A 230,686-nucleotide genomic window follows, 5' to 3' on the forward strand; every position below is an offset into this window, starting at 1 on the left:
CCCGACGAGGTGTGTGGCGCTGCGATACGAAAGTACGGGCCCCGCAGCTCGGGCTCCAGTTCGCTATGCAGTAACCACTTCTGTCGGAACGTGGCATCTTCCGTAGTGACCCGATCGTGGACGACGATCACGTGCGCGCGGCGGTCAAACACGAAGCTGCGCTGGTAGTGCCGAACCCGCTTGCTGCGCGCCGAGAAATCACCCGTGCCGGATGCGGCATTGGTGTAAGCCGGGGTGAGGTCCGCCACCACCCAGGACACGCCATCGGTATCGCCGTGGCGCACTTCACCGACAGTGCGGTAGTGCTCTCCTTGCTGTTGCCAGTGCACGTAATCCAGAGGCGCTGCGCGCCCCCAGCCCGAACCCACGCGCCGCTGGCCGCCATCGTTGGCGATGACACGGCTCGGCTCACCTTCGGTTTTTGACGGCATGGGTGCGTCGTCCGCCGGGTCCGTTACCGTGACCACATTGTGCGCAATGCTTTGATAGCTGTAGTTCAGGTGGTGCTCGGAGCCATAGCGGTTGTAGAGTCCACTGTCGAGCGCCAGGGGGCCGCTGCGGTAAATGGTGAAGGCGCCCTGATCGAGGTGGGAGTGCGACCAGAAGTTGTTCCCTGCGCGGAACGTGACGAAGGTGGCATCCGCTTCCCAGCTGGAGCGCGCCAGCAGCAAGCCGATGCCGTCGAACCAGCGGCTGGTGGGTTGCCGCTGCAGGGCTGTGTTATCGGCAAAGCTCGCCTGCGCCAGCGGGCCCCAGGGCCAGCCCAGTGGCACCGGTTGCTCCGGGGGGGAAGCCAGCGAATAGGCGGGGCGGTGTCCGGTCTCCAGTGCCAGGGGAGCCAGGTCGGGTATCCCGCGGCGGAAATACGCGGCATCACCGCTGCGTATATAGGTGCCATCCGGGCGCGTGCGGTGCAGCGCGAAGTCGGCAAAGCCGCGGATACCGGGTTCGCTGGCAAACAGGTCTTCCCCGGTCGCCGCGCGCCACAGGGCCGGCAGTTGGTAGATGGCCTGGCCGATGCCTATGCCGACATACTCCCCGCCTTCATGCCAGCCGCCGGTGGTCCCCATGACCTGCCGCCATACCGGGAGTACCCGGTGTCGCCAGTAGTCTGCCGTGAAGCGCATGCAGCTACCGTTGGCGCTGTCACCGTGGCTGGCGATCGCGGCCATCATCAATGCCTGCAGGGGGCTGTTGTAAAGGTACACGTTGTAGGGTGACAGGGCGTACTTGTCGGTGATGACGTGCACCTGATACGCGCAGGCGGCTTCCACTTTGGTCAACAGGCTCTGCCGTTGTGCGGGTGTCCACAACGCGTGTAGCCAGTCGTAGGCGAGGGCCAGTGGCCGGGTTTGTTCGTGCCCGCGCCAGTCCGGATCCAGTGCCATCAGGTCGCCGTGCAGGGCCTGCAGATTCTGTGAGCCGGGTTCAACCCGCGCCAGCAGAATACGTGAATACAGCGCTCCGGTTGCGGCTCGCTTGCGGTGTTGCTCCCAGAAACCCGGGTTGTGTGCGCGCAGCAAGGCGATGTCTTCAGCGTCTGGCGCCGGCAGCCGGGGGTGCTGCTGTCGCCAGTCCGGAAAGGTGGGTGCTGGCAGGGTATCAATGCTGGGCAGTGCATAGGGCGGGAGTTCATCCCGGGCCAGGAGCATGTAGAGGCAGGCCAGAACAAGCACACTGCCCAAAGCGGCGGCACTGAGCAGCAAGCGTGTTCGCCGGCCCGGGAGCTGCCGCTGCGTGCGGGCACCGCGTCCAGGCCGCACGCCGGGCTGGGCGGCGTGCGTGACGTGTTTGTCGGCATTCCCCCAGTGGTGGCCCCAGGGCCATGCCGAGGCCAGCCACCAGCCGCCTGCCGCCACCAGCGCATCGGTGAGGTCGGGGTAGCGGCCGGGTACGAACTGCTGCCACCATTCCAGGCCCAGGGTGCACGCTGCCACGGTAAACGCGAGCGCGGCTCGGGCTCCCCGGCTGCGGCTCCAGGGGTAGGTGACCCAGGCGAGGGCGATGAATACCCACACGGTTTCCAGCAGATTGACCACGCCGTACACGCTGTTGATGTGCCCGCGGAAGGGTATCCAGTTCACCGTGCGCAGGGCGGTATCACTGGCGCCCGGAAGCAGGGCATCGTGAATCTGGTAGGTAAGTAGCGACAGCAACAGCGTCCAGCGCAGGTAGCTTGGAGAGACAGTGCGCAACAACCAGAAAACGGGCACCAGGCAGGCAAGAGCCACCAGCGCCTCGGCCGACAACACCCGCCCTAACACCAGCACTTTTCCCAGCAGCACCGCAAGCAGCAGGCCGCACACCGAGATGAGCCGGCGCGGACCGGGCGAGAGAATGCTCAGTAGCAGTGTGCCCACCGCAAACAGCATCAGGGCGTAGCCGGTGACCTGGGCGCGGACCAGGGGCGTCTCTCCCAGCACCGTTGCTTTGAATGGGGCGAGACCGGCGCGCAGGTTGCCGATGTCCAGACTGGGTACCAGTGGTGCCCATTGCGCCAGCAACCAGCAACCCAGGGCCAGCAGGCCGAGCCTGCCCGCGGCTGGGTCTCGCAGCATGGTCAGTACACGCTGCCACAGGCTCCGTGAGAGTGGCAAGCGTACCGCCAGGCCCGCACCTAGCGCGCCGAGAAAACCACCGGCACTGTTCAGCAGTAGGTCTGCCAGCGAGCTGACGCGCCCCGGCAGATAGGTCTGCCCGAACTCCAGACTGGCGGAGAGCACAGCCGCGGAAACTGTTGCCAGCAGCAGGCGGCGTAGAAACGCTCCGCGCAGGCACAGCATTGCCAGTAGCCCATAGGGCAGGTACACGATAAGGTTGAGGATGAAATCCGAGCGGGCCACGCGCCGAGGCCAATCCATGGCCATGAACGCTTGCCAGCCGCCCAGGGCCCAGTCCCAGCGGTCCAGCGGAAACCAGGTGCCATAAACCAGCAGCAGGCTGTAGCCGAGCCACAGCCAGGGGAAGTGCGAGCGGATCGGCGCTATCACCGTGGCGTGCTCCGGTTACTTGAGGCCGTATTTTTCCAGCATGGTATAGAGGGTGGGCCGGGTGACACCGAGCAGCGCGGCCGCCTCGGAGACATTGTCGCCGGCGTGGCCCAGGGCACGGATAATGGCGCCGCGCTCGGCAGTATCGCGTACTTGCCGCAGGTTGAGGGGTAGCGCGTCTTCACTGGCGTCTACATCCAGCTCCAGATCCTCCGCTGTCACCTGGGAGCCGTCCGCCATGATGGCTGCGCGCTTCACCCGGCTTTCCAGCTCGCGCACGTTACCCGGCCAGCTGTAGCGTTCGATGGCCTCCAGCGCGGCGGCGTCAAAGCTGCGACCCCCGTTGCCCAGTTCACTGGAAAAACGCGCCAGAAACGCCTTGGCCAGTACGGCGGTGTCGCCGGTGCGATCTTTCAGGGCGGGAATCTTTATTGTCATTTCGCTGACGCGGTAATAGAGGTCCTCTCGAAAGCGCCCCTCCTTCATCTGCTCTTCCAGATTCTGGTGCGTTGCGCAGACGATGCGCACGTCGACGGGGATTTCCTTGCGCCCGCCAATGCGTTCCACCACGCGCTCCTGCAGGAAGCGCAGCAGCTTGGCCTGCAGCTCCAGCGGCAGGTCGCCGATTTCGTCGAGAAACAGCGTGCCCTCGTTGGCGTACTCGATCTTGCCGATGGTTTGCTGGTTGGCACCTGTGAAGGCACCTTTTTCATAGCCGAACAGTTCGCTTTCCAGCAGGTTCTCGGGAATGGCGGCACAGTTAATGGCCACCATGCGCTTGCCGGCTCTCGGGCTGAGCTCGTGCAGGGCGCGGGCAAAGCGCTCCTTGCCGGTGCCGCTCGCCCCCAAGAGCAACGTGGTAATGTCGGTCGGCGCGATTTTCTCCACCGTGCGACACACCTTCAGCATCTCCGGGCTCACCGCGATGATATCCCGCAGCGGCATGTTTTCACTGGCCTTCTGCAGGCGCAGGTTTTCCCGCTCCAGCGCGTAGACGTGGTAGGCACGGTCTACCAGCATGGCCAATAGTTCCGGGTCAGCGGGTTTCTGGTGGAAGTCCCAGGCGCCGCCGGCAATCGCTTTCACCGCGTTGGCGCGGTCGTTGTCACCGGTCACCACAATGACCTTGGTTTCCGGTGCCAGGCTCAGTACCTCGCGCAGTGTCGCCAGGCCCTCGGTGACGCCACCGGGGTCGGGCGGCAGGCCCAGGTCGAGCAGCACGACACCGGGTTCAAAGCGGCGCAGGGCGGCGATGGCTTCACTGCGGTCGCCGGCAATAGCCACCTCGTAGCCGTCGAAGGCCCAGCGCAGTTGACTCTGCAGGCCTTTGTCGTCTTCCACCACCAGCAGGTGTTTGCTTTGTGTCTTTGCCATGTCGAGTCCGGTTATTCAGTGTTGGTCGCGGGTTGCGCGCCGTCGATTGGGTGCACTTGTGAATCGGCTGCACCGGATTGCGGCAGGGTCACGCGGAAGCAGCTGCCAACCCCCGGTTCACTCTCCACGCTGATATCTCCCCCCAGTTGCCGGATGTACTCCCGGCTCTCAAAAGCGCCAATCCCCATGCCAGTGAGCCCCTTGGTGGACTCGAACGGTCGAAACAGGCGCAGCCGCAGAAAATCGGCATCCATGCCGCGCCCGCTGTCGCGTATCGCAACAACGACCTGCCCCGCGCTCGTGATGACGTCCACGTTGACCGCGCCATCGGCCGGCGTGGCCTCCTGCGCATTCTGGATCAGGTGGTTGAACACCGTGGCCAGGCGCTCACTGTCCGCTTCCACGTGCACCGCATGGGTCGGGGGTTGCAGGCTGGGTGCAGGGCGCACGCTGCTTCTGCCACTGACGACCTGTTGCAGCAGCGGCCCCAGTTCGACATTCCCTGCGCTGGCGCTGCGCAACCCGCTGCGCATCTGCTCCATCAGGCGCTGCATCCGTGCTACCGAGTTGTCGACGGTGGAGATCATATCGTCGATAAAAGCGGGATTGTGGCGGTGCTTGGCCGCATTGGACACGATAAGCGACTGCTGCGCCAGAATGTTCTTCAGGTCGTGTACAACATAGGCAGATAAACGGTTGAAGGCGTCGAACTGTCGTGCCTCCACCAGCGCCTGGCTGGCAAGGTGCTGGGCGAGGTGGCTTGCCGCCTGCCGGCCCGCCGTTTTCAGCAGGTCGCGGTCCTCCCAGTTGATGGTGTCCTTGAGTGCGGATTTGCGCAGCATCAACACGCCCTCCAGACGGTCGCGAAACACGAGGGGGATAATGAGCCAAAGGGTTTCATCCTGTTGCAGCCAGGCGGGCAGCTGCAGATCCACGTACAGGTCGGGAGAGCTGCGCCATTCCTGCAGGTTGACCACCCAATCCGTGCGCTGTAGCCAGGCGGGCAAATTTCCCAGGCCTTCATTCGCATCCTCTGGAATACTCATTTCCCAGTGTGCCAGCAAGCGCAGGGGCTGACCCTCGCTGCCGCCCCAGAGCAAACCCGCACGGCTTTCCACCAGCGGTGCCATGGTGCGAATAATGCCTTCGGCCACGTCTTCGTTCAGGCTCGCGAGCGCCCCGGTAAACTTGAGCCATTCCTCCCGGTAGTCGTAGCGGTAGCTGAAGAAGTGCTTGCTGAGTTGCACACGCAGCAGCGCCCGCAGGCGTCCGGAGAACAGCAGACTGAACAGTAGCGTTGCCGCCGCGACCAGAAACGTCAGCTGCAGCACCGTGCCCCAGCTGCCGCCCATGAATTTGAGGAAGTAGCCGATGGCCGCCATGCCCAGCAGGTAAATGCCTGCCCCCACCAACGTGACTGTGTGGAACACCACTTGACGCGACACCTGCAACTTTCCGCGCCATGAGCTGTAGCGTGCAAAGGCAATGCCCAGCGCCGGTGTAACCACGGCGTTAACCAGCCCGCGCGCCTGCCAAAGGTCGGGGTCCAGGCGGCGGAACAGCAGCGCTTCCGAATACATGAAGAAGTCCCAGGCCGCGATGGCACCGAGGCTGAAACAGAGGAATTTCAGCGACCAGCGCTCGGCTGTTGAGGCGTTGCGGTAGAGCTGCTCGACGATAAGTAGTGTGCCGAGGGCGAACGCCAGCCACAGGGCGAGAGTGGCCTCATAGCCGATTACCGAACCCAGAAGTGGCGCCAGCATGGGCGCCATCACCACAACCAACGCCAGCGCCGCGCCGCAGCAGAACAGTGGCCGCCAGTCGCGACCGCGCAGGGTCAGCAGTGCGCCGTCGGTTTGCAGGCCCAGCAGCTGCAACAGGAAATACACCCACGCGATGTTTCGCACCAGCTCAGCCACCTGTATCAGCTGCACCGGGGGATAGTCGGCCAGTGTGCCAAGGCCGACGATAGCCGACCACAGCGCGGAGGCCGTGCAGGCCAGAAACAGGCTGGTGCCCAGTGGTCGCACGCGCCATTGGAACACCAGCAGCAGTGCCAGCAGTGCGAAACTGACGGCGGCAACCAGGTAGGTAATCAGGCCGATGTTGCCTGTCATGTGCTTGTCGTACTCCCCGCGCAAACTGCCCCCGAGTCGCCGTTGGCGACCAAGGGCATGGCCGTAATGTCGTCCAGACCTTATACTCAGTGTAACGGTGTGTAAATGTCGACGCTGTATAGATGCCAAACGCCGCACACTTCAAGACTAACAACCGTGTGTGGATTCGCGTGTTCGGGATGGGGAAACGTGGGGAATGACAACACTGGAAGCAACGGAGGGCAGCCTGCGTGCAAGCCCGGCCACCTGGCTGGTGACGGGGGCGGCGGGCTTTATTGGTTCTCACCTTTGCCAGCGGCTGCTGCAGTTGGGGCAGCGGGTGCGCGCGCTGGATAACTTCGCCACGGGCCACCAACACAATATTGATGCCTTTTTAGAGGAAGCGGCCGGCGCGGGAACGTTTGAATTCATCGAGGGAGATATCCGTTCACTGGCAGACTGCAGGCGCGCGGTAGAAGGTGCGCATTACGTGCTGCACGAGGCTGCGCTGGGTAGCGTGCCGAGGTCACTGGAGGACCCCCTCCTGACCAATGCCGCCAATATCGACGGCTTCATTAATATGCTGGTAGCGGCGCGTGACGCCGGCGTGAGGCGGTTTGTGTATGCGGCATCGTCTTCCACCTACGGTGATCATCCGGGCCTGCCCAAGGTCGAGGACGAGATTGGCAAACCGTTGTCACCCTACGCCGTTACCAAGTACGTCAACGAACTCTACGCTGATGTGTTCGGACGTGCCTACGGCATGCAGACCATTGGCCTGCGCTATTTCAATGTGTTCGGCCCGCGGCAGGATCCCGAGGGTGCCTATGCCGCAGTCATTCCACGCTGGTTTGGCGAGTTGACAGCCGGGCAGCGCTGCCAGATCAATGGCGATGGCGAAACCTCACGCGATTTCTGCTTCATCGACAATGTCGTGCAGGCCAACGTGCTGGCCGCCACAGCGGATTCCCCGGAGGCGGTGAACCAGGTGTACAACGTGGCCTTTGGCGGACGCACCACGCTCAACGAGTTGTACTACGGCATACGCGACCTGCTCAGCGCGCGTCAGCCGGAACTGGCGACGCTGGAGCCGGTGTATGGGGCGTTCCGGGACGGCGATGTGCGCCATTCGCAGGCCGACATCAGTAAAGCTGGGCAGCTTCTCGGGTATACGCCTGCCTTTGACGTTGGCGAGGGACTGGCACGTACGGCAGCGTGGTTTATGGGGCAGTCTTCCAAATGAGCGATTCATCCATGCAAGAAACCGTAGCAATTGTCGGCCTGGGCTATGTGGGCCTGCCGCTGGCCGTGGCGTTTGGTCGCACCCGTCGGACGATCGGCTTCGACCTGAATACGCGCAAACTCGCGCACTACCGGGCGGGGCATGACCCCAGCGGCGAGGTGTCCCCCCAGGCACTCGCCTCCGCTTCGCAGCTTGAGTTCACCAGCGAAGCTTCGGCACTGGCCGAGGCAACTATTATCATTGTGGTGGTGCCTACCCCCATCGATCACGCCCATCGTCCCGACCTCAGTCCACTGGAGGGGGCTTCGCGCGCTGTGGCAGAGCACCTGCGCCCGGGCACGGTGGTTATCTACGAGTCCACCGTTTACCCGGGGTGTACCGAGGAAGTCTGCGTCCCGCTACTGGAGGCGGGCTCTGGCCTGAGCTGGGCGGGTCGCAGTGGCGAGGATGTGGCCGGCGACAGCGGGTTCTTCATCGGTTACTCCCCCGAACGCATCAATCCGGGTGACAAGGTGCACCGCCTGGAAACCATCACTAAAGTGGTATCCGGCGACACACCCGCAACGCTGGAGCGTGTGGCCCAACTCTACGAGACGGTGGTGGAAGTGGGTGTGCATCGCGCCGCCAGTGTGAAGGTGGCAGAGGCGGCCAAGGTCATCGAGAATACCCAGCGCGACCTCAATATTGCCTTGATGAACGAGCTGGCGATGATTTTCAACAAGCTGGGTATCGATACGCTGGATGTGCTGGAGGCGGCGGGCACCAAGTGGAATTTCCTGCCGTTTCGGCCTGGCCTGGTGGGAGGTCACTGCATCGGTGTCGACCCCTACTACCTGACCTACAAGGCGGAAAGTGCAGGCTACCATCCGCAGGTGGTGCTCGGCGGGCGCAAGACCAATGACGGTATGGGCAAGTTCATTGCCGAGCAGACCGTCAAGCAGCTGGTGAGCCGCGGCCATCCGGTGGCAGGCGCCCGGGTGACGGTGCTCGGCCTCACCTTCAAGGAGAACTGTCCGGATCTGCGCAACTCCCGTGTGGAGGATATTATCCGCGAACTGCAGGATTACTGCTGTGACGTGAGCGTACACGACCCCTTGGCCGATGCGGCAGAAGCCGAAGAAGAGTACGGCATTGAGCTGGTGACCTGGGAGGCGCTGACGCCTGCGCATGCAGTGGTGTTCGCCGTACCGCACACTGAGTATGTCGACAAGGGAATGGCGCTGGTCACGCCCATTCTGGCGCCGGGCGGTGTTGTGGTTGATGTAAAGGGAGTGCTTGACCGGAATGCGGCCGCCGAGGCCGGGCTGGCGCTCTGGCGGCTGTAAGTCAGCGGTCACGCGCCTTGAACTGGTTCACAGTACCGCAAGTCAAGGCATATGTTACCTTGCGGTACAATCCCTTTGCCTGCACCATTGGGGGCATAACGAGTAACCCGTAGAGACGCGTCGCCATGTACGACCAGTTCTACCGTTTCAATTCAGAGCCGTTCCGGCTCAGCCCGGATCACGCCTTCGCCTATGCCCACAAGGGGTACATCAAGGCGCGGGCGTACATGGCCTACGCCTTCATGCGCGAGGAAGGCTTTGTCATGGTCACCGGCCGCCCGGGTACCGGCAAGACGACCTTGGTCGGCGCCCTCATCGAGCACTTGAGCGGTGAAAACGTGCGCGTGGCCAACCTGGTGTGCAGCCAGTTGAAGGCGGACGACCTGCTGAAGCTTGTAGCCTATGAATTTGGCGTGGCGGTGGATGTGGTGGAGAAAGGCGAGCTGCTGCAGCGCCTGACCCAGCAGCTGCGTGCCTGGCATCGCGACGGGCGCCGCGCCCTGTTGATTGTCGATGAAGCCCAGGATCTCGCCGTCTCTGCGATGGAAGAGCTGCGCCTGCTGACCAATATTCAAGTCGGCGGCAAGCCATTGCTGCAGATTTTCCTGCTCGGCCAGCCGGAGCTCAGGGAGCTGGTATTGCGCCCGGAGCTGGAGCAGGTGCACCAGCGCATTGTGGCCGCCAGCCACTTGAAGTCACTCGAGCTGGAGGAGACGCGCGAGTACATCCTGCACCGCCTTGATGTGGTGGGATGGCGCGGCGATCCGGCGTTCAGCCAGGCGGTTTTCCCGCTGGTGTACAAGTTCAGCGAAGGTATCCCCCGGCGTATCAACCTGATTTGCAGTCGCCTGTTGTTGCACTGTGCGCTGGAGCAGCGGCATCGGGTCGAAGTAGCGGATGTGCGTGAGGTGATCGGCGAACTGCAGGACGAGCACCTGGCGGCGGGCGCGACCTGGTCTGAGGCCGATTTCCACGGGCTTGAGGATGTGCCGGACCCGGAACCTGCGGCGTCTGCTGATGAAGAAGACACTGCGCTGGCAGAGACCGCAGAGGCCCCGCAAGAGGCTGTTGTCAGCAACACCGAGGCTTCGCCAACGATGATGCGGGGGCGGCAGCATTTGACAGTGGTGGCAGGTGCAGCGGGTGTCACCGCCAAGCGTACCGGTACCGATGAAATGCCTGCAGAAGCAGTGCAGGTGCCGGTGGATGTCGATTTGCCATTGCCTGCGGCGGGAGCCGTTGTCGCCGCGCCTCCGGCGCACAAGCCGGAGCCGGTTGAGGAAAGCGCCGGCGCGAATCCTGAACCTGTGGCTCCCGGCGAACCCTCGGCAGAGCCCGTTGCAGCGAGGTCCGCTGCGAAGCCTGCGCAAAAAGTGGCGTCCAGGCGCAGAGATCCAGCGGCGAAACGTGCAGCGGGGCACGCTGCGCGTGCCGCTTCCGAACCGCCACGGGAACACGGCGGTGGTTGGGTCATCGGGTTTATTCTGGTGTCGTCAGTGGCTCTGGTTGCCTGGGCCGCCACCGGGTTCAGCCTCGGTTTTTTTCTGGAATAGTGGGGAAAACGGTGGGATATTGCCCATCGTGTGTGGTTACCTGTTGTTACCTTGGCGGCGCAGTCATGTGCTGTCAGGTGTGCACCGGGCATCAGTGTTACAACGAAAAGGGCCGCGAGTGGCTCGCTGAGGAGTAGAAGAAGATGAGCATATTCACCGAACTTCCAGGGGGGCGTTCGCCTGTTGCGCAGGTGCTGGCGGCGCTGATGGTCTTGATGTTGTCGGCCTGCGCGTCGCATCCCCCGGCTCCGGCCGGCGAGCGCGCCACGGCGCCGGATTACAACTACGTGATTGGCCCCGGCGACACCATGGAAATTTTTGTCTGGGGCAACCCGGAACTCACCACAACAGGTATCGTGCGCCCGGACGGCAAGTTCACTACGCGTCTGGTGGAAGACCTGCAGGCGAGTGGTCGGACGTCCACCGAGCTGGCGCGTGACATTGAAAAAGCCTACGGCGACTACGTGCGCCAGCCGGTAGTCAGCGTGATCGTCAATGGCTTTGTGGGCGTGCCGGAACAGCAGGTCAGGGTTGTAGGTGAGGCGGCAACGCCCTCCAGCGTGCCTTACCGCCAGCACATGACACTGCTGGACCTGATGATCTCAGTGGGCGGCATGACCGAGTTCGCAGCCGGCAACAAGTCGGTACTGGTGCGCACCTTTGGCGGCAAACAGGACTCCTACGGCCTGCGCCTGGATGACCTTCTGAAGAAGGGGGATATCTCGGCCAACATGTCGCTGCAGCCGGGCGATATCGTCATCATTTCCGAGAGCTGGTTCTGATGCTACGGCGGTATCGGTTGGTGGCGGAGTAGCGGTTCATGCAGGATGTGTTTGCGCAACTGGTGAGCTATGTGCTCGGGGTGTGGCGTCACCGCTGGTTGGCGCTGGCCATGGCGTGGGTGCTGGCGCTCACAGGCTGGGCCTATGTGTGGCAGATGCCGGAGTCCTACGTGGCGACGGCGCGCATGCACGTGGATACCAACTCCGTGCTGCGCCCGTTGATGCGCGGTCTCACCGTCACGCCGGATATCAATCAGCGCATCCAGATGATGAGCCAGACGCTGCTCAGCCGGCCGAACCTTGAACGGCTCGCGCGCATGACCGACCTTGACCTCGGTGCGACCAACGAGGCCGAGAAGGAAGCACTGATTAAGCGCATGCAGGAGTCCATCGGCCTGTCTGGCAGCCGTGGTAACACGTCGCTCTACTCCATCGAGGTAACGCACCCGGACAGGGAGACCGCCCGACGTGTGGCGCAGGCGCTGATTACCGTGTTCATCGAGAACTCCATGAGCGACAAGCGCGCGGACAGTTCCGATGCGCAGAGCTTCCTGCAGCAGCAGATCGCCGACTCGGAACGCCGCCTGGTGGAGGCGGAGCGCCGTCTTGCCCTGTTCAAGCAGGAGAATGTTGATGTGCTGCCAGGTGGTGGCGGTGATTATTACAGCCGCTTGCAGGAAACACGGGGTGCGTTGCAACAGGCACAGCTGCAGCTGCGCGAAGTGGAAAATCGTCGGCGTGAATTGCAGCGTCAGATAGAGGGCGAAGATCCGGTGTTCATCGCTGGAGGCTCCAGCGGCATGGTACAGTCACCACTCGACGCTCGGGTGCAATCTCTGCAAATGCAGATGGATGGGCTGCTGGCCCGCTACACCGCCAAGCACCCTGAAGTGGTACGTTTGCGTGGCCTGATTGAAGAGTTGGAAGCGGAGCGGCAGGCTGATTACGCGCGCATGCGTGAGCAACCCGGGGCGTCTTTTGGCGGGCTGGCGAGCAGCCCCGTGTACCAGGGCATGCGCAGCATGCTGGCACAAACCGAGGCGGAGGCCGCCGAGCTGCGGGTGCGGGTGGGTGAGTACGAGCGGCGTGCGGATGAGCTGGCGGCCAAGGTCAACCAGATTCCGGAAGTAGAAGCCGAACTCAAACAGCTGAATCGTGACTACGATGTCATCGCCCGGCAGCACCAGCAGATGTTGGAACGGCGCGAGTCGGCTCGCTTGTCGGGTGATGTGGAGAGCACGGGTGGGGAGGTTAATTTCCGTGTTATTGATCCACCCTTTGTACCGCGCAGTCCAAGCAAACCGAACAAGCTGCTGCTCAACGCCGGTGTCCTGGTGGTCGCACTGGGCGCGGGTGTTGGATTGGCACTGTTGCTGACTTTGCTGCACCCCATCGTCACGGATGCCCGTATGTTGGCCCACTCCACGGGGCTGCCACTGCTGGGCACCGTCACCTGGAACAAGTCGCCCGAAGAAAAGCGCAGTAGCCTCTGGCGTTTGGCAGGCTTTGTAGTGTGTGGTGGCGCCTTGTTGGTGGCGTTTGCGGGAGTGCTGGTTGTGCCGGGGGTGTTGGCATGAGGAATGGCAGGCCAGTGATGATCACAGGCAGCGCTTTGAAAGGGCGGAGAGAGCAACAATGAGCACGATCGAAAAGGCCCTGAGCCAGATGGAGGCCGCAAAACAGGCGCACCCTGATTCGCCGCAGAACACGGTGGAGCGCGCTGGTGAGGCGCAATCGGCGCCCGCTCAGGCCCAAAGTCAGAGTGACGATGTCGGCGACTGGCAGCAGGGGGCGCAAGTTGACATCCCCTTTGATGCGCTGCACGCGCAGGGGTTCCTCACACCGGCCATTCCACGCAGCGCCATTGCGGAGGAGTTTCGCACCATCAAGCGGCCGTTGCTGAAGAATGCCTCTGGTAACTCAGTCAGCCCGATTCCGAATGCTAACCTGATCATGGTAACGAGTGCCCTGCAGGGTGATGGCAAGACCTTCTCCTCCATCAACCTCGCCCTCAGCATCGCCATGGAGCGAGACAAAACCGTCTTGTTTGTCGATGCCGACGTACTCAAGGCGACGGCGGGCCATCGGCTGGGCATACCGGCTGGTACACCGGGACTGATTGATGTGCTGCGCCGCGAGGCAAAGCCGGAAGATGTCATCTTGCGCACGAACATGGAGAAGCTGCGCATACTGCCCGCCGGTACTGCCGACGAGCACGCCACAGAGCTGCTCGCCAGTGAGAACATGCACACGTTCATGCTGGAATTGTCCGCGCGCTATCCTGACCGCATCATTGTGTTTGATTCCCCGCCGCTGCTGCTGACCACCGAGGCCGGCGTCTTGGCGAGTTTCATGGGGCAGATCGTATTCGTTGCTTCGGCCGATATCACGCCACAGCACGCTGTGAAAGAGGCCCTGGAGCATATCGGCGAGGACAAGATGGTCGCGGTAATGTTGAACCGCGCATCGCGCCGGCGCATGGGCTTATTCGGTATGGGCGTGGGCTACGGCTACGGTTACGGCTATGGCTACGGCTACGGTGGCCGTGCTGAAGCGGCCGAGGCCGCGGATCAGGATGCAGCGAGGGCGATGAACCCGTGAAACTACGCCAAGACCCCGTCCCCAACGTGTGCAGCGCATCCCTCTGTGCTTCCTCCAGCTATTCTGTAGCGTTTCGCCCCCGCGTCGGACTATTCGCGCTGACGGCGGTGGCTGCTTTGCTTGCGCTGCCGGCGCAGGCCGCGGAGTGGGATACCAATGTTGGCATGTCAGTGGGTGGCTACTACTCCGACAATATCTGTCTGGCGCCGAATGACAAGGAGGGCAAGACCGTGGCAACGGCGCGACCGGATGTCAGCGTTACGGGGCGCGGTGCGCGCGGTAACGTGAACCTGCAGGCGGCTGTTGAATACAACTCGCTGGGGGACAGCGACCTGGAGTGTGAAACCGGTCAGGCTTCGCAGTTGAGCAATCGCAAGTCGTTTATCCCCAGCATCCGCTTCAATAGCGACTATGAACTGGTGGAGGACTGGCTTCAGGTGGATGCAGCGGCCTCTGCTCGAGAGAATTCGCTGAATCCCTTCGGGCCACCGGGCACGGGCAATGGGCGCGACAACACCAATATCGTCTACGACTACACTGCAGGGGCGTTATTGCAGCGTCGTCTGGCACAAACGGCCAACCTGCGCTTGCGGTACGCCTACAATGAGCAGTTCAATGATGCCGACATTTACGGCAACAGTGATGAAGACCGGGTCGAGTTCGATCTGGATACGCTGCCGGGGCAGGGGCGATTCAGTGCGGGCGTCGGGGGGCAATACAGCAAAATCAATTACGAAGCCACGGACTTCCAGCCCGCCTTTGACAATGAGCTGTCGAACGCCGAATTTCGTCTTGCCTTCCAGGTGCTGGACAGCTGGCAGATCAACGGCCTGGCTGGCGAGGAATGGAACGAATTCACCAGCCAGCGCGAGGATATTGACGGTAGCTACTGGGACGTAGGAATCCGCTGGACGCCCAATCCCCGGGTTGAGGTCAATGTCGGTACCGGTGAGCGTTTTTTCGGCAGCACACCTCGGGCAGATATTCGTTACCGCCACAAGCGCAGTGAACTGAGTGCCAGCTACGTGCGCACGCTGACTCTACCGCGCACGCTGCGCGGATCCGACGCAGGTCTCGTTGACCCCAGCGATCCGTTCGGTCCCGGCTTTGGTGAACTACCCGGGGATCTCCTCGGGAATGAGGGGCAGCCCACGTTCATCGGAAATTCGCCGGTGCTGGACGAACGTTTCGAGTTGCGCTATCGCTTTGAGGCTCGGAGAAGCTCCGTAACGCTTTCGGCTTCCGATTCACGGCAACAGCGGGCCGATGACGGCTCCGAGGCAACGTTCAGCGAGGCGGGTGTTACATTTACCCGCAATCTGTCCAGTACCCTGTCGGCCAATGCCCGTCTGCGCTGGTACGAGCGCGAAGGACAGGAAGCGGGTGGTGGCAACTTCGGTGGTTTTGGGCAGGATAGCGAAACCTGGCAGGCGGGCTTGGGACTCACGCGCCGACTGGGCAGTGATACAACACTCACGCTTGCCTACCAGTTCCTGACGCAGGATTCGGATTTTGCGCTGAACAATTACGACGAGAACCGCGTCACGTTCAACGTCAGACACGCTTTCTAGGACGCAGCCATGGCGATTGAACAGACGGCCGCGCGCATTCTTTGTGTGGTGGGCGCGCGGCCCAATTTCATGAAGATTGCCCCTATCATGCGGGCCTTCAACGCGCCCGGCAGTGGGTTGCAGGCGAGCCTGGTGCACACAGGGCAGCACTACGATGCGGCGATGAAGCATGCCTTCTTCGAACAGCTGCATATCCCGGAGCCGGATGTCGACCTGGGTGTTGGCTCGGGTACCCACGCCGAGCAAACCGCACATATCATGCTCAAGTTTGAGCCGGTGCTGGATGCCCAGCGTCCCGCGGCTGTGCTGGTGGTGGGTGATGTCAATTCCACTATCGCCTGCGCGCTGGTTGCGGTGAAGAAAGGCATCCCGGTGATACATGTAGAAGCAGGGCTGCGCAGTGGCGACCGCGGCATGCCGGAAGAGATCAACCGCATTCTGACGGATCAACTGTCGGACCTGCTGTTCACGACCGAGGCCTCGGCGGCGGACAACCTCGAGCGCGAAGGTATCAGCCGTGACAAGGTGCACTTTGTCGGCAACGTGATGATCGATACCCTGCACTACAATCTGGCGTCTGCAACACCCTCTGCCCACACGCTGGCAGAAGCCGGCGCCGCATTCACGCAAGGCTACGGCTTGCTGACCCTGCATCGTCCATCCAATGTGGACGATGCCGACGTGTTGCGGCGCCTGCTCACCGAACTCGCCGGGATCAGCCACGAAACACCGCTGGTATTCCCGGTGCACCCGCGCACGCGGGCCCGCATCAGTGAAGCGGGGCTGGACGCCTTACTCAGTGATGCGAATATTCTCCTTCTGCCGCCCCAGGGTTACCTGGAGATGCTCGGTCTGATGCGCGATGCGCGCATGGTGCTCACGGATTCCGGTGGCATTCAGGAGGAAACCACAGCACTCGGTGTGCCCTGCATAACGCTGCGCGAGAGTACGGAGCGGCCCATTACCGTTGCGCAGGGCACCAATACCATCGTAGGCACGGACGCAGCCGCTATACGCAAGGCCTACCGCGAGGTGATGGATTTAGGCGGCAAGGCCGGGCGTCAGCCGGAGCACTGGGACGGGCAGGCGGCGGAACGCATAGCCGTCATCCTGGCGCGCTGGTGTGCGGACGGGCGCGCGGCATGAGCAAGCAAGCCACCACGCGGCTGAATGCCATGACCGTCGACGTCGAGGATTACTTTCAGGTTTCGGCCTTCGAGCCCCACATCAAGCGGTCGGACTGGGACACGACACCGTTGCGCGTGCAGGCGAATGTCGAACGTATTCTGGATCTGTTTGCAGAGCATGGCGTAAAAGCGACGTTCTTTACCCTCGGTTGGGTGGCGCAGCGTCACCCCGGCATGGTGCAGCGCATCGTAGCTGAAGGCCATGAGCTGGCCAGCCACGGTTGGGAGCACATTCGCGCGAATACGCAGCGCCCGGCGGAATTCGCCGATGACGTCCGCCGTACCAAGGCTTTTCTCGAAGACATCGGCGGTGTTGCTGTGCAGGGTTATCGGGCAGCCAGTTATTCCATCGGCCGCGACAACCTCTGGGCGTTGGACGCGCTGGCGGATGCAGGCTATGCCTACAGCTCCAGCATTGCGCCACTGCGGCACGATTTGTATGGCATGCCCGAGGCACCGCGCTTTGCCTTTGCCGCGGCGTCCGGACGCCTGGCGGAAATTCCAGTCACCACCCTGCCGCTGGCAGGGCGCAACATCAACTGTGGCGGTGGAGGCTGGTTTCGCCTGTTCCCCTACGCGTTTTCACGCTGGGCGTTGCGGTGCATCAATGAACGCGAACAGCAAAGCGGGCATTTCTACTTCCACCCCTGGGAAATCGACCCGGCGCAACCGCGCCCTGAAGGCCTTACGGCCCGCACGCGCTTTCGTCACTACCTGAACCTGAACCGCATGCAGCCGCGCCTGCAGCAGCTGCTTGCGGATTTTCGCTGGGACCGCATGGACCGTGTGTTCGCAGACGCCATCGCGGCGCCCGCCGGCCTGCAGCAGCCGGCATTCGCGACGGGTCAGGCCAACAGTCTACGCGGGAGTGCCGGGGCGTGACGCTGCGAGTGCGCGCTGCCGAAGCCACTGACGAGGCGGCCTGGGAACGGTTTGTGGCCCAGTGCGAGCAGGCGACCTTTTTCCACCGTTTCGGTTGGCGCCGCGTACTCGAAGGTGCCTTGGGGCACCGCTGTCACTTTCTGCTTGCGGAAGAGGGCGGTGAGATCGTGGGTGTGCTGCCCTTGGCAGAAGTGCGCAGCCGGCTGTTCGGTAACAAGCTGGCGGGGCTGCCGTTCTGTGTGTATGGCGGTATCGCCGCGCAACATCCGGAGGCCGCGCGCCTGTTGCGGGATGAAGCCGCGGCGATGGCGACCGCATTGGGGGTCGATGCTCTGGAGCTGCGCAACCTTGAGGCGAGCGACAGTGGCTGGCCAATCAAGGACCTGTATTACACGTTCCGCAAGCCGATCACCGCAGACAACGGCGCAAACCTGAAAGCCATACCCAACCGCCAGCGGGCCATGATCCGCAAAGGCATCAAGGAGGGCCTTGCAGGTGAAGAGGTCGAGGGTACGCAGCGTTTGTATCGCGTGTATGCCGAGAGCGTGCGCAACCTGGGTACGCCAGTGTTCAGCAGGCGCTATTTGGACGCGCTCCGCTACGAGTTTGCCGAGGATTGTCGTGTATTGATGATTCGTCAGGGCGACGAAGACGTTGCAGGTGTGATGAGTTTCTACTTCCGCAATGAAGTGTTGCCCTATTATGGTGGCAGCATTGCGCGGGCCCGCACAATACGTGGCTGCAACCATTTTATGTACTGGGAGCTCATGCGCCGCAGTGCTGAAGAAGGTATCACAGTATATGATTTCGGGCGCAGCAAGCGCGAAACCGGGCCCTTCGAATTCAAGAAGAACTGGGGATTTGAGCCGCAGGCGCTGCCCTATGAGTACTTTCTGGTCAAAAGTGCACAGGTGCCGGACGTGAACCCCAGTAACCCGAAGTACCGGCTGCTGGTTAATGTCTGGCAGCGCCTGCCATTGCCGGTGGCAAACGTGCTGGGGCCGCCATTGGCCCGTAACCTGGGTTAGGCGCGTAATGGGCATGGTGACGGCTGGTCCGAGCGGGGCAGATGAAGCCCCGAAGGAGGTGGTCCATTCCCAAAAACTGCCTCTGTTGTTTTTATGCCATCGTATCCCATACCCGCCCAACAAGGGTGACAAAATACGGTCGTTCCATCTTCTGCACCACCTGAGTCAGCATTTCGATATCCACCTTGGGAGTTTCGTTGATGACCCTGAGGATTGGCCGTGGGTAGCGGAACTCGAGAAATATTGTGCGAGCGTCTTTCTTCGCCCACTTTACTCGCGGCTCGCCACGCTTCGCAGCCTCTGGGGTTTCCTTGGCGGTCAGGCTCTTTCGGTTCCCTACTACCGCGACCGAAAAATGCTGGAGTGGGCAGAGAGCGTTACGGTACAGAATGATCTTCGGCACGCCATCGTTTACTCTTCCTCAATGGCGCAGTTTTTGCCTGCACAAGGCGCGAACTTCGAGCGCAAGGTCATTGATTTCGTGGATGTGGATTCGGATAAGTGGCGACAGTATGCCAGCCAGAAACCATGGCCCTTGAACTGGGTGTACCACCGTGAAGCGCGCTGTCTGCTTGCGCTGGAACAGGCACTCGCCAAACAGTTCGACGCCGGACTGTTTGTGTCTTCTGCTGAAGCTGATTTGTTTCATCAGCTTTCCCCAGATACGGCTCACAAAATCGGTTTCTACAACAATGGCGTAAATTGCGATTATTTTGATCCGGCTTTTGATGCCGACGCGCCCGAGTTAAATCCTTATCCAGAGGGCAGCGTTCCACTGGTGTTTACCGGGGCTATGGACTACTGGCCGAATGTGGACGCGGTGGTCTGGTTTGTACATGAGGTGCTCCCCCTGCTGCGTGGGGAATACCCGCAGGTCACGTTCACTATTGTCGGTGGCAGCCCGGCTCGTGCGGTGCGACAGTTAGCACGGCAGCCAGGCGTGGCCGTCACCGGCCGCGTGCCGGATGTGCGCCCCTATCTCAAGTACGCGATCGCCGCAGTAGCCCCCATGCGCATTGCACGCGGTGTACAGAACAAGGTGCTGGAAGCCATGGCCATGGCGCGTCCTGTTCTCGTCAGCGAAAAGGGATTGGAGGGCATAGCTGCATCTGATGGCGATCAAGTGCTGTTGGCGGAGTCTTCAGACGATTACGGTAGGCTGATTGGCGCGCTACTGAAGGGCGATTATCCTCATCTTGGCGAGCGTGCGCGGCAATGTGTATTGAGCGGATTCAGCTGGCAGGAGAACCTTCCGGAAGTTGTTCTTTTGCTGGGTGGTGAATCTAGACTGCCACGGTATGCGAGGGGTTATGTCGATATCTGAAGCAAAAACGTCGCAGGACAATTGGCTTCGCGCTTTTTCCGGCATGACGATACCAGCGATATATTTTCTTGCTGTGCTGGCTGTTTTTCATGAAACGGTCATGTCGATGATTCAGGTATGGGTCGAAGGAGAGACCTTTGCTCACGGCTTTCTGATTTTACCCATTTGTTTGTGGCTGGTTTGGCGAGAACGAGCTGCCTTGGTTGAACACATGGCTAAACCGGCATTATGGGTGGTTTTGCTGACTTTTCTGGGTGTTCTTGCTTGGCTTGCGGGTTGGCTGGTCGACGTTAACTTGGTGCAGCAGTTGGCACTTGTCTGGATAGCAGTTACGGGGATCTGGGCACTGATTGGCACCGGCGCGGCGAGACGCATCGCCTTTCCGCTGTGTTTCCTGTTTCTGGCTGTGCCGATGGGAGAAGGCCTAATACCACCCTTGATGGAGCTGACTGCTGACAGTACGGAATACTTGGTACGGTTAAGCGGAATTCCTGTGTATAGAGAAGGGATGTATCTGACCTTGCCGACCGGGCTTTGGTCAGTTGTGGAGGCCTGCAGCGGGGTGCGCTACCTCATCGCCTCATTCACGCTGGGATTACTTTACGCCTATTTAAGTTTCCGTAGCACAAGCCGAAGAGTCATCTTTGTGATGTTTGCCATCCTGGTACCCGTGATCGCAAACAGCTTGCGAGCCTATGGCATCGTAATGATCGGGCACCTCTCTGGAATGGAGTTGGCAACGGGAGTTGATCATCTCATCTACGGCTGGGTGTTTTTTGGTGTCGTGATGCTGCTTCTGTTTTGGGTTGGCAGTTTTTGGCAGGAAGCAGAGTCCCACACCTTAGCTGAAGATAGCGAGGTTAGAGGAGCGGTTGTCTATAGATCTGCCAAGTCATCGCAGCGTAGAGCGTTTGTGTTCTTGCTGTTTGTTATCACCGCGGCACCCGGTCTGGCAGCCTTGCTCACCTCAGGTGAAGCTCAGCGTGTGGGGGGGATTCGTCCTCTGGACCCGGCTCCCGGCTGGAGGGTCTCTGAGGATCCCCAGTGGGGATGGCTGCCAAATCAGCAAGGTGCGGATCGAATCGCCCATCAGTACTACCTTGGCGACAGCGTGGTTATGGTCTCGCTTTATCAGTATTTAAACCAGGTCCCCGGTGCAGAACTGGCGAGCAGTGGCGAGGCATGGAGAGCCGACCGCGCTGCGTGGCGTTTGGTCAAGGAGGATACGGTCGATCTCGCAATGGTAGGGAAAGGCATTTCGGTTGATGAAGCAGAGTTGGTGAATACATCAGGACAGCCGAGCTTGCTTGTATGGACTTGGTATCGGGTAGGCAACGAATACACTGCCAATCCATATCGCGTAAAGTTATTGGAAGCGAAGCAAGTGCTGTTTGAAGGAGGAAGAGCTGGAAGCCGGTTCTTCTTGGCAACCCCAATCGGTGAGGATAAGGACACGTCACGTCTCACTATGGAGGCGTTTGTCCAGAGCCATCTTGAGAGACTGGAAGTTGTGCTGGACACTCGATGACTGTGAGCGCGAACGCCCCTCCCCTTGTTGTTCACATTATCTTTGCATTAGGCACGGGTGGGCTGGAGAACGGGCTCATAAATATCATCAACCGGTGTCCCCCGGAGCGCTATCGCCATGCAATTATTTGCCTCACGCGAAGCGAGGAATTTTCCGCTCGCATTACAGCACCCGGCGTAGAGGTGATTGAACTGCACAAAAAGCCGGGTCATGACCCGGGTATGTACTGGCGCCTATGGCGTACGCTGCGCCGTTTGCGCCCTGCTATTGTGCACACACGTAACCTGGCCGCGTTGGAGACCCATGCCCTCGGGATACTGCTTACCGGCTGCAAACGGGTACACGGTGAGCATGGCAGAGACATCAGCGACCTTGACGGTAGCAATCGGAAGTACCAGTTGTTACGCAGGATGCTGAATCCCCTGATCCATCGGTTTATCGCGGTGAGCCGCGACCTTTCGGACTGGCTGGTTACGTCGGTAGGGATTTCTCCTGACAAGGTGGTACAGATCTACAATGGTGTCGCGCAGGACAGTTTCACGCCGCAGATTTCAGAAGCGGCAGATCGCGGACAGGTAGCTGAGGCGGTACGTGTTGCAGTGCCCGGTATGCCAGAGGGGTTTTGTGATGCGCCGCAGTGCCGGGTGGTGGGCACAGTGGGTCGCCTGGCTGCAGTGAAGGACCAAAAAACGCTTCTTGTGGCTCTTGCAAAGATATTCCGGGACAGCCCTCAGCGGAGGGATACCCTGCGCTGTATACTGGTTGGCGATGGCCCGGAGCGCTCGGCACTGCAGAAATTGTTGGTAGAACTCGGTTTACAGAGCTGCGTTTGGATGGCTGGTGACAGGGACGACATACCTGAACTTCTGGCCTGCATGGATGTATTTGTGCTGCCATCTCTTGGGGAGGGCATATCCAATACGGTTTTGGAAGCTATGGCTACAGGTTTGCCGGTCGTGGCTACCCGCGTAGGCGGTAACCCAGAATTGGTTGAGCATGGCGTGAATGGCTTGTTGGTGCCTGTGGGGGATGCGGCAGCACTCGCTGAAGCGCTACAAGGGCTGGCTGATGACCCAGTGAAGTGCAAGCAAATGGGCAACGCAGCGGTACAGCGAATACAAAGGGATTTCGACTGGGAACGAACGGTGTATTCGTATCTGCAGGTTTACGACAAGCTCTTAGAGCGGACCTGTTTCCCGGAATCAATGGAGAGGACCTGACTGTGTGTGGCATTGCCGGTATCTTTGATCTGACCCAACAGCGCGAGCCGGATCGTGAGCTGCTGGCCGCTATGAATCAGACCCAGTTCCACCGTGGCCCGGATGAAGGGGGGCTGTACATCGTCCCCGGCGTTGGCCTGGCACATCGTCGCCTTTCCATCATTGATCTGGCCAGCGGGCAACAGCCCATGCTCAGTGCGGATGGCAAGCTCTGTGTCGTCTACAACGGCGAGATTTATAACTTCCGGGAGCTGGCAGGCGAATTGGAGGCCCTTGGTTATCGCTTTCGCACGAACTGCGACACCGAAGTTATTCTCTATGCCTGGCAAGAGTGGGGTGAGCGCTGTGTGGATCGTTTGCGAGGCATGTTCGCTTTCGCACTTTATGATTTAAATGCGCGCAGCCTTTTTCTTGCCCGTGACCGCTTCGGCATCAAGCCCCTCTTTTATAGCGTGCTGGCAAAGGGGCAGCTGATCTTCGGTTCTGAGCTCAAGGTGATCAAGGCGCATCCGGACTTGCCTAGGGCGCTGGAGCCGAGGGCAGTTGAGGATTACTTTGCCTTAGGCTATGTGCCGGAACCGAAGACTATCTACCGCGATGTGTTTAAGCTGCGCCCGGGACACACCATGTTGTTCCGCCGTGGCGAGCCAGTGCCAGCGCAGAAGCAGTTCTGGGATATCCCTTTCAAGCCCGTGGCAGTGGCCAGTGAGGCAGCCTTGCAGGCGGAGTTGCTTGCTCGTTTGCGCGAGGCTGTGCAGGTGCGCATGGTAGCCGAGGTGCCGCTGGGCGCATTTCTATCTGGTGGTGTAGACTCCAGCGCTGTAGTGGCGATGATGGCGGAGCTACAGAGCGAACCGGTGAACACCTGTGCTATCGGGTTTGATGTCAAACAATTTAATGAAACCGAATACGCGGCTCGAGTCGCAGAGCGATATCACACCAACCACTTCCAGGAAGTCGTTAGTAGCGAGGACTTCGACTTACTGGACGAACTTGCCGGTTTGTATGACGAGCCCTATGCGGACAGCTCCGCCATCCCCACCTACCGGGTCTGCCAGCTGGCTAAGCAACGGGTGACGGTTGCGCTGTCGGGAGATGGTGGCGATGAGCACTTCGCCGGTTACCGCCGTTATCGCTGGCACATGCACGAGGAGCGGCTGCGTCAGGCCCTGCCGCTTGGGCTGCGCAAGCCGCTGTTTGGTGCGCTCGGCCGGCTGTACCCCAAAGCAGACTGGGCACCGCGCATGTTCCGCGCCAAGACCACTTTTCAGGCGCTGGCGCGCAATTCGGTGCAGGCGTACCTCCATTCCGTCTCCATATGCAGCGATGAGCAGCGTGCGGCAATGTTCAGCAGTGCGTTCAAGCGCGAGTTGCAAGGGTATTCTGTGCACTCTGTGTTCGATGATCACGCAGCCAATAGTCCCACCGATGATCCGCTGTCGATGATCCAGTATCTCGATATGAAAACCTATTTGGTAGGCGATATCCTCACCAAGGTGGACAGAGCGAGCATGGCGCATGCGCTTGAGGTGCGTGTGCCCTTGCTTGATCATCCGCTTACTGAGTGGGTGTCCGGGCTGGCGCCCGAATGGAAGTTGCGCGGCCAGGAAGGCAAGTACCTGCTGAAGAAATCCTTGGAGTCTCGCCTGCCGCACGATGTGCTGTATCGCGACAAAATGGGTTTCGGCGTGCCCTTGGCCAAATGGTTCCGCGGGCCGTTGAAGGAACGTTTGCGTAAAGATCTGCTGGATTCCGGTGGATTGGCGGCCACCGGGCTTTTTAATCATGATTATCTGGCACGCCTGGTTGACGAGCATCAGTCCGGACGGCGCGATCACAGTGCGCCCCTGTGGACCCTGTTGATGTTTCAGGCCACGGTTCGTGACGATCAGTTTGTGGTGGGAGCGTGAGTGAAGCGGTGATGCGTATTCTGCATGTCCTCGATCATTCCATACCCCTGCACAGCGGTTACACCTTTCGCACGCGCAACATTCTGCGCGGCCAGCGTGCGCTGGGCTGGCACACGGCGCATGTTACCGGGCTCAAGCAGGGTGCGAGTGATGCAGCAGAGGAAACGATCGATGGCTTGCATTTTTACCGCACCGATCCTAGCGCCAATCCGCTATACCGCTTGCCTGTGCTTGACCAGTGGGAGGTGGTGGCCACATTGGCCCGTCGTATTGTGGAGGTGGCTGCTATTGAAAAGCCGGATATTCTTCACGCTCATTCGCCAGCTTTGAACGGCTTGGCGGCGCTGCGCGCCGGGCGTGAACTCGGCTTGCCGGTTGTCTATGAGTGTCGTGCCTTCTGGGAGGATGCGGCGGTGGACCATGGCACCAGCCGAGAATGGGGGCCGCGCTACCGTCTGACCAGGGCCTTGGAAACACACGTGTTTCAGCGGGCCGATGCGGTAACCACGATTTGTGAAGGTTTGCGTGATGAGATCGCAGGCCGAGGTATAGCAGAGGGCAAAGTCACGGTTATCCCGAACGCTGTAGATACGGAAAGTTTCACATTCGATGCCGCGGTGAACCCGGATTTGCAGCGGGAACTTAGGCTAGATGGCAAGACGGTACTGGGTTTTATTGGCTCTTTCTATGCTTACGAAGGTATTCCCCTCCTGTTGGACGCATTGCCAACTCTGCTGGAGCAGCATGCCGACCTGCGCTTGTTGCTGGTGGGAGGAGGGCCGCAGGAGGCGCAAATTCGCGACAAGATCGCGCGCCTGAATTTGCAGGACATCGTGATCCTCACCGGGCGCGTGCCCCATGCGCAAGTGCAAGATTATTACAATCTGGTAGACATTTTTGCCTACCCCCGCCTGCCGATGCGCTTGACTGAACTGGTCACCCCGCTTAAGCCGTTGGAGGCCATGGCACAGGGCCGGCTGGTGGTAGCATCGGATGTGGGCGGGCACAGGGAGCTGGTGCGCCATGAAGATACCGGTATGCTGTTTGCTGCCGGGGACGCGAAAGCGTTGGGAGCGGCGGTGCATGGCTTGTTGGCGCGCAGGGGTGATTGGGGCGGAATGCGCGACCGAGGCCGGGCGTTTGTGGAGCAGGAGCGCACCTGGGCGGCTAGCGTTGGACGTTATGCGGCGATTTACGGTGGCCTAAGATGACCGAGTTGCATCTGGGTCTGATCGGCCCGGTGCCGCCACCTAACGGGGGTATGGCCATGCAGACAGAGCAGCTGGCCCGGTTGTTGCGTGCTGAAGGGGTCCAAGTGACTCAGGTGGTGAGCAATGCACCCTATCGCCCGGCATGGGTGGAGCGCCTGCCCGGTCTGCGCGCACTGCATAGACTATTTTTTTATCTGTTTGCGGTGTGGCGCTTGGCAGGCAGGGTCGACGCAATCCACTTAATGGCAAATTCGGGCTGGTCCTGGCAGCTGTTTGCGGCGCCAGTACTCTGGTTGGCCCCTTTGCGTGATTGCCCGGTGATTGTCAATTATCGGGGAGGTGAGGCCGGCAACTACTTTCTGCGGGCCTGGCGCCGGGTTCGGCCCTCATTGAACAGGGCGGTACTGGTGGTGGTGCCTTCAGGTTTTTTGCGAGCCGTGTTTGCCGAGTACGGGCAAGCCACGCGGATAATTCCCAATATCGTCGATTTGAGTGTCTTCAGGCCGGTACAAGGTACAGCGGGCCCAGGCCGGCCCTTTACACTGGTAATCACCCGCAATCTTGAGCTTATCTACGGTATTGAAACAGCGCTTGAGGCGCTGGCGAAGGTTCTGCAAAGCGCGCCGGAGACACGCTTGCGAATTGCAGGTAGTGGCCCTCAGGAAAGTGAACTCCGAACTCTTGCTTCTACTTTGGATATCAGCCACGCAGTAGAATTCACCGGGCGGCTGGACCGGCGCGGCATTGCACAGCTATACGCTGAGGCGGATGCAATGCTGAACCCTACTACGGTTGACAATATGCCAAACTCTGTCATCGAAGCTTTGGCGTGCGGTCTACCGGTGATCTCTACCGCCGTTGGGGGAGTGCCCTACATTGTGCGTCATGAAGACACAGCTCTGCTGGTGCCGGTGAATGATGCTGCCGCTATGGCGGCAGCTATTCTTCGCCTTCAAGACGATGAAGCAATCAGGGGGCATCTCCGTGAGCGGGGGCTGGCAGAGGTGGCCCAGTACGCATGGCCGGCCGTGCGAGAGCAGTGGTTGGCTGCTTACGACGAAGTCGCGGGCCGCAAGTCAGGGACTTTGGTGTGAGCTTTTACCAGAAGGCCGTTGCAGGGCTGCTGTTCCCTTTGCAGGAGAGGCTCAAGGGCCACGATACTATAACTGTTCACAAGGCAATGGAGGCTTCGCAATGGCTTACGCCCGAGGCTTTGGCTGGCCTGCAACTGGAGAATCTGCGCCGCTTTCTGCTAAGGGTTGAACAAAACGTGCCCTACTACCACGACTTATTCAAGGCACTGGATTTCAAGCCTGAACAGGTCAGCTCACTTGCAGACCTGCAATGCCTGCCACTGCTCGATAAAGCGACTATTCGTGCCCACACCGAGGCAATGAAGGCCCGAGGAGCGCAGGGTCTCAAGCGCTTTAACACAGGGGGCTCAAGCGGTGAGCCGCTGATTTTCTTTCTTGGTAAAGAACGAGTTAGCCACGATGTGGCAGCGAAACGACGTGCTACCCGTTGGTGGGGTGTGGATATTGGTGATCGAGAAATTGTCGTGTGGGGTTCACCGATCGAGTTGGGCGCCCAGGATCGCGTTCGTCTCGCGCGTGATGCCCTGTTTCGCACCGAACTGCTGTCTGCCTTTGAGATGTCCCGAGAAAATCTACAAATTTTTGTGGAACGCATTGTGGCGAGGCGTCCCTTCATGCTGTTTGGTTACCCCTCATCGCTCGCGCTTATTGCGCAGTATGGCTTGGAACACGAAGTCGGCCTTGATCAGTTGGGTGTCAAAGTAGCGTTCGTGACATCCGAACGGCTGTATGAACACCAGCGCAAGTTGATTGAACGGGTTTTTGGCTGCCCCGTTGCAAATGGTTATGGTGGCCGTGACGCTGGCTTTATTGCGCATGCCTGCCCGGAAGGCAGCCTGCACATTACCGCTGAGGACATGGTGGTTGAAATTGTTGACAGGGAAGGCCGTGTTTTGCCTGCAGGTAAAAGCGGTGAAATCGTGGTGACGCACCTTTTTACCAGTGAATTTCCATTCCTGCGCTACAAAACGGGCGACGTTGGTGTTTTGGCCCCTGAGCCTTGTATATGTGGCCGGGGGCTCCCGGTGTTGGCCAGCGTTGAAGGGCGCACCACGGACTTCATGGTGGCCGCGGATGGCACTATCCTGCATGGCCTGGCGCTGATCTATGTGCTGCGTGATATGCCCGATGTAGCAAATTTCCGGATTGTGCAGGAGTCACTGTCGCTGACCCGGGTGGAGGTGGTGCCGTGCGACACGTTGACACGAACTATGGTGGGCGAGATTGAATCGGGGCTCAGGGCTCGCCTGGGTGAGGCAGTGCAGATTGACGTGGTAGAAGTCGACGAGATTCCGCGCGAAGCGTCTGGCAAGTTTCGCTATGTTGTGAGCAGGGTAGCTGCCCTATGATCGATAGCCTGTATCTGCTCATGGTGATTTCCTGCGTATGCTACTTGTTTTGGTGGGCCGACCAGCAGGATGACGACTGATGCGTGATCTATTGCTGGTGCTCTTCCTCTTCGTTGCGATTTTTTATTCGTTCAAACGGCCCTACCTCGGGGTTGCTGCCTGGGTCTGGATTGCGTTGATGGCACCATCCGACTGGGCCTTCGGGTTTTCGCAGAATTTCCGCTTGAACCTCACCATTGTCGTGGTGACGGCTCTTTCATACCTGTTAATTACCCGGCAGAAGAATGTCAAAGTGAATGCTCTGGGTGGGTGGGTATTTCTTTTTGGTCTCTGGACCCTGGTGACGACAATTACCAATTTGAACTCCTACCCGGCTATGGTCTGGGACTACTGGAATCAGTTCATCAAGGTATTGATGCTTTTTTTCTTCATCACATTGGCTGTGCGGAAGCGATTGCATATCGATGTCCTGGTTTGGGCGGTCGTGCTCTCGGTGTCTTCCTATGCGGCAATGGAGGCAGTGAAGTTCATACTATCCGGTGGGGGGCACATGATTACGGGTCGCGCAGGCATTATCGCTGACCGCAATGACTTTGCGGTCGCGATCAATATGTGTATCCCGTTGGTTGTCTACCTGGTTCAGGTTACTCAGCATAGGTCAGTGCGAATGGGGCTCTGGATGATTCTCGCCCTTAACGTGGTGAGCGTGGTGGGAACAGGCTCACGGGGAGGCTTCATTGGGTTAGCCATTCTGGCGATAGCCTTTTGGCTGCGGTCGCGCTACAAGATGCCGCTTGCGGTTCTTGCGCTATTGGCCCTGCCTGTTCTGTATCAAAGTACCCCAGAGGAATGGCGTGAGCGCCAGGCAACAATTTCAACTGCTGCGGAAGAAGACAGTTCTTTCATAGGCCGGCTTTGGGCCTGGAAGATATCCACGCTGCTTGCACTAGACCACCCTTTGACCGGCGGCGGGTTCAAGGCCGTGCTTGATGGGCGCATTTGGCACTACTACGCACCGTTCACGCCAAACTTCACTCCTCTCGAAACCCGGCCGATTCCTGAGGAAAACGGCAGTCTTGCGGCGCATAACATCTACTTCCAGGTATTGGGTGATCATGGTTTCATCGGGTTATTCATCTTCCTTGTGATGCTTGCTCTGGCTTTGCTGAATAATCTTCGGAATACCCATCTGGGACATGCTCGCCAGGTTAACTGGTACCATAAGTTGGCTGGCATGCTTACGCTCTCGTTGGTCGGCTATGGCATCACGGGTGCCAATGTCAGCCTAGCTTATTTTGATTTGCTTTACGCCGTTTTGGGCGTTATTGCGGTAATGACGCTTCGGCGATCTGAGTTGACCGAAAGTGAAAACGTAACCTCAGAACAAGCCCTTGCACCGCGCGGCAGTTTACGTAGACAAGGCTACCCAGGGGGAGGGCGCGATAAACAGTCGTTGTCAACGCAGGAGCCTGATCGGACATGATGTCATATAGGGACTTTGCGTTTCGTTGCCTGTGGAAAGTCTTGGGTGCGCGGGGGCTATCTACCCTGCTCTACCATCGTGTTCTCCCCGAACTCGACACGATGCGGCCGGGTGAGATCACAGCACGAGAGTTCGAGTGGCAGATGGGTGTTCTTCAGGAACACTTCAACGTGCTGCCTTTACGGGATGCGTTGGAATATTTGCAGCATGGGGGCCTGCCTCCACGCAGCGTGTGCATCACATTCGATGATGGCTATGCCGATAACCTCACTGTGGCGTTGCCGATTCTTGAGCGCTACGGGTTAACCGCCACAGTGTTTGTCAGCTCAGGGTTTCTCTCGGGAGGACAAATGTGGAACGACAGTATTCTTGAGGCATTGAGGGTGATCAGGCCGGGCTCCTTGGACCTAAGTGCACTTGGCCTCGGCAGGTTCAATGTGGCTAAGGATTCTGATCGCCTCAACACCGCCATAGGAATTATTCGCGACAGCAAGTATTTCCCTCTGGCACGGCGCGAGGAGGTTGTGAAGTACCTTATGGAGACCTCTGGTATTCAAAGTGAAGGTCTTATGTTGACGCACGAGGACCTGCGGGAATTGAAGCGGAGAGGTGTGGAAATTGGTGGCCATACCGTTTCGCATGCGATTTTAGCGTCGCTCGGTGAGGGTGAGGCGCGCGCCGAGATTGAAAAAGGCAAAGCGGATCTGGAGGGAATACTTGGCGAGCCGATCGACTTCTTCGCGTATCCGAACGGCCGCAAGGATCAAGATTATCGGCCTGTAGATGTTGAACTGGTCCGCAATGCAGGGTTTACCGCCGCGGTCACCACGAATTGGGGGGTTTCAGCTCCAGCGACATCCCGGTTTGAGCTGCCGCGCTTTACCCCTTGGGATCGGAATCGCGCGAAATATCTGGTCCGGATGGCGCTGAATGCTAGAAATCCCATTGCGCATTGACCGAGATAGAGATGGGTGGTTGTGCTAGACTAATTGAGTGAGTTACGAGGGCGTCGTCCGGAGTCTCAAGTGCCAGATACCCTAGCATTCCCAACATTACTGCGCCCAGTTCTCTGGGCGTTTTCGTTGTTGGCGGCTGGAGCCTTCGGCCAGGAAATTTACATCGAACGATATTCGGGAGCAGCCGCTCAGGCGTGGGCCGAATACGTCAGAATACGCCTTGGTGAGCAAAATGGCCCCGCAGAGCCTTCGGCGCCTGCCCCTGGACCCGCGCCCACCACGCCTGCTACGCCCAAAGCGTCACCGGTGAGCCCTGCGCCAATTCCGCCGACGCCTTCGCCTCCGCAACCGGTGGTATCTGGGCCGCAGGGCAGTGTGGCTCCCGGCGATCCCTTGGCTACGCTTACCACACCTTTGGTCTATACCCGCGTGCCGCGCACGCGTGGCACTGCTATGGCGACATTGCGCGATGGCTCAGAGGTGAGCCTTGATAGCCCTGATGTGTGGGACGCGCTACCTGACACCAGACGCGTGTTCAGCGGATTCAATGCACCAGGTCAACTGGTTCTTCGCCACCCTGACGGCTCGGAGCAGATACTCTTTGACTGCTTCCAACAGGCGCAGCCCTGTGTGCCGCTGGATGCGGCAGTGTCTTTGGATGGCGGCCGTGTGCTCTTCTCCGTCTACTACGGAGAAAAGCTCGGTAACGGCTGGTGGGATGGCGCCACGCTGCCTAATCGGGTGCTTTCCGGGGCATCGCATGCGCGTCTGCATGTGGTGGATCTTGAAACCGGCCTGGTGACACCCCTCACGCACCAAGCGGGCGTGTTTGATGTCTCCCCAGCTTGGTTACCCGACGGTCGGATAATGTTTGCATCGAGCCGACAGCCTTTTCGCGAGCCCCGGTTGCATTGGATAACACCCAACAACCGCCCCCATACGCAGCTCTATATTGCTGATGCGGACGGGAGCAATGCGGTCAACGTGACACCGCACGAAGTGTCTTCGGCTCTGCATCCTTATTTACTCGACAGCGGAAGGGTGGCCTACGGATCGCACTGGCTGAGTCATAATCTGGCATACAGCAGCACCAATGGCAGTATCAATTGGCCCGGCACCCTGGATAACTTCTGGGTGGTCATGGACATGGATGCACGGGGGGGGGACATGACAGCCCTGCTCGGCGGCCACCGGGCATCCTTGCAGGCAAGCACTGGACGAACCAAGACAATGAAGGCGCTGCACTTTCTTGGCCAGCGTCAGAACGGCGATATCTGCGTGGCCAACTATTATCGGGCGAATAATCTTGGTCTGGGAGACGTTTTTTGCTGGCCACCGGAGCCCGTAGGCGTGGAAGGTGCTCTTCCCAACTTTTTGCCACGAGGTATTTATAACGTCGCGGATTGGTCGAAATCAAATGACGAGCCTTCGTTCAAAGAAGATGGTGAATTTCTGGGCAAGATTGGCTATCCCGAGGGTATGGAGGGCGATCAGCTGCTGCTGACAGTGGGGCGGGGCTATTGCACTCAGGTTTCTGGATCGGTGCAGAGTTTTCAACGCGCAGTTGCAGATCAGCCGAACAAGCGTGCCTGTGACGTCGGTCTTTATCATACCTCGGTGTTACCCTCCAAAAATATGCAGGATCTGGTCGAGGTTGTCGATCACCCTGATTGGCACGAGTTTGGTGCCCGGGTGGTACGGACACGTGGTGTTGAAGCGCCTGTTCCAAGAATGACTCATGACAGCACCTGTCAGATTGCAAGCAGCGATGCGCTTACGGGGGAAACTAGCCCCCGTCGCCCGTATCAGTTCAATAACAATTACGTCACATCCGCTAATAATGGTGGTGAAATCGACGGTCTGCCCGCTGGGGAACTGGCCGCGATCCGATTTTGGAGGGTGTTCTCCAATCCTTTAGGTGAGGATGACTTCAAAAACTCGATAGGGAATCGTCTGGGTTTGTTGGGCGATGTGCCCCTTCTCGCGGACGGATCATTCAAGGCTAAGGTTCCCTGCGATGTACCCTTCGTAATGGCAGGGGTAGACGCTGACGGGCGGGTGATAAAGCGTGACCAGGTGCCACAGTCATTGCGACCGGGCGAAAAGCGCGTTTGTACCGGTTGTCATCAGCACTCAATCCCTGGGCGGGCCTACGAGGCATCAATGGCTTTCGCCGCAAAGCCGGTTGAGATCTTGAGCACGCGGCGGGTGCCCACGTTCGAAGATGATATAAGGCCAATCTTCGAACGTCGCTGCCTATCCTGCCATGTGGATGACGTGCCGTTGATGGAATATGACAAACTGGTTTGGGACTTCTTCCAGGAGTCAGTGTTGCCTGAAAGGCGTGTTCAGGTAAAGGAAACAACAGACAAGAGGCGGCAGTATGGTTTGCAGAGGCCGTATACGAGTAAATATGTGAACACGATGTTCGCAAGGGAAAGCCTCTTGTACTGGAAGGCGGCCAACCGGCGTCTGGATGGCCGTACTGACGCGACATATGCCAACGACATCGACTTTGGCCCCAACCATCCCGTTAATATTAGTCCACTGGAATTGCGGACTCTGGCCGAATGGTTGGATTCAGGCGCGCCGCGCTAGGTCATTCTCTCCCAGACGATGACTGGAATTGCTGCCATTGCCGCTGCAAAATCTGCGCCCTCGGCCAAATTCTTGTGAAGAGTCTCGGCTGGTAATCACCGGAAGCATACAGGCGCCGCCGGGTGGGAGAGGTCGCCAAGGCCCCCGATTTACCTTCCCTGTCCTCGCCTGCGAACAATATGTACGCGCCACATCGCACGGGAACCTCGCGCAGATAAACGAGGCGAGGACTGATCCGCGACAGATTGGGATCGAGAAACCAGCTGGTGCTCTGAACTCCGCGAAAGCTCGGGTTCAGCTGCAGGAAGTCAGCCAGGTATTCGTAACACTCCAGCAAACCCGCAGGATGGAAAGCCTCTTTGACTGCAGGGTGCATGTGAAGCTCTAAAAACGGCCGGGTTCCGCGGCTGGCTGCTGTTGCTCGCAGGAAGCGGATAGCTTGCTTCGGGCCGCCCTTGATCGCCAGGGAGCGCGGGATCCCTGAGTGGGGATTGGCGAACTCCGCCCCAAACGGGATTAGCCGATGCAGCAGGATAGCCAGATCCTTGCGGAATGGATCATTTTGAAAACTGAAGTAACTATCAGGCATATTCGCGGCCGTGAATTGAAGTCTTTCCAATTGCGCGTCGTAGAGTAGAGCAACACATTTCGGTAACTTCCAGGGCGATTCCGAAAGTGAGAACTCCTTTAACAGAAAAATCAGGAGTCGCTTGTTAAACGGAACAGCACCTCGCCTTTCTTTTGTGGACAACTCCTGCTCGAGTGCTAATAAATTTTCTGGCAGGGCGGCGTACCCGGTACCCGCGACTGGGGCTAGTGCAAGGGCACAATACTCCTCTATATCTGTTGTCATGTGCAGCCCCGGTGGGAATTGTCACTATTGAGCTCACTCTACGCGGGCGTAACTTGAGCGACCTTGTTTTCCTCTGCTTATTTACCTAGGTTGCGGTCATGGTTTTCATTAGGAAATTCTACCGCATGCTCGGCTGGCGAAAAATTTCCCGATGAGGTTTGTCGAACACAATCGCCGCGGTTGGGTCTGGCTCTACGTTGAGCTCAATAACGACCGGACCATCGACGGTAATCGCGACATCTACGCCGGCAAACTGTATATGTGGGAAGGCCGCTACTGCACGTATCGCGAGGCTCACCGATTCGATCCAGAATGGTACTGTTGCTCCGGTAATTTTCTCTCCCGAATCCTTGTGGGTTTGGAACGTTTCATTCCAGTTGTCGTTTTTCAGGCTCAGGCCCGTACCGATTTCGCCTGTATCCGTGTCGATCGGGAAGATTAGTCCGCCCTGGCTCGTATTGTCTACCAAGCGGCCTCGGCGACCAACGCGCAGAAAGGCCCCCAAAATATCTTGAGTATCACCTCTGTTGATTGCCCAGATCCTCAGGGTGTTGACGCTGGATGCGTTAAGGCGTGCTACTTCAGGGTGCTGATTTACATACTCCTCAATAATGTAATCGGCCCCTGCACCGGGCTGCAGGATATTGTCGACAAACTCGGAAACGCTCGCTACCTTTTTTGAGTCTAGTAACCTGAGCTTCAAGGTGTCTCCTCTTTCAAGGCTAACCGCCTGAAAACCCTTTCCACCGTAGCCTTCTACCAGCTTGAAGCATACCCTTTCCACCTGCTGCTGCGTCAGCAACAGCTGCGTCAAATCGTCAGCGTTGACGAGTCTGCTGCCGGTTGCAGTGACCCCAACCCGATTATGTAAGCGGCCCAGGAATCTCGGTGTCGGAATTCCGACTAATTGAAGGATGGCCTTCTCGCTAATTTTGTTCTGTGACAGCTTTTGGTAGGCGGGAGGATTCAGCGTGTTTACATGGTGTCGGAATTTCTTGTATGTCCAGAAGCCACTTTTGAACCGCCAAGGCAGATCCCTGCGCCAGTAACGCGCGACATGGTAATGGCCGGGGCCCAAGCCATAGAGTACGCGCAATATCAGCATTTCGACGAACTGCCTGCTGGCCGCGAGATGTCCTTCGCTTGCTCGCCTTAGGGTTTGCCGTACGACGCCCCCTAAAGTGGTTTTTTGCGGCCGCTTCAAGTGAACATTCACTTTGGTTTTCTCCCGCCAATTTGTAGGAATACGAGCGGTGACGCGGCTTCTAGCGCCTTTTTCGCCGGGAAAATCCTAAAGACGTGCTGGCTTGGCGTATCAATTCCATGAAGCCGCTCATTTCCGCCTCAAATTCTAGTTCTGAGATGTTTTGCCCATCGAGCAGGCGAGGCAGAGCATATATTGCAGACTGACCATCCACCATTCCGAGCTCGGTGGTCGTAGCAGAGGTAACGCCAGCGTCATTTAGATGCGGCCAAATTTCCTGCGAAAACCTCCCGCTAGGATAACAAAAGTGAACCGGACCCCGCCCTGTTATATCCTCAATGCACCCGCTATTGAGCACGAGTTCCTGCTCCAGACAGTCTTCATCGTCATACCTGATTCTGTGGCGGTGGGTGTGCATTTCCACAGAAACGCCCTTCTCTGCGGCATCCTGAACTTCCTCCGCGTTCATGAGATGAAACCAGCGTTCTGTTAATAGCTTCTCGTAGTCCACGTCAGCTTTCTTGCATACTGATTGTAAGAACAATTGCCTCCTTGCATCATCCTGCAGTTTGGATATGGCGTCCACTGCGGCTGCAAGGGCGAGGGCTTTCTCCTGATCCGTCCCAGTTGGTAGTGGCCCGAATGCGAAGTCGGAAATATGAATTTCTGGGCATCGGGCTGAGTCAATTTGCTGAAAACAGTAGTCTAACGCGACATCGATAACCGGTGCCTGATTGACACAATAGTATGTCGTTAAATAGATGGTGGCGGGGTAGCTGTGTGCCAGCAAAGCAGGAAGCATATGCACATAAGTGCTATACCACCCATCATCAATGGTAATCACGGTAGCTGATTTGGGGAGCCTACCCCCGTCAAGGCCTTCGATGGCCTGCGTTAGTGGAATTACCGGGTACCCCCACTTGTTGAGTAATGCCAGTCTTCGTTGAAATTTGCGGGCGTCCATGTACAGAAAGTTGCCAAAATGACCTTCACCAAGCCAAATGCCGTGATAAGCCAGGATGCGAACTCGACCGGACGTCAGGTGCCTGCTCAGGGCAAAGAGTCCTATAGCGCGTCCGAGCGAGAGGATGAAGAGTTTAAAGTTCAAAGAAGCCCCTGGTGGGAGTTTTCCTTGCGCTATGTTTGATCATGCTGACTCTCATTGCGAACTTGGATTGAGGCCGCTCGACGATTGCATTGTCATCGAGGTGGCTGATCTGATGTGTCTTTAAGCTGTAAATATTGTTACTCAAGCGGTGTGGTGAAGCATATTGTAATTACCAAAAATCATTAGAAGGATACCACCGAAGGCCACGGCTTAACCTCCAATAATTTGGACAATGCCGGACTTTGAGTGCATTCTTGCCGATTGTGCATATACCGGAGCGCTTGGTTTTGGCCATCACCGCATTGACAAGTCGTGCCAGGGATCTTGTCGCAATCCTTCGCTGGCGAACGGAGTTCGCCTCGGCGATGGCTCGAGCGCTGATAAAAAGGTCAGTGCTCGGAAAGGTCGAGTTTGTGGGCATTACGGGTAGTGCGGGCAAGACCACAACCAAGGATCTCTGTGCCGGTATACTCTCAGGTAAAGGGTCGGTAACCAAGACTCAGCAGTCCTCTAATGAGCCAGCGATGGTGGCCAACACGGTGGTCGCTACGCGGCCTGGTGACCGGTATTCAGTTGTGGAAGTGTCCGGCGGCGAGCCTCGGGCCATGAACTGGCCTCTCAGGTTGTTCACGCCGAGCATCGCCGTTGTAACGCTCATTCAACGTGAACATGCCCGGTCCGATTTCGGGCTTGAGGACATCGCCACGGAGAAGTTCCGACTTGTCCAGGCATTGCCGAAAGATGGCATTGCAATCCTGAATATTGATGACCCTCTGTTGCTGGAGAGGGGGCAGCACTGCCGTAGGAAGGTGATCTGGGTGGGGCGGAGCGAGGGTGCCACTCTGCGTCTACTGGAATGTCAATCAAAGTGGCCACAACCGCTGACCCTGAAGGTCAAGTACAAAGGCGAAGATCATACAGTGGTGACGGCGCTGCACGGCGAGCAACTCGCGCTGTCTGTTCTCTGTGCTTTGGCCGTGGGGGTGGCGGCTGGTATGGAACTACCAGACGCCATCAAAAGCCTGCGTAAATTGGAGCCCAGCGAGGGGCGAATGCAGGTTGTGGCCGGTAGAGATGATGTCACGTTCCTGCGGGATGACTGGAAAGCCCCTCTTTGGTCGTTGGACTCGCCCATGAAATTTATGCGAGATGCCAAGGCACCACGTAAAGTCATGGTAATCGGCACGCTTTCGGATTACTCACGGTCAGCATCCAAACTCTATCCACAGGTGGCGGAAAGAGCGTTGGAAATTGCCGACCAGGTAATTTTTGTCGGCCCCAATGCCTATCGGGCTACAAAAAAAGCAAATGGAGACCAGCTGAAGCGTTTGCACGGTTTCGCTGAATTGCGGCAGGCTTCGCTGTATTTGCGTGAGGTGCTGCGTCCGGGGGATCTGGTACTGCTGAAGGGCTCGTCCCGTGCGGATCACCTCGTGAGGTTGATTCTCGACCGGGAAAGCCCCATCGCATGCTGGGAAAGCCGGTGTGGTAAATCTCAGTTCTGCACGCAATGTAAGAGAGCCTACGATTTCTCCAACCCCGCCACTATACATTCCGACGCGCTCTCTGCTGCCAGTGACGCGCTTCCGCTTATTCCTAATGTTCAGGGACGTATTGCCTTATTGGGGCTGGGCAACCCGGGGGGAAAATACCAGCTAACGCGGCACAATGCCGGGCATTTTGCACTCGATACGCTGGCCCAAGAGCAGGGCATGGTTTGGGAGCAGATATCTCTGGGACAGGTCAGCGAGGGGGTCATACAGGGTGTCCAGGTCATGCTGGTTAAACCGGACGCCGCCATCAATCATTCAGGTGAGGTGATTCGCAGAATGCTCGGGGCCGAAGAGCTCGCCAGCGCAGCGGTCGTGATTCACGACGATATGGATCTTGAGCATGGCACAGTCAAAGTGTGCCGAGGGGGTGGCGACGGCGGCCATCTTGGGGTGCGTTCTATCATCGGCGCGTACGGGACACAGGATTTTCAGCGGATTCGGCTGGGGGTACGCCCGCAAGGCGATGACAGCAAGAGCCGACGACTGGTTCACCAGAGACTATCGAATCAGGAGCTACAGCAGCTTACCGCAGCGTTTTCGTCCGGATTGCAGCAACTGCTAAATCAGCTACAGCGGCACGAGGCGAGCCTTGTCGTGGACGCTGGAGCGTAGAGTCACGCGCCATTTCCTCTCGCGTTTTTTAGCTCTGCTGGCTCATTCATTGCTAACTCGCAGTCAACTGCCGCTCCATGGGCTCGGAGGAACGCTAGGAGAGAGCCGGCTACTCTTGTGCGCCAGGGTTCGTAGTTGAAGAAACCGTGATTTTCGCCGGATGCCACCAGTAGCTCCAAAGGTGCCCTGGGGTTTTCAGCCTGTGAGAGCAGCACTTCGTATGCCGTTGGCAACAGGGGGTCGAGGCTACCGTAGATAATCTGCGTTGGTATGTCTGTTCGCTCCAGCTTGGATCCAAGTGATAAGCTCGTGGTCTTAGTTGGCCCAAGAGCTTCAATCAGTTTCAGTTCTTCCTTGGTGTAACCTTGAGACTTTTTGGCTACCGTCAGTTCGAGGACCGGGTTCAGCAGCCCCAAAGCGAAGGGAGGCGTGGTATTGGAACCTTCATAGTTGCTTGAAGCACCATACGGATAACTCAGTGCACTTGCTGCAGCGATATGACCGCCAGCGGAGCCACCGACCAGTGCAATATGAGCTGCCTTCACGCCAAACTGGGCGTGATGCCGATACATCCATTGATAGGCGTTGTAGGCGTCGTCAACTGCGCTATCGGGTAGAGTGCCATGTCTCGAATGGACGCGATATTCCACAAGTGCTGAGACGATACCGCAGGCGGCAAATTTTTCTGCAAACCATTTGAACTGGTCGGGGCTGCCTGTGATCCAGCCGCCGCCATGAAAGAACAGAACGGCCGGGTGATTGTCGCCATCGGCTTCGGTGGGATATATCTGCATCTTCAGCGCTGGCTGGTGTGTTTGCTCCTCGTTGTAAGTTACGGTGACGGGTTTTCGATCATTGAAATATGCATTGAGAATCACGAGTGCTGTTACTCCTGCGCAAACTAAAGCGGTCACCTTCGAGCGTGAGAGCCAATCTGATCGCTGCATACAGCCCCCGAATAGGGTGTCTAGAAAAACACCCCAGCCTTGGCAAGTAGGGCTTTCGCACGCCTCTTTGCGGTGCGCTGCGCGGGCGGGAGTTCCAAAAAGAGGTCGGCGACATGACCTGAAGCCTTCTCCCAACATGCTTGGTCGAACGCAGCTCCACGTGTGGCGTCGCGTTCAGCGCAGGTCGCGCCGACATAAGAAGGTGGAACAACGCCCAGCCGCAAATGCTCCTCAAGGATATCGGCCTTGGCCTTGATATTCTTCCACTGTACCGCTGAGTAGTTTGAGCTGTGACGTCTATAACCCCAGGTTGGTTGTGTATCGCCGACAAACACGCAATCATCCAAGCTAGCGAATCGCCGCGTAAACTCGCTGTCTTCGCCAATCCAGCGACTGTACTTTTCCAAGAATCCGCCCATGCGCTGGTAACTCTCACGTCGGAACATAACGCCCGAGGGATAGGCCGGGTTAAAGTCCAGCAATGCGAGATAGGGTTGCCTTATTATGTAAAAACCGTCCTGACCAAACTCACACTGGTGTTCTGCCCATCCAGGCGGAGCTTCATCAAGCAGATTATGGGAGCCGTCTGAACTTGCGCCAAATGAGTAGCAGTTAGAGAATGTAAAGTCAGCTTCCGGAAACTGCTCAAGAAGCTGCGATTTTCTCTGAAGATGATTTGGAGTCCAGATGTCATCGCTGTCGCAAAGGAAAATATAATCTGAAGAAACTTTGCTGATTCCGAGTTGCCTAGCTGCACCTTGCCCCCTGTTTGGTGTAGAAATATACTGGATGCCGTGGAATTCATGCGTTTCGAGGATGGCTTGCTCAGTGCTGTCTGTAGAACCATCGTTGACCACTACGATACAATTTGGCTCGATACCTTGGTTAAGTATTGAAAGAAGTGTTTCACCGATGTGCGATGCAGCGTTGTATGTAGGGATAATTACGCTCATTGATAACTGACTTTGGGGATTTGTCAAAGCGACTTTCTCCTGTTAGTGCTGCCCGTAGAAGATTGTGGTAGAGCTCCGTTCTCGTCTCGTGGAATTAAGATTTTTTAACCGTCTTTTAATGTCGCGCACAATAACTTGGCTTGGTAAGAGGGTTGAGCCTCCGGTCGGTTAGCGTGATCGGTGGCTGCTTTCGAGTATTTTTGATAGGTTTCTGGAAAGTCCCAGAGCGACCTTAGCGCGACCTTCCAATTTGAAATATCCGAGGGGACATCGACCAGAATGCCACCTGCTCCCACTGATTCGGGAAGGCCCCCTATCCTAGAAGCGACTGCAGGAATACCGCTTACCTGCCCCTCGCTTACTACTCGTCCCCAAGCCTCTTCCCATTTCGACGGTGCCAATATTATCTTCGCTCGGGAAAATGCTTTGCGAATATCAATTTTTGGAGGTTCCCATTGTACATTGCTGAGTTTTTTCGCTGCATTTTTCATTTCAACTAAGTGCCTATTGCTTGCCCAGCTTTCTTGTATGAGGAATGGTATATCCGGGCATTGTGCTGCGAGTTCCAAGGCAATATCCCCGCCCTTCGATGGGTCGGGATTAATCATGAGAACCCTATTGCCTGTGCGAGGCACCCAGCACCTCTCCTGTGCTATGGGCGGTAGAACGATGGCGGAATTCTTACCGAATGATTCCTCGATTTGTTTGCGTGTGAACTCCGAATTGGCAATGAATTTCAGCTGAGGTATAGACCCTAAATCGCCTCCGTGTCGGCTGAAATCGACATCCCTTACTTGGTAAAATGTGCTGTAGCCAAGCTCAACGGCAGCCAATGCGAGCTCATAAGCTCTGGGTGGCGCTCCAACCACGATTACCCGATCGGGGCGTACCTTTGATGCCACGGATTCAAATTTTCGGATTGGATCCCACCCGCGGTAAACTGGGTACCCCTGACCGTCATCGCGTGGAAAGTCATCTTTTAATATTCTTCGAGCTATCCGGTTTTTTGTGCCAAAAAAGCCCCTGGGGTGGATGCTGCATATAATAGATACTTGGTGCCCTTGGCGTACCAATTCTTCAGCTAGTATATGTGTAGACCATTCTGCGCCACCGATAGCCTGAGGTAGATAGTGGCGATTCGTGGCAAAGAGTATGTGCATTTTAAATCCTAGGCTGAATTTTTTCTGAACCTGATCTCTGCGCCTCCCTTCTCTAAATCGATGGTTCGATTTAGTATCAATCTTTCGTCCTCCAACCAACTTGAGATTATCTTTTGCTCACCTGATCTATTGGCATCATCGAGAAAAATAGCGGCATCTTCAGTAAGGCGCTCTATCATTTCAGGGATAGCGGGATACCTTGCGAGTTCGTTTGGTTTACTTGGTGGGCCATCAATAACCAAAAGGTCGATATCTTTCAAGGCCGCATACCCTGCGCTAGAGTACCAGTCTAACGCTACGTCAACTCCGGCGGGTTCAAGAGGAGCCACAACAACCGTAGCCCAGTCGGATAGGCCGCAGTCCTTAAGGTTTTTTCTGGTTATTTCTGCGAAGCGGGCATCATGCTCCAGACTAAAAACGTGCCCAGTGTTTGATAGCTGAGCACAGCGGGCGAGCACGATGGTAGAAGCGCCACTACTGCATTCAACAATGCAGTTGGGCTTTTCTTTGAGTGCGTGTTTCGCGATTTCGACAAGGAAATCCGGGGAGGCAGCCCAGCCTCTTAAGCGAGGCAACGGCTGGGTGAGTGCGAGCAGGGCCTTTAGATCAATGTACGCCTGAATCTGCCCGTAAAGGTGCTTTGACTCAATTTCTACGTCGCCTATTTTATCCATCAGTTCATAGGTCGATATATGGATCATTCTGATCTTTCTGTAGGCAAGAATCAGGAGACAGAGGATAAAGCTCAGAATAGTGATTTCAACGTATGCCATCAGCGGGCTTCCAAGGGAATAGTAGAATTCGCTTCACGCGTGCTGGAACAAGCTCGTCGTGAATAGTAGGGTGGTCGATCAGGCGGATCGCGACTAACCAGCTCAACGCAAGGCATATGGCCAGGATTGGGATTCCGAAGACTTCATCAACACTTTTTCCGTTGTCGAGGAAAAGTCGGTAGATGATATAACCGGGGCCCAAGCTCAAGACAGTCAGTATTGCGGAGTACATTAACCCCCCAGCCAGCTTTTTCCAGCTTGTCGGGCATGCATAGTGCTTGAAGGCATAGACATTGATCAACTGCAAACAATAAATACCGAGTAGGGCGATTGCGAAAGGCATGATCTCATCAAACGTGAGCGCGACGACGACAAGAATGACAATTCTCAAGGGTTGTATGACAAGTTCGGAAAGGGTGGCGAGTTTGACTTTTCCCATGGCAGTAATCATATTCATGCTCAGGCTCCACACTACCGCAACGGCACCCGCTGCGCAAAAAATGGGCACCAGAGGGGCTGCGGCGTCCCATTGTGGGCCAAAGAGGAAGCGCAAACTCTCCAGAGGGTAGAGCGCAAAAAAACCGTAGAATGGCCAGGCGATTGCGGTGACCGCGGTGATGCTTCGGTTGTGAATATCCTCCATGTCGGCGTTCCTGCGTGATGCACCGGCAAATGCCGGATAGGCGACACTCCTGATCGCTCCCATCATGTCACGGTGGAACAGATTCATCACCCCTTGCGCGCGGCTAAGCAGGCCTACAGCGGTGAATCCCAGGGCCTTGCCTACGACGAGATCATTCATGTTACCCGCGATATGCCCCAGCACATTGGTCAATGCAACCTGGGAACCAAACCCTGTTACGCGTCGCCACTCGGCCAGAGTTGGCCGCAGCATAAACTCGGAGCCGCGGTATACCGCTCCAGCTAACACGAGAGTGACCGTAGAGATGATGCTCGAATAAACCAGTGCGTTGTAGCCCGCGCCTGCAAGGGCAAAGCCGATTGCCGATGCTGTGCCAGCTACCGAAGCCAATATTCCAAAAAGAGCCAGTAAGCCAAACCTCATCTCCCGTTTCAAAAGTGACATCGTGGTTGAGTTGAAGGGTATCAGTAGGAAGTTAATCGATAGAAGCTGGAGGATTCCGGTCAAACGTTCATCATTGTAAAACCATGCTGCGGGTTTGGCGGCGCCCAATACGACCAAAAATAGCGTCGTTGACACGATCATTGTTACCGTGAACGCGGTGCGTATTCTTGCGGTAGTGAGTTCTCGCTCCTGAATCAGGTAGCTACCGATGCCGAAGTCTCTTAATATTTGCGCGATACCAATAACGGCAATAGCCACTGAATAAAGCCCGATTTCCTCGGGCGTAAGCAACCTGGCTATAATCACGAATGACAGCAGTTGCAGTCCTATCGTGATGTATGTCTGCGCAATTGAAATCGTAAGCGAGCGTGCGATTGACAAGGCGTTATCCGCCTTTGGAGGTCGGGGTTGTGGGAGTTATCAGGCGCACATGTCTCGGTATCATGAGCTTTTCAGTCTGCCCGCCCACATGCTGGCGGCATCAAGCATCCGATTCCTGGATTGCAAACTGGAAAAAGTTTGATCGGCCCCGGCAATCTCCAGCCGTTCTCGCCCGGGGCCACTGCATGCCCTGTTCCATTCACGGTCTGCAGCAACCAGCTCGTCGAATTCCCTGCTTATCAGGCTGCTGCCACTCATAAGAAATAAAACGCTGCCACCAAACTGTTGCAATCCGAGCAACATACGATCGATGTAATGTGGTTGAGCAGATGAGGCTGAATGGCGATGGTCTGCCCCGGCACGGCTGGTGAGACGATTCCACAGCCGGGTGGACGCGCTTCGCAGGTAAGCGGGTATGTCGTACTCCAGTTTGAGCAGTTTCCGCCAGAATGATCTCTGACGCAGGCGGGAAAGATAATGCTTCTGCTGGACTCGAGCCGCAGTGCGTTCGCTGCTGACCCAAGGGTTCGCAGCCACCACAGAGACAACCGCTGGAAACCGATGGGCGTTGATCAGTGCCGCGGATGCTGCATCACAGCCCCCCCAGAGGATGATGCGCTCAAGCCCTGGCACTTGTCGCCGGAACTCCGCGATCGCGGCCTCGATATCATTCTGCAGAGCCTCAAATCCTTGGAATTCACCTTCGCTATCCCCCAAGCCCCGGTGATCAAAGCGCATGACGTGTACGCCCTCCCGCGACAGTCGCCGTCCCAGTGCAACCAGCTGCCTACCACAGCCGCCCCGGTACTGCGGGCCGCCCGCGACAAGGGTTAACACACCCAGGTCGCTAGCAGTTGTCGACTGATGGATAACGCCGAGCAGATCGCACTCGTTAAGTTTGAATGGGAAGGCCACTTCGTTTAGCGAGGGCGTAGTGGTCACAGCGGCAGGGCCTCTGTTTTCTCGAGCAGCGAATCGCAGGTCGCACGCTCATGCAGCTGCCAAATGGGCGCTCCACTGAAAGGTACATGCTGGGTTTCTGCTCCCAGGCCGCTAAGGTGGCTTATAGCTTTAGCGGAACGGGGGTTCGGGGGCTGGTCGCCATCGGAGCTGTGCTCCAGCCAGTAGATGCGCTTTGCCGGAGCGCGGGGGATGTCTGCCATGTCCAGGCTGTCAATGGACAACATCAAGTCACCCCCGAGTGAGTAGCCACCGATTTCAACATTGTCGCCGTTGGCAAGACGTTCTCTGATGGTTGTAGTCGTTTCCGCAGCACCTCCGCGCTCTATCAGTGCTGCGAGGCGTTGCCTGTAGACCTGAGTGGCATAGGCCTTCCCCGAAACAACGGGCTGCCACATCAGCAGGGCATCACAGGTGATTGTGCGTTCGGCCAGGTAATTCGCCGCAATGAGCGCTCCCAGCCGGCAGCCCCATAGGTGGACAGGCACCTGAGCTTCATTGACAAGGCTGTCGTATATCTCGGAGATATTGTTGTACCAGATGGGGAGCGTGGCGTCTGTAGTTTCCCCGGGGCTCTCGCCTGTGCCATGGAAATCCAAAAGCGTGCAGCTTATCCCCTGCCTTGCGAACCAACGCGCTTGTCCTGCCGCGATGGCGCGGCAACGATTCATCTCTTCAGTGAAAGGCGGTAGGTAAATCACATGCGCACGCGGTACGACATCCACAGGTGAGAAGCGCACAAAGAAGGCCGGCTTCTCACCTTCGGAGAATCCGGCCTGAATGTCGATACGTTGCGCGCTCATGCTTCCTTCATTTTGTGTTCTACGAACTCTGCGAGCGAACCGACGGTTTCAAAGATTTCTCCACTAATCTCATCATCTGCCACTTCGCACCCCAGATTGTCTTCAATCTCGACAATAAGCGTTGTGATAGTGAGTGAGTTGAACTCTGGAAAGCCACCCATCAAATAGGTATCTTCACTCAGTGATACAGATTCATCCAGCTGAAGGCAGGAGCGGATCATCTTGCGAGTGATTTCTAGCGCTGTCACTTGTTTTCCTCTTGAAAGTAGTCTTTTGTCAGTCCCATTGTCCGGCTTGCTGTAGTTTGCGTTTCAACCCCGGGAAGGTCACACCAGAGGCGTAAGCTTGTTGCGCATAGCGGCTTGCCTCACTGTATTGTCCGAGATCAAAGTAGACTAGGCCCATGTTGTAAAGTAGGTTGACATCATTGGGCGTCAAAGCCTCAGCTTGTAGGTAGTGCTTAAGGGAGTCTCGGGGATGCCCCAGACGATGCAGATACAGCCCGAAAAGCATGTGGGGCACGGCATCGTCGGGCGCATAGCGGATCGCGCGCTGCAAAAAACATTCGGCGGGATTCTCTCGCTTCAGGCGAGCGGAGGGATCGCTGATTGAAAAACGGACAGCAGAGTACAGTGCGCGGTGGTGATTGGGTATTTTGGTTAGTGTGTAGCGAATATCACCTATAGGGTGTGTGACGCTGACTCCGCGTATCAGCTGTTCGACGTCCTGTGTGAAGTGGTAGTTCTCGACAATAGGCAGTTTGTTTTTGTCTATTCGGAAATCAAACGGCCCGTAGTTCTCGGTGCCAGGCCCGCTGCACTGTCGGCCATCGAGTGTCTCACCCACCCAAGGTGCCACGCCTCTGCCTTCCGCATAGGCAAACGTGCTGCTGAGCAACGCATAGAGTGTGAAAATCGCAGCTACAAGGCTCTGTAGGGGGTGTGTATTCATCGCGCCACCTCGTGGGCTCCCAGCCAGATTTCCAGCACCGCCAAGAGCCAGACGAGCTCGCCGTAGTAGGACGCATGGCCATCACGGTGCTGTGCAACGGCTTCCTCGAGAAATCTTGGGTTGAAAATCGAGCGGTTGTGCGGGCCCAATGCATGTTCATAGGCCATGTCGCGCAGCGGCGAATGGGTTTTCATCCAAACTCCAAAGGGTAACCCGAAGCCTTGCTTGGACTTTTTGATCGTAGCATCCGGTAACCATCCCTTAAGCGCCTGTTTGTAGAAGTCCCGCAGCGCTTTGCGCGGTAACTTCCAGTGCGATGGTATTTTCAGCGAAAGTGACACCAACTCGTCATCCAGCATGGGGTAACGCACCTCAACCCCCGCCATCTCGCAGGCCTTGCTGACCTTGCGCAGGTCATTGTCCGCCAGCGTTATCTGCCAGTCTAGAAAAAGCATGCGATTCAGCGAGCTAGCACCTTCAGGTGCATGATAGATTGAATTGAGTAGTCCTGTCGGGCGCACCGTATCGATGGCGCGAAGAAACTCCGGAAGAAAGACCTGCGTGGCGTCGTTCTGTTCAAGAAAGCTGTAGTAATGTAGCCGCGCTGGCAGGGGGGTGTAGGCCTGTTTGAGGAAACTCGAAGCTTTGCGGCCAAGTCTGCTTTGCGCCGGCAATATCTTGGCTAAACCCTCGATTATTGTGTGACGAGCGAAATAAGGCAGATTAGCATAATGCTCAAATAATTTTTGATGGGCGTAGCGTTCATTACCTGCGAAAAGCTCGTCACCGCCGTCTCCGGCGAGGAGTACGGAAACGCCATCTGCGGCCGCCCTTTGGGCGCAAAAGTAGGCCGGAAGCGCGGAGGAGTTACCAAAGGGTTCTTCAAAGGCCTTCGAGATTTCTGGCATTGCCGTCACAACATCGTCGGGGGTCACATAGTATTCATGTAATCGAATGCCAAAGTGTTTTGCGGTAATGCGTGCATAAGGCATCTCATCGTAGCCTTCCGCATCAAAGCCAATGGCATAGGCATCGCAGCCGGCTTCCTGTACTTCGTGTAACATTCCGGCCACGGTAGAGCTGTCTAGTCCGCCGCTAAGAAAAGCGCCGGTCTTGTGCGTTGCGTGGTCATGCGCTGCGCGTCCTACTGCATTTCGGAGTGTTTCCGCGACTGCAGTTTTCAGGCGAGTTCGAGAGCCCGGACTATTTTCGGTGAATTTGGGAGTCCAATAGCGTGTGACACGAACGCCATTTCGGTCTGCCTCGCCCCGATGTGCCATACTCAGCTTCTGAACATTTTTGTAAGCACTGCCTGGCGCGGGAATCATGTGGAAGTAAACAAAGTGATAGATGCTCTGCTCATCCAGGTCGGGTGCTTGCATCGGCGCTAAGGAAGGACGCAACTGTGTACAGACGCTTAGCGTACCTTCATTCTCAGAGTAGTACAGCGGTTGGCGGCCAAGCCTGTCGTTGGCGAAAAGGATGCGCTCTTGCTGTGGGTCGAGCAACAGCAAGGCCCATCGACCTGCGATCGTGGTCAGGAAACTGTCACCGAGCGCTTGATACTGAGTGAGCAGCTCAGTGGCATTGGTTTGCTGGCAACCGCTGTTTGTTTCCAGGAAGGGGTGACCTGTGAGCGCGATTATTATGCCGCTTGCGTCGGTAGCCGACTGTTCGCTGTGAATGTAGTGCGGCTGCGCTGCATCGCCTTCAGCAAAAGTGCCAAGCAGGTTCGCATCAGACCAGTTCCTCAAAGGCAATGTCGCTTCCAGCAACGGCATTCCTTTCCTGACCTTATTCATCCTGGAGTACCTTTGCGACACACCGTTTGCTTTCTATGATCGTGCTGCGGGCCAGCTGGAACTGATGAGCCGCCTCTGCCATGTTTGCTTCCGCGACGGGAATGTGGTCATAGGTTCGAGTGACGCGTTCTATCTTGCCAGATATGATCGATTCCGACGAGTCACCCGCTTTCTCTGCACCCGTCAGCGGCTGTTTTTTATAGTTTTCTTCTAGCGGTGCTTTCAGGCCAAGAAAGCCACTGATCGATTGAAGGGTCCGTGGTGCCTCTTCTCGCAGAGCATCAGCATCGAGGTACAGGAAATCGGTCGGACTGGCGCTGGCAATTCTGGCTAGCGACCGAATTCGGGATATGTAGTACTGAGTGGCGTTGTAACTGTCTGTATACGGGTGATCGGGTTCGACTGAGCGGTAGAGGCTGACGATACTGCGAATGGTTGTCTGTGGTGGGCGCAGCGCAAAGATCACTTTGCCTTGCTGGAAGAGTGAGAGGTCGACAAAGTGGTCATCGTGAAGCACTTTGTCGAACATAAATCGAGCCGATGACTTTGGCGCATGTTTGGAGAAGTGCAGTAGCTTCTGCCTGATCAGGCTCTTCCAACTGTAATACCCAATGTGTAGCTCATAGTAGCCTTCAATTTCGGGGTTGCTGCCGAGTACGTGCCCCAGCAAGCTGGTATTGGCCCGCATGTGGCTCATGAGCAATATCGGCTGGTAGTGCTTCAGGACTGTCGGATGTTTTCCCAACGCCCGCAAGTAAGTCAATGTTTCCATTATCGTCTATCCAGCATCGCGAATACGGCAAGGTATATACAGTACGCCTGCCACTTCAGTGAATAGCGATGTGCGAGCGCTACGCGGGCAAGCACGGCTGCTGCTTTGCGCTCACCGCTTTGCCGTTTAAGTGTTGTCAAATGTTTATATAGTGGCGACAGGCGGGTTCTACAGGCATCCACCACATCCGGGTGCTCACTTGTGCACAGGTTCTTCTGGTAGACACGTATTTGTGACAAGCGCTTCTGAGTTTCGTCAACGGAGGTCGACTCGTTATTTCTTTTGCTGATCGCGGGTACGTTGTGGCGACCAATGCATCTTGCCGTATAGATGATGTGGGATGCGACGCTTAGTGTGCGCAAGTACAAGTCGACTTCACATTCGTAGCGAATGCCCTCATCCATGCCACCCAGATCGAGGAACAGCTGGCGGTGTAGGATGGTGCAGTTGAGGTGTGGAAAGCCGCCATGTTGCAGCAATGTGCGCGGCTCTACGCGGAACGTACCGCAAGGGGCGTTCGTGATCGGCAGTTGGTTTGCAAGCCCATCAAGCCAAAGTGCATGTTCTACCCGTTGATTATTTTCGTCGTATGCCACTTGATTACTGTAGTAAGCGTCCACATCGCCATCGCTGCGCAGTATGACATCTCGGGCAGTCTGTAAATGCTCCATATCTTCCCAGCTGTCATCGTCGTCCAGGATGCATAGATAACGCCCTCTAGCCGCGCGAGCCCCCGTGTTGATGGAATAGCTTGGGCCATGGCCGTTCGGGCGCTGGGCTTGGCAAATCCATGATACGCAATCAGCCGCATCAGCTTCCATCGCTTGATAGGCGGCCAAATATTCGCCGGCAGAGCCATCATTCACTACGATGACTTCTAAATCCTGCGTGCTTTGTGCAAGCACAGATTGGAGGGCGCGCTGGAATAGTCCGGGGCGATTGCGAGTGGGTATGATTACTGAGAAGAATGGTGCGTCATGTTCGACCGCGCCAGGCATTTGCTCCAACTTGGACTCGCTAGACATGATTGTGTGTCCCCTGCAGGGCGCCGGATAAAGCGCTCACGGCTTCCCGGATTTGCAGGAAGCAGGATTCATAAATTGCGGGCGCCTGATTATAGGGATCGAGAATTTCAATGCTATTAGCACGCTTGTCTGAAGCTGTGCCCAGCAGGAAGGTTCGGGTGGCCGTGTCTGGGTACATCTTGGTGAGTTGATCGAAATGGCGTTTTTCCATGACGAATATAAGGTCACTCTCTTCTATAAGCTCTGCACTTACATACGTAGAGCTGCTATTCGCGAGCGCAATGTTATGCCGGGCGGCAACCGCGACCATACGTGGATCTGCCGGTCGCCCGGTTTCTTCATGGAAGCCCGCGGAGCGGATTTTCCTTGTGTTTGCTAAAGGCTGAATCGCAGACATGGCAGCCTCGGCGACAACACTCCGATTGATGTTGCCATAACAAACAAACAGAATACTGCGTGAGCTGCGGAGTTTCTCGCGTATCGTTCCGTTTCGCCAAAGCAAGCGCTGCTGCAGGGAAAACCAGTGCTCCTTCCAGAGGCCGGCGACTCGTAGCGCATACTGTCGCGCGAGGCGGCCGATATCGACCAAGCCGGGTAATGGATCACTGAAATTTTGAATATCGAAGTAATGGTGGAATGAAAAAACCTCCACCAGGTCCCTGGCGATGGAGCGCCCCGAAGGGGTTTTCGTTGTATGGTCACTTTTGCTGCGCAGAACCATTTCATGCCACATCAGGTCGCGAGACAGATTTCGACACACAACGCCGCGCCGGTAGGGTGGGTAGTGTGGCACGTCACCCGTCAGCGCGAGGTCCACAAGCATTGACGGGAAATCGGCGCCGGCTGCGGTTGCCAACGGCAGAGATCCCCACAAGCGGCCATTGATTTCCATCAGGCAATAGCTGCGGTCATCCGGGTTCCACTTGAACTCAACCATCGCGACACCGGTCCAGCGTGCTGCACTCATCAGCTTTTTCGCTGCCTCAAGTAATTCAGGCGCGATCTCGGTGCTCGCCCGAAGGCTGCTGCCCCCACCCGTAAGCGGTACCTCGTGCAGGCGCACGTGTTGAAACGCGTACAGAATCTCGCCGGCCCGTGCAATTAGCTCAATGCCTGCGCCCTGGCCCTGGAAATAGGTTTGCAGGATGACGGGGGAGTGCTCTAGGCAGGCCTCGCATTGTGCGCGCAAACACTCGAGGTTGTTTGCATAGCTTACGTCTCTTCTTGCGTAGCCCGAGGCGCTGCCCGACAGGGTTTGGCTGGGTTTGATAACCATCGGCCATGTTAAATCCGATGGCAGATTCTTGAGGTCGGCTAGGTTATGGAGATAAAAGCTTCGCGGTGTGGAGATTCCCAGCTCTTCAGCAAGTTTGAAAGTGGCGTTTTTGTTCAGAGCTAAAGTAAGACTCTCTGCGCTGGGCAGCGCTATCTTTACGTGTGGTAGTTGGTCGCGACTTTCCGACAGTGGCAGCAACGAACGTTCCGTAACCGGTATGACCAAGTCATAGCGGTGTTGCCGTGTATGCTGCTCAAACCAGGCCAGGAACGCAGACCTGTCCTCGGTGGGATCTGGATAGCGGAATGTTTCAATTACGGATTTGGAGTAGCTGGTTATGGGGCGCCGCGCTGCGCTAGCAACACTGACGCGGTATTTCGCGGCATTCAGGGAGCGCGCAACAGCAAGTGCTGGTGTCATATCGGCGTCAAGTATCAGAATTCTTTTGGATATACGCGTTGTTGACACAATACCAGTCTTACTCTGAAAGGGTGTGGCGTTGATGATACAACAGAAGCTAGGAGTCTCGGGCTAAAAAAAACCCCGGCAGAGCCGGGGTTTTTCCTCGATACCTTGCGATGATACCGTAAGGCGTTACGTCGTGGTTCAGGCAGAGACGTTCTTGCGACGACGGCCAGCAAAGCCCAGTGCCAATACGCCGGCGCCAAACAAGCCCAGTACAGAGGGCTCAGGAATCAGCGTAGCTGTGTAGCTCATCGCAATATGAATAGAGCTTGTCCCTGGGTCGTTCTCGGGCGTGAAGACCGAGATGGTGGTGCCATTGTCAACAACCACGGAGGGGCCAACTGGCGTGCCATCATTCGTCGAAATTCCAGGCAGCAGCTGGAAGCTCAGGTCGTACTTGTAACCCATGTAATTGAAGGAGACGGGTGCGAAGGCGCCTGTCGATGCAGTAAACACGTCGTCACAGTTCGTGCCGAGAGGGTTCAGGCCCGCGCAAGTCGTCTGATTCAGTGTTTCGTTAAAGCTGATCTGATTGGTGGTAGTCGGATCCTGGTAGGCAAGCGTTGTACGTCCTGCGTCTGCAAAGATGCGCAAGTCAGCCAGAGTGTCGACAGTCCAGAGTGGATCGTTGATTGCCCCGCCGAGGGAATCGAGGGCTTCGTTGGTTTGCGTGATAGTGTCAATCACCCACCAGTCACCCTCATTCCACTGGCCGTCAACGTCTGTACCGGCAAAGCCGGCGGTGTAACGCAGAGGCGTTGCGCCGTCTACATCAACGGTTGGAGCGGAATCGTTGTCAAATGACTGGATGCCGATGGATGACTGCGCGGGGGCATTGCCACCCTCCCACGCAAAACCGAGGCTGGTGCCAGCCGGCGCCAGGCCGCCCGCGTCAGGGTTGGCTACAGTGCTGCCAGCTTTGAACTGAAGAGAGCCGCCAAAGAATGTAGGTGTACTAAAACCCGCATGCTGGCTGAACCCCAGCTGTGCAAGCGGTGCTGCCACCGCCGAAGTACCAGCTACGGCCATCGCGAGGAGACTCGCTGCGCCTGCTGTCTTGATCATCGTTTTCATCATGAATCTCCTGATTTTGTGTTCCGACAGGGCCCGTGGGGTATCGGAAGGTGAGCGCCTGGCCAGTGGTTGTGGCCTGGCCGCCGTCGCACAAGACTTAAAGCAATGGTCGTGCCAGTAAAAAATATTCTTTTAAAAACAGTGCGTTAAAGAATTATCGGAGCGAGATCTTGAATGCCGCAGGCTACGGGTGTAAAAATTCCTGACAATTGCTTTCTGTTACCGTTTGTATCTTTTAACATGGCGCAGACCTCAGCAGGACGCACAGGGTCACCACCCTGAAACCCGGCAATACGGGGCCGTTCCGCGAGGCTATTGAATGACCCACCCCAAGGCGTTCCGTCCGGAACACTGGCTAAACACACGCATCGTCAATCAACCCGAGGAACTGCGCCGAATATATCGGCTGCGCTATAGCGTGTACTGCGAAGAGCGGTCGTTTTTGCGCGCGGACCGGTATCCGGATGGGCTGGAGGTCGACGCGTACGACTCGCGCTCGCGCTGTTTTGCGGCGTTTGACCGGGATGATGAAGTGGCAGGGTCTGTGCGTCTGGTCCTTGACGAGGCGGGGAACGTCTTCCCCTACCAGGAGCATTGCACGCCCTACGAAAATGTAGCGTTGCCACCCTCGCGGGTCGCCGGCGAAGTGTCTCGTCTGGTGCTTAACCAGAATTGTCGCACCCCACCGGGAGGCGGTAATACAGGCACGGTTATCCTCACCGTCTATCGGCAGATGTACCAGTACAGCCTGCAGCATGGCATCCAGTTCTGGTATGCCGCCATGGAGCGCTCTTTGGTACGCATGATGGGCCGCATTGGCGTAGAGTTTCAACGCATCGGCCCATCGGTCGACTACCACGGCCCGGTTGCCCCCTATTTGCTCGAGCTCTCCGCACTCCAGCAGCGTTTGGCAAAGGTGAATCCTGCGCTGCTACACTGGCTTGACTCGGAGCTTTGATAACGGGGCTCAGAATGCCTGATTGCGGATACCTCGGTATTTGGTGCTATGCTGCAGGCAGAAACATAAATGAGGGTGGAGGGAGCAATGGACCGCGACGCAGCAGCATCGCTAGGTGCCTTGGCGAAATATTTTTCGCTGCACTCCTATGATCGCGGTAGTGAAGTGGCAGAGCTCAACGATCTCTACGCACTGCGCTACCAGATTTATTGCCTCGAATGCCACTTCCTGAATGCCGCCCGCTATCCCGATGGACTGGAAACGGATGCCTACGACGCGCGCTCAGCGCATTTTTCGGCCACCAATGCCGAAGGCGTTGTGGCTGGCACCGCGCGCCTCGTGATGCCGGTGCAAGGCGAGCCGCTGCCCTTTTTTGACCACTGCCCGCCATTCGCCGATTTTGAGCCACCGCCCGCCGCTGAATCCGGCGAGGTGTCCCGCCTTGCGGTAAAGCGTGAGTACCGGCGCCGTGCGGGTGACAGCCTGTGGGGCATCAACGAGACGCACCTCAAGGGCCCCGATGCGGCAGATGAGTCGCCGCGCGGTGAAAAGCGCGTCAATGCGCCATTGCTGGTGCTGGGCCTGTATCGTCAAATCTATCGCTTCAGCTGTGAGAACGGCATTCGCTATTGGTACGCAGCGATGGAGAAGGGGCTGGCGCGGGTGCTGCGCATTTACGGTTTCGATTTCACCCCCATTGGCCCCGAAAGCGACTACTACGGCCCGGTGACCCCCTACCTCGGTGACCTGCGCAAGCTTGAAGCGGCATTGGAAGCTTCTAACCCGGCGCTGTTGTGGTGGTTCCGCAGCGGCCCCTGATGCACCTGCCAGAGCACGGATGGTTTCCATGCAATCCCTGAACCGGCTCAAACGTCGCATGCTGTTGGCCATGCTGGAGCGGCAAACGCCGGAAAAGCTCCAGACCTTGGGGCGTAAGCGCTTGCCCGGGGTGTTTGCGCGGGCTGCGCGACACTCTGCCGCGTATCGCACGTTGCTGCAGGAAGCCGGTGTGGGTGCAGGGGCTGTACGCACGGGGGAGGAAGTGCTGGCGCAGGCTCCTATTCTCACAAAAGCTGACCTGTTCGAGCGCTTTCCGGTGCAACAGCTGCTGATCGACAATCTCTCCACGGCAGCCCTTGCAGGCGTACTCACCAGCTCCGGTCACGGCGGCAGCAACTTCGCCTTTGGCCTCAGCACCCGCCGGCAGCACCACCTGACCCCGGATGACATTGACCTTGGACTGCAGCAGGCGTTTGGCATTGACCAGCGTTCCACGCTGCTGGTGAATTGCCTGCCCATGGGCGTGGTGTTTACCTCCAATGCGGTTTGTGTAGCGAATGTGAGCGTGCGCGAGGACATGGCGCTGGCTATTCTCGCCCAGGCGGGCCCCTTGTTTGACCAGGCCATACTCTGCACCGACCCGCTGTTCTGCAAGCGCCTGCTGGATTACGCGGCGGAACAGGGGTTTGACTGGTCGCAACTGCGCATGAACGTCATTCTCGGTGAAGAGATGTTCTCCGAGGACTACCGCAGTTATCTGGCGGCCGCCCTGTGTGTACCGCTGGATGAGCCCGAGGGCACTCTGATAGGCAGTTCCATGGGAGTGGGTGAACTGGGCCTGAACCTGTTCTTCGAGAATTCCGCCACCATTGCCCTGCGCCGTGCCTGGTACCGGCGCAACCCGGACGCCGTGTTGCCCTCTTATTTTTGCTTCAACCCGTTGCGCAGCTATGTGGAGATTGTTGAGCCCGGGCCGGATGGGGTCGGCGATCTGGTGATCACCATGCTGGATCGCGAGGCGCCTGTGCCGATGATTCGTTATCGTACGGGGGATCGGGCCCGGTGGCTGACGGATGCAGACCGCGAACCCTTGAATGAAGGTGAGCGGGAGGCCCTTGCCGCGGTGCCATTCCCCATGCTGGCAATGCTGGGCCGGGCACGCGACCAGGTGAATAACCATTGGCATGTCGACCATTTCAAGGCCTTGCTCTATCGGCAGCCCGTGCTCGCCGCTCAGCTGTCAGGGGCTTTTCGTGTATTGCCACTGGTCGACGGCCTGCGTCTTGATGTGCAGCTCGCGCAATCTGCCAGCCGCTCGCCAACGGCGGTGGGCGCGGACCTGGCGGCCTTGATTGCGGAGTCTGCTGCGCGCCGTGGTGTGCCGGCGCCGGAACTGTGCTGCTTCGCCTATGCCGAATTCCCCCACGGCATGGGGTTGGATTACGAACGCAAGTTTCGCTATTTCCCGGGGCCGGGCTGAGTGTCGGCGCTGCTGATGTCGCTGCTGCTGGCCTTGCGCAATTTGCGCCGCCAGTTCCGCCGCAGCCTCACTGCCTTGCTCTCCATCGGTTTTGGTGTGGCGGCCCTGCTGGTGGCCACGGGGTTCAACGCCGCCATGTTCGAAGAGTTTCGCGAGGCCACCATCCGCTCGCAGTTCGGCCACCTGCAGGTCACACGGCCGGGCTTTCAGGAGCGGGGCCGCAGTGACCCCTGGGCCTATATGCTGCCCGGCGAGATAGCGGTAGATTCTGCGCTCCTGCCGCCGGCGTCGACGGTATCGCCGCGCCTGTTATTGAACGGCCTCGTCAGTTTTGGTGAGCTCACGTTGCCGTTCATGAGTGAGGGGATAGACCCGGCGCGCGACATGCTGGATGACCGCTCCCTGCGTATTGAACAGGGACGCCGCCTGGCGGCTGGCGATCATCGCCATGTGGTGCTGGGGGAGGGACTGGCGCGGCAGCTGGAGGTGGCGCCGGGTGAGTCGGTGGTGCTCCTGGTCAACACACCCACGGGGCAGTTGGGTGCGGCTGAAGCTGAGGTAGCGGGCGTGTTCAGCTCCTTCAGCCAGGAGTTTGACGATGCCGCCCTGCTGTTGCCGCTGTCGCTGGCCCGGGAGCTGGCGCAGGTGGAGGGTGCCCATGCCTGGCTGGTGTTCCTGCAGGACACCAGCGCGACTGCATCCGCGCTGGGTCCGGTGCGCAATGCGTTGCCTGCCGATGCGTTCGACGTGCAGCCCTGGTACGCGCTGGCGGAATTCTATGCACGCGCCTCGGCGTTGTTTCAGCAACAGCTGGACCTGGTGAAAGGGATTGTCGTGTTCATCATCCTGCTGGGTATCGGCAACACCATGATGATGAGCGTGCTGGAGCGTACGGGAGAAATCGGTACGGTGATGGCGCTCGGGAATACGCGTGCGTCTGTGTTGCGCGGCTTCCTGCTGGAGGGGGCGCTGCTGGGCCTGCTCGGCGCCGTGCTCGGGGTGTTGGCCGCTCTGGGGATCGGTCAGCTGCTGGCGTTGGCGGCCATCGAAATGCCGCCGCCGCCCACTTTCGCCCGCAGCTACGATGCGGCGCTCCTGATCACCCCGCCGATGGTGCTGGAGGTATTGCTGATTGCGATAGTCACCACCACGCTGGCTTCGTTCTACCCGGCCTGGCGCGCCTCGCGCATGGAGATCGTGGAGGCCATTCGCCATGCGCGCTAGGGGGTTCCAGTGAGAGAGCTGCTGCAGCTTGCCGCCCGCAATGTGCTGCGCCAGCGCGGCCGCTCGCTGATGACTTTGTTCGCCATTGCCTTTGGCGTGGTCGCCCTGATCCTTGCCGGTGGCTTCATCAAGGACACAGTGGATGAGCTGGGGGAGTCGATGATTCACTCCCAGTCGGGGCACCTGCAGGTCAACCGGGCGGGCTATCGCGAGCAGGGCGCCCGTGAGCCCGCTGCGTATCTGCTTGCGGAGCCGGAAGCCCTGCGCGGCCAGCTGCAAGCTATTCCCGCGGTAGAAGAAGTGCTGCTGCGCACTGTATTCACGGGTTTGCTGAACAACGGACGCACGGACTGGGCGATTATCGGTGAGGGCGTGGAGCCTGCCGCCGAAGCGCGCCTGGGAACCTATATCAACATCGCGGCAGGGCGGCAGCTGACCGACGGCGACCCCTTCGGCATGATGCTGGGTGCGGGCGTGGCCCAGGCCCTCAACCTGCAGCCGGGGGATTGGGTGGACCTCCTCACCAACACCACAGACGGCGCGGTGAACGTACTGGAATTCGAGGTGGTCGGAATCTTCCAGACCTTCTCCAAGGATTATGACGCGCGCGCGGTGCGCATTCCCCTGCCCGCCGCCCAGGAGCTGCTGGGTGATCCCGGCGTGCACCTGGCGGTGTTGCGGCTGGCGCGCACGGAGGCAACCGCCACCGTACAACAGGCCGCGCAGGCAACGCTGGCCGAGCGCGATGTTGAGGTGCTGGGCTGGCGCCGCCTGAACCCCTTCTATGAGCAGACAGTGGCGCTGTACCAGCAACAATTCGGGTTTCTGGTGCTGGTGATCCTGCTGATGGTGACGCTGAGTGTGGGCAACAGCATCAATATGAATGTGTACGAGCGCGCGGCGGAGTTTGGCACCATGCAGGCCTGCGGTGCGCCTCAAAGGCAAATCTTCCGGCTGGTGCTGCTGGAAAGTGCATTTCTCGGCGCGGCGGGCGCAGTGCTCGGTGTGGTGCTGGGCAATGGGCTGGCACTCGCCATTTCCGCCGTCGGCATACCCATGCCGCCGCCACCCAACTCGGATATTGCCTATATCGCGCTGGTGCGGCTGGCATGGTGGATCAGCGGCCTGGCTTTTGCCGTAGGGGTGCTGGCGCCGGTGATTGCCGCATTGCGGCCCGCGCGGCGTGCGGCGCGGGCCGACATCGCCGACTCACTGCGCCAGGCCGTTTAGCGGGCGCTGCAACCCCCCGGCAAGTAAGCGGCTCTAGAGCCGGCGCAGGTACTGTTGGGTAAACATGCGCTCAGGCAGGTCTTTCACTGTCATGGTGTTGTACTCCAGCACAGAGGAGTCACCGTCCTTGAGCGCATCCTCGATGACCAGCCGGGTGGGGCGCATGCGCCCGGCCAGGTCCTGAAAGGCTTCGTAGCGGCTGGTTTTCAGTAGCCGCCCGGACACGGCGTAGAATTCCGCCTTGATCGGCCGGTCATCGGCGACGGCCACCCAGTAGCGTACCTTGGCGTAGGTGACCCCGCGGCCCGCCGCCGTCAGGTCCAGCACCCAGGCGTCCTCACCATCCAGGTTCTCCCGCCCCGCCAGCTCCGCGTTGTAGTCGCCGGCGAAATTGGCACGCGCCAGGTCACCGTTGGCCACCTGCCCGGTCAGGCGCTGGGATAGCGACAGGCGCACCGGCTGGGAGACGGTGGGCATGAAGATCCACAGATCGCGGCCGCGCATGAGCAGGGCCTGTCCGCGCTCGGAGGCCGGCGACTCGGTGAGCACGATAGTGTTCTCGTTGCCCCGCGACATCACCTTGTACTCGCGTACATCGCCCGCCTCGCCAGCCGTGTAGTTGGTGACGGTGATCAGCGTTTCAAAGCTCTCCCGGGGGAAGCGGATAGCGTCGGCGCGCTTTACCAGCGCCGTGGCGTCAACCGTCGCGGGATCCACGGCGTCGTCGTCGCTGGGCTCTGAGGAGGATTCTGAGCTGGCGGGCGCAGCCTCATCTGCGGCAGATGCGGGTTGGGCGCGGGCGGTACCGGAGGTCAGCAAAAAGGCCAGGGCGACCCACCCCAAAATGGTCAAAAAGTCGGGATTCTTGCGAAGTTGCCGAAACATGGGTGCTATCCTGTGGCGACATGTACCGGCATTCTGGCGCTGCGCAATGGCGATTGTAAAGGTAGAAAAGGTGGGTAAGCGGTATCCGCTGGGCGAACAGGTGGTGGACGCCCTGCGCGACGTGTCGCTGACGATCGACCCCGGGGCGTTTCTGGCGATCGCGGGCCCTTCCGGCAGCGGCAAGTCCACACTGCTGAATATCATCGGCTGCATTGATAGCCCGAGCACGGGGCATGTGTTCATTGAGGGGCAGGATGTATCCGGCAAAACACCGGATCAGCTGGCCGACGTGCGCGCCCGTACGCTGGGCTTCATTTTTCAGAATTTCAATCTGTTGCCGGTGCTGTCGGCGCGGGAGAACGTGGAATACCCGTTGCTGCAGCTACCGGAGTTGTCGCGTGCGGAGCGGCGCGAGCGGGTCGCGCACTATCTGGATATGGTGGGTCTGGCGCGCTTTGCCGAGCATCGTCCCAATCAGTTGTCCGGTGGCCAGCGGCAACGCGTGGCGATTGCCCGCGCCCTGGCGACCCATTCACGTCTGGTGCTGGCCGACGAGCCAACCGCGAATCTCGACCGGGAGACCGGGCGCAGCATTCTGGAACTCATGCAGAGCATCAACAGCAAGGCGGGCACGACCTTCGTATTCTCGACCCACGACAGTCATGTGATGGCGATGGCTGACCGCCTGGTGCACATGGAAGACGGTTGCATCCTGCGTCAAGAGGGGCGCAGTGCGCAGCCTGCGGAGGAGGCCGCGCCGTGAACAGGGTACTGTCCGCCTGCCGGGCAGTGGCGTTCCTTTGCACCTTGCTGGTGCTACCGTCGTTCGCGCTGGCCGCGAACGACCCCGGGGTGGTTATCGGACAGGCCACGCCGGCCAGCGCCAGTGTGCGAGTGGGGCGCGAGCCCGGACGCACACGCATGGTGGTGGACATCAGCGCGGCGCCGCAATACGACCTGTTCGAATTATCTGGCCCCGATCGCATTGTCATCGACCTCAAGCATACGGTGCTCGCTAGCACACCCGCGCCGGCGTTGTTCGCCGCCACGCCCGTTGCCGGATTGCGTACCGGCGTGCGAGAAGGCCACACGCTGCGGCTGGTGCTGGATTTGGCCGATAGCGGCTTGCGTCATGAAAGCTTCGTACTCGGCCCGGACGCAAATGGGGGGCACCGTCTGGTTCTCGACCTCTACCCACGCGAGCACAGTGTGGCGCAGGGCGCTGCGCCAGCTCGGCCACCTGCGGCCAGCGCGCCCACGGCTGCTGCTGTTACCGATGCCGCACCGAGTGCAGCGCGACCGCAGCGCCGCCAACCTGCTCCCGTTGCGGCGGTGGGAGGCAGTGTCCCTACCTCCTCATCCTCGGGCATCAGCGACGTCCTGGTGGGGGGCTACGGCGAGCTGGCCGCGGCGTACACCACGGCACAGCCGGAACACTGGTCGAAGCTGCGCGCGCGGCTTGAAGTCGGGGTGAGTGGCAGCCTCGACTGGGGGGCTCGCTTCAAGGTGGTGGGCCGCCTGGAAGGGGATGGTGCCTACAGTCTGGAAGATGATTTTTACCCTGCCCCTGTGCGCCACGATCAGCGCCGCGACGCGTCTTTGCGCGAGGCCTATCTGGATTTTGGCGCCGGCAACTGGGAGTACCGCCTCGGCCGGCAACACGTGGTCTGGGGGGAAATGGTGGGGCTGTTTCTCGCCGACGTGGTGTCCGCTCGCGATACCCGGGAGTTCTACCTCGAAGAGTTCGAGACCATGCGCATTCCCCAGTGGGCGGTGCGCGCCGAGCGGTTCGCGGGTGATGCTCACCTGGAACTGCTCTGGGTGCCTTATCCCAGCTACGACAGGATAGGTGAGCCCGGGGCGGACTTCTATCCGTTCCCGGTGGCGGCGGGTACGCCGGTGACCGAGCGCACACCGAGCCGCAGCAAACTGTCCAACCACGGCCTGGGTGGCCGCTTTTCCTACCTGCTCGACGGTTGGGATCTCAGCGGTTTTTACTACCAGAGCACCGATGTGGCACCCATGCTCTACCAGACAGCAGATGGGCTGGAGCTGCGCCACGACCGCATCCAGCAGTTCGGCGGCACCTTCTCCAAGGATTTCCGCGATTTCGTGTTCAAGGGTGAAGCGGTGTATACCCGCGGTCGCGGATTCTTCTCGCTGGACCCGGCCGCGACCAATGGCGTGGAAGAGAGTGGCGGGCTGGACTACGTGGTGGGCGTCATGTTGCCCTGGGGCGACTGGCGGTTCGATGCCCAGTTCTACGGCCGTCATCTGGCCGACTACCGCCCCGGGCTGGTGTCAGATCGCAACGAGACGGGACTCACGCTGCTGGTGAATCGGCGTTTCGGTGACCGTGTGGAAGCGGAGGTACTCTACCTCACTGGGCTCAATCGCAGTGATTGGTCGCTGCAGCCACGCGTGAGCTGGAACGTGACGCAGGAGTGGCGCCTGCAGTTTGGCGCAGACCTGTTCGGTGGTAGCGAGATCGGATTGTTCGGGCAATACGGTGCCAGTGATCGCATATATATTGAACTGCGCCGCTGGTTCTAGCCTTTTACCCGACAAAGTGTGAGCCAGTGCCGCAATTGCGCCTTGGCGGCATCCCGTTCCTGCCTTAGAGTGTGGAAAAGAATAGGATGTTACGAGGCGTTACCATGCAAATGTCTATTGCCCGGAAATTGTGGCTGCCCGCCATGGTGGTATTGGCTGTTTCCGCGTGTTCCAAATCACTCACCCACGATGAGCTGCTGGCTCGGGCGCAGCAGTCGTTTGCCGAAGGCAAATTGAATGCGGCGGAGATCGACGCCAAGACCGCGTTGCAGCAGAACACGCGCAGCGCGGCAGGGCGACAGGTGCTGGGGGAAGTGTTTCTGCGCCAGCGCGCAATGGCTGAAGCGGCGGTAGAGTTCGAAAAGTCACTGGAGGCGGAAAAGGTGCCCGCGGTCGCGGTGCTCTATGCCGAGGCTCTGGTGGGAGCGGGTGAGGCGGAGAAACTGCTGCAGCACTATGCCGACCCGGGCTATGCCTTTGTCGCAGAGGAGGGCGCCTGGCTAGCCCTGGTGGCGCGGGCGCAAGCGTCTACGGGCGACACGTTCAGCGCGGAAGACACGTTGAGCAAGGCCATACAGCTGGCACCGGATGATCCCCAGGTGCGCCTTTCCCAGGCGTTCGTATCGGTCAGCCACACCGGCGAGCGCGAGGACGCCCAGAGCATCCTCAAGGAGCTGACGACAACGCACCCCGAATTTGCCGAAGCCTGGAGCCTGTACGGTGGCCTGTTGCAAGCGCGCGGAGATTACCCTGCGGCCGAGGCGGCCTTCGCGACTGCCAGCAGCCTGAACCGTTTTCGCCTGAATGACCGCCTGAGCCTGGTGGCCGTGCAGGTCGAACAGGGCAAGCACAATGAAGCAGCGAAAGAGCTGGAGCAGCTCGAGAAAATCATCCCCGACCACCCCGGCGTGAACTACGCGCAGGCCCGTATCCAGATCGAAAATGGCAACGCCAGTGCCGGCCTGGGCGAACTGGCCAAGGTGCTCAACGTGGCGCCAGGCCACCTGCCCAGCCTGTATCTGGCGGCAAACGCCAACTTTCGCGAGGGCAACCTGGCAACCGCGGAAGACCAGTTGAGTCGCTTTCTTGCCGCCCAGCCGCGTAACATCAACGCGCGCCAGATGCTGGCCGCGGTGTACTTGCGCATGGGTGAGCCCGGGCGCGCTGAAACCATCACCCGCAAGTTGCTGGAGGAATTGCCCATGAATGTCCCCACGATGAATATCCTGGCGCTGGCGCTCACCGCGCAGGGCATGCACGGTGCCAGCGCGGCGGTCTATCAGGATATGGCCACCGCCACACCGGACTCTGCCCGGGTGCAAATGGAGCTGGGCACCTCACTGGTGCGGTCCGGGGAACTGGATGCAGGCACGGTAGCCCTGCGCAGCGCACGTGAACTCGACCCTGCCGACGGTGAAATACGCTATCGGCTGGTGCGTGCGCTGGCTGCTGGTGGCAATGCCGAGGCGGCGAGTGTCGAACTACAGTCGTTCCGCGACAGCGCCCCCGAGGATGCCCTGCCCAGTGTGCTGGCAGCACAACTGGCACTGGATGCAGGAGACCGGGCGGGCGCGGCGGAGAATTACCGCGCCGCTCTGGCGCTGGAGCCAGGCAATACCCAGGCAAGCACCGGGCTGGCGTCTCTGGCCATGCTGGACGATGACTCTGCCGCGGCGCTGGATATCCTCAACGACAGCCTCACCGCGCAACCCGATGACCTGCAGGGCATGATGAACCTCGCCGCCGTGCACGAGCAGCGCGGTGAAATGACGGAGATGGTGGCGGCGCTGGAGCGGGCCATGAGCGCACACCCCAAGGCGCTGGAACCAAGGCTTATGCTGGCCCGGTATCAGTTCACGCAGCAGCGCCCCGGCGAAGCGGTGGACCTGCTTACCGCCGTACGCGATGAACACAACGGCGACCCCCGCGTTCACCAGTTACTGGCGGGCGCATTCCTTGCCCTTGATCAGCCGGGTGCGGCGGTGAATTCCAGCCGTCGCCTGCTGGAATTGCTGCCGGACAACGTACGGGCACTGCGGCTGGCGGCACAGGCGGAGCGTGCCAATGGCGACCTGCCGGCGGCGGAGCGTCGGCTGCGTCAGGCGGTGGAATTGCAGCCGCAGGATGTGGACTCCCGCAAGATGCTGGTGGAAGTACTGCTGCAGCAGAACAAGCTGGCGGAGACCAGTGAGCAGCTGGCAGCCTTGCCAGCCGGTGTGGTACCCGAGGCGCAGCTCAACCTGGCGCGTGGGCGGCTGGCGCTGACGCAGGGCGATCTTGACGAGGCCGAAGCGCTGCTACGCAAGGCGCACAGCGAGTCACCGTCCAGCAATTCGCTGGTGTTTCTGTCCTCCACACTGTTGCAGCAAGGCAAGCGTGACGAGGCCTACAGGATGCTCGAAGGCTGGCTGCAGAGTGCGCCCGAGGATGTGACCGTGCTCAACCAGCTGGGTCCGCTGTACCTGTCTCAGGGCCGGGATGAAGAAGCGGCTGCCGTGTTTGAAACCCTGCATCGACTGGCACCAAACGATGTGGTTGCGATGAACAACCTGGCCTGGGCGTATCGCGCCTCCAATACCGCGCGGGCGCTGGAACTCGTCGAAAAGGCGCTGCAGGCTGTGCCCGATAATGCGGCGATTCAGGATACACATGCCATGATTCTGCTGGAGAATGGCGACTACGATGCTGCGCTCGCGGTGAATCAGAAAACGCTGGACAGCGTCCCGGAGTCACCGCAGTTCCGCTACCACCGTGCGCAGATACTGGCAGCGGCCGGGCGTTCTGGCGAGGCGCTGACCTTGCTGGACGCGCTGCTGCGCGGCCCGGCATTCCCTGAAGCGACCGCCGCCAAGGCGTTGGCGGAGCAGCTTCGCGGGAGCTGATGAACGCGAGTAGCGGCAGGGCGGCCCGCGCTGTGAAGGGTGTCGGTATTCTTTACATCGACCCCCATCGCCGTGCAGCGGTATTTTGCAAGTTACTGTTTTAAAGAGTTAATTTACAGATGGCAGGGTTTTTGCTTTTAACGTTTCAGAGCGTTACAAATTTGGATGTTGAGGGTAGAGCCATGTTGAGTACAAGCAATAAATTAGTCTGCAAAGCCGCTCTGGCGGTGTCACTGACCTTCGGCGCACTCGGTCTGCACGCTGCCCCCATCGTCTCAGGCACCTTCCTTGCCGATGCGGTCGAGGATTTTGAGGGTACCCCCGGTGATCGCAGCTTCCTGACCTCCTTGTTCGGCGGTTCGGTGAGTGTGGTGCCCGGTACGGTTCAACTCGCTTCTATAACGCAGGGTGATTGGACTGATTTTCGAGATGGCTCCCCCATAGTACCGAGTTCCGGTTCCCGTTTTGGCGCGGGGTTCGGATTCGGTAGCTATGGTCTGGATTTTAGTGGGCTTGGGGGCATTTTCGGATTTAGCGGCTGGTTCAGTGCTGCGGGGGTGGGTGCCGAATCCATCGAGTTCTTTGGCGCGGGCGATGAGTCCCTGGGTCTGGTGTCACGCCCGAGCGGTTTTGGCCCGGGTGACGGTACGATGGAGTTCATCAGCATTACCTCCGACACGGCAATTCAGACATTGGTAATCTCCGGGCAGGAGATCACCTCAGACGATCTCGCGTACACGACATCACGTGTTGGGGAGCCCCCAGTCCCCGTAACCGGTTCCGGGCACACTGTTGTTGCTGGGGCTCGGCTTGTGTGGCCTTGGCGTCACGGCTCGCTGTCGCAAGGCCTGAAACGCTGGTACAGGCCTGCAAGGGCTCGAAAAGGGTAGAGAGCGGAAGTTCTCTACCCTTTTTTATATCCGTCCACAACCAGTGGCCTGACTGATGCGTCTTCTAGGTTGGTTATGCGCCAGGCACTGATCGGTGTGCCGTTGTCATCGACGATGCTCAGGCGCAGGGGGATACCCAATTCGGGCTTCAGGCTGGAAAGTAATTGCGTAGGTAGCACCCAGCTCACGTAGGCCGGTGCAGCCTCCTGCAGTGCATTGTAAAGGTCGTGCATCAGCGCCAACATGCCCGCCAATGCGGCACCATGTGGCACTGCATCCGCAGGGGCAAAACACGCTTCGCCCACCTCGGCGCCACTGCTGTGCAACGAGTAGCTTTTGCACGCGATTCCCAGGATGGAATCATGTGCACCTGATTCGATGACGCTATCCACGCTGGCGACCGCCACCTGACCCTCACGCTTGAAGAGCTGCGCCATGCGCAGGCGGCTGACGGCCCGTTGCTCAGGAGACAGAGTCTCGAGCGAGGCCTCCAGAGCCATCACTTCCGCCGACAGCTGCGCGGCAAGGTCGGCTGCGTTTGCACGATTCAGCCGGATAGCCGCGCCGTCTGACGCCGGATAAATGTGCAATGTGTCGGACGCGATGGTATAGAGCCCCTCAAGGCGGCCCTCGTGGCTGTAGATGTGCACCTGCTGTTCCAGGAGCATCAAATGGTGGGTGCTGGGTTCGGCAGTACTTTGTAGATCCAGCGTGAGCCTTGTGGCGTTTGAGAGTGCAGCCACCGTCAGGGTCGGGAGGCTGGCGAGGAACAGGGTGAGTAGTAGTGGAGCAGAGAGACAACGCCATCGCGCTGCCGGTGGCAGGGGACGACTAATATCGGAGCGGCAAGATCCGCGTAGTTCTGGCGTTCTGCCGCTCCGCACACAAGTCAGTGACCGGATTACGCGGCCACCGCGTTCCGCCGGTGCATGTAGATCAGGGCGAGCAGCCCAAACAGGAGCAGCCAAAGTGTCATCGGTGCCGGCACGGTGCCGACCGCCGCGCCGCTGCTCAACAATGCGAAGGCGCTGGCGCCAAGCTGGCTATGGGCTGCAGTGGTGGGGTGAATTTCATCCCAGAACACATAGCCGGCGGCTCCCGCACATTCTACTTCCGTGCGCCCCAGGCCGAGGAAGCCTGAGCTCACAACCGACCGGCATTCGCCTGTGGCATTGGTGAAGCCGAATGGTGCCGGGTCGGCGATAATATCGTTGAATACTGAGAACACATCGAGAAAGTAGATGGATGCTGATGTGGTGGCTGCCAGGCCACTCACGCGTTGTTCGAGGCCGGTGTTCCAGGCCGTGGTGACGAAGGTGGCCGATGCGGCCTCGGCCGAGGTGCGAAATTCCGGAATGTTGCCGAGGTCAGGCAGGTTGGGGACCAGCAATGTGCCGGCGCCGCTCGCGACCAGCCCACCCAGTACGCCGAACAGTGAATCGAGCGTGGCGTTGATGGCGGCCAGCGGGTCTACGCTGCCCACCAGGTCGCGCATGTCATTGCCACCCGCCCAGGCGACGTACAGTGCGTCAGGGTCTGATGCGGCACCGCCGAGGTCGGCGTTGTAACGAGTCTGCTGGGTCAGGACGCCAGCTGAGACGCCGCCGGCGTTGTCGACCCGGGCGCCGCCATACGCATAGTTATTGCCGCCAGCGGACGAGCGCGTCGCCCGGGGCAAAGCCAGCAGGTCGGCGAGGTACTCGTGCCACACGGGCCCATTGCTGAAGCGTCCGTTAGGGCCGTAGCCGGCAAGTGCTGCCACCGTTCCGTTTGAGCCAAAGGGAACTGCTGCACGGGTATTGCCTGTGTCCGACAGGCTGTCACCAAAAACGTAGATGTCAGAGAACATGGGCGCGGCATACAGCGAGCTGCTGGCGATGGTCAGCGCCGCGAAGGCCGCGCGCGCAGTGTGCTTGAACTGGCAGAAGCGTGATTTCATCGGTTTCTTATTCCTGTGTGAGCAATCGGTGTGAGGGTACACGCGTTTTATACGTCCCGACGCAGGTCGTGATCATGGGCGGTCCTCTCAAATTTGCTTTAGCAAAATTCGGACCATAGTCTAACATGTTGAAATTAAAGGTAAAAAATGGCTGTCTGACGGGGTGGTGTAAGATTTTCCGACACATTTTCAGCAATCGCGACGCATCACACATTATGTCTGGCCTGTGATCCAGTGCGCAAAGCCAGGCGGGGACTTGTGTTATCGTACGAAGATCGATGAGTGAAACATCTCTGCTCGTCGACAAGTGAAAGGGTGTTTTGCCGATTTTTTGTCGAAAATTTTTACAATTGGCCATGTCCAAGTGAGTTTGAGCGATTTATTTTCATTCCAAATCAGTGCCTTAGGATTTTGGCGTGATTTTTGCTGTGTGGTCAACAAGATCGACCAGTTTTGAGACGCGGAACCGCGTACGAGGGTAGTACAGTGAATAATGAGTCGAAGGGCGAGACGCATGTGGTCAATGCCACCCGGCGTCGCCTGTTGAAAGCGTCAGCTGCGGCACCGATAATCGTGTCATTGACCCCTAACGCGGCACTCGCTATGGCGAGCGCGGCACAATGCTCTGGTGGCAGTTTTTCCAATATGAAGGCTGCGAGTCAGGGGAACAGCCTGCGGGGCGATACTGCGGTGAGGCTCGAAGTTCCGTACTTCAAGAAGCAGGGTAGCAGTGTGCAAGGCCTGGCGAATGACTTGTACGACATCAAAGGCGTTTACTACCACAACAGTGGTACCGTTTACGCCACCAATCGTGAAGAACTCCTGGGCCATGGATACGCGGAGTCAACTCGGCATGTGCTGGTTCTTTTTGATGTCAACGGTAGCACCCCAGAGATTGTCGGGTATTGGCCACAGATTCCTGAGTCCGCGTTCAATGAACTCAATGCTACGCCGATGACGGGTTCCTGCTGGACATCTCTCAATCCCTCGAGCCTGCGCACCTTTAACTGATCACCTCTGCGGCCGAGGCTCGTGTTAGCATGACATGATGCACGGCTGGCAACTCACTTCCCACGATACCTTGATCCTAGAGGAGATCGGCGATTGCGTCGCCGTTTACTCCAATGCGACCGGCGAAACTCACTTGCTTGATGCCTTGCCAGCGGAGGTGCTCTCGTGCCTTTCTTCGGGGGCCTGTCTGACGCACTTGGAGCTCGCTGTGGCAGTGGCAGCGGTCGCCGATGAACCATGGGAGAATTGGCTACCACAGGTCTGTAACGTTTTGGAGCGCCTGGCTTCCATGCAGCTTGTCGAGCGCTTCGAACGTTGAAAGTCGGAGATTTGGGTGAGGCGGATTTGTCGCGCAGACTGCGAGAACAGCGCCTGTGTTTCGCCACCGGACCGTTTAAAGTGCGGTTGGGCAGCGATGTGGACAGTTTTTCTGCCACATGGCAGCGATCGTACGCATCGCTCGATGTGCTCCCAGCAGAGGAAATCTGTCACTTCCGTATCGCGGTTGAGCGGCAGCGGGGCGCTCGACGCTGGTATCGTCCTCAGGTGGTATTTCGCATTGAAGGGCTCACGCCTTTTGACCCCTATCCGCTGGATCATGCATTTCCGATGTTCGAGTGGGGCCTGAATTGGTGCATTGCCATGTCAGCCCACGATTATCTGATGTTGCACAGTGCCGTGGTCGAACGCGATGGCTGCGCCGTGGCTTTGCCGGCGCAGCCGGGCTCGGGCAAGAGCACTTTGTGCGCCGCTCTGGTCGGTCGTGGCTGGAGGCTTCTCTCGGATGAATTCGGTATTCTGCGTCATGCAGATGGCTCCTTCCTGCCCCTTCCGCGTGCCGCGCCGTTGAAGAATGCCTCGATCCCTCTGCTGCAGAATTTTGCGCCGCATCTTGGCTTTGGTCCGCGGTACGCTAAGACGCGCAAGGGCGATGTTGTGCACATGTTCCCGCCTGGTGACAGCTTACAGCGCCAGGCAGACCCGGCTCGTCCGCGGTTCATTGTTTTTCCTCGCTATGAGCCCGATGCCGTGCTGCAGCTACACGCGCAGCCTCCCGAAGTCGCCATGACGCGGCTGGTAAACAACTCTTTCAACTACCGGGTGAGTGGTGCGCAGGGTTTCCGTTCGCTCTGTGGACTCGTCAGGGAGTGCGAGAGCTACCAACTGATCAACGGCGACCTCTCCGAAGCCGTGGCCGCTTTAGAAAGCCTGCTGCAGGAGCGGGGCCGGTGAATACACTGATCGCGGTTTTGCGCAATCCGAACTGTGCTCGCGAGTTTAGTCCGTCGCAATGGGAGGCGCTGCTCGGCGAGGGGCGGCGCACGCGAATGCTGGCGCGCCTGCATCATCTGCTGGCCCAGAAGGTGCCAGACCTGGACCTGCCGGTTGCAGTGCGCGATGTGCTTTCCGGGCATGCACGCTACGTAGCACACATGCATGTACTGGTGCGCAGCGAACTCCGCCGCCTTGGGAAGCTCGCGGCCCAGGTTGACTATCCGGTCATACTCCTGAAGGGCGCGGCGTATCTGATGGCGGAACTGCCGTTCGCCGCGGGTCGTGGCTTGAGCGATATTGATGTACTGGTGCCCCGGCATGCGCTGCAGGACTTCGAGCAGCGCTTGCGTGATGTTGGCTGGGAGTTCGACCCCAACTTGACGGCGTACGACAATCAATATTACCGCCAGTGGAGTCATGAGCTACCCCCCATGCGGCACTCCGACTGCTCGCTGGAGCTCGATGTCCATCATAATCTGATTCAGGTCACCAGCCGCAGCGCGCTGGATGTTGCGCCGGTCATTGAGCGCTCGACGCGCGTTGCGGGCACGCCATTTTATGTGCTGGCTCCGACGGACAGGGTGCTGCATAGTGCGCTGCATTTGGTGATGAGTGATGAGCTACGCGGTGGAATACGCGATCTTTACGATATTCATGCGGCCTGCCTGCATGGCGCAGCGCGGGATGCGAATTTTTGGCCTGACCTGCTGGCGCACGGCAGGACGCTGGGTCTGTTGCGCCCGCTTTACTACTGTTTGTCCCTCGCGGGGGATATTTTTGGCCTTGAGCCGCCGGATACTGTCTGGCGCGCAGTGCGTGCTGCGCGGCCTGCATACCCCGTCGATCGATTTATGAGCACATTGATGCGCTGGCACCTGGTGCCTCAGGTGGATCAGCCATGGCGTGCGGCATCTGCAGAACAGTTACTGTATCTTCGTTCTCACTGGGTCCGAATGCCGCCGGGGTTGCTGTTGCGTCATCTGGTTCGAAAGGGCGGATGGTGGGTCAGGGGTGACAGTACAGCGTCGGGCGGTGCGCTGAGTGCCCGTTAGTATGCCCGGATGCAACAGATTGAGGGCTAAGGCGCGTAGTCGATATCATTCAGCTGTTTCACTACAGTGGCGGTATCCTCCACCGCCAACAACCCCTCCCGCACCTCAAACTGGTTCATCCCCGCACTGATCGCCATCTGTTTGCCCAGCGTGATGGTGCGCTGGTCCTGCCCGCGTTGCAGCAGCAGGTGGTTGCCGGGTGTGAAACCGGTACGTGGCGTAATGATGGTCTCCCGCCCCTGCGACAGCCGGTTTGGCGGCAGGATAATGACGCGCAACGAGGAGGCCTGGCTGGCCCCGTCGCGCAGGGTTTGGCAGGCCCAGGATTCAGCCCGCGAAGCCAGGACTTCAATACCGGTGATCGTGCCACTGTTGTGCTGCCGATGTGTCCAGCGTACGACACCCAGTAGCCAGGGATCTTTCTGGTCCCTGCGTAAACCGACCAGTTCACCGTTGCGTACTGCTGCGGGCGCAGTGGCGCCCCAGTCCAGGCAATAGCCCCCTGGGCTGGCATCCACGGTGGTGACCTGCAGAACGCTGAATCCGGCAGGCAGTTCGGGCGCGGCTGTTTTTTCGGTGCGGGCGCGAGCCAGCACATTGATGCTGCCGTCCCGGTTCAGCGAAGAGTGGCTGCGGTCGGTATCGGGTGCGGCGGACCAGGGGTCGTCATTTTTGCGCTCTGCCAGAAAAGGGTTTTCGGTGCTGGGGTTGGCTTTCCGGCCCCCGGGCTTCTGTACCAGCTCGTCGAGGGTGCGCTCGCCGGCCAGGTGAAAGTGCGTGGCGCTGAAGCCCAAGACGGCCTGTAACGGTTCCCGCACAATCACCCTGCGACTCCCGCGCTCGCGCTCGCTGCCGAGGCAATCCAGCAAATGTTCCAGCACCGGCAGGGGAATTCGGGTGTCGCCCAGCAATACGCCGCTGCGGCTCGCCTTGCGCGCGGTGGCGCTGGCCTGTGCCAGTGGTTCCAGCATCCCCGTGGTGTCCAGCACTCTCACCTGCTTGCCCAGGGTCGCCATGCTGGCGCGGTATACCGGCGGGCTGGCACCTCCCAGATCGACAGCGAACAGTCCGGGTTCACTCGCTGGCTGCACGGTGCAGCGCGACACCGAATGTCGCAGGGCCGCGTGAAGCTGGTTGATGTCGCTGCGCAGAAGTTGGCCGGTGTGGCAACAGGCCAGCAGCAGCGGCAGTAGCCAGGTGTTCCGCAGGGTGCTCTCACCACCGGTGGCGGCGGGCACGGCGAGGTCTGTCAGTCGATAGCGCTCGCCCAGCAGGTAGAGTTGATGCAGCGTTGACCAGGTGCGCGATTCGATGGGCAGCTGCAGGTTGAGTGCAAGGAGAACCTTGTGTGCTGCATAGTGCAGGCTGCGTTCCAGCGCCTCGCAGACCAGTCTGGCGGGTGCCCTGCGGGTGACTCGTGCAGGCTCGCGTGCCGCGTGCATGACGCAGATGGAATAGGCAGTGCACGCCAACCCGCCGATCTGGTCGGAAACCGCAGCCAGCGCCTGCATGCGTGGTGGCATGGCCAGGGGCTGGTTGATCAGCATGCGGTCGAGCAGCGTCAGGGTCTGTGTCAGGCTGGGCCGCAGGGTCTCCAGCAATTCATAGCGCAGTTCCGGGTCCAGTGGCGCGCGATTGAGCTCCAGCAAGGTGTCGCGCAGCCGCTGCGCCACCTCGGGTGGATCTGCCATCGGCAGCGCATCGCACCACCCGGCCGCGCCCGCGAGGGTGGTGGCGAAACGTGTGAATGGAGCACCGTCCTGGGGGGGGACGCGTAGCTCGATGGGAACCGGTTTGCTCATGGCGTGGTGTTTGGCTGAAATCAGTGATGAGGTTACCGCAGACCTGCCAATAGGCGCCATACAGCTTGGGTGACCGGGTTCACACTGTTGGTAATTGGTTGAACCAGGGCGCCGCTTTTTCCAGTTGCGCGGCCAGTTGGAACAGCAGTGCCTCCTCGCCGTAGCGCCCGGCAAACATGACACCCACCGGCAGGCCTTCCGCGCTCCAGTGCAATGGCACCGACATGGCGGGCTGCCCGGTGGCGTTGAACAGGCTGGTGAATGCCGACACACTGATGGCTTCCTGCTCGTAGCTGGCCTTGTCCTGGTCCAGGCTGAGTTTGCCCAGTTTCACCGGTGGCGTGGTCAACGTGGGGGAGAGCAGTACGTCGTAAGTTTGCTGCAGCAGCGCCATGTCGCGCGTGATCTGCTCCAGCACCTGCATGGCGGAAAACAGCTGCTCCGCGCTGTTGTCGCGGTCGGCGAGGTAGCGCTCCCAGATCAGCGGTTCAAGGTCGCTCTCGGTTGCCTTGCGGCCCAGCGCCCTTTCCCTGGCGTGGACGCGCTCGACGGTATTCGCGGCCATGACCGGACCAAAGGCGGCAAAGAACTGCCTGGGATCAACCGGTAGCTGAATCTCCTCCACGTTATGCCCCAATTGCGTACAGAGTGTGGCGGCGTTGCGCACCGCCGTCAGGCATTCCCCCGCGACCGGGGTATGTGTCAGCGGTGTTGTGACGAGGCCGATACGCAGCGCCCGCGGCGCGCGCATCGAGGCCTCGAGAAAGCTGCCTTCGGATGGTGGCGCAATGACCGTCTGACCGGGTTCGGGGCCGCTGGTGGCGTCCAGCAGCGCCGCGCTGTCGCGCACGCTGCGGGAGACGGCATGCGTGACCGACATCAGCGATGACAGGGTATGCGGCCCGTGGGGTACCCGCCCGCGGCTGGGCTTCATGCCGAACAGGCCACAGGCGGAGGCGGGAATGCGAATGGAACCGCCGCCGTCGGTGGCGTTGGCGATGGGCAGAATGCCGGCGGCAACGGCGGCAGCCGAACCGCCCGAGGATCCCCCCGCCGAGTGCTCCAGATTCCAGGGATTGCGCGTGTCACCGAAGAGGGTGGATTCGCTGCTGCCGGTGCCGCCGAACTCGGGGCTGTGGGTTTTGCCCATGATCACCAGCCCGGCGGCCTGATAGCGGCTGACCACCGTGCTGGTGTAGTCGGCTACGTTGTCGCGATAGAAGCGCGAGCCTTGGGTGGTTACGGTGCCCTCCAGCATCATGCCCAGGTCCTTGAGCAGGAAGGGCACGCCGTGAAAGGGACCTGCAGGCAGTGGCTTTGCAACGGCTGCACGCGCCCGGTCGTAGAGTGTCTCCACGATGCAGTTCAGTGTCGGGTTTACCGCCTGGGCCCGCGCAATGGCTGTCTCCAGCACTTCTGACACTGAGACATCCCCCGCACGCACGCGCTCGGCGATGTCCAGGGCATCCCACTGGCGGTATTCCTCCAGCGGTAGGGTGGTGCCGCTGCTCGCGCGCAAGCTTGGAGTCAGCGCGACGGCAGTGGCTGCCAGCAGGCCCTGCTTGAGCAACGTGCGACGGGAAAAATCTTCCATGGGTGGTGTCCTCGGTATTGGCGATCGAGGCACTATACCGCAGCGGGCGGGCGGGCCCGGTTCAGCTTTCTGGCCCAGGTGCGCGCTTGCCGTCACTCAGCTGCGGCGAAACAGATTCTTCAGGCGCGACCAGAGCGACTGTGCTGCCGGCGTGGTTTTCGGCGTTTGCCGGTGTGATGCGGGCACCCCGTGCTCCGCATACCACGCTTCCCACTCGTGGGGTGTCAGCGTTTTGGGTACGTAGTCCGGGTTGGTGTGTTCAAGGGCGTGCGCCTGCAGGGAGGTGCTGGTTTCCGGATCGCTCTTCTCCTTCGCGCTGCTGTCGTTGGGCGATGGGCGGTTCAGGGCTTCGCGAATCTTGCGTTGCTGTGGTGTTTCCATGGGATAATCACATTGCCCGGATCAGGAGGCCTGTAGAGTGAGTGTAGCAGACCCTGTTTGTTGCCTCCCGCCGCCTGCATCTTCGCGGCCAGAGTGGGGGAGCCCGAAAGGTGCTGCGCAAGATCGTTCACATCGACATGGATGCCTTCTTTGCCAGTGTAGAGCAGCGCGATAACCCTGCGCTGCGCGGTCGGCCCATCGCCGTGGGCGGCTCGGCGGAGCGTGGCGTGGTGGCAGCCGCCAGTTATGAAGCGCGCCAGTTCGGTGTGCGCTCGGCGATGCCCTCCGTCACCGCCAAGCGGCGCTGCCCGCAGCTCACCTTCGTGAAGCCGCGTTTTGAGGTCTACAAGGCGGTGTCGCGGCAGATTCGCGCCATTTTCGACGGGTACAGCAGCCTGGTTGAGCCCTTGTCGCTGGATGAGGCCTACCTCGACGTGACCGAGGATCTTCAGGGCATAGGCAGCGCCATCCGTGTGGCGAGCTGCATACGTCGGGATATTCTCGCGGAGACGGGGTTAACGGCTTCCGCAGGCATCAGCTACAACAAGTTCCTGGCCAAGGTGGCGTCAGACCAGAATAAGCCTGACGGCCAATTTGTCGTCCTGCCCGCGGAAGGCGCCGCCTTTGTTGCTGCGCTGCCTACGCGGCGTTTCTATGGCGTAGGGCCGCGCACAGCAGAGCGCATGGCAGACCTGGGTATTCACACCGGCGCTGATTTAAGGGCTCAAAGTCTGGGTTCCTTGCAACAGCATTTTGGTAAATCGGCCCTGTATCTCTATCGCGCGAGCCGCGGTGAGGATGACCGCCCCGTGCGACCGGACCGGGTGCGCAAGTCGGTGGGGGGAGAGCGCACTTATGCGCAGGACATGACATCGAGCGTAGAGCTTTACGCTGCCCTGGAGGACATTATCGACCTTGTCTGGCAGCGTATTGCGCAGCAGGGCGCGCAGGGACGTACACTGACCCTGAAAATGAAATATGCCGACTTCCGGCAGGTTACCCGGGCGCAGTCCCTGCCGGCGCCGATTGTTGACCGCGAGCAGTTCGAGGCGCTGGCACGCTCCCTGCTGGCCGGTCTGTTGCCGGTGCCACTCGGCGTGCGCTTGCTGGGACTCAGTCTGTCCGGTTTCGAGGCGCCCCCAATGCAGCCCACACGGGACATTGCCGAGCCCGCCCCGGCACAATATCCGCTGCAGTTCTGAGCACGGATGATAAACTGGCGGTTTTCGCAGCGGGAAGCCTGAACAATGACAACCATCGGAACACCACTGACGCCCGACGCCACGCGCGTCATGCTGCTGGGCAGCGGCGAACTGGGCAAGGAAGTGGCGATTGAGTTGATGCGCCTGGGTTGCGAAGTGATTGCGGTTGATCGTTATGCCCATGCGCCCGCCATGCAGGTGGCACATCGGGCGCACGTGGTGAATATGCTGGATGGGAGAGCGCTGCGCGCGCTCGTGGAACAGGAGCGCCCACAGCTGATTGTGCCTGAAATTGAGGCGATCGCCACAGACGAACTGGTGGCCATGGAGGCCGAGGGCTGGCACGTGGTGCCGTCGGCGCAGGCCGCACAGCTCACCATGAACCGCGAAGGCATTCGTCGCCTGGCGGCCGAAGATCTCGGCCTGGCCACCTCGCCCTACCGCTTCGCGGCAACCCGCGCGGAATACGAAGCGGCGGTGGAGGCGATAGGGCTGCCCTGTGTGGTGAAACCCATCATGTCTTCCTCTGGCAAGGGGCAGAGCACGTTGCGGTCGCCGGCGGATATCCAGCCGGCTTGGGATTACGCCCAGTCGGGCGGGCGCAGCGGGGCGGGCAAGCTCATCATCGAGGGCTTTGTCGACTTCGACTACGAAATCACTTTGCTCACCGTGCGCCACCGCGACGGTACCCGCTTCTGTGAACCCATCGGACACCGGCAGGAAAAGGGCGACTACCGCGAGTCCTGGCAGCCCCAGGCCATGAGTGCGGCAGCGCTGGCCGACGCACAGCGGGTGGCGAGCGCCGTCACCGATGCGCTGGGTGGCCACGGCATTTTTGGCGTCGAGCTGTTTATCAAGGGCGATGCGGTGATCTTCAGTGAAGTGTCCCCGCGGCCGCACGATACCGGGCTGGTGACGCTGATCTCGCAGAACCTCTCGGAGTTTGCACTGCATGCGCGGGCCATTCTCGGGTTGCCGGTGCCGGCGATTCGCCAGTGGGGCCCTGCGGCGTCTGCGGTTTTGCTGGTAGCGGGAGACTCCAGCAACATGCGCTACGGCAACCTGGCACAGGCGCTCAGCCTGCCCGACACAGACCTGCGACTGTTCGGCAAGCCGGAAGTGCGCGGCGAGCGGCGCCTCGGGGTGGGGCTGGCGCGCGGCAATAGCATCGAAGAAGCGGTGGAGAAGGCGCTGCAGGTCACTGCCGCCATCGAGGTCAGCCTGTGAGTCGGCCTTGCGACCCACGATACGTGTATGGCCGTGCATGAGTAGCACAACGGCGCCTTCGGCAACGCGGTTGCACGAGCTGCTGGCACTGCAGGCGCAGCGCCAGCCAACAGCGACGGCACTCTGGTGGCAGGGGCAGGCGACAAGCTACGCGCTCTTGCAGGCGCGCGTGGTTCAGCTCGCGGGACGACTGGCGAGCGTCGGTAACCCCGGCGACCGTATCGGCATTCTCGCCTTCAATGGCCCCGAATTCATCGAGTTGATGTACGCGGCGGCAGCCAGTGGCCGCATCCTGGTGCCCCTCAATGCGCGTTTGGCACCCCCGGAGTGGTGTTACCAACTTGGCGCGTCGGGTGTCAGTCTGCTGTTTGCCGATGCCGAGCTAATGCACGCGCTGCGCGCGGACCCGGGGGCGCCGCGGGCGTTGTCGGTGGTCGATTTACAGGGCGACTATGCACAGTGGCGGGAGGGGCCGCAGGCGACTCTGCCCGCGACTGCGGCGGATGATCCGGTGTGGATTCTGTACACCTCGGGTTCCACCGGCAGGCCCAAGGGCGCGGTGCTGACCCACCGGTCCTTTCTGGCCGGGCTTGAGTCTGCGGCACTGGCGCGGCCGGTGCTCCCGGGCGACACCTACCTGTACCCGTTTCCGCTGTTTCACGTCGCGGCGCACAATGTGCTGTTACAACACCAGTATGGTGCCGCCGTCGTGTTGTTGCGGTCGTTTTCCCCCGAGGCCACCCTTCGAGCCTGCCGGGAACAGCGCGTGACCACTCTGTCGCTGGCGCCCACCATGATCGCCATGCTGCTGGATGACCCCGCGTTTTCCCCGACGGACTTTGCCTCTGTGCGCACCATTGGCTACGGCGCCTCCGCGATGCCGGAGACCCTGCTGCGCAGGCTGCTCGCTGATACTGGCGTCGGCCTCTGCCAGAGTTACGGCATGACGGAGTTGTCCGGCAGCGCGGCCTTCCTCACCGTGGAGGATCACCAGCGCGCCGTGGCGGGGCAGCCGGAGTTGCTGCGCACCGTGGGCAAGCCCCTGGCGACGGTGCAGCTCAAGGTCGTGGATGGGGCCGGAGCGGCCTGCCCGCCCGGGGTGGCCGGTGAAGTGCTGGTGAACGCGCCGCAGTGCATGAGTGGCTATTGGCAGCAGCCTGAGGCAACGGCCGCCGCGCTGGTGAACGGGTGGCTGCATACCGGGGATGTCGGCCGCTTCGATAGCGCAGGTTATTTGAGCATCGTGGATCGCAAGAAAGACATGATTATCAGCGGTGGCGAGAATGTGGCGTCGCGCGAGGTGGAAGAAGTGCTGCGCAACCATCCCGCGGTGAAAGACTGCGCGGTCATCGGTTTGCCGGACGCCCAGTGGGGGGAACAGGTGGCCGCGGTGCTGGTGCTGGACGGGGAGGCCAGCGATAGCGAGCTCGCGGCGCACTGCCGCGCGCGGCTGGCCGGCTACAAAACGCCCAAGACCTGGCGACGCGTGCAAGCCCTGCCACTGAATGCGGCGGGCAAGGTGGACAAGCCAGTGCTGCGGGCCGAGGCCCGCGAGCTCAGCTGATGACCCCTACTTGCCGCGCTGTATGGCCGCGCTGACGTACTCCATGAACTCCGCCATATTGGCTTGCTGGTCCGCGTCTACCTGCTTCGACACCGCTTCCTCTGCCATGTGCGCATCCCATTCCGCGAGGCCGGGTACCGCCTGCAGTACGTCCCACTGGAGCTGGCTGGGGCCGACCAGCTTGGGCATGGCCAACGCATAACGCAGGTAGATGTCTGCCAGCGTCATATCGGCCCCACACACCCAGGGCGAGAATGCGGCCAAACGCGCCAGGCCGGCGGCGCCCTTGTCGAGCGTTGCGCGCACCTCCTCCTTCACGCCATCCGCCACCGGGGCATTCGCCAGCACGGCGGGCAGCAGCCGTCGTCCTGCCAGTTCGAGATACAGCTCCGCCACCTTCATGACCTGACGCACAAGGGCACGCTGTTCCGGGTCTGCGGGCAGCAGCGGCGTTTGTGGATAGGCGTCTTCGATGTACTCCACCAGCACGCTGCTTTCAGAGAGCGCGGTGCCGTTTTCCGTGGTCAGTGCGGGCACCTTGCCGGCCGGGCTTACGGCGAGCAGCTCTGGCGCTCCCGGGTAAACCAGGTTCTCGGTGAAATCCACGCCTTTGTACAGCAGGCAGTGTTTGACGATGTTGTAATAATTACTGGCGGAGAAACCGTGCAGTGTCAGCATGGGGGTGTGATCCTTGTCGTGAGGTCGTTGGTGTGCAGGAGTGTACGCGTTCTCGCCGTTACTGGGCCAGCAGCGCGGCGGCCTCTTTGATGCAACCTCTTTAGCTCAGCCCTGCCTATCCAGTAAACTGTGTCGCTCTACGGCACCCCACTCCGGCGGTGCGCGAGTGTACGGGATTATCGCAGTGACGGATCAAGATCAGGCGGTGGCGGGGAGTGCGGCCGCCCAGCAGCGTATCGTGTGTAAATTCGGCGGTTCCAGCCTGGCGAGCGCGGCGCAGCTGCGCAAGGTACGGGCGATTATCGAGGCGGATCCCCGTCGCAGCATCATTGTCCCCTCGGCACCCGGCAAGCGCGACAGCGCGGATACCAAGGTCACGGACCTGCTGTATCTCTGCCATCACGCGGCGAGCATGAACGCCGATTTTTCCGCGCCGTTTGCCCAGGTGGCCGAGCGTTTTGCGGCGATTGAGCGGGAGCTGGGCATGCAGCCGATGATGCACGAGCACCTGGAGCATTTTCGGGCGCAGCTCGCCGCAGGCGTGAGTGCGGACTTTGCGGCATCGCGCGGGGAGCATTTCTCGGGCCTGCTGTTGGCGGCATGGCTGGGCGCCGAGTTTGTCGAGCCCGCGGAATGCGTGGTCATTGGCAGCAACGGCCTGGTCGATCCCGCCACCTGGGCGTTGCTCGGCGCACGCCTGCAGGACAGCACCCGGCGTTACGTGGTACCGGGCTTTTACGGGAGAGATGCAAAAGGCGAGGTGCGCACCTTTTCCCGCGGTGGTTCCGACGTCAGCGGTGCGGTTGCAGCACGCGCAGCGCATGCCGCGCTGTATGAAAACTGGACCGATGTGTCTGGGCTGTTGATGGCCGACCCGCGCATTGTGCCCAACCCCCGGCCCATGGCCGAGGTGACCTACGCAGAGATTCGCGAACTGTCCTACATGGGTGCCAGCGTCTTGCACGATGAAGCCATGGCGCCGGTGCGCGAAGTGGGTATACCGGTCAATATTCGCAATACGAACGAGCCGCAACATCCGGGTACGCGCATTGTTGCCGAGCTCTCCCCCGAGGTTATCCAGAGCACACAGATAGCAGGCGTAGCGGGCAAGTCGAACTTTGCCATGATCACCATAGGCAAGCACCTGATGAACCGCGAAGTGGGCTTCGTGTATCGCCTGCTGGGTGTGCTCGAGCACAATGACATTCCCTTCGAGCATTGCCCCTCGGCGATTGACAGCGTGAGCGTGGTGCTGGAGTCGCGCTGGCTGGAGGGTCGGGTCGACGGCCTGCTGGATGAGATTCGCCGTACGCTGGAGCCCGACGAGCTGGAGTACGTGCCGAGCATTGCGCTGATCGCCATAGTCGGCGAAGAAATGGCGCGCACACCGGGTATTGCAGCCAAGGTGTTCAGCGCACTGGCAACCGCTGGCGTGAACGTGCGGCTGATCAACCAGGGCGCCTCGGAGTTGAATATTATCGTGGGTGTAGCGCCAGATGATTACGCGCCGGCGCTGCGCGCAATCTACAATGCCTTTATTGGCTAGCGTGGTGGCGTCACTACGCTATTCCTGCGCCAGCCGGTAGAGCAGCACGGCCGCACGCTTGGCCTGCAGGGCGAGGGACGGCAGGTAGCCGGTTTCATTGACCGTGTGGCCCTCGCTGCCGCTCATGCCCAGGCCGTCGATGGCCATGTCCACATGGTCTGCGGCGAAGGAAATGTCCGCCGCCCCGGCGCGCAGCGGATTGACCGCTGTGACCGGCCCGAACCCCAGATCCTCACTGACTTGTGAGTAGAGCGCCAGCAAGCGCAGATTCCCCGCAGAGGGCGCCATGGGCGGGTAGCCCTCGTCGAAGGCGAGTTCCGCCGCTGTCTGGGGCAGGTGTTCTGCCACGATGGCCTGCATGCGCGCTTTGCTGCGTGTCAGTTGTTCCGCCGACAGGGCGCGAATGTCGCCCTCCACCAGCGCGTATTCTGCCACCACGTTGCTTTTGCCGTAGGTGCTGGTGGTGTTGTCCACCGGGTTGTTGCGCAGCGTGGTGCCGCCGGCCATGCGTCCCGGGTTGAAAGTGAGATACTCCTCACCGCGCAGCGCCTCGTCGTCGTGGAAGGCGCTGATAATCCGCGCGGCCTCATAAATGGCGCCCGACCCGATGTCCTCACGAAACACCTGAGAGGAGTGCGCGGGGATGCCGCTAACGTCAAGCTGCCAGCTCACACTGCCGCGCCGCGATACATTGGCGGTGCGATAGTCGCCGTCCCCATTCTCGAAACCCAGAGCCACATCGGCGTAGCGCGCGGCGTCAATCAGGGCCTGTTTGGACAGCGCCAGTGGTTTGCCGCTCAATTCCTCGTCACCGGTGAGCACGACGGTGACGTCCAGCTGCTCCAGCACACCGCTGGCGCGCAAGGCGGATAACGCCTGCAGCATGATGACGTTGCCGCCTTTCATATCGGCGATGCCGGGGCCGGTGGCGTGTTCGTCGTCGATGCGGGTGAAACGCTGGAACGGGCTGTCCGGCTCGAACACGGTGTCGAGGTGTCCGATCAGCAGCACCTTGCGACCCGCCTCGGCGCCTGCATAGCGGGCTACCAGGTGACCCGCACGCTGGAAGCTGGAACCATCCACCCACTCCACGGTGAAGTCGAGCTGCGCGAAGGCCTCACTGAACAGATCGCCGACCTCGCGCACACCGGCCAGGTTCATGGTGCCGCTGTTGATGTTCACACTGCGGATCAACAAATCCGTCGCCGCGGGCAGGTTGGCCTCAATGTGTTCACTTAGCTGCTGCTCAATGGGAGTTGCCGAAAATGCGGGTACGCCCGCCGAGAGCATGCCGACTATGCCGATCAGCCAGTAGCGCAGTTGTTTTCTCATGTCTCGATCCTTGGGATGCATGCCCTGTGATGGTGCCTGTTTGGTGGAGCAATTGCGAATGTTAGCGATGGAGCGCTGCGTTAGTGGGGCGGCAGCCGAGGTCTCGCGAGGAAATTTGTTATTCAAGTGTTGCGAATGACTATCATTAGTATTAAAGTTTGAGCGTGCAGACATGTTCTGCAAAGCCAAGCCAGCACGCGTGTGCCTAGCCAGGCCGAAAACCTGACCTTTTTCGGACGGAACTGGAGTACACCATGCGTCTTGTATTGACGATATCGATGTTGCTGGCGATGACGCCACTTTATGCATCAACGCCCGATGACCCTGTGCCCGGCACAGCGGCACCGCGGACGTCCGGGAATATCCTGGAAACCATTGTGGTGTCAGCCACGCGCACCGAGCGTGTGTTATTCACGACACCCGCAGCGCTCAGCATCATCGATGCCCAAAGCATCAACCTGATACAGCCCTTCGGCTATCAGGATCTCTTTGAGTCAGTGCCGTCGGTGAACGTTGTGGGTGGGCCGCGGCGCATTGCTGAGGAGCCATCGATTCGCGGATTCAGCGATGAACAAGTTGTTCTTCGCATTGATGGCACGCGGCTGAACTACAACAAGGCGCACGGAGGACGTTTTCTGCTGGATCCATCCTTGCTGAAGTCGGTAGAGGTCTTGCGTGGAGCCGGCTCATCGCTCTACGGTAGTGGGGCGCTTGGCGGTGCTTTCGTGTTGGAGAGCGCCAGTGGGCGCGATCTGGCAAAACGCGATGCGCCGGCCGGTGTGCGTCTGACCACGGGCTTTCAGTCCAACGGCGAGGAGTGGCGGCTCGGAGCCACGGGCTACGCGGCGGGAGCACGCCATGATGTATTGGCACACCTGAGCGGGCGTTCTCTCGGGGAAAATCTGATCGACGGGAGTGGCAACGATATTCTGGCGACGCGCGACGAGTCGGTAGCCAGTTTGCTCAAGCTGGGTTTCACGCCAGAACAGCAGCGCCTCGAGTTGGCGTTTGAGTCTTTCGACAATGATGGACGCAATCCAACCAATGCCAATGAAGTGGCCACGCCGGACAATCTGGTAGATCGCACTACCGAGCGGCGCAACCACCGTCTCCGCTATCAGCTGGCGCCGGACGATCGGCCGTGGCTCGACCTGTCGTTGACCGCCTATGAAAACAATGTCACCACGCGCGAGTTCCGTCTGGACGACGCACGGTTGGACCTGAGCGACTTTCGCACGCGCGGCGCAGAGCTCGTCAACACAGCGACGGTTCCCTTGCCGTTTGCGGACGCGGTGCGCCTGACGGGCGGACTCGAACTGTATGAAGACCGTCAGTCCGGGCGCCGCAACGGGGCTGCCAGGCCGCAGTTCCCCGATGCAAAGGTGGAGTATCAGGCGGCGTTCCTGCAGGCCGAAGTGCCGTTACCCGGGGGTTTTGCGGTTATTCCCGGTATGCGTTTTGATGCTTTCGACTATAGAGCCGATCGCAGTTTTGCAGACCGCGACGATCAAGAGCTGACTTCCCGGCTGTCTATCTCCTGGCAGCCCATAACATCACTGTACCTGTGGGCAGAGTATGCTGAGGCATTTCGCGCCCCCAGTCTTGGCGAGCTGTTTGCTGATGGCGTGCACTTCATCGTGCCGCTTGCGCCGGGACAAGTGGTGGTGAATGAGTTTGTTGCCACACCGGAGCTGCGCGCCGAGCAGAGTGAACAAGTGCAAATGGGCGCGCGCTGGCAGCAGGAGAACGTATTCCAGCGAGAATTTACACTGAGTGTCGAGACAACCGTATGGCAGAGCGATGTCGCGGACTATGTCGATCAAGTGGTGATATTTATCGACGGCCCGCCGCAGTTTGACCGGTTTACCGAAACGCTGGTGTTTCCGGGCAGTACCACCAACCGCAATGTTGATGCCGAGCTGCAGGGAGCCGAGCTGTCAGCCGATATCAGTCATCGTCTTGGCTATGTCTCTGCTGGCCTGACATTGATCGATGGCGAGAGACGTAACGGCGAAGATCTCGCCAGTGTGCAACCCAATCGTGCCACGCTGGGAGCCGGTGTGTACCTGCTCGAGGGGCAGCTGACGCTCGCGGCTAACCTTGTGCTTTCCGATGGCCGGCGCGATGTGCCTTCAGGGGCACTGCAGACTGCGGGGTACGGAACTGCTGATTTCTATGTTCAGTATCGGCCGCGCCAGGGCATGTTGAAGGACTGGGAGTTCAACCTCGCCCTGGACAACGCATTCGATAACAGCTATCGGGTGCATCCCAATGCGATAGCACAGCCGGGTCGTAGCCTGCGTTTATCACTGTCGCGCAATTTTGGCTGGGGTGGCTAGCGGTGCGACGTGACCTCCCGCAGGAACCTCGGACAACATCTCGGCGAGCGAGCGGTTCCCGGGAGCTGGAGAGCCGGCAGCTGCTCGGCCAGGACAAGCGGCTAAAGATACGACACGGCGATACGTTGTATGAACTCCGCGAGACGCGTCTGGGAAAATTGATTCTGACTAAATGGGTAGATTGATGAATAACGTGAGTTTGACCGTGGTTTTTGTGATGTTTCTCACCGCATGCGTGCATCAGCCGGCAACTGATTTGCCGCACTCGGCTGCGGGGGCTCTCCCGCCGTCAGCAGATCGGGACGCGATTCTGGGGATGGCGGGAGAATACGATGTTCGCTTCGCCTTCGATGAAACGGTAGTGCTGCGCGAGGGCTATCTGCGAAAGGAGGCGAAGCGAAGCGGTGCTGCAGAGTTGGTGCTTGTTGTTGAGAACTCTCCTGAGAGAATCATGCTGCAGCATTTACTCGTTATGGGTGAAAGTGTCGTTAAACACTGGCGGCAGGATTGGGTGTGGCAAGCGCCCACGCGGTTGGAGTTTGTTGCGGACCAAACCTGGCAGTCTGTGGCGCTGACGCCGGAGGAAACCTCTGGGCGCTGGACGCAGTGTGTCTACGAAGTCTCTGACGCCCCGCGGTACTGCGGCACTGGTGTCTGGAATCATCGCTATGGGCAAGCGACATGGACATCTGATCGAACTTGGCGCCCCCTGCCCAGGCGTGAGTACACTACGCGTGACGATTACAATGCGCTGAACGTGAAGAATCGGCACACGGTGGTGCCGGGCGGCTGGACACACGAACAGGATAACAGCAAGGTGGAGCGATCTGCCACGCAGCCGCTATCGGTTATCGTGCGGGAATTTGGCTTTAACGATTATCGGCGCACTGATGCCATTGATTTCACGCCGGCTTACGCATACTGGGAGGAAACAGCAAGTTTTTGGGCCCAGGTGCGCGATACATGGCAGGCGCATTTTGCACGGGGTGGCGTGGTGTTGGAGACAGCCGTGGACGGTATGCCAATCATTGACGGCTTGTTTACCTTGGCCGATGAACGCCGCGAGTCAGGCCTGCCGATACCGCAGGCCCGCATTGATACCGTGTTCGACAGCTATGTGCGCGCGGCGCCTTGAGGTGTCGAGGCGCGCGTTTATTCGCTGTACTCCAGCCCCGCAACCAGTACGCGGGTGGCAAGCTGCACCTCCTTGAGAAACAGCACCAGCGCCACGATCAGCAAGAGCAGACCGAGCACGAACGCGACCACGACAAAGGTCTCAATGTGTATTGCCAGAAAGTCTCCGATGAACAGGCTGACCACGACCACGCACACCATCAAGGCTGAGGCGGTGCACATGCCGATAGACCAGTTGATGATCTTGACGCGTCTCCACAGGGTGCGCAACTCGCGGCTGGCCAGCGCCAGCTTGTCTGCATCGCTGAAGGTGTTAACACGCCGTTCAAGCACTCTGGCGCGGTCGACGATGCGCCCCAATCGGCCCGACATCACGTTGAGAAAGCCGGCAATGCCTGCCAACAGGAATACCGGGGCGACGGCGATCTGAATAATGCTGGCGAGGGCGGTGACGGAATCGGCCATGAATGTCTCCCTGCGGCATGGCGGGGTGTACGGTCGGTCATTCTGCGCCAGGCGCGGTGTGCTGGCAAATAAACAGCCCGTATCAACCGCGGTGATCGCCCCTTTGCTCATTGTTGATGAGCGTTTGCAGCCTGAGTGCGTGGTCAGTGAAGATCCAGTCCGCGCCGCGGTGAACTTCACGGCGGAGGGCACCGGGCCGGGTCACAAAGCCGGTGCCCACCGTACGCCCGGCGGCGTGCAGCCCTTGCAGGCGCCGTCGTCCCAGCAGGGCGAACGAGCCGGCGAGCCCCCCGTGGCCCAGTGCGGCATTCTCGGCGATGATGCGCCCTGTGTTCATCCAGGCGACGTCCACGCACGCGGCGCGCGGCAGATCGGGAAATCCCTCCAGGTGATCGGGCACCAGGGAAAGCAGGTGGAAGTCCCGCACGGGCTCCAGCCCCGTCAGGCAATCCATCACGCGCTGAGGGTATGCGGGGCGCTCACGCCACGACTCCTTTACTTCCAGCATCAGGTGCACCTTGCCCGCGAAGTCGCGCACCAGCTCGGCCAGCGTGACAAGTGTTGGCACCGCTGCACGCAGTTCGGTCAGAGTGCTGTGCGCAATCGTCAAGCCGGGCCTGCCGTGCAGGCGCCCGCAATCGGGATCGTGGTGGATCACGGGATACCCGTCGGCGGTCAGTCGAATGTCGGTTTCCACCGCCCAGACCCCCGCCGTTACGCAGTGTGCGAAAGCGGCCGTCGTATTTTCTCCGGCAATGCCGGGACCGTGTGCACCCCGGTGTGCAACCAGTTTGACCTCGCGTCCCCGCAGCGTCGCGCGCGAGCCGGGGCTGATGCTCCACAGGGAATTCGCGAGGCTGTTCAACACGCTGCTGATGCTGGGCATGATGATCCTGAAGGTGGGTAATACGCGAACCATACGCCGTTCCAAGCCGTCATCCAATGGCAGGCGCTGCATCGTAGCCCGTGGTCCGGGCGTGGCCGGTATGTGAGACGCATGGATTGACGCGATGCGGCGCGCAGTGGGCTATTTCTCTACTTGTTGCCGGCACGCGCACACAGTATCCTCAGTGAATAACCAATAGTTACCCGTGTTGGCATCATCACCCAATTCGATGCCGTGGAGTCCTGTCATGAAAATGCCGCTCGCCGTCCATATTGGCAACCACGACCTGCCCTTCGTCGATATTGGTGATGGCAGCCAGCTCAAGGTGTTGCAGGTCAAGCCGGATGAGGGCATCTGGGTGATCGAGAACATATTCCAGGCGGGCTATGAGGTGGAAACGCACCGTCACACAGGCCCCGTCTACGGCTTTACCACCAGCGGTGCCTGGAAGTACAAGGAATACGACTACGTCAATCGGGCAGGGTCGTTCCTGTACGAGCCTGCGGGCTCAGTGCACACACTGCAGTGCGTTGAAGACAACACGCGGGTCTGGTTCCACATGACCGGCTCCAACATCAACCTCGACGAGGCCGGAAATATCACCTCGGTGACCGATGGCGGGCTGACCCTGGAGTTCTACCTCGCCATGTGTGAGCAGCAGGGTATGCCGCGCCCCAATGTGCTGGTGGGCTGACATGGAGATTGATATCTACAGCCCGGACGCCTACGTGCAGGGTATTCCGCATGCCCAGTTCGCCTGGCTGCGCGAGCACGCGCCGGTGTACTGGCACCCCCATCCCGACGGGGGGGGTTACTGGGTACTGAGCAAGCATGCAGATATTGTTGCCGTATCACGCGACTTCAAGACCTTCTCTGCCCAGCGCGGTTTCGTCATGGTGGACGACATGTCACCGGAGATCCTGGGCATGGTGCAGAATCAGCTGCTGGGTATGGATCCGCCCAACCACGGCCCCATTCGCCGTGCGGTGATCACGCGCTTTACCTCGCGCCGCCTGGCGGAGCTGGAGCCGCGGGTGCGCGAGATTGCCCGGCGGATCATGGTCGATGCTCGCTGTGACACGGAAATCAATTTCGTCGATGATCTGGCAGGCGATCTGCCGACTGCGGTGATCTGCTCGCTGCTCGATATTCCCGAAGACATGTGGCCACAGATACGGCACTGGTCCGATGTGCAAACCTCCGGCTCGGACCCGGACCTGGGCGGCACGCCGCAGGAGGTCACTCAGGCGTCGATCGACATGGGCAGCTACGGCTACTCGCTGGCGGCTGAGCGCCGCGACGGCAAGGGAGAGGATCTCGTTTCGCTGCTGGTCAATCAGGAGATTGACGGTCACACCGTATCGGAGATGGAGTTCGCCTCTCTCTTTGTACAGCTCACGGTGGCCGGCAACGAAACCACGAGAGGCCTGATCAGCTCTGGTATGGATCAGCTGCTGCGCACTCCGGGCTTGTATCGACAGCTCGCGGCCAATCCCAGTGCATTGCCGCTGGCGATTGAAGAGATGTTGCGCTGGACCTGCCCGCTGCATTATTTCCGCCGCACGGCAACCTGCGATACGGAGATACGCGGGCAGCCGATCCGCGAGGGAGAGCGTGTGGTCATGTTATACAGCTCGGGCAATTTCGACGAGGACGTGTTTGCCGACCCGCTGCGCTTTGACATCACACGCACGCCGAATCCGCATCTCGCCTTCGGCCACGGCATTCACCTCTGCCTTGGCGCCAACCTGGCGCGCATGGAAGCGCGGATCTTCTTCGAGGAGTTCTTTCGTGCGTTCGCCGGTGTGGAGCGTGTGGGCGAGCCCGTGTTTATCCGCTCTAACAGTATTCACGCCTTCAAACAGATGCCGGTACGCTTGCTCGCCGCCTGAGCACGTACACACCGATAACAAGAACAGGAAACTACCATGCGTCGACTGCTTTCTACTGCCGTGTTGCTTTTGCCGATACTGGCCAGCGCACAGGAAAAAGCCCTGTTGTGGGGGGATACACACCTGCATACCACCTATTCCTCTGACGCCTTTGCCAACAACAACCTTCTGGCCGACCCGGATACGGCCTACCGGTACGCGCAGGGTTTGCCGGTGGTGCACCCCTTCCACCATGCCCGGCTGCAGATTGAAACGCCACTGGACTTTCTGGTGGTGTCTGACCACGCCGAATACATGGGGGTTATCCGCCACCTTTACTACAACGGGTCGTATGGCGTGGAGCTGGGTTTTGTCGATGGGCTCAAGGCCGATTTTGTGGGCTGGCTGCTGCGGCGGCGCGTGGACGCAGGCCGCGGCCGCGAGCTTTTCATGTCGGTTTTACCCAAGTCTACGGACGACCCACGCGAGGCCGCAGCGACTATGCGGGTAGGCTCCAGCATGATTCCGCCGATGTTGTCGGTGGAGGCGGACACCTGGCGCCAGATTGCCGAGACCGCTGATCGCTACAACGACCCCGGACGCTTTACCGCGCTGATCGGTTGGGAGTGGAGTTCGATTCCCGGGGGCGCAAACCTGCATCGGGTGGTGATGACCGACGGCGATGCGCGCAGTGCACGCAAATACCAACCCTTTGGTCTGGACGACAGCCAGTATCCTGAGGACCTGTGGCAGTGGCTGGCCGTCACCGCCGAGGAAACCGGTGACGACTTTATCGCGATTCCGCACAACGCGAATATTTCCAAGGGCTATATGTTTGATGAAACCACCTTGCGCGGTGAGCCGCTCAGCGAGGAGCTGGCCAGCGTGCGCAGTTATTGGGAGCCGGTGGCAGAAATCACGCAAATCAAGGGTGATTCCGAGACCCATCCAGCGCTATCACCCGACGATGCATTTGCGGATTTCGAGAATTACCCGTTCTACATTCAGCAGGACGCCAGCACGTACACACCCGCAGCGGGTGACTTCCTGCGCCCGGCCTTGTTGCGCGGGCTGGCCCTGGAAGCATCGTTGGGTGTAAACCCCTATCAACTGGGCTTTATCGGCTCTACGGATTCGCACACCAGCCTGTCTTCAGCTGAGGAAGACAACTTTCACGGCAAACTCGCCACCGACTCCATTCCCGAGAACAAGACAAACCGCTGGGCTGAGGAAGAGGGGCCCAGCGGCTGGGCGATGTCCGCCTCGGGGCTTGCAGCGGTCTGGGCGGAGAGCAACACGCGGGAATCCATACTGGAAGCAATGCGTCGGCGTGAAGTCTACGCCACCACGGGGCCGCGCATTGGCGTGCGGCTCTTCGCGGGCTGGAACCTGCCGGTGGTGGGCACAGACAGTGCGGAAGATTGGCAGGCTGCGGCGGCGGCCGGGGTACCCATGGGCGGTGAGCTCGCGGCAAGCGCGGGCATGGCTGGCCCCCAGATCCTGGTGCAAGCCTCGCGTGACCCGGTGGGTGCCAACCTCGACCGCATTCAGGTGATCAAGGGCTGGATTGATGCGGCCGGGGAGACGCACGAGCGTATCTATGACGTCGCCTGGTCGGATGCGCGCGAGCCGGATGCGGCGGGTGATCTCCCGCCCGTGGGCAATACGGTGAACCTGGCCACAGGCGAATGGGACAACAGTATTGGGGCGCCGCGCCTGGCCGCGCTTTGGCAGGACCCGGATTTCGACCCGTCACAGGCCGCGTTCTATTACGTGCGCGTGCTGCAGATTCCCACGCCGCGCCATTCACTGCTGGACGCGCTTGCACTGAAACAACGGGAGGCTGAGGGCTTCCCCTCTACCTTGCAGGAGCGCGCGTATACCTCACCGGTCTGGTATCGTCCCGGCAGTTGACGCGGCGGAATGGGTCTCCATGGCGTGTGCACTGGTTTCCAGGTCGGCGATCATCTCGCTGATCCCGGTCAGATGCGGCGCTTCGGCGCGCAGGACAGCCAGGAATAGCCGTCGCTTGTAGTCCTGCAGGTCGAGCCCCGCAGCAACGGCTTCCGGGGCCGCACTGCCGACAATATCCACCAGCCGTTCCGCGGCGGTCAGGCGGCCCCAGAGGTAGTCGTTCTCGCGGAAGCGGCGGGAAAAAAACGCACCGAAATTGCCGAACTGTACGCCCTTGAGAATCTCCCGCGCGCCGCCCTGGCGCAGGCTGTTGGCATCGTCAACCGCAATACGATCGACCTTGATCTGTTCCAGGGTATCCATTTCCCGGCTCTGGCTCATGGGGTAGGTCAGTACATCGTAATGCGCAAAGCCCAGATAGGTGGTGAGCACTTCACGCATCATGCCCCGGGCGCCGACTTCGCCACACCATGTCGCCAGGTCACTTTCCAGGGCCGCGTCGAACTCGACCAGGTTTAAGCGCTCACGCACCCTGACCAGAAAAGCGTTCAAGTGGTCATCGAGGCATTCGGTCGAGGGGCGCTGCAGGTGCTCGCCGCGCCAGTCCATGTGTTCGCGCAGCGTCTCCGCGCGGGCGTAGAGCCGCAATTTAAGCCGATCGAGATGCTCGCGGTACTCGGCAATCGTTAGTGTATCCGGGTCGGTGTACAGCTCGTTCACACGGCGAATCAGCAGCATGACCCGGCGCAGCCGGTGGCGCATATCGTAATTCCGCAGGAAGCGCACCCAGGGCGCACCCTCTTGATACCGCGCGCTGCTTGCGGTGTCACCCAGCGGGCGGATGCGTGCCATGCGCGCCCAGGCCTGTAGCCGGGCCACGGCGTCGGCGCGTGTCAGCCCGCGCGTGCTGCGTTGAAACAGTTCCGCCAATTCATCCAGCAAGCCGAACACTTTCAGGCGAGAGTAGCCTTCGTAGGCGTATCCTGCGTCTGCGGCGGCACGCATATTCGCCTCCTTGCCCCAGTGCGCAATGGTCACCGCCGTGGGTGTGGTGGTGAGCGTGCTTTCGAGGTGGCTGCCGATGGCCGCGAGCACCTGGCTGCGAACGCGGTCGGCGACCTCGCGGTGCAGGTGCACCTTGTTGTTGAAGGCGGCAATCCAGTCCAGATCATCGCGGATGGGCTGGTGGCGCGGGATGGTCGAGAGCGCGCCGAGGATGGTGGTAAAGAAGCCGGGTGCTTCGCGCGCTGTCTCGCGCTCCGGCTCCGGGTTCGGTTCCAGGTACACCAGCCGGCGGTCTGTTTCCCGGTGCGCCGGGTGCCGCTGCACCGCGTCGAGCGCCACGGATACGGGCTTGTTCATTAATACGCTGCCGTCGATGAAGGCGGCCTCGTCCGCGCGCTCGCCAGCGCGCCGGGCACCGCGCAGCTGACGGGCAATAAAGGCGCTCCTGCCGGCCCAGTGGGTGCTGCGCTGTTCCAGTACCGCATCCATCTCCGCCATACGCAGGGGCGGGAACGCGCCGGGAAAACTGCTGGTGGCGCGCGCGGCAAACGCCAGTGAGGGCAGGTGGTCGCGGCCCAGTGTGGAGGGGTGCAGGTCGCAGTTTTGGCTGAACTGGTGATGGAAGTGGAACGTGTGACGGTGTTCGCGTTCGCGCACGGTCGCAGGGTCGTGCAGCGGTATGGTTTGCGGTGACCCCCAGAAGTCTGTGGTAGTCACGAACAGTTCGAGGGGCAGTCCGGGCGGCAGGAGTGACTGGCAGCCATCGGCCTGTTCTTCGCCGAGGGATTCCAGAGCGTCGAGCATCATGTTGCTCATGGTGTGGCCAGAGAAAGGTGGCTCGAACCAGCGCGAGCGCATGAACAGGGACAGGTTCTGCAGCACCTCGGGGTCTTCGCCCGCACCACCCGCTCGGCGGTTACGGCGTTTGCGCAGCAGCCCCGCGAACCAGAACAACGGGCGCATGTAAAGTTTGGACAGGCGCGAGGGCCGCGCTGCCGGGTCGAGCAGTGCCTCGATGTCGGCAAGGTCCAGCCAGAGCTTGCGATGCGCATCCAGCGACAGGTCGAAGGCCAGCGCGCGCGCAAGCATGATGCCGTTGATGCCGCCGGCGGAGGCGCCCGCGATCACGTCCACCAGTGCGCGCAGGCGCACATGCCCGCCAATCTGTTGCAACAGTTCAAAGTACACGGTTTCGGTGTCAAGCTCACCGCGATGGGGCGCGGCATCGGTATAGCTTGTGCCATCCGCCGCATCCTCTGGTACAGCGTGGTAGGCGCGCGAGGCGCGAACAAGTTTGAGGATTTCCCGTGTGACACCGTGCATGTACACCGCGAGCGACACGCCGCCATAGCACACCAAGGCAAGTCGCAGTTCCCGTTCGGGTACGGCGTGGGTGGTATTGCGTTCTGTCACGCGCTGGGACTCTGTGACGCGACGCTCGTCAAGGTGGCGAGAAGCTCAGTGACTTGAAAGGGTTTGGACAGGTAGCCGTCCATGCCGGCTTCGAGAAAACGTGACTTGTCGCCCTGCAGCGCATGTGCCGTGAGGGCGAGTATCGGTACTCGTGACCTTGATCCACCTTCTTTGGCGCGGATCTGTATCGTGGCTTCCACACCGTCGATGACGGGCATTTGAATATCCATCAGGATAATATCGAACCGTTGCTCCGCTGCCAGCCTGACAGCTTTGCTGCCGTCTTCTGCCAGCACTACGGTGTGTCCTCGCGATGTGAGTATCGTGGTCGCAACTTTTTGGTTGACCGGGTTGTCTTCAGCCAAGAGGATAACGAGTGGACGCAGCGCGGTTTCGGCAGATGTGCTCTCAATTTGAGCCGGAAGCTCGGCGGAGCCTGCCTCCGCAACGTGCTCACGCTTTCCGGTAGCGACCGGCAGTTCCAGATCAAAAGCAAATGTACTGCCGACTCCCGGAGCACTTTGCAACTGCATCTTTGAATTCATCAAGTGCAAAAGGCTGGCGCAGATGGTTAGCCCGAGCCCTGTTCCGCCATACATGCGTGTATCGGAGCTGTCAGCTTGGGCAAAAGCCTCAAAGATGAGTGATTTTCGTTCGGCGGCGATGCCCCGTCCGGTATCTTTTACGGCAAATTGGATGGTCACCCGTCCGTTGGTTCGCCGCCGGACTTGCCGGACGTTCACCTGGATCGATCCACGGTCAGTATATTTGATCGCATTATCTATCAGATTCAACAATACCTGACGTACACGGGTAGGGTCGCCGACAACCAATTCAGGCAGTTTTTCGTCAATTTTAATGACGAGATCAATACCCTTTTTCTGCGACCTCAGAATGCCGTGATCAATGATGTTTTGCAGAATCAAGCTCGGGTTGAACTCAATATGCTCGAGCGTGAGCTTGCTCGCCTCAATCTTGGAATAGTCGAGAACGTCGTTGATGAGTCGGGTCAGTGTGCGTGCAGACTCGATGACGGTGTCCAGATAGCTGCGCTGTTCCTCCATGGTCGCAAGATCGATGGCCAGTGTAGACATGCCAACAATACCGTTCAGCGGGGTGCGGAATTCATGACTCATGCTGGCCAGGAACAAGCTCTTGGCCTGATTGGCTGCATCTGCCTGGGCCTTGGCTGCGCGCAAATCGGACTCGGTCTTTTTCCATTCGGTGACATCGCGAAAAACCGCGACGTAGCGAAGCTCATTCTGCATCTTCATGGACGAGAGGGAGACCTCAACGTCGAAGTAGTGTCCGCTACTATGCAATGCGCGGGTCTGTACGCGTTCTGCCTTTTCGCCGGCAGCGGTCGAGCGGGTGGCATGCTGTTTAGCCAGCGCAGGCAAGCTTTCCTCGACATCAATAAGATCGTAGAGCGTCTTATTTGTGATGTCGTCACTGCTCAGTCCAAACATGGCCTTTAGTGCTCTATTGCCGGATTGGATGCTTCCGTTTTCGCCAATGGTCGCCACTCCATCAGCAATGCTGTTCAGGGTGATTCTCTGAAGTATTTCGCTGTGCGCGAGTGCGCGCTCCGCGGCCTGCTTGCTGCCTTCGGCCCGATAAGCCATGATCAGATTGCCGGCGGTCGACAGTAAGAGGTCCAGCCTGGCAATGACCTTCTCATCGTAGCCTTCATTGCGGTTGGCCAGGCCTACCATCCCCACCATGACGCCACCACTGTATATGGGGATTCCGAGAAACGTGTCCAGGGACGGGTGTCCGTTTGGCAGGCCACCACGTCGTTTGTCGGTGGCGGCAGAATTTGCAATCAGCGCCTCTCCACTGGTCATCACCCGTCCAAACAGAGTGTCGAGGTTGCGAAACTCCAGTCCTTCATTCACAGAGGCTGCGTAGTGCAGACGAGTTTCTTCATTCCATGCGATGTTGGTCAGTGCATGGCTTCTGAGGAAGGGCGCTCCCGACGCGTCGGAGAGTACTTCGCCGACAAAGCCGTAGGCGCTTTCCGAGACGTGTAGCAGACTGTCGAGCAGAATTTCGAACGGGTTGCGGCTGGTCCGGTCCGCGACAAACTGTGACAGAGAGTCGTTGATCGCCCTGAGCATATTGTTAGCGGATTGAATCCCGTCGGTCAGTTCCTTCTCTTGGGTGTATTTGCGGCCAACCAGGAATAGCTTGCTGCCATCTGCGGCAGCTGCGCCGCTAATGTGCACCCACACATAATGACCTCGTTTGTGCCTGATTCGGGTTGTGTGGACACCAACTTGCTGCGATGCGTTCATCTCACGGACGATAGCAAGGGTTTTTTCAAGATCGTCTGGGTGTATAAAATCTGCCCAAGGCGCTGCACCAAGCTCTTCTGGTGTGTAGTCCAACGCGTGACACAGCGCAGGGTTGGCTCGTTCGAGATAACCCTCGTTGTTGGCTACGGCCATGAATTGATCGGAGAGTCGGAACAGTTGAATGACGGAGTCTTCTGCCTTCTGATACCTTTCTATGGAACTCAGGTAAGCGTTCTGTGCGACGGCTCGCAACTCCGACTCAATGACCCCCGCGAGGTCCTCTAGCCCTGCCAGGGTGGCGGGGGTGAATGTTCTGACCCGCGTATCCAGTACACAGAGAGTGCCCAGGCGCCGGCCCAGTGAATCTGTCACCATCACGCCCGCATAGGCACGGATGTGGGGGGGGCCGAGAACGAGCAGGTTGTCGTGAAAACGGGCGTCCAATGTTGCGTCAGGGATGACCATTCTGCCGTCTGCTGCAGAAATTGTGTGGTCGCAAAATGAGACGTCCCGTGCGGTTTGCTGGACCTGTAGACCAATCCGCGCTTTGAACCATTGTCGTTCACGATCAACCAGGCTGAAAACGGCCATCGGCGCGTCCAGCAGAAGTGCAGCAAGTTTCACAACGCGGTCAAAGCGCTCCTCTGGCACGGAGTCCAGCATGCCGCTCTCGTAGACGCCCTTGAGACGCCACTCTTCTAGTTCGGGGGGGGTGCCGTGGGGCATGTGGGAATGCTCCTGCCGTGATCGATGATCTGAGCTTACTGAACTCCAGTCAGCTTTCATACGATAGTCAGTGAATGCAGCTAACATAGCACCCGCGGAACCGGCAGGCTACCTCGGTGCCTCAGTGCAGTAGCGCTGGCCCGGATTCATCCTCACACTACGCGGTGCACCCCAGCTGGCGGGTAGAAGCGCATAGGCTGCGGTCATGCGGTGTGCGCTATACTGGCGCCAGAAATGTTCTCGCGAAGCGCAATGTACCCACGAGGATGCCGCCGTCTCGTGCATCAGCCTCCACGATGAGTATTCCCTGGGGCTGCCCCTGACCCAGCGCCGCGCTGCGCCGCAGATTGAATCCGTTGAGGAAGATATCGGTGCGTGTGAGGTGGCTGTCGACGGAGAATCGCGCGTAGCGATTCCAGGCCACCAGGCGCGCGACGGGAATGCTCTGCTGCACCTGTTCGGCGGTCGCCGGTCGACCCCGTGTACGCAGTATCAGTCGCCCGGGGCCACCGCTGCAGCGCGCGGTGTGGAATATCATACGTCCCATCAGCAAGGTGGCCACGCGCAGACTGATGACGGTACGCAATTCCACATGCGCATTCATGGCGACAAAATTGCGGTAGCTGAACACCACTTCTTCGCCCTCGGCCATCTCCCAGTCCACGAGGTGTTCTGCCTCCACTGCGTTGAATGTGAGGCTGCTGCCCTCTGCTAGTGGCATCGCCACATGGCTCATGTTCCAGGCGCCGTAGCGCAGGCGCGAGAGCAGTGAGGCACGCCATTGCGGAATACTGAACCGCGGTGCCGGCCCAAGGGGCTGGTAGTTGGCCTTGTAGTACATGTCGTGGGCATAGTCTGCGCCCACATTGACCTCCTGACGTTGCCGCACAGTGCCCTGGGCGGGTGTTCCATCCAGCTCCAGCAGGTCTACCTCGATGTCCGTTGAGCGATCGAAAACCACGCGGGCAAACACGTACAGGATGCTCTTGATGGCGATCACTATCAGCCATAACAGCATCAGCTGCTGGGTAGCGTGGCTCGCGGTGCGGAAGCGCGCAATGGCGTTGCTGGTTGCTGACTCGGCGTCGTTCAGGCGCACATGTAGCCGCTTGCGCGCTTCGGGTACCCAATAGCCTTGCGTTTCCCCCTCCAGGTTGGAGCCGAGGCCGCGCATATGGGCGATAAATTTCCGCTCTGACTGCGCCCGTGACTTGCGATAGGCATTGTTTAGCTCACTGATAACCAGGTTTTTCGCGCCACAGGGCACGTCGGGAAAGCGGCAGCGTGAGGTGCGCATGCCAGTGGAGATGGGCACTACCGCGAACAGGCGGCGTGCTTCGCGCTCGGCAACATCAGGCACACGCTCGACGTTCTGGTCCACGCTTGCAAGTGCCGCGGTCAGTTGGAGTCGTTGTGCCTGGTAGGTGCGTGCCACCGTGCGATCGATATTACTGAAAACATCAAGCCGGGTGACCGCCCAGTCGGCGGCCGTGTCTCTGTCGGGAGGGCAGGAAAACGCTGAGGCCCTGAAGGCAGGATCTTCCGGGAACGGCAGTGGCGGGACGTAGGCACAGCGTGCTTGCGTGGAGAGTTCAGAAGGTGGCACCTCGGTGATTTGCTCCGGCAGCAAGCGCGCGCTGCCCGGGGGGCAGACCAGCACCGTCTCGCCATCGAGGGCATCCAGGGTGCAGTAGGGGATAACCGAGCCGCTGGCATAGAGCGCCGCTTCACCGCTTTCGCTGAGTCGGCCTCCGAGATGCAGGCCAGCGCCAATCAACAGCAACATGGGCCACCAGAGGGCCAGGGTTTTCATGATCAGGGCGCGCATATTGTTGCGCCCGAGTTCGCGCGCCAGGGGCAGGTTCTGGCGCACGGATTCGACGGCGAGGCGCGCCACAACCAGGGTGAGCAGGCAAAGGGCGCTGGCGCTGAGTGACAGTGTGTCATCCAGCTGCCACAGGGCCAGCAACGTGAAAGCGAACAATGCGAAGGGGCCTGACATCACCTGCCCTTGCAGCACGAAGAGTATGCCGACCGCGACCGCCGCAGCGATGTAGACGCTGTTGATGCCATCAAAGTGCTGTCCGATGGGGCTCGCGGCCAGTGTGATCAACAGAAAGGGCAGCACGGCAAGGAGGAAGCGACGTGCCTGCAGGCGGCGCGCCAGCCACCAGGCCAGACCCGCAAGCGCCAGCGCACCGGGACCGAAAGGGTTGTCGATGATGCCAAACGAATAGCGCTCATCCAGCCTGCCTGGCCAGGTGTGCGGCAACAGCAGGTCAGCGCGAACGGCGGGCAGGAGTCCCAGCAGTGCAACAAACCAGAACGCGTCGCCGGCAGGTGCTGATTGCCGGGCGTGTTGATCGGGGCTTGGCGGCGGTGGTTCGGGGGTTGTTGTTGTCATTTTACGGCCCCTGTTTTTCGCTTCATGCCCGAAGTGTAGCAAAATCGCTGGAGCGGTTTTTCTCAGGACGCCCGGCCCGTGATCACGCCACATGCCCGCGTTGCTGCACCGGGTCTGTGTTAGTCTTTTGTCTATTCTCGTTATTTGGCAGAAAACGCATTGGCCCGCTATCGCACTCACACGTTATTTCTACTGCTGGCGGCTGCGGCGGCGTTTGCGCTGTGGTTCTGGTGGCGCGATCCCGCAGTGCCGGTATACGAAGTTAGCGCCATGCCGCTCGAGCAGACCGTTGTCGCGTCCGGTCGCGTCGCGGCAGTGTCGCGAGCGCAAGTGAGCACAGAAATGACTGGCGTGGTACTGGAGCGGCGGGTGCGCGAGGGCGACCGGGTGGAACCGGGCGATGTGCTGCTGGTGCTCAGGGCCGATGAACTCAGGGCCCAGGTGGAGCAGGCGGAAGCCGCGCTGCAACAGCTGCAGACAACCACCCGGCCGCAGGCGGAGCTGGCTTTGACCCGCGCCGGGGCAACGCTCTCTCAGGCGCGCCGGGAGGCGCAACGGCGGCGTGACCTCACAGCGCGCGGACTGTTATCCCGAGAGGCACTGGAGCAGGCGGAGGAGGAGGAAGTACTGGCACAGAACGCCGCAGAGGCCGCCCGGGTGGCGGCGGCGGCCGTGGCGCCGGGTGGTACCGAGGAGGCGGTGCTGCGGGCGCGCCTGGCCTCGTTGCAGGCACAGTTGGCCCGTACCACAGTACGAGCGGAAGTGGCGGGTACGGTGCTGACCCGCGACGTGGAGCCCGGTGACCTGGTGCAGCCCGGTAAAGTGCTCTTCACCATGGCACGCGAGGGGGACACCGAGATTCGCGTACCGCTGGATGAGAAAAATCTGGCCTACCTGGCATTACAGCAACCGGCGGTAGTGTTGGCGGATGCGTTTCCCCAGCGGCCCTTCAAGGCCCGGCTCAGTTTTTTGGCGCCGCGCGTCGATCCGGAGCGTGGCACGGTGGAAGCCCACCTGTCAGTGGCACCGGTGCCGGTGTTCCTGCGCGAAGACATGACCGTGTCTGTGACTATCCAGACGGGAAGCCGCGAGCGGGCGCTGGTGCTGCCCAATGACGCCCTGTCGGCCATTCAGGGGAGTCGCGCGCAGGTGTTGCGCGTGCGCGAGGGCAAGCTGCAGCGCGTGGACGTGGAGCTGGGGCTGAGGGGCACGGTGTTGTCGGAGATCAGTGCCGGGCTCGCGAGGGGTGACCTGGTGCTGGTCGACCCCGTTAGCGGGTTGACAGCCGGAACGCGGATACGCGCAGTGCGCAGCCCCCTGCCGGTGAGTGAAAACGCGGCAGACGACAGCAGCCGCAATGAACTGCCCGTGCAGTTCGACTGAGCGCCCTGTGCGATCCCCTGTGTTGAAGTTGTGGACGGCCTGGGTGCTGGCTCTGCAGTTTCTGCGCGATGGGCGCGGGCAGACGGTCACCATCATGGTGGGGGTAGCGGTTGGCGTTGCTGTGGTGGTATTCGTGAGCGCCCTTATTCAGGGCCTGCAAGCGAATATCGTACAGCGCACCTTGGGCACGCAGGCGCACATCCGCGTACTGTCGCCGGATGAGTTGAACCTCAGGCCGGCAAGCCCGGCGGGTACGCTGCAGCTGGTGTGGGAAGACAAGCGCGCCCAGCGGCGCCGCTCCATCAACAACTGGCAGCAGGTGGTGGCAACGCTGGATGCCCTGCAATCGGTGCGCGCGGTGTCGCCGGTAATCGCCGGCCCCGCGTTTGCCGGGCGCGGCGCCGCCCTGGAGTCCGTGGCGCTGACCGGTATCGACCTGCTGCGCTATCAGCGCATCATCCCCCTGTCGGACTACATCAAGGAGGGCCGTGCGCGCCTCGAACCCGGTGAAGCGATGATCGGCAGTGAACTCGCGACCACGCTCGGCCTGCGTGTGGGCGACAAGTTGCGCCTGGACACGGGCAGGCAGAACCCGGCGGTGGTGAATGTGGTGGCGGTTTTCGAGTTGGGGGTGCGCGAGCTGGATGCGCGCAATGTTTACCTCGGCTTGAAGCAGGCTCAGGCGTTGCTCAGCCTGCCCGGCGGGGTGACCCAGCTCGACCTGGTGGTAGACGATATATTTGCCGCCGATAGGATTGCCCAGCGGATTGCCCGGCTCACCGCGTTGCAGGCGGAGAGCTGGATGGAAAAGAACGCCCAGCTGATGAACGCACTGAGCGCCCAGAGCCTGTCGACCAACATGATTATCGTGTTCGTCTCGCTGTCGGTGGCGTTTGGCATCGCCAGCGTACTGTCGGTGAGTGTGGTACAACGCACGCGGGAAATCGGCATTCTCCGCGCCATGGGGGCCGGTCGCCAGCAGGTATTGCAGGTGTTTTTGATACAGGGCGCTCTCTACGGCTTGATCGGCGCCCTGATCGGAATCGCGGGTGCTTATGTGCTGGTTTGGGTGTTCAATACTTTCGGCCCCGGACTCTTCTATATCCCGGTTCCCACCACGCTGGTGCTGTTCGCCCTCGCCCTGGCCACCGTGGTGGGGGTGCTCGCCGCCGCAGTCCCTGCACGACGTGCCGCAATGCTCGATCCCGTTGTGGCTATTCGCTATGTCTGAAATGCAGGATGCCGTACTGCGCCTGGCGGGGCTGCGCAAATCCTACAACGAGGGGCGGCCCAACGAAGCTGAGGTGCTGCACGGCCTGGATCTGTTGATTGGGCGCAAGGACTTCGCCGCACTGATCGGGCCCTCGGGTTCGGGCAAGAGCACCTTGCTCAACCTGATCGGTCTGCTGGACCAACCCAGCGCCGGTGAACTTTACCTGCTCGGTGAGCCCACCCGTACCATGGACGATGCTGGCCGCACTCGCCTGCGCGGGGAGTCGATCGGTTTCGTGTTCCAGTTTCATCACCTGATACAGGCGTTTTCGGCCCTGGATAACGTGCTGATGCCGCTCATGTTGCGCCACGGGCGGCCAAGCCCGGGGGCAGTTGACCGGGCGCGGGGCCTGCTCGCCGCCGTGGGGTTGGAAAAATTCGCACAAACGCGGCCCAATCAGCTCTCTGGTGGCCAGCAGCAGCGGGTGGCGATTGCCCGGGCGCTGGTAACAGAGCCCGCCCTGCTGCTGGCGGATGAGCCTACGGGCAACCTCGACACGCACACGGCGGCGGAAGTCTTCGAGCTCATGCGCCGCTTCGGTCGCGAGGCGGGGTGTGCCGTGCTGCTGGTGACCCACGACCCGCGCCTGTCGGCCGCCTGCGACCGCACCATTGACCTGGTTGACGGACGTATCGTCAGCGATACGAACAGCGTGGCCTAGGGCTTGCCCTCGATGTTTGCCTCCGGGCCCGGCCAGGCGTAGCCGTGGGGCAGGGGCGCGCCGTCGTCGTCCAGGTTCACAAATACAATACGGTCGATGGAGATGATGGTCTGTTTGGTCAGCTTGTTCCTGACTTCGGCCCGCAGCGTGACCGAGGTGCGGCCGCAGGCGATCACTTCCACGCCCATTTCAATGATGTCGCCCTGGTGGGCGGAGCTGACGAAATTGATTTCCGACATGAACTTGGTGACCAGGTGCCGGTTCCCGCCCAGCTGGCACATGGCGTAGATGACGGCCTCTTCGTCGATCCAGCTGAGCAACTGGCCCCCGAACAGGCTGCCGTGCGGGTTCAGGTTTTCTGGCTTGACCCATTTACGCGAATAGAACTTCATGCTGTTGTCTCTGTCGGTGGCAGGACCTTGCCCGGGTTCAGCAGGCCTTTGGGGTCCAGCGCCTGTTTTAACGTGCGCATGAGGGCAATTTCTGCCGGCGAACGGCTGCAGTGCAGGAACTCGCGCTTCTCCAGGCCGATACCATGTTCGGCCGACACTGAGCCGTGCAGCGGCACCAGATGCTCGTAGACAATGCGCTCGATACGGTGACGCTCGTGGGCGGGGCCAATGCCGAGATGCAGGTTGCCATCGCCCATGTGGCCGAAGCACACCAGCCTCGCGCCGGGGCACTGTTGTTCCAGGGCGGCGAGCAGGTCGTTGATGTAGCTGTCCATATGTCGAATGGGCAGGCTGATGTCGAAGATCGCGATGGGGTTGATGCAGTGCACCAGCGCTTCCACATCATCGCGCATGGCCCAGAGCTGGTCGGCCTGCTGGCCGCTCTGCGCGATCACCGCATCGGCCACATGGCCGTCTTCCAGTAGGCCAGCCATCACCGCCGTGAATTGCGCCTCCAGGGTTTCGCTGTCCGCGCCTTGCGCCTCCACCAATACATAGAAGGCGTGGTGCGTGGGCAGGAAGGCCTGATGGCGCTGGGTTTCCTCCACCAACAGATGGTAGTGGTTATTCCACATGACTTCAAAGGCGCTGAGCTTGCCTTCGAGGTCGGTGCCCAGGCGCCGCAGCACCTGCAGCAGGGATGAAAAATGCTCCACCGCGACCAAGGCCGTCTGGGTGGCACGGGGTGCCGGGCGCAGCCGCAGCACCGCCCGGGTGACAATGCCCAGCGTGCCCTCGGAGCCGATGAACAGTTGCTTGAGGTCGTACCCCGCATTGTTCTTCAGCATTTCGTTCATCGAGCTGATGACGGTGCCATCGGCAAGTACCGCTTCCAGTCCCAGTACCTGTTCCCGCGCCATGCCGTAGCGCACCACACTGTTGCCGCCGGCGTTGGTGGCGATCATGCCGCCGACATGGGCACTGCCTCGCGCACCGAAGTCTACGGCAAAGAGCCAGCCTGCAGCCGCAGCCGCGTCCTGCACGGTTTGCACAATGGCACCGGCCTGCACCGTCATCACACCGGCGATGTCGTCCAGTTGCTCGATGGCCTGCATTCTTTCCAGCGCGATCACGATGTCGCTGCCGGTACAGGTGATACCGTCTACCAGGCCGCTCAGTCCGCCCCAAGGCACCACACTCTGGTTGTGTGCGTGGCAGATGCGCATCACCGCTGACAGCTCTTCGGTGCTCGCGGGCCGCACAATGGCCATGGCCTCGCACTGTCCCTGCCACCAGCTGTGGTTGGGGCGTGCGCGCACATCTTCGCCCGTGAGTACCCCCTTGGTGCCGACAACAGCGTGAATTTCATCAATGATGCGCATGCAACGTTTCCCGGTTGTTCTCTCAACGATAGACCGCTGACCACAATAATTACACAGCCGAGGCGGCAATGGTTTTTGCGGTAATATACACCGTGTGCGGCGTTATTGCTGATGACCTGTGACGTCAGTCCGCGGTCGACCGGCACCGGCGGCGCAGTCGGCTGGGCATTGCATCCTGCCCGTGGCAGAATATTGCATATGAGATGCCATTATATGCGAGCCCTGCAGGCAGCGTGAGAACTCCATGATAAAAGCAACCCAGACCGAGGCTATCGACGGGCGCCGTCAGCGCAGCGAGCGCAGTCGCCAGGCTATCATCCAGGCTGCGGTGGCCTTCATGGAGGAAGGCGTTCTGGTGCCCACGGCGCAGCAGGTTGCGGAGCGCGCCGGTGTGGGTATTCGCTCCTTCTTTCGCCACTTCGAAGACATGGGCGCATTGGCGGAGGCGGTCAATGGACAACTGGGTGCCACCTGGAAAGACCTTTTCACCGGTGGCGACCGGGAGGGTACACTCGACGAGCGGCTCACCCAGGCGATAGAGCGCCACGCTGATGCCTATGAGCAAATCGGCAACGTGATGCTGTCCACGGCAGCACAGCGTTGGCGTTATGAGTTTTTGCGGCAGAACTACGCGCGCGCGCTGCGTGGCCTGCGGCAAAACCTCAGTGACTGGATTCCGGAGCTGAATGCGCTGCCATCGGATGACCGTGAGGCCGTCGATGCCCTTGCTTCGTTCGAGATGTGGCACCGTCTGCGTGAGCATCAGGGCCTGAGCAAGAAGACCAGCACCCGTATCGTCATCCAGCTCATCAGGCCGCTGGTTCCAGATCCTCGACCCGCGAAAGAGGTGTAACGCATGGCTGAGCAATTTACCGAGCAGGGTGGGGCAGCGACCATGGACCCTGGTCCCCTGAAACGCTGGGTTACTTCCACCCTCATGAGCCGTTTGTTCAGCCCCGGGAAGGTCGACAGGCGCAGAGCGCGGGCAGAAAAGAAACGTCGCGCGCAGGGCGCGCCACACCGCATCGAGTATTTTCACCAGGTTGATGACGGATACAGTCACCTGGTGGCGCAGGTCCTGCCGCAGCTGGTGGCGCGCTACGCCGTCGAGCTCCAGTGCCACCTGGTGTCGGGGCCGCAGGGCCGCAACGTGGCCGAGCCTGCTTTATTACTGCAATTGTCACGCTACGACGCGTTTCATGTGGCACCCGAGTACAATCTCGAATTCCCCAAGCAGTCCGGCCCGCCGGCGCAGGCGAACGTGCAACAGGCTGCCGCCATCCTCGCCGCACAAGATGCGCCGGGGTTCGTTGCACTGGCTGCGGATGTGGGGCACGCGCTGTGGGCCGAGGACGCAGGTGCCCTGGCCGCGCTGGCGGCTGCCCACGGCAGCGCCTCGGGGCAGGGCACTGCCGCAGCGATCGCCGCTGGCAGCGAGCGCCGGGCGCACCTGAAACACTACTCCGGTGCCATGCTGTATTACGGTGGAGAATGGTACTGGGGAGTCGACCGGCTCTATCACCTGGAGAAGCGCCTTGCGGCCCTGGGCCTTGATCGCCAGCCCGGGGAGCCCATGATCGCGCCGCGCCCCGACATCGAGACGGGTGGATTGCGTGATACCGGCACCCTGACCCTGGAGCTCTATGCGTCTCTGCGTAGCCCTTACACCGCCATTGTGTTCGACCGGGCCGTGCAGTTGGCGCGTGACAGTGGGGTCAATCTGGCGGTGCGGCCAGTGCTACCCATGGTGATGCGTGGCGTGCCCGCAACGCGCGAGAAAGGCTTTTACATCTTTATGGACGCCGCGCGTGAAGCCCGCGAGGCGGCTGTGCCCTACGGCAGGTTTTATGATCCCATTGGCGAGCCGGCCCGGCGTTGCTATTCCCTGTACCCCTGGGCTGTGGCTCAGGGCAAGGGCAACGAGCTGCTCTCCAGCTTCCTCACCCATGCGTTTGCCAAGGGAACGAACACCAATGGTGACAGGGGCCTGCGCAAGGTAGTGGAGTCGGCTGGCCTCGACTGGCAGGCGGCAGCAGTGCACCTCGGCCAGCCGGGCTGGGAGCAGCGGCTGGAGGACAACCGCCTGGCCATGTACCGGGCGGGCCTTTGGGGTGTGCCGAGTTTCAGGTTGCTTGATGAGAGCGGGGCGCAGCTGCTGGCGCTGTGGGGTCAGGATCGACTGTGGCTGGTCGCCCGCGCCATCCAGCGTCACGTGCGCCTGCGCGCAGGGTGAGCCCGAAGCTTTTAGAGCCCCTTGTGGGTCATGATGATCTCGTCGCTGTTCGCCGGCAGGGAGAAGCTGACGCCGTCTTCGCCGATGGTGTAGTGCGGGAAAATGTCCTCCGCGCCGTCCAGGAACAGGGCTTTCTGCCCCGGAATGATCAAGGGGGGCACGATGTGGTAGTAAAGCAGGTGACCCACCCCGGCGTCACGCGCGGTCTCGGCCGCGTCTACCGGGCTCGCGTGGTAGTCGGGAATGTCATGGGTGATCTGTGCCAGAATCGTGTTGCCATTCTTCACTGCGGCTTCGTGCATCATGTTGACCAGGTTGGGCGCCAGCGCTTCATGCACCAGCAGGTCGACCCCCTGTGCGAACTGTTCAATACCCGCCGTTTTTACGGTATCGCCGGTAATAAGCAGTGATCGCCCCTTGTAGGTGAAACGGTAACCCACCGCAGGTTCTACCGGTGCGTGGTCAACCGCCAGCGCCTCGACCTTGAGGCTCCCGGCTTCCAGTACCGTTGTCAGGGTGCCCGGCGCGGGCTGGGCAAACGGCAGCGCGTTCAGCCCCGCTCCCCGCAGCGGCGCAACGGCATCCCCATGGTGGGCGTGGCGGTAGGAAAAATCCTGCGCGTAGGCCATGTTAAAGCCGGCCACAACGCGCTCTACCCCGTTGGGGCCGTAGACCGGTAGTGGGGTGGTGTTGGCGCCACCGGCCCAGCGTACCGTGCCCATCTCCCCCAGTCCGTCAATGTGGTCGGAGTGAAAGTGTGTGAGGAAAACGGCCTGGATGTTGCCGACCTGATAGCCCATACGGTTGAGGTTGCGCACGCCTTCGGTGCCCGCATCAACCACAAACAGCGACTTGCCGGCGATGACCGCGACGCAGGGCCCCGATGCGCGGGGTGCCGGCAGTGGACCGCCGGCGCCGCAGAGCGCCAGGTGCAGCCCGTCTTCCAGTTCGGCTATCCGGTCCGCCCCCAGGCGCGCCTGCAGGCCGCTTTCCAGCACACGTGCAGCGAGTTGGGCGCGTTGGCCGTAGGCGATCATGGCGGCGAGGATAATCACGCCGGCCAGCAGGCTTATTTTTTTCATCGCAATCTCCGGGGCCGCGTGTGGGCCGAATAGACTTAACCTGTCGCAGGTTACATAATGGCATATAATGTGTCAAAAATAGGATTTTGCCCATTGTGCGCGCCATGCTGTAATCCCGTTCAGGATACTGCGGCGATGATAGGAGTCATGCAAATGCCCCGAATAAAAATTGTCCTGCGTGTGCTGGTGTTGCTGCCCGCATTGTTGTTTGTAGTGAGTGGGATGCGTTGGCTGATTGCCCCCGCAGGCGTTGCGCCATCCTTTGGCCTGACCCTGGGTGACGGGATTGCGCTGAGCTCTCAGGTCGGAGACATGGCAGCATTCTTTCTCACGCTGGGCGCCTGCATGCTGATCGCTCTCATCAGCGGCCGGCGCACCTGGTACTACCCGGCGATCATGCTGTTGTCACTGGCGGCCCTTGGGCGCGTGCTTGCGTGGCTGCTGCACGATGCCGCGCTGGCACTGCACCTGATTGGCCCGGAAGTGCTGGTGTCGATCATTCTGCTGGTTGCAGCGCGCTATCTGCCGGAGGAAAGCTGAGTGCTCAACCGTCCTCGGGCGCCGCGTACGCTTTGGGCGCTGTGCCTGTGTTGTGTTTTGTCCCTGCCCGACCTGCACGCTGCGGAGGCGCTATCGCAGGCGACGCGGCCGAACATCGTCTTTATTCTGGCGGATGACCTGGGTTTCACGGACATCGCGCCTTACGGCAGCGAGGTGAACACCCCCACGCTGTCTGCTCTCGCCCGGCAAGGTGTGCGATTTACCAATTACCATACGGCGGCCAATTGCGCCCCGGCCCGGGCGATGCTACTGACCGGTGTCAACAACCACCTGGCCGGCGTGCCGAATATTCCGGAAATGCTGGCACCCGAACAGCGCCGGCACCCGCATTACCAGGGGGTGCTTGGCGACAATGTGGTCACCGTTGCTACGCTGCTGGAAGGGGTTGGGTATCACACGTATATGGCGGGCAAGTGGCACCTCGGTGCCACTCCGGAAAAACGGCCCAGCCGTCGCGGGTTCGAGCGCACCGTTGCCCTGATGGACTCGGGTGCTGACAATTGGGAGCAGCGGCCCTATCTGCCGCTGTATGATGAGGCCAACTGGTTTGCGGACGGTGAACGCTTCACCCTGCCAGATGACTTCTACTCCTCGCGCTTTCTTGTCGACAAGACCATTGAGTTTATCGGCAGCAATTTGCAGGACGGCAAACCCTTCTTCGCCTATCTCCCGTTCATGGCTGTGCACATGCCGGTACAGGCACCGCAGGCATTTACCGACCGTTACGACGGTGTGTACGCCAGCGGCTGGGATGTGCTTCGTGAGGAACGCCTGCAACGCGCGGTAGCGCTGGGGATCGTGCCGGCGGATGCCGCGCTGCGGACGATGCCGGGCAGCGGTGACTGGCAGGCGCTATCAGAGCAGCGCAAACGGTACGAGGCCAAACGCATGGCGGTTTACGCCGGCATGATTGAAGCCATGGATTTTCACCTCGGGCGACTCGTCCGCTACCTGAAGTCTCAGGGTGCCTACGAGAATACAATTTTCATTTTCACATCGGATAACGGCAGTGAGGGCAGTGGCCCCGCCGATCCCACCGCGCTGTCTTCCCGTCTGGGTGCCGCGTTCATGGGTTACCACGTGGACTATGCTCGCCTCGGCCTCAAAGGCAGTTACAACACCATCAGCCCGGGTTTTGCCAGTGCCGCTGCGAGCCCGCTGGCGTTCTATAAATTCTACACGGGTGAGGGTGGAATGCGGGTGCCGCTGATTATTGCCGGAGCGCAGCTGCAGCGCCGGAATGCAGTGCTCCCCGCGTTTGCCTGGGCGACGGACATCACCCCAACCATTCTGTCTCTCACTGGCACGTCGCAGCCGGGCGAGCGTTACGCGGGCAAGCCGGTGCAGCCGATAACGGGGCGTGATTTGACGCCGCTGCTGAGGGGTGAAAAACAGCGTGTCTACACAGAGGACGATGCCGTCGGCTACGAACTGACCGGTCATGCCGCCCTGTTTCAGGGTGATTACAAGCTGGTGCTCAATCGGCCGCCGCTGGGGGATGGGCAGTGGCATCTGTACGATATCGTCAGCGATCCCGGAGAGGTTGTCGATCTCGCTGGCGACCGGCCCCGCCTGCTCCAGCGTATGCAGGCACGCTACGCACAATACCAGATCGAAAACGGCGTGCTGCCGCTGCCCGCAGGGTATTCACAGATGCGGCAGCTGGTTGCCAACACGGTGCGTGCTCAGTACACGGATGCGGTTTTGATCTTGCTGCTGTCGCTGCTGGTATTGCTGCCGTTCCTGGTGGCCCACCGCATGCGGGTGAAGTACCGCAGGCAAAGTGCAACGTCTGACGATCAGCCCTGGTCGAAATCGTAACGCAGGGTGACACCATAGGTTCTGGGCGGGGTAAGGAAGTAGGCGTCCGTGTCGGTGACAGGGTAGGGCGTGAGCGTCTGCACCGCGTATTCTTCGTCGCCCAGATTCTTGCCCCACACACTGACCGCCCAGCGGTCATTGCGCCAGCCGACGGTCACGTTGATGTTGCTGCGGTCCTGCCGGTCTTTGTCCTCTAGCTGCTCGGTACTGGCTGAATTGGTCCAGTGATCTCCCATCACGGTGTAGTCGCCGCGCAGGTAGGCGCTGCCGTCCGCCAGAGGCAAGGCGAACGTTGCCGCGAGGCTGCCGCTGAGTTCCGCGGCATACGGCAGCTTGAGGCCCTTGTCGGGGCCTTCTGTGAACTCATAGGTATGCAGGTACTGTACACCCAGGCTCAGAGTGAGGTTGGAGGCCGGCAGGGCGTCCAGCTGCAGGTCGACACCCGACACCTCGGCTTCACCCTGGTTGGACGTGACCTGCCCCAACCCCGATGCCGCCTGCTGCGAGCTTTGCAGTTGGTTGATCTCCGTCAGAAACAGGGTGGAGTTGAGGCGCAGACGCGCGTCAAGCAGCGTGCTCTTCAGTCCCAGTTCGTAGCTGATGGTGTCTTCATCATCGAATTCCCGTTCCTCCGAGGCACCGGCCACACCATTGAAACCGCCTGACTTGGTACCTGTGGACACGCTGCCAAAGAGCAGATTGCTGGCCGTCAGGTTGTAGCTCAGGCTGGCCAGCCAGTCGACATTGTCTGCCTTGCGGCTGAAGCGCTCATCAATTTCCGGGCGGGCGGCGGCGAGCAGTGAAAATGGCGGGAAGATTCCCTGTTGTGCCAGTAGGGCAAGCAGGGGCGCAGGCAGGTTCTCCGGGCTTTGTGCTGTCAGCGCGGAGGACTCCACTGCCACAAACAGGTCGGCGTCCTTTTGCTCTTCGCTCCAGCGCAGGCCGGCGGTGAATTGCCAGTCGTCACTCATCTGCCAGCTGGCCCGGCTGAACAGGGCGATGGTTTCAGTGGCAAAGTGATTGTCCTGGACGGAGCTGTCCCCTGCGGCCGCAATCAGGCCCAGTTGGGGGCCGAAAATGCCTGTGCCGACGCCAACATCAGCGCCTACCAGTGCGCCCAGTTCGCCTTCAAACTCGCGGGTGTCCTGCTGGAAGTAGTACAGGCCGAGCATGTAGTCAATGTGATCGGTACTGGCACTGAAACGCAGCTCCTGGGAGAAGCTGTTCCCGGACTGCGGCTGGTTGAGGAACGTGGTGTCCAATACCGAGCGACTGGTTTCCTGTGAGGACTCTACGTCGTACTCGTCCCAGGCGGTAATCGATTCCATCATCCCCCACTCTGTCTCGTAGTCGACATGCAGAGAGGCGGCAGTGGATTCCTGCTTGAACGGGGTGAGCGTGTCCTGGGCGGTTCGCTGGTCAAAAGGATTATTGCCCAGCGGCGGTAATCCTCGGTCGATAATTGCCTGCTCGGCAATGGGGTCGTGCACGGAATCCGGCGCGCAGCAATTCATGTCGCGCCGCAGGTGGCTGGTTTGCAGTAGTACAGACAGTCGTGCGGTGGGCTCCCACAGTACTTTGCCGATGAGGTTCCACTCGTCGGCGTCGTTGAGATCCGGGCCGGCAGCGTTCTGCAGGTAGCCGTCGCGCTGGTGTGCATTGCCTGCCACTCTGAAAGCAACGGTGTCGCTGATGGGAGTGGAGAGCGCGCCGGTAAGCCGGCTCATCGCGTAGTTGCCCGCGGTCAACTCCAGATGACCCTCGGGGTCGTCCAGGTTGGGTGCTTTGGTGGTAATGCTGATGGCGCCGGCGTTGGTGTTCTTGCCGTACAGCGTGCCTTGCGGTCCCTGCAGAACTTCAATGCGCTCTACATCCACCAGGTCGGATACTGCGAGGCCAGAGCGATTCAGATAGACGCCATCGACGAAGGTGCCCACTGAGGGTTCAAGAAATGTCGATCCCGGTGTGCCTATGCCGCGGATGGCAATACGCGTGCTGAAGGGGCTGATATTGGCATTGATGTTGAGTGCGGGCGTCAACAGGGCGATATCAGACGCATCGCGGATGTTGGCTTGTTGGATCTCATCTTCGGTAAACGCGGTTACCGTGACGGCAATGTCTTGAAGACTTTCCGCCCGCTTGGTTGCCGTGACGATCACTTCCTCCAAGGCTCCGGCCTGGGCCAGTGCTCCGTTGCTGACGATGAGAAGTGCGGCGACTAGCGGCCGGGTTGCAGTCATTGTGGCGTTCCCCGAGTTTCTGTTTTATAGCGACACATATTATGCCAAATTATAACGGCACAGAATATGCCGAAACCGCTCCCCGGGCAAGCAGGGCTGTGAAGCTGTTGGGGACAGTCGGCGCCCTGTTTGTGACACCTGGCAGTTGGTTTGACGGGAACGACCCGCGGCGACAGGAATGACGCGCGCGATTGCGCTATAATCGAACATCTCCCACATCCGCACCCGCACAGGAGAAAAAAACCCGTGGAAGTTTTTGACGAGTACGAATCCGAGGTTAGAGGTTACATCCGCTCATTTCCCACGGTTTTTGACAAGGCTGTTGGCTCGGAATTGTTTGATGAGGACGGCCGTCGTTATATCGATTTTTTTGCCGGCGCCGGCACGCTGAATTACGGACACAACCCGGAGCGCGCTGTGGAAGCGCAAATCCAGTATTTGCAGGATCGGCGTATTGCGCATGGCCTCGACAAGGCCACCGTGGCCAAGAAGGCCTTTCTGGAAACCTTCATTGAGAAGATTCTCGAGCCGCGGCAGATGGAGTACAAGCTCCAGTTCACGGGGCCGACCGGCACCAACTGTACCGAAGCTGCCATGAAGCTTGCCCGGCAGGCCACAGGACGCAACCTGATCGTTGCATTCACCAACGGCTACCACGGCCACACCATGGGTGCACTGGCCGTGACCGGCAACCAGGCCTACCGCGATGAATCCTACGGTGCGCGCGGGGCAGTGAATTTCATGCCCTTCGACGGCTTCCTGGGCGACATGGACACCCTGTATATTTTTGAACGCTATCTGGATGACAAGGGCTCCGGCCTGGAAGCACCGGCGGCGGTGATTGTGGAAACGGTGCAAGGCGAAGGCGGTATCAATGTGGCTTCCAGCGCCTGGTTGCAGGGTCTGGAAAAACTGTGTCGAAAGCATGGCATTCTGCTGATCGTCGACGACATTCAGGTTGGCAATGGCCGTACCGGCAAGTTTTTCTCGTTTGAAGAGGCGGGGATCAGGCCCGATCTTATCTGTCTGTCTAAATCCATTGGCGGTGGCAACCCCATGGCAGTGCTGCTCATCAACCCCGAGGTCGATGTCTGGTCTCCGGGTGAGCACACCGGCACATTCCGCGGCAATTCGCTCGCCTTCGTTGCAGCAAAGGAACTCATCGACCAGTACTGGTCCGATGACCACCTCACGCAAGAGGTTTATCGCAAGTCCGAGATTGTGCTCGAGACACTGCGCGGGCTGCGAGACGAGTTTCCCCAGCTGAACAGCAGGGTCAAGGGTCGTGGCCTGGTAGTGGGCATCGAAACGCCCATCGACGGGTTTGCGGCTGAAGTGTCCGCTGCGGCTTTCGAGCGCATGCTGATCTCCGAGACCTGCGGCGCGGATGGTCATGTCAATAAACTCTTCGTGGCGTTGACCATTGAAGACGATATTCTTCGCGAGGGTCTGGATATTTTTGCTGATGTCTTTCGGGAGGTGGCGCGCAAACACGCCTGAAGCGGCGTGAGGCGGGCTACCCGATAACGGCACAGCGTGGCAGAGCACACGATTCGCGCCTTCGTTCCTGCCGCCGACGGGTTCTCTGTAGAAGCCGCCGGCGGGAATGTTTGCTTGGTGCAGGTCCTTGACTGCGCCCCCGCCACTCCGCCTGCGAATGCTTCCAGGCACACGGTCTGCCAGTCGTGGACGGAAGAGGCTACGGAAGGCGCTGTAGTCTTTGTACGCTGCTTCACACCGCAGGGACGCCCGATTGAGTGTTGTGGCCACGGCCTGTTGGCGGTGGCGCACATCTGGCTGCAGCGCCCGCATCGCGACCTGTTGATACTTTCCATGCACCAGAGCACTGTGCACTGTTGGCACAGCAATGGCCTTACCTGGTTGAGGTTTCGGCGTGAGAACGTAGTGGCGGCCACGGTGCCCGCGTGGACAGCAGCCGTTTTCCCCCAGCGGCCGCAGCCGGTGGCAGCAGCGATCTGCGGTGGCGAGCGCGGTTACCTGGTGCTGCAATGGCCGGATGATTATGACCTCAGGGGCCTCGCACCGCCGGGGCGAGCCCTGACGCAATGGTCACAACGCGCGGTCATCTGCACGGCAGCACAACCCGCGTCCGGTAACGCTGCCATCACGCTGCGCTATTTCGCGCCTCAATACGGTGTGCCCGAGGATGCGGCCACCGGTTCGGCCGTCAGGGTACTGGCAGATTACTGGTCTCATCGTTTCAACACCCTGAGCGCGGTGCAGTGTTCGCCCGAGGGTGGGCTGCTCATGACGATGCTTGCGCCCGACCATGTCGAGGTCGGAGGGTATTGTATTCCCACCGGCGAGGTCGCCAACGATGCCTGAACAGGGGTTGTACGAACATTTCAGGCAGGTGCGCGCGCAATCACTGGCGGCGTGCGAGCCATTGGCCATCGAAGACTATGGCTTGCAGGCCGAGGCCTTCACCAGCCCGCCAAAATGGCATCTTGCCCACACCAGCTGGTTCTTCGAAACATTTCTGCTTATCCCGTTTCTTCCCGATTATGAAACGCCCAACGCGCAGTACGCGGTGTTATTCAATTCCTATTACAACGGGGTCGGGCAACAGTTTTCTCGACCCCAGCGCGGGTTGCTGTCGCGCCCTACCGTGAATGAAGTCAGGGCCTACCGTTCGCATGTTGACGGTGCCATGGCGCGGTTGCTCGAAGATAACGCACACCCGCAGCGTGCCGCGATTTTGCAGCGCAGCCGCCTTGGCATTGAGCATGAGCAGCAGCACCAGGAGCTGTTCTACACCGACCTCAAGTATTCATTGTTTGCCAACCCGCTCTACCCGGCGTACAGGGCATTACCCTCGCTGCCATCAACCGCACCTTCCGATAGACAAGCGTTACGGTGGCTGGAATATGCCGGCGGTCTGGTTGAAGTTGGTGCGCGGTCGGAAGCGACAGCGAGCAACCTGTTTGCGTTCGACAACGAGGGCCCCGCTCACCGCGTGTATCTGAACCCCTTTGCGCTCGCGAATCGGCTGGTCACCAACGAGGAATACCAGGCATTTATCGATGACGGCGGTTATCGTCGCCCCGAGTTCTGGCTGGCAGATGGCTGGGCCGTAGTGCAGGAACAGGGTTGGCGTCGACCGCTGTACTGGCTTGACGAAGGTTCGACACCCGCGCAGTTCACCTTGTATGGCGTACAACCGCGCGCTCCGCACGTGCCGGTTACCCACTTGAGCGGCTACGAGGCGGATGCTTACGCCAGTTGGGCGGGCGCACGCCTGCCCACCGAATTCGAGTGGGAAGCCGCCGCGGGCGCGCAGTCGCACCCCGAATCCTTATTCCTTCCATCGCGTTTGCATCCCACCGCCGCGAGTGGCACGGGCCCTCTGCTGCAATTGTTTGCCGATTGCTGGCAATGGACGGGTTCTGCCTACAGGCCTTATCCGGGCTTTAAAGCAGGTGCCGGCGCCATTGGCGAGTACAACGGCAAGTTCATGGCCAATCAGTGGGTGCTCCGGGGTGGGTCCTGTGTCAGCCAGCGGGGGCATGTGCGCACCACCTATAGAAATTTCTTTTATCCGCAGGACCGCTGGCAGTTCAGTGGATTGCGTCTGGCGAGAGATCTTTAGTCATGGATGGCAAACGAGACGATACCGACCATCTCAGCAGCGCTGCGCCGGCCAACGTGGTGTTTGAGAACCTGCACCCGGCGCAAACCGAAAGTCGTGCCGAGCTCCTTGCCGGGTTGCAGCGGGCGCAGAAGCGTGTTGACCCCAAGTATTTCTATGACGCCCACGGCTCGGCACTGTTCGAACAGATCACACAACAGCCAGAGTACTACCCGACCCGCACCGAGAAGGGCATTCTCGATGACTATGCCGCTGAAATAGCCGCTTGCTGTGGCGCCGACTGCGTGCTGATTGAGCCGGGCAGTGGTAACAGCGAAAAAGTTCGCCTGCTGTTGGACGCCCTGCGGCCAGCGGCCTATGTGCCGGTCGATATCTCCAGCGAGTTTCTGTACGCAACGGCGGTAAAACTCGGGGGTGAATATCCGTGGCTCAAGATCCATGCGGTGTGTGCTGATTTCGGGTCGCCGTGGCAGGAGCAGGTGCAATTGCCTGTGGGGCGCCGCGTTGTGTTCTACCCGGGTTCCACTATTGGCAACATGGAGCCCTCGCAGGCGCAGGCGTTTCTCTCCGGCCTGCGCCGTTGGCTGGGTCGCGACGGCGGTATCCTGATCGGGGTGGATCTGCACAAGTCAGAGGCCCGGCTGAACGCCGCTTACAACGATTCCCGTGGTGTCACCGCCCAGTTCAACCTGAATATCCTCAACGCGCTGAATCGGCAGGCTGACGGCAATTTCAGGCAAGATACGTTCTCACACCGGGCCTTCTATAACAGCGAGCTCAAACGCATTGAAATGCACCTGGTCAGCAACGAGGCGCAGACGGTTGCGGTGAATGGGGGCAGTGTTCACTTCAGGCAGGGCGAGACGCTGCACACCGAGAACTCCTACAAGTATAGCCTGCAGCATTTTTCAGCCTTGAGCGAGTCTGCCGGTTTCGCGTTGGAAAAGAGCTGGCTGGATGCGGATGAGCTGTTCAGTGTTCATTATCTGACGGTCGCGTAGTGCGTGGCGCTGCAGTCAAGCGTTCAACTTTTCCTCGCCGAAAGTTTCCGCAACTGCATACCCGCGATCCCCAACAAGCCGAAAACAAGCAGCAGGAGAGACCAGGGTTGGCCTGCAGGAATCGCCACGACACTCCCTTCGACTCCGGCGCCCCGTGAGCTGACGGTAATGGGCGCCTCGAGGCGGCGCTCGCTCCCATCGGGCGCAACACCCAGCAGCACCAGCGTATGCGGCCCGGGCGGGAAGTTTTCCGGCACCGTGATCACGAAGCTCACGCGGCCGAATTCGTCTGCCTCCTCCTCCCCGACTAACACCGGGGTGGACTGCAGCCAGGCGCGCACTAGGGAGAACGGCTTGAAGCCGGTGGCTGATGCATTGAACACGTCCCCCGGAAGCAAGGGGGGATTGATGACTAGCTCAATGCCATTGACTGACGGCGGCGGAGTCAGCGGGGAGATGGCGTGGCCAACGCTGACCGTTTCATTGACTGCCAGCCGCACTCCCGGCAGTGTTCGCGTCCCATCGCCGATGGTGATGCGCTCTTCGAGGTGCAGTAACAGGGGTGGAGGGTCCGGGGTCGGCGGCGCCGTTGCGTAGCGCAGGACCCACCAGCCACCGGTTTGCCCGGCCGGGCGGGGTAGCATATCGTTGAAGAAGAGTAAGGTGCCGCCATTGTCGCTGATGCGCGGGCTGTGGATGCGGAAGGGCACCGCGTCTGTTGTGCCAGTGTCGATGTCCAGGCGGCTGAAAGGTTCGTCCTCCGGCGCCAGCCAGAGCCCATCGCCGGAGATGGCTACGGAGGCGTACTTTTGCAGGCCTGTGATTTCACGGCTACCTGCACCTTCGGTCCACACAAAGGTGTGATCCTCGCCATCGGCGGCCGTATCCCGATTTTCCGTGTACACCACCCGCTGGCCGTTATCGGAGATCCCGAGGTTCTCATCTCCAAAAAGGTCATCGCCGCAGTAGATTCCGGAAACGGTGGCACCCAAGGTATCCTGGCTCACCTGCATGACCGTGCCATTACCCGGGGCACTGCGGTATGCCTGCGGTCTGCCGTTGGCAGCGGGCAAGTCGGTCGCATTCGAGCAGAACAAAACGAACTGCCCGTTATCCGAAATGCCCTGCGCTGACGAGTCATCGTTTGGCAACGCACCCGTGGCGTCGAACGCAGCGAGCGTTAGCGCCCCTGTCGCGACCTCCAACCTCAGGGTCTTGATTGTAAAGTCATCGCCAAACGTGAGCAGGCCGCTGCCGCTGATGCCCGTGGCTTCGAAGCGGCGTCCCTCGCTAGAGAAAGTCACGTAGCGGCCGTCGCCGCTGATGAAGGCTCGGTCCTGGAAGTCTGCAATTTCTCCCGACCCCAGGCTTGCCGTAACCCTGGCCAACTGCGCGCCGGAATTATCGACCACCAGCAGGGCTTCGGGCCGTCTGCCCCTACCCGGACGGTCGACAACCAGAGCGATGCGGGTTCCGTCGTCGCTGAGGGATGGCCCTACCGCATTGGGAAAGTCGAGATCGGCGTCCCAGGTGGTGGTTCTCAGCAACAAGGTGGTTTGCGTGTCAGTCTCGAGGTTGCGCAGATATAGTGTAGGGGTGGCCCCATTTCGATCTGCCCAGGCCATGACCTTGGCGTCGCCGGACAGGGCCGGATCGGCTACTGAACCCGGGCCGACATCCGGCACATACTCGGGCTCAGCAGCCAGGGGCGCGTGGGCGAAAGCCATCAGCAGCGACGCCAGCACCAGCGGCTTTAGGCGAGGCGCGTTACGGAACGGACAGGCGGCGCGGACCATCGACGCAGCCTCAACTAAAAGAAAATGTAACGCTGAGGGACACGACCTGGCCCGGCAGAACAACGACGGCCGAGTCGAGCGTCTTCATCGTGAACGGCGCTTTTTTGGGAAGGAGGAAGGCCGGATCTGGAAAGGGGCCGGGCGAGTTCACTTTATATTGTGCCGCGGACCAAACCTCAGAAATACTGTAGCTTGCGCCGGAGATGCAAGTAGCGGGGAGCTTCAGGTCACGCTCCAGCGTGAACGCGGTGCGTGCGTCGTTAAGCGTCAGTGACGCGCGTGTGGCGAGATCGAAGCCAATGTCCACCGGGATCGGCAAACCCGTCAGGGCATTGCATTCCGCGCTGTCGACCGTCCCGGACGTGCCCACCAGGATGCGCCAGCTGCTCAGGGAGTTGTCGATCTCCGAACCGAAGGTGAGCAGGCGGACGAGCAGAAATTCTCCCGACGGTAGCAGCGCATTGCGAAAATGTCTGGTCGAGACCTCGCGGCCCTCACTGTCGGAAACGGTGATGGTCCAGTTGCCGTGCACCGTGATGCCCTGGCGTGCCGCGTCTGCGGTCTCGCCGGCCGCTGTCCAGGTGGCAACAAGGCCGAGAAAACCGGCCAAAAACCACGGTCTTGGATGCGCTGAAGCGCGGCTTTTTCGGCCAGCCAATTGAACATCTTTATTCATGAGAAATCCCCGGTGTTTTGTCGAGCTTTGCCGCGCGCCCGGTGGCGGCTACACAGGCTCTAACGCAAACGAAGGCTGATTACCGCCATCTCGGAGCGAATTTCTCAGAAAAGGTGGCTGCCCCTCGACAGCCACACTGTTTACACAGTTTGTGAAGGGGTTCACTTGCCTATCAGTCACGGTATGCTGTGGCGCCAGAGCAGCTCATAGGGAACCGGTAAGCCCATATTTGATCCCGCTTCGATCAGCTCGCTCCAGGTCGCTGGGCTCCGCATCACAGTGGTACTGTTGCCGCCACGCGCCAGCGCTGGCAGATGCGTGCCGAAGTAGACACGGGTTGCCAGGTAATCATCGCTGTTGAGTGAACTGTTACCGGCCGTTGCACTGAAAAGGTTGCTGACGTTGACGTCGCGCATTGCGTCGGCCATCTGGTTCAAGCGACTCAGATAGCTGCTCTGCGTTGCTCTGGTGGCGTCGTCCGTGTCTACTGCGGGCGCACCGTTCACATGTGTGCGTATTACAGTATCCATCGCGGTACCGAGTCGCTGCCCGAAACCGCGGCGGCTATCATGGGAGCTGCTGTCGGCTTCAGCTAGCGTGACTACGACGCCGTAAAACTCGTAGGGCTTCACATTCTCGAATGTATAGGGAAACCACTGTCGGAACTGGTCGCTGTTCGGCGCGTAGGGCACTCTAGCGACGGACAAAAATCCGTTGTTACCCAGCGTCACCATGCGGGATTCCAGGACGACGACGCCCGTGCCGTAACCACCGGGCCTCAGTTGCCCGCGAAAACTCCAGACTGACAGATAGGGTTCATCACCATCATTCTCCGTTACACTCCAGCCCTCAATGCTGCTGAGCGTAATCGTCACTCGCGGCAGATCCTGCATGGAGACGTCACCAGAGGCCGCGCTTTCTTCGCCACCACCGTTGTACCCGGGAACTGTCTCACCCCAGTTCCATGGTACGGGCGGCGGTGCGGATTCGGGTTCGTCAGCCTGGATGGCGGGGAGTACAGAGGTGAGAGGCGCCTCAGCCTGGAGTGCGTAGGCACCGACATAGAGGACGCCGGCTGCCACAGGAGTCCCCGCGTCTCCGCCCAGCGTGGGGCCGCCGCCCAGCCCGACGATAAAGCGGTGCGACAAGTTACCATCTGTACCGGTCACCTGTAGCCGCAAATGGTTGGGCACGGCTTCCTCCGGGAGTCGGAAGGCGAGAATGAACTCACCGGTTTGGGTCGGCTCAATTCGCGGTCGATCTTTCTCGGGAGCTGCGGCACGGAGGATGAGTCGCGGCTCATGCCATTCACCTGCCGTATCCACTATCCGCGTCTCGCGAAAGCTTCCGCGAGAGAACACCTGGTCGCGTTCCGCGCGGTTGCGCACGGTCATGCGCACCAAGGACCAGCGCTCTGAACCTGGCGCCGTTTTTCGCCCCAATCGTGCTGGATCGTCCGTGACCTCTGACCCATCAATACGAATATCGAAGGAGGGAGCAGGCAGGAACTGACCTGCTCCCACTTCGAACTCCTCGCGCACAACTTCGTGGTGACCATCTTGAAACGCGGATGGCAGTGTCTCGATGACGCCCGTGAGCGGGAAGGTGAGTTCCGCGTTGTTGTCCCTGACAAGGAGGCGTGTAATGCGCAGTCGCTTGGGTACTAGAATCGCGGTGTACAAGGCCAGCGGCTCCCCTGGATGCAGGAGTGTCTCCGAGAATTTATGGTCAGCGGCCGCGGCGGCAGCGGTGAAACGGGCGGTGCGGATTTCCATCGGTGCATCGCGCTCATGCACCAGCCCTTGCTCGTCAATTGCGAGGAATTCCAGCGTACTGTCCCGGAATCGGAGCTCGTCGCGACCGGCGTTCTCAACAGTGAAGAAAATAGTCAGCATTTTTTCATCTGCACCCGCTGCGCCGCTTTTCGTCGCGACATGGTCAGTCCAGCCAAGGGCGTACTGTGCTCGGGTCAGGGTGAAACGCAGCGAGCTGGAACCTCCCATCGGGTAGGCAGAACCCGGATTGAGCGTGGCTTCGGGCGCCGACAGGTCAGGCGATGCACCGTATGGCGAGGCTGAGGCTTCCGGCTGCGCCACAGGCCCCGGCGAAAACAGTATCGTCCACAGGCCAAGCAGCAGCAGGCATGCGCAGCTCACAGGGCGTCTCAATCCGGCCTCTCGGCCCCGGCCGCGGTTGCATCCCCGTAGCACTGTCAACCGGCTGTTGCTCGACATGTTCTGTTACCTTGAGAGTAGTAAGCTATATTCCCGTTAACGTATCTCCGGCAAACTCTCCGCCACTGAGCTTAGAGCGTTGGCGGAAAGTAGGAGTTTTTTGCGTTAAGCAGGAAGTGGCAAGCCATTGTCGCACCGGCCGAGCGCCGTGGCGCCAAGGGTCAGGTACCGGTGAGGAGAGGCCAGGCGTGAGAGTCGTGCAGCAGTCCGAGCGGGCAATAGAAATGACAGACATGCCGATTGACTGGATCGTGGGGTTGGGCGGCATCCTCGCTATCCTGGCGATCGCATTGTTGCGCGCAATCGCCGAGGGTGCTCTGAATGGCATTCTTATCTCGCTTATCATGATCGCCGCGCTTGGCTGGATCACGGCGAATGAGGCGCTTCGCCGGGTAACGTTGCATGCCGACCGTGCTGCCGGCACTTTGCAGATTGACATTACCACGCCGCTGGGCCGCCAGGTGAATGACTACCCCCTGGCGGGGGTTTCAGGCCTCGAAATAGAAACACGCCACCATCGACGCAATAGCATGCCTCAGCCTGTATTGACGCTTATGCTGCATCAGGATGGTGCCCCCGTGCGGCAGCAGCTACCTCTGTTCCAGCCCTACCCGGTGGACCTGCTCTACGCGTCGCAGTGCTTCAATGCCTGGCTTGCAGAGCGAGCGCATGATGTGCCCCAAACAACTGTGATGCCGCAGGAGACTTTGCGGTGAGGGTGGTGGAAAGCTCGCCGGACGTATTGGAAATCGAGATCGCGCTGCCGGGGTTTGCCATCTGGTTTATGCTCGGCCCTTTCGTGCTTTTCGGTGGTCTGGTAACCCTGGCAATGCTGCTTGGGGGTGAATTTCTCGACGCGCTTTCCACTGGCATGATCCTGGCAATTATTGTTTTTATTGGCCATTACTTTATTACCCGAACAACGCACCTGCGACTGGAAAGAGACACTGGCCGTGTATCTGTTCGTCGCTGCTCCCGCTTTGAAAAACGAACCTGCGTGTTTCCGCTGCGGGATCTTGATAGCGCCGAGGTCAGTCAGAATATCGGGCATGGTCGATCGACCAGTCGTATGACACTGGTCTTCTCCAGCACCCGGCCGGCGACGCGTGTACCGCTATCGGCGTGGGCGGTATCCGGTGGCGGCGTCGGGGACCTGGTAGACGCCATCAACGACTGGTTGACGTGCTGGCGCGATGCAAATTTGAGAAATTCACCAGAAGAGGAAACTGCCGGGCCATGAATGTTACGCCAGAACCGCGAGGGCGGCACCGTATTGCCAACAGTTTCACCGCGGGTGCACTTCTTGCCCTGGTGACGATGTTCGGCTTTGCGGCTGCCGCAACCTTGTTCGCGACCGAGACGCGAGCCAATAGTGCTGTGGACGAGCGCACCCTCAAGGAGTTGCGACGTGAGGCACACAGGGAGCGTCAGGCTCTGCGGAAGGAGCGTAATCAGCGTCTCAACGACGCGGTGAAATCCTTGAGACTGGAAGCAGATGATATCTTTGCGGAATATCGCGAGCGGGTCAGGGCCATAGACACCGAATTCGACCTGGATCGTGTGCGACTTGATGCCGAGAGGGACAGTGAAATCGCCGCGCTTGAGGGCGCTTTGCAAAAAGAGCTGGGAGTCGGTATGGCTGCAGCAACGGAGGCGGCCCTGCTGAACCATCTGAGCGCGATGGGAGAGCAGACCAGGGCTCACCAGGATCGCGTTTTCGAGGCTCGTAAGCGTGGCGCTGGACGGGTTCAGGCAGCGCAACTGGAGGCTCTTTCGCGCAAGGACAGACTGCTCAGTGAACGTGACGATCGCGTGCTGGCGCGAGCGCGGGAACTTGGCCTGATGACAATGCCGACGCCTGTTCTGGCAACGCCCATTGGCGGCGAGTTGACGAGGAATGAGATCCAGTGGAACGAGCGCGAGCAAAGGGATGTGCAGCGGCTTCACGAGCGACACGTCGGATTATTGGGTGAGTTTTACTATGGTCAGAAGCTGCGTGCCTGGGAGCGTGCAAACCTCGAAGAGGACTTTGCGATGGAGTGGCAGGAGCTCAGTGAGCTGCAGGACTTGCAGTCGCAACAGCGCATGCTGAATCCCGTCATGCTGAAGGCGGGCATGGCTGATGAAACAAGTCGTCAGCAGTCTTTCGCGCGGCTCGCAGAACTCGGGGAGCAGCAGAATCAGATAAAGATTCGGTACCAGCAGTTGCGACGGGAGCGGGACATCCAGCGCAGGGAGGAAAAGCGGGCGTTAACCGCAGTGCCCTAGTCCGGTTGGCGACCTGCGGTCACTGCATCGCGGGTTTAGCTTGTGGCTGGAAAACTTGCAGGTATACTCGTCGGCATCGCGAAGAATTGCCGGAATGTCGATGCCGTGACAGCGCCAATACAAGTTGAAGACGGGCTTGATGCTCTCTACCGTGGTCTGAGGCTTGCGGCCCATCGACAGCTGCGACGCTATCGGCCCGGAGCCACCCTGAACACCACGGCATTGGTGCACGAGGCGTGGATACGCCTGAGTGCCGATGATGCGCATGCTGCATTGCCGCGTGACGAATTTCTCAAGCTGGCTTCGACGGCCATGCGTCAGTTGATAGTCGACTATGCCCGCCGGCGGGGTGCCGCCAAGCGCGGTGGTGGTGCGCTGGCGCTGGAACTGGATGCCGAATCCCACAGTGATCCCACCTCAGCCTCTGTTCTGGATGTTGTGGCGATTGACTTTGCAATGCGCGAACTGGGCAGGCTGGATCCCGAGCTCGAACGGCTGGCTGAATGTCGTTTGTTTGCGGGCATGAGCATGCAGGAGACTGCCACCGTATTGCAGCGTCCCATGCGTTCTCTGGAGAGGGACTGGTCGCGTGCCCGCGCATATCTGACTGACGCGCTGAATCCTGCCTGAGCAAAAACGCTATGGAGACAAGGATGTCACCGGCTCACCCGCACGCACAGGAAGGCCAGCTTGTCGATCAATGGCTGCGGGCGGATAGCCTGTTTACCGAATTGCTCGAGCTGCCTGTGGCGCAACGGGCGGAGCGGCTTGCACAGCGCTGTGTCGACGATAAACCACTGGAGGCGATTGTTCAGCGTTTGTTGCGCGCTGAAGAGCGTTCCAGCGCCACCCTCGATACTGCCAGTGATGCCGTTCAAGCCCTCGCTGCTGTCGCGCTGCACCAAACTGGCGACGATGGCCCGGAGCCAGAGTCAGTGGTTCAGGTTGGCCCTTATCAGCTGGTCAGCTGTATCGGCAAGGGTGGCTCTGCTGTTGTATGGCGAGGTGAACGGAATGATGGCGAGTTCCAGCAAACGGTTGCGGTCAAGGTACTGCGGCGCTGGATAGACAGTGACGACTCTGTGCGCCGGTTTCGCGAGGAGCGTCGTATTCTCGCAGCGCTTGAACATCCCAACCTGGCACGCTTGCTGGATGGAGGCGTAACGCCAGATGGGTGGCCCTATTTCATCATGGAATACGTCGATGGCATTCCTATTACAGAGTACTGCGATCGCGAACGGCTGGACATTGAACAACGCCTGGATCTGGTGCAGCAGGTAATCAAGGTTGTGCAATATGCTCATCAACGGTTGTTGGTGCACCGCGATCTGAAGCCCTCGAACATTCTTGTTACCGAGTCCGGGCAGGTGAAACTGCTGGATTTCGGCATCGCGAAAGTCCTGCAGGCCGACACTGATGATTCTCCGGAGCACGATCTCACACAGCCGCACGGTCGTCTGCTGACGCCGGCCTACGCCAGCCCCGAGCAGCTTAGTGGCGACAGAGTATCAACGGCCACGGATGTTTACGCGCTTGGGGTGCTGCTTTATCGCCTGCTTTCTGGCCGTTCGCCCTATCGTGCACAGGAAGATGCTCCGGCGTCGCTCTACGACGCAATACTGCGTCAGGTTCCTGCCGCTCTATCGATTCGCGTGCTGGAGGATGACCAGGCGGGGCTGTGCCCGCGCGAAGTGGCAGCGGCCCGCGATAGCACCCCATCCCGGCTGGCGCGCATGTTGCGCGGAGATCTTGAGGCGATCTGTCAGGTGGCGCTGCGTAAAGATCCGGAGCATCGCTATGCCTCGGTGGAGCAGCTGGGCTTTGATATTGAGCGTTATCGAAAGCAACTTCCAGTGCTTGCACGCGCGGGAAATCGACGCTATCGGCTAGCTAGATTCCTGCGTAGAAACGCCTGGGGTGTATCGGCGGCTGTGGTCTTGCCTTTGGCGATAGTTACCGCTCTTGCCCTCCATGTGGATCGACTGTCTGCGGAACGTGACCGCGCCGCCGCGGCGGCCAAGCTCGCGAAACAAGAGGCGGACAAGGCGGAGCAGATCAGCAGCTATCTTGTCGGACTGTTCCGTGCCTCTGATCCCGCCGAATCCAGGGGGCGTGACATTACTGCCGTGGAGCTTCTGGAGCGCGGCATTGCCCAAGCTCAGGCGATTCAGGATGACCCGCCCTTACAGGTGGCGATGCTGCACGTGCTGGGGCAGGTCAGCTTCGCCCTGGGGCGTTACCAGCAGGCTAACGAACTGCAGCTCAAGGCCCTAAGCCTGCTGCAGCGCGTAAGCGAGCGGAATGAAACGTTGTGGGCAGACGTACTGGCCGATCTCGGCGAAACCAGTTTCAAGCTTGGCGATTTAAGTATTGCCGAAGAGTATTATCGATCGGCATTGGCAACGTTGCCAGAAACGGGTCTGGCACGCCGTGGCAGAATATTGACCAATCTTGGCATCGTCCACATTGTCACCAGCCGCTACGCGCAGGCACGTGCGCTATTGCACGAGGCGCTCGCCTTGCTCGAGGAAAATGCTGTCGCGACCGCCGCCCACGCTACAACGCTGAACGCCCTGGGCACCTTGCTTTCCCGTGAAGCGCAGCATAGCGAGGCGATAGATATGCTGCAGGAGGCTGTCACTATCCGTCTCGATCTGTTTGGTGACTTCCATCCCGCGACTTCGGTTGTACGTAGCAACCTCGGCATCGCTCTGCTGGAGGCGGGTGAACCCGCAGCGGCCGAATTGGAGTTACAGCGTGCGCTGGAGGTCGACCAGGAGATACTTGGTCCGACACACCCAAGTCTTGGGGTCCTGCTCAATCAGATGGCTTCAGTGCGTCGTGCGTTGGGCGACCAGGAGGGTGCCATCGCGTATCTTGCACGTGCACTCGAGATATTGCGACAGCACCACGATGAGTACACGCCCACTATGGCTGCAGCGCTCAGCGGCCTGGGTCACACGCACCTTAGCATGCTGTCGTTTGACGAGGCTGCCGATTATCTGAGTCAGGCCGTAGCGATTGACGAGCAGGCGCTCGGCCCTCAGAGCCGCGAGCTGGCTATCGACCTAGCACTTCTCGCCAGGGCTCGAAGTGGGCAGAGTCGGTATGAAGAAGCCGAGGCGCTTTTGCTGCGCGCGCTGGACATTGCGCGGGGATTGTTCGGAGACGAGCATGCACTGGTCGGTGAGATGCTGGTTCAGAATGCCGGCCTGAAGTGGCAGCGTGGTGACGTGGCTAGCGCGATCGAAGATGGGGCGCGCGGGCTCGCCATCCTTGTGAACACTGAAGGAGCGGAACGACCTTATGTCAGTGAGGCCGCAGCATGGATCGAGTCGCTCTCCTCTGGTAATAGCGAGCACCCCCCGCCGTTGTCGGACCTGCTGCTTTGAGGTAGGGGCGCCGAAACCAGCCTCAGCAGCCGTTTGCCGACAAGGCCGAACCCCGCGAGGCCGATGGGTTCTCATCGATGGCGACTGCTACCAGGAAGAGGCCGTTGCTGGCGCCGGCTTCGCGGATGGAGGATTCGGCTGCACTGGCAGCGAACGATTCAATATTTCCACTGGGGTAGTACATATCGCCAGGCAGGTACATGTCGCCGGGTAGGCATTGAGGTAGAAAGCGTGTGCCAGGCAAGTACATGTCACCGGGAAGGTATACATCACCGGGAGATGCCTTGAATGTCTTCGATATGAAGGTCTCTGTGGCTTGGTTCTTCTCCACTCGAACGGCGCACAGCGCGAGGGTTCGCGCCTCCTTTGCCCCATCGATTTGAATGCGCACCTGCTTGAGTAGTGCTTCCCTGAGCCTGTCTCCGGTCAGGCCTTGCAATGATCCGGCTCGTTCGACGGCTAACCGGATGCGAACATCATTTTTGCCTTTTGGCGCCGCCAGTCCCAGATGAGGAACGAGGGAACTCCCAACCAGGCTTGCCAGGCCAATAATAATTCGACGCCTGTGGTAGGTTTGCATAGGTGTTGCTCCGCACGATTGCATTTTTGTCATGGCTTATAACGTGAAGCGCGGGTCTGATCCGCCAGATGTTATTGCTTCCGGAAAATCCAGAGGTCACTACGTGCCTCTGCCCAGGTTGCTCGCCACCACTGGGCCTGCGCGCTTGCCACCACACGGTTGCGGATTTCGGGCCAGCAAAGGCCGCCAATCAAACCTTGCTCAAGTACATTCAGGTGTTCTGTCAGCTGTGCGAAACCCTGCCCCAAGTCCGGTCGGGTAATGAGAAGACAATCGCCAAGAGGTATCCAGCAAGCTGGAAGGTTAGCCACCGACTCGAGCGCGAGTCTCGATGAGGGGCGCGCCGGGAATGTGGTCGCCCGGCCTCGAAGGCGGGCATGACAGCACATCGTCCACAGTTCCGGGCTGTCCAGTGTGCGCAGAATTTGCAGCACGGCGCCTATGGTCTCCGGTGGCGGGCTGTCACCGGGTGTCTGCAGGGTCAGTGATCCCGAACCACGTCCCGCAGTGTGCAGAATGGCGCCATACCGGGAGGTTCTGCTGGACGACGCTAATGAACCTGGCTCTTTGGTCTGCGTGATACCTGCCAGTGGCAACGTCATACAGATACCTCCTGCCGTCCCTTGATCCAATGGCAAGGCTGCACCTGTGGCACGTGCTATGCCTGCCGCAGTGGCGCGTGCGGCACCACTTGCATCGATCAACAAATCGTAGTCGACCCAGCGACCGCTAATGTTGACTGCTGCTGTTTTGGCTGTGAAGTTCGATGCCTTGATGCGCGCCGCGTGAAGATGATCGATGTGGCGTGCGCCCAACAGCCACAGGGCGCGGTCCAGGGAGGCGCGGTCAGGTAGTGGTCCTATGTGTTTTTCCAGCTCGGGCAGCCAGCAGGTCAGTCGCTCCCAGGTGCTTGTGCTCCACACGTGAACGTGACGGCATTGCGGGCGTGTCTTCCAGCCACTGTCCGGCGTGGGATCAACCAGATCCACTTGCAGATCGTTGCGCTTGAGCAGTATGGCTGCAAGCAGGCCAGCGGGGCCTGCACCGATGATGATGGCGCGTTGCCTGGATCGTGATGGTCTGATGTTGTGTGGGTTCACCCCCGGTATAACGAATAATGGACACCCACTCCGCCAGACCGCGCGCCCGTAGCGCAATCGCGGCTGAAGTCTCTAATCGGCCACTGGTCAGGGCATCGTTCACCAGTGGGCCAGAATGCATCGCGAGTGGCTCGCTTTGAGAGCGGTGGAACTTGCTACGCTGGTGAGGCCATCTTTGCGGCAGGCGTCAGCCTCCTCATTGCCACGGTGTTCATAAGCGTCGAGCGAGGCTGCCGGTTTTGCGTTGGAAAAGAGCTGGCTGGATGCGGATGAGCTGTTCAGCGTTCATTATCTGACTGTCGCCTAGAGTTCTGGCCTTCCTTGTTCGCGCTGATGCCGTGTGGAGGCACCATTTCTTGGCAATGGACGCTGCCTTGCGCCAATCAGGTGCAACATCGCGCTTCTTTTTGGCGCAGGCTGCCGCGAATCCAGGGCCGGTGTAAACATCGTCGGTGTCTGGCGGCTGTGCTTGGCGAGAAAACAAGCGGAGCATGGCGACTCGTCTTCACGCTCTTGCGCAGAATGAGTCTGGCACGGAAATTGCCGTGATGTAGCAGGTACCTCCTCTCAATATGCGGGTCACTACGTGACGGACCAGCAAGCTTTCGACGCCCTTTGGCTACTTCTTGCCGCAGTTCTTGTGCTCGTGATGCAGGGCGGCTTCCTGTGTCTTGAGTCCGGGCTGACGAGGAGCAAGAACGCGATCAACGTTGCCCTGAAGAACGCTCTGGATTTATTGGTGGCGAGCGGTCTGTTCTGGCTGCTGGGTTTTGGCTTGATGTTCGGTGCCCATCAGGGCGTAGTGCTGGACATCAGTATGTTTGCCGCCGATTTCACCCACCGCGATTTCTGGCACGCCTGCTTCTTTATCTTCCAACTGACATTCTGCGCAACGGCGGCAACGATTGTATCGGGGGCGATTGCGGAGCGCGCCCGGTTTGTCACCTACCTTTTGCTCACCGCTCTAATCGCGATGGTGATTTACCCTGCCTTTGGCCATATTGCGTGGGGCGGTGCGCTGGTAGGGCCTCCTGGCTGGTTGGCCGCACGCGGCTTTGTCGACTTCGCCGGCAGCACAGTGGTGCACAGTATCGGTGGCTGGGTGGCATTGGCCGCGATTATCGTGATCGGCCCGCGTCTGGGACGGTTTGCCCGTGGCGCTGCGATCAACATTCCGGGCAGTAACCTCCCGTTCGCCATGTTGGGTATGATGTTTTTCGTTATTGGCTGGGTGGGTTTCAACGGCGGCAGTACGCTCAGCTTTTCCGCGGCCATCCCTGGTATTATTGTCAACACGCTGGTGGCTGCGGCGGTAGGGGGCATGACGGGCATGCTGCTCGGCCATCTACAGCCTGCGCGAAACCAGACGCCGCAGTTGACCATTAATGGCACTCTCGCCGCACTCGTAGCGATTACAGCAGGTTGTCATGCCGTAACGACACCTGAGGCTGCCTGCATCGGCCTGATTGGTGCCCTGTGTATGCGAGCAACAGAGCACCTGCTGCTCAAATTGCAACTGGATGACGCCATAGGCGCGGTTCCGGTGCACCTGGGCGCCGGTATCTGGGGCACGCTGGCGGTCGCCCTCTTTGGCGATGCCGCGTTGCTGGGAACCGGGCTCTCCCGTGGTGCTCAAGTCCTGGTTCAGCTGCAGGGCATTCTCATCTGTGGGGCATGGGCCTTCACGGTAACGATTCTTTTCCTGTTGATTGCGCGTCGCTTTATTCCCCTCAGGGTGTCCGCAGAGGCAGAGCAGGAAGGGCTGAACAGCTCCGAGCACGGTGCATCCACGGAATTGGCGCAGCTCTTGCGGGCCATGAACGAGCAGGAACTCACCGGAGACATGACGCAAAAGATGCCGGTGGAGCCGTTCACGGAAGTGGGACAGATAGCCGGAAAGTACAATCAGGTCATGTCCAAGCTCAGTCAGGTCATCAGTCGCACCCGCCTCATACTCCAGGACATGCGAGATGGCGTGGTCACGTTCAGCGAGCGCGGTATTATTACCAGCGTCAACCCCGGTGCGGAACAGATCTTCGGTCGTGTCGCGCCGCAACTCGTTGGCCACCCCGTCGGTGTATTACTGCATGAAGAAAACAGCGCCCGCTATCCGGGAGCCGCACTGGATTCGCTACTGACGTTGCTGGCTGCGGGCGGCAATGAAGGACCCCATGAGTTGAGTGGTCGCGATGGCCAGGGAGAGCCTGTCCCCATTGAAGTCATTACCGCTGCCAGTCCGGTTGAAACGGGCATACAGTACAGTGCGGTTGTGCGAGACATCAGTGAGCGCAAACGAATGGAGGAACGGCTGCACCGCCATTCGGAGTTGGCTCAGGTAACCCTGGAGGCCATTACGGAGGCCGTTATCACCTGCGATGCCGGTTTCAATGTGGTCTACCTCAACCCAGTCGCCAGAATGTTGACCGGGTGGAGCAGCGCCAGTGCCTACGGTGAGGAAATCGATACGGTTGTGAAGCTTCTGGATGGTGGGGAGGAGAGCATTTCGATCGCAGCGCTGTGCCGGGATATGCGGCCTGCTGGTGAGTACCAGCAATTGCAACTGCAAGGCAGAAACAGGGAGCCTGCGCGGGTACAGGTAAACTGTGCGCCCCTTCGCGATGCGGGTGGAATCAGCGTGGGCTGGGTGCTGGCCATGCAGGACATCACGCGCAACAGCGAACTACAGGCCCGTCTGACGTTTCAGGCCGTACACGATAGCCTGACCGGCCTTATAAACAGGCGGGAGTTTGAACGTCGTCTGGATCAGCTGGTCATCGCGGCCCGCTCGGACAATAGCGAACATGTCGTTCTCTATCTGGATCTGGATCAGTTCAAGATTGTTAACGATACCTGTGGTCACCGCGCCGGTGACCTTTTGTTGCGTCGACTCGCCCTTGAGCTCAAGTCCCTGCTGCGTCAGAACGATACGCTGGCTCGTCTCGGCGGCGACGAGTTCGGCATTCTGCTAGCCAACTGTCCCGCGCAGCGCGCACGGGATATCGCGGAGGATATTCGGACTGCGGTCAGGGATTTCCGCTTCACCTGGCAGGAGCAGATCTTTTCCGTGGGTGTCAGCATTGGTCTGGTACCGTTCGGCCCTGATTGTCCTTCGCTGGATGAGCTGCTCAGCGTTGCTGACAGTGCCTGTTACGCGGCCAAGGAGGCGGGGCGGAACCGGGTACATGTCTACGTCATGGGCGATGAGGAACTGATTCATCGCAAGGGTCAGATGCAGTGGGCGACGCAGATCCAGCAGGCGATCGACGGCGATCGCCTGCGCTTGTTCTACCAGCCGATTCGCGCGCTGAGTTCAGAGCCCGGGGAGATATCACACATTGAGATCTTTGTGCGTATGCTGGATGACCGAGATCAAGTCGTGCCCCCGGGTGCTTTCATTCCCGCTGCCGAGCGCTACGACCTTATGCCGCTGATCGATCAGTGGGTGGTGCGCAACACGCTCGCCTGGCTGGGTGACAGGCTGCATTCGCGACAGAACCCTATTCACTGCGCCATCAATTTATCCGGTGTGTCGATTGGCAGTGCGGAGTGCCTGCAGTTGATTAAAGACCTCATCGCCCAGCACCGGATTCCCGCGCGCTATCTCTCCTTTGAGATTACCGAAACCGCCGCGATGAACGACCCGGAAGCGGCCCGGAGGTTTATCGCTGAACTGCGCCAGTTGGGCTGTCGTTTTGCGCTTGACGATTTTGGCAGTGGCCTTTCGTCGTTTGGTTACCTGAAGAAGCTGGATGTGGACTACCTCAAGATCGATGGTATTTTCATTCGTGATATCGCGAGCTGTGAAATCGACCAGGCGATGGTAGCTTCAATAAATAATATCGCTCATATCATGGGGCTGAAGACGATTGCTGAGTTTGTTGAAGATCAGTGCACGCTGGATTTGCTGCGTGAAATCGGTGTAGATTTTGTTCAGGGCTACCTGATAGGCGAGCCGGCGCCGCTGGAGCAACTGGGCAGAATTCGTGTCATGCCTCGCTAACGCCGGGTTTGCCCCGCGAAACTGTCAGTCGTTTGCGGTGGGTGCCAGTCGCCCCATCGCCACGGTGCTCTTCAGCGTTGTGCGGTGCACCAGGCGGGAGGCATCTGGCGGATTGCCAAAGGCGCGGTGCATGCTGCGCAAGTTGTCCCAGAGCACCATATCGTTCGGCTGCCACGCGTGTATATAGCTGAAGCGTGAATCGGTAGCGTGGGCAACCAGCGCGTGCAGCAGGGCGTCCCCCTCCTGCTTTGACAGGTCCACGACCTCGCGCAAGTGCAACGGACTGACACACAGCGCCTTGCGACCACTGACCGGGTGCCGCCACACCAGGGGGTGGATGGTGTCCGGAAAATGCGGGTAGAAGGCTTTTTCCCTCTCCAGGTTGGTTTCATCGTGGCGTTCCACGTTGGGCCGGCCGAAGCGCATTTCCCGTGGGTCAGCAATAAAGCTGAACCGTGCTTCAAGGTGCTCGATACGCTGCTTGGTCGTCTCCGGCAGGGCATCGTAGGCTGCCGCGGTATCAATCCAGCCTGTCTGGCCGCCAGAGTACGGCATCTCCAGCATACGCAGTAGCGCGCCGCGGTTGGGTGTGGTGGTGTAGACAAGATCGCTGTGCCAGGGAATGCGTCCAACCGTCGCGAGCCCGTCGTAGTGGTAAACCGGGGCTGTTTCGTCGCTCTTGCGGTTGGAGAGCCAGATGAGTTCCGGGTAGCCCTCAACGCGGATGTTCTCGATGGGGTGAACCTCCAGTTCACCAAAAGCGCGACTTAAAGCCAGCTGTTTCTCCGGGCTGTCGCCTATGCCGCGAAACACGAGGATACCCGCATCCAGCCAGGCAGCCTCCATGGCGTCGCGCACCGATGCGCTAATTTCACGGGTGAGGTCCAGTCCCCGGACCTCGGCGCCGATACCACCTTCCAATGGGGAAATGTCGAATTGCTGCATGATGTGCTACTCCGCTAGTACGTTACTGGTGCCAGCTCCGCCTGCGCAGGGTTCGGCTGCCGGCGTTCAACCCCGCTCACCAGCCACATGCAGGCGGCAGCGACACAAAATCCGCCGATAATCAGCGAAATCGGCAGTACATAACCACCGCTGGTTTCCCGTAATAACCCCATGAGTGGTGATAAGGTAAACAACAGTGGCAAGGTACAGAACCCCATCAGGCCGCTGACAAACGCGAATTGCTGTCGACCGAAAACGCGAGACACAACAACCGCTTTAGCCGTTGAGATGCCACCGATGCACATGCCAATCAGTATGGCGTCCAGCACCAACAGCGCGAAGGAGGCGGGGGTGATGAGGATGAGCCAGACCACAGCCTGCAGGAGCGCGTTGAATGCGATGACTGCCGCGGCATTGTAACGATCAGCGAGCCAGCCGAGTAGCAGCGAGCCCAATACCGCGCAGCCACCGGACACCGCGAGCAAAAGCGTCGCTTTTTCCATCGACCAGTGGCTCTCCACCAGCAGTGGCACCATGTGGGTATTCTTGGCGACACCGGCGCCCATCATGAGTCCGGTGGCGATGACCAACGGCAGAAATGCGGGATGCTTCAGTACCTCGGCTATGGACGGCCGCGATTGATGAGCGCCTTGACCGCTAACGTTACCCTCGGCATCGCCCCGATTCACGGCGCTGGCGCGCCAGTGCTCGGGGCTATCCTTGACCAATAGCAGCGCTGGAATAATCAGCAGATATACGAAGCCAATACCGCGCAGCAGTGCCTCGAAACCGAAGGTCGGGAGCAGGTTGACGACTATCAGCGGTACCACGGTGACGGCGACCGGCATCATAACCAGTCCCAGCACCAGCCCCTGGCGTTGACTGAACCAGTTATTGACCAGTGTGACTGCGGGCAATAAGCCGAGAAAACTGATACCCGGACCGATCAGCAGGGCAAAGCAGACGAGCATCGCGGCAGGCTGCTGGGTGAGTGTCAGGCAAAAGAACCCCGCACTTGCCAGCAGCGCACCGCTGACCATGACCGAGCGAATCTGCACGCGGCCCAGCAAGGCGCCCACAAAGGGTGCCATCAAGCCGCTGGCCAGCACGACCAGAGAAAACGCGAGGGAGGTTTGCGCCCGGCCAGCACCGAAATGACGCTCAAACTCCATCACCAGTACGCCGAATGAGCCGTAACACAGCCCGACCGCAGCGTTATGGGCCATAAAAGCCAATACCGCCATCAGGGTTGCCGTGCGGCGTTCGGCGACACCGCTTTCTACTTCGTCACCAGCCGGGGCTGTGGCAAAAAACTTGCGCATGAGTTCCATTTTATAGTCGAAAAGAACTGAGGCTAAGTTCCACTGGCAGCAGCGTCAAGGTAATGATGCGTACACAGACGATTTTTCGACATAGGGTACGGCTACGGACGCCGCGTTGGGCATGTGCGCTTACATAAGTGCTGCGCTTCAAAGAACCCAACGCTGAAACTTGCGGTCGCGTATACTTGTAGTCTTGCTCGCTCTTCGTCCACTCAATCAGACCGGAAACAAAAAACTCCGCGCGCAGCTGGAGGCTTTTGCGGACCAATACGTGCGAGGAAATCACAGGTAACGCCTGAGCCATTAATGGGAGGTAAAATTGCGACTTGTAGATAGCGCCGAACGCGCAATTGAACTTATCGATTCCGATGAGTTTGTCTGGTGTCATTCCATGGCCGCTACACCGACACGACTTCTCGATGCACTCGCGCGCCATGCGCTGTCCCGCAGCAACATCACGCTGATGCAGTTGCACCTGGAAAACGCGGATACGGTCACCGCGCCTGAGCTTGATGGGCACCTCCGACACCGCTGCTTTTTTGCCGGCAAGCAAACCCGCGAGTTGATTAACCAGGGCAGAGCAGACTACGTGCCGCTGTTCCTCTCAGAGTTGCCCAAGCTGTTTCGTCGGCGGGAGCAGACAATCGATACCGTGCTCGTGCAGGTTTCACCGCCAGACCGTCATGGCAATTGCTCCCTGGGCATTTCAGTCGAGGCGACAGCGGCCGCCTGTGAAGTTGCGGGGCGGATTATTGCCCATATCAATCCACGTATGCCGCGCACGCATGGCGATGGCTTTATCAATACGCGCAACATTCACACGGCGTTTGAGTTGGACGAACCACTTCTGGACGTGAGTGAGCGCCAGACGGGCGCAACAGAGGGGCGTATCGGCGCACATGTTGCCTCGCTGGTCGAAGACGGCGCGTGCTTGCAGATGGGTATTGGTGCCATTCCGGATGCCGCCTTGCGTTGCCTCGGCGATCGCCAGCATCTGGGAATTCATACGGAAATGTTCTCCAGCGGCGTCTTGCCGCTTATTGAGAGCGGCGTGATTGACAACTCGCATAAACGTATAGCGCGTGGCAGAACTGTTACCAGTTTCGCGTTGGGCAGTGAGGTTCTGTACGATTTTGTGCACGATAATCCGGAGGTGGTGTTTCTGGATGTAGAGTTCGTCAACAACCCCACAGTCATCGCCAAGAATCCTCGGGTAGTGTCAATCAATAGCGCATTGCAGATAGATCTTTCCGGACAGGTTTGCGCCGACTCGATCGGTCATCGTATTTACTCGGGCGTTGGTGGGCAGGTCGATTTTGTCATTGGCGCGACATATTCAGACCACGGAAAGAGCATCATCGCGTTGCCCAGCACGGCGCGAGACGGCAAAGCGACGCGGCTTGTGGCAGCGCTGGCCAGTGGCGCGGGAGTCGTGACCACGCGCGCGCAAGTTGACTATGTGGTCACGGAGTACGGTATCGCCAAGCTTCGCGGGCGCTCACTGCGTGAGCGGGCAAGGGACCTTGTCGCCATATCCCACCCAAGCTTTCAGGAGGAGTTGGCGCGCGAGGCGCGGGATACCTTGAAGTTGAACCTGTAGGCGCCGCTCAGTCGAAATCAGCCGGCGCGTCGGTTGCCGCTGACAGAACGGCCTCGCGCAGCGTTGCCGGACGCCCCTGGGCCTGGGCGGCCACGGCCCGGCGCTCTTCCACCGCCACCCGGCCTGCTGCGAGCGGCACCTCGATTGCTGCCATTTTGAATGGGCTCTGGCTTGATGCTCGGATCGACGTCATAGCCGGGTGCGTGCACCTTCTGAATCGCTGTGCCCAGTAGTCTCTCAATGTCTTTCAGCAGTTTCAGCTCATCCACGCAGACCAGAGAAATTGCACTGCCCTGTTGCCCTGCGCGTGCCGTGCGACCGATACGGTGAATGTAGTCTTCCGGCACGTTCGGCAGCTCGAAGTTCACCACATGGGGCAATTTATCGATATCGATACCGCGTGCTGCAATGTCAGTGGCGACGAGTGCTCTCACACTACCCGCCTTGAAGTCAGACAGCGCTCGGGTGCGGGCGCCCTGTGACTTGTTGCCGTGGATTGCAGCTGCAGTAATGCCGTCTTTTCCCAGTTGCTCCGCCAGCTTGTTCGCGCTGTGCTTGGTGCGGGTGAATATCAGCACCTGCTGCCAGTTTTCGTCGCCGATTTTTTCCGACAGCAGCTCACGCTTGCGTTTCTTGTCCACCGGGTACACGGTCTGGCTGACCAGTTCAGTTGCGGTGTTCTCCGGCGTTACCTGTATTTCTGCCGGGTGCTGCAGAAACTCCGCGGCAAGCTTCTTGATGTCATTGGAAAAGGTGGCGGAGAACAGCAGAGTCTGGCGCTGTTTGGGGATGACTTTCATCACTCTGCGGATGTCGTGGATAAAGCCCATGTCCAGCATCCGGTCCGCTTCGTCCAGGACCAGAATTTCCACGCGAGACAAGTCCACACTGCGCTGCTGCACGTGATCGAGCAGGCGACCCGGGGTGGCCACGACGATATCGACACCCTTGATGAGCTTCTGCTTTTGCGGGTTAATGCTGACGCCGCCAAAAATTACGGCTGATCGGAAGGGCAGGTACGCGCCGTAGTCCCGCACACTTTCATGTACCTGGGCGGCGAGTTCACGGGTCGGCGTGAGTACCAGCACTTTCGGGAAGCTCTTCTGGCTTCCGGGGTATTTGTTCTGCAGCTGTTGTAGCACGGGCAGGGTGAAGCCAGCCGTTTTGCCGGTGCCTGTTTGCGCCCCGGCCAGCAGGTCTTTGCCCTGCAGCACCAGTGGAATCGCTTGTTGTTGTATGGGGGTGGCTTCGCTATAGCCCTGTTTTTCTACTGCGCGTAGGAGTTCGGCGGAAAGGCCGAGATCTTTAAAGAACACGTGATGTTAATCCTGATGTTTTGGCTTACGGATTCGTCTGACCAACATGCGAAGTAGCCAATCTACTTGGTTGATGGTTCGGTCCAGAACGGGATGCGTTTGGGTGGTGCTTTGGGTGCTCATCGAGCACCGGGTGACACAGAGCGTGGAGAAGATGTGGCGTTTCGCTTTGGCGCAGACCGATGCGCGCCAGGAGACGGCTAATGATAACAAAGCCTGCCGGGAAAGAATAGCAGAACTCAGGTTAGCCGGATCCCTTCCTTTTCCAGCACAATCACGCGCTGTTTGTATAGGGCGCCAATCGCCTGCTTGAATACCTTCTTGCTGAAGCCGAAAGCGGCGTGGATATCGGACGGTGAGGATTTATCCGTCAGCGGCAAAAAGCCCTGATTTTTCTCGAGCGCCGCGAGAATTTTACCGGATGCCGTATCCATTTTGTCTTTGCTGAAACCCGGTTGGTTAAGCGACAGATCAATCTTGCCGTCATCGCGTATATTGTGAATGTACCCCTCCACGGTCTCGCCCTTGCGAATTCGGCGGTAGAGATCATTGCTGTATAGCAAGCCCCAGCATTGGTCATTGATAACAGCCTTGAAGCCAAGTTCCGTGCGGTCAGCGATGATCAGGCTGACTTTCTGCCCCCGCGAGAGGTTTGTGGAGGTGTCCTCTATCCAGTGATCAATTCGGGTGGAGCCCGCGACTCTGCCCTGATTGTCCTCAAAAATTCTCACCAGGGTATGGGTGCCCTGCGTGAGTGGGTGCTGCTGCTCGGCAAAAGGGATAAAGAGATCCTTTGCCTGCCCCCAATCTGCGAAGGCCCCCAACGCGTTCACTTCTACCACCTTGAGCCAGACGACCTGGCCAATCGCATACTGCATGTCACTATCCGGAGACAAAGATCTTTGGTGCTAGTGTAGTGCATAGGGGGCTTCTGGTGCGCGAGGATTGTGGCAAATCTGCCGTATGGCGTGTGGGCGCGCTGGAAGGGTGGGCTGTCTCTGGCTGTATAGAAAGTCGTACCCAGAGCAGCTCCGCTGGGCGCCCATCGGGTCGCAAGTGATCCAAGGTTCCACGGCTCGCCGTAACTGAGCCTCACGAAAACTGAACGCGCCTGCCCGGGCAGCTGCGAAGGAGAAGTCATGGACTGGCTAATGTCAGCTGAAGCGTACAACACAATCCTGGCCGGCAGTTTTGTCTACGCCGCTTTCATTCTGGTGGGTGCTTTCCTGTCAAAGGCACCTTACGGACGTTTCGGCTCGGAGGGTGCGGGGCTCTCGCTCTCACCTCGGCTGGGGTGGTTTCTTATGGAGCTCCCGGCCACTTTGAGCTTTCTCTGGTTTTACCTGCACGGCAAGAACGCGAATGAGTGGGTGCCGATGATTTTCCTCGGTGTGTGGCTTATTCACTACACCAATCGCGGCTTCATTTTCCCGCTGCTAATGCGCGTTGCGAGTGGCAGCAAAGGTACCTTTGGTTTGCTGGTGGTGGTCGCCGGCTGGCTGGTCACCACCCTGCACGGTTACCTCAACGCGGTATTCATCTCTCACCTGTCCACGCACCTCACGCCCGATTGGTTGACCGACCCGCGGTTCCTGCTGGGGATGGCCATCTACCTGTTTGGCTTTGTCATGAATGTGCACTCTGACGCGATCATCCGCAATCTGCGGAGCAAGGCTGAAGTGGAAAGTGGAGAACGCATTTACCGCATTCCCCAAGGGGGGCTCTTCCGCTACGTCACCAACCCCAGTTACTTTACCGAACTGGTGTCTTTTGCGGGCTTTGCAATTGCGACCTGGTCCCCCGGCGCGCTTTTTGTGTTGTTTGTCAGTGCCGCCAACCTGATACCGCGTGCGTTTCAGGTACACCGCTGGTACCTCAACAAATTCGATAATTACCCGCGAGAGCGCAAGGTGCTGATTCCCTGGGTGCTGTGAGAATCACCTCGGGGGAATCCAGCGCTCCAGCACATTAGCCAGCGCTATTCCTTTCTCGAGCCTGAAATACGCCTGCGACCGCGAGGCCAGGTAGCAGGCCAGCCATGACAGCCAGCGCCGGCCAATACCAATCGCTGGCCGCAACAACCGCCGGGCCTGGGCAAAAACCACTCAGGCCCCAGCCGATACCGAACATGATGCTGCCCAGTACCAGTGGTTTGTCGATGGGCTTGACGGACGGGTCGACAGGGCAGGCCGGGTCGCTGCGTCGAGCTGCGACTTTCACGCCCACCCAGGACAGCACGATTGCGCTGACCATTACCAGCGCGAGGGACGGGTCCCACTGCCCGGTGAGGTCGAGGAAGCCGAGCACTTTGGCGGGATTAACCATGCCTGACACAATCAGGCCGCTGCCGAAGAGCAGGCCCGCGAGCATTGCAGTGAAGGCACTTTTCATAGCGCAACGCCTCCGTTGATAAGCCGCCATAGCGCAACCGTCACAAAGCCGGCCCCCATGAAGGTGATGACCGCGACCAGTGAGCGCAGGGAGAAACGCGCCAGGCCACACACGCCGTGCCCGCTGGTGCAGCCGTTGGCAAGGCGAGTGCCGAGGCCGACCAGAAAGCCCCCCACCAACAGGCGCGCAACCGTCTGCGTATCAATATCCGGGGTCTGAACGGTCGCGGGAGCAACCTCCACCATCACCGGCCACAGCAGCAGTGGAGACAGCACCATGCCCGCCAGGAAGGCGAGCCGCCATGGGGCACGTCCTTCGCGGGTTAACAGGTTGCCGAGTATGCCGCTAATGCCGGCAATCTGCCCGTTGCCAAGCAACAGCAGGCTCGCGGCGAGGCCAATCAGCGCCCCGCCGGCCAATGAGTGCCAGGGTGTAAACAGGGACCAGGCTATATCCATCAGAAGTGTCTCGTATATCCGATTGCAAGTATGTTCTGGTGCATGGTGAGGTCGGCTTCACCGCCACCAAACGGCATGGGTATGGAATTGGTGCCGCGTACGGTTTTTTCAAGCCCGTGGGTATAGGCAACGTTCCATTCGTTCCGGTCGGACAGGGCCCAGCTTGCGCCCAGGCTCACATGGGTTTCGATCACACCGGGCGCCAGTATATTGAAGAAGGTCTCCGAGCCCGGGATGGGCTGATCCATGTGGCTCACGCCGGCGCGGAGTGTCAGCGCGCCGGAAACACGGTAAACCGCCCCCAGCTTGTACACGTCGCTGTCTTCCCAGCCGAACCCCGGGCCATTTGCAACACCCAGGGGTACGCCCGTCAGTAAAGGTGCCAGCGGGTTACCCACGGAGGTGATGTCGCTGTACAGGATGCGCTGCCAGTCGGCCGCCAAAGTCAGGGCTTCTGATGCCTCCCAGGCGATGCCTGCGCCATAGGACGCGGGGATATCGAAACCGCCGTCGTCGGCGAAGAGGCCGGCGTAATCATCAAAATTCGACATATCGATTTCCGAGGACCAGGCAACACCGAGAGTAACGTTCTCGTGAACGTCCCCCATCCAACCCAGTTTCATGCCCCAGCCAGTGCTGCTGTCGTGCCCGCGGTCCGTCACCGAACCGGGACGGCTGCTGAAACCATCAAAGGGTGCCAGGCCACGCGCTTCAAAGCGCTGGTAGGCAAAGGTCGCGGCCGCGCCAAAGCTGTGCGCACCCGTCTTCCAGGCGACGGAGGGTGTAATGAATGCCTGCGCCAGATCGACACCGGCAGTCCCGGTAGCGCCAAACGCCGCGTAGGGATTGCTTTCATACCCTGTATTCATACCGCCATTGCCGTATACGGCGATCCCCCAGCTAAGCTGCTCATTTACCGCTCTGGTGAAGCCGATATCCGGTAGCAGAAACCAGGCATCATCGTTGCCGTCATAACTGCCGTTGGCCCCGGCCAGGTTGCCGGAAATGGATGAGCTGCGATCGGGCTGGAACCAGGTGAGCCCGGCGTCCAGGCGATCTCCCACCAGTGCGGTGCCGGCGGGGTTTGTTGCCGCCGCCAGGGCATCCTGGGGAAGGGCAAAACTGACGCCGGCAACTGCCTGGGCGCGCACCCCGGTGCCGTGGGTGAAGTAGCCGTTGGTGGCATGGGCATGGCCGGTGGCGATTGCCGCCAATAACAGCAGGCTGGGTAAATGAACGTGCTTGGGAGTCATCGGTAATCACCAGGTGTGTTGGACAGAGTACTTCGGGAGTGCCGAGGCGTGTATTTGAGGAGGGGCATCCTAGAGCAGTGGCGCCAATGATCCAAAGATTTTTTATCACTATGCTTATTATGTTGGCCGGGTATTCATTTGGCGCGCACATGCCGTCAAATCTGACGGAGCAATTGCCTTGGTATTACATGATTGGAGACTGCCGCGCGCCTGAATCGCATTGTTGAACCGCGGGGGCACAATCCACGCCGGCCGGTGGCAACGACGGGGGCCTCATGCAACACTCGAAACATAATAAAGGCATACGAGGAGTAAATATCATGAGCATGAGCCGTGTTTCACCGCGCCCCGCAAGTGGGATAGGGGCATGAGGGCAAAAACTTGTGCAGGCCGCATAGCCCTCGTCACTGGCGCCAGCAAGGGTGGCTGTGGTACCACAATTGCCATGCGCCTTGCGGCCGAAGGGGCGCGCGTGGCAATTACCGCACGCAGCGCTGACGGCCTGAAGCGCACCCAGTCGGCAATAGAAGCCGCAGGCGGTGAGGTGTTGCCGCTGGTGTGTGATCTCGCCGACCCGGCGCAGCGAGAATCTCTGGTGGCACAGGTGGAGGCCCACTTTGGCGGCATCGACATTCTGGTGAACAACGCAGCGGCCGGTGACTACAAGCCCTTTGCAGACTGGACGCTCGCGGAGCTGGAAACTTTGCAGCAGGTCAACGTATGGGCACCCTGGCGACTCTCCCAACAGGTTCTGCCGGGGATGCAAGAACGCGGTTGTGGCTGGATTCTCAACCTGACCACGTCGGTGGCGGAGTTGCCCGCTGGCCCGCCGTTCGGCAAGACAGCGCCAGCGCAGGCGGGTAGCGCCTATGGTGCGAGCAAGGCCGCCCTCAACCGGATGACGGTTGGACTTGCTGCCGAAGTCGAGGGTACGGGGGTCACGGTCAACGCGCTGACGCCGCAGGCCGCGGTGCTTACCCCGGAGCTGGCCCAGGTCCGCGACGCCGGTTACCTGGATGCGGATTTCTTCGAGCCGCTGGAGACGATGGTGGAAGCGGCCACCGTCCTGTGCACTACACGTGACCCCGTATTGCACGGGCGCATTGTATATAGCCTGGAACTGCTGCTGGAACTTGGCCAACCGGTGCGTGACTTCGCGGGTACGGAGCTGGTGACGGATTGGCAGCCTGCCGATCTGCCCGGGCAGCTGCGTCGGCAGTTGGCTGCCCATCAGCGGGGCGGCGGCGCGCAGGGGCAGGAGGCTGCCAGGCTCACTGCGCTGCTCGCCCGTGCAGCTGCCGAATAGCCGTTAAGCTAGGCCCTGCCTGATTTGTAGATCGGCTGAACACAGGGCCTGCCCTTGGCGGGCTGGCAAATATAACAATTAGTCGGCAGCGAATGCCTGGAGGAAATTGCATGACACGGAAAGTTGCTTTTATTACCGGTGCCAGCCGAGGTATAGGGGCTGAAACCGCCGTTGCTCTGGCCCACGCTGGATACGATGTGGCGATCACGGCACGTAGTTTATGTGACGGCGAGCAGCATGAGCATGGGAGCTACCAGTCAAATACCCAGGCCTTGCCGGGAAGCCTGGAATCTACAGCAGACGCTGTGCGCGCTGCTGGCGGCCAGGCCTTGTGTATGCGCTCGGATATCCTGAAACCTGAAACCGTGTTGGCGGCCATTCAACAGGCGCTAGGCCACTACGGTCATATCGACGTGCTGTTCAACAACGCCTGTTTTCAGGGAATGGGAAATATGCAGCATGTTATGGATATTACTGCGCAACAGATTAGGGATATTTATCAAGGGAATGTTTTTACGCCACTCGCTGCCGTTCAGGCTGTATTACCGGGCATGCTGGACCGGCAGTCAGGGACTATAATCAATATGGTGTCAGGTTCTGCCGAAATTGACCCGCCTGCGCCCGCAGGCGAGGGTGGATGGGGGTTTGCCTATTCTTCATCAAAGGCTGCGCTGATACGTATGGCCGGGATTCTACGGGTGGAGCACAAGGGTTCAAATCTGCGGTTTATGAATGTAGAGCCCGGGTTTGTTGTTACCGAAGTGATGAAAGCAAATGGCTTGAGTGACGCGCTGGCAGAGTTTACCGATGCAACGCCAGCCAGAACGGTTGCTGAAGTGATCACTTGGCTGGCTGAATCTTCCGAGGCTCATAATGCGACGGTGCTGCATATTCCGGCATTAGCCAAAAAGCTGCAGGCTCGTTAACGACTGCCGAAAATGGGTGAGAATAAGTCCATCCCATTGGTAACTGCGTCGAGCCCGAAAGTGTTGCTTGTGCTCTTGGAATAAACAGCCACCTGCCCGCCAAAACAGACCGTCCTCTGACGAAAATTTGCGGGGCTTCGATGAAGCCCGAACCATCAGTCGGCTTTTCATCTTGAACGGCGTCGCTTCCGGCTTTAAGCCAGTAAGCGTCGCCGGGCCGCAGGTTTATGATGTTCAGGGGCTTGCAGCGAAATGTATGGCTTGACCGGGAGCCTTTGAGATCCCTGGTCAGCGTGGCTGGCATGTTCATGGTCTTCTCCTTATTGACTATGCAGTGAGTCTTTCAATTCACCGAGAGCACGCTTAAATGGGGAGAATGAGGTTAAGAAACGGCAATCGCCGATCACTTCGTTCCACCGTTAGAACGACGAACAGGTAGCAGTTGGGGGTTCGACTTATTCGGCGCACGTCGCACCAACTCAAGGTGACCGAGGTCGTCGATACGATCGATCAGCCCGCGCGCAGAGCAGTCGATGAAATCGAGACGGCGAGGGCCAACATGGAAGTGAGCTCCGGCATGCTGGCCGGCAAAGTTCGCATGACCTGTTCCGTGGGTATGGGGGAATATGCACTGAGCCCCTCGGTTACACGCTGTCTGAAATCTCAACCAAAGGTAGAAGACATTCAGCAGGTCACCAAACACACGGTAGACCTCATTAACAGTGGTCTGGAGATAGCCATGAAAGGCCTGACGTACTTTGAGAAAATCTGCCACGACGAATCCGGTGAGCGATGCCCCTAGGGGTTTCTGTCTGCATGGGGCCGGATGCGGTGCCGTTGTGTTGTGCACGTCGGTTTCAGGGCGGGATCCCGGTGGCTTTGTAAAGTCGGGTCAGTCGGTGTAACGTGTGCGCGCAGCGGGACGCGGTGACTCCCCATAAGAATAAGCCAACATGGGCACGGTAATGAGCAACGAACTGCCGGATCTACCGGCACTTGATGACCTGCAGGAGCTTCTGCGCTTCGAGCCTGAAGAGGGCCGCATCTGGCTGGCGGAAGAACGTATGGTGCTGTTGCGCAGCAGCGAACTGCAAGCCTTGCGCAAGGAAATGATCGAATCTCTGGGGATAGACCGGGCCAAGGGCCTGCTGATTCGCATGGGGTATATCGCCGGTCAACGCGACGCGGATACGGCGCGGCGCCTGCGCCCTGATGCCCCCATGTTTGAAACGTTTTCCGTGGGTCCCCAATCCCATATGATGACCGGGCAGGTGAAGGTTGTACCCGTCAGCATGGATGTCGACGAAACCAGCAAGACCTTTCACGGCGTTTTTGAGTGGCAACATTCCTTTGAAGCGGAAATATTTCTCGCCGAGTACGGCGTGAGTTATGAACCCGTGTGCTGGTCGCAGATCGGCTATGCCAGTGGATTCACGACACGCTTCACGGGCCGTCAGATCCTCTTCCGTGAACTGGGCTGCATGGGATGTGGCGAGAAGGTTTGCCGCATTGAGGGGCGTCCCGTTGAAGAGTGGGACGATGCCGAGGAACTGCTGCGCTACTACCGCCCTGATCGCATTGCAGACCAGTTGTTCACGCTGCAGTCTCAGGTTACGGCATTACGTGAAAACCTCACGGCGGAACAGAGCTTTGGTGATCTCGTGGGATGCTCGGCAAAGTTTCTGAAAGTGCGTGAATTGCTGGCACGGGCGGCTGAAAGCAAAGTGACGGTTCTGCTGCTGGGTGAAACTGGCGTCGGCAAGGACATGTTTGCCAAGGCCTTGCATCAGGGGAGCCCGCGTCGTGACAAGCCTTTCATCGCAGTCAACTGCGCGGCAATCCCGGCCGACCTGATAGAGGCCGAGCTGTTTGGTGTGGAAAAGGGCGCCTACACAGGCGCCGATCAATCCCGACCAGGTCGCTTTGAGCGCGCGCACGGCGGCACCTTGTTCCTCGACGAGGTGGGAGAGTTGTCTCCGCAGGCACAGGCGGCCCTGCTGCGTGTGCTGCAGGAAAGTGAGCTTGAGCGGTTAGGGGATACGAGAACACGCAAGGTTGATGTGCGACTGGTCGCCGCCACCAACGAAGACCTTGAGGAGGCAGTCAGACAAGGCAGGTTCCGCGCAGATTTGCTGTATCGTCTGAATGTTTACTCGGTAACGGTACCTGCCCTCAGGGAGCGCATTGATGACGTTCCCGAACTGGCGCGGCACTTCGTCGACAAGTACTCCAGTCTGCATGGGAAAATTCTCCGTGGTATCACGGATCGTGCGATGGCCATGTTGCGTGATTATCACTGGCCCGGGAATATCCGAGAGCTGGGTAATATTATCGAGCGCGGTATTATCCTGGCAGATAATGGCGGTCAGATTGAAGCCTCGCACCTGTTTCCGCAGGCGATGCCAAGTTCCGTGTCAGAAGCGCCCAATGAAGCAGAGCTGAACCAGTTAGCCGAGAGGTTACTTGAGCAGGGCTGTGAGCTTTCCGCTCTGGAGCAGGTGTTGATAGACCGCGCTATGGAGCGGGCGGGTGGTAACATTTCCAGGGCGGCCAAGTTGCTCGGACTCACACGCGCAACGCTTGATTACAGGCTGAAAAAACGCGCCAGTCCCTGATCAAAACGCTCCGCCAGATTAATCATTTCGTGAATTATCAGTGTATCCCGCTTCAGCAAATGGTGAATTCTTCAGTTCTCCACCGCGTTGGTCTTCGCTAGAAAATAGTTAACCCACTAAAAAATATATATTTTTTCAGAATTGGCTTAGCGTTTGCTTTGTTAACTGGCAGCAGATAACAAAAATACGTGACTGGAGCCAGATCATGGTACCCGTAATCAAACACCCGGCGGCTGAACATGCCGCTGGCCAATTCAGCGCCCTGAAGCGCTACGTCCGTATTCGCGGCGTCATCAATGACAAGTTCATCGAATTTGATTTCGCCATCGGCGACCCCTCGCTCTATGTCGAGTTGGTGCTTCCCACGGCTGCCTTCGACGCGTTCTGCAAGCATAACCAGGTCGAGATGATGACGAGCGAACAATCCGACGCCGTGGACGCTGACATGGAGAAATGGCGCTACGGCGAAAGCGACCCCCACCGGTAATCAGTTCAAACCAGCAGCAGGTATTCCAATGAGTATTGAAATAAAAACAGCAACACTGGAGCCGATCAGGCACACCTTCGAGCACACCAAGCGTCGTTTTGGCGACAAGCCGGCTTCCCGTTATCAGGAAGCGAGCTATGACATCGCTCCCGAGCAGAATTTTCACTATCGACCGTTCTGGCAGCCGGACAAGGAGTTGTTTGATAAGAGTCGTACTGCGGTAGTGATGGAAGACTGGAACGTACACAAGGACCCACGCCAGTATTACTACGGCACCTATGTGCAGGCGCGCGCCAAACTGCAGGAAGTCACGGAGAGTAATTACGCGTTCTTCGAGAAACGCGGCTCTGCGGACCGCATGAGTGAGGCAGTACGTGCAAAGATTATCCGTTGCCTGGTGCCGTTGCGGCACGCGGAATTGGGCGCAAACATGAACAATATGTTTGCATTTTCCTACGGTACCGCAACCGTAGTGAATCAAGGCTTTCTCTACAACGCCATGGATCGGCTGGGGATAGCGCAGTACCTGTCACGCATCGGCCTGTTGCTGGATGGAAACAGCACCGAGAGTCTGACGTTGGCGAAAGAGTACTGGATGACCGATCCCGCTTGGCAGGGGCTGCGCCGCTATATTGAAAATGTGCTGTGCGTGAAAGACTGGTTTGAGGTCTTCATTGCGCAGGATGTAGTGCTCGATACATTGCTCTACGACATCATCTATCGCCAGTTTGACGAGGCGATTACCGAGCAGGGTGGATCCGACCTGGCCATGCTGATTGAGTTCATGCAGGAGTGGCACAAGGACAGCTCTCGCTGGGTGGACGCCACGTTGAAAACCACCGTCGAAGAATCTGATCACAATCGAACCACGATAAAGCGTTGGGTAGACGATTGGCGCGAAAAGGCGGTAGCCGATCTGGCGCCGTTGGCAGAGATCGCAGTGGGTGACACAGCAATGGCTGCCTCACTGGACGTGTTGAATCAACGTCTGGCCAAGGTCGGCCTTTAAGGGAGTAGCGGAAGAATGTCTAAAGCCTATATCGCACTGCAGGACAACGAGGAATCTCACTACATAGTGGAGGCCATCGAGCAGGACAATCCGGCCGCAACGGTGATTTATCAACCGGCGATGATTCGGATCGAGAACGAGGGTCGCTTGGTAATCAACCGGGCGACAGTGGAGGAGAAGATGGGCAGGGACTGGGAAATACCCGCACTGCATGTGAACCTGATCACACTGGGCGGCAACGTCGATGAAGATGACGACCAGTTTTCCCTGACCTGGAAACAATAAGGAGAGGCAGAGATGAGCAATCGCAAAATCAATATGAAGGAAAAGTACCGCTTGCTGACCCGTGACCTGGACTGGGAATACAGCTACCGCGATTACAAAGAGATTTTTCCCCAGGAAGAATTCGAAGGAATCAAAATTACTGACTGGAGCAAGTGGGAGGATCCCTTCCGTCTCACGATGGACGCATACTGGAAATATCAGGCAGAGAAAGAGAAGAAGCTCTACGCCATCCTTGACGCCTTTGCCCAGAATAACGGGCAACAGAATGTCACCGACGCTCGGTATGTCAATGCGATCAAGTTGTTCCTGACGGGCATCTCTCCCGGCGAGCATCAAGCGGCAATGGGCTTTGGTCATGTGGGCCGCCAACTGGGCGGCGTCGGTGCACGCGTCGCCTGCCAGATGCAGGCGATCGATGAGTTGCGGCATGTTCAGACGCAGATTCATGCGATGAGTCACTACAACAAGTTCTTCGATGGATTCCAGGACTTCTCACACATGCACGACCGGGTGTGGTACCTGTCCGTACCAAAATCCTTCTTCGACGATGCACGTACCGCCGGTCCGTTCGAATATATGGTGGCCATCGGCTTCTCGTTCGAATATGTCCTGACCAATCTGCTGTTTGTGCCTTTCATGTCCGGGGCCGCCTACAACGGCGATATGGCCACTGTCACCTTTGGTTTTTCAGCGCAGTCGGATGAAGCACGACACATGACCCTGGGGCTGGAAATCATCAAGTTCCTTCTGGAACAGCATCCGGACAATGTGCCCATTGTGCAGCGATGGATTAACAAGTGGTTTTGGCGCGGGACTCGCATGCTGGCGCTGGTCGCAATGATGATGGATTACATGCTCCCGAATAAAGTGATGTCCTGGCAGGAGGCTTGGGAGGTCTATTTCGAAGAAGCGGGCGGTTCGTTGTTCAAGGACCTGGCACGCTACGGCATTGAAATGCCCGCTTATGCGAAGACGGCAATTGCCGAGAAAGAGCACATCTCGCACCAGGCCTGGAGTATCTTCTATAACTACGGCCATGCGGCGGCTTTCCACACCTGGATGCCGACTGAGAAGGAAATGGATTGGCTGTCGGAGAAATACCCGAACACGTTTGACAAGTACTACCGTCCGCGTTTCGAGAAGTGGCGGGAAATGGAGGCAGCAGGAGAGCGCTTTTATAACCCGACCTTGCCCATGCTGTGCCAGACCTGCCAGATCCCAATGGGTTTTACCGATATGGAAGATCCAACATCAACCTTTTATCGCCAGTCTGAATACGACGGTGAGCGCTATAACTTCTGCTCGGATGGGTGCAAAGACATCTTTGATCATGAGCCGGAGAAGTATGTCCAGGCGTGGTTGCCTGTGCATCAGATTTATCAGGGCAACTGCGGTGGCCCTTCCATGGAAGACGTTCTCGGGAACTATTACAAGATCAACCTTGGCGTTGACAACATGGATTTCCACGGCTCGCCGGACGAAGAGCGCTGGAATATGTGGCACAACCTGGAGTCGGCTGAAAACAAGTTGAAGCGGGCGAGTTGAGAGGAGCACGAGAAATGAGTGTAGCAGCTATTACGCCGACCTATGTCGGAGAGCGTCGAGACAGGGTAGAGAACTTCCACGGTAACCAGATCGTTTATGTTGGCTGGGATAGGCACCTGATGTTCTGCTCCCCCGTTGCGTTTGCTCTGCCGCCCGAAACACCGTTTTCTAAATTGCAGGATGAAATTATTCCGGGCGCATTCAGCCAGCATCCTGATTTTGCACAGATAGACTGGAGTGCGGTGGTGTGGCATCTGAACGGTGCACCTTTTTCACCGAGCCGCGATAAGAGTCTGATAGAGCAGGGGGTAGACCATAAATCGATTATACGCATGGCCACGCCCGGGTTGAATGGAATCAAGGGTTCGGGTAGCTGAGCAGGGACGTACTATGTACCAGGTAACGGTAGAACCCACCGGCGACGTGGTGGATGTTGAAGAGGGGCAGACCATACTTGATGCCAGCTTGCGGCAAGGGGTGTGGCTGCCTTTTGCCTGCGGCCACGGCACCTGCGGAACCTGCAAGGTCCAGGTATTGGAAGGCGATGTCGATATAGGGGATGCTTCGCCCTTCGCGCTAATGGATATGGAGCGCGATGAAGGAAAAGTCCTCGCTTGCTGTGCGATTCCAGAGAGCGATATGGTCATCGAAGCCGACATTGATGTTGACCCGGATTTTCTGGGCTATCCGGTCGAGGATTTCGAGGGAACGGTGGTTGCGATTGATGACCTTTCCCCCACAATCAAGGGCGTGAAGTTCGAACTGAGTCGACCTATCCAGTTCCAGGCTGGGCAGTACATCAATCTGCACATGCCAGGGGTGGAGGGGGCCAGGGCCTTCTCGATAGCCAACAAGCCCTCGGAGAATACCGTATTGGAGCTGCATGTACGGCGTGTCCCGGGTGGAGCCGGCACAGGCTACATACACGACCAGTTACAGATCGGTGACACGCTGTCTGTGTCCGGCCCGTACGGACAATTCTTTACGCGCAAGTCAGCTCCCGAGGATCTTATCTTCATTGCCGGGGGATCTGGATTATCCAGTCCCCAGTCTATGGTGTTGGATCTTCTCGAGCACGGTGATACACGCCAAATCACCCTGCTACAGGGCGCGAGAAATTTGTCTGAACTCTACAATAAGGAGCTGTTTGAGCGGCTGGCGCAACAACATGGGAATTTTACTTATGTGCCCGCGCTGGACAATCCGGTACCCGAGGACGGGTGGGAGGGTTTCCGCGGATACGTCCACGAAGCGGCCATTGCTCACTTTGAAGGGCAGTTTTCGGGTCACAAGGCTTACCTTTGCGGACCGCCTCCGATGATCGACGCGGCCATCACGGCTTTGATGCAGGGTCGACTGTTCGAGCGTGACATCTATATGGAACGATTTCTCACTGCTGCTGACGGAGCGGAGGGCGCCACCAAGAGCGCCCTGTTTAAAAGGATTTAGTGAGAGACCATGAGATTTTCAGTCAGTCTTGGTGATGGAGGGAGCAGCTTTCACTGCGGTGATCAGCAGAACCTCCTTGAGGGAATGCAGTCCTTTCAGGTCGGTGTCCCTCTACTGAAATTGATTCCGGTGGGTTGCCGGGGCGGGGGTTGCGGTGTCTGTCGGATACGTATCCTCTCTGGGCAGTTCGAGACAAAGAAAATGAGTCGAAAACATGTTTCGGATCAGGAGCAGGCCGAGGGCGTCGCGCTGGCATGCAGGGTGTATCCACGCAGTGACCTTTCGATAGAGCTTTTGTCATCTGCAGAAAACAATAACAATCATAGTGAACGGGAGTCTCTCTCATGAGGAAAGGTGTAATGCGTCCTGGCCATGTACAGATACGGGTTATGGATATCGAGGAGGCGGTTATCCATTATCGGGACCGCCTGGGATTGATCGATGTTGGCAGAGACGCGCAGGGTCGTGCCTATTTAAAGGGCTGGACTGAGGTCGACCGTTTCTCTGTTGTATTGCGAGAGGCGGATGAACCCGGCATGGATTTCATGGGCTTCAAGGTGGTCAGCAGCGAGGTTCTGGAGCAGCGGAAACAGGATCTATTGCGGTATGGCTGTCAGGTCGAAGTTATTCCCGCGGGGGAACTGGATGGATGTGGCGAGCGCGTCCGTTTCGATTCTCCCACGGGCCATTATTTTGAGCTATATGCAGAGAAGGACCAGACTGGCAAGTGGGGGGTTAGTGAGAGTAATCCTGAAGCCTGGCCCGAAGACCTGAAAGGGATGCGTGCCAATCGTTTTGATCACTGCTTGCTCTACGGTGATGATATCGATGGCACCGCAGCACTGCTGCAGAATGTTCTGGGGTTCCAACTCTCGGAACAGGTTCTCGACAGGGACGGCGGCGACATGCGTGTTGCGGCGTTCCTCGCCTGTTCCATGAAAGCCCACGACGTTGCGCTGGTACGTCACCCGGAGAAGGGCAAATTCCACCACGCCTCGTTTTATCTGGATACTTGGGGCGACGTACTGCGAGCTGCTGATCTCATCTCCATGCACGATATTGCACTGGATATCGGGCCTACACGTCACGGCCTCACGCATGGTCAGACCATTTACTTTTTCGATCCATCAGGCAACAGGAACGAGGTGTTCACCGGAGGAGACTACACCTATCCGGATCATCCGGTGGTCACATGGGACGCGCAACAGTTGGGCAAGGCCATCTTCTACCACGATCGGCAGTTGAACGAGAACTTCCTGGGGGTGGTGACCTAAAATCCTGGCGAGATCGTCGCTACGAGGCGTAAATCTAAGGCGTGCCTGGTTTTACGCCCAGGTTGTCCTGCAGTAGTTTCTTTGTGATCTCCGCGGTCCGTCTGATGTGCTGCTCGTTGGCGGCACAGAGGGCGGGAATGTCTTTAGTCAGAGCAGCGTCGCAGATGGCTATGTGCTCATCGTGCACGTTGCGTCGCGATTTCCGGTCGATGCGGGCGAGGTTGCGATAGCGTTTGTGCTGGTCGTAAAGGATTTCATGAAAACGCATCAGCCACGGTGAATGGCAGCACGATACCAGTGCCAGGTGAAACTCCCGATTGCGTACCTCCCACTCCTGTAGATCTGGTTCCTTCTGCATCTCAGCTTTGGTCAGGTGATGAAAGGCAGCGACGACCCGCGATTCCCAGGCGTCATCGCTGTTTTCGACGCTCTGGCTTAGCGCCATCCCTTCCAGAATGACGCGTAAGTCTGTGATCTCCTCGAGTTCGTCCGAGGACATTTCAGAGACGCGGAAACCCCTCTGTCCGCGCACTTCGACAAACCCGTCCGAACTTAGCCGGTAGAGCGCTTCCCGTAGCGGCGTGGCCCCGACGTTATAGGTACGTTTCAGGAGATCAATGCCCAGTTTGTCGCCGGGGCCGAAGTGGCCTTGAACGATGTCCTTCCGCAGTTGCCTGTACGCCTGATCAGTAAGTGTTTTCGCTTCCATGACGTCGTTTTCCAGTACTCGTGTGTCGAAATAATGCGCGAAACAGCGTGGTTTCAGTGTTGAGAATACGTGGAACGTTATCGAAATTCCATCTGCATGCTCATATCAAAGCGATCTTAGAGACACAAAAATAAATAACGTTAAAATATCGATAAAAAGTTGTATATCGATAAAATATCGATTATCGTAAAAATCTACTCCAAAAATGAAGCCGTGCTTCCCAAGTCGGATTGCGCCAATAAGGAGAATAACGTCATGAGAAAAGGGGTTATGCGCCCGGGGCATGTTCAGCTCAGGGTTCTGGATGTAGAAGAAGCTGTCGCTCATTACCGAGACCGTATCGGCCTGATCGAAGTCCACCGCGACGGGCAAGGCCGCGTTTACCTGAAGGGTTGGACAGAGGTTGATGCCTGGTCGGTCGTGCTGCGTCCCGCCGAAGAAGCCGGCATGGATTTTATGGGTTTCAAGGTTCTGGACGCCGAGACGCTACAGGCACGGAAGCAGGACCTGATCAATTACGGTTGTCACGTTGAGAGCATCCCCGCCGGCGAGTTGGATGGCTGCGGTGAACGTATCCGCTTTCAGGTTCCCACCGGGCACCACCTGGAACTCTTTGCCGAAAAGGAGCAAACGGGCAAATGGGGCGTGGGTGAGCACAACCCTGAAGCCTGGCCTGAAGACCTTAAAGGAATGCGTGCAACACGGTTTGACCACGCATTGCTCTACGGTGATGACCTCGACGGCACGGTTGATCTTATGACGACTGTGCTCGGGTTCCAGCTTTCAGAGCAGGTGCTTGACCGCGAAAATGATGACTTCAGGCTCGCCGCATTTCTCACACTTTCTACCAAAGCGCACGATGTGGCGTTCATTCGTCACCCCGAAAAGGGCAAGTTACACCACACCTCCTATTACCTTGATACCTGGCAGGACGTGCTGCGGGCCGCTGACATTATCTCGATGCATGATATACCGCTGGATATCGGCCCCACGCGTCATGGTCTGACCCACGGACAGACCATTTACTTCTTCGATCCCTCAGGCAACCGCACAGAAGTCTTTGCCGGTGGTGACTACACCTATCCCGATCATCCCGTGACCACCTGGGACGCTGACAAGCTTGGCAAAGCGATTTTCTACCACGACCGCCAGTTGAACGAAAACTTTCTGGGTGTGGTGACCTGATCATGCGCGTTAATCCAGCCGAACAAGTAGAGCATGCAATGCGTGAAGTGAAGAACTTTATCAATGGGGAGTACCGCGCCTCTTCCGCGGGCAAGACATTCGACAAGTTGAATCCCTGTACCGGCTCCCTCTTCGCCAAAGTGCACGAAGCCACAAGAGAGGACGTGGATGCAGCGGTGAAGGCAGCGCGCGATGCACTCGATGGACCCTGGGGAAGGATGAGTGAGTCTGAGCGTGGAGCCATTCTGTACAAGGTGGCTGAGGGCATTGACGCGCGTTTTGATGAGTTTCTCGCTGCCGAATGTGCGGACACCGGCAAGCCTTACGGTATCGCCAGCCATATTGATATACCTCGTGGTGCTGCCAACTTCCGTGTGTTTGCGGACGCCGTGAAAAACTTTGCCACGGAGGCGTTCCAGACGGCGACGCCTGATGGTAAAGGCGCATTTAACATCGCGGTGCGCAAACGCAAGGGCGTAATTGCGGTGATCAGCCCATGGAATCTACCTTTGTTGCTGATGACCTGGAAGGTGGGCCCTGCACTGGCTTGCGGAAACACAGTGGTGGTCAAGCCCTCGGAGGAAACGCCGACAACAACCTCCCTGCTGGGTGAGGTGATGAACGCGGCAGGAGTCCCTCCGGGTGTGTTTAACGTGGTGAACGGATTTGGGCCAGACTCGGCTGGGGCCTTCCTGACTGAGCACAAAGGCGTTGATGCCATCACTTTCACAGGCGAAACACGGACTGGTGAAGTGATCGCTCGCGCAGCTGCCAAGGGCTTGCGGGATGTATCGATAGAGTGCGGCGGCAAGAATCCGGCCCTGGTGTTCGCTGACTGTGATATGGACAAGGCGATCGAAGGCACCTTGCGTTCAGTGTTCGCCAATTGCGGTCAGGTTTGCCTGGGCACGGAGCGCGTGTATGTCGAGCGACCCATCTTCGACGAATTTGTCGAGAGACTCGCGCGCGCTGCTGCTGATTTTACGTTGGGCTTGCCTGACGATCCACGTACCGATATGGGGCCGCTTGTTTCCCATGAGCACCAGCAGAAAGTTCTGTCTTACTACCAATTGGCGGTCGACGAGGGTGCGCAGGTAGTGCTTGGCGGCGGTGTGCCAGAAATGCCACCAGAGCTGGCGGGCGGCGCGTGGGTCCAACCTACCATCTGGACCGGACTTCCGGACGATTCAAGGGTCGTTCGTGAAGAGATCTTCGGACCGTGCTGCCACATACGCCCCTTTGATACAGAGGAGGAGGCCATCGCGCTGGCAAACGACACCACCTACGGTTTGGCCTCGGCGGTCTGGACGGAGAATGTGTCGCGAGCCCTGCGTGTATCTACGGCAATAGACTGTGGCATCACCTGGGTGAATAGCTGGTTCCTGCGTGATTTACGAACGGCATTTGGCGGCACCAAAGAGTCGGGAATCGGGCGAGAAGGCGGTGAGCACTCCCTCGAATTCTATACGGAACTGCAGAACGTCTGCATCAAGATCTGACAGAAAAGGAATCCCATGAGCACACTGAGCCACGAGACCGTAGAGCGGTTGGCAGAACATCTGGAGAATGCGGAGTTGCAGGCTCACGACGTCACCAAGATCACCGATGAATATCCCGAGATGGATTTCGAGGATGCCTACAACATCCAGTGGGCGATTCGGCGCCGTAAGGAAGCTCGTGGAAACAAGATCGTGGGAATGAAAATGGGTCTGACCTCCTGGGCCAAAATGGCACAGATGGGAGTGGAAGAGCCATGCTATGGCTTTCTAGCTGACTACTTCAGCTGTGCAGACGGCGCTGCGATCAAAACCTCGGAGTTGATTCACCCCAAAGTCGAAGCTGAAATCGCCTTCGTTACCAAGAAGGCCCTCAAAGGCCCCGGTGTGCATGTGGCGGATGTAATCGCTGCCACGGATTTTGTTCTTCCTGCCGTCGAAGTCATCGACTCCCGCTACAGGGACTTCAAGTTCGATATCAAGAGCGTTGTGGCAGACAACAGTTCCTCCTCGCGTTTTGTGACGGGGGGGCACAGTCGCCCGTTGCAGCATATGGATCTGCGCACCTGTGGCGTGGTGATGGAAAAGAACGGTGAGATCGTAGAAATGGCGACCGGCGCCGCTGTACTTGGTGACCCTGCAGCGAGCGTTGCCATGTTGGCGAATATGCTCGGTGAGCGTGGCGAAGAGTTGCCAGCCGGGAGTTTCATCATGACGGGAGGAGTAACCGCCGCGGTTGCTGTGCAGGCCGGGGACAACATTACCGTTCGCTACCACGACATGGGTACGATCAATATGAGGTTTGTGTAAGGCCCCGCCTTGCCAAGCAGGAACAGCATTATGAAAACGATAACGGCAATGCTGCACACTTTACGTAGAGTCCTTCCACAGCCGCGTCTGTTTTTGCTCACTTTTCTGGTGGGGCTTCTGGCAGCGTGTGAGGCGCCATTGAACCTTGAGCGGGTGGCAGCGGAGAAAGCGCGAGATATCAGGCGCTATGACATGTTTCAGGCCGTCGCTCACAATGGCGAGAGGGTTATGGTCGTCAGCTCTGTGGGAGCCATTGTCACGTCTGAAGATTCCGGGAATAGTTGGAAGCGCAGTAATCTGCCGGGTCGGCCCGCGCTAATCGATATCACCGCCTGTGCAAACGGTAACTTCTATGCGCTCGATTCGGAGCGTCGCGTTTGGCGTGAAGGCAGTGATGGAGCTTGGGTGCCCGCTGCTATCGATACCCAGGAAAACACACTGTCGATTCACTGCGCGCCAAGCGGGCGACTTTGGGTTACCGCCAGTTTCGGCACCTTGTACTGGACTGACGGCGAGGAAGCACCTGCTCAGTGGAACGAGTTCAGCCTTTATGAGGATTTGCAATTCACTGCTGTGCGCTTTGTTGACGAGCAGAATGGCTTCGCCCTTGGAGAGTTTGGCGTTGTTTTGGCCTCCACAGACGGCGGCGACAATTGGGAGCAGCGCGAGGCAATTCCCAACGAATTTTATCCGATGGCTGTCGACTTTCTCGATGCAAGCACCGGGTGGGCTGGTGGGCTGGATGGCGTTATCTGGCAGACCCTTGACGGCGCTCGTAGTTGGACACGTCAGGAATCCGTTACCACGGCGCCAATCTATAACCTGCATGCCGGCGACGAGGGTATTTTTGCTGTCGGCGGGAGCGCGAAGCTTGTCGAGCTGAAGGGCGGAGCCTGGTCGGTATTCGAAGGTGCGCCTGAAGTGCTGGCATTCATGCGCGGACTGGACACCCTGACCAACGGCTCTCTGTTGGTTGCAGGGGGCGGTGGAACGCTCGCAGTTATCCCGCTGGCACACAGAACTCAAAAAATATAATCAGGTATCTCGATGTGAAAGAAGACAGTGTGATTAGTCGATTTTTCAGAATGATAGAAGTCTTTGTCTTCTACCATCCTAAAACCTTTCTCTCGGTGATACTGCTGGCGACGGCATTCTTTGCTACTCGCGTGCCCTATCTGGAGATGTATTCCAACTTCGCAGATCTATTGCCTCAGGAACATCCCTATATCCAGCTGCACAACGATGTCAAAGATACTTTCGGCGGTGCCAACAACGTAGTAATGGCGATATCGGTGGAGGAGGGTGACATTTTCAATTCTGACACTTTGTCGCGAATCCATCGCCTCACGCTCGGCGTCGATTCCCTGCCAGGTGTAAACCATAACCTTGTGCGCAGCTTGACCCACCGGACGGTACGTAAGACATGGCTCACTGAATTGGGCAACATGAATTCAGAGGCCTATTACGACCCACTCTATCCCGACATGACCGAAGAGCAACTCAAGCAGTTGCGCCTCGACGTGATGGCAAATCCCACGGTGTACGGCTTGCTGGTTTCTCCCGATCTCAAGTCTGCACTTATTCGTGGAACCTTCAATGAGGGACAGCTGGATTATGTAGAGATATTCCGCCAGCTCGGTAAGCTCAAGGATGATGTGGAGCAGCTGCGCGCCACTGAGGTCGCACCGGGTGTACATATCTATGCAACAGGCCAGCCGGTGCTTATGGGTTGGGTATACAGTTACCTCAACCAGATCATGCAGATATTTTTCCTGACTCTGGCGATCCTGCTGGCTTTGCTTGTCCTGTATTTCCGCTCACGACTCTATGGAATAGTGCTGCCTCTGATAGGGGTCTTGATTTCCGCGACCTGGGGGTTGGGTATTGTCGCGCTACTGGGCTACAACCTTGATCCACTGACTCTGGTCATTCCCTTCCTCATTACTGCCAGAGCGATGTCTCATGGTATCCAGCTGGTTGAGCGCTACTATCAAGAAGCTCACGAAGCGCACGATAATCACGATGCGGCCCGGCGGACGTTCGAAACGCTCTTTCGGCCTGGAACTCTGGGGATTGTTTCCGATGCCGTAGGACTTTTGCTGATTTCCCTGGGTTCTTCGCCTATCAATGTAAAGCTCGGTATTTACGCGTCAATCTGGGCTGGTACGGTCGTGATTACCGTGCTGATAGCGGTCCCGCTGGTGTTGTCCCTACTGCCGTTAAGCAAGGTTTCCAGTAGCGCCGAAGAAGATGCCCAGACAGGTGTATTTGCCTCACTCGCACGGGTTGTTACCAGCAGCAGAGGCTCAGCAGGTGTTTTGCTGCTCGCACTGGTGGTCTATATCGGTGGCGGCGTTCTCAGTTCCAGGGTGCAGATTGGGGAATCAGAACCAGGCTCACCGATTCTCTATCCCGATCACGACTACAACGTGTCTTCGCAGAATATCAACGACAATTTCCCGGGCTCTGAGGAGATGTACATTGTTGCCCGCACGAGCGAACCCGGTGGGATAAAACGACCGGAAGTATTGCGTGCCCTCGAAGATCTGCAAATTCATATGCTCAAAGACCCGGAGATGGGTGGCAGCAAGGGCATGCCTGATCTTGTAAAGCAGGTCAATCGCATATTGCACAACGACGATCCACGTTGGTCGGTGATTCCCGACGAGGCTTCTTATGTCGGTGGCTTGATGTTTGCCTTCATGGCGTCCAGCCCCATTCCGGGTGCTCTGAAGGAGTTCGTCGACACGGATGAGCAGACCGCAAACCTCGTATTTTTCTATAAGGACCACAAAGGCGAGACCCTGCGACGTGCAATCCATATGGCGAAAGAGTGGATAGAGGATCCCGCTAATCAGGTGGAAGGACTTGAGGTTCGTCTCGCAGGGGGGCCAATTGGCGTCACAGCGGCAATCAACGAGGCCGCATTTGAAAGCAATATTGTCATCATCCCGGCAGCCATGGCGCTCATCTTTCTTTTCGTAACGCTTTTCTACTGGTCCTTGCATGCCGGCTGGCTCATGTTTCTTGTGATGACTTTCTGCACCGTTGCCACATACGCGTACATGGGCATCGTAGGTATTGGCATTGATGTGAATACCGTGCCGATTATCGCCGTGGGTATCGGGGTTGGTATCGATTACTCGATCTACATGATGGACAGGATACGCGAGGAAACCGCGAGGCTGGGAGGCGATCTGGAGGCAGGAATTCGTCTTGCGATTGCCACTACCGGGAAAGCCATCGCGTTTACGGCTACCGCGCTTATTGGTGGCGTGGTCATGTGGGCCTTCGTGTCAGATCTGCGTTTTCAGGCAGACGCAGCACTTCTCCTTGTCGTGATGTTGATACTCAACGCCTGGGCGGCGGCGAATCTCGTGCCTGCCTGGATCGTCCGGTTCCGGCCGGCGTTTATCGTCAAAGCGGAGTTGTTGGATGATGAAATTCATGCTGAGCCAGTCACGGCTGGATGATGTTGTACCGGGTGAACGGCCGCGGCCGCTAATAAAACCTTTAAAGGGGAATCCAATGAGAAATAAAAAGATGATTCTAGGCGTGCTGGGAAGCACCGCTTTTATGGCTGGCCTTGGCGCTGGTTCTGTCAACGCACAGGACAAGCAGTGGGATACGGCGGGGTTCGTTGAAAATGCGACCTTCTATCGTGACGGTGCGGGCATATCGAAGTCGCGCAATACAGGGCAATTTGAGTTCAGTAAAGACTTCGGCAAGAAATTTGGCCTGAGTAACTTTCGCGTCAGTGGCACCTTACGTGGCACCTACGATGCGGTCTACGACATCAATGATAACGAGTACGGCAAAAATGCTGGCGGTGCCCGGAGCTTTGAGAACTTTGGCAGTACAACTGCCCAGGCACTTTTTGGCGGTAATGGTGATTCGCCTTGGGGCCTGTCCATTCTCGGCAATGGCGGGGCTGCGGCGGGCAACCCCATACCTCCCGGTTTCCTTTACGACGTATCCAGTAATCCGAATGCCGGTCTTAAAGTCTTGGGCGAGGACATGCACGCTCCAATGGCGGGGGTAACCATCGGCGTGCCGGTACGCCCGTGTGACGAGGACAGCCGGGGTTGTGGCCTGCAGGACTATATGGATTTCGATACCAACGATCTCCGCTTCCCTGAGTTCAACGATCAGCTGGATTTCATTCGTGAGCTGTATTTTGAAGGCAGCATTCCCACCGGCGACATGTCCGAGTGGTTTTTCCGCGTCGGCAAACAGCAGGTGGTCTGGGGACGCACGGATCTGTTCAGGGTTCTCGATATCATCAATCCCGTCGATTACTCCCGGCAGAATATTTATGACGAGCTTGAAGATATTCGTATCCCCCAGTGGATTGCCTCTGCCGAGTACCGTTGGGGCGCCACGGAAACGTTTGACGACCTGAACCTGCAACTGGTTTGGAATTTTGATGAGTTCCGTCCCAACGCGCTGGGGCAGGGCGGCACGCCTTATTCGATTCTGGATGCCGGCTCCTTCTTCAGGGCCATGAACAACTGCTGGGAAAATGGCTGTACGGTTTCAAATTTCGTGCCTGCTGGCGCTATAGGCCTCGATGATCCAGGACTGATTGCCGCGGATTTTGCCCCGGGTGTAATCGGTATTCGGAACGTCAACCTTCCCTCCGGTCATGATCAGGGTGGTATCAAGCTAGAGGGTGTCTACAACAGTGTGGGCTTCTCGCTCAACTACTACCACTTCTATCAGCAGTTGCCGGTGCTGCGCGGCAATATTCCTTCCATGAATGCGTTTACGGGCGAAGTAGCGGATTGGGACCACCTGATTGCCTTTGACATCGACTTCCCGGAAGTTGACCTGTTTGGCGGCTCCCTCGACTTCTACGTAGACAGCCTGAAAACTGTGTTCCGCGTTGAAACAACCTATACGCAAGGCGAAGAATTCGCCAACACGCTTCAGCCGGATCTGTATTCCGAATCTGACGTCCTGCGCTGGGTATTGGGGGTAGACCGGAATACCTTTATTCCGTTCCTCAACAAGAACCGCGCATTCCTCATTTCCGGTCAGGTATTCGGTCAGCATTTGCTCGACCACGAGCTGGTGAGCGGCCCGCTCGGTGATATCGGAATGCCCGATTGGGAAGATAACTACACCATGACCCTGCTGATCAAGGGTTGGTACAAGTCCGATACGATCAGCCCCCAGGTGATCATGGCATGGGACTATGAGGCAGGCGCCGGCACCATTGCGCCATCGGTTGATTGGCTGATCAGCGACAGCTGGAGACTGGTCGTAGGTTTCAACATCAAGGTCGGCGACAGCATGGAAGACCAGCAGTTTGATGATTGCCGAACCTGTAATCCATTCCCTCCATTTACTGCCAGCCCAGCTCATGCAGATCCAATGCAATCCGGTTCGGTGGGTCTGAGCGGGATACAGCCACTGGGTCGCTTCCGGTCTGGACCGCTGGGTAGCGCCAGTGAGGAAGATGAGTTCCAGGTGACATTACGCTATCGCTTCTAATCACGATAACAATCAGGAGATACGATCATGTTTGAAAAATCCGTAATAACCCTCGCACTGGCTGTCGGCCTGGGCGCGGGTCTGGTCCCCGCGGTGAGCGCGGACGTGGTAGACGATTCTTTCTATCCCTACAGGGATGGTACTCCCACGTCCGAAAATCTGGCCGTTGGTATGACCATCAATGCCGCCAACGCCGACCAGTTCAAGGACATTCTGGATCCGGCGACCTACGAACAGTTGAAGAACGGCTGGTGGGAAATGGAGGTGGGTGATACCACGTCCTTCGATCTTCACCCGAATTACGTGGAGGCCACCCGCAAGGGGCTTGGCCAGGTCAGTCTTGGTGAGCAGCTGGGACAGATTAATGGCTTTGTGGCCGGTCGACCATTCCCGGAGCAGCCGAGCCTGGACGATCCGCGCGCCGGAGAAAAACTCGCATGGAATTACAAGTACGGCTACAACTGGGGTGATAGCGCAGCTATTTACCCGTTCTACTGGCGCTATCGTGATCTTGAGTCGGGGAAAATTGAGCGAACACTCAAGTTCAATTTTCACTTTCTGAACTACAAGCACCGAGTGCAACACGATCCTGTGCCTGAGTTCGAAGACAACCCATCCGATCTTTTTCGGGCTATCTATGTGCAGGTGCTTGAGCCGTTTGATGTAAAGAACACGCAACTGCTGATTCACCGGTCGTCTGATGACCAGACAGCAGACAACACATGGTTGTATCTTGGTTTTCAGCGCCGTGTTCGTCGCCTGTCCTCAGGTCAGATTACGGACTCTTTCCTCGGTGCTGACATCATGATTGAGGACTTCGAAGGGTACAACGGCCGCATTTCTGACATGAACTGGAGTTACAAGGGCACCAAGAACATCATGCTGCCTTTCTTCAACCACAATGACCTGGAGCTTGCCACTGATCTGGAAGAAAGTGACGGTTACCAGTTTGTTGATTTTGGCGGGAAGGGTGGTTGTTTCCCGAATATCACCTGGCAACTGCGGAAGGTGCATGTTCTGGAATCAGATCCAGTGGATGAAAACCATCCCATCAGCAAGCGCACGCATTACGTTGATGCACAGACGTTTACCTTGCCACGTACGCTCATCTACGACCGCAAGGGCGACCTGTGGAAGTCGTGGCTGATTGGACAGGCTCACCCTGATCACCACCTCGAGAAGAACAAGGGAACCGGCGTTTCTATTGACGATGCTTTCTCGATGCTGGATGTACAGGCGGGGCATTGCACTACAGGTCAGTTCAAGGGACAGGTTGATCCCAAGTTGAACGAGGTGAAGATCTTCACCGTGCAAAATATGCGCGCCAAGGGCCGATAGTCTGCGGTGTTCTTTTGGCCAACTCCCGGCGGCTATGCAAGGCGGGGAGTTGGCACTTTTTATGGATGTAGCCATGACAGACACGGTTGATGTAACGCTGTATTTCAATTTTCGAAGCCCTTACTGCTACATCGCTTCGAAGACCCTGTTCCGAATATTCGATGACTACCACGCCAATATGGTGTGGCGGCCTCTGGGAGGCTGGTCTGGTCGATCCTCTCCCGAGCGAGCAAAAGTCAAAGTTCCATTGACGAGGCAGGATGTACGTCGCATTACGGCAAAAATGGGGATTCCCATGACCCCTCCTCCTATAACTACTGATCCTACCATCGCCGGAGCCGCTTCTTTGCTGGCTGAGGAAAGAGGCGTTTTAGGTCAGTGGATCGTGGAGGTCATGCGTGCCGAATGGGCCAGCGGGCTGGACATCGGCGATCAGCAGGTACTTATCGACATTGGAGAAAAGATCGGCCTTGATAGGGGCTCCCTTGAGCAGTCTTTTGTCAATCCGGCTTACCTCAAGCAGCTTGAGGACAACTGGATAGAAGCGCAGGAGCTTGGGTTGATCGGTGTTCCGAGCTTCCGTGTTGGTGATGAACTGTTTTGGGGTTCGGACCGGATTGAATATGTACTCGATCACCTCAATGACCTGCGCCTTAAAAAGTGCTGATTAAAATGCGGATCATCGCCAGTTCGAAACCCCATGATTACTTTATACCAACGTACTGACTGCCCGTTTTGTTGGAAGGTTCGTCTTTCCCTGGCCGAGTTGGGCCTCGGCTACACGACCATTGAAGTAACGCTGGGAGAAAAACCAGCCGATCTGTTGCGACTGACTCCCACCGGTTCGGTGCCCGTTTTGCTGGATGGCAGTGTCGTGATTTGGGACTCTGGCGTAGCGGTGGACTATCTTGACGCACGCTATGGCTTGGGCTCCCTAATTCCCAGAGATCCGGTGCGGCAAGCGTGGGTTAAATGTTTGCACGCGTACTCAGACAAATGTGTAGGGGCAGCGCTTCGACCACTGGTATTCGAAACGCGCTCCAAGCCTGTTGAGGATCGGGACCAGCGTATCATTGAGACCAGTGCGTTGGCGTGGCAGGAGAGTCAGGCGTGGCTTGAATCACATATCGAACCCCAGTGGATGGGCGGTTCTGCGCTGAGTTCAGGAGAGTGCGCGCTCGCAGCCCGCTGTGGTGTGGCCGAGGCATATGGTGTCGGCGTGAGTGACGAATTTCCCAAACTATACAATTGGTTTAAGGCGGTGCAGTGGCGACCTGCATGGGACGCCGCTTATCCCACTGCGTTTATTACTGCAAATCTGCCGCGCGGCAAAGGCTGAGTTGGGCTGGCCGCAGTCACGTGGCAATTGTTTCGCTTCCGAAGAAAGGTGTAGATCGCGATGATGGATCAGGAAAGAATCAACCTGTTGGGGGATGAGCTCTACAACGCGTTACGTGGGGGCCATACGCTGGAGCCTTTGACTGACCGTGAACCCGCTATCCAGATTGAAGATGCGTACCGTATTAGCCTGCGCATGTTGAATCGCCGGGTGGACGGTGATGGCGAGAAGGTGATCGGCAAGAAAATTGGGGTTACCAGCAAGCCTGTTCAGGACATGCTCGGTGTTTTCCAACCCGATTTCGGGTTTTTGACGGATGCCATGGAATACCCGGACGGAGCTGAGATTCCCATTAAGGGAAGTCTTATCGCGCCGAGGGCTGAAGGCGAAATTGCCTTTCGACTGAAAAAAGATCTTGTCGGCCCCGGGGTCACCGAGGCCGACGTGCTCGACGCTACAGAAGCCATTATTCCCTGCTTCGAAATCGTGGATTCACGCATTAAGGACTGGAAGATCAGGATTCAGGATACCGTTGCCGACAACGCCTCCTGTGGCGTTTATGTGCTTAGTAAGAAGGAGGTGGATCCCAGGCACTACGATCTACCCGGTTTGCACATGAGAATTTACAAGAATGGGGAACTTCACTCAGAGGGTATGGGCAGCGCGGTTCAAGGAAACCCGCTCACAGCAGTGGCCTGGCTGGCCAATACCCTGGGAGAGTTTGGCATACCTTTCAAAGCCGGCGAGGTGATTCTCTCCGGCTCACTGGCACCTTTGATTCCTGTTGTAGCAGGTGATGTGGTGTCATTGGAGGTCGAGGGAATTGGTGGCTGCAGCTGCAAGTTTGTGTGATGGTCAAAGAGGTTGCATATGAGTAACAAGATAAAGGCGGCCATTATTGGCCCAGGTAATATTGGTACCGATCTCCTGATGAAGGCTCAGCGCAGTCAGCTGATTGAGCCGGTATGGATGGTTGGCGTGGATCCCGAATCGCCCGGCCTGGCTCGCGCTGCGGAAATGGGTTTGAAGACCACTGCCGATGGCGTAGACGGCATGCTGCCGTTCATGCAGGAGGATGGTGTTCAAATCTGCTTTGATGCTACATCTGCCTATGTGCATGCGGAGAACAGTCGCAAGGTGAACGAGCGCGGAGCAGTGATGATAGATCTGACTCCCGCGGCCATCGGGCCCTTCTGTGTGCCGCCAGTCAACCTGGCCGATGCGGTAGCCCGCAAGGCAATGAATGTGAACATGGTGACCTGCGGTGGCCAGGCCACTATTCCCCTGGTTGCGGCAGTCAGTCGAGTGCAGGAAGTTACCTACGGTGAAATCGTAGCGACAGTGAGTTCGAAGTCGGCAGGCCCGGGTACGCGCAAAAATATTGATGAATTTACCCGCACAACTGCCAGAGGGATTGAGGTGTGTGGCGGCGCTCATACCGGTAAAGCCATCATCATCATCAATCCGGCAGAGCCCCCACTTATCATGCGCGATACGGTTCACTGCCTTACGCACGATGATCCCGATCAGGAGGCAATTACTCGCTCAATTCACCAGATGATTGCAGAGGTACAGAAGTATGTGCCTGGCTACACACTTAAGAATGGTCCTGTTTTCGAGGGTAAACGGGTATCGATTTACATGGAGGTCGAAGGCCTGGGCGACTTTTTGCCAAAGTATGCGGGGAACCTGGACATTATGACAGCGGCGGGTTTGCGAACAGCGGAAATGTACGCTGAGGAAATACTATCCGGAAATTTCGTGCCAAACGCGGCCTGAGGAGAAAAATTGATGGACCTGAAAGGCAAGAAGATCACTGTCCACGATATGTGTCTGCGTGATGGTATGCATCCCAAGCGCCATCAGATAACTGTCGAACAGATGGTCACGGTTGCGAAGGCGATGGATGAAGCGGGTGTACCTCTCATAGAGGTGACGCATGGGGACGGTCTCGGCGGGACATCGGTAAACTATGGTTTCCCTGCCGCCAGTGACGAGGAGTACCTGACAGCTGTTTGCAAGGAGATGAAAAACACGAAAGTATCTGCGCTACTGCTCCCCGGGATAGGGACCGTAGACCATCTTCAGATGGCTGTAGACTGCGGCATTTCCACTATACGCGTCGCGACGCATTGTACCGAGGCTGACGTTTCCGAACAGCATATCAGTGTGGCATCGGCGATGAAGGAGCTGGATACCGTCGGTTTCCTCATGATGGCTCACATGATCGAACCGGAGGAGTTGGTGGTGCAGCTGAAGCTCATGGAGAGTTACGGAGCCAATTGCGTCTATATCACTGATTCTGCCGGATACATGCTGCCGGAAGATGTCACCGCGCGAGTCGCGCTCGCGCGCAGGGAACTCAAACCGACGACAGAGCTGGGTTTTCACGGCCATCATAATCTCGCGATGGGGGTCGCGAACTCCATTGCGGCTGTAGCAGCGGGAGCCAACCGTATCGACGGTTCTATGGCGGGGCTGGGGGCCGGAGCAGGAAACACACCGTTGGAGGTCTTTATCGCGGTGTGTGACCGCATGGGAATAGAAACAGGTGTGGATACCTTCAAGGCGATGGATATCGCAGAGGACCTGATAACACCGATGATGGATGAGCAGGTGCGCATTGATCGCGATGCCCTGACGCTTGGCTATGCCGGTGTCTATTCGTCTTTCCTGCTTTTCGCCAAGCGCTCGGCCGCCAAGTACAATCTCTCCAGCCGCGATATTCTCATTGAACTGGGTCGTCGCCGTACTGTTGGCGGTCAGGAAGATATGATTGAAGACCTTGCTCTGGACATGGCCAGAGAACGGGGCACGATCCAGTGACGGTGAGCCCGTGAACGATGCCGCCGAGCAGGTGGGTCCCGTCACGATTTCCATCTCCAGGCGGATTCTGCCTGGCAGGGAAGCGGACTACGAGGCCTGGGTGCAGGGCATTACAGCCGAAGCGCTGAAGTTCCCGGGGCACATGGGGGTGAATGTCATTCGCCCTTGCGCGCCCTCGTTGGAATACGTGACCATCTTCCGTTTCGACAGCTACCAACATTCGCGTGATTGGGAAGAATCAACGGTGCGTGCTGACTGGCTTGCTCGGCTAAAGGGCATCACGGCGGGAGAAGATGCCGTGCAGAAAGGGACGGGGCTGGAGTTCTGGTTCAGTTTGCCAGAGCTGCCCGCGACGCACCCATCACCGCATAAAATGGCATTGGTGTTGCTGATCGTTGTTTTTCTACTGGTTCTGGCGATTAATTTCTTGCTCGGCCCTTTCATGACCGATTGGCCTCTGGTGGGTCGGGTGTTCGTCGCCGTTTTTCTGCAGGTGATCCTTATGACCTATATCGTCATGCCCAGAGTGACCCGGCTACTTAAGCGCTGGTTATACGGAACGGACTAGTCGGATGTTGACGCATTCTCACAGGAAACGCGGCTGTGCGCGTTTCCTGTGCCCGTGTGGGCCGGTCCGGCCGGGAGGTCGGGGTTTCGCGTTAAACATGTTACAAGCTATTCAATCGCTCCCATAAAGAGGGGGTGCTGAATCAGCATCTGTTCACTTCACGGGGAAGCTTACGCAAACACTACCGGCGCCCATACATAATCGGATAGAGGGTTTTTAAGGGTCATGAGCTTTCAATAACTTACAATCCGCTCCCCCTGGAATAGGTATATTCTAGGTGTTTATCTTTGATACATAATACCTGAGATAGGCAAGCGCAAACTCAAGGCGCAATTCTTGTGCTCGGGTGTTACCGCCAAGCAGGAAGAAGCTATGCTCAAACTTATTTCTCTGACCAGCGCCGCCATGGCCGCACTGCTAACAAGCGCTCAAAGTGCCGCAGCCACATGGGCGGACTATGATGAAGCTCCCTCTTTTGGCGATAGTGACAATCTAATTTATACGTCAGAAAGCCCCCTTACCGGCACGATGGGGTCCGTGACTCTTGAGTTTTCCGGAGAGGTTTATCAGACGTCCTGCATTGATGGCTACGTGGGCATCGATCTTTGCCCACTTTGGGCCAGAGATTTCGTCGCAACCAGGGGCGGCTACGACGAGGGCACGTATGTAACCGATCTAAGTGGAAATTTGGACCACATTGCGCTGACGGGAGCCAATGGCGTTGTTCGCTTTACGTACACGTTTAGTGAGCCTGTCGAGGATCTTGTGCTTGCTATTTGGTCGCTGGGTAGTCCGATACAGGAAGGCCGGTGGAAATTCTCCCAACCCTGGGTTCTGATTGATCAGACAGATGATTGCTCGACGGCGACAAGTCTGGACGCGACCGTGGCTACTGATCAGAAGGCTGCGGCCAATTGTTTCGCCCGTGTGGCATCAACCAACTCGTTATCGGGCAGCGAGGGCGATGGCCTCATTCTATTCCCTGGGAGTAATGCTGAAATTTCCTGGGAAGTAACAAGCGCCGAAATCTACGCAGCCTTCAATATCGGTATTGCGGAGGCGTCTTACTCCGAAAACAACAACATTGTTTACATCACTGCAGGCGACGGTTCCAGCGTTGAAGACGCGGCCATTCAACCAATTGACTACCTGGTAGAGGGCCTGTCTGAAGAAGACAGCGTATCAGTTGATCCGAGCTGTGCTGCTTATACCGACCTCGGCTTTGGCACAACGCTTAGTGCCACAACGCCCCCGGGTGACTACGTCACTCACTGTGCGGGGGCGGTTATTACCGATAACGCACCGGCCAATAACTACACTGTTCTCTATAATGATGGTCTTTATCATGTCCGAAAAGATAACTGCCCAAATATTGAAAACCCCGCACAAGGTGACGTAGATAACGATGGGCTTGGCGACCTTTGTGACAGCGATTTGGATGGCGATGGCATACCAAACGTTGATGACCAGTTTGGCGGCGATCCCAATTCACCTTTTATACAACTGGTCGGTGATAACCCGGGGAACTGCACTGTTGATATTCCAGCGACAAAGCTCAACTTAGTGGGGATTGATGCTGAGACGGCCCCTGCTGATCCCATCAACAACAAATTGACCTTTGCATTAGATTGCGATGTGGGAGCAACCGCCACGGTCCGTGCGTTCTTTGGTGAGGCCTTACCATCCAACCCCGCTGCTTATAAATTGGTTGAGGGTATATGGACACCAATCCCCGGAGCGGTATTCGACACCAGCAATCAGTCTGTTGTATATCAGATCACAGATGGTGGAAATTTAGACCTCAATGGTGCTATCGATGGACGGATTGAAGACCCGGTTACGGTAGTCTCACTCTCTGCCACCGCTGTCCCCCTGCCGCTTTGGCTAGGAACACTGCTTGGCTTTGGTCTCGGGTTTGCAGGATGGCGTCAACTTCGACGCGGCTAGTGACTCGCTAATACACTGTCCGACAGCCGCTCGGCCGGCGGGCAGTAGTGAAACCGCTTTCGCCTTTTACGACTCAAGGAGCGACGTGTTCGAAACCCAATCAATGGAAGTGCTCCAGGAGGCTTGGTCTTCGGCGGTGCAGGCCTCAATATCAACCAGCACCCTGCCAAGGGGGTAGGCCTGCATGAATAAGGCCGCGGTTTTTGGCGAAAGGTTCTTTTTAACAAAACCCCTGTCTTGAGCGTCAGCAAAGACCTCCGCGAGTGCGTTTGTCAGCCCTGTCTGAAGTTCTACCAGTCGCGCCATAAACTCCGGTCGTGTAGAACCCGCGCCAGTGCGCAAGTTGCTGGAGCGACAGTAGACATGGCCTTTATTGGGCCAAAGGCAATAAAAAACCCGCCGAAGCGGGTTTGACGTCAGAAGCTCTGATTAGACTTTCTTGCGTCTTGAGTAGCCAAGAGCAGCAAGTCCAAGGCTGAACAGGGCTAGTGTGGCTGGTGCATTAACCGGGGTCGGAGGTGCCGGCTGCAGCGCCCTTGCGAACAACTCTTGAGTCGCAGTGCCCTCGTCATCTCCCTGCAACCGCAGATCCGTAGTGATGGTGTTCGCGGCGTCTAAAAAGCCCCCGTTAATTGCAAAGGCCTGTGCTCCGGTCCATAGAAAAAACCGGTCGCCGTTGTTCACCTGAAACTCAAGTGATAATGACCCCGCGATAGGAAATTCTTCACTCGAAATTGCGCGATCGAGGTCTGTCCACTCATACCTATAGCTTGTCCGCGCGATGGAAGCCTGCTGTATATTCCCGACCGCAGGTCCGCTATCATCAAAAACGAAATCGATGCTTACCCCGGCGTCGATATAAAAGGCCGAGTCACGAATACAAGGGCCGGGGCCGCCTACGCAGATCTCTTCGTTCGAACCGTAAAAATCAAAGTTAATACCGAAGTCTAAATCCGTTGTTTCGCCGGTCCACAGGAACTCCGTTGCTGCAAAGCCGTTGACCGAAAGCCTATCGTCGGGGTCAGCGTTTGCGAGAAGCTTGATTTCGGGTAAGCCTAGATTCGCGGGATCTAAAATCATACTTCCATACGCTTTACCGTCCAGGTCTCCAGAGATCGTGCTGGATGTCCCAGTGCTAGAGTCGATGCTAAGCGTGCCGATATCCTCAGGATTGTAAGCCACCCCTGGAGGGAAACCATTACTCGACCCTTGGTCGGTAAGGGTCCCATCTGGATTATAGAAGCGAGCTTGCCTATTACGATTAAAAAGGCATAGAGAGTCATATGTGAGATCTGCTACTTCTACAGGCCGTCCCTCAATAATGGTTTCTAAGTGAGCGACCGCAGGGCCCCAGTCGGCCAAATATGTTGGCGACGATGCGCCGGGGCAGGTGCCCGCAAAGTTATCGAAACCGGTGTACTGGGTAATAACACCGGCGGTAGCCGGAGCTCCGACAAAGCATGCAGCGCTAAAGAGTAAAGTCTTAACTCTCATAACATGTGTCCCTGTATTTTTCAGATTTTGGTACTCTTTTGACTCATGCAAGAAAAATACCAACCTGCGTTAAGCGGAAGAAATATAAGCGTTTTTAGGGGGGAAGAGCATCATAGAATGTCAGCGTGTTAAAAAACCTGACACTCGTCTTTGTTTGTGCTTTTTATGCCTCAGCAACCCGCTTCATCCAGGGCTGAGCCATTTCCAGTTGCCTCGCAGCCCAGTGTTGGTGTCAGCAACATATCGTACTGCTGGTGAAAATGGTGCTAGGTCCGGGCAAAATCGTTCCAGCGGCACTTCGCCTGTACCAACTCTCCGGTGGAGCTGGTTTTGCCGAGGAAGCCCAGCACTTTCGTTGTTGGTTCCACATCCAGCATGTTTATACGACAGCCGAACGTGCTCGCCATGGACTGCAAGTCGGCCGCCCTGGACTCGTCACTCACAGGGCGGTCAACAAACGAGGTGCTGGTATAGCCGATATGCAGTTTGTGCAACGGTCGATTGAGGCGGCTCTGATAATTAAGCAGCTTTTACATTGGACAACGGAGGAGCCATCGGGCCCGCAAATCACGTCCAGCATTGCAGCACTGTCACGCACGCTGCGCGTAATCACGTGTTCGGTAGCGGCACCCTCCCAGAATGACTGAGCGTCCGGGCCGGTGGGGATACGGCCGCGGGGTTAGCTGAAATCGCGCTTGCATTGTCCGGATTGCCAATCGTTTGTGGCCGTTCCCAGAACGCAGGACACAGGAATTTATACCAATCTTTTATTCAGTGGCGTCACTGATGTAAAGATATAAAAAAGCGGGTTCTGCTACCGCGCGCCCTTGCCCGCGAAAAAGGGGCAACCGCCTGGCGGGGCTCGGGTGGGTGGCACCAGCAGCGGGAGGGTGGGGATGTTTTATTCGTTCTCGCGAAGATGTGCAAGGATGCTGCCTCGATTCATACGCCTGCGCTATGCCCCGGACTACCTGGGCATGGACAAGATCCGGTTCAACCGCGAGGTTCGGGTCTATCTGACTGAGATCCCCATCGGCAGGCAGGGCATTGCGTTTGATCGGCTTGAAATGGAATCCTGGCGAAGCAGAATAAGAGCCGCTGTGGGCGTTCGTCTAAGCATAGAGGAGCACTCTTATGTCAAAGCGAATCCCGGGCCTCTACAAGAGAGGCACCCAGGGCATCTGGCACATTGATAAATGCGTCAGGGGATATGGCTGACTTCATGAGAGTACTGGCGCAAGCGGGCTTGAGTAAGCGGTGTGTTTGCGGTGGGATTGGGAAGTATCCATTCCAGAGCTGCAAACCTCCCGCAATCGGGAGGAGGGAGAATCTCAGAGCGATTTGAGATTTTGTAAGTTTTTGATTTAAAGAGGAAAAATATGGTAGCTACGGGTGGACTTGAACCACCGACCCCAGCATTATGAATTTGGCTGGATATTCTTAACTGATTGAATATATTGACTTTAATCCGATCACTCACAGCGTATTTCCCACCACAGAGCACCACAGATCACAGCAAGTCCCGCAAATCTCCCGCAGGGTCCGCCTTGGCTCCCTCCGCGCCGGCATTTGCCGGTACGGCAAATAGTGTTTATACTTCGTTTAAACATCATCCCGGAGATTGCCGTGACCGAAACGGTTCTTGATATCAAGCATTGGGGTAACAACCTTGGTGTGCGCCTGCCTGCGGCTGTGGCTCGTGCTGCGCACCTGCATGCCGACCAGCGGGTGCGTATTACGGTAGAAGGGGAACGGATCATCATCACGCCGCTGCATGACGAACCCCTGAGCCTGGAGCAGCGCCTGGCTCGCTTTGACCCCGAGCGCCACGGCGGGGAGGCCATGTCTGTCGATGAGCACCTGGGGGCAGAGCGGTGGTAAAACGAACCAGGGACTGGGTGCCCGGGCGCCAGGAAATCATATGGATAGACTGCAACCCTCAGCGCGGGAAAGAAATGCGCGATGTGCATCCTTTTCTGGTTCTGTCTCCCAAGGCTTTTAACGAACGCACCTCCCTGGTCATTGGCCTGCCGATGACCACGGCCAGCTATAACTCTGACAACCCCTTCGCGGTAGCCGTCGGCACTGCTGGCGGGCGCAAGGCCGGACAAACCAGTTACGTACTTTGCCATCAGCCGAAGTCCTTCGACTGGCGCCTGCGCGGCGGCGCGCCCCATCCCATGAAAAGCGTAACCGATGCCCGCTTTGCCGAGGTGCTGGCCTTGCTCAATCAGGTTATGCAGTTGGCCTGACTCGGGCGTAGCGCTGGCTCCCCTCAAGAAGGAGGTCCACTACGAGCTTTACGAGCGGGGTGTCCACTGATTCCGGTCGCACCAAACAAGCGCTCTCCCAGGTGAGCTGACTCTGAGTCTTTACCACACGCAATGTTCCATTGGCCAGCTCTTCGCGGAACACGTAGAGGGGCGCGCGGCAGAGACAGTCACTGTTCAAGGTCAGGTGCTTTAGCAGTGAGTAATTATCGCAGACGATTTGCTTGGCTGACTCTGGATATGCAAGCGGTCCACTCGTCACGGCCCCCTCAGGTACGGGTGAAGCAGTGGGGAAAGACCTTATATCCGCTTGCTGCGCATCCAGAAAGAGAGGATGGCCGGTACGTGCCACTGTCGTAAAGCTGTCTTTGATCAATGGGAATCCCGCCAAGTCGGGATGCTCAGTTGCCCGAAAGGGACCGGCGATAATATCGAGATCAGCGCTGTGCAAGCGCGCGAGTAACTTCTCCGCGTGATCCGTGAAAATCGAAATACGGACGTTTCCCGTCACCTCGACAAATCGTAATGCAAGTTCAGGCAACAATACCTGCTCGATGATAGGCCCCACCCCCAGCCGTATCTCCCCCGTCGCCAGCTCACTCAATTGCTGAACGTGGCGCTCGATACGCATGATTTGCGCCTGTATCGAATCGGAGCTGGCAACGATGTAGCGTGCGATCTCTGTGGGGACGACGCCGGTGGGCGATCGATAGAACAGCCTGGTTTTAAGCTGTGATTCCACACGCGCGAGCTTTTTACTCAAGGTGGGTTGCGATATGTGAAGCAATTCCGCCGCACGAGTCAGGCTGCCTTGTTCAGTAATGGTGCGGATCAGCTTAATGTCAGTGGTTTCCATAATGCTCAGTCTCGTGCATTCCATAATTTTACTACTTGGTGCTTATTTATTCATTTCCTTTTCTACCTGATCGTCTTTATGTTGACCTGCAAGGCAGCGAACTGCGGACATCACTGGATTTGCAAACTGTAACGCTGCTGGACCGCCACGGGTGAATTTCTTGCTGACTCAGGTGCATGACCCCTTGGCGAGATACCCTTTGATGTGCAGTTGAAAAGGAGGCGCTCTTGCGCGAAGGCGGTTTACGCGACAGATCCCAATACTTCGGTGCCCCCATGCTACTGGCCCTCGCGCTTGTCTCATTACCGACAGTAGCTGAGAACGCCGATCTAGGCGGCCTGCTGCGCGTGCGCGCAGCCGAAGTGACGGAATCGAGTCTCGGTGAGAGACGTACCACCATCGGTGTGGTCCGCGCCTGGCGCACGGCGACGGTTGCCGCTGAAGCCCCGGGACGCGTCGTCGAACGGCTAGTGGAGCCCGGGCACGTCACCGGTGAGAGCGAGCTGCTTCTGCGCACGGATTCCCGGCGTGTCGATGCGGTTCTGCGCCGGGCTCGGGCGACGCTGACTGCAGGCCGCGTGGACGTGGCCAACAGTGAACGGGATCTCGAGCGTGTCGAGCGTCTGTTGCGCGATGACGCTATCAGCCAGGATACGGTTGACGATCGCCGGTTCGCTCTCGACCGAGCCAACGCCCTGCTCGAGGTGGCGGCGGCCGACCTCGATGACGCTGAACAGCAGGTGATCGACACGGCCATCCGGGCACCTTTTGTCGCCAAGGTGGAGGCGGTTCACGTTCACGTCGGCGACTACCTTACTGTGGGCGCGCCCGTCGCCATGCTCTCGGACTTCTCCCGGGCCCGTGTGATTAGCGGTGTCGGCAGTGCCGATGTCGGCAGCATCGTCCCTGGCGAGGCCGCGGAGATCTCCTTGGCAGATCTGGGCGGTCTGCGACTGCCCGCGACGGTGACTAGCGTCGGCAGCATGAGGGACCCGCGCGGCGGTACCTTCCCCGTGGAACTGGTCGTTGACGGGCCCGGCGTCGAGCGCCTGCGTGACGGCCTCATGGTAACGGTGATTTGGGGCCCCGGTGACAACGGCGCTCAGCCGACCATCCCCACCGGCGCGGTGTTGCGCCGGGAGGGTCGCGTGGTCACGTATGTCGTCGCTGACGGCATCGCTTACGAGCGCCCGATCACCACCGGCCGCAGCGATGGTACGCGTATCGTTGTCCACAAGGGCCTTGCGCCGGGCGAACGGGTGGTCATCGAGGGCCACTTCGCCCTGCGCGACGGCGCCCGCGTGGAACTCGCTCCTGGCAATGGCGTCGGAGGCCCGTGATGATCCGGTTCTTCGTCGAGCGTCACCTTGTCGTCAATGTCCTCGCCGTCACGGTGGTCGTGCTCGCCTTTTATCTTTCGCCGTCCGTCTCCCGCGAATACCTGCCGAGCGTCGAGATGCCGCGAGTGATCATCACGGCGCGTCTGCCGGGTGCCTCTGCCCGGGACGTCGAAACAAAGCTCACGATTCCCATCGAGGAGGCCATCGAGGACGTCGACGGCATTGATGAGTATCACACGATCATCTCCGACAGTGCTTCGGTAACCACCGTTGAACTGTATATGGACAGTAGTGAGGCTCAGGTACTGTCGGCCATGCAGGACCTCCGCGACGCCGTCGATGGTATCTCCGATTTCCCGTCTGAGATGGAGGAGGCGCCAACGCTCCAGCGTCTGAATCCGGGCAAGTCCGCAATTATCGAGATCGCCCTCGCTGGGCCGATACATGAACTGGTCCCGCTGGCCGAGGAGCTGGAACGCCGTATCGAGCGACTGCCCGGCATCTCCCGCGTGACCATCGTCGGCTTGCAGGACCCGGAGGTGCGCGTCCTCGTAGACCCGGCGCTCGCCCAGGCGCACGGTGTCACGCTACTCGACGTAGTCGCCGCTATCCAGGCGCGCAACGTCTCTGCCACCGGCGCGGTCCTTGAGTCGACCGACAAGCGCAGCCAGGTCATTGTCTGGAGCCGCTTCGAGAATCCTGTCGAGGTCGGGGAGACCATCGTTGCTACGGGTCCCGCAGGCCTGGTTCGCGCCCGCGACATCGCCCGCATCGAGCCGGCGCGCGAGAACACGGGTCTGGCCGTGCACACTAACGCAGAGCCGGGGATTTCTCTGGTCGTGCGCAAGCGTGAAGGGGGCGATGCCCTTGAGGCGGTGGACGCCATCCGCGAAGTTGTCGACAACACAGAATTGCCCCCGGGCGTCAGCTACGAGTATGTAAACGACACCACATTTTTTACGCGCAACCGATTGGAGGTGATGATCACCAACGGCATGCTCGGCGCTGTGCTTGTCGCTGTGGTGCTGTTCGCCTTCATGCGCCGAGACGCCGCTATCTGGGTGCTGGGGGGCATTCCCATCGTTTTCTGCGGCGCCCTCATCTGGCTGCTGCCCCTGGGCATGACCTACAACCTGTTTACGCTCACGGGGCTGGTGATCGTTCTCGGGATGGTTGTGGACGACGCCGTGGTCGTATCGGAGAACATCGTCGCCCACCGCGAACGGGGGCTGGGGTCTGTCGAGGCGGCAGTTATCGGTGCCCGGGAGATGGTCAAGCCGGTGGTGGCGGCGGCCCTTACTACGGCTCTCGCCTTCGGTCCCATCGTCGCCATGGGCGGCATTCCAGGAAAGGTCATGTGGCAGATCCCTGCGATGGTTGTGCTCGTGCTGCTTTTCTCGCTCCTTGAGTCCTTCTTCATCCTGCCCGCGCACATGTCCTCAGTGCGTGCGGGGGCCGATCACGGCAAGCGCGCCTGGGTGCTGGCATTGGAGGCCCGCTACCGTTGCGCGCTGCGCCTGTGTCTACGCCAGCGGGGTCTCGTCATCGGCTTCGCGCTCGCCGTGTTCATGCTGGTCATGGGCGTGATCCGTCTCCATGTGGATTTCGTGCAGTTTCCGCAGGCGGACGCCCGACTGCTTTTCGTAAAGATCAGCGCTCCCGTGGGCACCCCCTTGGAGCGCACTGAGGCTCTGGCGACGGACCTCCAGCGGCAGATTCAGCGCATCGCCTCGGATGATCTGCGTGCCATCACCGCTCGCATTGGCCATCAGGACCCAAACGGCACAGAGAAGGTTCGTGGTGAGGCGGAGCACGAGGCGTTGCTAACCATTGTGTTCAAAGAATTTGACCGTCGCTACACGAACCAGGAGTGGATACAGGTCCTGCAGGACCAACTCGTCGTCGACCCGCGCGTGGCCCTCACGCTGCAATCAGAGTACGTAGGGCCACCCACGGATCAACCCGTGACACTGCACGTGCTCGCCGACGATGCCGCCAGCCGCAGGGCCGCCGCCAGCGAGATCGCCACCTGGGTCCGTGCGCAGTCGGGCACCACGCAGGTCCAGGTGGACGAGCGGCCAGGTACGCCCAAGCTTGACCTGAACCTGGATCACGACAAGCTCGCGATGCTCGGACTCGACGCGCAGAGCGTTGCCTTCGCCGTTCAGGCCGCCTTTCATGGTATAAACGCCTCGGAACATCGGGACGTAAACGACACTACGAAGCTACGGGTGCAGTTCGCCCCCTCCGCCCGCGGTGATCTCGACGGCCTGCTCGACACCCCCCTGCGCACCGCCAGTGGCGACCTCGTGCCACTGCGCGACGTCATCCGGCCCGTGGAGACGCCGGGCCTTGACCGCATCTACCATCGCGAGGGCGTCCGGGCGGCCACGGTGCGCGCCAGCTTCACGCCCGACGCACCGTGGACCGCCCTCAGCTTCGCCGAGAAAGTGAAGGCCGAGGTGATGCCGCAGTACGCCCACCGGTCCGACCTGGAGCTCATTGTCGGCGGCGAGGCGGCCGACACTCAGGAGACCACGGGCGCCCTCGGGTCTGTAGCGCTGCTCGTGATCATCGCCATCACAGTGGTGATCTGGATCTTGCTCGGATCGCTGCTTGAGGCGCTGTCCGTGGTGATTGTGATCCCTTTCGCCCTCGCGGGGGTGATTACCGCATTTTTCTTTCATGGTTTGCAGTTGTCCATGCCGGCGGTGATCGGGACCATCGGCCTCGCCGGCGTGGTCGTGAACGCGTCTATCGTTATGATCGACTGCGTGCACCGGAACCTGAAGGAGAACCGGGGACGGCGTCCCACTCTGGAGGTTGTCGAGGACGCGGTGGTCTCCCGCCTGCGTCCCATCCTGGTGACCACGCTCACTACTCTCGGCGGTGTGCTGCCCACAGCCTACGGCATTGGCGGCTACGACGAGATCGTAAGCCCCATGTCCGTAGCCATCGGCTGGGGTCTGCTGTTCTCAACGCTCGTCACGCTGTTTGTGATCCCTGCGCTTTACTCCGTCGCCAACGACGCAACGGCGCAGCTTGGCCACCTCGCGGGCCGACTGCGTCTGAACCCTTAGTCGAAAAGGTACCAACACTCCCATGGACGACCTTACCCGTCGGCTCCTTGAGGCGCCCCCGACCGCCCTGCTCATGACAATGGCGACCCCCAATGCCGTCGCCTTCCTGATCCAGTCCGCCGTGAGCATGGGCGAGGTCTGGTTTGTTGGTCGCCTCGGTACCGAGGCGCTGGCGGGCATCGCCCTTGTATTCCCACTGCTTATGCTGATGCAGATGATGTCCGGGGGCGCGTTTGGCGGGGCGGTCGCCGCGGCGGTGGCCAGAGCCCTCGGTGCCGGCGACCGGGAGCGCGCCGATCGCCTGCTCTGGCACGTGTTAGTGCTGGCCCTGGGTGGCGCTCTCGTATTCGCTCTCGCCTTCTGGATGTTCGGGCGGGCGTTTCTGTCGTTCCTCGGCGGCGAGGGCGAGGTGTTGCGCGCGGCGAGTAGATACGGCTGGGTGCTGTGCGGCGGTGGCCTGTCGATCTGGCTAATGGGCATGATCAGCGCGGTCTATCGTGGCACCGGCAATATGCGCTTCCCAGCGCTGCTGCTGATAGCCAGTGCGGTGATCCAGGTACCCCTGTCGGGCGTGCTCGTGCTTGGGGCCTTCGGTGCGCCGCAGCTAGGCATCGTCGGGGCGGCGGTCTCGGCGGTCACCTCTGCGTCAATCCTCTGTGTGATCATGATCCTGCGTCTCACTGGTGCTTCCCAGTCGGTGCGACTACGTCGCGATGCGCTGCACTTTTCGCGGGATCTGTTCGCGGACGTCCTCCGCGTGGCTGCGCCGGCGGCCGTGTCGCCGCTGCTCACGGTGGCGACGATCGTCGCGCTGACGGCCATTATCGCGCGCTTCGGCACCGCCGCGCTGGCGGGTTACGGGATCGGTGCGCGCATCGAGTTGCTTCTCGTACCGCTCGTATTTGGCCTCGGTGCGGCGATGACGTCGCTCGTGGGTGTGGCGACTGGTGCCGGTTGCATGGAGCGTGCTGAACGTATCGGCTGGACCGGCGGCGCGATGGCGGCGGTGTTGGCGGGCGGCGTCGGACTGGCGCTGGCCCTGTTCCCCAATCCGTGGATCGAGGTATTCAGTGACGACGCGGCCACGGCTGCTGCAGCGACCTCGTACATCCGCATCCTCGGGCCGGTGTACGCGCTTCAGGGCCTGGGTTTGTCGCTCTACTTCGCCAGCCAGGGCGCCGGCGCCATGTTCTGGCCGTTGGTGGCGACGGCCGTTCGCGCCGCGGCTGCCGTCGGCGGCGCGCTGCTGCTCGGCACGCCGTTCGGTCTCGAGGGCGTCTACGCGGCGGCCGCGGTCGCCATGGCCCTCTATGGCGTGATCATCGCCGCCTCGGTGCGCCTTGGCGCTTGGCGGCGCTGAGGCGCTGCCGCGGATACGCTAGATCAGACCAGCGTCCCGGTTTATCGCCCGCATGCCACGGGTGTGCGTAGTGCACCAGAAAAAAGTGGTAGCTACGGGTGGACTTGAACCACCGACCCCAGCATTATGAATGCTGTGCTCTAACCAGCTGAGCTACGTAGCCACAATTACTGCGTGGGACTGCTGTCCCGAGAAGGCGCGCATTTTCCTAATTTTGCCGGGGCAAGTCAAGCGCCTGAGGGGCGTGGTTGTTGCTGCGTAATACAGTGAATATTGCCTCCCCCGAGCAGGATCTCCCCACCCGGCACCATCACCACCTCGCGCCCAGGAAAAAGCCTCTCCAGCGTTTTGCGCGCAACCGTGTCCATCGGGTCGTCGAAACCCGGCATCACGATGCCGCCATTGACGATGAGAAAGTTCACATACGAGGCCGCCAGCCGCTCGGGTCGGCCGTGTTCATCAGGCACCTGGCCGACAGCACCGCCTTCGCTTTCAAGAATGGCATACAGGGGTGCCGGAATGGGGATGGTGTGGACGCGCAGGGTTCTGCCTTTGGCATCGTGGCTGGCCTCAAGCACCTCCAGCGCGGCGCGGCAGCGGCTGTAGTTGGGGTCGCTGGCGTCATCAGTCCAGCACAGCAGTACCTCGCCGGGCGCTACGAAACAGCAGAAATTGTCGACGTGGCCGTCGGTTTCGTCGTTGAACATACCCTCGGGCAGCCAGATTATGGTGTCCACTGCCAGATAGTCGCGCAGGTAGGCCTCGATCTCGCCCCGGGACAGCCGCGGATTGCGGTTGCGGTGCAGCAGGCATTCGGCCGTGGTGATCAGTGTGCCTTCCCCATCCACGTGGATGGAGCCGCCTTCCAGTACGAAGCCGGGCGTTGCGTAACGAGCAACGCCCTCCAGTTGGGCCACTTTGCGCGCTACCTGGCTGTCGATGTCCCAAGTGGGGTAAAGGCCGCCGTCGTGGCCCCCCCAGGCATTGAAGTCCCAGTCTACTGCCGCCAGGCCGCCTTTGTTGTCAATGACAAAGGTGGGGCCGCAGTCTCGCATCCACACATCGTCGCTGGAAAGCTCAATGACAGTGACACCGGGGATGTCAGACAGCTGCTCTGAGGCGTTCAGGAACTGTGCCTGTGAGGTCCCTACCGTGATGGGTTCGAAGCGCGCAATGGCGGCGACAACGGCCTTGAAGGCGGCCTGGGCTGGCACGGCACCGGCGCGCCAGCTGTCGGGACGTTCGGGCCAGAGCATCCACGTCCGCGTATGCGGGGCCCATTCAGCCGGCATGTGATAGCCGTCGGCACGCGGCGTACTGCTTTCCGGGCTCACGCGTGCTCGCCGTCCAGGGTGTTGATGGGTGCGTACAGGGTAGGGCGGCGGTCACGGAATACGCCCCAGGCGGTGCGCATCTTTTCAATGGCGTCGAGGTCGAAGGCATGCACGAGCACGCTTTCGTGTCCGCTATCGGCGTGCTCGACGAGCTCGCCGGTGTGGTCGGCGATAAATGAACCGCCATAGAAAGTGATGTCGCTGTCTTCCTGTACTTCACGGCCGATGCGGTTACTGGCAATCAGCGGCATCAGGTTGGCGCCGGCGTGGCCCTGTTGCACCCGCGTCCAGTGCTCTCGCGAATGAATGTCGGGGTCGTGGGGTTCGCTGCCTATAGCGGTGGGGTAGAACAGCAGCTCGGCGCCGAGTAACGCCATGCTGCGGGCGCTTTCAGGAAACCACTGGTCCCAGCAGATGCCGACGCCGATGCGTGCGTAACGGGTGTTCCATACCTTGAAGCCGGTATCGCCGGGGTTGAAGTAGAACTTCTCGTGGTAGCCGGGGCCATCCGGGATGTGGCTCTTGCGGTAGTTGCCGAGCAGGCTGCCGTCGGCGTCGATAATGGCCACGGAGTTGAAGCGCGCGCGGCCCGCCAGCTCGAAATAGCTGATCGGCAGGACGACCTGCAGCTCGCGAGCCACAGCCTGAAAATGACGGATGGCGGGGTTCTCTGCCAGCGGTGTGGCCAGCAGCATGTGGTCTTCATCCGGCTTCTGGCAGAAGTAGGGCGTTTCAAACAGCTCCTGCAGCAGGATGACTTGTGCACCGGCCCGCTGCGCTTCGCGCACCAGACGTTCGGCGTTGGCGATATTGGCCTCGCGGTCCCAGCTGCAGGCCATCTGGGTGGCGGCGACGGTCACTGTGCGTGCCATGCGGGTGCCTCCTACACGTTGAAGCGGAAGTGGATGACGTCCCCATCCTGAACGATATAGTCCTTGCCCTCAAGGCGCCAGCGCCCGGCATCCTTGGCGCCCTGCTCACCCTTGTGGGCGATGAAGTCGTCGTAGCCGATAACTTCGGCGCGAATGAAACCTTTCTGGAAGTCTGTGTGGATCACGCCGGCAGCCTCTGGCGCCGTGGCGCCCACTCGCACGGTCCAGGCTCGCACTTCCTTGACGCCGGCGGTGAAGTAGGTCTGCAGGTTCAGCAGCTCGTAACCGGCGCGGATCACCCGGTCCAGCCCCGGCTCGTCCATACCCAGGTCCTGCAGGAATTCCTGGCGCTCGGCATCCTCCAGCTCGACGATTTCAGATTCCAGCTTGTTGCAGATCGCCACCACAATGGCGCCCTCGCTGGCGGCGATTTCCCGCACGGTGTCGAGGTAGGGGTTGTCGTCGAACCCCTCTTCATCGACGTTGGCAATGTACATGGTGGGTTTGATCGTGAGCAGATGCAGCGTTTTCACCAGTGCCTGTTCGCTGTCATCAAAAGCCAGCGAACGCACCGGCAGCGCTTCGTTCAGGTGCGGCAGCAGTTTATTCTCCAGCAGCGCTTTCAGGGCAATGGCCTCTTTGTCGCCACCCTTGGCGTTGCGCGTCACGCGCTGCAGTTGTTTCTCACAGCTTTCCAGGTCGGCCAGTGCCAGCTCGGTGTTGATCACGTCGATGTCCGCTCGCGGGTCGACACGGTTTGCGACGTGAATGACATTCTCGTCGTTGAAGCAGCGCACGACATGGGCAATGGCGTCGGTTTCACGGATATTGGCCAGGAACTGGTTGCCCAGGCCCTCACCTTTGGAGGCACCGGCAACGAGGCCGGCGATGTCCACAAACTCCATGGTGGTGGATATTTCGCGTTGGGGTTTGACGATCTCTGCGATGCGCTTCTGCCGGGGGTCGGGTACCGGTACTACGCCGGCATTGGGCTCGATGGTGCAGAAGGGGAAGTTCTCGGCATCGATGCCGGCCCGTGTCAGGGCGTTGAAGAGGGTCGATTTGCCCACGTTGGGCAGGCCGACAATGCCACATTTGAAACCCATGTCTGATTCCTGTTTTTGCTAAACGAATGTCGTGGGGCGAGTGTTATGTAACGCGAGCGGTTCAGGGCGCATTGAAACTGTGTAATTGGGTCATGGCCCGCGTGTCCTCCCCGGCCAGAAACTGTGGCAGGGCGTCGATTGCGGCCTCGATGCTGGCCTCAATGCGTGCTTGGTCAACCGCGCTGGCCCGGCCCAGGACATAGCCGGTTACCTGGGATGCGTGGCCGGGATGGCCAATGCCGATACGCAGGCGGGCAAAACTGTTGTTGTTGCCCAGCCGGGAAACGATATCGCGCAAACCGTTGTGGCCACCGTGGCCACCGCCGCGCTTGAAGCGCGCGGTACCCGCTGGAATATCGAGTTCATCGTGTGCCACCAGAATGGCTTCCGGCGCAATCTTGAAGAAATTCGCCATGGCCGCTACGGACTGCCCGCTGCGGTTCATGAAGGTGGTGGGAATGATGAGCCGAATATCCTGGCCGGCACACTGGATGCGTGCGGTCAGGCCGGAAAAACGGGATTCCGCTTGCAGTGTGGCGCCGTGCTGACGCGCGAGCGCCTCGACAAAGTCGGCACCGGCGTTGTGACGGGTTCCCCGGTAGTCGCTGCCCGGGTTGCCCAGTCCGGCAATCATGGAGATAGAGCTTGCCAACGCCAGTGCCTCGCCGTTGCGAGAAATCAGTCCTCGCTGCTGCTGTCCGAGCTGCTGTCTTCGGAAGTGTCCTCTTCAGCATCGCTGCCACCCTTGGGCGGAACAACAGAAGCGATCGCCAGGTCATGATCTTCACCCAGTGACAGGGCAACAGAGGTAACCCCGGCGGGCAACGCGATATCCGACAGGTGGATGATATCGCCGGTCTTCACCTCGGCCATATCAACTTCGATAAACTCGGGAATGTCGCTTGGCAGACACAGTACTTCGATGTCGGTAGCCTGATGCTGAATCATGCCGCCCTGAACCTTGACCCCATGGCAGGTTTTTTCGTTCAGGAAGTGAATCGGCACGTGCACCTTGATAGCCACTTTTTCATTGACGCGCATAAAGTCAGCGTGAGTGACGCTGTTGCGTGCCGGGTGACGTTGCAGGTCTTTGAGGATGGCCTTCTCTTTCTTGCCGTTGATGTTGATGACCAGCACGTGAGAGAAAAACGCCTCGTTTTCCAGCGACTTTTCCAGATCCTTGCGGATGATGGACAGGGGCTGGGGGTCCTTGTCACCGCCGTAAATGATAGCGGGGACCTGGTCGGCGAGACGACGCAGGCGGCGGCTCGCACCTTTCCCCATGTCCTCACGCACTTCTGCGTACAACTCAAATTGGTCAGACATTGTCTGCACTCCTTTGATGACTCACTGCTTCGCCTGCGACCGGCTACACAGTGGGTGGGTTAAGCGCTGTTCCTACTGAAACAGCGCGCTGATGGATTCCTCGTTGGATACCCGGCGAATCGACTCTGCCAGCAGGTCCGAAATGGTCAGCTGGCGGATTTTCGAGACGGCCCGGGCGTCCGCGCTCAGCGGAATCGTGTCGGTGACGACCAGCTCGTCGAGCTGGGAATTGCGTAAATTATCCAGTGCACGGCCAGACAGCACCGCATGGGTGCAGTAGGCAACCACCTTGCTCGCACCGCGTTCCTTGAGCGCATCGGCGGCCTTGCACAGAGTGCCGGCAGTATCGACCATGTCGTCGACCAGCAGGCAGATGCGGCCATCCACTTCACCGATCAGGTTCATGACCTGCGCCTCGTTGGCCTGCGGGCGGCGCTTGTCGATGATGGCGAGGTCGGCGTCATCAAGTTGCTTGGCGATAGCGCGCGCACGCACGACACCGCCAATGTCGGGTGATACGACAATGAGGTTCTCGTAGTTACAGTCGAGAATATCCGCATTCAGGATGGGGGAGCCGTAGACGTTGTCCACCGGGCAACCGAAAAAGCCCTGTATCTGTTCAGCGTGCAGGTCAACGGTGAGCACTCGATCGACACCCACGGACACCATCATGTCGGCTACGACCTTGGCGGTGATGGGCACGCGCGCGGAGCGCACACGGCGGTCCTGACGGGCATAGCCGAAGTAGGGCACCACGGCAGTGATGCGTGCAGCCGACGCACGGCGCAGCGCATCAATCATCACCAACAGTTCCATCAGGTTGTCGTTGGTGGGGGCGCAGGTAGGCTGGACCACAAACACATCTTTGCCGCGCACGTTCTCGTTCAATTCGACCGCAATTTCGCCGTCGCTGAACTTGCCCACGCTGGCTTTGCCCAGAGAAAGATAGAGTCGGTTGGCAATCTTCTGGGCCAGTTCCGGGTTTGCATTACCCGTAAAGACCATCAGCTTGGAGGACACGGCACTTCTCTCCTGGGGGGATATGGCTGGGGTGGTAGGATTCGAACCTACGAATGCCGGGATCAAAACCCGGTGCCTTGCCACTTGGCGACACCCCAATAATTCGTTGTAGACTTCAGGCCAATGCCCTCAGTGCTGGTGATTCGTTGGCTGCTCGTGCAACAAAGGCTGCCCAAGGTTCGGGTACCTGTTGCTGCACGGCGAGCGCCTGTTCCCGGGTGCCGAAGGCGGCAAATACACAGGAGCCAGTGCCGGTTAGCCGGGGCTCGGCAAATTGCCCAAGCCAGTCAAGCGCGTCACCTGTTTCAGGGTAGCGGGCCACAACCACTGGCTGGCAGTCGTTGCGATGTACCCCCTGAAAAAAGGCGGCCATTGTGATCGGCAGGCTGTCTCGTGTCAATTCCCGGTCGGAAAAAATTTCCGCCGTGGGCACGGCACAGCGCGGCTTGAGAACCAGGTACCAGATATCCGGCAGCTCTACCGGGGTCAGCAGCTCGCCGATGCCCTCCGCCCAGGCGCTGTGGCCGCCCACGAAGACCGGTACGTCGGCACCCAGGGTGGCCCCCAGCGACTGTAACGCGGCAGTACTCATGTCCAGGCCCCACAGCCGGTTCAGTGCCAGCAATGTGGAGGCCGCATTCGATGAGCCGCCGCCCAGGCCGCCGCCCATGGGGATCTGTTTATCGCAGGTGATGGTGGCGCCCAGCGTGCCGCGCTGCAGCAGTCGCGCCGCGCGCAGAATGAGGTTATCGGCCGGTGCAATGTCGCTGACCGGCATGTCCAGCCGCAGCGCGCCGCTGTCATCCGCGGCAAACGTCATCCTGTCGCCCCAGTCCAGCAGCTGGAAGACGGTTTGCAGCGTATGATAACCGTCTGCCCGGCGCCCCGTGACATGTAGAAACAGGTTCAGCTTGGCCGGCGAAATCAGTGTCAGTCGGCGATTCATGGCCTACCGGACGCCTGCCAGTGCTGAATGATGACTTTGGCGCGCGTTGCACCGCGCTCGAGTGTCAGCCGCGTCGGCAGGATATGAGCGCCGACTTGTTGGTAGCGCTCGTAGCGGATCTGCCAGCCCGATTGCAGCAGCAGCTGCAGCAGGTTGTCGGCGAGATCCAGGGTGACAGGGGCGGGTTCCGGCGCCGGTATGCCCTTGAGCCAGTAGGGCAGGGACGCTAGCGGGAGATCCCAGCCGGTTTCCCGCGCCATCACGTCCGGTGAGGAGAGGTCAAAGCGTTGCAGGGTTTCTCCCTGAGTGACTTCCAGGGTGCGGCCGTCGCTGCGCAGCTGGGTGGCCTGCAGACCCAGCGGGCCGCTGAGTTGTACGCTGGTGGCGCTCTGCTGCTGCTGCCAGCTGAGGTTGGCGGACTCGGCCTGTTGGCCGTTGCGCAGGGCGATCTTGCCTGTGGCAGACCAGTGCTCCAGGGCCAGCAACTGTTGCTTGCGCTGTAGCCAGGGATCCTCAGGGAGTGGCGCTGGCGCCGTGGCGCACCCGGTCAGCCACAGCCCCATGCACAACAGGGCCACGCCTCTGCAGTGTGGCAGCTGCCGCTTCACTCGCCGCTGAGCCGTGCGGGAGGCACCTGCAGGCGCTGCAGCGTCTGCAGCAGGGTGCGGTGTTCGGGGTCAAGCTGCAGGCCGCTGCGCCAGACGGCAAGCGCATCGTCTTCGCGCCCCAGACTCCAGAGCACTTCGCCCAGGTGCGCCGCAACCTCCGGGTCCTGCAAGCCGGCCCAGGCACGCTGCAGGTAGTGCAGTGCTTCCTCGGCCCGTTCTTGCCGAAACAGGACCCAGCCCATGCTATCGAGAATGGCTGGCTCCTCTGGCGCCAGCGCGAGCGCGCGTGAAATCAGCTGCTCGGCCTCTGCAAAGCGGTTGCTGTTGTTGCTCAGTGTGTATCCCAGGGCGTTCAGGGCCGTCGCGTTGTTGGGGTTGCCTTGCAGGATGTAACGGAGGTCGGCCTCCATGCCTTCCAGATCACCCAGCTGCTCGCGCAGCATGGCGCGGCTGTAGCGCAGGGAGCTGGCATCCGGCAGCGCGGCCAGGGCCTGATCCAGCAGTGCCACGCTCGCGTCGAGCAGGTCCGCCCGGGTGAGCAGTTCCGACTCCAGGGCAAACAGCTGTTCAGCAACGGCGGGGTAGGCATCGCGCTGCTGATCGAAGAATGCCGCGCTTTCACTGACGTTGCCCTGCTCAATCAGCAGGCGCCCGACGCGCCCGCGGGCGTTGAAAAACTCACGGCTGCCCGGGTCCTCTACCTTGCGGTAGGCGGCTATCGCCTCGTCCGGCCGATCCTCCTGCTCCAACACGCGACCCAGGTAGTAATTAGCCTCATCAACCCGCTGCTCCAGTGCCAGTACCTGGCGCAAATAGGCTTTGGCCGCGAGGGTGTCGCCGGCGTCCTGGTTGAGTAGCGCGAGAGAGAGCAGCAAATCACCGTCACGCGGTGAGCGCGCGGAGAGAATCTCAAACTGGCGGCGTGCGGCATCGATGTCCGAGCGGGTCAGCAGCCGTGCGTACTGCAGGCGCAGAACATTGTTGTCGGGTTGTTCGGCCAGTGCGGCCTCGATGCGCCGGAAGGGCTGCGCTTCTTCTGCCTCCACGCGTAGTTTGGCATCCAGCATGAGCCCCTGGGTTTGCCCGGGCTCCTGTGCCAGCAAGCGCTCCACGGTGGCACGCGTGGCGGGTGCGTCTCCCAGTTCATCGAGAATCAGGGCGTGGGTAAGCAGCAGCCCGCTGTCCTCGGGGCGCTCATTGAGCAGGGCGGCGACGGCGTCGGCGAGTGCCGCTTTCTCACCGGTTGGCAGGTCGCGGAAGCCGCTCAAGAGCATCGGGAAATTGGCTTGCAGGTCGTTGCGGGCAACCACGGCGAGGTGTGGCACCGCCTGTGCGGGCTGACCCTTGCGGATCAACAGGGTTGCCAGGGTGTTGTTGGCCTCGGCGCTGTCTGGTTCCAGCTCAACCCACAGGCCCACCGCCTCGTAGGCCTCGGGCTCGCGCTTCATGAACTGGGCGAGGTGCGTTGTGTGTGCGCTCACCGCCGGTTCGCGCAGCTTCGGCGCCTGCTGCAGATAGGTGGAAAGTGCCGTGTCGTAGTCGTTGCGGCGCAGGGCAAACTCAGCCAGCAGCAGGGGGTAGATGCTGTCGGCTGGGAAGGCGCGCTCTGGCGGTTCGGGTGCTTCTGTCGCTGTGGTGTCGGCCGCTGCTGGCGCCGTGGCGTCAGTATCGGTTGCGGGGGGCAGGTTGGATGCACAACCCCCCAGCGCCAGCAGGAGCGCACTTGTCAGCAAGAGTCTGAACATGGTCGGGGCAGCGATAGGGTTCCAGCTTGGGAGTACAATATTGACACACTCGGCGGGTGAATCCCAAGTGCCGCGCGGGTCTTTGCCGTGGCGGGGGCGTAACATGCCTGTCATTCGGCGTATAACTTGGTAGAATTGGAGCCCCTCAATACTGGATGTGGTCCGGTTCGCGGCGTCTTCCCGGCCCGCTACCCTCGGAGCCTCGCACGCGGTTATGAACCTCATTGCCCTCGGAATCAACCACAACTCGGCTGGCGTCGAAGTGCGCGAGCGGGTGGCGTTTGCGCCGGAGCAGGTGACGGAAGCGCTTGAGGACGCCTGTGAGCATGCGGGGCTGGACGAGATCGTGATCCTGTCCACCTGTAATCGCACCGAGCTCTACGCCATGGTGCCGGAGGCCGCGCGGGGCGCCGAGAAGTCGGCGCAGCTGGTGGACTGGATTGCCAATTACCACCACCTTTCCCGCGATGAACTGCGTCGCGCTGCCTATTACTACGAAGCCGCGGATGCGCTGCGGCACATGGTGAAAGTGGCCAGCGGGCTGGACTCCATGGTGCTGGGAGAGCCGCAGATATTCGGCCAGCTCAAGTCGGCCTACGCCGTCGCGGCCGAGGCGGGCACGATCGGTGCGGACATGGGCCGCCTGTTCCAGAAGATCTTTGCCCTGGCCAAGCGAGTGCGCACAGACACCGCCATCGGCGAAAACCCGGTCTCGGTTGCCTACGCGGCGGTCGACCTCGCCGGACATATTTTTTCCGACCTCGCGGCCTGCGATGCGCTGTTGGTCGGTGCCGGTGAAACCATAGAACTGGTGGCCCGGCACCTCATCGAGGCGGGTGTGCGGCGCATTGTGATCGCCAACCGAACACTGGGCAGGGCGCGTGAGCTGGCGCAGAAGTTCGGTGCCGAGGCTGTGCTGCTGGCGGAAATTCCTGAACACTTGCCGCACGCGGATATCGTGATTACCTCCACGGCCAGCCAGCTGCCTATTCTGGGCAAGGGTGCGGTGGAACAGGCGATCAAGGTGCGCAAGCACCGGCCGGTATTGATGGTGGACATCGCTGTGCCGCGGGATATTGAAGCGCAGGTGGCCGATCTGCCGGACGTGTATCTCTATACCGTGGATGACCTGCGGGACATCGTCGAGCAGAACCTGCGCAGCCGCCAGACGGAGGCGCGCAAGGCCGACCAGCTGATAGAAGAAGGCGTCAGCCAGTACCTGGAAGAGCTGCGCAGCCTCGCCGCGGTCGACAGCGTGCGCCAGTACCGTGACATGGCTGAATCGATTCGCGAGCTGGAGTTGCAGCGTGCCCTGCGCGCTCTGGCCCGCGGCGATGACCCACAGCAAATCGTTGCGCAGCTTGCGCGCGGCATCACCAACAAGCTGATTCACGCCCCCACTGCCGGCCTCAAGCGCGCCAGTGCGGAGGGCCGGCAGGATCTTCTGGCTGGCGCACGCCGACTGTTGGGGCTGGAAGGTGCCGGGCCTGCCGCTCACAATGCCGGCACAGCCGAGCCCGCCGACGGCGACTCAACATTGCCTGTCACATCGCAAGTCCAATCCCGAGTAGATCGAACCCTGCAATGAAAGCTTCCCTGCTGACCAAACTGGATGCCCTCACTGACCGCCACGAGGAGGTATCGGCACTGCTCGGCGACGCCGAGACCATCGCCGACCAGAACCGCTTTCGGGAGCTGTCCCGCGAATTCTCCGAGCTGGAACAGGTGGTGAGCTGTTACCACGACTACAGCCGTGTGCGCGCAGACCTCGACGAGGCGCGCAGCATGCTGCAGGAAGCCGATGCCGACCTCGTGGCCATGGCCGAAGAGGAAATCAGCAGTGGTACCGAACGCCTTGAGACGCTGGAGCGGGAATTGCAGACGTTGCTGCTGCCCCGCGACCCGCAGGACTCCTGCAACGTGTTCCTGGAGATTCGCGCGGGTACGGGTGGTGACGAAGCGGCGATTTTCTCTGGTGACCTGTTCCGCATGTACAGCCGCTATGCGGAGACCATGGGCTGGAAAATCGAGGTTCTCTCCGAGCGTCCGGGCGAGCACGGTGGCTTCAAGGAAATCATCAGCCTTGTCGAAGGGCGCGATGTGTACGCCCACCTCAAATTCGAATCCGGTGCGCACCGGGTGCAGCGGGTTCCCGAGACAGAGTCGCAGGGGCGTATCCACACATCGGCCTGCACCGTGGCGGTGATGCCGGAGCCGGATGAGGTGGCGGTAGGCGCCATCAGCAAGGGTGACATTCGCGTGGACACCTTTCGCGCCTCTGGCGCCGGTGGCCAGCACGTCAACAAAACCGATTCCGCGGTGCGTATCACTCACCTGCCCAGCGGTATTGTGGTCGAGTGCCAGGACGAGCGCTCGCAGCACAAGAACCGCGCGCGGGCCATGTCGCTGTTGCAGGCGAAACTGCAGACCTCGGCGCAGGACAAGCAGGCGGCCGAGCAGGCCGAGCAACGGCGCAATCTGGTCGGTACCGGTGACCGTTCGGACCGTATCCGTACCTATAACTTCCCCCAGGGACGGGTGACAGATCATCGCATCAACCTGACGCTGTACAAACTCGACGAGGTGATTGCGGGCGAGCTGGGCGCCGTCATCGGTCCCCTGCGGCAGGAGTACCAGGCCGATCAGCTGGCGGCTCTGGCGGCGCATTGATGTCCGCCGTCGAGGCTTGCCTGCGCGCTGGCAGCGATCTGCCGGGTGACAGCGCACGCCGCGACGCCGAAATTCTTCTCACTCATGTCCTGGGGAAACCCCGCAGCTGGCTCTACGCCTGGCCGGACGCGCAGCTGACGCCCGCGCAGGCCGAGCATTATGCCGAGCTGCTGGCCAGGCGCCGGGCGGGAGAGCCCGTGGCTTACCTGACTGGCGTGCGCGAGTTCTGGTCGCTGAACCTCGAGGTCACCTCGGCCACACTCATTCCGCGCCCGGAGACGGAAACCCTGGTTGACTGGGCGCTGGCGTTGCCCTTGCCAGTGGACGCCCGTGTGCTGGACCTCGGCACGGGCTCCGGTGCCATTGCCATCGCCCTGGCGGTGGAGCGCACCGGTTGGGACCTCACCGCGCTGGATGCCGCCGCGCCCGCCCTCGCCGTGGCTGAACGCAATGTCGCGCGGCTCTGCCCGGGCCGCGTGCAGTGCCTGCAGTCGCACTGGTTTGCCGCCGTGGCCGGCCGGCAGTACGCCCTGGTGGTGAGTAATCCGCCTTACGTGGAGAGCGACAGCCCCTGGCTGGCACAAGGCGACGTGCGCTTCGAGCCGGCCTCGGCGCTGGTCGCCGGTGAACGCGGGCTGGATGATCTCCAGGCCCTGTGTGCCGCAGCACCGGCACATGTGGCGCCCGGTGGCTGGCTGCTGCTTGAGCACGGTTATCAACAGGGGGCGGCGGTGCGCGAGCTGATGCGGGCGAGCGGCTTTGTTGCCGTCGAGACGCGCTGCGACCTCGCCGGCCATGAGCGGGTCACCGGTGGTTGCCGGCGTGCTGACTGAAGCCGAACTGGCGCGGTACAGCCGGCAGATTCTGCTGCCCGATTTCGATATTGCGGGGCAGGAGACACTGGGACGGGCCTGTGTGCTGATTGTGGGCCTGGGTGGCCTGGGCAGTCCGGCAGCGCTGTATCTCGCCGCGGCCGGCGTGGGTCATTTGCGGCTCGCTGATGGCGACACGGTGGAGCTGAGTAATCTGCAGCGGCAGATCGTACACGATGAGGCCTCGCTGGGGGTGAACAAGGCGCGGTCCGCGGCGCAGCGGTTGGCGGCTTTGAACAGCGCCACGCAGTTGCACGTTTTCGAGGAGTGCCTGCAGGGCAGTGCGCTGGCTGTCGCGATCGCCGGAGCGGACCTGGTGGTGGACGCCAGCGACAGTTTTGCTACCCGCTATGCGCTCAATCGGGCATGTCTTGATGCGGGTGTACCGTTGTTGTCTGCCGCCGCCGTGCGCCTGGAGGGGCAGCTGGCCCTGTTCGATACGCGCGCGGGTGGAGCCTGTTACCGCTGCCTGTACCCGCTGGCCGCGGCGGATGACCAGCGTCAGGCCTGTGCCGAGAGCGGCGTACTCGGGCCGGTGGTGGGTGTACTGGGGTCGCTGCTGGCGCTGGAGGCGGTGAAATTCCTGGCGGGTATGCAGACCTTGCAAGACGAGGTCTTGATGCTGGATTTACGCTCCCTCGCCCAGTACCGTCTGCGCCTCCAGCGCCGCCCGGACTGTAGCGAGTGTGGCAGCGGCGCGGCGCCGTGAGCGCACAGGGTGGCAAACTTTTTGTCCGCCGCGGGGTCACACAGTCACGGACGGGAGAGAATGCACTATGAATTGGCTGGTTGGGCAATACTACCGCTTGCACAATGGGGTGTTTGGCGCGCTGCGCCACGTGGACTGGCTGGCGCCGCTGGCGCTCAGATTGTATCTGGTTCCGGTGTTCTGGATGGCGGGCACGCAGAAAATCGCTGGCATGGAGAGCACCATCGAGTGGTTCGGCAATGCACAGTGGGGCCTCGGCTTGCCGTTTCCTGCCGTGCTTGCCCACCTCGCTGCCTATACCGAGGCGATAGGCGCCCTGCTGTTGCTGATCGGCCTGGCGACACGCTGGGTGGCATTGCCGCTGCTGATCACCATGCTGGTCGCCGCCTGGTCGGTGCACTGGCAGAACGGCTGGGCCGCGATTGCCGACTCGGGCGCGGAGGAGATAGCTGTGCGCCTTGGCACGGCGCGCGATATCCTGCGTGAGCACGGTAACTACAGCTGGCTCACGGAACACGGTAACCTGGTGGTGCTCAATAATGGCATTGAGTTTGCCGCGACCTATTTCGTCATGCTGTTGGCGTTGTTGTTCACCGGCGGCGGACGTTTTGTCAGCGTCGATTACTTCCTCGCGCGCCTGTATCCGCGCGGCAGCACGGCGCGGACAAAAATGCTAGACTAGCGCACCTTTGCATGCTTGAACCCAGACAGGACGCAACCTTGATCAAGAGCCTACTCGGCCGTGGTAGCAAGAGCGCCAATAGCGACTCAGCCACGCCGCCCCCTCCGATAGCCACTGGCAGCGATTCGACCCATGATTCAACGCATGGTAAGCCCGCGCGTGGCCCCGGCCACAGTGATCGCGGCCAGGGCAAGCCCGGCAAGCCGCGCGCGCGCAAGGCCGCGGCCCCCGAAAAGCCCTGGAGCCTGGACGACTTCCCGGTGGAGCCCGAGGAGGGCAAAACGCGCTTCCATGACCTCGGTCTGCGCGACGAGTTGATGCGCGGCATCGCCGGCCTCGGCTTCAGCTATTGTTCGCCCATCCAGGCCGCAATTCTGCCGCACACCCTGCAGGGTCACGACGCGATCGGCAAGGCGCAGACGGGTACCGGCAAGACCGCGGCATTCCTGATTACCGTATTCAATGACCTGCTTTGCCATCCACAGGAAGGCGAGCGTTTCCTCGGCGAGCCACGGGCCCTGGTGATTGCACCGACGCGGGAGCTGGTCATGCAGATTGCCGCCGATGCCGAGGATCTGGCGCGCTTTTCCGGCCTTAAAGTGGTGACGCTCATTGGCGGCATGGACTACCAGAAGCAGCTCAACCGGCTGAACAGCGATGTGGTCGACCTTGTGGTGGCCACTCCGGGCCGCTTGATCGACTTCATGCAGCGCCGCGACCTGTTCCTGGATCGCGTGGAAACGCTGGTGCTGGATGAAGCGGATCGCATGCTGGACATGGGCTTCATTCCCCAGGTGAAGCGCATTGTGCGCGCCACGCCTGCCAAACAGGACCGGCAGACCCTGCTGTTTTCTGCGACCTTTACCCAGGACATCATCAACCTGTCGCAACAGTGGACCTGGGAGCCGGTGACGGTGGAAATCGAACCCGACCATGTCGCCACTGACTCTGTGGACCAGAAGGTGTATCTGGTCAGCAGCGAGCAGCGCTACCGGCTGCTGGTCAACCTGGTGCGCAGCCCTGAAGCCAGCGCGGTGATCGTATTTGCCAATCGCCGCGACCAGGTGCGCAGGCTGCATGAGCGCCTGCGCAAGGCCGGCGTGTCCTGCGGCATTCTCTCAGGTGAAATTCCCCAGGCCAAGCGCACGAGTACCCTGGCGCAGTTCAAGAAGGGTGATATCAAGGTGCTGGTGGCCACCGATGTGGCGGGCCGCGGCATTCACGTCGACGGCGTGAGCCATGTAGTAAACTACAATTTGCCTGAAGATCCTGACGACTACGTCCACCGCATCGGGCGCACCGGGCGGGCGGGCGCAACCGGGGTGTCTATCAGCTTCGCCAGCGAAGACGATGCGTTCCTCTTGCCGGACATCGAAGCCTTGCTGGGCGAACGGCTCGAGTGTACACACCCACCGAAATCACTGCTCGCGTAATTCTTCGCACCAGAGCAGGGTGGCGCCGACAACTGCCGCGGGTACCACGAAGAAATTGATCACTGGTATCCCGGCACAGAGCGCGACCACGCCGCCAAAACCCAGGCTGCTCAGCCGCTTGCGAGCCACCGCGGATTTCACTGCGGCAAACCCCAGTTGGTGGTTGTCTACCGGGTAGTCCACGAACTGGATGCTCATCATCCAGGCGCCAAGCAGGAACCAAAGCAGCGGTGCCGCCAGGTTGACTCCCGGGACGAAACTGAGGATCAGCACCAGCAGTGCCATGGGGATGTAGTAGGCCAGCTTGGCCAGTTCCCGCAGCAGCGCGCGGGGCACTGAGAGCAGTGCGGCCACAGGCCCTTCCAGCGCATCGACGGGCTGTCCGGTGAACAGCTCCTCGGCTTTTTCCGCGAGCAGGTTGTTGAACGGCGAGGCGATCAGCAGCGCCACGGCGGTAAACGTGTAGCCGGCGATCAGGCCGAATACGGCCACCAGCAGTGGCCAGATAATCCATTCCAAAAAACCCAGCCAGCCCGGCAGGGCTGCCATCCACTCATTGATGGTGCGCCCGAGAAAGCTGAAGGTGAAGCCCAGCAGCGAGGCGAAGATGATGATGTTCACCAACAGGGGGACGATGACGAACAGGCGCAGTGCGGGGTGAGTGAGTAAGCGGGCCCCGCGGAACAGATAGTCCGCGCCGCGAGCAAGGTTGCCTTCCATTCTGAGTGTGACTCCTCGTTGGTGGGCGTGAAACCCGATGGGCTGGCGCGTTATAATGATGCACTGCATGGGAGCGGGAAGCCATGGCTGACAACGAATCTGAGCTGTTTTTCCAGGAGGTGGCGGATGTGAAGCCACTTAAACGCGAGCAACGGGTGCAACTGGCCCCCGGTGGCGATGACCGCGACCGCTCGCTCGCGGAGCGTCGTGAAGCGGCGGTTACCGGCCGCGAAACGGACAGGAACACCCTCAGCGACCGCGAAGCGGAGCCGCTGGATGCGTGGTATGTGCTGGAGTTCAAGCGTCCCGGCGTGCAAAACGGTGTCTACCGGAAGCTGCGTCAGGGACGCTATGAGCAGGAGGCGCGTCTGGACCTGCACCGCATGACGGTCGCCGTGGCGCGGCGGGAGCTGTTTGCCTTTCTCGAACAGTGCCACGAGCTGGGCCTGCGCAGCGTATTGCTGATTCACGGCAAGGGCGAACGCAAGGTGGAGCGAGAGCGCAGTGCGGTGCTGAAGGGGCATGTGCACGTGTGGCTACAGGAGGTACCCATCGTGCAGGCCTATCACAGTGCCCAGCCGCAGCACGGTGGCACCGGCGCGGTCTATGTGCTGTTGCGCAAGAGCGAAGAGCAGAAACGCAAAAACCGTGAACGCTTCATGAAAGGGCGCGTGCCGATCGATCGCTGACCCCGGCGAGTGTCCCGGGTAACGCGGCCCGTTCGCGTGTCAGTGCCCGCCGGCCTGACGCAGGATATGTGCGTACTCAGCGCCGTGACGGTGCTCCCCGATGATCTCCACTACCGTGCGGCCGTCCTTGCCCGTGGCCGCGAGGTTGCGTCCGTCGGCAACGAAAAAGCCGACGAAGAGTTCAAAGTCGGCGGCGCGCATGCTCTGGTAGGCTTTCAGCAGCATATGGAAGTCGTGGTCAGAGCCGTCGTGCGCGCGCACGCCGAGAAAGCTGCGGATGTGGTCTTCGGTCCAGACCTCGTCGATGACCTTTTCCTTGTCTTTTCTCATGTGTCTCCGTTTTCTCCGGCGTCTGCCAGTTGCTCGTTGAGTAGATTGCTGACCATCTGCGGGTTGGCCTGTCCGCGGGACAGCTTCATGATCTGGCCCACAAAAAAGCCGGACAGCTTCTTGCGTCGCGTTTCATCAGCCGCCAGGTATTGTGCAACCTGCTCTGGATTGTCGCGGATAACCTCCGCCACCATCGCCTGCAGCGCACTGCTGTCGCTGACCTGGCGCAGTCCACGCGCTTCGATGATGCTGTCGGCGTCGCCTTCGCCGGCCCACATGGCCTCGAACACCTGCTTGCCGATCTTGCCGGAAATGCTGCCATCCAGAATGCGCTGCAACAGCGCCGCCAGCGCCGGTGCATCCACCGGGCTCTCGCTGAGCTGCAGGTCGTTGCGGTTGAGTTGCCCCAGCAGTTCCACTTGCACCCAGTTGGCCGCAATCTTGGCATCGCCGCAGCCCTTCGCCACCGCTTCATAAAATTCGGCCAGTGGGCGTTCCGCGGCCAGTACCGTGGCATCGTAGGCGCCCAGCCCGTAGTCGGCGATAAAGCGTTCACGCCGGGCGGCAGGCAATTCGGGCAGTCTGGCGCGGATGCTGTCTACCCAGCTCTGCTCAATCACGATCGGCAGCAGGTCCGGCTCTGGAAAGTAGCGATAGTCGTTGGCGACTTCCTTGCTGCGCATGGAGCGGGTTTCGTCGCGGTCGGCATCATAGAGCCGTGTTTCCTGCACCACCTTGCCGCCGGATTCGAGAATGTCGGCCTGCCGCTCCACCTCGTGGTGGATGGCCTTTTCCACGAAACGGAAGGAGTTGACGTTCTTGATTTCGGCGCGCGTGCCAAGGGTGTCGCTGCCAGCCGGCCGCAGTGACAGGTTGATGTCACAGCGCATGGAACCCTCGGCCATGTTGCCGTCGGATATGCCCAGGCTGGTCACCAGGCTGTGCAGCGTTTTCAGGTAGGCAACGGCTTCCTCTGCGCTGCGCAGATCGGGCTCGCTGACAATCTCCAGCAGCGGTGTGCCGGCGCGGTTGAGGTCGATGCCGGTCTGGTCGTGAAAGTCTTCGTGCAGCGACTTGCCCGCGTCCTCCTCAAGGTGGGCGCGGGTGATGCCAATACGCCGCACGCTGCCATCCTCAAGCTGGATGTCGAAGTGACCGCGGCCCACGATAGGCTCCTGAAACTGACTGATCTGGTAGCCTTTGGGCAGGTCGGGGTAGAAGTAGTTCTTGCGGTCAAACACTGAACGCAAGCCTATTTCCGCACCGATGCCAAGGCCGAACATCACTGCGTAACGCACCGCCTGCTCGTTCAGCACCGGCAGCATACCGGGCATGGCGAGGTCGACGGCGCAGGCCTGGGTGTTGGGCTCGGCGCCGAAACGTGTGGCGGCGCCGGAGAAAATCTTCGACTGCGTGGCCAGTTGCAGGTGCACTTCCAGCCCGATCACCACTTCCCAGTTCATAGGCCTGCCTCCGGCGGTGACTGCAGGTGCCAGTCACTCGCCTGCTGCAATTGGTGCGCCACATTCAGCAGGCGGGACTCGTCGAAATGCTGGCCGATGAGCTGCAGGCCAACGGGTAGTCCATTGACCTGGCCAGCCGGTACCGACATGGCGGGCAGGCCGGCCAGGTTGACCGCCAGGGTGTAGACATCCTCCAGATACATGGCCACCGGGTCGTTGGTTTTGGCGCCCAGGCCAAAGGCGGGGCCGGGGGTTGTAGGGCCGGCGATGACATCCACGTCGGTGAAGGCATCGAGGAAATCCTGGCGAATCAGTCGTCGCACCTGCTGTGCCTTGCGGTAGTAGGCATCGTAGTAGCCGGCGGACAGCGCGTAGGTGCCGACCAGTATGCGTCGCTTCACTTCGTCGCCAAAGCCTTCCTGCCGGCTGCGCGTATACAGGTCGTGCAGGTTGCGGGGGTTCTCGCAGCGGTGCCCGTAGCGCACGCCGTCGTAGCGGGACAGGTTGGTAGAGGCTTCGGCCGGCGCAATGATGTAGTAGGTGGGAATGCTGAGCCCGGTGTGGGGCAGGGCGATGTCCACCAGTGTTGCGCCCTGCTGCTCCAGCAGGGCCAGGGCGGCGCGAATACGCTCACCGGTAGCCTGTTCCAGGCCTTCGCCAAAATATTCCCGCGGCAGCCCTATGCGCAGCCCGGACAGCGGCTGGGCAAGCTGGGCCGTGTAGTCCTCTACCGGCTGTTCCGATGAGGTTGAGTCCTGGGGGTCGAAGCCAGCGATAGCGTTGAGCAGCAGGGCGCAATCCTCGGCACTGCGCGCCATGGGCCCGCCCTGGTCGAGGCTGGAGGCGTAGGCCACCATGCCCAGGCGCGAAACCCGGCCATAGGTGGGTTTGAGCCCGGTGATACCGCAGAAGGCGGCTGGCTGACGGATGGAGCCGCCGGTGTCAGTGCCGGTAGCCAGCGGTGCGAGGCGCGCTGCAACAGCCGCAGCGGAGCCGCCGGACGAGCCTCCGGGCACCCGGCTGGTATCCCAGGGGTTGCGGCTGCTGCCGTAGAAACTGGTTTCACTGGATGAGCCCATGGCGAACTCATCCATGTTGGTCTTGCCCAGCAGCACCGTGCCGGCATCCCGCAGGCGCCGGGTGACTGTGGCATCATACGGGGGAACGAAATTGTCGAGCATTTTCGAGCCGCAGCTGGTGCGCAGTCCGCTGGTGCAGAAGATATCCTTGTGCGCCAGTGGGATGCCCAGCAGGGGTGCCTTCTCGCCGGCTGCCAGGCGCGTATCGGCCTGCCTGGCAGCGTCCAGGGCACCCACTTCATCAACCGAGATGAAGCTGTTGTAGTGTGGATCCAGCGCCCGGATGCGCTGCAGGCAATGCCGGGTCAGCTCGGTGCTGGAAAAATCCCGGTTGCGCAAGCCGAGCGCGAGCGCTGCGACAGAAAGATCATGCATGTGATGTCCCGAGGGCGGCGCTGCCGCTTCATTCAATGACTTTGGGTACCAGGTAGAGGCCGTTTTCCACCGCTGGGGCTATGGCCTGGAAGGCCTCGCGCTGATTGGCCTCGGTGACCGCATCCACGCGCAGGCGCTGCACGGCATCCAGCGGATTGGCCATGGGTTCCACGGCTGCGGTGTCTACAGACTGCAGCTGATCGACGAGACCGAGAATGGTGGCAATGCGCGCCGTGACCTCTGCGGCTTCCTCGACGGGGATACGCACCCGCGCCAGTTCGGCCAGTTTTTCAATGTCGTCCTGGTGTACTGTCATTACTTTCACTACCGTCAGCAAGCCTGCCGCCTTCACGGCGGGGGCGTAAAGTTATCACATTTGCGCCTTGCCCAAAATCCCCGCCATTGATACAGTTATTCGCTAAGTTACACACCGCAGAATAATGAGTGAGGCGGTCTCTCAGCTGAGGGCAGTCCCGGCCCCGAAGGGCCGCCGCAAGGGGTGTCGCTGAGCTCCGGTATGGAGTTCCCCGATCTATTCAAAAGGTAGTCAAAATTCATGTTGAAGAAGCTGCGCGGCGTGTTCTCAAACGATCTTTCTATCGATTTGGGTACAGCGAACACGTTGATTTATGTGCGCGACAAGGGAATTGTGCTCAATGAACCCTCGGTGGTGGCTATCCGGTTTCACAACGGGCAGAAAACCATTGAAGCGGTCGGTACCGAGGCCAAGCGCATGCTCGGTCGTACACCGGGTAACATTACCGCTATCCGTCCACTCAAGGACGGTGTTATCGCCGATTTTCAGGTAACCGAGAAAATGTTGCAGCACTTCATCGCCCGGGTGCATGAAAGCCGCTTCATCCGCCCGAGCCCGCGTGTGCTGGTGTGTGTGCCCTGCATGTCGACCCAGGTCGAGCGTCGCGCTATCCGCGAATCCGCGCTCAGCGCAGGAGCGCGTGAAGTGCGCTTGATCGAGGAGCCGATGGCAGCGGCAATCGGCGCGGGTCTGAACGTCGAGGAAGCTACCGGCTGCATGGTGGTGGATGTGGGCGGCGGCACCACTGAAATCGCCATCATTTCCTTGAACGGGGTGGTCTATCGCGATTCGCTGCGCATTGGTGGCGACCGCTTCGACGAAGCGATTGTTTCGCACGTGCGTCGTCGCTACGGCAGCCTGATTGGCGATGCCACAGCCGAGCGCATCAAGCAGGAAATCGGCTGCGCATTTGCCGGTAGTGAATTGCGCGAGATTGATGTGCGTGGCCGCAACCTCGCCGAGGGTGTGCCGCGCAGTTTCACTCTCAACAGCGACGAAATTCTGGAAGCCCTGCAGGATCCTCTGCAGTCCATTGTTCAGGGCGTGAAGTCTGCGCTGGAGCAATCACCGCCCGAACTGGCCGCCGATATCGCCGAGAGCGGTATCGTGCTTACCGGTGGTGGTGCGCTGCTGCGCGATCTCGACCGTCTCATCTCTGAAGAAACCGGCCTGCCCGTGATTGTCGCCGAAGACCCCCTGACCTGTGTGGCACGGGGCGGCGGTCGCGCCATGGAGCAGATGGATCGCCACACGATTGACCTGCTCTCTACCGAGTAAGGCACGCGGCGGGGGCTGATATCAAGCCGCTATTTCTCAAGGAATCCCATCTTGGCCTGCGCATCTCGCTGGCGGCGCTGGTCGTGGTATGCCTGATCGCCGCTGACCTGCGCTATAACAAGCTTGAACACGGCCGTGCGATACTCGACACGCTGGTGGCCCCCGTGATCTGGATCGCCGACATCCCGGCACGTCTCGTGCAGTGGCAGGATACGCATATTCGCTCCCGCGGGCGTTTGCTGGAAGACAATGCCCGGCTGCAGCGGGAAAACCTCCTGCTGCAGGGCCGTTCACTGCAAATGGCCTCACTGCAGGCGGAAAACACGCGCCTGCGCGGGCTACTCAACTCCACGGCCATGCTGCGCAATGATGTGCTGGTGGCTGAGCTGATCGGCGTCTCCCCCGACCCCATGCGGCATCAGCTGGTGTTGAACAAGGGCAGCACGGATGGCCTGTATGTCGGACAGCCATTGATTGATGCCGACGGACTGATGGGCCAGGTGGTTGAGGTTGGCGAAGTGACGTCCCGTGTGTTGCTGTTGACTGATCTTACGCACTCCGTGCCAGTGCAGGTGAACCGCAATGGTTTGCGCGCTATCGCCGAGGGCACTGGCTCGCTGGACGCGCTTGAAGTACAGCACATCTCGGCAACGACTGATATTCGTGAAGGCGACCTGCTGGTAAGTTCTGGCCTCGGGGGCCGTTTCCCTGTGGGCTACCCGATCGCGGAGGTTGTGCTGGTGCAGAGAGATCCTGGTCAGGCCTTCGCTCGCGTGCTGGCGCGGCCCACAGCGGCCCTCAACCGCAGTCGTCATGTGTTGCTGGTATTCACCAACGCGACAGAGGAAGCGGCGCCCTCGCAGGATCTGCCGTGACAGCCGGCAACGGGGTGGTGTTCACCGTTGTTGTGGCGAGTTTTCTGGTTGCCGCCCTGTTGGCTGTGGTGCCGTTGCCGGCCTGGTTGCAATGGGCACGCCCGGAATGGGTTGCCCTCACATTATTGTACTGGTGCCTTGCGCTGCCACACCGGGTGGGCATATTCACCGCGCTGCTGCTCGGTGTGCTGGTGGACGCCCTGGAGGGGGCGGTGCTCGGGCAGAATGCATTTTCGCTCACTGTGTTGGCGCTGTGCGCCCTGCTGGTGTACCAGCGTCTGCGGGTCTTCAGCCTGTGGCAACAGTGTGGTGTGGTGTTTGTCGTCATTGGGTTGCACCAGCTGATCGGTCAGTGGGTGCAGAATCTCGAGGGTGCAGGTGCGCGCAGCCTGCTGTTCCTGCTACCCGCACTGTCCAGTGCCTTGCTCTGGCCGGTGGTGTTGCAGGTGTTGCGCAGTGTGCGCCGCTATTACCGGATTACCTGATCATGTTACTTCTGATTCTCGCCTCTGCCTCGCCCCGCCGCCAGGAATTGCTCGCTCAACTCGGCGTGCATTTTGCGGTGGACCCGGCTGACATCGACGAAACAGCGCAACCGGGTGAGGCGGCGCAGGACTACGTTGTGCGCATGGCGCGGGAAAAGGCCGCCGCGGTGCGCAGCCGCCGCAGCTCCGGCGAGCTTGTGCTCGCCGCCGACACCACCGTGGTGATCGATGACGATATTCTCGGCAAGCCTGCCGACCATTTCTCCGGCCTCGGTATTCTCGCCCGCCTCAGCGGGCGCACCCACCAGGTCATCACGGCTGTCTGTCTGGCCCATGCGGATGGCTACGCCGAGTTTGCCGTGGAAACCCGTGTAACCTTCGTCAACCTGACCCGGGAGCTCTGCGAGAGCTATCTTGCAACCGAGGAGCCCTGGGATAAAGCGGGTAGCTACGGTATCCAGGGGCTGGGTGGCGCCCTGGTGCGCGGTATTGAGGGCAGCTACAGCAATGTGGTGGGTTTGCCCCTGGCGGAAACCCGGGAGCTGCTCGCTGCTCACGGTGTCGCCGGTCGCCTCGGGCCTGTCGATGCATGACGATATTCTGATCAGCGCCAGCCGCGATTGGCAAGGTATGGCGCGTGTAAGCGGTGGGGCACTGCAGGAGTTGTGTCTTGAGCGGCGCGACAGCCCTGCCCGGGTCGGTGCCATTTATCGCGGTTACGTGACGCGGCTACTCCCGGGAATGGCGGCCGGCTTCGTCGAATTGGCACCCGGGGTGCAGGGCCTGTTGTCGCTGCCGGAGCGCGCGCCCGACGGGCGCTCATCGCCCGTGCTGCGCCAGGGGCAGAAGCTGCTGGTGCAGGTCACCCGGGATACCGTGGGGGACAAACAGCCCCGTCTTGATCTCGATCTCGCAGTGCCCGGCCCCCACCTCGTCCTGCTGGCGGGGCATTCGCGCCCATCCCTCTCGCGCCGTATCGAAGATCCGTTAACCCGCCGTCGGCTGGGTAACCTTCTGGCAGTGCTGGCGGCGGACTTCGAGGGCGCGTCGCTGCTGGCGCGCACAGCGGCGGCAGATGTTGCAGAGTCGCTGTTGCGCGACGAGGCTGCCCGGCTTGCGACGACCTGGCGCGAGCTGCAAGACGCGGGCGCGCGGGACGAGCCCGCGCAGCGCGTTTGGCCGGAACTGCCATTTGCCCAGCGCGTGTTGCGGGACTACGCCGGGCCGGTGCCGCGCGCGATTCGGGTGGACGACACTGCCACGGCAAACGCGCTTCGCGCCTGGTGTGCGCTACAGCGCCCCGCCCTTGCGCCGCTGGTAGAACACGACGGTGGGCGTCATTCATTGTTCGCACGCCACGGTGTGGACAGGGCCATTGAGGCGCTGCTGCAGCCCCGGGTTCCGCTGCCCTCCGGGGGCAGTTTGATCATCGAGGAAACGGCAGCGATGACGACCGTGGACGTTAACACCGGCGCTAGCAGCGACCGCAGCGGTGCCCCACTCACGGCCAATCTGGAAGCGGCGGAAGCCATTCCCCGGCAATTGCGGTTGCGCGGCATTGGCGGTCTGGTGGCGGTCGATTTCATTTCGCTCGCCGATCCCGCGGCGTGGCGGCGGGTGGTGGCGTTGTTGCAGCAGCTGCTGGCAGAAGATGGCACCTGTCGTCGTGTGCACCGGGCAGACCCGCTCGCTGTGGTGCTTTTCACCCGCAAGCAAACGGGCCCCTCGCTTTCCGCAATGGTCGCTGCCGGTGACTGAGCCCCTGTCCATCTACCATCGCATAAGCCGCTTGCTGTGGCGCGGTATGGTTGCCACGGTGGTTGCGCTGGCGGTGTATGTCAGCGCGGGTCGTGTATTGGTGGGTATGGTTGCAGCAAACCAGCATTGGCTTATACAGAACCTGAGTGCTCGCGTGCCGTTTGATATCGAGCGTGGTGCAGTGGCGGCAGAATGGCACGGCTTCGGCCCCGAGCTGGTTTTCCGCGATCTGCAACTGGTTTTCGCTGACGGTGAACCACTGACGCTCGGCGGTGGCCGTGTCGCCATTGATGTGTGGGGGAGCCTGTTGCAGGGCTCCTTGCGTATTGGCCATTTACGTCTCAGCGAGTTGTTGCTGTCGGGAGAAATTACGGCAAGCGGTGAATTCAGGCTCATGGGGCTGGGCGGTGGCGGTGGCGATGCCGCAGCGCGCTTGCAGGCTCTGTTGCTCGATAGCCGGCATGTGACCCTGGAAAACAATACGCTTTATCTGCAGTCTCCGGCAGCGCAACAGGAAGTGTTGAGCCTCAACCTGGCCCTGCAGCGCGACGGTAGCCGTCGGCAACTGCGGGCCACGCTGGACGCGGTGGATGGCAGCCACATTCGCATACTCGCAGATGGCATTGGCGACCCGCTGTCCCCCGCGCGCTACGACGGCGTGGTGTATATCAACGCGGCACTCGCCGACCTCGCCAACCTCGACCGCTGGCGGTCACTCTGGGGGCAGCCGTTGCCGCTCGGTGCCACGGGCAAGGCGTTGGTGGAGGGCTGGCTGGACTGGAACGGTAAGATGTCGGATTTGCGCTGGAGGCTGTCGGGCGAGGATCTGGTCTTGCGAGGGGCAACTGGAGGATGGTCGCTGCCGGTGGAACGACTCAGTCTGGAGGCGAGCCTGCAGCAGCAGGGTCAGCGGTTGGGTGTTTTTGTCTCTGACCTGCAGATTGCGCACGCGGGCAGTCAGCTCGCGGTACCGCGGTTGCAGATTGACGTCTGGGGCGATTCCCTGCGTGTGCGTGGGCGCGCGTTGCCGCTGACCGAAACCGCAGGTCTGGTGCAAGCGGCCGGCGTGTTACCGGAGGGCCTCGCCACCGTACTGAGTGACCTGCAGCCCGGCGGTGAGTTGCGCGAGCTGCAGTTCACCCTCGACGACATGACAACGGACCTGCCTGCGTGGGACCTGTCGTTCGGCTTTGCCGATGTATCCCTCGCGTCCTGGCGCGGTGCGCCTGGCGTTACGGGCGCCAGTGGTCACCTGCAGTTGGCGCCGTCGCGCGGTCACCTGACGCTCGACAGCGAGGCTATCACGCTCGACTTCCCCACGGTGTTCAGTGAGGCGCTGGCTTACCGCGAGCTGTTTGGCAGCCTTGACATCACGTGGTCAGAGACCGGCGTGGCGCTCGACAGCGGCCTGCTTACCGCCGTGGGTGAGGAGGGGGAAGCGCACGCGCTGCTGGGTTTGTGGATTCCACTGGCGGCCACGCAGACCGGGATAGAAATGGATTTGCTGGTGGGGCTGCGCGATTCGGATGCGCGCTATCGGCAGCGCTACCTGCCGTATATCCTCAATGACAGGTTGTTGACATGGCTCGAAAGCAGCGTGCAACAGGCAACGCTCGACGCCGGTGGATTTATCTGGCGCGGCAGCCTGCGTCCTGGCCTGCCCACCCGGCGCACGGTGCAACTGTTCTTTGCGCTGCGCGATGCCGAGCTGGCCTATCACCCTCGGTGGCCCGCCCTGTCCGTACCCGAAGGCACCGTGCTGATTGATGATGCCCAGGTCAGCGTGTGGGCGGATCAGGCTCAGCTCTATTCCTCCACAGTCAGCGGCGTGTCCGCGGAAACCTGGCGTACACCGGCGGGGCGGATGCGGTTGGCCATTGCGGCCAGTGGCAAGGGCAGCGCCGCGGATGGACTCAGGGTCATCAATCAATCGCCCCTCGACGATACGATGCAAGGCGCACTGCAGCAATGGTCTGCAACAGGCGACCTGCAGCTCGACCTCTCGCTCGATTTACCACTTGAGGACGCCGGCTTGCCAACACAGGTGGCACTGGAGCTTGCCCTGGCAAACGGTGAACTCGCCATTCGTCCCGGGGGGCTGGATATCGACGGGCTGGGGGGCCAATTGCGGTATACCAGCGCGGAGGGGTTTGTCGCCGAAGACGTCACGGCCCGGCTGTGGGGGCGTGAGCTCGATGTCACACTGACGCAACGTGCCGACCGCGCCGATGGAAAAGCCCCAGGGGTGGGTGTGGCGCTCGCCGGCGATATTGCCATGGCGTCGTTGCGTGACTGGCTGGGGGGCGCACTCCCGCAGTGGGTGACGGGTGAAGCACCGGTGACGGCAGCGCTGGATTTTGTGCCCGGCGCCCGGCCACAGTTACGGGCGCGCTCATCCCTGCTCGGCGTTGCGCTGGCGCTGCCGGAAACCTGGGGTAAGCCGCCTGACGAAGCCCTCCCGTTTACGCTGGACAGCAGCCTGGGCAGCGGTCCGGTGATGCTGGAACTGCGTGCGGCCGATCGGGCGTGGGCGCGGGCGGTGCTGCGCGAAGGAGAGCTGGATGCCGTCTCCCTCGGTCTGCAGGACCAGCCGCTGCCGCCTGTGTCAGGGACTCTGCGCCTTTCCGGCCATGCAGCCCTGCTGGATATTGATGCCTGGCACGCCGTTCTCGCGCCGCTAATGCCGCCCACAACGGCGCCCGCAACCGCCGCAGCGCCCCTGCAGCTGAACGTGGAGCAGCTCTTGGTGGATAGCCTGCTGTTTGCCGGCCAGGATTGGCGGGACACACTCATTGATGTGCAGCAAACGAGCGCAGGCTGGCGCGGGACCTTTGAGGCGCCCTGGCTGCGTACGGCGGTGAGTGCCGACACGGGCCTGTCCAGCCTGGTGTTCAATGTCGACTGGCTGGATGTTGCCGGCCTGGGGCGTAGCGGCGGCGAGGCCCCCGATCCCGGCGCCATCAGCGATTGGCCGGATATTGATGTTGCCATTGCCGAGCTGCTGCGCGGCGGTCGCCCCCTGGGCCAGCTGTCGTTCGCCCTGCGCCCGGGAGAGCGGCGCCTGCAGGTGCAGCAATTGCAGGGCCGGCTAGCCGATTTGCAGATTGCGTCTGACCCTGCCCCCGAGCTGTCCTGGTCTGACCAGGGGACGCGCCTGCGCATGGATCTGGTCGCCGGTGACCTGGCTGCTACGCTAACGGCGCTGGGTTACGAGGCTATTGTCGAAACAGAACAGGGCCGTTTCGATGTCGATATGCAGTGGCCCGGCGCGCCCCAGCAGTTCTCCCTGGCGGATGCGAGCGGTGGCCTGACGCTGGCGCTTGAGAACGGTCGTTTCCTGAATGCCTCAGCGGGTACATCGGGCGCGCTGCGGGTGGTGAGTATTCTGGACCTGGCGGATATTGTGCAGCGCCTGAGTCTGACGCAGTGGTTTGAGTCAGGTATTCCCTTTGACCGCATGAGCGGTGAATTGCGTGTGCAGGACGGCGTTATTCGCGTGCCGCAGATCGCGGTAACCGGCGCTGGCTCCAGCTTCCGTTTCAGTGGCCGTTCGAATATCGCCTCGCGGGAGCTTGATGGGGAGCTTGTCGCCACGCTGCCTGTGGCCAATAACCTGCCCTGGGTCGCCGCCCTCACTGCGGGGCTGCCCGTGGCGGCGGGGGTGTTCGTGGTCAGCAAGCTGTTCGAGAAGCAGGTCTCGCAGCTGTCCAGCGCCGTGTACCGCATTGCCGGAACATGGCAGGAGCCCGCGGTGCGGCTGGACCGTATTTTCGATACGCGTGACGGCGCTGCACAGGATCGTGTTGTGCCTGCGCCCGAGTCAGCCGCAGACGGTGAGACGACTCAGGATGCGTCGTCGTCGCCCGCTTCCGGCGCAGCGCCTTCGCCGGCGGCCGATGAGAGCTCGCGCAGATAGCGAAACAGCTTGCGCGCGGCGGCGGGAGCCTGGCCACGCTTTTGTTCTCGCTGCGCCTGCAGCAACAGGTTGCGCAGGTGTTGACGATCGGTTGCCGGCCAGCGCTCCACCACGTCCCCGATGGTGTCCGGGCCCTCTTTGAGGAGCCGGTCACGCAACTGTTCCAGCCCCTTGAAGTGCGCTGCATGGCGGTGCTGTTCCTGATCCATGGCACTGAGTGCCGCGGCTATGGGTTCGGCGTCGATGTCGCGCATGAGCTTGCCGATAAACTGCAGGTGACGGCGGCGTGCGCTGTTGGAGGATATCCGCTGCGCTTCGTGAATGGCCTCCAGCAATCGCGCATCTTCAATGGGGACGTTCTGCAGCTGTTTGTCACTGAGTGCGGTGAGTGCCTCGCCGAGTTGCTGCAGCGCGGTCATGCGCCGCTTGAGCTCACTTTTACTCGGCGGCTCCAGTGCATCGGGGTCATCGTGCGGGGGGGTGTAATCAGGCATAGAACCAGGTCGCCAGGCCAAGGAATGAGAAGAATCCAACAACGTCAGTTACCGTGGTCAGCACCACGCCGCCCGCGAGTGCCGGATCGATTTTCAGCCGCTTGAGCAGCAGCGGCAGGGCAGCGCCGGTGAAGGCGGCAGTCACGAGGTTGATGATGATGGCGAGGGCGATGATCAGGCCCAGCGTCCAGTCTTGAAACCAGGTGGATGCCGCCACCGCAACTACAGCAGCCCACAGGAGGCCGTTGAGGATGCCGGCCCCCACCTCCCGGTGGATCAGCCAGGACTCGTTGTTCTTGCTGACCTGGCCGAGAGCAATACCGCGCACCATCACGGTGAGGGTCTGGGTGCCGGCGATTCCCCCCATGGAGGCAACGATGGGCATCAATACCGCCAGCGCGACGACTTTCTCGATGGTCTCCTGGAATACGTTGATCACCGATGCAGCGATGAACGCTGTGAGCAGATTGATGCCTAGCCAGATTGCGCGACGGCTCGCGGTGTTGAGCACCGGCGCGAACGTGTCGGTGTCCTCTGCCAAGCCGGCCATCGAGGTCAACGAGTGATCGGCGTCTTCCCGAATCACGTCCACCACGTCGTCAATGGTGATACGACCGAGCAGGCGGCCATCGTCATCGACCACGGGGGCGGATACCCAGTCGTTGCGCTCAAACAGGCGCGCCACTTCATCGTCGGGCATGGCGGCAGGAATCGGCGGCACATCGGTGAGCATCATTTCGCGCACGGTGGCCGACGGATCGGATACCAGCAGGGTGTTCAGCGGCAGCAGCCCGATGAACTGGTCGTTGCGATTCACAACAATCAGGTTGTCGGTCATGGCCGGGATTTCGTTGTGTCGGCGCAGGTAGCGCAGCACCACATCCAGCGTCAGTGGCGGACGTATGGTGATGGTGTCCGTGCTCATCAGGCCACCGGCGGTATCGTCCGGGTAGTTCATGACCTGTTCCAGACGGGTGCGGTCCCGCTGGTCCATCGAGTCGAGAACTTCCCGGGTTACCCGGTCCGGCAGTTGCTGCAGGATATCGGCGAGGTCGTCGTCCTGGAGGTGTTCGGTGATCTGTGCGACTTCCGCCGCATCCATATCACTGAGGAAATGCGCACGCAGCTCGTCGCCAAGCTCATTGATGACGTCACCTTCATTCTCCAGCTCCACCATCTGCCAGAGAATGTGGCGGAATTTGGGCGGAGAGGATTCCAACAGGTGCGCAACATCGGCGGCGGGGAGCCCGTTGAGCATGCGCTTGACGTCTGCAAACGTGCCACTCCCCAGCGCCTGGGACAGGCGTTCAAGTCTTGCCTGTGATGATGAGGGCTGCGCCATGAGTCACGAATCCGCGGAAATAGGGCTGGTGGCAGTGAGTGCGGGATTATCCGGCAAAGCGACCGGCGGAACAACGTGGCAGCGGGTCAGTGTGACCTATTCACCTTCGTCGAAGCGGTTCTCGACCAGTGTGCGCAGGGCCGCCAGCGCGGCCTCCTCATCGTGGCCGTCCACTTCGATGTCGAGCACGGTACCCTGGCCGGCTGCCAGCATCATCATGGACATGATGCTTTTGCCGTCGACCATCTCGCCATCGCGACCCGCCCTGACGCTGCTGCTGTAGGCGGCGGTGCAGCTGACAAACTTGGCCGCCGCGCGCGCGTGCAGGCCGAGTTTGTTGATGATGGTCAATTGTGTCTGTATCACGTCTACTGCAGTTCCCGGTGTCGAATGTGAACCTGCGGGTACTGCTCCTTGTAGTGCCGGTAGAGCCTGGCCGCAAGATATACTGACCGATGTTGACCACCGGTACAACCGATCGCCACGGTCATATAGCTGCGGTTACTGTCACGGTAGCTGGGGAGCCAGCGGTCCAGGTAGGCGCAAATACTGTCGAACAGATCGCCGGTCATCGCCTGGGATTCAAGGAAGTCGCGCACCTCCGGGTCGAGCCCGTTCTGCAGACGCAGTTCCTTCACCCAGTGCGGGTTGGGTAGCATGCGCACATCGAACACCAGGTCGGCATCGGTGGGTACGCCGCGCTTGAAGCCGAACGACTGAATCAGCAACGACATGCTGCCCGAACTTTCGCCAATCAAGCGCTGGCGCACAGCGTCGCGCAGTTCATAAATGGTCATCTGGCTGGTGTCCAGCACCAGCGCTGCAGCGCTGGCAATAGGCTCCAGCAGTTCGCGCTCGCGCTCGATGGCCTCAGCGAGTGGCATTTGCTCGCCGCTCAGCGGGTGTTTGCGCCGGGTTTCGCTGAAACGCTTGATCAGCACGCTGTCCTGCGCTTCGAGGAACAGGATCTCGCTGTTTACCGTGTCCGGCAGCGCATCGACAATGGCGTTGAAATCCTCAAGGTTACGCCAGGCATTGCGCGCATCGATGCACACCGCTGCGCCGCGAAAGTGCTCGAACCCCGGACGGCTGGCCTCATCCACAAGTGCCGGCAGCAATGCGGCTGGCAGGTTGTCGATGCAGTAGAAGCCCTCGTCCTCAAGCTGGTGTAGCGCTGTGCTCTTGCCCGACCCTGAGCGCCCGGAAATGATGACCAGATGCATGGTTTAGGTCAGGCCTGCCATTCGGTAGCGCGCTGGAACAGTGCGCGGCTATCCGGTGCGTCGCGCAGGGTTTCGCAGAAGCTGGACTGACTGAAAAGCCGGGCGATGCGGGCGAGAATGTCCAGATGGGTCTGGTGTGCCTCTTCGGGTACCAACAGCACGAACAGGATGTCCACCGGCAGATCATCCGGCGCATCAAAATCGATGGGTTCTTCAAGCGTCACCAGGCAACCGATGGGCTGACTGCAGTTGGCGATGCGGCAATGTGGTATGGCGATGCCCGCACCGAGGCCGGTGCTGCCGAGGCGCTCGCGCGCGATGAGCTGGGCGAAGATGTCTGCCTCGGTAATTCCCGGGCTGTCCTCGCTCACCACGCTGGCCAGCGTTTCGAAAAGCCGTTTTTTGCTGCTGCCGGGGGCCCGGCAAACCGTGCGCCCCGGCGTCAGCAGTTCAGAGAGAACATGCATGGAAAATTCCTAACGGGCTCTCGCCTTCTCTTTGTGTTTAATGAGTTGACGGTCGAGTTTGTCCGCCAGTGCATCAATGGCGGCGTACATGTCCTCCGATTCCGCTGCGGCAAAGATGTCCGCTCCGGAGATGTGAATATTGGCTTCCGCCTTCTGTACCATTTTTTCTACAATCAGGGTGACTTCGGTGTTGGTTATCTGGTCGAAATGTCGCTGCAGGCGCTCGAACTTACTTTCTACATACTCACGCAGCGCGTTGGTAACCTCTACGTGGTGGCCGCTGACGTTCAATTGCATACCTGACTCCTTCTTCACATGAAACCCGGGCTGGCCGCCCGGAACCGGCGTGTCGCTGACGATTGGCGGCACACCTGACAACGTACTGCAGAACAGTACACTGATAGTCTAGACCAATCTCTTGCGCTCATTGGATGGCGGGATCATCAGCATCTCGCGGTACTTGGCCACGGTGCGCCGCGCCACCTGCAGACCCTGTTCCTCCAGCACGCCGGCAATCTTGCTGTCGCTCAGCGGCTTGCGTGGGTTCTCCGCTGCCACCAGCTTGCGAATCAGGGCCTTGATGGCGGTGGAAGAGGCCTCGCCTCCCTCGGTTGTGCCCACGTGGCTGGAAAAGAAATACTTCAGCTCGAAGATGCCCCGTGGCGTGTGCATGTACTTGCGCGTTGTGGCGCGGGATATGGTGGATTCGTGCATCTCGATGGCCTCGGCGATGTCGTGTAGCACGAGGGGCTTCATGGCTTCCTCGCCAAACTCGAGAAAGTTGCGCTGATGTTCCACAATCTTGCTGGCCACCTTCATCAGGGTTTCGTTGCGGCTGTGTAGACTCTTCAGAAACCAGCGCGCTTCCTGCAGGTTGTCCTTGAGGAAGGTGTTGTCGGCGCTGCTGTCCGCGCGGCGAATCAGGCTCGCGTAGCCGTCGTTGATACGCAGTTTCGGTGCGATGTCAGGGTTGAGTTCCACCACCCAGCGGCCGTTGCGCTTGCTCACGAATACATCGGGTACGACGTATTCCGTGGTGTCCTCGCCAACACCTTGGCCGGGGTTCGGGTCCAGCGTGCGAATCAGGTCGAGGACGGCTTTCAGCTGCTCTTCCGTGAGGCGCATGCGGCGCATGATCTGCTTGTAGTCGCCGCTGCCCAGCTGTGCCATGTGCCGGCTTATCATCAGCCGCGCCTGTTCAGCGCAGGGCGTAGTGGCTGGCAACTGCTGCAGCTGCACCAGCAGGCATTCCTGCAGGTCGCGCGTGCAGACTCCCGCGGGCTCGAATTGCTGCAGGCAATGCAGCACGGCGACGACTTCGTCGAGGTCGATATCCAGTTCCGGTGTGAGCGCCTCGTGAATGTCCTCGACAGAGCTCTGCAGGCGCCCGTTGGCATCGGTGGCGTCGATGATCGCCATGGCAATAATGCGGTCGGTGTCAGACAGCCGGGTCAGGTTGAGCTGCCACAGTAATTGGTCCTGCAGGCTGTCGCGCGCGTTGTTGCGGGCGTCGAAGTCGCCATCGAAGGCATCGTCGCCCTGACTGGCCGGGGCTGAGGAGGAGGGCAGCAGGTCATCCCACTGGGTGTCGACGGGGAGCTCGTCAGGCAGGTTATCGGTTTGCCACTCCTCGGTGCTGGCGCTGGTATCGCGCTCGGGCGCCGCGTGCTCCGCGCCTGTCTCGCCGTTGGACTGGCTGTTCTCTGTGGCCTGCGCGCTGGCTTCCGCCTCGGCATCGTAGTCGTCTTCAGCCAGCTCCAGCAGCGGGTTGCTGTCCAGGGCCTGCTGAATCTCCTGCTGCAAATCCAGGGTGCTCAGCTGAAGCAGCTTGATAGCCTGCTGCAGCTGAGGCGTCATGGTCAGCTGTTGGCCGAGCTTGAGTTGGAGCGACTGTTTCATCAAAGGGCTGAATTCATCCCGGGTACTGCCTCGGGTTGGCGACTGACTGCAGTGTAGCGCCGGCGGATGCGGCCACGCAACAGGATGGCGCGAAATTTGCTTAAGCGCTGTCTGGCCCCGTTGGCGGCAGGGCTATGATCTACAGCCTGAAGTGCTCACCCAGGTACACTTTTCTCACCCGGGGGTTGTCCAGTACCTCCTGCGCGGTGCCTTCGGCAATGATATGACCCTCGCCGACGATGTAGGCACGCTCACAGATATCCAGCGTTTCGCGCACGTTGTGGTCGGTAATCAGAACGCCGATACCGCGTTTGCGCAGGTGGATGATGATGTCCTTGATGTCGGATACCGAGATCGGATCGACACCGGCAAATGGCTCATCAAGGAGGATAAAGTCGGGTTCGGTGGCCAGGGCCCGGGCGATTTCCACCCGGCGTCGCTCCCCACCGGAAAGGGCCTGTCCGAGGCTGCTGCGCAGGTGGGTCAGGTGGAACTCCTCCAGCAGCCGGTCGCAGTGGGCCAGGCGCTCTGCCTTGCCCAGATCAGGCCGCGTTTCGAGAATGGCGAGCAGGTTGTCCTGTACGCTGAGCTTGCGAAAAATGGAGGCCTCCTGTGGCAGGTAGCCCAGGCCGCGCCGCGCACGATCATGCATCGCCAGAGGGGTGATGTCCTCGCCGTTGAGTTCAATGCGCCCGGCATCCGCGGCGATAATGCCAACCACCATGTAGAAACAGGTCGTCTTGCCGGCGCCGTTGGGACCCAGCAGCCCCACCACCTGCCCGCTGGACAACTCCAGCGACACATCGATTACAACTTTGCGGCCGCGGTAGGCCTTGGCCAGGTTACTCGCTTTCAGTTGCGCCACGTGCCGCCTCTTCCCCGTCGCCGTCCAGTGCAGTCGCCGGGATAACGACTTCCACACGGCCGCCATCCTCGCGGCGCCCGGCATCGGCCTTGACCCGCTGTTCCGCCATGAAATAGTCGATTGTGTTGCCGGTCACGATGGAGCCTTCCTGCTCGATACGTGCCTCGCGGCTCAGTTTCACCCGCTCCTGCGACTTGAAATACTCAATGCTGAGCGCTGCGGCATGGATGACGGCCTTGTCCGTGGCGGGCTGCTGTTGCAGCCGTGCGGGGCTGCCTTCAGCCACGATACGGTCAGCCGCTTCCTGTCGATGAAAGATGGTGAGCTTGTTGGCCTGAATCTGCAGGCTGCCCTGCTGCAGGCGCACATTGCCGGTGTACTCGGTAAAGCCCTCGCGCTCGTCGCGCAGGGCCTGGTCGGCGCTGATTCGAATTGGCTGCTCGCGATCGCTGGGGAGCGCCTGGGCGGCGCTCGCCAGCAACACTGCTATGACCGCAAGCCCGATGCTGACAGCACGCGGACCAATGCGACTCCCGTCAGGAGCCTTCTGGAACATAGATACCCTCCACGCCAGGCGTCAGGCGTATGGTTTGATGCTTCAGGTCTGCGTACATCCCGTCGGCGGTAAGCACATTGTTGCCCTGCGTCAGCTTTACCGGCACTTCTGACTTCGCCCTGCGTTGTTGCAGGTGCAGTGTCATGGCTCTGGTTTCAAGCACGCCGCCGGCCTTGTCGTCGGTCAGCACCACGTCTTCGCGCAGGATAAGCACGCTGGTGCGGTGCTTGAGCCTGCCCCGTGCGGCGCTGGCCGACCAGGTCTGGTTATCGCCATCGTGGGAATAGAATCTCGGCTCGACCAGGTCTGAGACTTGCGTATCAGCGATATGTTCCACCCGCGCGGCTTCCATGACCTGGGTCAGCGAACCGTTCTCCGCATAGGTCAGGCTGCGCGAGTTTAACAGATAGGTTTGCACAATATCGGCCGGCTGCGCGGCCGGGCGCCGCTCCAGGGGGCCACCGCCGGTGAACCCGAGATACCAGGCGGCAACGCCTACCAGTGCAACCGCCAGCAGCCATGGACGCTTACGGCGCTCCATCAGCCGAACTCCGCCAGCAGGTTGTCCCATTGTCCCCGTGCATGCAGCAACCATTCGGCGGCTTCGCGCACAGCACCCGCGCCGCCGGGGGCGACGCTGCACCAGTCTGCGGCGGCGCGTACGTCGGTGACGGCATCGGCTACCGTCAACCCCAGGCCCGCGGCACGTATGGCGGCGAGGTCGGGCAGATCGTCCCCCATGTACGCGCACTCCGCGAGGGTGAGACCCAGTCGTGCGCAGAGCTCCTGCAATGCGCTGAGTTTGTCGTCACGGCCCTCCATCAGCTCGACGATGCCGAGTTCGCGGGCGCGCCGGGCGACCATCTCGGAGCGTCGACCGGTAATGATCGCTACCTGTACGCCACAGCGTTGCAACAGTTTGATTCCGAGTCCATCCTTGATATTGAAGGACTTCAGCTCGCTGCCATCGCTGGCATACGTCACGCGGCCATCGCTGAGCACGCCGTCAACGTCCAGTGCCAACAGTTGCACGGCCAGAGCCGGGTGTGGCGCAGTGGCCATATCAGGCGATGCCCGCATGCAACAGGTTCATCAAATGAACGACGCCGACCATGTGGTCACCGCGTTGTACCACAAGGGAGGTGATCTTGTTTTCCTCCATGATGCGCAGGGCCTCCGCCGCCAGCATGTTGGGGCCAATGGTCTTGGCGCCCCGCGTCATGAGCTCGCTGATGGGGGTGTTGCGCACGTCCACGGCCTCATCCAGCGCTCGCCGCAAGTCGCCATCGGTGAAGATGCCGACCAGCACATCCTCTGGGCCGGTAACCGTGGTCATGCCGAGGCCCTTGCGGCTGATCTCCAGCAGCGCGGCGGAGAGTGGGGTGGAGGGTTCCACGCGGGGAATGGCCGTGCCGGTGTGCATGACATCTTCCACCTTGAGCAACAGCTTCTTGCCGAGTGTGCCGCCCGGGTGCGAAAAGGCAAAGTCCTCGGCACTGAAGCCGCGTGCCTCCAAGAGCGCGATAGCCAGTGCATCGCCCATCACCAGCGCGGTGGTCGTGCTGGAAGTGGGTGCCAGATTGAGCGGGCAGGCCTCGGTGTCGACACCCGTATCGAGGTGGGCGTCGGATGCTTCAGCGAGCGGTGAGACCGGGTTACCGGTCATGCTGACCAGCGGAATGCCGAGTCGTTTCAGCAGCGGCAACAGGGTGACGACCTCGGGCGAGCGACCGCTGTTGGACAGTGCAATCACCGCATCATCGGCAGTGATCATGCCGATATCCCCGTGGCTGGCCTCGGCGGGGTGCACATAAAATGCCGGGGTTCCTGTGCTCGCCAGAGTCGCGGCAATCTTGCTGGCGATATGCCCCGATTTGCCCATACCGGTCACGATCACGCGTCCGGTCACGCCCAGCAGCAACTCACAGGCATGAGCGAAGCTCGCGCCGATGCGCGACTCGAGTTGGGCAATGGCATCACGCTCCATGCGAATGGTGCGCTGCGCGGAGGCGATGTGGGCATCGGGGTCGTGTGCGTGCATGGCAGGGCTCAGGCCTGGCGGGTCCGGTACAGCCAGTAATAGTACAGGCCGTAACCCGCCAGTAACAGTAGGCCCAGGCTGCGGCCGATGTAGGCGTAGCCTCCGTCACCGGATTTGCGCCGCCCGCGGCTGAGGTACACGGCCGCCGCCAGCAACAGGGTCATTCCGGCCATGGTCAGGTAGTCGCGATAGAGCACCAGTTCGCTCAGGACCTGCGTCTCGATGAGGCCTGGAATGGCCATGACGGCGAGCAGGTTGAACAGGTTGGAGCCGATGACATTGCCCACGGCGATATCGGCATGACCGCGCAGGGCGCTGGCCACGGTTGCCGCGAGTTCCGGCAGGCTGGTACCGATGGCGACGATGGTCAGCCCGATAATCAGCTGTGACACGCCGAGTTGCTCGGCAATACCGGTTGCGCCCCACACCAGCAAGCGTGAGCTTGCGACCAGCAGCAGCAGGCCGCCGCCGAACTTCAGCCATGCAGTGCGCAGGGGCGCGGGCTGGCGGGTCAACTCGGACGCTTCCTGCAGCAGCTCGGGGTCGGTGGCTTCGCCGCGCAGCATGCTGGTCATGATGACCGCAAGGGTGGCGAGCATGACCATACCGTCGACACGCGACAGCTCGCCATCCATGAGCAGCACTGCGGTGCCCAGCGTGACCAGCAGCAGGGTGGGAAGCTCGCGCCGCATGCAGCCGGGGTGCACCTTTAGCGGTGCAATCAGCAGGGTCATGCCCAAAACCAGTCCGACGTTGGCAATATTGGAGCCGATGGCGTTACCGATCGCCAGTTCGCCGGCATCGGTGAGCGCGGCGGTCAGGGAGACGAGGATTTCGGGAGCCGAGGTGCCAATGGACACAATGGTCAAGCCGATGATGATCGGTGACATGCCGAGGTTGGCCGCCAGCGCAGCGGCGCCCGCGATGAACACGTCGGCGCTCCAGATGAGAATCAGGAAACCGATAATAATGGCAGCTGTTGCTAACAGCATAAATAGGCAAATCCTGTTAAAGTAGCGCACTCTCACAACCATGGAACTGCAGCTGGCGCCGCGTTGTCATAAATCGCAGCGGCCTGCGGCACCGGGTTGTGGGTGCGCAGTATACAGAGCGCCGGCCGGCATGTAATGACATTCAAGGATAACGTATGACCCAATTGCTGCAGTGGGTTGCAACCCTGTTCATGGTTGTGGCCGTTAACGTACAGGCTTCCGAGTCGGTTGCGACACGGGGTGCGCACGATGTGGTGCGCGAGGCCACGGACCAGGTCATGTCGGCGGTCAGTGAAGCTGATGACTACATGGATGCTGAGCCGGAACGCTTCTACGACAGGTTACAGTCTATTCTGGATGACGTGGTGGACTTTCGCGGTTTCGCGCGCGGCGTGATGGGCCCCTACGCCAGTGTGGAGCGCTACCGCTCGCTGGATGCCGAGGGTCGCGACCAGCTGCGAACGCAACTGGAGCGCTTCACCGAGGTGATGCGCGAGGGCCTGGTGCGCACCTATGGCAAGGGCCTGCTGGCGTTTGGCGGCTCGAGGATCGAAGTGCCGGACCTGAGCGATGAAGATGCGGCGGGGCCTCGCGCCGCGGTGCGACAGCTGATTTACAACAGCGGTGCCGAGCCCTATGTTCTGGTGTACCACATGGGGCGCGACCGCGATGGCCAATGGAAGTTGCGCAATCTGGTCATTGAGGACGTCAACCTGGGGGAGATCTATCGCAGTCAGTTTGAAGCCTCTGCGCGCAAACACGACGGCGACCTCGATACCGTGATCGCCCAGTGGTCGGCCGTGGATATCGAGAGTTGAAGGCGAGGCGGTTGACCGGCCACGGCGTTGGCTGTCACAGCAATGGCTGCCGCAGCATCGGCTGCCGCAGCATTGGCTGCCACAGCGCTCGCCACTGACCGGCGATTCGCCTAGAATGCGGCGCTTTGCGCCATGTTGGGATATTTCGGGGAAAATACATGATGGACGCGGCAACGGTATCAGCGCTGCTCGAGAAGCATCTGCAGGAGTGCCAGGTGCAGGTAGAAGGTGCGGGCAACCGCTACGATATCACGGTGATTGGTGCGGTATTCGAGGGCAAGCGCCCGGTGCAGCGGCAACAACTGGTGTACGCGGGCCTTGCCGAGCAAATCGCCGACGGCAGCATACACGCAGTCAATATTCGCACCTTTACCCCCGAACAATGGGCCGCGGACAGTTGAGTCCCTTCGGCAGGAGCATCTAGTGGACAAACTGGCTATTCGCGGCGGGCATCGCCTGCACGGCGAGCTGCGCATTTCCGGTGCCAAGAACGCGGCACTGCCTATTCTCGCAGCCACCTTGCTGACTGATGAACGGGTAACGATCAGCAATTTGCCGCATCTGCATGACATCACCACCATGATCGAGCTGCTTGGCTGCATGGGCGTCAAGCTCACGCTGGACGAAAAAATGGGTATCGAGGTGGACGCCAGTGACGTCACCGAGTTTTCCGCGCCCTACGAGCTGGTCAAGACCATGCGCGCCTCGATTCTGGTGCTCGGGCCCATGGTGGCTCGATTTGGCCGTGCGCACGTGTCATTTCCCGGGGGTTGTGCCATTGGCAGCCGCCCTGTGGACCTGCACCTCAAGGGCCTGGAGGCGATGGGTGCGCAGATCACCGTCGACGGCGGCTATATCAACGCCGAGGTCGATGGCCGCTTGCGCGGTGCCCGCATCGTGATGGAAACCGTCACCGTTGGTGGCACAGAAAACATCATGATGGCCGCAGCGCTGGCCACCGGGCGCACAGTCATCGAGAACGCGGCCCGCGAGCCGGAGGTCGTGGACCTCGCCGAATGCCTGATCGCCATGGGCGCGCGCATCAGCGGTCACGGCTCCGACACCGTCACCATTGACGGGGTGGAGCGTCTGCACGGCTGCCAATACCGCGTGATGCCCGACCGCATAGAGACCGGTACCTATCTGGTGGCCGCCGCCGCGACGGGCGGGCGCATCATGCTGCGCGATACTTGTCCTCACGCGCTGGAGGTGGTGTTGGCCAAGCTGGCGGACGCCGGCGCGACGATGGACCAGGGAGACGACTGGATCTCGCTGGACATGGAAGGCCGGCGGCCGCGTGCGGTGAGCGTGAAGACCGCGCCTTATCCCGGGTTCCCCACTGATATGCAGGCCCAGTTCACGGCGATGAATGCCATCGCCGAGGGCACGGCAACGGTGACCGAGACAGTCTTTGAAAATCGCCTGATCCAGACCCACGAAATGAACCGTATGGGCGCGCATATCGTCATCGAGGGCAACACGGCGATCATCACCGGTCAGCCGGGCTTGCAGGGCGCGCCGGTTATGGCCAGTGACCTGCGCGCCTCCGCGAGCCTGGTGATAGCCGCACTGGTGGCGCAGGGAGAGACGATCATCGATCGTATCTACCATATTGACCGCGGTTACGAGTGCATCGAGGAGAAATTGCAGGCACTGGGGGCGGATATCCGCCGCCTGTCGAGCTGAGGCCGCTATGGCGCAACCACTGACCATGGCCCTGACCAAGGGGCGCATCCTGCAGGAGACCCTGCCCTTGCTGGCCAGGGCCGGCATCGAGCCGCTGGAGGATATTCACAGCAGCCGCAAGCTGATCTTTGCGACGACGCGCGAGGACATCCAGCTGGTGGTGATTCGCGGTACCGATGTGCCCACCTATGTGCGCCACGGTGCGGCGGACATCGGTGTGGTGGGCAAGGATATTCTGCTTGAGCACGGGGCCGAGGGACTCTATGAGCCCCTCGATCTGGGCATCGCCCGCTGTCGTTTGATGACTGCCGGGCCTGTAGGCTGGTCGGCCTCGGGCGCGCGTGTGCGGGTGGCCACCAAGTTCGTCAATATTGCCCGCCGGCACTTTGCCGCGCAGGGTGTGCATGCTGATGTGATAAAACTCTACGGCGCGATGGAGCTCGCGCCGATGATGAATCTGGCGGATCTGATTGTGGATATTGTCGATACGGGGAATACCCTGCGCGCCAACGGCATGGAGCCTCTGGACGAGATCGCGCACATCAGTTCCCGGTTGATCGTCAACAAGGCCTCCATGCGCGCGCGCTACCGTGTTGTACAGGACCTGGTTGAGCGCCTGGCGGCGGCCGCGGGGGAGATCTGACATGCAGCGCCTGGATACCCGCAGTGCAGACTTTGATGAGCGCCTGGAGGCACTGACAGCCTGGGAAGCCGGGCTGGACGCCTCGGTGGAAGCGGCTGTGGCCGAGATCATTGCGGCGGTACGCCGGCGCGGTGACGCCGCCCTGCTGGATTATACAGCGCGCTTCGATGGCCGCTCGCTGTCCAGCGCGGCGCAACTCGAGGTGTCGCCGCAGCGTCTGCAAGAGGCACTGGCGGCGATCCCTGCGCCGCAACGGGAGGCTCTGGAGCAGGCCGCTGCGCGGGTGCGCAGTTATCACGAGCATCAACGGCAGGCCAGCTGGCAGTACCGGGATGACGAGGGCAATCTGCTCGGCCAGCAGATTACGGCGTTGGAGCGCGTCGGTATCTACGTTCCCGGCGGCAAGGCCAGCTATCCCTCGTCGGTGCTCATGAACGCCCTGCCGGCGCGTGTGGCCGGGGTGGAAGAGGTCATCATGGTAGTACCCGCTCCGGGCGGCGAACTCAATGACCTGGTGCTCGCCGCCGCCGCGATTGCCGGAGTGGATCGCGTGTTCACGCTGGGTGGTGCCCAGGCGGTTGCGGCACTCGCCTATGGTACCGCCACGGTGCCTGCGGTGGACAAGATCGTTGGCCCCGGCAATATTTATGTGGCCACAGCCAAACGGCAGGTGTTCGGTCGTGTGGGCATCGACATGATCGCTGGCCCCTCGGAAATACTGATCGTCTGCGACGGTTCCACCGACCCCGACTGGGTTGCAATGGATCTGTTCTCGCAGGCGGAGCACGATGAAAACGCGCAGTCTCTGTTGCTGTGCCCGGATGCGGGTTATATCGAGCGCGTGGCAGAGAGTATCGAGCGTCTGCTGCCAACAATGGAGCGCGCCGACATTATCCGCGCATCTCTGACGGGCCGTGGAGCGCTGATTCTCACCCGCGACCTCGCCGAGGCGGTCGCAGTCAGCAACCGCCTGGCGCCGGAACACCTCGAGCTTTCGGTCGCGGACCCGGAAGCGCTACTGCCGCAGATACGCCACGCCGGCGCGATTTTCATGGGCGCCTATACCTCGGAAAGCCTGGGCGATTATTGCGCCGGCCCGAACCACGTGCTGCCCACATCGCGCACGGCCCGCTTCTTTTCACCGCTTGGTGTCTACGACTTCCAGAAGCGCAGCTCGCTTATCATGTGCAGTGAAGCCGGGGTGCAAACCCTGGGTCGCGTTGCCTCGACGCTTGCGCGGGGCGAGCGCCTGACGGCCCATGCCCGCAGCGCGGAACTGCGCTTGCACGACGACTGATCTCCCGCCATAGGGATGGCGAGCGAGCCGTGTAGTCAGATGGTGGGGGAGTGTCTCAGGGTGCCAACAATGGCCCTCAGGTCTATCGACTGCTGGTTGCGCTGCACCGTGATGTCGATGTTCTCCCCGGGGCGCAGCTGGGCAATCCGGTGCATGGTAATGCGCCCATCCTGCACCGGTTCACCATCGATATGAGTAATGATGTCGCGCACCTGAATACCGGCGCGCTGCGCAGGGCTGTCTGCCGCCATGGCGGTGACTTCCAGCAACTGCATGCCTGGCCGGCGTTCATCCAGCCCGCGCACCGGTGCTACGCTCACGCCCAGCCAGCCGCGGATGACTTCCCCATAGCGAATCAGGTCTTCCATCACGAACAGTGCCATATTGACTGGCGTAGCCAGGCTGATGCCGATACCGGTTGCGGCGCCTCTCGACTGGTCGGTGCCGGTGTAAATCAGGGTGTTGATGCCGAGCAATTCTCCGCGTGCATTGACCAGTGCGCCGCCGGAGTTGCCCAGATGAATGATGGCATCGGTCTGGATGTAGTCCTCGTAGGCTGACAGCTGCAGACCATACCGGCCGAGCGCGGAAACGATACCCTGGGTCACCGAGTGGCCGAAGCCCAACGGGTTGCCAATGGCCAGCACCACATCGCCAACGCGTGCGGCATCGGAATTGCCGAGCGTAATCGGCTGCAGGTCCTCGAGTTGCACCTGCAGGACCGCGAGGTCGGTGGCCGGATCTGTGCCAATCACCACGGCATTTGCCGAGCGCCCGTCCTGCAGCAGAACCTGTATGGCATCGGCTTCATGGATGACGTGATTGTTGGTCAGGATGTGACCCTCGGCGGTCATGATCACACCGGAGCCCAGTGAGCGTTCAATGCGCTGGCGTTGCGCGGGCATCCGGCTCGACGGCCGGTTGAACAGGTCGCCCGGGCTCGGATCATTGCGCGATGAAATGAGCTTTGCTGTGTAGATGTTGACAACCGCGGGTGTGGCGCTGCGCACCGCGGCGGCATAGCTCATGGCCGTATCTGCGCCGCTCTGCACGGTGTTGCGGGGCAGCACCCAACGATCCAGGATCAACAGGGCCGCCAACAGGCCGGCAATCGCGGGCCAGGCAAAATAGCGCAGGCTGTTGGTCATAGGGTGGCGGCCGTGTGTCGATTCGCAGCGCTATTGTATATGATGGCCTGTCTGACCACAGCCACGAAACCGCAGAAATCCCGGAATACCCTCATGTCTGTATCGCTCAAGGAACTCGTACACTATATCGACCAGTTGCTGGACGTGGGCCGCTTTCGCGATTATTGCCCCAACGGGCTGCAGGTTGAGGGTCGCGGAGAGGTGCGGCGGCTGGTCAGTGGCGTGACGGCATGTCAGGCACTGCTTGACGCTGCGGTGGCGGCACGGGCGGATGCGATCATCGTGCACCACGGATACTTCTGGCGCGGCGAGGCCGAGCCGGTGGTGGGAATGAAGCGGCGACGGCTGGCAGCGTTGTTGCAGCACGATATCAGCCTGCTGGCCTACCACCTGCCTCTCGACGCCCACCCGGAGCTGGGCAACAACGCCCGGCTGGGTGCGCTGTTGGGGATCACCGACTCGCAGCCACTGCGCGCTGATGTTGCCGATGCGGTCGGCAATATTGGGCAGTTGCCAGAGCCTCGTAGCGCGGCGGGGTTGGTCGCCGACATCGCGCGCTTGACCGGGCGTGAGCCTCTGCACGTGGGCAGCCCCGGGGAGCTCGTGCAGCGCATTGGCTGGTGCACGGGTGCGGCGCAGTCGTATATCCAGCATGCAGTTGCTGCGGGTGCAGACCTGTTCCTGACCGGGGAGGCGTCAGAGCCCACGGTGCACATTGCGCGGGAGGAGGGTATTCACTTCATTGCCGCCGGGCACCACGCCACCGAGCGTTACGGCGTTCAGGCGTTAGGTGCGCACCTGGCTGAAGCGTTTGGCCTGGAGCACCGCTTCATCGATATCGACAACCCGGTATAGCCGGGGGGCTCAGCGCTCCTCGACCGGTTTGCGCTGGCGCTCTATGCCGAACTCTTCATTGAGCATGCCCTTCTCGCCGGGAGAGGTTTTCGGCGCGTAATCCAGCGGCGGCTGGATTTGTGCCAGGTGCGACGGTATCTCCGCGTCGTCCTCAGCGCCGCTTTGCAGTCGCTCCAGCGACACCGGGCCCTTGTCCTCGCACAGGGTCTCGGCTCCGGAGGCCAGGTGGTTGTGTACATTGCGATAGGAGTCAGTCAGCGTGTTCAGCAGGCGTGCTGTTTGCGAGAAGTGCTCGACAACGGAATTTTCGTAGGCGCGCTTGTCCTGCGTCATCTGGTCCAGCTTGCGCTCCGTGTCGCGCAGCCGCTGGCCGTCGGCGGACAGGCGGCGGCCGATAAGCAGGCCGATAGCGCCACCCACTAACAGGGCGATGGCGCCGGTGGCGATCAGAATGGTCAAACTGTACACAGGGTTACCTCTTCTTCGCGGGGGTGTGACTGCGCCAGTATACCTCAAACTGGCTTCGACTCTAGCGCAGACCGGGCAGCCGCACTGAGCGCAACGGCGTTTGAACGGCGCGCCCGCCGATCCCGGGCGTTGCCAAGGTGGCGAGGCATGGATAGAGTGTGCCGCCAGTTTTACTTTCAGCAGGAGGCCGGAGTCCGGCGTGAATACAGCGCAACAGTCGCCCTGGGGGCGTTATCAAGCGGATTTACAGCAGCCGGGGTTTTCCCGTGACCCTGCCCAGGAGGCCGCTGTGCGTCAGTTGCAGGATCTGTTCGAGCGTCTGCTCGCGCGCGAGGCACGCGGCGGCGGGTGGTTGCGGCGGCTGCGTCGTGAGCGCCCGCAGCCTGAGCGTGGACTGTATATGTGGGGCGGCGTGGGCCGCGGCAAGACCTATTTGATGGACACTTTTTTCGACTGCCTGCCCGCCGAAGGCAAAATGCGTGTGCACTTCCATCGCTTCATGCAGCGTGTGCACGCCGAGCTCAAACAGCTGGCGGGGGAGAAGAACCCACTGCAGCGCGTGGCGGACCGACTCGCGGCGGAGGCCAAAGTGGTCTGTTTCGACGAGTTCTTTGTCACCGACATTGCCGATGCGATGATCCTCGGCGGCCTCATGGAGGCGCTCTTCGCGCGCGGCGTCACCCTGGTTGCGACCTCCAATATCGAGCCTGCCCGCCTGTATGAAAACGGCCTGCAGCGGCAGCGCTTTCTGCCGGCAATAGCACTGATTGAGCAGCATACGCTGGTGCTGAATGTGGACGCGGGGGTGGATTATCGCCTGCGCACCCTGGAGAAGGCCGAGCTCTACCATTACCCGTTGGATGCGGAGGCAGACGTCAGCCTGCGCGAGAGCTTTGAACGGCTGGCACCGCATGCAGCCACGGAAGGAGAAAGCCTGCAGATCAACGGGCGCGCCATTCGCAGCCGCAGCCTCGCCGATGATGTGGTGTGGTTCGATTTCGCCGAGCTCTGTGGCGGGCCGCGCTCACAGAATGACTACATCGAGCTCGCCCGGGAATTCCATGCGGTGGTGTTGTCCGGTGTGCCGGCCCTGGGTGCCGGCAACGATGATGCCGCACGCCGCTTTATCAACCTGGTCGACGAATTCTACGATCGCAATGTAAAGCTGGTGATGGCTGCTGACAGGCAGCTGTTGGACCTGTATGATGGCCACCGCCTGCGGTTCGAATTTCAGCGAACCGTGTCCCGTTTGCAGGAAATGCAGTCTCACGACTATCTCGCCAGGGAGCACCGTCCCTGAGCGCGAGTGATTCTGTCCGGCGACAGAATATTTTCAGCGGTGCTTGAAAAGCTGGGTGCGAAGCAGTAGTATTCGCGCTCTCGAAATTGGAGCCCTCCAAGAGGCGTTTATTAATGAAAACTTTCAGTGCCAAAGCCGAAGACGTGCGCCACGACTGGTTTGTCGTCGATGCGTCAGGCAAGACCCTCGGGCGTCTGGCCAGCGAAATTGCCCACCGTTTGCGCGGCAAGCACAAGGCTGAGTACACACCGCACGTTGACACCGGCGATTATATCGTCGTCATCAACGCGGAAAAGATCCACGTGACCGGAGCCAAGGCCACGGACAAGATGTACCACCACCACACAGGCTTTATCGGTGGTATCAAGTCCATCTCGTTCGAGAAGCTCATCGACAAGGCGCCTGAGCGTGTTTTGCAGACCGCGGTGAAGGGCATGCTGCCCCGCAATCCGCTGGGTCGGGCCATGTTCAAGAAGCTCAAGGTTTACGCGGGCGCAGAGCATCCGCACACCGCCCAGCAGCCGCAAGCATTGAACATCTAACGGATAACTCTCTTATGTCAGCAACCCAGTACTACGGAACCGGCCGCCGCAAGACCTCCACGGCGCGCGTATTCATCCAGACCGGCGGCGGTAACATCACGGTCAACAAGCGTCCGCTCGACCAGTACTTTGGTCGTGAAGTGGCGCGCATGATTGTGCGCCAGCCGCTTGAGCTGGTGGAGTTGTCCGACAAGTTTGACGTCAATGTGACCGTCGAGGGCGGTGGCAGCTTTGGCCAGGCCGGCGCCATTCGCCACGGCATCACCCGCGCCCTGATGGATTACGACGAAGCGCTGCGCGGCACACTGCGTCGCGCCGGCTATGTCACGCGTGATGCGCGTGAGGTTGAGCGTAAGAAAGTGGGTTTGCGCAAGGCGCGCAAGCGTCCGCAGTACTCCAAGCGCTGAGCGTGCGGTTGGCCAATTGGGCCGGCTGCCTTGTTTCGAAAACGTCCGGTTTGGTATTCAGGCCGGGCGTTTTTTTGTGCTGAAAAAACAGTAGCTTGCTGGCAAAGGCCACGTGCTTTCCGGGGCTTTATGTTGCCAGCAACGGGCAAAATCATTACTATTTGCAGCATTTTTTGCGAAGTCGTCTTCCGAGTCTGCCAACGTACGTGGGCGGCCCGGTAATCAGGAGTGAAGAGCATGAGTAGCGATGGCGTGAACACCGGCAGGAGACGTTTCCTGACCGCCGCGACGAGTGTGGTTGGCGTTGCCGGCGCAGTGGGAATCGCGGTGCCGTTTGTCGGGTCGTGGAATCCCTCGGCCAAGGCAAAGGCCGCAGGTGCACCCGTGAAGGCGGATATCAGCAAGCTGGAACCCGGCCAGATGGTCGTTGTGGAGTGGCGGGGCAAGCCGGTTTACGTGGTCCATCGCACCGCGGCCATGCTGGCCGATCTCGACAAGCTGACCGGTGAGTTGAAAGACCCGGACTCCGCGATATCAACGCAACCGGCCTATATCGATGGCCCGGCGCGCGCGCTGCGCCCGGAGATATTTGTTGCCGAGGGGCTGTGCACGCACCTGGGGTGCGCGCCCAAATATCGACCCGAGGTCGGCGCCGCCGATCTGGGGGGCGACGAGTGGCTGGGTGGCTTTTTCTGCCCCTGCCACGGTTCCAAGTTCGATTTGTCCGGGCGCGTCTACGCCGGCGTCCCGGCGTCCACCAACCTGGTGGTGCCGCCGTACTCCTATGAGACCGAGTCGGTTCTGGTAATTGGCGTGGACGCGGAGGCAGCCTGATGATCAATATGCTTGTAGGACTTCGGGACTGGGTCGACGAACGCCTGCCCATCATGCGCGCATGGAACACCCACATGGGACAGTACTACGCGCCCAAGAACTTCAATCTCTGGTACTACTTTGGTGTGCTGTCGCTGCTGGTTCTGGTGAATCAGCTGCTGACCGGTATCTGGCTCACCATGAATTACACCCCCAGTGCCGAACAGGCCTTTGCCTCGGTCGAATACATCATGCGTGATGTCGATTACGGCTGGATTCTGCGCTATATGCACTCCACGGGTGCCTCCGCTTTCTTTGTGGTGGTCTATCTGCACATGTTCCGGGCACTTATCTACGGCTCCTACAAGAAGCCGCGTGAGCTGATCTGGGTCTTTGGCATGCTGATTTTTGTCGTGTTGATGGCCGAGGCCTTCGTCGGCTACGTGCTGCCCTGGGGCCAAATGTCCTACTGGGGCGCGCAGGTGATCATTTCCCTGTTCGGCGCCATTCCGGTGGTCGGTGAGGACCTGGTGACCTGGATTCGCGGCGACTACCTGATTTCCGGTGTGACCCTGAACCGCTTCTTTGCTCTGCACGTGGTTGCCCTGCCGATCGTATTGCTCGCTCTGGTGGTGCTCCACCTGCTGGCGCTGCATGAAGTGGGCTCGAACAACCCGGATGGGGTCGACATCAAGAAACACAAGGGTCCGGATGGTGTGCCGCTGGACGGCGTGGCCTTCCACCCCTACTACACGGTGCACGACCTGCAGGCCATTGGTGTGTTCCTGTTCATCTTCTGTGCGGTGATGTTCTTCATGCCGGAGATGGGTGGCTTCTTCCTCGAATATGCCAACTTCGAAGAAGCGAACGCGCTGAAGACCCCGGACCACATTGCGCCCGTGTGGTACTTCACGCCGTTCTATTCTGTGCTCCGTGCAGTGCCGGACAAGTTCTGGGGCTTCATCGCTTTCGCCGCCTCAGTCGCGATTCCGTTCCTGTTGCCGTGGCTGGATCGCAACCCTGTCAAGTCCTGGCGCTACCGTGGCACGCTGAACAAGGTCATGCTGGTCTTGTTTGTGGCCAGCTTCCTGATCCTCGGCGTGCTGGGCGTCAAGGCGCCGACACCGGAGCGTACGCTGCTGGCGCAGATCTGTTCGGTGTTCTACTTCGCCTTCTTCCTGCTGATGCCGATCTGGTCAACGCTGGACAAGACCAAGCCGGTTCCCGAGCGCGTTACGAT

Annotated in this window: 200 protein-coding genes, 2 tRNA genes and 1 pseudogene (2 of these 203 only partly in view); 117 read left to right on the plus strand and 86 right to left on the minus strand. The window is 59.9% G+C overall.

Annotated elements, in window-relative coordinates; genetic code table 11:
* The 3 genes in view from EGJ68_RS05735 to prsK are tightly spaced (at most 15 nt apart) and all read right to left on the minus strand, a layout consistent with a single transcriptional unit that may run on beyond the window.
* A protein-coding gene (locus tag EGJ68_RS05735) for a VanZ family protein (protein WP_123033526.1) crosses the window boundary here: on the minus strand, positions 1-2,990 show its 5' portion. Its footprint begins 394 nt before the window's first position; 2,990 of the gene's 3,384 nt are visible here — the first part of the coding sequence; it begins with the start codon at positions 2,988-2,990; its stop codon lies off the left edge, out of view.
* A gap of 15 nt (positions 2,991-3,005) precedes the next feature.
* Positions 3,006-4,364, minus strand: coding sequence for a PEP-CTERM-box response regulator transcription factor (prsR, locus tag EGJ68_RS05740; protein WP_123033527.1), 1,359 nt, complete (start codon positions 4,362-4,364; stop codon positions 3,006-3,008).
* Between the two features lie 11 nt (positions 4,365-4,375).
* Positions 4,376-6,481: an XrtA/PEP-CTERM system histidine kinase PrsK gene (gene prsK / locus EGJ68_RS05745; protein ID WP_123033528.1), complete on the minus strand. Its 2,106-nt coding sequence runs from the start codon at positions 6,479-6,481 to the stop codon at positions 4,376-4,378.
* A 196-nt stretch (positions 6,482-6,677) separates the two neighbouring features.
* Here prsK and EGJ68_RS05750 point away from each other — a divergent pair, with 196 nt between their 5' ends.
* From EGJ68_RS05750 to EGJ68_RS05845, 20 genes are all read left to right on the plus strand, one after another.
* A complete protein-coding gene (locus EGJ68_RS05750; RefSeq protein WP_123033529.1) occupies positions 6,678-7,703 on the plus strand; it encodes an SDR family oxidoreductase in 1,026 nt (341 codons plus the stop codon).
* An 11-nt stretch (positions 7,704-7,714) separates the two neighbouring features.
* Positions 7,715-9,028, plus strand: a complete 1,314-nt coding sequence (locus EGJ68_RS05755; protein ID WP_123034067.1) for a nucleotide sugar dehydrogenase — start codon at positions 7,715-7,717, stop codon at positions 9,026-9,028.
* Positions 9,029-9,153: 125 nt separating this feature from the next.
* Complete coding sequence (locus EGJ68_RS18220; RefSeq protein ID WP_199227929.1) at positions 9,154-10,581, plus strand: ExeA family protein; 1,428 nt, start codon at positions 9,154-9,156, stop codon at positions 10,579-10,581.
* A gap of 143 nt (positions 10,582-10,724) precedes the next feature.
* Positions 10,725-11,363 carry an XrtA/PEP-CTERM system exopolysaccharide export protein gene (locus tag EGJ68_RS05765; RefSeq protein ID WP_123033530.1) on the plus strand — a complete coding sequence of 213 codons (639 nt, stop codon included), beginning with the start codon at positions 10,725-10,727 and terminating at the stop codon, positions 11,361-11,363.
* 38 nt (positions 11,364-11,401) lie between these two features.
* Entirely contained in the window at positions 11,402-12,940 is a 1,539-nt protein-coding gene (locus EGJ68_RS05770; RefSeq protein ID WP_123033531.1) for an XrtA system polysaccharide chain length determinant, read from the plus strand.
* A 58-nt stretch (positions 12,941-12,998) separates the two neighbouring features.
* Positions 12,999-13,964 carry an XrtA-associated tyrosine autokinase gene (locus tag EGJ68_RS05775; protein WP_123033532.1) on the plus strand — a complete coding sequence of 322 codons (966 nt, stop codon included), beginning with the start codon at positions 12,999-13,001 and terminating at the stop codon, positions 13,962-13,964.
* Entirely contained in the window at positions 13,961-15,535 is a 1,575-nt protein-coding gene (locus EGJ68_RS05780; protein WP_158283515.1) for a TIGR03016 family PEP-CTERM system-associated outer membrane protein, read from the plus strand. Before EGJ68_RS05775 ends, EGJ68_RS05780 begins: the two co-directional genes overlap by 4 nt.
* 9 nt (positions 15,536-15,544) lie before the next feature.
* Positions 15,545-16,681, plus strand: a complete 1,137-nt coding sequence (wecB, locus tag EGJ68_RS05785) for a non-hydrolyzing UDP-N-acetylglucosamine 2-epimerase (RefSeq protein WP_123033534.1) — start codon at positions 15,545-15,547, stop codon at positions 16,679-16,681.
* Positions 16,678-17,604 (plus strand): XrtA system polysaccharide deacetylase, encoded by a 927-nt coding sequence (locus EGJ68_RS05790; RefSeq protein ID WP_233248686.1) that lies wholly within the window; start codon positions 16,678-16,680, stop codon positions 17,602-17,604. Before wecB ends, EGJ68_RS05790 begins: the two co-directional genes overlap by 4 nt.
* Positions 17,601-18,632, plus strand: coding sequence for a FemAB family XrtA/PEP-CTERM system-associated protein (locus EGJ68_RS05795; protein WP_199227930.1), 1,032 nt, complete (start codon positions 17,601-17,603; stop codon positions 18,630-18,632). The genes EGJ68_RS05790 and EGJ68_RS05795 overlap by 4 nt, the downstream gene beginning before the upstream one ends.
* Positions 18,633-18,639: 7 nt before the next feature.
* Positions 18,640-19,956, plus strand: coding sequence for a TIGR03087 family PEP-CTERM/XrtA system glycosyltransferase (locus tag EGJ68_RS05800; RefSeq protein WP_199227931.1), 1,317 nt, complete (start codon positions 18,640-18,642; stop codon positions 19,954-19,956).
* Complete coding sequence (gene xrtA, locus EGJ68_RS05805) at positions 19,943-21,484, plus strand: exosortase A (protein ID WP_158283516.1); 1,542 nt, start codon at positions 19,943-19,945, stop codon at positions 21,482-21,484. The genes EGJ68_RS05800 and xrtA overlap by 14 nt, the downstream gene beginning before the upstream one ends.
* A complete protein-coding gene (locus tag EGJ68_RS05810) occupies positions 21,481-22,704 on the plus strand; it encodes a TIGR03088 family PEP-CTERM/XrtA system glycosyltransferase (protein ID WP_123033537.1) in 1,224 nt (407 codons plus the stop codon). Before xrtA ends, EGJ68_RS05810 begins: the two co-directional genes overlap by 4 nt.
* A gap of 2 nt (positions 22,705-22,706) precedes the next feature.
* Positions 22,707-24,614, plus strand: a complete 1,908-nt coding sequence (locus EGJ68_RS05815) for an XrtA/PEP-CTERM system amidotransferase (RefSeq protein ID WP_123033538.1) — start codon at positions 22,707-22,709, stop codon at positions 24,612-24,614.
* Entirely contained in the window at positions 24,611-25,825 is a 1,215-nt protein-coding gene (locus EGJ68_RS05820; protein WP_199227932.1) for a TIGR04063 family PEP-CTERM/XrtA system glycosyltransferase, read from the plus strand. The genes EGJ68_RS05815 and EGJ68_RS05820 overlap by 4 nt, the downstream gene beginning before the upstream one ends.
* A 56-nt stretch (positions 25,826-25,881) precedes the next feature.
* Positions 25,882-26,919 (plus strand): glycosyltransferase family 4 protein, encoded by a 1,038-nt coding sequence (locus EGJ68_RS05825; RefSeq protein WP_199227933.1) that lies wholly within the window; start codon positions 25,882-25,884, stop codon positions 26,917-26,919.
* The gene (locus EGJ68_RS05830; RefSeq protein ID WP_158283517.1) at positions 26,916-28,268 is read left to right on the plus strand and encodes a phenylacetate--CoA ligase family protein; all 1,353 of its coding nucleotides are present in this window, start codon (positions 26,916-26,918) and stop codon (positions 28,266-28,268) included. The genes EGJ68_RS05825 and EGJ68_RS05830 overlap by 4 nt, the downstream gene beginning before the upstream one ends.
* A gap of 79 nt (positions 28,269-28,347) precedes the next feature.
* Positions 28,348-29,751: a putative O-glycosylation ligase, exosortase A system-associated gene (locus EGJ68_RS05835; RefSeq protein WP_123033541.1), complete on the plus strand. Its 1,404-nt coding sequence runs from the start codon at positions 28,348-28,350 to the stop codon at positions 29,749-29,751.
* Positions 29,748-30,707 carry a polysaccharide deacetylase family protein gene (locus EGJ68_RS05840; RefSeq protein WP_199227934.1) on the plus strand — a complete coding sequence of 320 codons (960 nt, stop codon included), beginning with the start codon at positions 29,748-29,750 and terminating at the stop codon, positions 30,705-30,707. The genes EGJ68_RS05835 and EGJ68_RS05840 overlap by 4 nt, the downstream gene beginning before the upstream one ends.
* Before the next feature lie 453 nt (positions 30,708-31,160).
* Positions 31,161-33,305, plus strand: coding sequence for an HzsA-related protein (locus EGJ68_RS05845; protein ID WP_123033542.1), 2,145 nt, complete (start codon positions 31,161-31,163; stop codon positions 33,303-33,305).
* A 1-nt stretch (position 33,306) separates the two neighbouring features.
* Here the strand turns inward: EGJ68_RS05845 and EGJ68_RS05850 are convergent, their stop codons facing one another.
* From EGJ68_RS05850 to EGJ68_RS05860, 3 genes are all read right to left on the minus strand, one after another.
* Positions 33,307-34,158, minus strand: coding sequence for a hypothetical protein (locus EGJ68_RS05850; RefSeq protein WP_123033543.1), 852 nt, complete (start codon positions 34,156-34,158; stop codon positions 33,307-33,309).
* Between the two features lie 118 nt (positions 34,159-34,276).
* Positions 34,277-35,374, minus strand: a complete 1,098-nt coding sequence (locus EGJ68_RS05855) for a sugar-transfer associated ATP-grasp domain-containing protein (RefSeq protein WP_123033544.1) — start codon at positions 35,372-35,374, stop codon at positions 34,277-34,279.
* 49 nt (positions 35,375-35,423) lie between these two features.
* On the minus strand, positions 35,424-36,470 hold the full coding sequence (locus EGJ68_RS05860) for a polysaccharide deacetylase family protein (protein WP_123033545.1): 1,047 nt from the start codon (positions 36,468-36,470) through the stop codon (positions 35,424-35,426).
* A 287-nt stretch (positions 36,471-36,757) separates the two neighbouring features.
* On the opposite strand from EGJ68_RS05860, the gene pth (EGJ68_RS05865) reads away from it, so the two are divergent.
* Positions 36,758-38,635 (plus strand): aminoacyl-tRNA hydrolase, encoded by a 1,878-nt coding sequence (pth, locus tag EGJ68_RS05865; RefSeq protein ID WP_158283518.1) that lies wholly within the window; start codon positions 36,758-36,760, stop codon positions 38,633-38,635.
* A 2-nt stretch (positions 38,636-38,637) separates the two neighbouring features.
* Here the strand turns inward: pth (EGJ68_RS05865) and EGJ68_RS05870 are convergent, their stop codons facing one another.
* The 15 genes and pseudogenes from EGJ68_RS05870 to EGJ68_RS05935 all read right to left on the minus strand — a co-directional run bounded on the left by EGJ68_RS05870 (position 38,638) and on the right by EGJ68_RS05935 (position 53,064).
* Complete coding sequence (locus EGJ68_RS05870) at positions 38,638-39,513, minus strand: alpha/beta hydrolase (RefSeq protein WP_158283519.1); 876 nt, start codon at positions 39,511-39,513, stop codon at positions 38,638-38,640.
* A gap of 89 nt (positions 39,514-39,602) precedes the next feature.
* Complete coding sequence (locus EGJ68_RS05875; RefSeq protein ID WP_123033548.1) at positions 39,603-40,535, minus strand: glycosyltransferase family 2 protein; 933 nt, start codon at positions 40,533-40,535, stop codon at positions 39,603-39,605.
* Positions 40,536-40,639: 104 nt separating this feature from the next.
* Entirely contained in the window at positions 40,640-41,143 is a 504-nt protein-coding gene (locus tag EGJ68_RS18315; protein WP_233248687.1) for a glycosyltransferase, read from the minus strand.
* Positions 41,144-41,230: 87 nt separating this feature from the next.
* Positions 41,231-41,695 (minus strand): annotated as a pseudogene (locus EGJ68_RS18485) (glycosyltransferase); the annotation flags it as partial.
* Between the two features lie 8 nt (positions 41,696-41,703).
* The gene (locus EGJ68_RS05885) at positions 41,704-42,468 is read right to left on the minus strand and encodes a class I SAM-dependent methyltransferase (RefSeq protein WP_123033550.1); all 765 of its coding nucleotides are present in this window, start codon (positions 42,466-42,468) and stop codon (positions 41,704-41,706) included.
* A complete protein-coding gene (locus EGJ68_RS05890) occupies positions 42,455-43,936 on the minus strand; it encodes a lipopolysaccharide biosynthesis protein (RefSeq protein WP_123033551.1) in 1,482 nt (493 codons plus the stop codon). Before EGJ68_RS05890 ends, EGJ68_RS05885 begins: the two co-directional genes overlap by 14 nt.
* A 60-nt stretch (positions 43,937-43,996) precedes the next feature.
* On the minus strand, positions 43,997-44,878 hold the full coding sequence (locus EGJ68_RS05895; RefSeq protein ID WP_158283520.1) for a hydrolase 1, exosortase A system-associated: 882 nt from the start codon (positions 44,876-44,878) through the stop codon (positions 43,997-43,999).
* Positions 44,875-45,699 (minus strand): serine aminopeptidase domain-containing protein, encoded by an 825-nt coding sequence (locus EGJ68_RS05900; protein WP_123033553.1) that lies wholly within the window; start codon positions 45,697-45,699, stop codon positions 44,875-44,877. Before EGJ68_RS05900 ends, EGJ68_RS05895 begins: the two co-directional genes overlap by 4 nt.
* The gene (locus tag EGJ68_RS05905; protein ID WP_199227935.1) at positions 45,696-45,947 is read right to left on the minus strand and encodes a phosphopantetheine-binding protein; all 252 of its coding nucleotides are present in this window, start codon (positions 45,945-45,947) and stop codon (positions 45,696-45,698) included. The genes EGJ68_RS05900 and EGJ68_RS05905 overlap by 4 nt, the downstream gene beginning before the upstream one ends.
* Before the next feature lie 28 nt (positions 45,948-45,975).
* Positions 45,976-46,650, minus strand: coding sequence for a tetratricopeptide repeat protein (locus EGJ68_RS05910; protein WP_123033555.1), 675 nt, complete (start codon positions 46,648-46,650; stop codon positions 45,976-45,978).
* Positions 46,647-48,452, minus strand: coding sequence for an asparagine synthetase B family protein (locus tag EGJ68_RS05915; protein WP_123033556.1), 1,806 nt, complete (start codon positions 48,450-48,452; stop codon positions 46,647-46,649). The genes EGJ68_RS05910 and EGJ68_RS05915 overlap by 4 nt, the downstream gene beginning before the upstream one ends.
* Positions 48,445-49,224: a sulfotransferase family protein gene (locus EGJ68_RS05920; protein ID WP_123033557.1), complete on the minus strand. Its 780-nt coding sequence runs from the start codon at positions 49,222-49,224 to the stop codon at positions 48,445-48,447. The genes EGJ68_RS05915 and EGJ68_RS05920 overlap by 8 nt, the downstream gene beginning before the upstream one ends.
* On the minus strand, positions 49,224-50,249 hold the full coding sequence (locus EGJ68_RS05925) for a glycosyltransferase family 2 protein (RefSeq protein WP_123033558.1): 1,026 nt from the start codon (positions 50,247-50,249) through the stop codon (positions 49,224-49,226). The genes EGJ68_RS05920 and EGJ68_RS05925 overlap by 1 nt, the downstream gene beginning before the upstream one ends.
* Positions 50,242-51,945 (minus strand): arsenate reductase/protein-tyrosine-phosphatase family protein, encoded by a 1,704-nt coding sequence (locus EGJ68_RS05930; RefSeq protein ID WP_123033559.1) that lies wholly within the window; start codon positions 51,943-51,945, stop codon positions 50,242-50,244. The genes EGJ68_RS05925 and EGJ68_RS05930 overlap by 8 nt, the downstream gene beginning before the upstream one ends.
* Before the next feature lie 186 nt (positions 51,946-52,131).
* The gene (locus tag EGJ68_RS05935; protein ID WP_158283521.1) at positions 52,132-53,064 is read right to left on the minus strand and encodes a THxN family PEP-CTERM protein; all 933 of its coding nucleotides are present in this window, start codon (positions 53,062-53,064) and stop codon (positions 52,132-52,134) included.
* 319 nt (positions 53,065-53,383) lie between these two features.
* Here EGJ68_RS05935 and EGJ68_RS05940 point away from each other — a divergent pair, with 319 nt between their 5' ends.
* From EGJ68_RS05940 to EGJ68_RS05960, 5 genes are all read left to right on the plus strand, one after another.
* Positions 53,384-54,022 (plus strand): N-acyl amino acid synthase FeeM domain-containing protein, encoded by a 639-nt coding sequence (locus EGJ68_RS05940; RefSeq protein WP_123033561.1) that lies wholly within the window; start codon positions 53,384-53,386, stop codon positions 54,020-54,022.
* Positions 54,023-54,109: 87 nt separating this feature from the next.
* Positions 54,110-54,841, plus strand: coding sequence for a PEP-CTERM/exosortase system-associated acyltransferase (locus EGJ68_RS05945; protein WP_158283522.1), 732 nt, complete (start codon positions 54,110-54,112; stop codon positions 54,839-54,841).
* Between the two features lie 28 nt (positions 54,842-54,869).
* Complete coding sequence (locus EGJ68_RS05950; RefSeq protein ID WP_158283523.1) at positions 54,870-56,282, plus strand: phenylacetate--CoA ligase family protein; 1,413 nt, start codon at positions 54,870-54,872, stop codon at positions 56,280-56,282.
* On the plus strand, positions 56,283-57,506 hold the full coding sequence (locus EGJ68_RS05955; protein WP_123033564.1) for an ABC transporter permease: 1,224 nt from the start codon (positions 56,283-56,285) through the stop codon (positions 57,504-57,506). It begins immediately after the preceding gene.
* A gap of 9 nt (positions 57,507-57,515) precedes the next feature.
* Positions 57,516-58,736 carry an ABC transporter permease gene (locus EGJ68_RS05960; RefSeq protein WP_199227936.1) on the plus strand — a complete coding sequence of 407 codons (1,221 nt, stop codon included), beginning with the start codon at positions 57,516-57,518 and terminating at the stop codon, positions 58,734-58,736.
* A gap of 33 nt (positions 58,737-58,769) precedes the next feature.
* Here EGJ68_RS05960 and EGJ68_RS05965 read toward each other — a convergent pair whose 3' ends face one another.
* Complete coding sequence (locus EGJ68_RS05965) at positions 58,770-59,621, minus strand: outer membrane lipoprotein-sorting protein (protein WP_123033565.1); 852 nt, start codon at positions 59,619-59,621, stop codon at positions 58,770-58,772.
* A 46-nt stretch (positions 59,622-59,667) separates the two neighbouring features.
* On the opposite strand from EGJ68_RS05965, the gene EGJ68_RS05970 reads away from it, so the two are divergent.
* From EGJ68_RS05970 to EGJ68_RS18540, 4 genes are all read left to right on the plus strand, one after another.
* Positions 59,668-60,384 carry an ABC transporter ATP-binding protein gene (locus EGJ68_RS05970; protein ID WP_123034073.1) on the plus strand — a complete coding sequence of 239 codons (717 nt, stop codon included), beginning with the start codon at positions 59,668-59,670 and terminating at the stop codon, positions 60,382-60,384.
* Entirely contained in the window at positions 60,381-62,174 is a 1,794-nt protein-coding gene (locus EGJ68_RS05975; RefSeq protein WP_123033566.1) for an AMIN domain-containing protein, read from the plus strand. Before EGJ68_RS05970 ends, EGJ68_RS05975 begins: the two co-directional genes overlap by 4 nt.
* Positions 62,175-62,278: 104 nt before the next feature.
* On the plus strand, positions 62,279-65,056 hold the full coding sequence (gene prsT, locus EGJ68_RS05980; protein ID WP_158283524.1) for an XrtA/PEP-CTERM system TPR-repeat protein PrsT: 2,778 nt from the start codon (positions 62,279-62,281) through the stop codon (positions 65,054-65,056).
* A gap of 182 nt (positions 65,057-65,238) precedes the next feature.
* Positions 65,239-65,946, plus strand: a complete 708-nt coding sequence (locus tag EGJ68_RS18540) for a hypothetical protein (RefSeq protein ID WP_233248688.1) — start codon at positions 65,239-65,241, stop codon at positions 65,944-65,946.
* A 14-nt stretch (positions 65,947-65,960) separates the two neighbouring features.
* Here EGJ68_RS18540 and EGJ68_RS05990 read toward each other — a convergent pair whose 3' ends face one another.
* A complete protein-coding gene (locus EGJ68_RS05990; protein ID WP_123033568.1) occupies positions 65,961-66,614 on the minus strand; it encodes a hypothetical protein in 654 nt (217 codons plus the stop codon).
* 233 nt (positions 66,615-66,847) lie between these two features.
* The gene (locus EGJ68_RS05995) at positions 66,848-67,885 is read right to left on the minus strand and encodes an SGNH/GDSL hydrolase family protein (protein WP_123033569.1); all 1,038 of its coding nucleotides are present in this window, start codon (positions 67,883-67,885) and stop codon (positions 66,848-66,850) included.
* Positions 67,886-68,371: 486 nt separating this feature from the next.
* On the opposite strand from EGJ68_RS05995, the gene EGJ68_RS06000 reads away from it, so the two are divergent.
* From EGJ68_RS06000 to EGJ68_RS06015, 3 genes are all read left to right on the plus strand, one after another.
* The gene (locus EGJ68_RS06000; RefSeq protein WP_158283525.1) at positions 68,372-68,896 is read left to right on the plus strand and encodes a hypothetical protein; all 525 of its coding nucleotides are present in this window, start codon (positions 68,372-68,374) and stop codon (positions 68,894-68,896) included.
* Between the two features lie 345 nt (positions 68,897-69,241).
* Positions 69,242-70,129, plus strand: coding sequence for an HprK-related kinase A (locus EGJ68_RS06010; RefSeq protein ID WP_158283526.1), 888 nt, complete (start codon positions 69,242-69,244; stop codon positions 70,127-70,129).
* Positions 70,126-71,223, plus strand: coding sequence for a nucleotidyltransferase domain-containing protein (locus EGJ68_RS06015; protein WP_123033573.1), 1,098 nt, complete (start codon positions 70,126-70,128; stop codon positions 71,221-71,223). Before EGJ68_RS06010 ends, EGJ68_RS06015 begins: the two co-directional genes overlap by 4 nt.
* A gap of 26 nt (positions 71,224-71,249) precedes the next feature.
* Here EGJ68_RS06015 and EGJ68_RS06020 read toward each other — a convergent pair whose 3' ends face one another.
* The 3 genes from EGJ68_RS06020 to EGJ68_RS06030 form a co-directional block, all read right to left on the minus strand.
* Complete coding sequence (locus EGJ68_RS06020) at positions 71,250-73,025, minus strand: hypothetical protein (RefSeq protein WP_123033574.1); 1,776 nt, start codon at positions 73,023-73,025, stop codon at positions 71,250-71,252.
* 79 nt (positions 73,026-73,104) lie between these two features.
* Positions 73,105-74,619: an amidase gene (locus EGJ68_RS06025; protein WP_123033575.1), complete on the minus strand. Its 1,515-nt coding sequence runs from the start codon at positions 74,617-74,619 to the stop codon at positions 73,105-73,107.
* 96 nt (positions 74,620-74,715) lie between these two features.
* The gene (locus EGJ68_RS06030; protein WP_123033576.1) at positions 74,716-75,000 is read right to left on the minus strand and encodes a hypothetical protein; all 285 of its coding nucleotides are present in this window, start codon (positions 74,998-75,000) and stop codon (positions 74,716-74,718) included.
* 110 nt (positions 75,001-75,110) lie between these two features.
* Between EGJ68_RS06030 and dinB the strand changes: the two genes are divergently transcribed.
* From dinB to EGJ68_RS06045, 3 genes are read left to right on the plus strand one after another with little or no spacing between them, the layout of a single operon-like run.
* Positions 75,111-76,202, plus strand: a complete 1,092-nt coding sequence (gene dinB, locus EGJ68_RS06035; protein ID WP_233248689.1) for a DNA polymerase IV — start codon at positions 75,111-75,113, stop codon at positions 76,200-76,202.
* Between the two features lie 45 nt (positions 76,203-76,247).
* The gene (purT, locus tag EGJ68_RS06040; protein WP_123033577.1) at positions 76,248-77,429 is read left to right on the plus strand and encodes a formate-dependent phosphoribosylglycinamide formyltransferase; all 1,182 of its coding nucleotides are present in this window, start codon (positions 76,248-76,250) and stop codon (positions 77,427-77,429) included.
* 37 nt (positions 77,430-77,466) lie between these two features.
* Positions 77,467-78,993: an acyl-CoA synthetase gene (locus EGJ68_RS06045; protein WP_123033578.1), complete on the plus strand. Its 1,527-nt coding sequence runs from the start codon at positions 77,467-77,469 to the stop codon at positions 78,991-78,993.
* Between the two features lie 6 nt (positions 78,994-78,999).
* Here EGJ68_RS06045 and EGJ68_RS06050 read toward each other — a convergent pair whose 3' ends face one another.
* The gene (locus EGJ68_RS06050; RefSeq protein ID WP_123033579.1) at positions 79,000-79,671 is read right to left on the minus strand and encodes a glutathione S-transferase family protein; all 672 of its coding nucleotides are present in this window, start codon (positions 79,669-79,671) and stop codon (positions 79,000-79,002) included.
* Positions 79,672-79,855: 184 nt separating this feature from the next.
* Here EGJ68_RS06050 and EGJ68_RS06055 point away from each other — a divergent pair, with 184 nt between their 5' ends.
* Positions 79,856-81,217 carry an aspartate kinase gene (locus EGJ68_RS06055; protein WP_199227937.1) on the plus strand — a complete coding sequence of 454 codons (1,362 nt, stop codon included), beginning with the start codon at positions 79,856-79,858 and terminating at the stop codon, positions 81,215-81,217.
* 18 nt (positions 81,218-81,235) lie between these two features.
* Here the strand turns inward: EGJ68_RS06055 and EGJ68_RS06060 are convergent, their stop codons facing one another.
* Positions 81,236-82,549, minus strand: a complete 1,314-nt coding sequence (locus tag EGJ68_RS06060; protein WP_123033580.1) for a M20/M25/M40 family metallo-hydrolase — start codon at positions 82,547-82,549, stop codon at positions 81,236-81,238.
* A 254-nt stretch (positions 82,550-82,803) separates the two neighbouring features.
* On the opposite strand from EGJ68_RS06060, the gene EGJ68_RS06065 reads away from it, so the two are divergent.
* From EGJ68_RS06065 to EGJ68_RS06075, 3 genes are read left to right on the plus strand one after another with little or no spacing between them, the layout of a single operon-like run.
* Positions 82,804-84,888, plus strand: coding sequence for a TonB-dependent receptor domain-containing protein (locus tag EGJ68_RS06065; RefSeq protein ID WP_123033581.1), 2,085 nt, complete (start codon positions 82,804-82,806; stop codon positions 84,886-84,888).
* A 2-nt stretch (positions 84,889-84,890) separates the two neighbouring features.
* On the plus strand, positions 84,891-85,073 hold the full coding sequence (gene hemP / locus EGJ68_RS18495; RefSeq protein ID WP_199227938.1) for a hemin uptake protein HemP: 183 nt from the start codon (positions 84,891-84,893) through the stop codon (positions 85,071-85,073).
* Complete coding sequence (locus EGJ68_RS06075) at positions 85,073-86,023, plus strand: DUF6607 family protein (protein ID WP_199227939.1); 951 nt, start codon at positions 85,073-85,075, stop codon at positions 86,021-86,023. Before hemP ends, EGJ68_RS06075 begins: the two co-directional genes overlap by 1 nt.
* 17 nt (positions 86,024-86,040) lie before the next feature.
* Here EGJ68_RS06075 and EGJ68_RS06080 read toward each other — a convergent pair whose 3' ends face one another.
* Positions 86,041-86,487: a DUF2721 domain-containing protein gene (locus tag EGJ68_RS06080; protein ID WP_123033583.1), complete on the minus strand. Its 447-nt coding sequence runs from the start codon at positions 86,485-86,487 to the stop codon at positions 86,041-86,043.
* 82 nt (positions 86,488-86,569) lie between these two features.
* Positions 86,570-87,373, minus strand: coding sequence for a glycerophosphodiester phosphodiesterase (locus tag EGJ68_RS06085; RefSeq protein ID WP_158283527.1), 804 nt, complete (start codon positions 87,371-87,373; stop codon positions 86,570-86,572).
* 247 nt (positions 87,374-87,620) lie between these two features.
* Between EGJ68_RS06085 and EGJ68_RS06090 the strand changes: the two genes are divergently transcribed.
* Genes EGJ68_RS06090 through EGJ68_RS06100 form a run of 3 tightly spaced genes read left to right on the plus strand, consistent with a single transcriptional unit; the run spans position 87,621 to position 91,158 of the window.
* Positions 87,621-88,067 carry a 2,4'-dihydroxyacetophenone dioxygenase family protein gene (locus EGJ68_RS06090; RefSeq protein WP_123033585.1) on the plus strand — a complete coding sequence of 149 codons (447 nt, stop codon included), beginning with the start codon at positions 87,621-87,623 and terminating at the stop codon, positions 88,065-88,067.
* A gap of 1 nt (position 88,068) precedes the next feature.
* On the plus strand, positions 88,069-89,265 hold the full coding sequence (locus EGJ68_RS06095; RefSeq protein WP_123033586.1) for a cytochrome P450: 1,197 nt from the start codon (positions 88,069-88,071) through the stop codon (positions 89,263-89,265).
* Positions 89,266-89,301: 36 nt separating this feature from the next.
* Positions 89,302-91,158, plus strand: a complete 1,857-nt coding sequence (locus tag EGJ68_RS06100) for a DUF3604 domain-containing protein (RefSeq protein WP_123033587.1) — start codon at positions 89,302-89,304, stop codon at positions 91,156-91,158.
* On the opposite strand, the gene EGJ68_RS06105 is transcribed toward EGJ68_RS06100, so the two are convergent.
* From EGJ68_RS06105 to EGJ68_RS06115, 3 genes are all read right to left on the minus strand, one after another.
* Complete coding sequence (locus EGJ68_RS06105; protein WP_123033588.1) at positions 91,129-93,576, minus strand: patatin-like protein; 2,448 nt, start codon at positions 93,574-93,576, stop codon at positions 91,129-91,131. The genes EGJ68_RS06100 and EGJ68_RS06105 overlap by 30 nt on opposite strands.
* Positions 93,573-96,599: a PAS domain S-box protein gene (locus EGJ68_RS06110; RefSeq protein WP_158283528.1), complete on the minus strand. Its 3,027-nt coding sequence runs from the start codon at positions 96,597-96,599 to the stop codon at positions 93,573-93,575. Before EGJ68_RS06110 ends, EGJ68_RS06105 begins: the two co-directional genes overlap by 4 nt.
* Positions 96,600-96,816: 217 nt before the next feature.
* A complete protein-coding gene (locus EGJ68_RS06115) occupies positions 96,817-99,003 on the minus strand; it encodes a hypothetical protein (protein ID WP_123033590.1) in 2,187 nt (728 codons plus the stop codon).
* Between the two features lie 159 nt (positions 99,004-99,162).
* Between EGJ68_RS06115 and EGJ68_RS06120 the strand changes: the two genes are divergently transcribed.
* From EGJ68_RS06120 to EGJ68_RS06130, 3 genes are read left to right on the plus strand one after another with little or no spacing between them, the layout of a single operon-like run.
* Positions 99,163-100,386 carry an efflux RND transporter periplasmic adaptor subunit gene (locus tag EGJ68_RS06120; protein ID WP_123033591.1) on the plus strand — a complete coding sequence of 408 codons (1,224 nt, stop codon included), beginning with the start codon at positions 99,163-99,165 and terminating at the stop codon, positions 100,384-100,386.
* A gap of 19 nt (positions 100,387-100,405) precedes the next feature.
* The gene (locus EGJ68_RS06125) at positions 100,406-101,617 is read left to right on the plus strand and encodes an ABC transporter permease (protein ID WP_199227940.1); all 1,212 of its coding nucleotides are present in this window, start codon (positions 100,406-100,408) and stop codon (positions 101,615-101,617) included.
* Complete coding sequence (locus tag EGJ68_RS06130) at positions 101,610-102,320, plus strand: ABC transporter ATP-binding protein (RefSeq protein ID WP_123033593.1); 711 nt, start codon at positions 101,610-101,612, stop codon at positions 102,318-102,320. Before EGJ68_RS06125 ends, EGJ68_RS06130 begins: the two co-directional genes overlap by 8 nt.
* Here the strand turns inward: EGJ68_RS06130 and EGJ68_RS06135 are convergent.
* Together EGJ68_RS06135 and EGJ68_RS06140 are read right to left on the minus strand one after the other, a co-directional pair.
* Positions 102,317-102,712 (minus strand): acyl-CoA thioesterase, encoded by a 396-nt coding sequence (locus tag EGJ68_RS06135; protein WP_123033594.1) that lies wholly within the window; start codon positions 102,710-102,712, stop codon positions 102,317-102,319. The genes EGJ68_RS06130 and EGJ68_RS06135 overlap by 4 nt on opposite strands.
* Positions 102,709-104,094: an FAD-binding oxidoreductase gene (locus EGJ68_RS06140; RefSeq protein ID WP_123033595.1), complete on the minus strand. Its 1,386-nt coding sequence runs from the start codon at positions 104,092-104,094 to the stop codon at positions 102,709-102,711. The genes EGJ68_RS06135 and EGJ68_RS06140 overlap by 4 nt, the downstream gene beginning before the upstream one ends.
* A 244-nt stretch (positions 104,095-104,338) precedes the next feature.
* Here EGJ68_RS06140 and EGJ68_RS06145 point away from each other — a divergent pair, with 244 nt between their 5' ends.
* Positions 104,339-104,947, plus strand: a complete 609-nt coding sequence (locus tag EGJ68_RS06145; RefSeq protein WP_123033596.1) for a TetR/AcrR family transcriptional regulator — start codon at positions 104,339-104,341, stop codon at positions 104,945-104,947.
* 3 nt (positions 104,948-104,950) lie between these two features.
* Positions 104,951-106,327, plus strand: coding sequence for a DsbA family protein (locus tag EGJ68_RS06150; RefSeq protein ID WP_123033597.1), 1,377 nt, complete (start codon positions 104,951-104,953; stop codon positions 106,325-106,327).
* Between the two features lie 11 nt (positions 106,328-106,338).
* Here the strand turns inward: EGJ68_RS06150 and EGJ68_RS06155 are convergent, their stop codons facing one another.
* Positions 106,339-107,409 (minus strand): MBL fold metallo-hydrolase, encoded by a 1,071-nt coding sequence (locus EGJ68_RS06155; RefSeq protein ID WP_123033598.1) that lies wholly within the window; start codon positions 107,407-107,409, stop codon positions 106,339-106,341.
* A 153-nt stretch (positions 107,410-107,562) separates the two neighbouring features.
* On the opposite strand from EGJ68_RS06155, the gene EGJ68_RS06160 reads away from it, so the two are divergent.
* On the plus strand, positions 107,563-107,949 hold the full coding sequence (locus EGJ68_RS06160; protein WP_233248690.1) for a hypothetical protein: 387 nt from the start codon (positions 107,563-107,565) through the stop codon (positions 107,947-107,949).
* Positions 107,950-109,791 (plus strand): arylsulfatase, encoded by a 1,842-nt coding sequence (locus tag EGJ68_RS06165; RefSeq protein ID WP_233248691.1) that lies wholly within the window; start codon positions 107,950-107,952, stop codon positions 109,789-109,791.
* Here the strand turns inward: EGJ68_RS06165 and EGJ68_RS06170 are convergent.
* Positions 109,770-112,031 (minus strand): TonB-dependent receptor, encoded by a 2,262-nt coding sequence (locus tag EGJ68_RS06170; RefSeq protein WP_123033599.1) that lies wholly within the window; start codon positions 112,029-112,031, stop codon positions 109,770-109,772. The two genes, EGJ68_RS06165 and EGJ68_RS06170, sit on opposite strands and share 22 nt — an antisense overlap.
* 246 nt (positions 112,032-112,277) lie before the next feature.
* On the opposite strand from EGJ68_RS06170, the gene ectB reads away from it, so the two are divergent.
* The 4 genes from ectB (at position 112,278) to egtD (ending at position 116,642) form a co-directional block, all read left to right on the plus strand.
* Complete coding sequence (ectB, locus tag EGJ68_RS06175; protein WP_123033600.1) at positions 112,278-113,531, plus strand: diaminobutyrate--2-oxoglutarate transaminase; 1,254 nt, start codon at positions 112,278-112,280, stop codon at positions 113,529-113,531.
* Between the two features lie 117 nt (positions 113,532-113,648).
* Complete coding sequence (locus EGJ68_RS06180; protein WP_158283529.1) at positions 113,649-114,377, plus strand: PhzF family phenazine biosynthesis protein; 729 nt, start codon at positions 113,649-113,651, stop codon at positions 114,375-114,377.
* Complete coding sequence (gene egtB, locus EGJ68_RS06185) at positions 114,370-115,641, plus strand: ergothioneine biosynthesis protein EgtB (RefSeq protein ID WP_123033602.1); 1,272 nt, start codon at positions 114,370-114,372, stop codon at positions 115,639-115,641. Before EGJ68_RS06180 ends, egtB begins: the two co-directional genes overlap by 8 nt.
* 2 nt (positions 115,642-115,643) lie before the next feature.
* Positions 115,644-116,642 (plus strand): L-histidine N(alpha)-methyltransferase, encoded by a 999-nt coding sequence (gene egtD / locus EGJ68_RS06190; RefSeq protein WP_123033603.1) that lies wholly within the window; start codon positions 115,644-115,646, stop codon positions 116,640-116,642.
* 23 nt (positions 116,643-116,665) lie between these two features.
* Here the strand turns inward: egtD and EGJ68_RS06195 are convergent, their stop codons facing one another.
* From EGJ68_RS06195 to EGJ68_RS06205, 3 genes are all read right to left on the minus strand, one after another.
* A complete protein-coding gene (locus EGJ68_RS06195; RefSeq protein ID WP_158283530.1) occupies positions 116,666-118,369 on the minus strand; it encodes a hypothetical protein in 1,704 nt (567 codons plus the stop codon).
* A gap of 79 nt (positions 118,370-118,448) precedes the next feature.
* Positions 118,449-119,114: a hypothetical protein gene (locus EGJ68_RS06200; protein WP_158283531.1), complete on the minus strand. Its 666-nt coding sequence runs from the start codon at positions 119,112-119,114 to the stop codon at positions 118,449-118,451.
* 176 nt (positions 119,115-119,290) lie between these two features.
* Entirely contained in the window at positions 119,291-121,270 is a 1,980-nt protein-coding gene (locus EGJ68_RS06205; protein WP_123033606.1) for a hypothetical protein, read from the minus strand.
* A gap of 266 nt (positions 121,271-121,536) precedes the next feature.
* Here EGJ68_RS06205 and EGJ68_RS06210 point away from each other — a divergent pair, with 266 nt between their 5' ends.
* From EGJ68_RS06210 to EGJ68_RS06230, 5 genes are all read left to right on the plus strand, one after another.
* Positions 121,537-122,064 (plus strand): hypothetical protein, encoded by a 528-nt coding sequence (locus EGJ68_RS06210; RefSeq protein ID WP_158283532.1) that lies wholly within the window; start codon positions 121,537-121,539, stop codon positions 122,062-122,064.
* Positions 122,061-122,588 carry a TMEM70/TMEM186/TMEM223 family protein gene (locus EGJ68_RS06215; RefSeq protein WP_158283533.1) on the plus strand — a complete coding sequence of 176 codons (528 nt, stop codon included), beginning with the start codon at positions 122,061-122,063 and terminating at the stop codon, positions 122,586-122,588. The genes EGJ68_RS06210 and EGJ68_RS06215 overlap by 4 nt, the downstream gene beginning before the upstream one ends.
* A gap of 71 nt (positions 122,589-122,659) precedes the next feature.
* The gene (locus EGJ68_RS06220; RefSeq protein WP_158283534.1) at positions 122,660-123,616 is read left to right on the plus strand and encodes a hypothetical protein; all 957 of its coding nucleotides are present in this window, start codon (positions 122,660-122,662) and stop codon (positions 123,614-123,616) included.
* Positions 123,617-123,721: 105 nt separating this feature from the next.
* The gene (locus EGJ68_RS06225) at positions 123,722-124,246 is read left to right on the plus strand and encodes an ECF-type sigma factor (RefSeq protein ID WP_158283535.1); all 525 of its coding nucleotides are present in this window, start codon (positions 123,722-123,724) and stop codon (positions 124,244-124,246) included.
* 23 nt (positions 124,247-124,269) lie between these two features.
* On the plus strand, positions 124,270-127,008 hold the full coding sequence (locus EGJ68_RS06230) for a serine/threonine-protein kinase (protein ID WP_158283536.1): 2,739 nt from the start codon (positions 124,270-124,272) through the stop codon (positions 127,006-127,008).
* A gap of 22 nt (positions 127,009-127,030) precedes the next feature.
* Here the strand turns inward: EGJ68_RS06230 and EGJ68_RS06235 are convergent, their stop codons facing one another.
* Together EGJ68_RS06235 and EGJ68_RS06240 are read right to left on the minus strand one after the other, a co-directional pair.
* The gene (locus EGJ68_RS06235) at positions 127,031-127,588 is read right to left on the minus strand and encodes a hypothetical protein (RefSeq protein WP_123033612.1); all 558 of its coding nucleotides are present in this window, start codon (positions 127,586-127,588) and stop codon (positions 127,031-127,033) included.
* A 71-nt stretch (positions 127,589-127,659) separates the two neighbouring features.
* Positions 127,660-128,688 (minus strand): FAD-dependent oxidoreductase, encoded by a 1,029-nt coding sequence (locus EGJ68_RS06240; protein ID WP_158283537.1) that lies wholly within the window; start codon positions 128,686-128,688, stop codon positions 127,660-127,662.
* A 586-nt stretch (positions 128,689-129,274) separates the two neighbouring features.
* Here EGJ68_RS06240 and amt point away from each other — a divergent pair.
* Complete coding sequence (gene amt, locus EGJ68_RS06245) at positions 129,275-132,688, plus strand: ammonium transporter (RefSeq protein WP_123033614.1); 3,414 nt, start codon at positions 129,275-129,277, stop codon at positions 132,686-132,688.
* A 24-nt stretch (positions 132,689-132,712) separates the two neighbouring features.
* Here amt and EGJ68_RS06250 read toward each other — a convergent pair whose 3' ends face one another.
* Both EGJ68_RS06250 and EGJ68_RS06255 read right to left on the minus strand, forming a co-directional pair.
* A complete protein-coding gene (locus EGJ68_RS06250; protein ID WP_123033615.1) occupies positions 132,713-133,633 on the minus strand; it encodes a TauD/TfdA dioxygenase family protein in 921 nt (306 codons plus the stop codon).
* Positions 133,634-133,647: 14 nt separating this feature from the next.
* Positions 133,648-134,955, minus strand: coding sequence for an MFS transporter (locus EGJ68_RS06255; RefSeq protein WP_158283538.1), 1,308 nt, complete (start codon positions 134,953-134,955; stop codon positions 133,648-133,650).
* A gap of 319 nt (positions 134,956-135,274) precedes the next feature.
* Between EGJ68_RS06255 and EGJ68_RS06260 the strand changes: the two genes are divergently transcribed.
* Positions 135,275-136,555, plus strand: a complete 1,281-nt coding sequence (locus EGJ68_RS06260; RefSeq protein ID WP_123033617.1) for an acetyl-CoA hydrolase/transferase family protein — start codon at positions 135,275-135,277, stop codon at positions 136,553-136,555.
* Between the two features lie 17 nt (positions 136,556-136,572).
* Here the strand turns inward: EGJ68_RS06260 and EGJ68_RS06265 are convergent, their stop codons facing one another.
* Together EGJ68_RS06265 and EGJ68_RS06270 are read right to left on the minus strand one after the other, a co-directional pair.
* Entirely contained in the window at positions 136,573-137,871 is a 1,299-nt protein-coding gene (locus EGJ68_RS06265; RefSeq protein ID WP_123033618.1) for a DEAD/DEAH box helicase, read from the minus strand.
* Between the two features lie 239 nt (positions 137,872-138,110).
* Positions 138,111-138,749 (minus strand): CvfB family protein, encoded by a 639-nt coding sequence (locus tag EGJ68_RS06270; RefSeq protein ID WP_123033619.1) that lies wholly within the window; start codon positions 138,747-138,749, stop codon positions 138,111-138,113.
* 261 nt (positions 138,750-139,010) lie between these two features.
* Between EGJ68_RS06270 and EGJ68_RS06275 the strand changes: the two genes are divergently transcribed.
* Positions 139,011-139,805, plus strand: a complete 795-nt coding sequence (locus EGJ68_RS06275) for a methyltransferase (RefSeq protein ID WP_123033620.1) — start codon at positions 139,011-139,013, stop codon at positions 139,803-139,805.
* A 34-nt stretch (positions 139,806-139,839) separates the two neighbouring features.
* Here EGJ68_RS06275 and EGJ68_RS06280 read toward each other — a convergent pair whose 3' ends face one another.
* Genes EGJ68_RS06280 through EGJ68_RS06290 form a run of 3 tightly spaced genes read right to left on the minus strand, consistent with a single transcriptional unit; the run spans position 139,840 to position 141,973 of the window.
* Positions 139,840-140,262: a DUF6691 family protein gene (locus EGJ68_RS06280; protein WP_123033621.1), complete on the minus strand. Its 423-nt coding sequence runs from the start codon at positions 140,260-140,262 to the stop codon at positions 139,840-139,842.
* A complete protein-coding gene (locus tag EGJ68_RS06285) occupies positions 140,259-140,720 on the minus strand; it encodes a YeeE/YedE family protein (RefSeq protein ID WP_123033622.1) in 462 nt (153 codons plus the stop codon). Before EGJ68_RS06285 ends, EGJ68_RS06280 begins: the two co-directional genes overlap by 4 nt.
* Positions 140,720-141,973 (minus strand): OmpP1/FadL family transporter, encoded by a 1,254-nt coding sequence (locus tag EGJ68_RS06290; protein ID WP_123033623.1) that lies wholly within the window; start codon positions 141,971-141,973, stop codon positions 140,720-140,722. Before EGJ68_RS06290 ends, EGJ68_RS06285 begins: the two co-directional genes overlap by 1 nt.
* A 367-nt stretch (positions 141,974-142,340) precedes the next feature.
* Here EGJ68_RS06290 and EGJ68_RS06295 point away from each other — a divergent pair, with 367 nt between their 5' ends.
* From EGJ68_RS06295 to EGJ68_RS06350, 12 genes are all read left to right on the plus strand, one after another.
* On the plus strand, positions 142,341-143,279 hold the full coding sequence (locus EGJ68_RS06295) for an SDR family NAD(P)-dependent oxidoreductase (RefSeq protein ID WP_123033624.1): 939 nt from the start codon (positions 142,341-142,343) through the stop codon (positions 143,277-143,279).
* A 110-nt stretch (positions 143,280-143,389) separates the two neighbouring features.
* Entirely contained in the window at positions 143,390-144,205 is an 816-nt protein-coding gene (locus EGJ68_RS06300) for an SDR family NAD(P)-dependent oxidoreductase (protein ID WP_158283539.1), read from the plus strand.
* A gap of 442 nt (positions 144,206-144,647) precedes the next feature.
* Positions 144,648-145,007, plus strand: a complete 360-nt coding sequence (locus tag EGJ68_RS06305; protein ID WP_158283540.1) for a LysR family transcriptional regulator domain-containing protein — start codon at positions 144,648-144,650, stop codon at positions 145,005-145,007.
* A gap of 163 nt (positions 145,008-145,170) precedes the next feature.
* On the plus strand, positions 145,171-146,820 hold the full coding sequence (locus tag EGJ68_RS06310) for a sigma-54-dependent Fis family transcriptional regulator (RefSeq protein WP_123033627.1): 1,650 nt from the start codon (positions 145,171-145,173) through the stop codon (positions 146,818-146,820).
* A 205-nt stretch (positions 146,821-147,025) separates the two neighbouring features.
* Positions 147,026-147,307, plus strand: coding sequence for a phenol hydroxylase subunit (locus EGJ68_RS06315; protein ID WP_123033628.1), 282 nt, complete (start codon positions 147,026-147,028; stop codon positions 147,305-147,307).
* A 28-nt stretch (positions 147,308-147,335) separates the two neighbouring features.
* Positions 147,336-148,316 (plus strand): aromatic/alkene monooxygenase hydroxylase subunit beta, encoded by a 981-nt coding sequence (locus EGJ68_RS06320; protein ID WP_123033629.1) that lies wholly within the window; start codon positions 147,336-147,338, stop codon positions 148,314-148,316.
* Between the two features lie 15 nt (positions 148,317-148,331).
* The gene (locus tag EGJ68_RS06325) at positions 148,332-148,601 is read left to right on the plus strand and encodes an MmoB/DmpM family protein (protein ID WP_123033630.1); all 270 of its coding nucleotides are present in this window, start codon (positions 148,332-148,334) and stop codon (positions 148,599-148,601) included.
* 12 nt (positions 148,602-148,613) lie between these two features.
* Positions 148,614-150,146 (plus strand): aromatic/alkene/methane monooxygenase hydroxylase/oxygenase subunit alpha, encoded by a 1,533-nt coding sequence (locus tag EGJ68_RS06330; RefSeq protein WP_123033631.1) that lies wholly within the window; start codon positions 148,614-148,616, stop codon positions 150,144-150,146.
* A gap of 14 nt (positions 150,147-150,160) precedes the next feature.
* On the plus strand, positions 150,161-150,523 hold the full coding sequence (locus EGJ68_RS06335; RefSeq protein ID WP_123033632.1) for a phenol hydroxylase subunit P4: 363 nt from the start codon (positions 150,161-150,163) through the stop codon (positions 150,521-150,523).
* A 13-nt stretch (positions 150,524-150,536) separates the two neighbouring features.
* The gene (locus tag EGJ68_RS06340) at positions 150,537-151,595 is read left to right on the plus strand and encodes an NADH:ubiquinone reductase (Na(+)-transporting) subunit F (protein ID WP_123033633.1); all 1,059 of its coding nucleotides are present in this window, start codon (positions 150,537-150,539) and stop codon (positions 151,593-151,595) included.
* Positions 151,596-151,604: 9 nt separating this feature from the next.
* Positions 151,605-151,943, plus strand: a complete 339-nt coding sequence (locus EGJ68_RS06345) for a 2Fe-2S iron-sulfur cluster-binding protein (protein WP_123033634.1) — start codon at positions 151,605-151,607, stop codon at positions 151,941-151,943.
* Complete coding sequence (locus tag EGJ68_RS06350) at positions 151,940-152,869, plus strand: catechol 2,3-dioxygenase (protein WP_123033635.1); 930 nt, start codon at positions 151,940-151,942, stop codon at positions 152,867-152,869. The genes EGJ68_RS06345 and EGJ68_RS06350 overlap by 4 nt, the downstream gene beginning before the upstream one ends.
* Before the next feature lie 34 nt (positions 152,870-152,903).
* Here the strand turns inward: EGJ68_RS06350 and EGJ68_RS06355 are convergent, their stop codons facing one another.
* Positions 152,904-153,578, minus strand: a complete 675-nt coding sequence (locus EGJ68_RS06355; RefSeq protein WP_123033636.1) for a GntR family transcriptional regulator — start codon at positions 153,576-153,578, stop codon at positions 152,904-152,906.
* Between the two features lie 255 nt (positions 153,579-153,833).
* Here EGJ68_RS06355 and EGJ68_RS06360 point away from each other — a divergent pair, with 255 nt between their 5' ends.
* From EGJ68_RS06360 to EGJ68_RS06425, 14 genes are all read left to right on the plus strand, one after another.
* Positions 153,834-154,763 (plus strand): catechol 2,3-dioxygenase, encoded by a 930-nt coding sequence (locus EGJ68_RS06360; RefSeq protein WP_123033637.1) that lies wholly within the window; start codon positions 153,834-153,836, stop codon positions 154,761-154,763.
* Between the two features lie 38 nt (positions 154,764-154,801).
* The gene (locus EGJ68_RS06365; protein WP_123034080.1) at positions 154,802-156,262 is read left to right on the plus strand and encodes a 2-hydroxymuconic semialdehyde dehydrogenase; all 1,461 of its coding nucleotides are present in this window, start codon (positions 154,802-154,804) and stop codon (positions 156,260-156,262) included.
* Positions 156,263-156,277: 15 nt separating this feature from the next.
* Positions 156,278-157,069, plus strand: coding sequence for a 2-oxo-3-hexenedioate decarboxylase (gene dmpH / locus EGJ68_RS06370; protein ID WP_123033638.1), 792 nt, complete (start codon positions 156,278-156,280; stop codon positions 157,067-157,069).
* A 192-nt stretch (positions 157,070-157,261) separates the two neighbouring features.
* The gene (locus EGJ68_RS06375; protein WP_158283541.1) at positions 157,262-158,104 is read left to right on the plus strand and encodes a WD40/YVTN/BNR-like repeat-containing protein; all 843 of its coding nucleotides are present in this window, start codon (positions 157,262-157,264) and stop codon (positions 158,102-158,104) included.
* A gap of 14 nt (positions 158,105-158,118) precedes the next feature.
* The gene (locus EGJ68_RS06380) at positions 158,119-160,542 is read left to right on the plus strand and encodes an efflux RND transporter permease subunit (RefSeq protein WP_233248692.1); all 2,424 of its coding nucleotides are present in this window, start codon (positions 158,119-158,121) and stop codon (positions 160,540-160,542) included.
* Complete coding sequence (locus EGJ68_RS06385) at positions 160,505-162,565, plus strand: DUF1302 domain-containing protein (RefSeq protein ID WP_233248693.1); 2,061 nt, start codon at positions 160,505-160,507, stop codon at positions 162,563-162,565. Before EGJ68_RS06380 ends, EGJ68_RS06385 begins: the two co-directional genes overlap by 38 nt.
* A 27-nt stretch (positions 162,566-162,592) precedes the next feature.
* Positions 162,593-163,903, plus strand: coding sequence for a DUF1329 domain-containing protein (locus EGJ68_RS06390; protein ID WP_123033641.1), 1,311 nt, complete (start codon positions 162,593-162,595; stop codon positions 163,901-163,903).
* A 73-nt stretch (positions 163,904-163,976) separates the two neighbouring features.
* Entirely contained in the window at positions 163,977-164,570 is a 594-nt protein-coding gene (locus tag EGJ68_RS06395; RefSeq protein ID WP_123034082.1) for a 2-hydroxychromene-2-carboxylate isomerase, read from the plus strand.
* A gap of 33 nt (positions 164,571-164,603) precedes the next feature.
* Positions 164,604-165,242, plus strand: a complete 639-nt coding sequence (locus tag EGJ68_RS06400; RefSeq protein ID WP_123033642.1) for a glutathione S-transferase family protein — start codon at positions 164,604-164,606, stop codon at positions 165,240-165,242.
* Positions 165,243-165,302: 60 nt separating this feature from the next.
* Positions 165,303-166,094 carry a fumarylacetoacetate hydrolase family protein gene (locus EGJ68_RS06405; protein WP_269845655.1) on the plus strand — a complete coding sequence of 264 codons (792 nt, stop codon included), beginning with the start codon at positions 165,303-165,305 and terminating at the stop codon, positions 166,092-166,094.
* Positions 166,095-166,112: 18 nt separating this feature from the next.
* Entirely contained in the window at positions 166,113-167,021 is a 909-nt protein-coding gene (locus EGJ68_RS06410; protein ID WP_123033643.1) for an acetaldehyde dehydrogenase (acetylating), read from the plus strand.
* A gap of 12 nt (positions 167,022-167,033) precedes the next feature.
* On the plus strand, positions 167,034-168,068 hold the full coding sequence (gene dmpG, locus EGJ68_RS06415) for a 4-hydroxy-2-oxovalerate aldolase (protein ID WP_123033644.1): 1,035 nt from the start codon (positions 167,034-167,036) through the stop codon (positions 168,066-168,068).
* Between the two features lie 10 nt (positions 168,069-168,078).
* Complete coding sequence (locus tag EGJ68_RS06420; protein WP_123033645.1) at positions 168,079-168,636, plus strand: antibiotic biosynthesis monooxygenase; 558 nt, start codon at positions 168,079-168,081, stop codon at positions 168,634-168,636.
* Between the two features lie 372 nt (positions 168,637-169,008).
* Entirely contained in the window at positions 169,009-170,583 is a 1,575-nt protein-coding gene (locus tag EGJ68_RS06425; RefSeq protein WP_123033646.1) for a thrombospondin type 3 repeat-containing protein, read from the plus strand.
* 66 nt (positions 170,584-170,649) lie between these two features.
* Here EGJ68_RS06425 and EGJ68_RS06430 read toward each other — a convergent pair whose 3' ends face one another.
* From EGJ68_RS06430 to EGJ68_RS18085, 3 genes are all read right to left on the minus strand, one after another.
* Positions 170,650-170,889: a hypothetical protein gene (locus tag EGJ68_RS06430; protein ID WP_123033647.1), complete on the minus strand. Its 240-nt coding sequence runs from the start codon at positions 170,887-170,889 to the stop codon at positions 170,650-170,652.
* 123 nt (positions 170,890-171,012) lie between these two features.
* A complete protein-coding gene (locus tag EGJ68_RS18225) occupies positions 171,013-172,128 on the minus strand; it encodes a hypothetical protein (RefSeq protein WP_199227941.1) in 1,116 nt (371 codons plus the stop codon).
* Between the two features lie 215 nt (positions 172,129-172,343).
* Positions 172,344-172,571, minus strand: coding sequence for a hypothetical protein (locus EGJ68_RS18085; RefSeq protein WP_158283542.1), 228 nt, complete (start codon positions 172,569-172,571; stop codon positions 172,344-172,346).
* 1,132 nt (positions 172,572-173,703) lie between these two features.
* Here EGJ68_RS18085 and EGJ68_RS06445 point away from each other — a divergent pair.
* Both EGJ68_RS06445 and EGJ68_RS06450 read left to right on the plus strand, forming a co-directional pair.
* Positions 173,704-173,958, plus strand: coding sequence for an AbrB/MazE/SpoVT family DNA-binding domain-containing protein (locus EGJ68_RS06445; protein WP_123033648.1), 255 nt, complete (start codon positions 173,704-173,706; stop codon positions 173,956-173,958).
* Positions 173,952-174,329: a type II toxin-antitoxin system PemK/MazF family toxin gene (locus tag EGJ68_RS06450; RefSeq protein ID WP_123033649.1), complete on the plus strand. Its 378-nt coding sequence runs from the start codon at positions 173,952-173,954 to the stop codon at positions 174,327-174,329. Before EGJ68_RS06445 ends, EGJ68_RS06450 begins: the two co-directional genes overlap by 7 nt.
* Here the strand turns inward: EGJ68_RS06450 and EGJ68_RS06455 are convergent.
* Complete coding sequence (locus EGJ68_RS06455) at positions 174,313-175,203, minus strand: LysR family transcriptional regulator (protein ID WP_158283543.1); 891 nt, start codon at positions 175,201-175,203, stop codon at positions 174,313-174,315. The two genes, EGJ68_RS06450 and EGJ68_RS06455, sit on opposite strands and share 17 nt — an antisense overlap.
* 275 nt (positions 175,204-175,478) lie before the next feature.
* Here EGJ68_RS06455 and EGJ68_RS06460 point away from each other — a divergent pair, with 275 nt between their 5' ends.
* Genes EGJ68_RS06460 through EGJ68_RS06470 form a run of 3 tightly spaced genes read left to right on the plus strand, consistent with a single transcriptional unit; the run spans position 175,479 to position 180,983 of the window.
* Positions 175,479-176,543: an efflux RND transporter periplasmic adaptor subunit gene (locus EGJ68_RS06460; RefSeq protein ID WP_123033651.1), complete on the plus strand. Its 1,065-nt coding sequence runs from the start codon at positions 175,479-175,481 to the stop codon at positions 176,541-176,543.
* Positions 176,543-179,623, plus strand: coding sequence for an efflux RND transporter permease subunit (locus tag EGJ68_RS06465; protein ID WP_123033652.1), 3,081 nt, complete (start codon positions 176,543-176,545; stop codon positions 179,621-179,623). Before EGJ68_RS06460 ends, EGJ68_RS06465 begins: the two co-directional genes overlap by 1 nt.
* A gap of 22 nt (positions 179,624-179,645) precedes the next feature.
* Positions 179,646-180,983 (plus strand): MATE family efflux transporter, encoded by a 1,338-nt coding sequence (locus tag EGJ68_RS06470; protein WP_123033653.1) that lies wholly within the window; start codon positions 179,646-179,648, stop codon positions 180,981-180,983.
* 86 nt (positions 180,984-181,069) lie between these two features.
* On the opposite strand, the gene EGJ68_RS06475 is transcribed toward EGJ68_RS06470, so the two are convergent.
* The 11 genes from EGJ68_RS06475 to EGJ68_RS06525 form a co-directional block, all read right to left on the minus strand.
* Positions 181,070-181,146: transfer RNA gene (locus tag EGJ68_RS06475), tRNA-Met, on the minus strand.
* Positions 181,147-181,210: 64 nt separating this feature from the next.
* Positions 181,211-182,317: an agmatine deiminase gene (aguA, locus tag EGJ68_RS06480; protein WP_123033654.1), complete on the minus strand. Its 1,107-nt coding sequence runs from the start codon at positions 182,315-182,317 to the stop codon at positions 181,211-181,213.
* A complete protein-coding gene (aguB, locus tag EGJ68_RS06485) occupies positions 182,314-183,189 on the minus strand; it encodes an N-carbamoylputrescine amidase (protein ID WP_123033655.1) in 876 nt (291 codons plus the stop codon). Before aguB ends, aguA begins: the two co-directional genes overlap by 4 nt.
* A gap of 11 nt (positions 183,190-183,200) precedes the next feature.
* A complete protein-coding gene (gene ychF, locus EGJ68_RS06490; protein ID WP_027950659.1) occupies positions 183,201-184,295 on the minus strand; it encodes a redox-regulated ATPase YchF in 1,095 nt (364 codons plus the stop codon).
* Positions 184,296-184,356: 61 nt separating this feature from the next.
* A complete protein-coding gene (pth, locus tag EGJ68_RS06495; protein WP_123033656.1) occupies positions 184,357-184,929 on the minus strand; it encodes an aminoacyl-tRNA hydrolase in 573 nt (190 codons plus the stop codon).
* A gap of 44 nt (positions 184,930-184,973) precedes the next feature.
* On the minus strand, positions 184,974-185,621 hold the full coding sequence (locus EGJ68_RS06500) for a 50S ribosomal protein L25/general stress protein Ctc (protein ID WP_123033657.1): 648 nt from the start codon (positions 185,619-185,621) through the stop codon (positions 184,974-184,976).
* Between the two features lie 72 nt (positions 185,622-185,693).
* Positions 185,694-186,626 (minus strand): ribose-phosphate pyrophosphokinase, encoded by a 933-nt coding sequence (locus EGJ68_RS06505; RefSeq protein WP_027950662.1) that lies wholly within the window; start codon positions 186,624-186,626, stop codon positions 185,694-185,696.
* 38 nt (positions 186,627-186,664) lie between these two features.
* Positions 186,665-186,739: transfer RNA gene (locus EGJ68_RS06510), tRNA-Gln, on the minus strand.
* Positions 186,740-186,756: 17 nt separating this feature from the next.
* Entirely contained in the window at positions 186,757-187,587 is an 831-nt protein-coding gene (gene ispE, locus EGJ68_RS06515) for a 4-(cytidine 5'-diphospho)-2-C-methyl-D-erythritol kinase (protein ID WP_123033658.1), read from the minus strand.
* Positions 187,584-188,195, minus strand: a complete 612-nt coding sequence (gene lolB, locus EGJ68_RS06520) for a lipoprotein insertase outer membrane protein LolB (protein ID WP_158283544.1) — start codon at positions 188,193-188,195, stop codon at positions 187,584-187,586. Before lolB ends, ispE begins: the two co-directional genes overlap by 4 nt.
* The gene (locus tag EGJ68_RS06525) at positions 188,192-189,940 is read right to left on the minus strand and encodes a tetratricopeptide repeat protein (RefSeq protein WP_158283545.1); all 1,749 of its coding nucleotides are present in this window, start codon (positions 189,938-189,940) and stop codon (positions 188,192-188,194) included. Before EGJ68_RS06525 ends, lolB begins: the two co-directional genes overlap by 4 nt.
* Before the next feature lie 214 nt (positions 189,941-190,154).
* Here EGJ68_RS06525 and hemA point away from each other — a divergent pair, with 214 nt between their 5' ends.
* The 6 genes from hemA (at position 190,155) to rhlB (ending at position 196,306) form a co-directional block, all read left to right on the plus strand.
* Positions 190,155-191,528, plus strand: coding sequence for a glutamyl-tRNA reductase (gene hemA, locus EGJ68_RS06530; protein ID WP_123033661.1), 1,374 nt, complete (start codon positions 190,155-190,157; stop codon positions 191,526-191,528).
* Complete coding sequence (gene prfA / locus EGJ68_RS06535) at positions 191,525-192,610, plus strand: peptide chain release factor 1 (RefSeq protein WP_027950664.1); 1,086 nt, start codon at positions 191,525-191,527, stop codon at positions 192,608-192,610. Before hemA ends, prfA begins: the two co-directional genes overlap by 4 nt.
* Complete coding sequence (prmC, locus tag EGJ68_RS06540; RefSeq protein ID WP_123033662.1) at positions 192,610-193,443, plus strand: peptide chain release factor N(5)-glutamine methyltransferase; 834 nt, start codon at positions 192,610-192,612, stop codon at positions 193,441-193,443. The genes prfA and prmC overlap by 1 nt, the downstream gene beginning before the upstream one ends.
* Positions 193,433-194,191: a HesA/MoeB/ThiF family protein gene (locus EGJ68_RS06545; RefSeq protein WP_123034084.1), complete on the plus strand. Its 759-nt coding sequence runs from the start codon at positions 193,433-193,435 to the stop codon at positions 194,189-194,191. Before prmC ends, EGJ68_RS06545 begins: the two co-directional genes overlap by 11 nt.
* Positions 194,192-194,258: 67 nt before the next feature.
* Positions 194,259-194,873 (plus strand): HvfX family Cu-binding RiPP maturation protein, encoded by a 615-nt coding sequence (locus EGJ68_RS06550; protein ID WP_123033663.1) that lies wholly within the window; start codon positions 194,259-194,261, stop codon positions 194,871-194,873.
* Between the two features lie 260 nt (positions 194,874-195,133).
* A complete protein-coding gene (rhlB, locus tag EGJ68_RS06555) occupies positions 195,134-196,306 on the plus strand; it encodes an ATP-dependent RNA helicase RhlB (RefSeq protein WP_269845660.1) in 1,173 nt (390 codons plus the stop codon).
* Here the strand turns inward: rhlB and cysZ are convergent.
* Positions 196,292-197,026 (minus strand): sulfate transporter CysZ, encoded by a 735-nt coding sequence (gene cysZ, locus EGJ68_RS06560; RefSeq protein WP_123033664.1) that lies wholly within the window; start codon positions 197,024-197,026, stop codon positions 196,292-196,294. The genes rhlB and cysZ overlap by 15 nt on opposite strands.
* A gap of 83 nt (positions 197,027-197,109) precedes the next feature.
* On the opposite strand from cysZ, the gene smrA reads away from it, so the two are divergent.
* Positions 197,110-197,715: a DNA endonuclease SmrA gene (gene smrA, locus EGJ68_RS06565; RefSeq protein ID WP_123033665.1), complete on the plus strand. Its 606-nt coding sequence runs from the start codon at positions 197,110-197,112 to the stop codon at positions 197,713-197,715.
* A gap of 39 nt (positions 197,716-197,754) precedes the next feature.
* On the opposite strand, the gene EGJ68_RS06570 is transcribed toward smrA, so the two are convergent.
* Genes EGJ68_RS06570 through gatC form a run of 4 tightly spaced genes read right to left on the minus strand, consistent with a single transcriptional unit; the run spans position 197,755 to position 201,278 of the window.
* Entirely contained in the window at positions 197,755-198,045 is a 291-nt protein-coding gene (locus EGJ68_RS06570) for a PA4642 family protein (protein WP_123033666.1), read from the minus strand.
* Positions 198,042-199,508 carry an Asp-tRNA(Asn)/Glu-tRNA(Gln) amidotransferase subunit GatB gene (gatB, locus tag EGJ68_RS06575; RefSeq protein ID WP_123033667.1) on the minus strand — a complete coding sequence of 489 codons (1,467 nt, stop codon included), beginning with the start codon at positions 199,506-199,508 and terminating at the stop codon, positions 198,042-198,044. The genes EGJ68_RS06570 and gatB overlap by 4 nt, the downstream gene beginning before the upstream one ends.
* Positions 199,505-200,962, minus strand: a complete 1,458-nt coding sequence (gene gatA, locus EGJ68_RS06580) for an Asp-tRNA(Asn)/Glu-tRNA(Gln) amidotransferase subunit GatA (protein ID WP_123033668.1) — start codon at positions 200,960-200,962, stop codon at positions 199,505-199,507. The genes gatB and gatA overlap by 4 nt, the downstream gene beginning before the upstream one ends.
* Positions 200,963-200,990: 28 nt before the next feature.
* Positions 200,991-201,278, minus strand: a complete 288-nt coding sequence (gatC, locus tag EGJ68_RS06585) for an Asp-tRNA(Asn)/Glu-tRNA(Gln) amidotransferase subunit GatC (RefSeq protein WP_123034086.1) — start codon at positions 201,276-201,278, stop codon at positions 200,991-200,993.
* A gap of 240 nt (positions 201,279-201,518) precedes the next feature.
* Here gatC and EGJ68_RS06590 point away from each other — a divergent pair, with 240 nt between their 5' ends.
* The 6 genes from EGJ68_RS06590 to EGJ68_RS06615 are packed head-to-tail and all read left to right on the plus strand — an operon-like array spanning position 201,519 to position 209,590.
* Positions 201,519-202,556: a rod shape-determining protein gene (locus tag EGJ68_RS06590; protein ID WP_027950675.1), complete on the plus strand. Its 1,038-nt coding sequence runs from the start codon at positions 201,519-201,521 to the stop codon at positions 202,554-202,556.
* A gap of 20 nt (positions 202,557-202,576) precedes the next feature.
* Positions 202,577-203,431 (plus strand): rod shape-determining protein MreC, encoded by an 855-nt coding sequence (gene mreC / locus EGJ68_RS06595; protein ID WP_123033669.1) that lies wholly within the window; start codon positions 202,577-202,579, stop codon positions 203,429-203,431.
* Positions 203,428-203,916, plus strand: a complete 489-nt coding sequence (gene mreD, locus EGJ68_RS06600; protein ID WP_123033670.1) for a rod shape-determining protein MreD — start codon at positions 203,428-203,430, stop codon at positions 203,914-203,916. Before mreC ends, mreD begins: the two co-directional genes overlap by 4 nt.
* A 2-nt stretch (positions 203,917-203,918) precedes the next feature.
* Positions 203,919-204,509: a Maf family protein gene (locus EGJ68_RS06605; RefSeq protein WP_123033671.1), complete on the plus strand. Its 591-nt coding sequence runs from the start codon at positions 203,919-203,921 to the stop codon at positions 204,507-204,509.
* Positions 204,502-205,674: a ribonuclease E/G gene (locus EGJ68_RS06610; RefSeq protein WP_158283546.1), complete on the plus strand. Its 1,173-nt coding sequence runs from the start codon at positions 204,502-204,504 to the stop codon at positions 205,672-205,674. Before EGJ68_RS06605 ends, EGJ68_RS06610 begins: the two co-directional genes overlap by 8 nt.
* Positions 205,667-209,590 carry a YhdP family phospholipid transporter gene (locus EGJ68_RS06615; protein ID WP_158283547.1) on the plus strand — a complete coding sequence of 1,308 codons (3,924 nt, stop codon included), beginning with the start codon at positions 205,667-205,669 and terminating at the stop codon, positions 209,588-209,590. Before EGJ68_RS06610 ends, EGJ68_RS06615 begins: the two co-directional genes overlap by 8 nt.
* On the opposite strand, the gene yjgA is transcribed toward EGJ68_RS06615, so the two are convergent.
* The 13 genes from yjgA to EGJ68_RS06680 all read right to left on the minus strand — a co-directional run bounded on the left by yjgA (position 209,518) and on the right by EGJ68_RS06680 (position 219,469).
* Entirely contained in the window at positions 209,518-210,084 is a 567-nt protein-coding gene (yjgA, locus tag EGJ68_RS06620) for a ribosome biogenesis factor YjgA (protein ID WP_123033674.1), read from the minus strand. The two genes, EGJ68_RS06615 and yjgA, sit on opposite strands and share 73 nt — an antisense overlap.
* Positions 210,077-211,426 (minus strand): magnesium transporter, encoded by a 1,350-nt coding sequence (mgtE, locus tag EGJ68_RS06625; protein ID WP_123033675.1) that lies wholly within the window; start codon positions 211,424-211,426, stop codon positions 210,077-210,079. The genes yjgA and mgtE overlap by 8 nt, the downstream gene beginning before the upstream one ends.
* 96 nt (positions 211,427-211,522) lie before the next feature.
* Positions 211,523-211,792 (minus strand): HPr family phosphocarrier protein, encoded by a 270-nt coding sequence (locus EGJ68_RS06630; protein ID WP_123033676.1) that lies wholly within the window; start codon positions 211,790-211,792, stop codon positions 211,523-211,525.
* A 2-nt stretch (positions 211,793-211,794) separates the two neighbouring features.
* Positions 211,795-212,649: an RNase adapter RapZ gene (rapZ, locus tag EGJ68_RS06635; protein WP_027950683.1), complete on the minus strand. Its 855-nt coding sequence runs from the start codon at positions 212,647-212,649 to the stop codon at positions 211,795-211,797.
* An 8-nt stretch (positions 212,650-212,657) separates the two neighbouring features.
* Positions 212,658-213,116 (minus strand): PTS IIA-like nitrogen regulatory protein PtsN, encoded by a 459-nt coding sequence (gene ptsN / locus EGJ68_RS06640; RefSeq protein ID WP_123033677.1) that lies wholly within the window; start codon positions 213,114-213,116, stop codon positions 212,658-212,660.
* A gap of 9 nt (positions 213,117-213,125) precedes the next feature.
* A complete protein-coding gene (gene hpf / locus EGJ68_RS06645) occupies positions 213,126-213,413 on the minus strand; it encodes a ribosome hibernation-promoting factor, HPF/YfiA family (protein WP_027950685.1) in 288 nt (95 codons plus the stop codon).
* Positions 213,414-213,521: 108 nt separating this feature from the next.
* Positions 213,522-215,015 (minus strand): RNA polymerase factor sigma-54, encoded by a 1,494-nt coding sequence (locus EGJ68_RS06650; RefSeq protein ID WP_123033678.1) that lies wholly within the window; start codon positions 215,013-215,015, stop codon positions 213,522-213,524.
* A 139-nt stretch (positions 215,016-215,154) separates the two neighbouring features.
* Positions 215,155-215,880 carry an LPS export ABC transporter ATP-binding protein gene (lptB, locus tag EGJ68_RS06655; RefSeq protein ID WP_123033679.1) on the minus strand — a complete coding sequence of 242 codons (726 nt, stop codon included), beginning with the start codon at positions 215,878-215,880 and terminating at the stop codon, positions 215,155-215,157.
* Positions 215,858-216,436 carry a lipopolysaccharide transport periplasmic protein LptA gene (gene lptA / locus EGJ68_RS06660; RefSeq protein ID WP_123033680.1) on the minus strand — a complete coding sequence of 193 codons (579 nt, stop codon included), beginning with the start codon at positions 216,434-216,436 and terminating at the stop codon, positions 215,858-215,860. Before lptA ends, lptB begins: the two co-directional genes overlap by 23 nt.
* Positions 216,417-216,977, minus strand: a complete 561-nt coding sequence (gene lptC / locus EGJ68_RS06665; protein WP_158283548.1) for an LPS export ABC transporter periplasmic protein LptC — start codon at positions 216,975-216,977, stop codon at positions 216,417-216,419. The genes lptA and lptC overlap by 20 nt, the downstream gene beginning before the upstream one ends.
* Positions 216,977-217,516 (minus strand): KdsC family phosphatase, encoded by a 540-nt coding sequence (locus tag EGJ68_RS06670; RefSeq protein ID WP_233248697.1) that lies wholly within the window; start codon positions 217,514-217,516, stop codon positions 216,977-216,979. The genes lptC and EGJ68_RS06670 overlap by 1 nt, the downstream gene beginning before the upstream one ends.
* On the minus strand, positions 217,500-218,477 hold the full coding sequence (locus EGJ68_RS06675) for a KpsF/GutQ family sugar-phosphate isomerase (protein ID WP_233248698.1): 978 nt from the start codon (positions 218,475-218,477) through the stop codon (positions 217,500-217,502). Before EGJ68_RS06675 ends, EGJ68_RS06670 begins: the two co-directional genes overlap by 17 nt.
* Positions 218,478-218,485: 8 nt before the next feature.
* Positions 218,486-219,469 (minus strand): calcium/sodium antiporter, encoded by a 984-nt coding sequence (locus tag EGJ68_RS06680; RefSeq protein WP_123033683.1) that lies wholly within the window; start codon positions 219,467-219,469, stop codon positions 218,486-218,488.
* Positions 219,470-219,624: 155 nt separating this feature from the next.
* Between EGJ68_RS06680 and EGJ68_RS06685 the strand changes: the two genes are divergently transcribed.
* The 5 genes from EGJ68_RS06685 to hisD all read left to right on the plus strand — a co-directional run bounded on the left by EGJ68_RS06685 (position 219,625) and on the right by hisD (position 223,913).
* Entirely contained in the window at positions 219,625-220,287 is a 663-nt protein-coding gene (locus EGJ68_RS06685) for an MlaC/ttg2D family ABC transporter substrate-binding protein (protein WP_233248699.1), read from the plus strand.
* Between the two features lie 158 nt (positions 220,288-220,445).
* A complete protein-coding gene (locus EGJ68_RS06690) occupies positions 220,446-220,688 on the plus strand; it encodes a BolA family protein (protein ID WP_332888875.1) in 243 nt (80 codons plus the stop codon).
* 22 nt (positions 220,689-220,710) lie between these two features.
* Positions 220,711-221,973, plus strand: coding sequence for a UDP-N-acetylglucosamine 1-carboxyvinyltransferase (gene murA / locus EGJ68_RS06695; protein ID WP_123033684.1), 1,263 nt, complete (start codon positions 220,711-220,713; stop codon positions 221,971-221,973).
* A gap of 7 nt (positions 221,974-221,980) precedes the next feature.
* The gene (gene hisG, locus EGJ68_RS06700) at positions 221,981-222,616 is read left to right on the plus strand and encodes an ATP phosphoribosyltransferase (RefSeq protein ID WP_123033685.1); all 636 of its coding nucleotides are present in this window, start codon (positions 221,981-221,983) and stop codon (positions 222,614-222,616) included.
* 1 nt (position 222,617) lies between these two features.
* Positions 222,618-223,913: a histidinol dehydrogenase gene (gene hisD, locus EGJ68_RS06705; RefSeq protein WP_123033686.1), complete on the plus strand. Its 1,296-nt coding sequence runs from the start codon at positions 222,618-222,620 to the stop codon at positions 223,911-223,913.
* Between the two features lie 35 nt (positions 223,914-223,948).
* Here the strand turns inward: hisD and EGJ68_RS06710 are convergent, their stop codons facing one another.
* On the minus strand, positions 223,949-225,061 hold the full coding sequence (locus EGJ68_RS06710) for a S1C family serine protease (RefSeq protein WP_123033687.1): 1,113 nt from the start codon (positions 225,059-225,061) through the stop codon (positions 223,949-223,951).
* A gap of 93 nt (positions 225,062-225,154) precedes the next feature.
* Between EGJ68_RS06710 and EGJ68_RS06715 the strand changes: the two genes are divergently transcribed.
* A complete protein-coding gene (locus tag EGJ68_RS06715) occupies positions 225,155-225,916 on the plus strand; it encodes a Nif3-like dinuclear metal center hexameric protein (protein ID WP_123033688.1) in 762 nt (253 codons plus the stop codon).
* Positions 225,917-225,925: 9 nt separating this feature from the next.
* On the opposite strand, the gene EGJ68_RS06720 is transcribed toward EGJ68_RS06715, so the two are convergent.
* Complete coding sequence (locus tag EGJ68_RS06720; protein WP_158283549.1) at positions 225,926-226,384, minus strand: YhcB family protein; 459 nt, start codon at positions 226,382-226,384, stop codon at positions 225,926-225,928.
* Positions 226,385-226,583: 199 nt separating this feature from the next.
* On the opposite strand from EGJ68_RS06720, the gene zapE reads away from it, so the two are divergent.
* The 5 genes from zapE to EGJ68_RS06745 all read left to right on the plus strand — a co-directional run.
* Positions 226,584-227,684 (plus strand): cell division protein ZapE, encoded by a 1,101-nt coding sequence (zapE, locus tag EGJ68_RS06725; RefSeq protein WP_123033690.1) that lies wholly within the window; start codon positions 226,584-226,586, stop codon positions 227,682-227,684.
* A 113-nt stretch (positions 227,685-227,797) separates the two neighbouring features.
* Positions 227,798-228,226, plus strand: a complete 429-nt coding sequence (gene rplM, locus EGJ68_RS06730) for a 50S ribosomal protein L13 (RefSeq protein WP_027950701.1) — start codon at positions 227,798-227,800, stop codon at positions 228,224-228,226.
* Between the two features lie 14 nt (positions 228,227-228,240).
* Entirely contained in the window at positions 228,241-228,633 is a 393-nt protein-coding gene (rpsI, locus tag EGJ68_RS06735) for a 30S ribosomal protein S9 (RefSeq protein WP_027950702.1), read from the plus strand.
* Between the two features lie 237 nt (positions 228,634-228,870).
* Positions 228,871-229,467, plus strand: coding sequence for a ubiquinol-cytochrome c reductase iron-sulfur subunit (petA, locus tag EGJ68_RS06740; RefSeq protein ID WP_123033691.1), 597 nt, complete (start codon positions 228,871-228,873; stop codon positions 229,465-229,467).
* Positions 229,467-230,686, plus strand: the 5' portion of a protein-coding gene (locus tag EGJ68_RS06745; protein WP_123033692.1) for a ubiquinol-cytochrome c reductase. 820 nt of this gene lie beyond the right edge of the window; the window shows 1,220 of its 2,040 coding nt (coding positions 1-1,220); its start codon is at positions 229,467-229,469; the stop codon falls past the right edge of the window. The genes petA and EGJ68_RS06745 overlap by 1 nt, the downstream gene beginning before the upstream one ends.

This window comes from Haliea alexandrii, assembly GCF_003719295.1.
Classification (GTDB): Bacteria; Pseudomonadota; Gammaproteobacteria; order Pseudomonadales; family Halieaceae; genus Haliea; species Haliea alexandrii.

What these genes read in the sequence shown, in the direction of transcription:
- EGJ68_RS05825 (WP_199227933.1), top strand. Translation starts at nt 25,882, where the DNA reads ATGCAGACAGAGCAGCTGGCCCGGTTGTTGCGTGCTGAAGGGGTCCAA.
- EGJ68_RS06465 (WP_123033652.1), top strand. Translation starts at nt 176,543, where the DNA reads ATGATCCGGTTCTTCGTCGAGCGTCACCTTGTCGTCAATGTCCTCGCC.
- EGJ68_RS06385 (WP_233248693.1), top strand. Translation starts at nt 160,505, where the DNA reads ATGATGAAATTCATGCTGAGCCAGTCACGGCTGGATGATGTTGTACCG.
- EGJ68_RS06690 (WP_332888875.1), top strand. Translation starts at nt 220,446, where the DNA reads ATGATGGACGCGGCAACGGTATCAGCGCTGCTCGAGAAGCATCTGCAG.
- EGJ68_RS06030 (WP_123033576.1), bottom strand. Translation starts at nt 75,000, where the DNA reads ATGGAAACACCACAGCAACGCAAGATTCGCGAAGCCCTGAACCGCCCA.
- EGJ68_RS05755 (WP_123034067.1), top strand. Translation starts at nt 7,715, where the DNA reads ATGCAAGAAACCGTAGCAATTGTCGGCCTGGGCTATGTGGGCCTGCCG.
- EGJ68_RS06390 (WP_123033641.1), top strand. Translation starts at nt 162,593, where the DNA reads ATGTTTGAAAAATCCGTAATAACCCTCGCACTGGCTGTCGGCCTGGGC.
- EGJ68_RS06460 (WP_123033651.1), top strand. Translation starts at nt 175,479, where the DNA reads ATGCTACTGGCCCTCGCGCTTGTCTCATTACCGACAGTAGCTGAGAAC.
- EGJ68_RS06505 (WP_027950662.1), bottom strand. Translation starts at nt 186,626, where the DNA reads ATGGTCTTTACGGGTAATGCAAACCCGGAACTGGCCCAGAAGATTGCC.
- rpsI (WP_027950702.1), top strand. Translation starts at nt 228,241, where the DNA reads ATGTCAGCAACCCAGTACTACGGAACCGGCCGCCGCAAGACCTCCACG.
- dmpG (WP_123033644.1), top strand. Translation starts at nt 167,034, where the DNA reads ATGGACCTGAAAGGCAAGAAGATCACTGTCCACGATATGTGTCTGCGT.
- EGJ68_RS05750 (WP_123033529.1), top strand. Translation starts at nt 6,678, where the DNA reads ATGACAACACTGGAAGCAACGGAGGGCAGCCTGCGTGCAAGCCCGGCC.
- EGJ68_RS06235 (WP_123033612.1), bottom strand. Translation starts at nt 127,588, where the DNA reads ATGCAAACCTACCACAGGCGTCGAATTATTATTGGCCTGGCAAGCCTG.
- EGJ68_RS06115 (WP_123033590.1), bottom strand. Translation starts at nt 99,003, where the DNA reads ATGACAACAACAACCCCCGAACCACCGCCGCCAAGCCCCGATCAACAC.
- EGJ68_RS06145 (WP_123033596.1), top strand. Translation starts at nt 104,339, where the DNA reads ATGATAAAAGCAACCCAGACCGAGGCTATCGACGGGCGCCGTCAGCGC.
- EGJ68_RS06685 (WP_233248699.1), top strand. Translation starts at nt 219,625, where the DNA reads ATGACCCAATTGCTGCAGTGGGTTGCAACCCTGTTCATGGTTGTGGCC.
- EGJ68_RS06325 (WP_123033630.1), top strand. Translation starts at nt 148,332, where the DNA reads ATGTCTAAAGCCTATATCGCACTGCAGGACAACGAGGAATCTCACTAC.
- gatA (WP_123033668.1), bottom strand. Translation starts at nt 200,962, where the DNA reads ATGCATGATCTTTCTGTCGCAGCGCTCGCGCTCGGCTTGCGCAACCGG.
- EGJ68_RS06100 (WP_123033587.1), top strand. Translation starts at nt 89,302, where the DNA reads ATGCGTCGACTGCTTTCTACTGCCGTGTTGCTTTTGCCGATACTGGCC.
- purT (WP_123033577.1), top strand. Translation starts at nt 76,248, where the DNA reads ATGACAACCATCGGAACACCACTGACGCCCGACGCCACGCGCGTCATG.
- wecB (WP_123033534.1), top strand. Translation starts at nt 15,545, where the DNA reads ATGGCGATTGAACAGACGGCCGCGCGCATTCTTTGTGTGGTGGGCGCG.
- EGJ68_RS06470 (WP_123033653.1), top strand. Translation starts at nt 179,646, where the DNA reads ATGGACGACCTTACCCGTCGGCTCCTTGAGGCGCCCCCGACCGCCCTG.
- EGJ68_RS06090 (WP_123033585.1), top strand. Translation starts at nt 87,621, where the DNA reads ATGAAAATGCCGCTCGCCGTCCATATTGGCAACCACGACCTGCCCTTC.
- EGJ68_RS06500 (WP_123033657.1), bottom strand. Translation starts at nt 185,621, where the DNA reads ATGTCTGACCAATTTGAGTTGTACGCAGAAGTGCGTGAGGACATGGGG.
- EGJ68_RS06160 (WP_233248690.1), top strand. Translation starts at nt 107,563, where the DNA reads ATGCCCCGAATAAAAATTGTCCTGCGTGTGCTGGTGTTGCTGCCCGCA.
- EGJ68_RS06315 (WP_123033628.1), top strand. Translation starts at nt 147,026, where the DNA reads ATGGTACCCGTAATCAAACACCCGGCGGCTGAACATGCCGCTGGCCAA.
- EGJ68_RS05950 (WP_158283523.1), top strand. Translation starts at nt 54,870, where the DNA reads ATGCAATCCCTGAACCGGCTCAAACGTCGCATGCTGTTGGCCATGCTG.
- EGJ68_RS06130 (WP_123033593.1), top strand. Translation starts at nt 101,610, where the DNA reads ATGTCTGAAATGCAGGATGCCGTACTGCGCCTGGCGGGGCTGCGCAAA.
- EGJ68_RS18220 (WP_199227929.1), top strand. Translation starts at nt 9,154, where the DNA reads ATGTACGACCAGTTCTACCGTTTCAATTCAGAGCCGTTCCGGCTCAGC.
- prsR (WP_123033527.1), bottom strand. Translation starts at nt 4,364, where the DNA reads ATGGCAAAGACACAAAGCAAACACCTGCTGGTGGTGGAAGACGACAAA.
- EGJ68_RS18540 (WP_233248688.1), top strand. Translation starts at nt 65,239, where the DNA reads ATGTTGAGTACAAGCAATAAATTAGTCTGCAAAGCCGCTCTGGCGGTG.
- EGJ68_RS06095 (WP_123033586.1), top strand. Translation starts at nt 88,069, where the DNA reads ATGGAGATTGATATCTACAGCCCGGACGCCTACGTGCAGGGTATTCCG.
- EGJ68_RS06050 (WP_123033579.1), bottom strand. Translation starts at nt 79,671, where the DNA reads ATGCTGACACTGCACGGTTTCTCCGCCAGTAATTATTACAACATCGTC.
- EGJ68_RS06300 (WP_158283539.1), top strand. Translation starts at nt 143,390, where the DNA reads ATGACACGGAAAGTTGCTTTTATTACCGGTGCCAGCCGAGGTATAGGG.
- EGJ68_RS06680 (WP_123033683.1), bottom strand. Translation starts at nt 219,469, where the DNA reads ATGCTGTTAGCAACAGCTGCCATTATTATCGGTTTCCTGATTCTCATC.
- EGJ68_RS05970 (WP_123034073.1), top strand. Translation starts at nt 59,668, where the DNA reads ATGGCGATTGTAAAGGTAGAAAAGGTGGGTAAGCGGTATCCGCTGGGC.
- EGJ68_RS06360 (WP_123033637.1), top strand. Translation starts at nt 153,834, where the DNA reads ATGAGAAAAGGGGTTATGCGCCCGGGGCATGTTCAGCTCAGGGTTCTG.
- prsT (WP_158283524.1), top strand. Translation starts at nt 62,279, where the DNA reads ATGCAAATGTCTATTGCCCGGAAATTGTGGCTGCCCGCCATGGTGGTA.
- EGJ68_RS06550 (WP_123033663.1), top strand. Translation starts at nt 194,259, where the DNA reads ATGAATTGGCTGGTTGGGCAATACTACCGCTTGCACAATGGGGTGTTT.
- ychF (WP_027950659.1), bottom strand. Translation starts at nt 184,295, where the DNA reads ATGGGTTTCAAATGTGGCATTGTCGGCCTGCCCAACGTGGGCAAATCG.
- EGJ68_RS06710 (WP_123033687.1), bottom strand. Translation starts at nt 225,061, where the DNA reads ATGACCAACAGCCTGCGCTATTTTGCCTGGCCCGCGATTGCCGGCCTG.
- EGJ68_RS05945 (WP_158283522.1), top strand. Translation starts at nt 54,110, where the DNA reads ATGGACCGCGACGCAGCAGCATCGCTAGGTGCCTTGGCGAAATATTTT.
- mgtE (WP_123033675.1), bottom strand. Translation starts at nt 211,426, where the DNA reads ATGGCGCAGCCCTCATCATCACAGGCAAGACTTGAACGCCTGTCCCAG.
- rapZ (WP_027950683.1), bottom strand. Translation starts at nt 212,649, where the DNA reads ATGCATCTGGTCATCATTTCCGGGCGCTCAGGGTCGGGCAAGAGCACA.
- EGJ68_RS06340 (WP_123033633.1), top strand. Translation starts at nt 150,537, where the DNA reads ATGTACCAGGTAACGGTAGAACCCACCGGCGACGTGGTGGATGTTGAA.
- EGJ68_RS06200 (WP_158283531.1), bottom strand. Translation starts at nt 119,114, where the DNA reads ATGAATAAAGATGTTCAATTGGCTGGCCGAAAAAGCCGCGCTTCAGCG.
- EGJ68_RS05915 (WP_123033556.1), bottom strand. Translation starts at nt 48,452, where the DNA reads ATGAATAAGGTCAGGAAAGGAATGCCGTTGCTGGAAGCGACATTGCCT.
- EGJ68_RS06065 (WP_123033581.1), top strand. Translation starts at nt 82,804, where the DNA reads ATGCGTCTTGTATTGACGATATCGATGTTGCTGGCGATGACGCCACTT.
- rplM (WP_027950701.1), top strand. Translation starts at nt 227,798, where the DNA reads ATGAAAACTTTCAGTGCCAAAGCCGAAGACGTGCGCCACGACTGGTTT.
- EGJ68_RS05790 (WP_233248686.1), top strand. Translation starts at nt 16,678, where the DNA reads ATGAGCAAGCAAGCCACCACGCGGCTGAATGCCATGACCGTCGACGTC.
- EGJ68_RS06285 (WP_123033622.1), bottom strand. Translation starts at nt 140,720, where the DNA reads ATGGATATAGCCTGGTCCCTGTTTACACCCTGGCACTCATTGGCCGGC.
- EGJ68_RS06355 (WP_123033636.1), bottom strand. Translation starts at nt 153,578, where the DNA reads ATGGAAGCGAAAACACTTACTGATCAGGCGTACAGGCAACTGCGGAAG.
- EGJ68_RS05765 (WP_123033530.1), top strand. Translation starts at nt 10,725, where the DNA reads ATGAGCATATTCACCGAACTTCCAGGGGGGCGTTCGCCTGTTGCGCAG.
- yjgA (WP_123033674.1), bottom strand. Translation starts at nt 210,084, where the DNA reads ATGCCTGATTACACCCCCCCGCACGATGACCCCGATGCACTGGAGCCG.
- EGJ68_RS06290 (WP_123033623.1), bottom strand. Translation starts at nt 141,973, where the DNA reads ATGACTCCCAAGCACGTTCATTTACCCAGCCTGCTGTTATTGGCGGCA.
- EGJ68_RS06110 (WP_158283528.1), bottom strand. Translation starts at nt 96,599, where the DNA reads ATGCCCCACGGCACCCCCCCCGAACTAGAAGAGTGGCGTCTCAAGGGC.
- EGJ68_RS06135 (WP_123033594.1), bottom strand. Translation starts at nt 102,712, where the DNA reads ATGAAGTTCTATTCGCGTAAATGGGTCAAGCCAGAAAACCTGAACCCG.
- prmC (WP_123033662.1), top strand. Translation starts at nt 192,610, where the DNA reads ATGTCCGCCGTCGAGGCTTGCCTGCGCGCTGGCAGCGATCTGCCGGGT.
- EGJ68_RS06605 (WP_123033671.1), top strand. Translation starts at nt 203,919, where the DNA reads ATGTTACTTCTGATTCTCGCCTCTGCCTCGCCCCGCCGCCAGGAATTG.
- EGJ68_RS06150 (WP_123033597.1), top strand. Translation starts at nt 104,951, where the DNA reads ATGGCTGAGCAATTTACCGAGCAGGGTGGGGCAGCGACCATGGACCCT.
- EGJ68_RS05800 (WP_199227931.1), top strand. Translation starts at nt 18,640, where the DNA reads ATGGGCATGGTGACGGCTGGTCCGAGCGGGGCAGATGAAGCCCCGAAG.
- hpf (WP_027950685.1), bottom strand. Translation starts at nt 213,413, where the DNA reads ATGCAATTGAACGTCAGCGGCCACCACGTAGAGGTTACCAACGCGCTG.
- EGJ68_RS06085 (WP_158283527.1), bottom strand. Translation starts at nt 87,373, where the DNA reads ATGCCCAGCATCAGCAGCGTGTTGAACAGCCTCGCGAATTCCCTGTGG.
- petA (WP_123033691.1), top strand. Translation starts at nt 228,871, where the DNA reads ATGAGTAGCGATGGCGTGAACACCGGCAGGAGACGTTTCCTGACCGCC.
- EGJ68_RS05965 (WP_123033565.1), bottom strand. Translation starts at nt 59,621, where the DNA reads ATGTTTCGGCAACTTCGCAAGAATCCCGACTTTTTGACCATTTTGGGG.
- EGJ68_RS06295 (WP_123033624.1), top strand. Translation starts at nt 142,341, where the DNA reads ATGAGGGCAAAAACTTGTGCAGGCCGCATAGCCCTCGTCACTGGCGCC.
- EGJ68_RS05850 (WP_123033543.1), bottom strand. Translation starts at nt 34,158, where the DNA reads ATGACAACAGATATAGAGGAGTATTGTGCCCTTGCACTAGCCCCAGTC.
- EGJ68_RS06455 (WP_158283543.1), bottom strand. Translation starts at nt 175,203, where the DNA reads ATGGAAACCACTGACATTAAGCTGATCCGCACCATTACTGAACAAGGC.
- gatC (WP_123034086.1), bottom strand. Translation starts at nt 201,278, where the DNA reads ATGACAGTACACCAGGACGACATTGAAAAACTGGCCGAACTGGCGCGG.
- EGJ68_RS05910 (WP_123033555.1), bottom strand. Translation starts at nt 46,650, where the DNA reads ATGAATACACACCCCCTACAGAGCCTTGTAGCTGCGATTTTCACACTC.
- prsK (WP_123033528.1), bottom strand. Translation starts at nt 6,481, where the DNA reads ATGACAGGCAACATCGGCCTGATTACCTACCTGGTTGCCGCCGTCAGT.
- EGJ68_RS06430 (WP_123033647.1), bottom strand. Translation starts at nt 170,889, where the DNA reads ATGGCGCGACTGGTAGAACTTCAGACAGGGCTGACAAACGCACTCGCG.
- EGJ68_RS05920 (WP_123033557.1), bottom strand. Translation starts at nt 49,224, where the DNA reads ATGGAAACATTGACTTACTTGCGGGCGTTGGGAAAACATCCGACAGTC.
- EGJ68_RS06170 (WP_123033599.1), bottom strand. Translation starts at nt 112,031, where the DNA reads ATGACTGCAACCCGGCCGCTAGTCGCCGCACTTCTCATCGTCAGCAAC.
- EGJ68_RS06025 (WP_123033575.1), bottom strand. Translation starts at nt 74,619, where the DNA reads ATGGAAGATTTTTCCCGTCGCACGTTGCTCAAGCAGGGCCTGCTGGCA.
- hisG (WP_123033685.1), top strand. Translation starts at nt 221,981, where the DNA reads ATGGCGCAACCACTGACCATGGCCCTGACCAAGGGGCGCATCCTGCAG.
- EGJ68_RS05835 (WP_123033541.1), top strand. Translation starts at nt 28,348, where the DNA reads ATGCGTGATCTATTGCTGGTGCTCTTCCTCTTCGTTGCGATTTTTTAT.
- EGJ68_RS06330 (WP_123033631.1), top strand. Translation starts at nt 148,614, where the DNA reads ATGAGCAATCGCAAAATCAATATGAAGGAAAAGTACCGCTTGCTGACC.
- EGJ68_RS06400 (WP_123033642.1), top strand. Translation starts at nt 164,604, where the DNA reads ATGATTACTTTATACCAACGTACTGACTGCCCGTTTTGTTGGAAGGTT.
- gatB (WP_123033667.1), bottom strand. Translation starts at nt 199,508, where the DNA reads ATGAACTGGGAAGTGGTGATCGGGCTGGAAGTGCACCTGCAACTGGCC.
- dmpH (WP_123033638.1), top strand. Translation starts at nt 156,278, where the DNA reads ATGAGCACACTGAGCCACGAGACCGTAGAGCGGTTGGCAGAACATCTG.
- EGJ68_RS06610 (WP_158283546.1), top strand. Translation starts at nt 204,502, where the DNA reads ATGCATGACGATATTCTGATCAGCGCCAGCCGCGATTGGCAAGGTATG.
- EGJ68_RS06425 (WP_123033646.1), top strand. Translation starts at nt 169,009, where the DNA reads ATGCTCAAACTTATTTCTCTGACCAGCGCCGCCATGGCCGCACTGCTA.
- lptC (WP_158283548.1), bottom strand. Translation starts at nt 216,977, where the DNA reads ATGGAGCGCCGTAAGCGTCCATGGCTGCTGGCGGTTGCACTGGTAGGC.
- EGJ68_RS06590 (WP_027950675.1), top strand. Translation starts at nt 201,519, where the DNA reads ATGTTGAAGAAGCTGCGCGGCGTGTTCTCAAACGATCTTTCTATCGAT.
- EGJ68_RS06140 (WP_123033595.1), bottom strand. Translation starts at nt 104,094, where the DNA reads ATGCGCATCATTGATGAAATTCACGCTGTTGTCGGCACCAAGGGGGTA.
- EGJ68_RS05885 (WP_123033550.1), bottom strand. Translation starts at nt 42,468, where the DNA reads ATGGCATACGTTGAAATCACTATTCTGAGCTTTATCCTCTGTCTCCTG.
- EGJ68_RS06280 (WP_123033621.1), bottom strand. Translation starts at nt 140,262, where the DNA reads ATGAAAAGTGCCTTCACTGCAATGCTCGCGGGCCTGCTCTTCGGCAGC.
- EGJ68_RS06525 (WP_158283545.1), bottom strand. Translation starts at nt 189,940, where the DNA reads ATGTTCAGACTCTTGCTGACAAGTGCGCTCCTGCTGGCGCTGGGGGGT.
- EGJ68_RS06060 (WP_123033580.1), bottom strand. Translation starts at nt 82,549, where the DNA reads ATGAGAAAACAACTGCGCTACTGGCTGATCGGCATAGTCGGCATGCTC.
- cysZ (WP_123033664.1), bottom strand. Translation starts at nt 197,026, where the DNA reads ATGGAAGGCAACCTTGCTCGCGGCGCGGACTATCTGTTCCGCGGGGCC.
- xrtA (WP_158283516.1), top strand. Translation starts at nt 19,943, where the DNA reads ATGTCGATATCTGAAGCAAAAACGTCGCAGGACAATTGGCTTCGCGCT.
- EGJ68_RS06250 (WP_123033615.1), bottom strand. Translation starts at nt 133,633, where the DNA reads ATGCAGCAATTCGACATTTCCCCATTGGAAGGTGGTATCGGCGCCGAG.
- EGJ68_RS06320 (WP_123033629.1), top strand. Translation starts at nt 147,336, where the DNA reads ATGAGTATTGAAATAAAAACAGCAACACTGGAGCCGATCAGGCACACC.
- EGJ68_RS06155 (WP_123033598.1), bottom strand. Translation starts at nt 107,409, where the DNA reads ATGAAAAAAATAAGCCTGCTGGCCGGCGTGATTATCCTCGCCGCCATG.
- EGJ68_RS06195 (WP_158283530.1), bottom strand. Translation starts at nt 118,369, where the DNA reads ATGGCTTTCGCCCACGCGCCCCTGGCTGCTGAGCCCGAGTATGTGCCG.
- EGJ68_RS05930 (WP_123033559.1), bottom strand. Translation starts at nt 51,945, where the DNA reads ATGACACCAGCACTTGCTGTTGCGCGCTCCCTGAATGCCGCGAAATAC.
- egtB (WP_123033602.1), top strand. Translation starts at nt 114,370, where the DNA reads ATGCCTGAACAGGGGTTGTACGAACATTTCAGGCAGGTGCGCGCGCAA.
- EGJ68_RS06345 (WP_123033634.1), top strand. Translation starts at nt 151,605, where the DNA reads ATGAGATTTTCAGTCAGTCTTGGTGATGGAGGGAGCAGCTTTCACTGC.
- EGJ68_RS06650 (WP_123033678.1), bottom strand. Translation starts at nt 215,015, where the DNA reads ATGAAACAGTCGCTCCAACTCAAGCTCGGCCAACAGCTGACCATGACG.
- EGJ68_RS05840 (WP_199227934.1), top strand. Translation starts at nt 29,748, where the DNA reads ATGATGTCATATAGGGACTTTGCGTTTCGTTGCCTGTGGAAAGTCTTG.
- lptA (WP_123033680.1), bottom strand. Translation starts at nt 216,436, where the DNA reads ATGTTCCAGAAGGCTCCTGACGGGAGTCGCATTGGTCCGCGTGCTGTC.
- EGJ68_RS06365 (WP_123034080.1), top strand. Translation starts at nt 154,802, where the DNA reads ATGCGTGAAGTGAAGAACTTTATCAATGGGGAGTACCGCGCCTCTTCC.
- hemA (WP_123033661.1), top strand. Translation starts at nt 190,155, where the DNA reads ATGAACCTCATTGCCCTCGGAATCAACCACAACTCGGCTGGCGTCGAA.
- EGJ68_RS05995 (WP_123033569.1), bottom strand. Translation starts at nt 67,885, where the DNA reads ATGAAATCACGCTTCTGCCAGTTCAAGCACACTGCGCGCGCGGCCTTC.
- EGJ68_RS18315 (WP_233248687.1), bottom strand. Translation starts at nt 41,143, where the DNA reads ATGATTAATCCCGACCCATCGAAGGGCGGGGATATTGCCTTGGAACTC.
- EGJ68_RS05925 (WP_123033558.1), bottom strand. Translation starts at nt 50,249, where the DNA reads ATGTCTAGCGAGTCCAAGTTGGAGCAAATGCCTGGCGCGGTCGAACAT.
- EGJ68_RS06410 (WP_123033643.1), top strand. Translation starts at nt 166,113, where the DNA reads ATGAGTAACAAGATAAAGGCGGCCATTATTGGCCCAGGTAATATTGGT.
- EGJ68_RS06270 (WP_123033619.1), bottom strand. Translation starts at nt 138,749, where the DNA reads ATGCAGTATGCGATTGGCCAGGTCGTCTGGCTCAAGGTGGTAGAAGTG.
- EGJ68_RS06045 (WP_123033578.1), top strand. Translation starts at nt 77,467, where the DNA reads ATGAGTAGCACAACGGCGCCTTCGGCAACGCGGTTGCACGAGCTGCTG.
- EGJ68_RS05900 (WP_123033553.1), bottom strand. Translation starts at nt 45,699, where the DNA reads ATGAGCGCGCAACGTATCGACATTCAGGCCGGATTCTCCGAAGGTGAG.
- EGJ68_RS06020 (WP_123033574.1), bottom strand. Translation starts at nt 73,025, where the DNA reads ATGAGCAAACCGGTTCCCATCGAGCTACGCGTCCCCCCCCAGGACGGT.
- EGJ68_RS06375 (WP_158283541.1), top strand. Translation starts at nt 157,262, where the DNA reads ATGTTTCAGGCCGTCGCTCACAATGGCGAGAGGGTTATGGTCGTCAGC.
- EGJ68_RS05810 (WP_123033537.1), top strand. Translation starts at nt 21,481, where the DNA reads ATGACTGTGAGCGCGAACGCCCCTCCCCTTGTTGTTCACATTATCTTT.
- ispE (WP_123033658.1), bottom strand. Translation starts at nt 187,587, where the DNA reads ATGAATCGCCGACTGACACTGATTTCGCCGGCCAAGCTGAACCTGTTT.
- egtD (WP_123033603.1), top strand. Translation starts at nt 115,644, where the DNA reads ATGGATGGCAAACGAGACGATACCGACCATCTCAGCAGCGCTGCGCCG.
- EGJ68_RS05875 (WP_123033548.1), bottom strand. Translation starts at nt 40,535, where the DNA reads ATGAGCGTAATTATCCCTACATACAACGCTGCATCGCACATCGGTGAA.
- EGJ68_RS06670 (WP_233248697.1), bottom strand. Translation starts at nt 217,516, where the DNA reads ATGCGGGCATCGCCTGATATGGCCACTGCGCCACACCCGGCTCTGGCC.
- EGJ68_RS06350 (WP_123033635.1), top strand. Translation starts at nt 151,940, where the DNA reads ATGAGGAAAGGTGTAATGCGTCCTGGCCATGTACAGATACGGGTTATG.
- EGJ68_RS06255 (WP_158283538.1), bottom strand. Translation starts at nt 134,955, where the DNA reads ATGCGCAAGTTTTTTGCCACAGCCCCGGCTGGTGACGAAGTAGAAAGC.
- EGJ68_RS05940 (WP_123033561.1), top strand. Translation starts at nt 53,384, where the DNA reads ATGACCCACCCCAAGGCGTTCCGTCCGGAACACTGGCTAAACACACGC.
- EGJ68_RS06405 (WP_269845655.1), top strand. Translation starts at nt 165,303, where the DNA reads ATGATGGATCAGGAAAGAATCAACCTGTTGGGGGATGAGCTCTACAAC.
- EGJ68_RS05935 (WP_158283521.1), bottom strand. Translation starts at nt 53,064, where the DNA reads ATGAAAACGATGATCAAGACAGCAGGCGCAGCGAGTCTCCTCGCGATG.
- EGJ68_RS06335 (WP_123033632.1), top strand. Translation starts at nt 150,161, where the DNA reads ATGAGTGTAGCAGCTATTACGCCGACCTATGTCGGAGAGCGTCGAGAC.
- smrA (WP_123033665.1), top strand. Translation starts at nt 197,110, where the DNA reads ATGGCTGACAACGAATCTGAGCTGTTTTTCCAGGAGGTGGCGGATGTG.
- EGJ68_RS06675 (WP_233248698.1), bottom strand. Translation starts at nt 218,477, where the DNA reads ATGCACGCACACGACCCCGATGCCCACATCGCCTCCGCGCAGCGCACC.
- EGJ68_RS06395 (WP_123034082.1), top strand. Translation starts at nt 163,977, where the DNA reads ATGACAGACACGGTTGATGTAACGCTGTATTTCAATTTTCGAAGCCCT.
- EGJ68_RS06075 (WP_199227939.1), top strand. Translation starts at nt 85,073, where the DNA reads ATGAATAACGTGAGTTTGACCGTGGTTTTTGTGATGTTTCTCACCGCA.
- EGJ68_RS05775 (WP_123033532.1), top strand. Translation starts at nt 12,999, where the DNA reads ATGAGCACGATCGAAAAGGCCCTGAGCCAGATGGAGGCCGCAAAACAG.
- EGJ68_RS06275 (WP_123033620.1), top strand. Translation starts at nt 139,011, where the DNA reads ATGGACTGGCTAATGTCAGCTGAAGCGTACAACACAATCCTGGCCGGC.
- EGJ68_RS06080 (WP_123033583.1), bottom strand. Translation starts at nt 86,487, where the DNA reads ATGGCCGATTCCGTCACCGCCCTCGCCAGCATTATTCAGATCGCCGTC.
- prfA (WP_027950664.1), top strand. Translation starts at nt 191,525, where the DNA reads ATGAAAGCTTCCCTGCTGACCAAACTGGATGCCCTCACTGACCGCCAC.
- aguB (WP_123033655.1), bottom strand. Translation starts at nt 183,189, where the DNA reads ATGGCACGCACAGTGACCGTCGCCGCCACCCAGATGGCCTGCAGCTGG.
- EGJ68_RS05845 (WP_123033542.1), top strand. Translation starts at nt 31,161, where the DNA reads ATGGCGACATTGCGCGATGGCTCAGAGGTGAGCCTTGATAGCCCTGAT.
- EGJ68_RS05990 (WP_123033568.1), bottom strand. Translation starts at nt 66,614, where the DNA reads ATGCTCCTGGAACAGCAGGTGCACATCTACAGCCACGAGGGCCGCCTT.
- pth (WP_123033656.1), bottom strand. Translation starts at nt 184,929, where the DNA reads ATGATTGCCGGACTGGGCAACCCGGGCAGCGACTACCGGGGAACCCGT.
- EGJ68_RS06230 (WP_158283536.1), top strand. Translation starts at nt 124,270, where the DNA reads ATGTCACCGGCTCACCCGCACGCACAGGAAGGCCAGCTTGTCGATCAA.
- EGJ68_RS05770 (WP_123033531.1), top strand. Translation starts at nt 11,402, where the DNA reads ATGCAGGATGTGTTTGCGCAACTGGTGAGCTATGTGCTCGGGGTGTGG.
- EGJ68_RS06715 (WP_123033688.1), top strand. Translation starts at nt 225,155, where the DNA reads ATGTCTGTATCGCTCAAGGAACTCGTACACTATATCGACCAGTTGCTG.
- ptsN (WP_123033677.1), bottom strand. Translation starts at nt 213,116, where the DNA reads ATGCATGTTCTCTCTGAACTGCTGACGCCGGGGCGCACGGTTTGCCGG.
- hisD (WP_123033686.1), top strand. Translation starts at nt 222,618, where the DNA reads ATGCAGCGCCTGGATACCCGCAGTGCAGACTTTGATGAGCGCCTGGAG.
- EGJ68_RS06570 (WP_123033666.1), bottom strand. Translation starts at nt 198,045, where the DNA reads ATGAGAAAAGACAAGGAAAAGGTCATCGACGAGGTCTGGACCGAAGAC.
- EGJ68_RS06310 (WP_123033627.1), top strand. Translation starts at nt 145,171, where the DNA reads ATGAGCAACGAACTGCCGGATCTACCGGCACTTGATGACCTGCAGGAG.